206 protein-coding genes, 3 tRNA genes, 3 pseudogenes and 1 riboswitch (2 of these 213 running past the window's edge) are annotated in these 228,470 nt (G+C 71.0%); of the genes and pseudogenes, 83 read left to right on the top strand and 129 right to left on the bottom strand.

Annotated features, from left to right (window positions below):
* The 10 genes from prfA to ACZ60T_RS07545 all read right to left on the bottom strand — a co-directional run.
* On the bottom strand, positions 1–219 hold the 5' portion of the coding sequence (gene prfA / locus ACZ60T_RS07500) for a peptide chain release factor 1 (RefSeq protein WP_252422388.1). The gene continues 849 nt to the left of window position 1, outside the view; only the first 219 of its 1,068 coding nucleotides appear in the window; its start codon is at positions 217–219; its stop codon lies beyond the left edge, outside the window.
* Positions 220–354: 135 nt separating this feature from the next.
* A complete protein-coding gene (rpmE, locus tag ACZ60T_RS07505; RefSeq protein ID WP_252422387.1) occupies positions 355–576 on the bottom strand; it encodes a 50S ribosomal protein L31 in 222 nt (73 codons plus the stop codon).
* A gap of 208 nt (positions 577–784) precedes the next feature.
* Entirely contained in the window at positions 785–1,924 is a 1,140-nt protein-coding gene (locus ACZ60T_RS07510) for an LCP family protein (RefSeq protein WP_469665166.1), read from the bottom strand.
* Between the two features lie 393 nt (positions 1,925–2,317).
* Positions 2,318–4,309 (bottom strand): transcription termination factor Rho, encoded by a 1,992-nt coding sequence (gene rho, locus ACZ60T_RS07515; RefSeq protein ID WP_469665168.1) that lies wholly within the window; start codon positions 4,307–4,309, stop codon positions 2,318–2,320.
* Positions 4,310–4,717: 408 nt separating this feature from the next.
* Entirely contained in the window at positions 4,718–5,635 is a 918-nt protein-coding gene (gene thrB, locus ACZ60T_RS07520; RefSeq protein WP_469665170.1) for a homoserine kinase, read from the bottom strand.
* Positions 5,636–5,877: 242 nt separating this feature from the next.
* Positions 5,878–6,936: a threonine synthase gene (gene thrC, locus ACZ60T_RS07525; protein WP_365622356.1), complete on the bottom strand. Its 1,059-nt coding sequence runs from the start codon at positions 6,934–6,936 to the stop codon at positions 5,878–5,880.
* Between the two features lie 6 nt (positions 6,937–6,942).
* Positions 6,943–8,232 carry a homoserine dehydrogenase gene (locus ACZ60T_RS07530; RefSeq protein WP_469665548.1) on the bottom strand — a complete coding sequence of 430 codons (1,290 nt, stop codon included), beginning with the start codon at positions 8,230–8,232 and terminating at the stop codon, positions 6,943–6,945.
* Between the two features lie 195 nt (positions 8,233–8,427).
* Positions 8,428–9,819, bottom strand: a complete 1,392-nt coding sequence (gene lysA, locus ACZ60T_RS07535; protein WP_365622353.1) for a diaminopimelate decarboxylase — start codon at positions 9,817–9,819, stop codon at positions 8,428–8,430.
* 24 nt (positions 9,820–9,843) lie between these two features.
* A complete protein-coding gene (gene nrtL / locus ACZ60T_RS07540; RefSeq protein WP_469665172.1) occupies positions 9,844–10,845 on the bottom strand; it encodes an ArgS-related anticodon-binding protein NrtL in 1,002 nt (333 codons plus the stop codon).
* 117 nt (positions 10,846–10,962) lie between these two features.
* The gene (locus ACZ60T_RS07545; protein WP_469665549.1) at positions 10,963–11,502 is read right to left on the bottom strand and encodes a response regulator; all 540 of its coding nucleotides are present in this window, start codon (positions 11,500–11,502) and stop codon (positions 10,963–10,965) included.
* 110 nt (positions 11,503–11,612) lie between these two features.
* On the opposite strand from ACZ60T_RS07545, the gene ACZ60T_RS07550 reads away from it, so the two are divergent.
* Positions 11,613–11,684, top strand: a tRNA-Arg gene (locus tag ACZ60T_RS07550).
* 224 nt (positions 11,685–11,908) lie between these two features.
* Positions 11,909–12,376 carry a hypothetical protein gene (locus ACZ60T_RS07555; RefSeq protein ID WP_469665174.1) on the top strand — a complete coding sequence of 156 codons (468 nt, stop codon included), beginning with the start codon at positions 11,909–11,911 and terminating at the stop codon, positions 12,374–12,376.
* A 56-nt stretch (positions 12,377–12,432) separates the two neighbouring features.
* Here ACZ60T_RS07555 and ACZ60T_RS07560 read toward each other — a convergent pair whose 3' ends face one another.
* The 7 genes and pseudogenes from ACZ60T_RS07560 to ACZ60T_RS07590 all read right to left on the bottom strand — a co-directional run bounded on the left by ACZ60T_RS07560 (position 12,433) and on the right by ACZ60T_RS07590 (position 17,738).
* The gene (locus ACZ60T_RS07560; protein ID WP_469665176.1) at positions 12,433–13,815 is read right to left on the bottom strand and encodes a tyrosine-type recombinase/integrase; all 1,383 of its coding nucleotides are present in this window, start codon (positions 13,813–13,815) and stop codon (positions 12,433–12,435) included.
* Positions 13,812–14,023 (bottom strand): annotated as a pseudogene (locus tag ACZ60T_RS07565) (helix-turn-helix transcriptional regulator). Before ACZ60T_RS07565 ends, ACZ60T_RS07560 begins: the two are co-directional and overlap by 4 nt.
* The gene (locus ACZ60T_RS07570; protein ID WP_469665178.1) at positions 14,013–15,383 is read right to left on the bottom strand and encodes a replication initiator; all 1,371 of its coding nucleotides are present in this window, start codon (positions 15,381–15,383) and stop codon (positions 14,013–14,015) included. Before ACZ60T_RS07570 ends, ACZ60T_RS07565 begins: the two are co-directional and overlap by 11 nt.
* A 360-nt stretch (positions 15,384–15,743) precedes the next feature.
* Positions 15,744–16,034: a hypothetical protein gene (locus ACZ60T_RS07575; protein WP_469665180.1), complete on the bottom strand. Its 291-nt coding sequence runs from the start codon at positions 16,032–16,034 to the stop codon at positions 15,744–15,746.
* Between the two features lie 32 nt (positions 16,035–16,066).
* Complete coding sequence (locus tag ACZ60T_RS07580) at positions 16,067–16,261, bottom strand: hypothetical protein (protein ID WP_469665550.1); 195 nt, start codon at positions 16,259–16,261, stop codon at positions 16,067–16,069.
* Positions 16,262–16,272: 11 nt separating this feature from the next.
* Positions 16,273–17,592 (bottom strand): FtsK/SpoIIIE domain-containing protein, encoded by a 1,320-nt coding sequence (locus ACZ60T_RS07585; RefSeq protein WP_469665182.1) that lies wholly within the window; start codon positions 17,590–17,592, stop codon positions 16,273–16,275.
* Complete coding sequence (locus ACZ60T_RS07590; RefSeq protein WP_469665576.1) at positions 17,592–17,738, bottom strand: hypothetical protein; 147 nt, start codon at positions 17,736–17,738, stop codon at positions 17,592–17,594. The genes ACZ60T_RS07585 and ACZ60T_RS07590 overlap by 1 nt, the downstream gene beginning before the upstream one ends.
* Between ACZ60T_RS07590 and ACZ60T_RS07595 the strand changes: the two are divergent.
* Both ACZ60T_RS07595 and ACZ60T_RS07600 read left to right on the top strand, forming a co-directional pair.
* Positions 17,722–17,925 (top strand): annotated as a pseudogene (locus ACZ60T_RS07595) (SCO3933 family regulatory protein); the annotation flags it as partial. The gene ACZ60T_RS07590 and the pseudogene ACZ60T_RS07595 overlap by 17 nt on opposite strands.
* A 217-nt stretch (positions 17,926–18,142) precedes the next feature.
* Positions 18,143–18,883 (top strand): GntR family transcriptional regulator, encoded by a 741-nt coding sequence (locus ACZ60T_RS07600; protein WP_469665184.1) that lies wholly within the window; start codon positions 18,143–18,145, stop codon positions 18,881–18,883.
* 417 nt (positions 18,884–19,300) lie between these two features.
* Here the strand turns inward: ACZ60T_RS07600 and ACZ60T_RS07605 are convergent, their stop codons facing one another.
* The 5 genes from ACZ60T_RS07605 to ACZ60T_RS07625 all read right to left on the bottom strand — a co-directional run bounded on the left by ACZ60T_RS07605 (position 19,301) and on the right by ACZ60T_RS07625 (position 26,651).
* The gene (locus ACZ60T_RS07605; RefSeq protein ID WP_469665186.1) at positions 19,301–23,437 is read right to left on the bottom strand and encodes a trypsin-like peptidase domain-containing protein; all 4,137 of its coding nucleotides are present in this window, start codon (positions 23,435–23,437) and stop codon (positions 19,301–19,303) included.
* Positions 23,438–23,479: 42 nt separating this feature from the next.
* Positions 23,480–23,803 carry a CU044_2847 family protein gene (locus ACZ60T_RS07610; RefSeq protein WP_469665188.1) on the bottom strand — a complete coding sequence of 108 codons (324 nt, stop codon included), beginning with the start codon at positions 23,801–23,803 and terminating at the stop codon, positions 23,480–23,482.
* A gap of 494 nt (positions 23,804–24,297) precedes the next feature.
* Positions 24,298–24,627, bottom strand: coding sequence for a hypothetical protein (locus tag ACZ60T_RS07615; protein ID WP_469665190.1), 330 nt, complete (start codon positions 24,625–24,627; stop codon positions 24,298–24,300).
* The gene (locus ACZ60T_RS07620; protein ID WP_469665192.1) at positions 24,624–25,088 is read right to left on the bottom strand and encodes a phosphotransferase family protein; all 465 of its coding nucleotides are present in this window, start codon (positions 25,086–25,088) and stop codon (positions 24,624–24,626) included. The genes ACZ60T_RS07615 and ACZ60T_RS07620 overlap by 4 nt, the downstream gene beginning before the upstream one ends.
* A 912-nt stretch (positions 25,089–26,000) precedes the next feature.
* Positions 26,001–26,651, bottom strand: coding sequence for a response regulator (locus tag ACZ60T_RS07625; protein ID WP_469665194.1), 651 nt, complete (start codon positions 26,649–26,651; stop codon positions 26,001–26,003).
* Positions 26,652–26,790: 139 nt separating this feature from the next.
* On the opposite strand from ACZ60T_RS07625, the gene ACZ60T_RS07630 reads away from it, so the two are divergent.
* Together ACZ60T_RS07630 and ACZ60T_RS07635 are read left to right on the top strand one after the other, a co-directional pair.
* Positions 26,791–27,165 carry a PadR family transcriptional regulator gene (locus tag ACZ60T_RS07630; protein WP_365622341.1) on the top strand — a complete coding sequence of 125 codons (375 nt, stop codon included), beginning with the start codon at positions 26,791–26,793 and terminating at the stop codon, positions 27,163–27,165.
* The gene (locus tag ACZ60T_RS07635; protein WP_469665195.1) at positions 27,162–27,758 is read left to right on the top strand and encodes an HAAS signaling domain-containing protein; all 597 of its coding nucleotides are present in this window, start codon (positions 27,162–27,164) and stop codon (positions 27,756–27,758) included. The genes ACZ60T_RS07630 and ACZ60T_RS07635 overlap by 4 nt, the downstream gene beginning before the upstream one ends.
* A gap of 391 nt (positions 27,759–28,149) precedes the next feature.
* Here the strand turns inward: ACZ60T_RS07635 and ACZ60T_RS07640 are convergent, their stop codons facing one another.
* Together ACZ60T_RS07640 and ACZ60T_RS07645 are read right to left on the bottom strand one after the other, a co-directional pair.
* Positions 28,150–29,478 (bottom strand): HNH endonuclease, encoded by a 1,329-nt coding sequence (locus tag ACZ60T_RS07640; RefSeq protein ID WP_469665197.1) that lies wholly within the window; start codon positions 29,476–29,478, stop codon positions 28,150–28,152.
* Between the two features lie 81 nt (positions 29,479–29,559).
* Complete coding sequence (locus ACZ60T_RS07645; protein ID WP_469665198.1) at positions 29,560–30,468, bottom strand: UbiA family prenyltransferase; 909 nt, start codon at positions 30,466–30,468, stop codon at positions 29,560–29,562.
* Between the two features lie 231 nt (positions 30,469–30,699).
* Here ACZ60T_RS07645 and ACZ60T_RS07650 point away from each other — a divergent pair, with 231 nt between their 5' ends.
* Together ACZ60T_RS07650 and ACZ60T_RS07655 are read left to right on the top strand one after the other, a co-directional pair.
* Positions 30,700–31,761 (top strand): type III polyketide synthase, encoded by a 1,062-nt coding sequence (locus ACZ60T_RS07650; RefSeq protein ID WP_469665199.1) that lies wholly within the window; start codon positions 30,700–30,702, stop codon positions 31,759–31,761.
* Positions 31,762–31,780: 19 nt separating this feature from the next.
* Positions 31,781–32,797 (top strand): NAD(P)/FAD-dependent oxidoreductase, encoded by a 1,017-nt coding sequence (locus tag ACZ60T_RS07655; protein ID WP_469665551.1) that lies wholly within the window; start codon positions 31,781–31,783, stop codon positions 32,795–32,797.
* A gap of 19 nt (positions 32,798–32,816) precedes the next feature.
* On the opposite strand, the gene ACZ60T_RS07660 is transcribed toward ACZ60T_RS07655, so the two are convergent.
* The 3 genes from ACZ60T_RS07660 to ku form a co-directional block, all read right to left on the bottom strand.
* Entirely contained in the window at positions 32,817–34,091 is a 1,275-nt protein-coding gene (locus tag ACZ60T_RS07660) for a lanthionine synthetase LanC family protein (protein WP_469665200.1), read from the bottom strand.
* 115 nt (positions 34,092–34,206) lie between these two features.
* Positions 34,207–34,602 carry a hypothetical protein gene (locus ACZ60T_RS07665; RefSeq protein WP_469665201.1) on the bottom strand — a complete coding sequence of 132 codons (396 nt, stop codon included), beginning with the start codon at positions 34,600–34,602 and terminating at the stop codon, positions 34,207–34,209.
* A gap of 70 nt (positions 34,603–34,672) precedes the next feature.
* The gene (ku, locus tag ACZ60T_RS07670; protein WP_469665202.1) at positions 34,673–35,698 is read right to left on the bottom strand and encodes a non-homologous end joining protein Ku; all 1,026 of its coding nucleotides are present in this window, start codon (positions 35,696–35,698) and stop codon (positions 34,673–34,675) included.
* 61 nt (positions 35,699–35,759) lie between these two features.
* Here ku and ligD point away from each other — a divergent pair, with 61 nt between their 5' ends.
* Positions 35,760–36,641 carry a non-homologous end-joining DNA ligase gene (ligD, locus tag ACZ60T_RS07675; protein ID WP_469665203.1) on the top strand — a complete coding sequence of 294 codons (882 nt, stop codon included), beginning with the start codon at positions 35,760–35,762 and terminating at the stop codon, positions 36,639–36,641.
* 46 nt (positions 36,642–36,687) lie between these two features.
* Here the strand turns inward: ligD and ACZ60T_RS07680 are convergent, their stop codons facing one another.
* On the bottom strand, positions 36,688–37,491 hold the full coding sequence (locus tag ACZ60T_RS07680) for a nuclease-related domain-containing protein (protein ID WP_469665552.1): 804 nt from the start codon (positions 37,489–37,491) through the stop codon (positions 36,688–36,690).
* A gap of 106 nt (positions 37,492–37,597) precedes the next feature.
* Here ACZ60T_RS07680 and ACZ60T_RS07685 point away from each other — a divergent pair, with 106 nt between their 5' ends.
* The 5 genes from ACZ60T_RS07685 to ACZ60T_RS07705 all read left to right on the top strand — a co-directional run bounded on the left by ACZ60T_RS07685 (position 37,598) and on the right by ACZ60T_RS07705 (position 43,275).
* The gene (locus tag ACZ60T_RS07685; RefSeq protein ID WP_365622317.1) at positions 37,598–38,104 is read left to right on the top strand and encodes a protein-tyrosine phosphatase family protein; all 507 of its coding nucleotides are present in this window, start codon (positions 37,598–37,600) and stop codon (positions 38,102–38,104) included.
* 99 nt (positions 38,105–38,203) lie between these two features.
* Positions 38,204–38,959, top strand: coding sequence for a hypothetical protein (locus ACZ60T_RS07690; protein ID WP_365622314.1), 756 nt, complete (start codon positions 38,204–38,206; stop codon positions 38,957–38,959).
* Entirely contained in the window at positions 38,956–40,299 is a 1,344-nt protein-coding gene (locus ACZ60T_RS07695) for an ATP-binding protein (protein ID WP_469665204.1), read from the top strand. The genes ACZ60T_RS07690 and ACZ60T_RS07695 overlap by 4 nt, the downstream gene beginning before the upstream one ends.
* A 37-nt stretch (positions 40,300–40,336) precedes the next feature.
* Complete coding sequence (locus tag ACZ60T_RS07700; protein WP_365622311.1) at positions 40,337–41,704, top strand: FtsW/RodA/SpoVE family cell cycle protein; 1,368 nt, start codon at positions 40,337–40,339, stop codon at positions 41,702–41,704.
* Positions 41,701–43,275 carry a peptidoglycan D,D-transpeptidase FtsI family protein gene (locus ACZ60T_RS07705; protein WP_469665205.1) on the top strand — a complete coding sequence of 525 codons (1,575 nt, stop codon included), beginning with the start codon at positions 41,701–41,703 and terminating at the stop codon, positions 43,273–43,275. The genes ACZ60T_RS07700 and ACZ60T_RS07705 overlap by 4 nt, the downstream gene beginning before the upstream one ends.
* Positions 43,276–43,284: 9 nt before the next feature.
* Here the strand turns inward: ACZ60T_RS07705 and ACZ60T_RS07710 are convergent, their stop codons facing one another.
* A complete protein-coding gene (locus tag ACZ60T_RS07710) occupies positions 43,285–44,391 on the bottom strand; it encodes a ferritin-like domain-containing protein (RefSeq protein WP_469665206.1) in 1,107 nt (368 codons plus the stop codon).
* A 133-nt stretch (positions 44,392–44,524) separates the two neighbouring features.
* Here ACZ60T_RS07710 and ACZ60T_RS07715 point away from each other — a divergent pair, with 133 nt between their 5' ends.
* The 5 genes from ACZ60T_RS07715 (at position 44,525) to ACZ60T_RS07735 (ending at position 50,115) form a co-directional block, all read left to right on the top strand.
* A complete protein-coding gene (locus ACZ60T_RS07715; RefSeq protein ID WP_469665207.1) occupies positions 44,525–45,454 on the top strand; it encodes an AurF N-oxygenase family protein in 930 nt (309 codons plus the stop codon).
* 61 nt (positions 45,455–45,515) lie between these two features.
* Positions 45,516–46,280 carry a TetR/AcrR family transcriptional regulator gene (locus ACZ60T_RS07720; RefSeq protein WP_469665208.1) on the top strand — a complete coding sequence of 255 codons (765 nt, stop codon included), beginning with the start codon at positions 45,516–45,518 and terminating at the stop codon, positions 46,278–46,280.
* Positions 46,277–46,588, top strand: a complete 312-nt coding sequence (locus tag ACZ60T_RS07725; RefSeq protein WP_469665209.1) for a hypothetical protein — start codon at positions 46,277–46,279, stop codon at positions 46,586–46,588. Before ACZ60T_RS07720 ends, ACZ60T_RS07725 begins: the two co-directional genes overlap by 4 nt.
* Before the next feature lie 103 nt (positions 46,589–46,691).
* Positions 46,692–47,852, top strand: coding sequence for an NlpC/P60 family protein (locus ACZ60T_RS07730; protein ID WP_469665210.1), 1,161 nt, complete (start codon positions 46,692–46,694; stop codon positions 47,850–47,852).
* A 160-nt stretch (positions 47,853–48,012) separates the two neighbouring features.
* Positions 48,013–50,115 carry a hypothetical protein gene (locus ACZ60T_RS07735; protein ID WP_469665211.1) on the top strand — a complete coding sequence of 701 codons (2,103 nt, stop codon included), beginning with the start codon at positions 48,013–48,015 and terminating at the stop codon, positions 50,113–50,115.
* Between the two features lie 110 nt (positions 50,116–50,225).
* Here the strand turns inward: ACZ60T_RS07735 and ACZ60T_RS07740 are convergent, their stop codons facing one another.
* The 5 genes from ACZ60T_RS07740 to ACZ60T_RS07760 form a co-directional block, all read right to left on the bottom strand.
* Positions 50,226–51,464, bottom strand: a complete 1,239-nt coding sequence (locus ACZ60T_RS07740; protein ID WP_469665212.1) for a styrene monooxygenase/indole monooxygenase family protein — start codon at positions 51,462–51,464, stop codon at positions 50,226–50,228.
* 76 nt (positions 51,465–51,540) lie between these two features.
* Positions 51,541–52,188, bottom strand: coding sequence for a GTP-binding protein (locus ACZ60T_RS07745; RefSeq protein WP_365622284.1), 648 nt, complete (start codon positions 52,186–52,188; stop codon positions 51,541–51,543).
* A complete protein-coding gene (locus ACZ60T_RS07750) occupies positions 52,169–52,573 on the bottom strand; it encodes a DUF742 domain-containing protein (protein WP_365622281.1) in 405 nt (134 codons plus the stop codon). Before ACZ60T_RS07750 ends, ACZ60T_RS07745 begins: the two co-directional genes overlap by 20 nt.
* Positions 52,570–53,076, bottom strand: a complete 507-nt coding sequence (locus ACZ60T_RS07755) for a roadblock/LC7 domain-containing protein (protein WP_365622278.1) — start codon at positions 53,074–53,076, stop codon at positions 52,570–52,572. The genes ACZ60T_RS07750 and ACZ60T_RS07755 overlap by 4 nt, the downstream gene beginning before the upstream one ends.
* Complete coding sequence (locus ACZ60T_RS07760; RefSeq protein ID WP_469665553.1) at positions 53,073–56,009, bottom strand: sensor histidine kinase; 2,937 nt, start codon at positions 56,007–56,009, stop codon at positions 53,073–53,075. The genes ACZ60T_RS07755 and ACZ60T_RS07760 overlap by 4 nt, the downstream gene beginning before the upstream one ends.
* Positions 56,010–56,387: 378 nt before the next feature.
* Here ACZ60T_RS07760 and ACZ60T_RS07765 point away from each other — a divergent pair, with 378 nt between their 5' ends.
* Positions 56,388–57,176 (top strand): protein phosphatase 2C domain-containing protein, encoded by a 789-nt coding sequence (locus tag ACZ60T_RS07765; protein WP_469665213.1) that lies wholly within the window; start codon positions 56,388–56,390, stop codon positions 57,174–57,176.
* A 22-nt stretch (positions 57,177–57,198) separates the two neighbouring features.
* Here the strand turns inward: ACZ60T_RS07765 and ACZ60T_RS07770 are convergent, their stop codons facing one another.
* On the bottom strand, positions 57,199–57,645 hold the full coding sequence (locus ACZ60T_RS07770; protein WP_365623054.1) for a MarR family winged helix-turn-helix transcriptional regulator: 447 nt from the start codon (positions 57,643–57,645) through the stop codon (positions 57,199–57,201).
* Positions 57,646–58,030: 385 nt separating this feature from the next.
* On the opposite strand from ACZ60T_RS07770, the gene ACZ60T_RS07775 reads away from it, so the two are divergent.
* The 5 genes from ACZ60T_RS07775 to ACZ60T_RS07795 all read left to right on the top strand — a co-directional run bounded on the left by ACZ60T_RS07775 (position 58,031) and on the right by ACZ60T_RS07795 (position 65,648).
* On the top strand, positions 58,031–58,849 hold the full coding sequence (locus ACZ60T_RS07775; protein WP_365622270.1) for a lysozyme: 819 nt from the start codon (positions 58,031–58,033) through the stop codon (positions 58,847–58,849).
* A 97-nt stretch (positions 58,850–58,946) separates the two neighbouring features.
* Positions 58,947–59,633: a spermidine synthase family protein gene (locus ACZ60T_RS07780; protein ID WP_365622267.1), complete on the top strand. Its 687-nt coding sequence runs from the start codon at positions 58,947–58,949 to the stop codon at positions 59,631–59,633.
* A 112-nt stretch (positions 59,634–59,745) separates the two neighbouring features.
* Complete coding sequence (locus ACZ60T_RS07785; protein ID WP_252422343.1) at positions 59,746–60,483, top strand: response regulator transcription factor; 738 nt, start codon at positions 59,746–59,748, stop codon at positions 60,481–60,483.
* Positions 60,480–61,586 carry a sensor histidine kinase gene (locus ACZ60T_RS07790; RefSeq protein WP_365622264.1) on the top strand — a complete coding sequence of 369 codons (1,107 nt, stop codon included), beginning with the start codon at positions 60,480–60,482 and terminating at the stop codon, positions 61,584–61,586. Before ACZ60T_RS07785 ends, ACZ60T_RS07790 begins: the two co-directional genes overlap by 4 nt.
* A 285-nt stretch (positions 61,587–61,871) precedes the next feature.
* Entirely contained in the window at positions 61,872–65,648 is a 3,777-nt protein-coding gene (locus ACZ60T_RS07795; protein ID WP_469665214.1) for a multifunctional oxoglutarate decarboxylase/oxoglutarate dehydrogenase thiamine pyrophosphate-binding subunit/dihydrolipoyllysine-residue succinyltransferase subunit, read from the top strand.
* Positions 65,649–65,735: 87 nt separating this feature from the next.
* Here ACZ60T_RS07795 and fxsT read toward each other — a convergent pair whose 3' ends face one another.
* The 8 genes from fxsT to ACZ60T_RS07835 all read right to left on the bottom strand — a co-directional run bounded on the left by fxsT (position 65,736) and on the right by ACZ60T_RS07835 (position 77,289).
* Positions 65,736–68,696, bottom strand: a complete 2,961-nt coding sequence (gene fxsT / locus ACZ60T_RS07800; protein WP_469665215.1) for an FxSxx-COOH system tetratricopeptide repeat protein — start codon at positions 68,694–68,696, stop codon at positions 65,736–65,738.
* An 86-nt stretch (positions 68,697–68,782) separates the two neighbouring features.
* Positions 68,783–70,003 carry an FxsB family cyclophane-forming radical SAM/SPASM peptide maturase gene (locus ACZ60T_RS07805; RefSeq protein ID WP_469665216.1) on the bottom strand — a complete coding sequence of 407 codons (1,221 nt, stop codon included), beginning with the start codon at positions 70,001–70,003 and terminating at the stop codon, positions 68,783–68,785.
* Entirely contained in the window at positions 70,000–70,149 is a 150-nt protein-coding gene (locus tag ACZ60T_RS07810; protein ID WP_365622252.1) for a hypothetical protein, read from the bottom strand. The genes ACZ60T_RS07805 and ACZ60T_RS07810 overlap by 4 nt, the downstream gene beginning before the upstream one ends.
* Positions 70,146–73,427: an SAV_2336 N-terminal domain-related protein gene (locus tag ACZ60T_RS07815; RefSeq protein WP_469665217.1), complete on the bottom strand. Its 3,282-nt coding sequence runs from the start codon at positions 73,425–73,427 to the stop codon at positions 70,146–70,148. Before ACZ60T_RS07815 ends, ACZ60T_RS07810 begins: the two co-directional genes overlap by 4 nt.
* 5 nt (positions 73,428–73,432) lie before the next feature.
* A complete protein-coding gene (locus ACZ60T_RS07820; RefSeq protein ID WP_469665218.1) occupies positions 73,433–74,428 on the bottom strand; it encodes an AAA family ATPase in 996 nt (331 codons plus the stop codon).
* A gap of 148 nt (positions 74,429–74,576) precedes the next feature.
* Complete coding sequence (locus ACZ60T_RS07825) at positions 74,577–76,535, bottom strand: VMAP-C domain-containing protein (RefSeq protein WP_469665219.1); 1,959 nt, start codon at positions 76,533–76,535, stop codon at positions 74,577–74,579.
* Complete coding sequence (locus ACZ60T_RS07830) at positions 76,528–76,887, bottom strand: CU044_2847 family protein (RefSeq protein WP_365622240.1); 360 nt, start codon at positions 76,885–76,887, stop codon at positions 76,528–76,530. The genes ACZ60T_RS07825 and ACZ60T_RS07830 overlap by 8 nt, the downstream gene beginning before the upstream one ends.
* A gap of 222 nt (positions 76,888–77,109) precedes the next feature.
* Positions 77,110–77,289 (bottom strand): DUF6104 family protein, encoded by a 180-nt coding sequence (locus ACZ60T_RS07835; RefSeq protein ID WP_236239996.1) that lies wholly within the window; start codon positions 77,287–77,289, stop codon positions 77,110–77,112.
* 287 nt (positions 77,290–77,576) lie between these two features.
* On the opposite strand from ACZ60T_RS07835, the gene ACZ60T_RS07840 reads away from it, so the two are divergent.
* Both ACZ60T_RS07840 and ACZ60T_RS07845 read left to right on the top strand, forming a co-directional pair.
* Positions 77,577–78,515, top strand: a complete 939-nt coding sequence (locus tag ACZ60T_RS07840) for a DUF4097 family beta strand repeat-containing protein (RefSeq protein WP_469665220.1) — start codon at positions 77,577–77,579, stop codon at positions 78,513–78,515.
* Between the two features lies 1 nt (position 78,516).
* On the top strand, positions 78,517–79,635 hold the full coding sequence (locus ACZ60T_RS07845; protein ID WP_469665221.1) for a helix-turn-helix transcriptional regulator: 1,119 nt from the start codon (positions 78,517–78,519) through the stop codon (positions 79,633–79,635).
* A gap of 46 nt (positions 79,636–79,681) precedes the next feature.
* On the opposite strand, the gene ACZ60T_RS07850 is transcribed toward ACZ60T_RS07845, so the two are convergent.
* The 3 genes from ACZ60T_RS07850 to ACZ60T_RS07860 form a co-directional block, all read right to left on the bottom strand.
* Entirely contained in the window at positions 79,682–80,275 is a 594-nt protein-coding gene (locus ACZ60T_RS07850; protein WP_469665222.1) for a YwqG family protein, read from the bottom strand.
* A 163-nt stretch (positions 80,276–80,438) separates the two neighbouring features.
* Positions 80,439–81,404 (bottom strand): zinc-binding dehydrogenase, encoded by a 966-nt coding sequence (locus ACZ60T_RS07855; RefSeq protein WP_365622227.1) that lies wholly within the window; start codon positions 81,402–81,404, stop codon positions 80,439–80,441.
* Between the two features lie 128 nt (positions 81,405–81,532).
* Entirely contained in the window at positions 81,533–82,756 is a 1,224-nt protein-coding gene (locus tag ACZ60T_RS07860) for an NAD(P)-dependent malic enzyme (RefSeq protein WP_365622224.1), read from the bottom strand.
* A 534-nt stretch (positions 82,757–83,290) separates the two neighbouring features.
* On the opposite strand from ACZ60T_RS07860, the gene ACZ60T_RS07865 reads away from it, so the two are divergent.
* The 3 genes from ACZ60T_RS07865 to ACZ60T_RS07875 are packed head-to-tail and all read left to right on the top strand — an operon-like array spanning position 83,291 to position 86,013.
* Positions 83,291–84,241 (top strand): ABC transporter substrate-binding protein, encoded by a 951-nt coding sequence (locus ACZ60T_RS07865; protein ID WP_365622221.1) that lies wholly within the window; start codon positions 83,291–83,293, stop codon positions 84,239–84,241.
* 33 nt (positions 84,242–84,274) lie between these two features.
* On the top strand, positions 84,275–85,207 hold the full coding sequence (locus ACZ60T_RS07870) for an amino acid ABC transporter permease (protein ID WP_469665223.1): 933 nt from the start codon (positions 84,275–84,277) through the stop codon (positions 85,205–85,207).
* A gap of 53 nt (positions 85,208–85,260) precedes the next feature.
* Entirely contained in the window at positions 85,261–86,013 is a 753-nt protein-coding gene (locus ACZ60T_RS07875; protein ID WP_252422633.1) for an amino acid ABC transporter ATP-binding protein, read from the top strand.
* Between the two features lie 83 nt (positions 86,014–86,096).
* Here the strand turns inward: ACZ60T_RS07875 and ACZ60T_RS07880 are convergent, their stop codons facing one another.
* Positions 86,097–86,864, bottom strand: a complete 768-nt coding sequence (locus ACZ60T_RS07880) for a class I SAM-dependent methyltransferase (RefSeq protein WP_469665224.1) — start codon at positions 86,862–86,864, stop codon at positions 86,097–86,099.
* 101 nt (positions 86,865–86,965) lie between these two features.
* Between ACZ60T_RS07880 and ACZ60T_RS07885 the strand changes: the two genes are divergently transcribed.
* Positions 86,966–87,595 (top strand): CGNR zinc finger domain-containing protein, encoded by a 630-nt coding sequence (locus ACZ60T_RS07885; RefSeq protein WP_252422323.1) that lies wholly within the window; start codon positions 86,966–86,968, stop codon positions 87,593–87,595.
* On the opposite strand, the gene sodX is transcribed toward ACZ60T_RS07885, so the two are convergent.
* Entirely contained in the window at positions 87,499–87,933 is a 435-nt protein-coding gene (sodX, locus tag ACZ60T_RS07890) for a nickel-type superoxide dismutase maturation protease (RefSeq protein WP_252422322.1), read from the bottom strand. The two genes, ACZ60T_RS07885 and sodX, sit on opposite strands and share 97 nt — an antisense overlap.
* A gap of 146 nt (positions 87,934–88,079) precedes the next feature.
* Here sodX and sodN point away from each other — a divergent pair, with 146 nt between their 5' ends.
* The gene (gene sodN / locus ACZ60T_RS07895; protein ID WP_365622206.1) at positions 88,080–88,475 is read left to right on the top strand and encodes a superoxide dismutase, Ni; all 396 of its coding nucleotides are present in this window, start codon (positions 88,080–88,082) and stop codon (positions 88,473–88,475) included.
* A 122-nt stretch (positions 88,476–88,597) separates the two neighbouring features.
* Here the strand turns inward: sodN and ACZ60T_RS07900 are convergent, their stop codons facing one another.
* The 3 genes from ACZ60T_RS07900 to ACZ60T_RS07910 all read right to left on the bottom strand — a co-directional run bounded on the left by ACZ60T_RS07900 (position 88,598) and on the right by ACZ60T_RS07910 (position 91,503).
* Positions 88,598–88,813, bottom strand: coding sequence for a hypothetical protein (locus ACZ60T_RS07900; protein WP_365622203.1), 216 nt, complete (start codon positions 88,811–88,813; stop codon positions 88,598–88,600).
* 61 nt (positions 88,814–88,874) lie between these two features.
* Positions 88,875–89,984, bottom strand: a complete 1,110-nt coding sequence (locus ACZ60T_RS07905) for a family 2 encapsulin nanocompartment cargo protein polyprenyl transferase (protein WP_469665225.1) — start codon at positions 89,982–89,984, stop codon at positions 88,875–88,877.
* Between the two features lie 112 nt (positions 89,985–90,096).
* Positions 90,097–91,503 (bottom strand): family 2B encapsulin nanocompartment shell protein, encoded by a 1,407-nt coding sequence (locus tag ACZ60T_RS07910; RefSeq protein WP_469665226.1) that lies wholly within the window; start codon positions 91,501–91,503, stop codon positions 90,097–90,099.
* Between the two features lie 248 nt (positions 91,504–91,751).
* Here ACZ60T_RS07910 and ACZ60T_RS07915 point away from each other — a divergent pair, with 248 nt between their 5' ends.
* Together ACZ60T_RS07915 and ACZ60T_RS07920 are read left to right on the top strand one after the other, a co-directional pair.
* Complete coding sequence (locus ACZ60T_RS07915) at positions 91,752–91,985, top strand: hypothetical protein (protein ID WP_365622194.1); 234 nt, start codon at positions 91,752–91,754, stop codon at positions 91,983–91,985.
* A 48-nt stretch (positions 91,986–92,033) separates the two neighbouring features.
* Positions 92,034–92,207, top strand: a pseudogene (locus ACZ60T_RS07920) (1-aminocyclopropane-1-carboxylate deaminase); the annotation flags it as partial.
* 261 nt (positions 92,208–92,468) lie between these two features.
* Here ACZ60T_RS07920 and ACZ60T_RS07925 read toward each other — a convergent pair.
* Positions 92,469–92,810 carry a hypothetical protein gene (locus ACZ60T_RS07925; RefSeq protein ID WP_469665227.1) on the bottom strand — a complete coding sequence of 114 codons (342 nt, stop codon included), beginning with the start codon at positions 92,808–92,810 and terminating at the stop codon, positions 92,469–92,471.
* Positions 92,811–92,898: 88 nt separating this feature from the next.
* Between ACZ60T_RS07925 and ACZ60T_RS07930 the strand changes: the two genes are divergently transcribed.
* A complete protein-coding gene (locus ACZ60T_RS07930; protein WP_469665228.1) occupies positions 92,899–93,534 on the top strand; it encodes a helix-turn-helix transcriptional regulator in 636 nt (211 codons plus the stop codon).
* Positions 93,535–94,073: 539 nt separating this feature from the next.
* Here ACZ60T_RS07930 and ACZ60T_RS07935 read toward each other — a convergent pair.
* Positions 94,074–95,705 carry a recombinase family protein gene (locus tag ACZ60T_RS07935; protein WP_469665229.1) on the bottom strand — a complete coding sequence of 544 codons (1,632 nt, stop codon included), beginning with the start codon at positions 95,703–95,705 and terminating at the stop codon, positions 94,074–94,076.
* 75 nt (positions 95,706–95,780) lie between these two features.
* Between ACZ60T_RS07935 and ACZ60T_RS07940 the strand changes: the two genes are divergently transcribed.
* Complete coding sequence (locus tag ACZ60T_RS07940) at positions 95,781–96,563, top strand: 1-aminocyclopropane-1-carboxylate deaminase/D-cysteine desulfhydrase (protein WP_469665230.1); 783 nt, start codon at positions 95,781–95,783, stop codon at positions 96,561–96,563.
* 27 nt (positions 96,564–96,590) lie between these two features.
* Here ACZ60T_RS07940 and ACZ60T_RS07945 read toward each other — a convergent pair whose 3' ends face one another.
* Positions 96,591–98,186: a Na+/H+ antiporter gene (locus ACZ60T_RS07945; protein ID WP_469665231.1), complete on the bottom strand. Its 1,596-nt coding sequence runs from the start codon at positions 98,184–98,186 to the stop codon at positions 96,591–96,593.
* Between the two features lie 105 nt (positions 98,187–98,291).
* Between ACZ60T_RS07945 and ACZ60T_RS07950 the strand changes: the two genes are divergently transcribed.
* The 3 genes from ACZ60T_RS07950 to ACZ60T_RS07960 all read left to right on the top strand — a co-directional run bounded on the left by ACZ60T_RS07950 (position 98,292) and on the right by ACZ60T_RS07960 (position 100,267).
* The gene (locus ACZ60T_RS07950) at positions 98,292–98,552 is read left to right on the top strand and encodes a UBP-type zinc finger domain-containing protein (RefSeq protein WP_365622185.1); all 261 of its coding nucleotides are present in this window, start codon (positions 98,292–98,294) and stop codon (positions 98,550–98,552) included.
* Between the two features lie 249 nt (positions 98,553–98,801).
* Positions 98,802–99,215, top strand: coding sequence for an ATP-binding protein (locus tag ACZ60T_RS07955; RefSeq protein WP_252422314.1), 414 nt, complete (start codon positions 98,802–98,804; stop codon positions 99,213–99,215).
* Entirely contained in the window at positions 99,212–100,267 is a 1,056-nt protein-coding gene (locus ACZ60T_RS07960) for an RNA polymerase sigma factor SigF (RefSeq protein WP_365622182.1), read from the top strand. Before ACZ60T_RS07955 ends, ACZ60T_RS07960 begins: the two co-directional genes overlap by 4 nt.
* Positions 100,268–100,304: 37 nt before the next feature.
* Here ACZ60T_RS07960 and ACZ60T_RS07965 read toward each other — a convergent pair whose 3' ends face one another.
* A complete protein-coding gene (locus ACZ60T_RS07965; RefSeq protein WP_469665232.1) occupies positions 100,305–100,751 on the bottom strand; it encodes a hypothetical protein in 447 nt (148 codons plus the stop codon).
* Positions 100,752–100,909: 158 nt separating this feature from the next.
* On the opposite strand from ACZ60T_RS07965, the gene ACZ60T_RS07970 reads away from it, so the two are divergent.
* Together ACZ60T_RS07970 and ACZ60T_RS07975 are read left to right on the top strand one after the other, a co-directional pair.
* Positions 100,910–101,878, top strand: coding sequence for a diacylglycerol/lipid kinase family protein (locus ACZ60T_RS07970; protein WP_365622176.1), 969 nt, complete (start codon positions 100,910–100,912; stop codon positions 101,876–101,878).
* A gap of 319 nt (positions 101,879–102,197) precedes the next feature.
* Positions 102,198–102,455, top strand: a complete 258-nt coding sequence (locus tag ACZ60T_RS07975; protein ID WP_003992873.1) for a WhiB family transcriptional regulator — start codon at positions 102,198–102,200, stop codon at positions 102,453–102,455.
* A 179-nt stretch (positions 102,456–102,634) separates the two neighbouring features.
* On the opposite strand, the gene ACZ60T_RS07980 is transcribed toward ACZ60T_RS07975, so the two are convergent.
* Positions 102,635–104,110 carry a sensor histidine kinase gene (locus ACZ60T_RS07980; protein ID WP_365622173.1) on the bottom strand — a complete coding sequence of 492 codons (1,476 nt, stop codon included), beginning with the start codon at positions 104,108–104,110 and terminating at the stop codon, positions 102,635–102,637.
* A gap of 561 nt (positions 104,111–104,671) precedes the next feature.
* Between ACZ60T_RS07980 and nagB the strand changes: the two genes are divergently transcribed.
* Positions 104,672–105,457, top strand: a complete 786-nt coding sequence (nagB, locus tag ACZ60T_RS07985) for a glucosamine-6-phosphate deaminase (protein WP_469665233.1) — start codon at positions 104,672–104,674, stop codon at positions 105,455–105,457.
* A gap of 78 nt (positions 105,458–105,535) precedes the next feature.
* Here the strand turns inward: nagB and ACZ60T_RS07990 are convergent, their stop codons facing one another.
* The 4 genes from ACZ60T_RS07990 to ACZ60T_RS08005 all read right to left on the bottom strand — a co-directional run bounded on the left by ACZ60T_RS07990 (position 105,536) and on the right by ACZ60T_RS08005 (position 110,280).
* Entirely contained in the window at positions 105,536–107,029 is a 1,494-nt protein-coding gene (locus tag ACZ60T_RS07990; RefSeq protein WP_469665234.1) for a glycoside hydrolase family 3 protein, read from the bottom strand.
* A gap of 9 nt (positions 107,030–107,038) precedes the next feature.
* Positions 107,039–107,887 (bottom strand): carbohydrate ABC transporter permease, encoded by an 849-nt coding sequence (locus ACZ60T_RS07995; protein ID WP_365622164.1) that lies wholly within the window; start codon positions 107,885–107,887, stop codon positions 107,039–107,041.
* Positions 107,884–108,870 (bottom strand): carbohydrate ABC transporter permease, encoded by a 987-nt coding sequence (locus tag ACZ60T_RS08000; protein ID WP_365622161.1) that lies wholly within the window; start codon positions 108,868–108,870, stop codon positions 107,884–107,886. The genes ACZ60T_RS07995 and ACZ60T_RS08000 overlap by 4 nt, the downstream gene beginning before the upstream one ends.
* Positions 108,871–109,005: 135 nt before the next feature.
* Entirely contained in the window at positions 109,006–110,280 is a 1,275-nt protein-coding gene (locus tag ACZ60T_RS08005) for an extracellular solute-binding protein (RefSeq protein ID WP_469665235.1), read from the bottom strand.
* Between the two features lie 505 nt (positions 110,281–110,785).
* On the opposite strand from ACZ60T_RS08005, the gene ACZ60T_RS08010 reads away from it, so the two are divergent.
* From ACZ60T_RS08010 to ACZ60T_RS08035, 6 genes are all read left to right on the top strand, one after another.
* A complete protein-coding gene (locus ACZ60T_RS08010) occupies positions 110,786–111,550 on the top strand; it encodes a GntR family transcriptional regulator (protein WP_365622155.1) in 765 nt (254 codons plus the stop codon).
* A gap of 218 nt (positions 111,551–111,768) precedes the next feature.
* Positions 111,769–112,035, top strand: a complete 267-nt coding sequence (locus tag ACZ60T_RS08015) for a DUF3311 domain-containing protein (RefSeq protein WP_469665236.1) — start codon at positions 111,769–111,771, stop codon at positions 112,033–112,035.
* On the top strand, positions 112,032–113,630 hold the full coding sequence (gene mctP, locus ACZ60T_RS08020; protein ID WP_469665237.1) for a monocarboxylate uptake permease MctP: 1,599 nt from the start codon (positions 112,032–112,034) through the stop codon (positions 113,628–113,630). The genes ACZ60T_RS08015 and mctP overlap by 4 nt, the downstream gene beginning before the upstream one ends.
* A gap of 113 nt (positions 113,631–113,743) precedes the next feature.
* A complete protein-coding gene (locus tag ACZ60T_RS08025) occupies positions 113,744–114,250 on the top strand; it encodes a GNAT family N-acetyltransferase (RefSeq protein ID WP_469665238.1) in 507 nt (168 codons plus the stop codon).
* An 81-nt stretch (positions 114,251–114,331) separates the two neighbouring features.
* Positions 114,332–114,479: riboswitch (cobalamin riboswitch) on the top strand.
* Positions 114,480–114,606: 127 nt separating this feature from the next.
* Positions 114,607–116,979 carry a ribonucleoside-diphosphate reductase subunit alpha gene (locus ACZ60T_RS08030; protein ID WP_365622139.1) on the top strand — a complete coding sequence of 791 codons (2,373 nt, stop codon included), beginning with the start codon at positions 114,607–114,609 and terminating at the stop codon, positions 116,977–116,979.
* Positions 116,970–117,995 carry a ribonucleotide-diphosphate reductase subunit beta gene (locus ACZ60T_RS08035; protein ID WP_469665239.1) on the top strand — a complete coding sequence of 342 codons (1,026 nt, stop codon included), beginning with the start codon at positions 116,970–116,972 and terminating at the stop codon, positions 117,993–117,995. Before ACZ60T_RS08030 ends, ACZ60T_RS08035 begins: the two co-directional genes overlap by 10 nt.
* A gap of 109 nt (positions 117,996–118,104) precedes the next feature.
* Here ACZ60T_RS08035 and ACZ60T_RS08040 read toward each other — a convergent pair whose 3' ends face one another.
* From ACZ60T_RS08040 to ACZ60T_RS08075, 8 genes are all read right to left on the bottom strand, one after another.
* The gene (locus ACZ60T_RS08040; protein ID WP_469665240.1) at positions 118,105–119,490 is read right to left on the bottom strand and encodes a bifunctional albaflavenone monooxygenase/terpene synthase; all 1,386 of its coding nucleotides are present in this window, start codon (positions 119,488–119,490) and stop codon (positions 118,105–118,107) included.
* Positions 119,487–120,572: an epi-isozizaene synthase gene (cyc1, locus tag ACZ60T_RS08045; protein ID WP_469665241.1), complete on the bottom strand. Its 1,086-nt coding sequence runs from the start codon at positions 120,570–120,572 to the stop codon at positions 119,487–119,489. The genes ACZ60T_RS08040 and cyc1 overlap by 4 nt, the downstream gene beginning before the upstream one ends.
* A gap of 275 nt (positions 120,573–120,847) precedes the next feature.
* A complete protein-coding gene (gene def / locus ACZ60T_RS08050; RefSeq protein WP_365622130.1) occupies positions 120,848–121,498 on the bottom strand; it encodes a peptide deformylase in 651 nt (216 codons plus the stop codon).
* A gap of 115 nt (positions 121,499–121,613) precedes the next feature.
* A complete protein-coding gene (locus ACZ60T_RS08055) occupies positions 121,614–122,594 on the bottom strand; it encodes a tetratricopeptide repeat protein (RefSeq protein WP_252422294.1) in 981 nt (326 codons plus the stop codon).
* A 230-nt stretch (positions 122,595–122,824) separates the two neighbouring features.
* Positions 122,825–123,127, bottom strand: coding sequence for a mycothiol system anti-sigma-R factor (rsrA, locus tag ACZ60T_RS08060; protein WP_365622127.1), 303 nt, complete (start codon positions 123,125–123,127; stop codon positions 122,825–122,827).
* Positions 123,124–123,807 (bottom strand): RNA polymerase sigma factor SigR, encoded by a 684-nt coding sequence (sigR, locus tag ACZ60T_RS08065; protein WP_252422290.1) that lies wholly within the window; start codon positions 123,805–123,807, stop codon positions 123,124–123,126. The genes rsrA and sigR overlap by 4 nt, the downstream gene beginning before the upstream one ends.
* Positions 123,808–124,047: 240 nt before the next feature.
* The gene (locus ACZ60T_RS08070) at positions 124,048–124,683 is read right to left on the bottom strand and encodes an alpha/beta hydrolase family protein (RefSeq protein WP_469665554.1); all 636 of its coding nucleotides are present in this window, start codon (positions 124,681–124,683) and stop codon (positions 124,048–124,050) included.
* A 43-nt stretch (positions 124,684–124,726) separates the two neighbouring features.
* Positions 124,727–125,551, bottom strand: coding sequence for an SOS response-associated peptidase (locus tag ACZ60T_RS08075; RefSeq protein ID WP_469665242.1), 825 nt, complete (start codon positions 125,549–125,551; stop codon positions 124,727–124,729).
* 53 nt (positions 125,552–125,604) lie between these two features.
* Here ACZ60T_RS08075 and ACZ60T_RS08080 point away from each other — a divergent pair, with 53 nt between their 5' ends.
* The 4 genes from ACZ60T_RS08080 (at position 125,605) to ACZ60T_RS08095 (ending at position 129,388) form a co-directional block, all read left to right on the top strand.
* Positions 125,605–126,327 carry a M50 family metallopeptidase gene (locus tag ACZ60T_RS08080; protein ID WP_469665243.1) on the top strand — a complete coding sequence of 241 codons (723 nt, stop codon included), beginning with the start codon at positions 125,605–125,607 and terminating at the stop codon, positions 126,325–126,327.
* Positions 126,328–126,543: 216 nt separating this feature from the next.
* Positions 126,544–127,875 (top strand): 3-phosphoshikimate 1-carboxyvinyltransferase, encoded by a 1,332-nt coding sequence (aroA, locus tag ACZ60T_RS08085; RefSeq protein WP_365622114.1) that lies wholly within the window; start codon positions 126,544–126,546, stop codon positions 127,873–127,875.
* Positions 127,876–127,891: 16 nt separating this feature from the next.
* On the top strand, positions 127,892–128,902 hold the full coding sequence (rsgA, locus tag ACZ60T_RS08090) for a ribosome small subunit-dependent GTPase A (protein WP_469665244.1): 1,011 nt from the start codon (positions 127,892–127,894) through the stop codon (positions 128,900–128,902).
* Between the two features lie 162 nt (positions 128,903–129,064).
* Positions 129,065–129,388: a DMT family transporter gene (locus tag ACZ60T_RS08095; protein ID WP_365622108.1), complete on the top strand. Its 324-nt coding sequence runs from the start codon at positions 129,065–129,067 to the stop codon at positions 129,386–129,388.
* A 13-nt stretch (positions 129,389–129,401) separates the two neighbouring features.
* Here ACZ60T_RS08095 and ACZ60T_RS08100 read toward each other — a convergent pair whose 3' ends face one another.
* Positions 129,402–130,013 carry a TetR family transcriptional regulator gene (locus ACZ60T_RS08100; RefSeq protein WP_365622105.1) on the bottom strand — a complete coding sequence of 204 codons (612 nt, stop codon included), beginning with the start codon at positions 130,011–130,013 and terminating at the stop codon, positions 129,402–129,404.
* A gap of 196 nt (positions 130,014–130,209) precedes the next feature.
* On the opposite strand from ACZ60T_RS08100, the gene hisN reads away from it, so the two are divergent.
* Positions 130,210–131,025: a histidinol-phosphatase gene (hisN, locus tag ACZ60T_RS08105; RefSeq protein ID WP_365622102.1), complete on the top strand. Its 816-nt coding sequence runs from the start codon at positions 130,210–130,212 to the stop codon at positions 131,023–131,025.
* Positions 131,026–131,258: 233 nt separating this feature from the next.
* Entirely contained in the window at positions 131,259–131,660 is a 402-nt protein-coding gene (locus ACZ60T_RS08110; protein WP_252422282.1) for a CBS domain-containing protein, read from the top strand.
* A 102-nt stretch (positions 131,661–131,762) separates the two neighbouring features.
* Here the strand turns inward: ACZ60T_RS08110 and ACZ60T_RS08115 are convergent, their stop codons facing one another.
* Complete coding sequence (locus tag ACZ60T_RS08115; RefSeq protein WP_469665245.1) at positions 131,763–133,217, bottom strand: catalase; 1,455 nt, start codon at positions 133,215–133,217, stop codon at positions 131,763–131,765.
* Between the two features lie 143 nt (positions 133,218–133,360).
* On the opposite strand from ACZ60T_RS08115, the gene ACZ60T_RS08120 reads away from it, so the two are divergent.
* Positions 133,361–133,777 (top strand): Fur family transcriptional regulator, encoded by a 417-nt coding sequence (locus tag ACZ60T_RS08120; protein WP_365622094.1) that lies wholly within the window; start codon positions 133,361–133,363, stop codon positions 133,775–133,777.
* 264 nt (positions 133,778–134,041) lie between these two features.
* Here ACZ60T_RS08120 and ACZ60T_RS08125 read toward each other — a convergent pair.
* From ACZ60T_RS08125 to ACZ60T_RS08140, 4 genes are all read right to left on the bottom strand, one after another.
* A tRNA-Met gene (locus tag ACZ60T_RS08125) sits at positions 134,042–134,115 on the bottom strand.
* An 89-nt stretch (positions 134,116–134,204) separates the two neighbouring features.
* A complete protein-coding gene (locus tag ACZ60T_RS08130; RefSeq protein WP_469665246.1) occupies positions 134,205–136,010 on the bottom strand; it encodes a tetratricopeptide repeat protein in 1,806 nt (601 codons plus the stop codon).
* A gap of 231 nt (positions 136,011–136,241) precedes the next feature.
* A tRNA-Met gene (locus ACZ60T_RS08135) sits at positions 136,242–136,315 on the bottom strand.
* A gap of 44 nt (positions 136,316–136,359) precedes the next feature.
* Positions 136,360–139,347 carry a UPF0182 family membrane protein gene (locus ACZ60T_RS08140; protein ID WP_469665555.1) on the bottom strand — a complete coding sequence of 996 codons (2,988 nt, stop codon included), beginning with the start codon at positions 139,345–139,347 and terminating at the stop codon, positions 136,360–136,362.
* A 165-nt stretch (positions 139,348–139,512) separates the two neighbouring features.
* Between ACZ60T_RS08140 and ACZ60T_RS08145 the strand changes: the two genes are divergently transcribed.
* Positions 139,513–140,058: a PPA1309 family protein gene (locus ACZ60T_RS08145; RefSeq protein WP_469665247.1), complete on the top strand. Its 546-nt coding sequence runs from the start codon at positions 139,513–139,515 to the stop codon at positions 140,056–140,058.
* Positions 140,059–140,160: 102 nt separating this feature from the next.
* Here the strand turns inward: ACZ60T_RS08145 and ACZ60T_RS08150 are convergent, their stop codons facing one another.
* From ACZ60T_RS08150 to ACZ60T_RS08165, 4 genes are all read right to left on the bottom strand, one after another.
* Positions 140,161–141,258, bottom strand: a complete 1,098-nt coding sequence (locus tag ACZ60T_RS08150) for a YlbL family protein (protein WP_469665248.1) — start codon at positions 141,256–141,258, stop codon at positions 140,161–140,163.
* Between the two features lie 80 nt (positions 141,259–141,338).
* Positions 141,339–141,503, bottom strand: a complete 165-nt coding sequence (locus ACZ60T_RS08155) for a hypothetical protein (RefSeq protein WP_365622082.1) — start codon at positions 141,501–141,503, stop codon at positions 141,339–141,341.
* 183 nt (positions 141,504–141,686) lie between these two features.
* Entirely contained in the window at positions 141,687–142,148 is a 462-nt protein-coding gene (locus ACZ60T_RS08160; RefSeq protein ID WP_365622079.1) for a molybdenum cofactor biosynthesis protein MoaE, read from the bottom strand.
* A 91-nt stretch (positions 142,149–142,239) separates the two neighbouring features.
* Entirely contained in the window at positions 142,240–143,400 is a 1,161-nt protein-coding gene (locus tag ACZ60T_RS08165) for an SDR family oxidoreductase (protein ID WP_365622076.1), read from the bottom strand.
* Between the two features lie 190 nt (positions 143,401–143,590).
* Between ACZ60T_RS08165 and ACZ60T_RS08170 the strand changes: the two genes are divergently transcribed.
* Both ACZ60T_RS08170 and ACZ60T_RS08175 read left to right on the top strand, forming a co-directional pair.
* Complete coding sequence (locus ACZ60T_RS08170) at positions 143,591–145,051, top strand: zinc-dependent metalloprotease (RefSeq protein WP_469665249.1); 1,461 nt, start codon at positions 143,591–143,593, stop codon at positions 145,049–145,051.
* The gene (locus ACZ60T_RS08175) at positions 145,048–145,563 is read left to right on the top strand and encodes an NUDIX hydrolase (RefSeq protein WP_469665250.1); all 516 of its coding nucleotides are present in this window, start codon (positions 145,048–145,050) and stop codon (positions 145,561–145,563) included. Before ACZ60T_RS08170 ends, ACZ60T_RS08175 begins: the two co-directional genes overlap by 4 nt.
* Positions 145,564–145,631: 68 nt before the next feature.
* On the opposite strand, the gene ACZ60T_RS08180 is transcribed toward ACZ60T_RS08175, so the two are convergent.
* From ACZ60T_RS08180 to ACZ60T_RS08195, 4 genes are all read right to left on the bottom strand, one after another.
* On the bottom strand, positions 145,632–146,387 hold the full coding sequence (locus ACZ60T_RS08180; RefSeq protein WP_365622067.1) for an AIM24 family protein: 756 nt from the start codon (positions 146,385–146,387) through the stop codon (positions 145,632–145,634).
* Positions 146,388–146,403: 16 nt separating this feature from the next.
* Entirely contained in the window at positions 146,404–147,084 is a 681-nt protein-coding gene (locus ACZ60T_RS08185; protein WP_252422264.1) for an AIM24 family protein, read from the bottom strand.
* 11 nt (positions 147,085–147,095) lie between these two features.
* Positions 147,096–148,811, bottom strand: coding sequence for a TerD family protein (locus tag ACZ60T_RS08190; protein ID WP_469665251.1), 1,716 nt, complete (start codon positions 148,809–148,811; stop codon positions 147,096–147,098).
* Between the two features lie 141 nt (positions 148,812–148,952).
* Complete coding sequence (locus ACZ60T_RS08195; RefSeq protein WP_365622058.1) at positions 148,953–149,549, bottom strand: M48 metallopeptidase family protein; 597 nt, start codon at positions 149,547–149,549, stop codon at positions 148,953–148,955.
* Between the two features lie 212 nt (positions 149,550–149,761).
* On the opposite strand from ACZ60T_RS08195, the gene ACZ60T_RS08200 reads away from it, so the two are divergent.
* On the top strand, positions 149,762–151,000 hold the full coding sequence (locus tag ACZ60T_RS08200) for a TOMM precursor leader peptide-binding protein (RefSeq protein WP_469665252.1): 1,239 nt from the start codon (positions 149,762–149,764) through the stop codon (positions 150,998–151,000).
* Positions 150,993–152,486: an ABC1 kinase family protein gene (locus ACZ60T_RS08205; RefSeq protein ID WP_469665253.1), complete on the top strand. Its 1,494-nt coding sequence runs from the start codon at positions 150,993–150,995 to the stop codon at positions 152,484–152,486. Before ACZ60T_RS08200 ends, ACZ60T_RS08205 begins: the two co-directional genes overlap by 8 nt.
* A gap of 126 nt (positions 152,487–152,612) precedes the next feature.
* On the opposite strand, the gene ACZ60T_RS08210 is transcribed toward ACZ60T_RS08205, so the two are convergent.
* From ACZ60T_RS08210 to ACZ60T_RS08225, 4 genes are all read right to left on the bottom strand, one after another.
* Complete coding sequence (locus ACZ60T_RS08210) at positions 152,613–152,936, bottom strand: hypothetical protein (RefSeq protein WP_365622049.1); 324 nt, start codon at positions 152,934–152,936, stop codon at positions 152,613–152,615.
* Complete coding sequence (locus tag ACZ60T_RS08215) at positions 152,933–153,301, bottom strand: WhiB family transcriptional regulator (protein ID WP_365622046.1); 369 nt, start codon at positions 153,299–153,301, stop codon at positions 152,933–152,935. Before ACZ60T_RS08215 ends, ACZ60T_RS08210 begins: the two co-directional genes overlap by 4 nt.
* Positions 153,302–153,477: 176 nt before the next feature.
* A complete protein-coding gene (locus ACZ60T_RS08220) occupies positions 153,478–153,795 on the bottom strand; it encodes a hypothetical protein (protein WP_252422257.1) in 318 nt (105 codons plus the stop codon).
* A 165-nt stretch (positions 153,796–153,960) separates the two neighbouring features.
* Positions 153,961–156,159: an ATP-dependent DNA helicase UvrD2 gene (locus ACZ60T_RS08225; RefSeq protein ID WP_469665254.1), complete on the bottom strand. Its 2,199-nt coding sequence runs from the start codon at positions 156,157–156,159 to the stop codon at positions 153,961–153,963.
* A 200-nt stretch (positions 156,160–156,359) separates the two neighbouring features.
* Here ACZ60T_RS08225 and ACZ60T_RS08230 point away from each other — a divergent pair, with 200 nt between their 5' ends.
* Positions 156,360–156,617, top strand: coding sequence for a mycoredoxin (locus ACZ60T_RS08230; RefSeq protein ID WP_252422254.1), 258 nt, complete (start codon positions 156,360–156,362; stop codon positions 156,615–156,617).
* Between the two features lie 103 nt (positions 156,618–156,720).
* Here the strand turns inward: ACZ60T_RS08230 and nudC are convergent, their stop codons facing one another.
* From nudC to ACZ60T_RS08255, 5 genes are all read right to left on the bottom strand, one after another.
* Complete coding sequence (gene nudC / locus ACZ60T_RS08235) at positions 156,721–157,674, bottom strand: NAD(+) diphosphatase (protein ID WP_365621999.1); 954 nt, start codon at positions 157,672–157,674, stop codon at positions 156,721–156,723.
* A 120-nt stretch (positions 157,675–157,794) separates the two neighbouring features.
* Entirely contained in the window at positions 157,795–159,198 is a 1,404-nt protein-coding gene (locus ACZ60T_RS08240) for a dipeptidase (RefSeq protein ID WP_469665255.1), read from the bottom strand.
* Between the two features lie 10 nt (positions 159,199–159,208).
* Entirely contained in the window at positions 159,209–162,769 is a 3,561-nt protein-coding gene (locus ACZ60T_RS08245) for a UvrD-helicase domain-containing protein (RefSeq protein WP_469665556.1), read from the bottom strand.
* Between the two features lie 120 nt (positions 162,770–162,889).
* Positions 162,890–166,195, bottom strand: a complete 3,306-nt coding sequence (locus ACZ60T_RS08250; protein ID WP_469665256.1) for an ATP-dependent helicase — start codon at positions 166,193–166,195, stop codon at positions 162,890–162,892.
* A 338-nt stretch (positions 166,196–166,533) separates the two neighbouring features.
* Positions 166,534–166,899, bottom strand: coding sequence for an MGMT family protein (locus ACZ60T_RS08255; RefSeq protein WP_469665257.1), 366 nt, complete (start codon positions 166,897–166,899; stop codon positions 166,534–166,536).
* 185 nt (positions 166,900–167,084) lie between these two features.
* Here ACZ60T_RS08255 and ACZ60T_RS08260 point away from each other — a divergent pair, with 185 nt between their 5' ends.
* Both ACZ60T_RS08260 and ACZ60T_RS08265 read left to right on the top strand, forming a co-directional pair.
* Positions 167,085–169,925, top strand: coding sequence for a lysylphosphatidylglycerol synthase domain-containing protein (locus ACZ60T_RS08260; RefSeq protein ID WP_469665258.1), 2,841 nt, complete (start codon positions 167,085–167,087; stop codon positions 169,923–169,925).
* 118 nt (positions 169,926–170,043) lie between these two features.
* Positions 170,044–171,624, top strand: a complete 1,581-nt coding sequence (locus tag ACZ60T_RS08265) for an alpha/beta hydrolase (protein WP_469665259.1) — start codon at positions 170,044–170,046, stop codon at positions 171,622–171,624.
* 99 nt (positions 171,625–171,723) lie between these two features.
* Here ACZ60T_RS08265 and moeZ read toward each other — a convergent pair whose 3' ends face one another.
* The 7 genes from moeZ to ACZ60T_RS08300 all read right to left on the bottom strand — a co-directional run bounded on the left by moeZ (position 171,724) and on the right by ACZ60T_RS08300 (position 180,433).
* Complete coding sequence (moeZ, locus tag ACZ60T_RS08270; RefSeq protein ID WP_365621978.1) at positions 171,724–172,902, bottom strand: adenylyltransferase/sulfurtransferase MoeZ; 1,179 nt, start codon at positions 172,900–172,902, stop codon at positions 171,724–171,726.
* Between the two features lie 63 nt (positions 172,903–172,965).
* Complete coding sequence (locus tag ACZ60T_RS08275; RefSeq protein ID WP_469665260.1) at positions 172,966–173,715, bottom strand: spherulation-specific family 4 protein; 750 nt, start codon at positions 173,713–173,715, stop codon at positions 172,966–172,968.
* Positions 173,703–174,662 carry an NAD-dependent epimerase/dehydratase family protein gene (locus tag ACZ60T_RS08280; RefSeq protein ID WP_365621972.1) on the bottom strand — a complete coding sequence of 320 codons (960 nt, stop codon included), beginning with the start codon at positions 174,660–174,662 and terminating at the stop codon, positions 173,703–173,705. Before ACZ60T_RS08280 ends, ACZ60T_RS08275 begins: the two co-directional genes overlap by 13 nt.
* A 192-nt stretch (positions 174,663–174,854) precedes the next feature.
* On the bottom strand, positions 174,855–176,024 hold the full coding sequence (locus tag ACZ60T_RS08285; RefSeq protein ID WP_469665261.1) for a hypothetical protein: 1,170 nt from the start codon (positions 176,022–176,024) through the stop codon (positions 174,855–174,857).
* A complete protein-coding gene (locus ACZ60T_RS08290) occupies positions 176,021–177,859 on the bottom strand; it encodes a DUF3492 domain-containing protein (RefSeq protein ID WP_469665262.1) in 1,839 nt (612 codons plus the stop codon). The genes ACZ60T_RS08285 and ACZ60T_RS08290 overlap by 4 nt, the downstream gene beginning before the upstream one ends.
* Positions 177,860–178,121: 262 nt before the next feature.
* Entirely contained in the window at positions 178,122–179,423 is a 1,302-nt protein-coding gene (locus ACZ60T_RS08295) for a DUF3152 domain-containing protein (protein ID WP_469665263.1), read from the bottom strand.
* An 8-nt stretch (positions 179,424–179,431) separates the two neighbouring features.
* Complete coding sequence (locus ACZ60T_RS08300; RefSeq protein WP_469665264.1) at positions 179,432–180,433, bottom strand: alpha/beta fold hydrolase; 1,002 nt, start codon at positions 180,431–180,433, stop codon at positions 179,432–179,434.
* A gap of 182 nt (positions 180,434–180,615) precedes the next feature.
* Between ACZ60T_RS08300 and ACZ60T_RS08305 the strand changes: the two genes are divergently transcribed.
* From ACZ60T_RS08305 to ACZ60T_RS08320, 4 genes are all read left to right on the top strand, one after another.
* A complete protein-coding gene (locus ACZ60T_RS08305; protein WP_469665265.1) occupies positions 180,616–180,837 on the top strand; it encodes a hypothetical protein in 222 nt (73 codons plus the stop codon).
* Positions 180,838–180,993: 156 nt separating this feature from the next.
* The gene (locus ACZ60T_RS08310) at positions 180,994–181,638 is read left to right on the top strand and encodes a TetR/AcrR family transcriptional regulator (RefSeq protein ID WP_252422237.1); all 645 of its coding nucleotides are present in this window, start codon (positions 180,994–180,996) and stop codon (positions 181,636–181,638) included.
* A gap of 164 nt (positions 181,639–181,802) precedes the next feature.
* Positions 181,803–182,030 (top strand): DUF3107 domain-containing protein, encoded by a 228-nt coding sequence (locus tag ACZ60T_RS08315; RefSeq protein WP_252422236.1) that lies wholly within the window; start codon positions 181,803–181,805, stop codon positions 182,028–182,030.
* Between the two features lie 178 nt (positions 182,031–182,208).
* A complete protein-coding gene (locus ACZ60T_RS08320) occupies positions 182,209–182,478 on the top strand; it encodes a hypothetical protein (RefSeq protein ID WP_469665557.1) in 270 nt (89 codons plus the stop codon).
* 53 nt (positions 182,479–182,531) lie between these two features.
* Here the strand turns inward: ACZ60T_RS08320 and ACZ60T_RS08325 are convergent, their stop codons facing one another.
* On the bottom strand, positions 182,532–183,269 hold the full coding sequence (locus ACZ60T_RS08325) for a ferritin-like fold-containing protein (RefSeq protein ID WP_365621952.1): 738 nt from the start codon (positions 183,267–183,269) through the stop codon (positions 182,532–182,534).
* Positions 183,270–183,731: 462 nt separating this feature from the next.
* On the opposite strand from ACZ60T_RS08325, the gene ACZ60T_RS08330 reads away from it, so the two are divergent.
* Both ACZ60T_RS08330 and ACZ60T_RS08335 read left to right on the top strand, forming a co-directional pair.
* The gene (locus ACZ60T_RS08330) at positions 183,732–185,975 is read left to right on the top strand and encodes a DEAD/DEAH box helicase (protein ID WP_469665266.1); all 2,244 of its coding nucleotides are present in this window, start codon (positions 183,732–183,734) and stop codon (positions 185,973–185,975) included.
* Between the two features lie 118 nt (positions 185,976–186,093).
* Complete coding sequence (locus ACZ60T_RS08335) at positions 186,094–186,978, top strand: alpha/beta fold hydrolase (RefSeq protein WP_469665267.1); 885 nt, start codon at positions 186,094–186,096, stop codon at positions 186,976–186,978.
* A gap of 18 nt (positions 186,979–186,996) precedes the next feature.
* Here ACZ60T_RS08335 and ACZ60T_RS08340 read toward each other — a convergent pair whose 3' ends face one another.
* Positions 186,997–187,890, bottom strand: a complete 894-nt coding sequence (locus ACZ60T_RS08340; protein ID WP_365621943.1) for an NYN domain-containing protein — start codon at positions 187,888–187,890, stop codon at positions 186,997–186,999.
* 224 nt (positions 187,891–188,114) lie between these two features.
* Between ACZ60T_RS08340 and ACZ60T_RS08345 the strand changes: the two genes are divergently transcribed.
* On the top strand, positions 188,115–188,291 hold the full coding sequence (locus ACZ60T_RS08345) for a hypothetical protein (protein WP_469665577.1): 177 nt from the start codon (positions 188,115–188,117) through the stop codon (positions 188,289–188,291).
* A 96-nt stretch (positions 188,292–188,387) separates the two neighbouring features.
* Here the strand turns inward: ACZ60T_RS08345 and ACZ60T_RS08350 are convergent, their stop codons facing one another.
* From ACZ60T_RS08350 to ACZ60T_RS08365, 4 genes are all read right to left on the bottom strand, one after another.
* Entirely contained in the window at positions 188,388–188,993 is a 606-nt protein-coding gene (locus ACZ60T_RS08350) for a MarC family protein (RefSeq protein WP_365621937.1), read from the bottom strand.
* A 171-nt stretch (positions 188,994–189,164) separates the two neighbouring features.
* The gene (locus ACZ60T_RS08355; RefSeq protein WP_469665268.1) at positions 189,165–190,031 is read right to left on the bottom strand and encodes a PHP domain-containing protein; all 867 of its coding nucleotides are present in this window, start codon (positions 190,029–190,031) and stop codon (positions 189,165–189,167) included.
* A gap of 163 nt (positions 190,032–190,194) precedes the next feature.
* Positions 190,195–190,836, bottom strand: coding sequence for a DUF6758 family protein (locus ACZ60T_RS08360; RefSeq protein ID WP_365621931.1), 642 nt, complete (start codon positions 190,834–190,836; stop codon positions 190,195–190,197).
* 184 nt (positions 190,837–191,020) lie between these two features.
* Positions 191,021–191,605: a suppressor of fused domain protein gene (locus ACZ60T_RS08365; protein ID WP_469665269.1), complete on the bottom strand. Its 585-nt coding sequence runs from the start codon at positions 191,603–191,605 to the stop codon at positions 191,021–191,023.
* Positions 191,606–192,053: 448 nt separating this feature from the next.
* Here ACZ60T_RS08365 and ACZ60T_RS08370 point away from each other — a divergent pair, with 448 nt between their 5' ends.
* Positions 192,054–193,178, top strand: coding sequence for a magnesium and cobalt transport protein CorA (locus ACZ60T_RS08370; protein WP_365621925.1), 1,125 nt, complete (start codon positions 192,054–192,056; stop codon positions 193,176–193,178).
* 33 nt (positions 193,179–193,211) lie between these two features.
* Positions 193,212–193,754, top strand: coding sequence for a hypothetical protein (locus tag ACZ60T_RS08375; protein WP_469665270.1), 543 nt, complete (start codon positions 193,212–193,214; stop codon positions 193,752–193,754).
* 34 nt (positions 193,755–193,788) lie between these two features.
* Here ACZ60T_RS08375 and ACZ60T_RS08380 read toward each other — a convergent pair whose 3' ends face one another.
* The gene (locus tag ACZ60T_RS08380; RefSeq protein WP_469665271.1) at positions 193,789–194,547 is read right to left on the bottom strand and encodes a hypothetical protein; all 759 of its coding nucleotides are present in this window, start codon (positions 194,545–194,547) and stop codon (positions 193,789–193,791) included.
* Between the two features lie 171 nt (positions 194,548–194,718).
* Here ACZ60T_RS08380 and ACZ60T_RS08385 point away from each other — a divergent pair, with 171 nt between their 5' ends.
* Genes ACZ60T_RS08385 through ACZ60T_RS08395 form a run of 3 tightly spaced genes read left to right on the top strand, consistent with a single transcriptional unit; the run spans position 194,719 to position 197,734 of the window.
* Entirely contained in the window at positions 194,719–195,999 is a 1,281-nt protein-coding gene (locus tag ACZ60T_RS08385) for a magnesium transporter MgtE N-terminal domain-containing protein (protein WP_365621916.1), read from the top strand.
* Positions 195,989–196,558 carry a DUF1003 domain-containing protein gene (locus ACZ60T_RS08390; RefSeq protein WP_365621913.1) on the top strand — a complete coding sequence of 190 codons (570 nt, stop codon included), beginning with the start codon at positions 195,989–195,991 and terminating at the stop codon, positions 196,556–196,558. The genes ACZ60T_RS08385 and ACZ60T_RS08390 overlap by 11 nt, the downstream gene beginning before the upstream one ends.
* 42 nt (positions 196,559–196,600) lie before the next feature.
* Positions 196,601–197,734 (top strand): Mrp/NBP35 family ATP-binding protein, encoded by a 1,134-nt coding sequence (locus ACZ60T_RS08395; protein WP_365621910.1) that lies wholly within the window; start codon positions 196,601–196,603, stop codon positions 197,732–197,734.
* A gap of 253 nt (positions 197,735–197,987) precedes the next feature.
* Here ACZ60T_RS08395 and ACZ60T_RS08400 read toward each other — a convergent pair whose 3' ends face one another.
* From ACZ60T_RS08400 to sigE, 5 genes are all read right to left on the bottom strand, one after another.
* Positions 197,988–198,647, bottom strand: a complete 660-nt coding sequence (locus ACZ60T_RS08400; RefSeq protein WP_469665272.1) for a hypothetical protein — start codon at positions 198,645–198,647, stop codon at positions 197,988–197,990.
* A gap of 230 nt (positions 198,648–198,877) precedes the next feature.
* Positions 198,878–199,387, bottom strand: a complete 510-nt coding sequence (locus ACZ60T_RS08405) for a sec-independent translocase (RefSeq protein WP_469665273.1) — start codon at positions 199,385–199,387, stop codon at positions 198,878–198,880.
* Between the two features lie 202 nt (positions 199,388–199,589).
* Entirely contained in the window at positions 199,590–201,380 is a 1,791-nt protein-coding gene (locus ACZ60T_RS08410) for a S1C family serine protease (protein WP_469665274.1), read from the bottom strand.
* 148 nt (positions 201,381–201,528) lie between these two features.
* Positions 201,529–202,512, bottom strand: coding sequence for an anti-sigma factor family protein (locus tag ACZ60T_RS08415; protein WP_469665275.1), 984 nt, complete (start codon positions 202,510–202,512; stop codon positions 201,529–201,531).
* Complete coding sequence (gene sigE, locus ACZ60T_RS08420; RefSeq protein WP_365621895.1) at positions 202,509–203,210, bottom strand: RNA polymerase sigma factor SigE; 702 nt, start codon at positions 203,208–203,210, stop codon at positions 202,509–202,511. The genes ACZ60T_RS08415 and sigE overlap by 4 nt, the downstream gene beginning before the upstream one ends.
* A 224-nt stretch (positions 203,211–203,434) precedes the next feature.
* On the opposite strand from sigE, the gene ACZ60T_RS08425 reads away from it, so the two are divergent.
* Positions 203,435–204,133 (top strand): O-methyltransferase, encoded by a 699-nt coding sequence (locus ACZ60T_RS08425; protein WP_469665558.1) that lies wholly within the window; start codon positions 203,435–203,437, stop codon positions 204,131–204,133.
* A 126-nt stretch (positions 204,134–204,259) separates the two neighbouring features.
* Here the strand turns inward: ACZ60T_RS08425 and ACZ60T_RS08430 are convergent, their stop codons facing one another.
* Complete coding sequence (locus tag ACZ60T_RS08430) at positions 204,260–204,427, bottom strand: DUF3117 domain-containing protein (protein WP_003966491.1); 168 nt, start codon at positions 204,425–204,427, stop codon at positions 204,260–204,262.
* A gap of 373 nt (positions 204,428–204,800) precedes the next feature.
* On the opposite strand from ACZ60T_RS08430, the gene chcB reads away from it, so the two are divergent.
* Positions 204,801–205,607, top strand: a complete 807-nt coding sequence (gene chcB, locus ACZ60T_RS08435; protein ID WP_469665276.1) for a 2-cyclohexenylcarbonyl CoA isomerase — start codon at positions 204,801–204,803, stop codon at positions 205,605–205,607.
* Between the two features lie 50 nt (positions 205,608–205,657).
* Here chcB and ACZ60T_RS08440 read toward each other — a convergent pair whose 3' ends face one another.
* Positions 205,658–206,251 (bottom strand): DNA-3-methyladenine glycosylase I, encoded by a 594-nt coding sequence (locus tag ACZ60T_RS08440; RefSeq protein WP_469665277.1) that lies wholly within the window; start codon positions 206,249–206,251, stop codon positions 205,658–205,660.
* Positions 206,248–206,592 carry a DivIVA domain-containing protein gene (locus ACZ60T_RS08445; RefSeq protein WP_365621885.1) on the bottom strand — a complete coding sequence of 115 codons (345 nt, stop codon included), beginning with the start codon at positions 206,590–206,592 and terminating at the stop codon, positions 206,248–206,250. Before ACZ60T_RS08445 ends, ACZ60T_RS08440 begins: the two co-directional genes overlap by 4 nt.
* Before the next feature lie 151 nt (positions 206,593–206,743).
* Between ACZ60T_RS08445 and folP the strand changes: the two genes are divergently transcribed.
* Positions 206,744–207,604: a dihydropteroate synthase gene (gene folP / locus ACZ60T_RS08450; RefSeq protein WP_365621882.1), complete on the top strand. Its 861-nt coding sequence runs from the start codon at positions 206,744–206,746 to the stop codon at positions 207,602–207,604.
* Between the two features lie 24 nt (positions 207,605–207,628).
* Here folP and ACZ60T_RS08455 read toward each other — a convergent pair whose 3' ends face one another.
* Positions 207,629–208,387: an LOG family protein gene (locus ACZ60T_RS08455; RefSeq protein ID WP_365621879.1), complete on the bottom strand. Its 759-nt coding sequence runs from the start codon at positions 208,385–208,387 to the stop codon at positions 207,629–207,631.
* A gap of 189 nt (positions 208,388–208,576) precedes the next feature.
* The gene (dapE, locus tag ACZ60T_RS08460; RefSeq protein WP_469665278.1) at positions 208,577–209,656 is read right to left on the bottom strand and encodes a succinyl-diaminopimelate desuccinylase; all 1,080 of its coding nucleotides are present in this window, start codon (positions 209,654–209,656) and stop codon (positions 208,577–208,579) included.
* A gap of 87 nt (positions 209,657–209,743) precedes the next feature.
* On the opposite strand from dapE, the gene ACZ60T_RS08465 reads away from it, so the two are divergent.
* Entirely contained in the window at positions 209,744–210,703 is a 960-nt protein-coding gene (locus ACZ60T_RS08465; protein ID WP_469665279.1) for a VldE C-terminal domain-containing protein, read from the top strand.
* A 332-nt stretch (positions 210,704–211,035) separates the two neighbouring features.
* Positions 211,036–211,455: an ATP-binding protein gene (locus ACZ60T_RS08470; RefSeq protein WP_469665280.1), complete on the top strand. Its 420-nt coding sequence runs from the start codon at positions 211,036–211,038 to the stop codon at positions 211,453–211,455.
* A 99-nt stretch (positions 211,456–211,554) separates the two neighbouring features.
* Here ACZ60T_RS08470 and ACZ60T_RS08475 read toward each other — a convergent pair whose 3' ends face one another.
* Together ACZ60T_RS08475 and fdxA are read right to left on the bottom strand one after the other, a co-directional pair.
* Positions 211,555–212,685, bottom strand: a complete 1,131-nt coding sequence (locus ACZ60T_RS08475) for a bifunctional succinyldiaminopimelate transaminase/glutamate-prephenate aminotransferase (RefSeq protein WP_469665281.1) — start codon at positions 212,683–212,685, stop codon at positions 211,555–211,557.
* A gap of 161 nt (positions 212,686–212,846) precedes the next feature.
* Positions 212,847–213,167, bottom strand: coding sequence for a ferredoxin (gene fdxA / locus ACZ60T_RS08480; protein WP_252426326.1), 321 nt, complete (start codon positions 213,165–213,167; stop codon positions 212,847–212,849).
* Between the two features lie 140 nt (positions 213,168–213,307).
* Between fdxA and ACZ60T_RS08485 the strand changes: the two genes are divergently transcribed.
* On the top strand, positions 213,308–214,339 hold the full coding sequence (locus tag ACZ60T_RS08485) for a GNAT family N-acetyltransferase (protein WP_469665282.1): 1,032 nt from the start codon (positions 213,308–213,310) through the stop codon (positions 214,337–214,339).
* Positions 214,340–214,352: 13 nt separating this feature from the next.
* On the top strand, positions 214,353–215,204 hold the full coding sequence (locus tag ACZ60T_RS08490) for a transglutaminase-like domain-containing protein (RefSeq protein ID WP_365621863.1): 852 nt from the start codon (positions 214,353–214,355) through the stop codon (positions 215,202–215,204).
* A gap of 24 nt (positions 215,205–215,228) precedes the next feature.
* Here the strand turns inward: ACZ60T_RS08490 and ACZ60T_RS08495 are convergent, their stop codons facing one another.
* From ACZ60T_RS08495 to ACZ60T_RS08530, 8 genes are all read right to left on the bottom strand, one after another.
* The gene (locus ACZ60T_RS08495) at positions 215,229–215,843 is read right to left on the bottom strand and encodes a response regulator (RefSeq protein ID WP_469665283.1); all 615 of its coding nucleotides are present in this window, start codon (positions 215,841–215,843) and stop codon (positions 215,229–215,231) included.
* Positions 215,840–217,033, bottom strand: coding sequence for a sensor histidine kinase (locus ACZ60T_RS08500; protein ID WP_469665559.1), 1,194 nt, complete (start codon positions 217,031–217,033; stop codon positions 215,840–215,842). Before ACZ60T_RS08500 ends, ACZ60T_RS08495 begins: the two co-directional genes overlap by 4 nt.
* Before the next feature lie 5 nt (positions 217,034–217,038).
* Entirely contained in the window at positions 217,039–217,779 is a 741-nt protein-coding gene (locus tag ACZ60T_RS08505) for an ABC transporter permease (RefSeq protein ID WP_365621857.1), read from the bottom strand.
* Positions 217,776–218,690 carry an ABC transporter ATP-binding protein gene (locus ACZ60T_RS08510; RefSeq protein WP_469665560.1) on the bottom strand — a complete coding sequence of 305 codons (915 nt, stop codon included), beginning with the start codon at positions 218,688–218,690 and terminating at the stop codon, positions 217,776–217,778. The genes ACZ60T_RS08505 and ACZ60T_RS08510 overlap by 4 nt, the downstream gene beginning before the upstream one ends.
* A gap of 116 nt (positions 218,691–218,806) precedes the next feature.
* Positions 218,807–220,990 (bottom strand): hypothetical protein, encoded by a 2,184-nt coding sequence (locus tag ACZ60T_RS08515; protein WP_469665284.1) that lies wholly within the window; start codon positions 220,988–220,990, stop codon positions 218,807–218,809.
* Between the two features lie 224 nt (positions 220,991–221,214).
* Positions 221,215–221,634: a DUF6113 family protein gene (locus ACZ60T_RS08520; RefSeq protein ID WP_469665285.1), complete on the bottom strand. Its 420-nt coding sequence runs from the start codon at positions 221,632–221,634 to the stop codon at positions 221,215–221,217.
* A complete protein-coding gene (gene mshB / locus ACZ60T_RS08525; protein WP_469665286.1) occupies positions 221,631–222,515 on the bottom strand; it encodes an N-acetyl-1-D-myo-inositol-2-amino-2-deoxy-alpha-D-glucopyranoside deacetylase in 885 nt (294 codons plus the stop codon). The genes ACZ60T_RS08520 and mshB overlap by 4 nt, the downstream gene beginning before the upstream one ends.
* 153 nt (positions 222,516–222,668) lie before the next feature.
* Entirely contained in the window at positions 222,669–222,863 is a 195-nt protein-coding gene (locus tag ACZ60T_RS08530) for a hypothetical protein (protein ID WP_252426358.1), read from the bottom strand.
* Positions 222,864–223,068: 205 nt separating this feature from the next.
* Between ACZ60T_RS08530 and ACZ60T_RS08535 the strand changes: the two genes are divergently transcribed.
* On the top strand, positions 223,069–225,276 hold the full coding sequence (locus tag ACZ60T_RS08535) for a prolyl oligopeptidase family serine peptidase (RefSeq protein ID WP_469665287.1): 2,208 nt from the start codon (positions 223,069–223,071) through the stop codon (positions 225,274–225,276).
* A 124-nt stretch (positions 225,277–225,400) separates the two neighbouring features.
* Here ACZ60T_RS08535 and ACZ60T_RS08540 read toward each other — a convergent pair whose 3' ends face one another.
* The 4 genes in view from ACZ60T_RS08540 to ACZ60T_RS08555 are tightly spaced (at most 5 nt apart) and all read right to left on the bottom strand, a layout consistent with a single transcriptional unit that may run on beyond the window.
* Positions 225,401–226,438 (bottom strand): ABC transporter ATP-binding protein, encoded by a 1,038-nt coding sequence (locus ACZ60T_RS08540; protein WP_365621843.1) that lies wholly within the window; start codon positions 226,436–226,438, stop codon positions 225,401–225,403.
* A complete protein-coding gene (locus tag ACZ60T_RS08545) occupies positions 226,425–227,405 on the bottom strand; it encodes an ABC transporter ATP-binding protein (RefSeq protein ID WP_365621840.1) in 981 nt (326 codons plus the stop codon). The genes ACZ60T_RS08540 and ACZ60T_RS08545 overlap by 14 nt, the downstream gene beginning before the upstream one ends.
* Before the next feature lie 5 nt (positions 227,406–227,410).
* Positions 227,411–228,397 (bottom strand): ABC transporter permease, encoded by a 987-nt coding sequence (locus tag ACZ60T_RS08550; RefSeq protein WP_469665288.1) that lies wholly within the window; start codon positions 228,395–228,397, stop codon positions 227,411–227,413.
* Positions 228,390–228,470: the end of an ABC transporter permease gene (locus ACZ60T_RS08555; protein ID WP_469665289.1), read on the bottom strand. It continues 843 nt past the right edge of the window; only the last 81 of its 924 coding nucleotides appear in the window; its start codon lies beyond the right edge, outside the window — the gene reads right to left on this strand; the stop codon is at positions 228,390–228,392. Before ACZ60T_RS08555 ends, ACZ60T_RS08550 begins: the two co-directional genes overlap by 8 nt.

Below are 228,470 nucleotides of genomic sequence, written 5' to 3' on the forward strand. Positions count from 1 at the left end.
GGCGGCGAAGTCCGGGTCGTCCGCGGCCAGTTCACGCGCGGTCTCGATGTCGTCGCCGGACTGCTTCCAGGAGCGGTACGTGGCGATGATCGGGGTCAGCTCCGCGTAGCGCTTGTTCAGCTTGCGCGCGTTGGCCTGATCGGCGTGGACCGATGGATCGGCGAGCTTCTTCTCCAGATCGGCGTGTTCACCGACCAGTTCCTCGACCGCCTCGAACATCTCCGGCTCCCATGGGGTGTCCCCCGCCCGGCCGGGGCGTGAGGGACGTAGGTACGACTGACAGGGGCTGCACCGCAAAGCGCCGGTCCCGACGCCCCCGGTACGGGAGCACCGGAGACCGGCGCGATGGGCTCGCTACTTCTTGGCAGCGGCAGCCTTGCCGAAGCGGGCCTCGAAGCGGGCCACTCGGCCACCGGTGTCGAGGATCTTCTGCTTGCCCGTGTAGAACGGGTGGCACTCGGAGCAGACCTCGGCACGGATGGTGCCGGAGTCGATGGTGCTACGAGTGGTGAACGACGCGCCGCAGGTGCAGCTGACCTGCGTCTCGACGTACGCGGGGTGAATGTCGCGCTTCAAGGTGTCTCCTAGGTTTCGGGAGGGCGCCGGGTCGCAGACGCGGGATGCGGGTGCGTGAACCGGAGCCGACGTACCAGTCTGCCAGGACTGGCCGCATCACCCAAAACCGGGGGATCAAGCGATCTATTCCGCCCGGTCCCGGAAGGCCCCGGATCGGCTCCGGACAGGCCCTGATCGACCTCGGGAAGGCCGCTCAGGGGCTCGGGGATCAACCGGTGACCACGCCGTCGGCCTGACCCGTGGCAGCGTCCTCGGTCGCGCTCGCCGGGATCGGCCGGTCGTTCTTCAGGGCGTCCCACACGAGCTGCGCCTTGTCCTTCTCCAGCAGGACCCGGTTGGGGTTCGCCGGGTCGTAGCGGACCGGCGTCGTCACCATGTTCATACGGGACGAGTCGATCCCCTTGAGCCCGCCCGCGAAGGAGACGAGCTTCTTCACGGACGCGAGGTCGGAGTCGGTGGTGACGGCCTTGGTCCCGGTGTCGGCGAGGTCGTACAGCTTGCTCGGGCTGGTCAGCACGCCGATCTGCCCGACCTGGTCGACCAGGGCCTTCATGAAGGCCTGCTGGAGCTGGATACGGCCGAGGTCGGAGCCGTCGCCGACGCCGTGCCGGGTGCGGACCAGGCCGAGGGCCTGCTCGCCGTCGAGCGTGTGGGCCCCGGCCTTCAGATCGAGATGGCTGTCGGGGTCGTGGATGTCCCTGGTGGTGGTCACCCGGACACCGCCGAGGTCGTCGATCAGCTTCTGGAAGCCCGCGAAGTCGACCTCCACGAAGTGATCCATACGGATACCGGTGATCGACTCGACGGTCTTCACGGCGCAGGCCGCGCCCCCCGTCGAATACGCGGAGTTGAACATCACACCGGAGGCCGCGGGCTGCGCGGCGCCCTTGCTGTCGGTGCACTCGGGGCGGTCGACGAGGGTGTCGCGCGGGATGGAGACGACACTGGCCCGCTTGTGGCCCTTGTAGACGTGGACGATCATCGCGGTGTCCGAGCGGGCCGTCCCGTCGTCGGCGCCGCCGCCCAGCTTCTCGTTGCCGCCCGAGCGGCTGTCCGAGCCCAGGACCAGGATGTTCTGGGAGCCGTTGTCGACCTTCGCGGGCCGGTGGCCGCCGAGCATCTGGTTGAGGTCGACGCTGTGGATGTTGCCGTTGAGCTTGAAGTACACGACGCCGAGTCCGGTACCGCCGAGCAGCAGGACGCCCGCGGCCGTCCAGGCGGTGACGAGGAGAGCCCTACGACGTCTGCCGCCGCGGTGCCGGTGCCGATGGCCCTTCGCACGGTGGCGCGGGCCGCTGGTCGTGGCCTTGTCGGCTATGCCGGGGTTCGGCTCGCGCTCGGCAGGCATGTGCTCCTCGGTCCTTGTGGCCCCCGCTGTTCCATCGTCGCCCCGTACGGTCAGACGGAGTAACCGGAGCAAGGGTTGCACGGCGTGCTATGACTCTCCGTAACACTATGTACGCCGTAAGCGATCTCCCTGATCTGTGAGAACCCTGCTGACCTGCGGTTTCGCCGAGACCACGCTCGGACCGGACATCAACACCGAGACCGCTGCTTATGACATTGATCTCGGACATAGAGACTCGGACATGGACCTCGGACCTGCCCGGACAGGAACATGCCCGGACACGGCGAAGGGCCGCCCCTTCCGGCCAGGTGCTGGGCACCGGCCGGCGGGAGCGGCCCCGCGGTCGATCGTGATCGGGTGACGATCGTGATCGGGTGATCGGGTCGGACGCGCTCAGTCGCCGTTGCCGGGCGAAGGCGTCGTCTTCTGGATCTGCATCAGGAACTCGACGTTCGACTTGGTCTGCTTCATCTTGTCGAGGAGCAGCTCGATCGCCTGCTGCTGGTCGAGCGCGTGCAGCACCCGGCGCAGCTTCCAGACGACGTTCAACTCCTCGGCGCCGAGCAGGATTTCCTCCTTACGCGTACCGGACGCGTCCACGTCCACCGCGGGGAAGATGCGCTTGTCGGCGAGCTTCCGGTCGAGCTTGAGCTCCATGTTGCCGGTGCCCTTGAACTCCTCGAAGATGACCTCGTCCATGCGCGAGCCGGTGTCGACCAGCGCGGTGGCGAGGATCGTGAGGGAGCCGCCGTCCTCGATGTTGCGCGCGGCACCGAAGAAGCGCTTCGGCGGGTAGAGCGCGGTCGAGTCGACACCACCGGACAGGATGCGGCCGGAGGCGGGCGCGGCGAGGTTGTACGCACGGCCCAGACGCGTGATCGAGTCGAGCAGCACGACGACGTCGTGGCCCAGCTCCACCAGGCGCTTGGCGCGCTCGATGGCCAGTTCGGCGACCGTGGTGTGGTCCTCGGCCGGGCGGTCGAAGGTCGAGGAGATGACCTCGCCCTTGACCGACCGCTGCATGTCGGTGACCTCTTCCGGACGCTCGTCGACCAGGACGACCATCAGGTGGCACTCGGGGTTGTTGTGCGTGATCGCGTTGGCGATCGCCTGCATGATCATGGTCTTGCCGGTCTTCGGCGGGGCCACGATCAGACCACGCTGACCCTTGCCGATCGGCGACACCAGGTCGATGATGCGGGTGGTCAGCACGCCCGGGTCGGTCTCCAGGCGCAGCCGGTCCTGCGGGTACAGCGGCGTCAGCTTGTTGAACTCCGGGCGGCCACGGCCGTGTTCGGGCGCCATGCCGTTGACGGAGTCGAGGCGGACCAGCGCGTTGAACTTCTCGCGGCGCTCGCCGTCACGGGGCTGACGGACCGCACCCGTGATGTGGTCGCCCTTGCGCAGGCCGTTCTTGCGGACCTGGGCGAGGGAGACGTACACGTCGTTCGGGCCGGGCAGGTAGCCCGAGGTACGGATGAACGCGTAGTTGTCGAGGATGTCCAGGATGCCCGCGACGGGGATCAGGACGTCGTCCTCGGCGACCTGCGGCTCGGCGATCTCGTCGCGTCCGCGACGGCCCCGGCGGTCGCGGTAACGCCCGCGACGACCGCGACGACCACCGTCGTCGTCGAAGCCGTCGTCCTGACGGTCCTGACGGTCCTGACGGTCCTGCCGACCGCCGCCGCCCTGCTGCTGACGCTGCTGGCCCTGCTGCTGGTCGTCACCCTTGCCACGACGGTCGCGGTCGCGGTCCCGATCACGGTCGCGGTCGCGGCCACGGTCGCGGCGGTCACGGCGGCGGCCCTCGCCGCCCTCACCGGCTTCGCCACGGCTCTCGCCCTGCGCCTGCGTCTGCGACTGGGCGGGCGTCTCCGCCTTCGGCTCGCTCTTCGCCTCGGCGGCGGCCGTCTCGGGGCTGCCCGCCTCGGCGGTGGCACGGCGCCGACGACGCTCGGCCGGAGCGTCGTCCCCGGCGCCCTGGCCGGGGATCTCGATCTGCTTCGGAGCCTCGGCCGACTTCTCGGCCTTGGCCTCCGCGTCACCGGTACGCGTCCGGGCGGTGGCCCGGCGCTTCGGCTTGGTCTCGGTGGCGTCCCCGGTGGAAGCGGCGGTCTTGGCCGCGGCGCCCGAAGCCGCCTGGGAGCCGCCCCCGGCCTGTGCCTCCTTGATGACCTCGATCAGTTGGCTCTTGCGCATGCGCGCCGTACCCCTGATACCGAGGCCGGATGCGACCTGCTGAAGCTCGGCCAGCACCATGCCCTCGAGGCCGGTACCGCGGCGCCGCCGGGAGCCGGCACCGGTGGCAGGCGCGGAGGCGTCCGTGGCGGGCGCGGCAGCGGTCTCCTCGACACGTGCGCCCATCAGATCGGTGGTGTCGCTCACGAAGGGTCCTTCCCTGGAGCGGACGTCGGCCTGTCTGGCTCGGCGACCGGTTGTGCTGTCCGGCTTCGGTCCTCGTCTGTATGGACCGTGCCGGGGCGGTGGTCCGCCATAAGCGGCGGAAGAAACATCTGGTGACTGGCGCTTCCCGGAGCCGTGACACCCGGGTCTGTGTCACGCGGCTCGGTCACACCGATTCCGGAGCATGCTCGGCAATTCGCCCAGTGCCATATACGACGTACCGCTCACGTACGGAATACGGAACACAGTGCGACTTGGGAGGCTCCCGGAAGAAGGGTTGTCCCGGACGGGGACACGAAGCACCACGCCATGGCTGGGTCGGGTGCTGACTTGAGATTAACACTACCGGATCCAACAAACATTCCCCCTCTCGAAACCGGCAACCGTGTGTCAGGGCGCGAGCGGCAGTACGCACGCTCCCTGACTGTCCAGGTCAAGCCGGTTGGCGGCCCATCCCTCACCTGCCAGGTGGGCCACCTTGTCGGCGCTGTCGCCGTCGGCCAGCGCCAGGACCGTGGGTCCGGCGCCGGAGATCACTGCGGGGATGCCGTCCGCCCGCAGCCGTTCCACCAGCGCGGCGCTCTCCGGCATGGCCGGAGCCCGGTATTCCTGGTGGAGTCGGTCCTCGGTGGCGGGCAGCAGCAGCTCGGGGCGCCGGGTCAGGGCCTCGACGAGCAGTGCGGCGCGGCCCGCGTTGACGGCAGCGTCGACGTGCGGCACGGCGCGCGGGAGCAGTCCGCGCGCGGTCTCGGTCAGCACGGGCTTCCCGGGCACGAAAACCACCGGAACGATGGAACGGGTGGGGTCCAGGCGGATCGCGCGCGCGGCGCCGCGGTCCATCCAGGAAATCGTGAACCCGCCGAGCAGACAGGCCGCGACGTTGTCGGGGTGGCCCTCGATCTCGGTGGCGAGTTCGAGCAGCGCGGCGTCGTCGAGCCGGTTGTCGCCGCCTATCGTCACGGCGCGGGCGGCGACTATGCCGGCACAGATGGCGGCGGAGGAGGAGCCGAGGCCGCGGCCGTGCGGAATGCGGTTGGCGCAGACGATCTCCAGGCCGCGCGGCTGGCCGCCGAGGGCGGCGAAGGCGGCGCGCAGGGATCGTACGAGGAGATGGCTCTCGTCGCGCGGCAGCGTCTGGCTGCCCTCACCCGCGATGTCGATGTGCAGCCCGGAGTCGGCCACCCGGACGACCACGTCGTCATAGAGCCCCAGCGCGAGGCCGAGGGCGTCGAAGCCCGGCCCGAGATTGGCGCTGGTGGCGGGGACGCGCACCCGGACGGCGGCGGCGCGGAACGCTGGACCGGCCATCGCTCGTTGACTCTCCTTGAGCTGCGTGATGGTCGAATGACACTCGATGCGGTACGGAAGACCCGAAGGCCGCAGGGACGGCGCGGCACCGCGGCATATGCGGCGGGCGGGTTGAGTACAGCCTATCGAAGGAAGGTTCTGTGGCGACATAGGGCGCACAGGAGGCGCACGATGCGTGTCGTAAGCCCCCTGTGCATCCGCTGTCGGGCGGCGTGCGGGGTCGTCCCCCGCAAGCGCCCCGATTACGCCAGTCCGAGCCGTTCGGCCGCGGTTGCCGCGTCGACCGGGACCGTGACCGGCTGCGGGGCGCCCGCGACGGCCCAGTCGGGGTCCTTGAGTCCGTTGCCGGTGACCGTACAGACGATCCGCTGGCCCGGGTCGACCTTGCCCTGCTCGGCCGCCTTCAGCAGACCGGCGACGGACGCGGCGGACGCGGGCTCGACGAAGACGCCCTCCTGCGCGGCCAACAGCCGGTAGGCGCGCAGGATCTCACGGTCCGTCACCTCGTCGATGAGGCCGTTCGACTCGTCGCGGGCCGCCAGCGCGAACTTCCAGGAGGCGGGGTTGCCGATCCGGATCGCGGTGGCGATGGTCGAGGGGTCCTTGACGACCTCGCCGCGCACGATGGGGGCCGAGCCGGAGGCCTGGAAGCCCCACATGCGCGGAGTGTGCTGCGCGATGCCGTCGGCGGCGTACTCCTTGTAGCCCTTCCAGTAGGCGGTGATGTTGCCCGCGTTGCCGACCGGGAGGACATGGATGTCGGGCGCGTCGCCGAGCATGTCGACGATCTCGAAGGCCGCCGTCTTCTGGCCCTCGATGCGCACCGGGTTGACCGAATTGACCAGCGCCACCGGGTAGTTGTCGGACAGCGCGCGGGCGAGGTCGAGACAGTCGTCGAAGTTGCCGTCGACCTGGAGGATCTTGGCGCCGTGCACGAGGGCCTGGCCCATCTTGCCGAGCGCGATCTTGCCCTGCGGCACGAGGACCGCCGAGACCATGCCCGCGCGTACGGCGTAGGCGGCGGCCGACGCGGAGGTGTTGCCGGTGGAGGCGCAGATGACCGCCTTGGCGCCCTCCTCCTTGGCCTTGGAGATGGCCATGGTCATGCCGCGGTCCTTGAAGGACCCGGTGGGGTTGGCCCCCTCCACCTTGAGGTGGACCTCGCAGCCCGTGCGCTCGGAGAGCACCTGCGCGGGTACGAGCGGCGTACCGCCCTCACGGAGCGTCACGACGGGCGTGCTGTCGGACACCGGAAGCCGGTCCCGGTACTCCTCGATGATTCCGCGCCACTGGTGAGTCATTGCTGGTTACTCTCCTTCAACCCGCATGGTGCTGGCGACACCCCGCACGGTGTCGAGCTTGCGCAGCGCCTCGACGGTCCCGCGAAGCGCGGCGTCGGAGGCGCGATGGGTGACGACGACGAGGGAGGCCTCGCCTTCCTTGCCCTTCTGGCGCACCGTGTCGATCGAGACATTGTGCTCGGCGAAGACGGTGGCGACCTGGGCGAGGACACCCGGCTTGTCGGCGACGTCGAGGCTGATGTGGTAGCGCGTGACGACGTCGCCCATGGGCGAGACGGGCAGGGCCGCGTACGCGGACTCGCCGGGTCCGGTGGTGTTGCCGAGGCGGTTACGGCAGACGGCCACGAGATCGCCGAGGACGGCGGACGCGGTCGGCGAACCGCCCGCGCCGGGCCCGTAGAACATGAGCTGGCCCGCGGCGTCCGACTCCACGAAGACCGCGTTGTACGCGCCCCGTACGGAGGCGAGCGGGTGGGTCAGCGGGATCATGGCGGGGTGCACGCGGGCGGTGACCGAGCCCCCGTCGGCGGCGCGCTCGCAGATGGCGAGCAGCTTGATCGTGCAGCCCATCTGTTTGGCGGAGGCGAAGTCGGCGGCGGTGACCTCGGTCATCCCCTCGCGGTAGACGTCGTCGAGACGTACGCGCGTGTGGAAGGCGATACCGGCGAGGATGGCGGCCTTGGCGGCGGCGTCGAACCCCTCGACGTCGGCGGTGGGGTCGGCCTCCGCGTACCCGAGCGCGGTGGCCTCGTCCAGGGCCTCCTGGTATCCGGCGCCCGTGGTGTCCATCTTGTCGAGGATGAAGTTGGTCGTGCCGTTGACGATCCCGAGGACGCGGTTGACCTTGTCACCGGCGAGGGACTCGCGCAGCGGCCGGATCAGCGGGATGGCACCGGCGACGGCGGCCTCGTAGTACAGGTCCTTGCCGTGCTCCTCGGCGGCGGCGTGCAGGGCGGCGCCGTCCTGGGCCAGGAGGGCCTTGTTGGCGGAGACCACCGACGCGCCGTGTGCGAAGGCGGTGGTGATGAGGGTCCGCGCGGGCTCGATCCCGCCGATGACCTCGATGACGACGTCGATGTCGCCGCGTTTGACGAGGGCGGTGGCGTCGGTGGTGACGAGGGCGGGGTCGATGCCCTCACGCACCTTGGAGGGCCGCCGGACCGCGACGCCCGCGAGCTCCACGGGGGCGCCGATGCGGGCCGTGAGGTCGTCGGCGTGCGTCGTCATGATGCGCGCCACCTCTGAGCCGACAACCCCACAGCCCAGCAGCGCCACCTTCAGCGGACGCGTACGCATCATCCGACCTCGTTTCCTCATGCGGTCCGGTTCCTTGACCAGTGTTTTGACCAGTCTCACTCACCGGACGACACTTTCCGCCCCTGGTCCGGATCGTGAGACATTTCTTTCGTTTTCCGACACGGGGCGGGGGATCTTTCGAAGCCAGGCGGTTGCGGGCTCCGGCCGTAGCCCGCGTCCCAGGGGTTTCGGCCGTCACCCGACATCGAGACGCAGCAGGTCCTCCTCGGTCTCCCGGCGGACGATCACCCGGGCCTCGCCCTCGCTCACGGCGACGACGGGCGGGCGGAGCGCGTGGTTGTAGTTGCTGGCCATGGACCGGCAGTACGCACCCGTGGCGGGCACGGCGAGCAGGTCGCCGGGGGCCAGGTCAGCGGGCAGGAAGGCGTCCCGCACCACGATGTCCCCGCTCTCGCAGTGCTTGCCGACGACCCGGACCAGCATGGGCTCCGCGTCGGACGCGCGGGAGGCGAGCGCGACGCTGTACTCGGCGTCGTACAGCGCGGTGCGGATGTTGTCGGACATGCCGCCGTCGACGGAGACGTACGTACGCAGCCGCTCGAGCGGCTTGATGGTGCCGACCTCGTACAGCGTGAACGCGGTGGGGCCGACGATGGCGCGCCCGGGTTCGACGGAGATACGGGGGGTGCTCAGGCGGGCGGCCTCGCACTCGCGGGTGACGATCTCGGTCAGCGCCTTCGCGATCTCCTGGGGCTCGCGCGGATCGTCGTCGCTGGTGTACGCGATGCCGAGGCCGCCGCCGAGGTCGATCTCGGGAAGCTCGACGCCGTGCTCGTCGCGCAGGTCCCTGAGCAGCCCCACGACGCGGTGGGCGGCCACCTCGAAGCCCGACATGTCGAAGATCTGCGAGCCGATGTGGCTGTGGATACCGATGAGTTCGAGCCCGTCGAGCCGAAGGGTGCGGCGTACTGCCTCGGCGGCCTGTCCGTCGGCGAGCGGGATCCCGAACTTCTGGTCCTCGTGCGCGGTGGCGATGAACTCGTGGGTGTGAGCCTCGACGCCGACGGTGATACGGATCAGCACGCGCTGCCGCTTGCCGAGCGAGGAGGCGATGTGCGCGACCCGCGCGATCTCCTGGAAGGAGTCGAGGACGATCCGCCCGACGCCGCTCTCGACGGCCTTGGTGATCTCCTCGGTGGACTTGTTGTTGCCGTGGAAGGCGATGCGGTCGGCGGGCATGCCCGCGAGGAGGGCGGTGGTGAGTTCGCCGCCGGAGCAGACGTCGAGGTTGAGCCCTTCCTCGTACAACCAGCGCACGACGGCGCGGGAGAGGAACGCCTTGCCCGCGTAGAACACGTCGGCGGCGGGCCCGAACGCGGTGCGCCAGGCCCGCGCCCGCGCCCGGAAGTCGGCCTCGTCGATGAAGTAGGCGGGGGTGCCGAACCGCTCGGCGAGCGTCTTGACGTCGACACCGCCGACGGTCATGACACCGTCGGCGTCACGGCGTACGGTCCGGGCCCACACCTTGGGGTCGAGGGCGTTGAGGTCGGCGGGCGGGGCGGAGTAGTGGCCCTCGGGGAGGACGTCGGCGTGGCGGGGCCCGGCGGGATGTGCGGAACGGCTCATGTCGATCTGGGGCTTTCTCGCAGGTCAGAGGTAGTCAGGGGCGCTGATGCCGAGCAGGGACAGGCCACCGGCGAGCACCGTCCCGGCGGCTTCGGCGAGCGCGAGCCGGGCCCGGTGGGCGGCCGAGGGTTTCTCGTCGCCGAGCGGGAGCACGGTGTGCTGGAAGGCGAGCAGGGCATCGGCGACGGCGACGAGATGCCGGGCGAGCCGATCGGGCGCGCGGTGGGCTGCCGCCTGGGTCAGGGCGTTGGGGTACTCGGCGAGGGTGCGCAGTACAGGACCGGCTTCGGGTACGTCGGCCACGTCACCGGGCTCGCTGTCGAAGCCGAGCCGCCCGGCGTTGCGGACGAGCGCACGGGCGCGGGAGTGGGCGTAGCGCACCCGGAAGAGAGGGTTGCTCTCGCGCTGCACCAGATGCTCGCCACCGATCCGGGGCCGGTCGTGCGCGGCGGGATACAGCAGGGCCCAGCGAGCGGCGTCGGGACCGAGGGGGGTGGGGTCCTCGACCGCGGGAACGGGCCGCACCTCGCACGGCTCACCGGGACGCGCGTACCGGACGTCGGCGCGGCTGCCCTGCGTGGCGAGGATACGGACGAGGGCGTCGGCGAGGACGAGGGCGCGGGGGTCGGGGGGGATACGGAGGGTGAGGCGTGCGTCGCCGCTTGTCGATGTGTTCGAAGTGTTCGAAGTGTTCAGTGGGCGACGGTGGAGAATCTCCCGAACGAGGGCGGCGCCGGCGGTGGCGGGTTCCAGATGGATGTTGAGGAACCCGGGCCCGGTGATCTCGACGTCGGCGATACCGGGGGCGCCGCTGATACGGGACCGCAGGATCTCGGCGACCCGAAGCGGCGGCTGCCCGGCGGGCCGGGCGAGCTGGAGGGCGATGTTGGTGGCGTAGTCACCACGCCCACCGGGCCGGGGCGGAGCGACAACGGCCCGCGAGGGCACGGCCACCCGCAGCTCCCCCGCGTCCACAGCACAACGCACCGCACACAGCACGGTACGGGAGAGCTCGACGGGGGTCACGGGACAAGGGTAGGGGAGGAGGGGGGTGGGCCTGCGAGTCGGTTTGGGCGAAGCGAAGGGACGACCAGAAGGCGCCCGGAGACTGAGCCGAAGGACGCCCGCCCCCCTCGTTCCCCCTCAACCCCCCACATGCCCCGCATGCCCAGGAAGCCCGGGGAGCCCGGGACGCTTGACGTGCGTGAGGTGCTCGGAGTGCTGGGGGTGCTGCTGAGGATGCTCGACATCTCTACGACGATGAGTCCCCATCAACTCCCGTACGACCTGGACGAGTTCGGCCGGGTCAAAGGGCTTGGCGAGGAAGGCGTCCACACCGACACTGAGGCCGCTGGCGACTTCGTGCTGTGTACAGGCGCTGACGATGACGAGGGGCAGCTCGCGCGTACGGGGATCGGACCGGAGCCGCGCGGCGGCCCGCAGCCCGTCGAGCCGGGGCATGACCACGTCGAGGGTGACGACATCGGGCCGCACCTGATGGACGACGTCCAGACACTCGGCACCGTCAGCCGCGGTCACGACCTCCAGCCCCTCCAGCTCGAGGTTGACCCTGATCAGCTGCCGGATGACCTTGTTGTCGTCCACAACAAGAACCCGGCCGGACGCGCCTGACACAACTCGAGAGTAGGTCGAGCAACGGCACCGCGTCCGGGTTTTCCCCACTTCCACCCCGTCCGTGGCCCCTCCCCACGCAACCGCCCGACAACCCGTTCCTGACGACCCGGAAAGAGCTGGTAGGGTTCTACCCGTCGCCGCAAGAGAGCAGCAGACACGCCCCCGTAGCTCAGGGGATAGAGCAACGGCCTCCGGAGCCGTGTGCGCAGGTTCGAATCCTGCCGGGGGCACTTCGCATGAAGTGCCTAAAGACCCCGCCATCAGCGAGTTTGCTGAGTGCGGGGTCTTGTTATATGTGCAGGCGGATGCGGCCCGATGCAGCCCCATGACAGTGATCACGTAATGACGACGTAATGATCTTGATGGGTCTTTTGGCAGGTCAGAACCCTTTCGAGAGGCCAACGGGACCGCGGCCATCTGGGCACACAGACGATCTCGTGATGTTCTGCTCTCCGTGGCCAGCGTTCTCTCCGCTCTGATCGCAGTCCTGGGGACTCTGCTCGGCGTTGCCATGACACATCTGTTTCAACGCCGATCGGCTGCCCGCGACCAGCTCTTCGCGGCTCAGCAGCAACTCCGGTCTGAGCGCATGTCCGTGTACAGCGATTTCGCGGGAGCCGTGACCGAGTTCAGGCGAGGTCAACAGGACCGCTGGCACCGCAAGAACGAGGACCCGAACAGCTCAGCCCGCTTCGAAGCCCGGGTCGAGGCGTATCGCCTTCGAGGGGTTGCGCTCCATGCGCTGTTCCGAGTCCAACTCATAGCGAGCAGCCAAGCAGTGATCGATGCCGCACGACACGCCTACACACTGACGGATGGGGTGCACAAAGCAGCCGAAGTGACGGAACTGAGTTCACTCGGCGCGCAGGCACGAGATGCTCTAGAAGGCTTCGTGAAACTCGCAGCGTCTGACGTGCGATAGCAACGCGGGAGCCCTGGATCTCTCCAGGGCTCCCAAGATCAGCAGGTCGCTTCGTTCTACTCGTCCAACTCCTCCCCCAGTCCCTTCAGGATCCGGTCGTTCATCTCCTGCTCCTGGCCGTCGACGCACTTCGCGTAGATCTTCAGAAGTACGTCCACGGAATGGCCTGCTCGGGCCGCCACCTCTGGAGCCGGAACCCCGGAGTTGAGCCATTGAGAGACGCTCGCGTGCCGGAGGTCGTAGGGGCGAGCCGCCAAAACAGAGGGAACCTGTTCGGGCGGCAACGCCAGCCTCCGGGCCTCCTTCCACGCACGCGAGTACGACGACGCGGCGACGACGTTGCCCCTCTCACTGGCGAACAGCCGGCCGCCCTCCACCGTGCCGAACTCCTTGATGTGGTCCTGGAGCAGCCGCACGAGCGGAGGCGGGATCGGCACGATGCGCACTTCCCCCTCTGCCCGTTGCTTCAGGCCACGACGGTCGTGGGCTTCTCCGGAGTCGGTCCACGCTTTCCCGGCGGTGGGCCGCGTCTCGGTCAGTTCGATCCGACCCCACCCCTTCTCCGGGAGAGTGCAGTCAGAGAGGCGTGGGCCCAGCGCCTCACTGGGCCGCATCGCCGCGTAGTACAGACACCCGAAGAACGCCCTCAGCCGTCGCCCACTCGCTCGTTCATAGCCGCCGACGTACGTGACCGCCGTCAGCAGCTCCCGCGCCTGTCGAGGGTTGACCACCACGCGGCGGTCGACTTCCTGTACGGCTCGCTTCCCTCGCTTGCGCCGTACCCGGCTCAGCGGGTTGGAGGGCAGCATCTCCAATTCCACTGCGTATTCGAGGACGTTGAAGACCACCGCACGGCGCCGGCGGTAGGTCTGCGTGGCCGCAGGCTTGCCGTCGAGCTTGCGCGTGAGCGCGTCGATCACGTCGTGTGCACGGCTGATCTCCTGGAGTTCCGCCACTGGCAGCGAGGCTTTCTCCATCCACTTCGCCGCCATCGCGATCTCCTCAGGCCGCTCGCGCTCCCGCTGAGGTGGAGGCAGGACGTACGAACGCAGCGCCCGCCGGAGATCAGCCGAGGCAGGTCGCCCGCGGAGTGACTTGACCAGCGCGGGCAGGACAGTGGCCAAGGCGTCGGTCATGCTGTCGCGCTGTTTCGCCGAGGCCTCCGCCCACCGGGCATCGATGTACTTGAGCGCAAGCCCCAGGAGGGACAGGGCCGCTTTGCCCCCGCGCAACGAGTCGGGCAGGCCGGTCACGGTGTCGAACGGCTCGCCCTTGTCGGCCGCCCGGAGCAGCTTGGCGCGGAAGCGATCGGCCAATGCCTTCGTCTTGTGCGAGTCGTGGAAGGGTTCGCCGTCGACCGACCAGCGGACGAGGTACGTCGGTTTCTTCGCGGAGCGGTTGATGCTCAGCTTCCAGATGACGACCTTGTAGGACTTCACGAAGCGGCCCCCTCCGCGCGCTCTTCCAACCAGGCGTTGAGCACGTCCCGACGCACCCGAAGCTCACCGTTCGGGAGGCGGATGCAGGTCGGGGCGAGGCGCAGTTCCCGCCAGCGGTAGAAGGTGCGCCGGGAGATACCGCCCAGTTCGTCGACACCTGCCGCACGGTGAGCAGCTCGGCTGCCTTCATACGGGTGTCACGCGCCATGGAGAGCACCGCCCTCCCGCACCGAGGCGGCCAGGAGGGCAGCTTCCGGGGAGTAGCCGCGCCCCGCGTACTGCCACTGGCCGACCGTGATCGTCGGGCGGTCGGCCAGGCCGAGGAAGGTCCGTTGTTGCTCCGCGCGGTGGTCGGCACGGGCCTGCCGGAGAGCGGTCAGCGTGGTCGAGTAGCTGCGTGACTTGGTGGAGAAGTGGCCGCCATAGCCGAGCATGTGGGCCCAGCGCCGCAGTCCGAGCGGCGCGAACTCCGGCAGTCCCCCGAGCCACCAGCACGTCCCGATCATGCGCAGTACGTGTGCGCGCACGGGCAGCATGACCATCTCCCGTGCGTGATGGATCCGACCGTCCACCGCGCCCGCCGTCTCCGCTCCCTTGGTGGCGTACTTGGCGATGTAGCCCGCCACAGCCCCCGCGGAGGCGGGCCGCTCCCCCGGTTGCCGTTCGTACGAGGTGACCGGCCGCGCATCAACCTGAGTGCCGAACCGCAGCACCCGCGGACCGACGATGTTCGCACCAGGGGCGGTCAGCCGGACCCGATCGACCACCGAAGGCACGGTCTCCACCAGGAGCGGCACGGTGGCCCAGCCGGGCGGTGCCGAGTCGGGTCCGTCCGGTCCGTCGAGGCGGATCACCGCATGGAAGTGGACTAGGCCTCGCCGCTGGTACTCGGCGACTTTCGTGTACGACAGTCGGGCGACTTCCCCGAATTCCGAGCGCGACAGACCGGCCCGCCGCGCGACTTCCCGCCGCAACTCCAAGCCGAACCGATGCCAGAGCCGACCCGCGTACGCCTGCCAAAGCACGGCTCCGGCGTAGTCGTAGCAGCGCGGGCAGAGCGGTTCGCCGAGGCGGAGGTCATCGGCCGCGTGCCGCTCATGGCATCCGGTAGGCGTCCCGTGCGGGCAGCACTCCCCCGCCCGGCGGGGACGGCAGGCCCGTACTCGACCCTCGCGTTCCCGTCGGGTGTGTACGGGGCCGAAGCCGGGAGCGGTGAGGGTGGCGAACACCCGAGGGTGCTTGCTCACCTCCTCCGTTACGTTCTTGCCGCCGACGAGTCCGGCCCGGACGAGTTGGTACGTGTCCGCCCGGTACAGGCCTGAGCAGGCCGGGCACACCGTTGCCCGCCGGTTGCCGCACGCGGTCAGCAGTCGACCGCCGTAGACGTCCGACCCGTACGACAGCAGGGCTTCGCCCGTGGCTGCATCGAGGACGGTTGCCCCGCCGACCAGGTGGATCGGGTTGGTGCAGCCGCCGAGACGGATGATGTTGCGGCGCCAAGCAGCGAACTCGGGAGCCGACGCCTTGGCGACCAGGGCGGCAGCTTGCTTCGGCAGGGTCGCGGTCATCGGCGACCACCGCCCCCGCCGAAGGCCTCCCACATCACGGCCGAGATCCCCTCGGGTCGGGTCTTGGCGCTGAATCGGAGGGTCGGGTCTGTCAGCCAGAGTGCGGCAGCATGCGCCGGGCACAGGTGCTGCTCGATGCCATCGAGCCCGACGAGGACGACGCGTTCGGGTCCCGCGCAGTCGAGACCTCTGGGGCGTTCCCCCTCAGCTCACAGTCGGGCAGAGGGGATTTGCGCGAATGAGGCGCAGTGGACAAAGTGTGGGTGCTCCTTTCACTGCTCACGTGGCGGTTGGAGTGGGTTCCTGACGGGGTCGGGTTTGGCGACTTCGCGCCCCGTCGGGAGCCCGTCATACGGGCGATCACTGCCGCTCCTCGGGCGGGATCGCAACGACGCCGTACGCGATCGGCCCGAAGTAGCGGCGTGCGTCGAAATAGCCCTCACCGATGTCCTCCACGGGCACACCGAGCGGGGCGGCGGCGTACTCCGCACCCTCCCTGCGAGCCGCGGGGTCGGATGTGTCGACGAAAACGCCGAAGAACGGGTGACGCGGGACGAGGACGGTGGGATTGGCGGTCAGGAAGTCCGCCAGTTCACGAAGCCCGGCGAGGAACGGGTCGCGGTCGCCGGAGCGGATGACGTACTCGGGCACAGGTTGCCCCTTTCATGGGTCATCGGGTGGGTTCAGAAACGGAGTTGGCCGAGGAAGCCGCTCACGCCGTCGAGGAACGCCAGGACGACGGGTGCGGCCACGGTCCGCGAGAGCAGGAAGCCGAAGGTCCCGCAGAGCAGCAGGTCGGCCGTGCGCAGGTAGCGGATGCGGAGCAGGAACCAGATCAGGAGACCGAGCAGCAGTACGGCGGACATGGACACCAGCACGGTGGGCCCTCTCACAGGGTTTCGGCGTGCAGCTCGGACAGGACGGGGGTCAGGTGGGCGTACTCGGCCGCGATGGCTTCCGCTTCCGCCTCGGTGATCAGATGGGAGCGGGCGCGTTCCCATCCGTCACCGGAGGCAAGGACTGCCGTACCGGCTTGTTCCGGGGTGATGGCCTGGGCCGCCTTGAGCGCGTCGGGGTTGAGGTCGCCAAGTGCCATTTCCGCCGTGCCGGGATCGGCCACGCGGTGGCAGACACGTCCGCCGAGCTGGGCTCGTAGCGCGGTGACGCCGGGGCCCAGGTCGGAGCCGACGCGTTGGCCGGCGACGACGAGGAACACTCCGAGTGCGGCGCCGAGCTGGGCCAGGCGGATCAGCGCGGTACCGGCGGCTTGCGCTTCGTCCTTCTCGTCACGGCTCGCGACGAGGAACAGTTCTGCGATCTCGTCGACGATCACGACGATGGGGACCGGGCGTGCCTTCTCCGGAAGGCCCCAGATGTTGCGTACGCGGGCCGTTCGGCAGACGGTCATGCGGTCGAGCGTCAGCTCCACGAGTGCGGCCAGTAGCTTGATCGCCTGCCTTCGGTTGGTGGCGAGCGCGGACAACCGCGGCTCGTAGAGGGAGAGTTCCATGCCGCCCTTGCAGTCGATCCCGACCAGGGCGACGGGTTGCGGGGCCAGGCCCGCGACGAGGGCGTTGATCAGTGTCGATTTGCCGGAGCGGGTGGCCCCGACGATCAGCCAGTGCGGCACTCGGCGCAGGTCGAGCACCCATGCGGCACCGGTTTCCAGGGCGCCGACGGTCACGCGGAGCAGGTGGCCAGGTCCTCGGCTACGCGGCACCCGAGGAGCGGCCAACGGGTCGGTCACCGAGGCGGCGATCCGTACGACCCCCGGTTTCCAGGAGTTCACCCGTACCGCGTGCACGCCCCAGTCCTCCGCCATAGCGGGCGCCGCTTTCACGAAGTCGTCCGGCACCTGGCCCGGTAACAGCCGCACCAGAAGCCAGAAGCCGCCTGCGGTCGGGCGTATGAGACCGCGTCGGGGCACGCGTGGCTGCGGGGGCGGCGCCCCGTTGCCGACGAGCCCGGACACGACGGTCAGGGCGGGCCGACGACTTACGGCAAGTCGGCACCCGGCCATCAATGGCCGCCAGGTGTGCATCACCCGGACGGCCACGGCCGGGAAGCCGACTAACAGCCACCAGGCCGCGGGATAGCGGCGGCGCAGGGCCGGGCCTGCGAGAAGCAGACCCGACACCAGCACTGCGGCCACCACCAGAGCCCAACTCGGCCAAACCACACCAGCCGAAGCGGCGGAGGCCAGGGTCATCACTGCCCGGCCCCCTTCCCCGCCGGGGCCGGAGCGCTCAGGGGCCGGATCTCCGCCGCACGGAAGGCGATCCCGTGCCGCCCCTCGTTCTCCCACGGCGTGGCGACCAGGTCCCGCACGGCCACCGGCATACCGAGCTGCATCATCTGTGCCGTACCCCCGGCTCCGCGGGTCGCCAACCGAGAGACCGGTCAGCTCCGCGTCGACCGCGAGACCGGCAAGACCATGTACCAGGTCGGTCTCTGCCTGATGGCCGGCGCATCGGCGGACGTCGTGAACGTGAGAGTGGCCGGTGAGCCGACCGGCGTCCCCGTGAACTTCGCGGTGTCGATCGGAAGGCTTGCCACTGTTCGGATCTCCTCATCTCTGGCACCCGAAGGCCAACCCTTCGGGTTGCTTTACAACTCGTACTACGGGTCGCGGTTCCAGATTGGCGACCCGTAGTACGGGTTGTCAAGCGACTCGAGGTGAGGGAAGCTACTTCCGATCGCGGTAGGTAGCTATCTACCGCGAAAGAACGAAGCAGTGACCACGGCCGTGGAGGGCCCGCATGCCGCCGAAGAACACGCAGCCGAAGTACCGGCAGATCGCCGACTACCTGCGCGAAGGCATCCTGAACGGAACCTTCCCGGCCGGCCAGCCACTCCCCTCCGAGGAGACGTTGGCGAAGCAGTTCGGCGTGACGCGCCCGACAGTCCGTCAGGGCCTCACGGAGCTACGGGCATCCGGGCTCGTCGAGGTGATCATGGGCAGGGGCACGTTCGCCCGCTCCCCGCACAGCCGCCCGAGCCTCACCCGCCCGCGCGGCGTCCGCCGGACAGCCAACGGCCAATACGCGGAGGCGGACGGCATCCGCTGGACGGACGCCGAGCCTTCCGTAGCCACCCGGACAGACGCCCCGCTAGCCCTGGCGGATCTCCTGCGCATCCCACCGGGCGAGCCGATGTTCACGTACGACGCCCTACAGACGGCTGACCAGGGCCGCCTACGCCAACTGCACCGGACCTACGTGCCGTTCTCGGCCCTGCTCGACACCAAGTACGAGGAGGAGCCGCCACCGCCGGCACCGGAGCTTTATCGCGCGCTGGCTGAGTTGGGCCACGAACTCCACTTCACGGAGTACGTCCGCACCCGCATGCCCCTACCGGACCAGGCCCAGGCCCTCCGACTCGCGGACGGGGTACCCATGCTGCACGTCCTCCGCGTGATGCTCACGGAGGCAGATAAGCCCTTGGCCCTGGAGGAATTCCACCTACCGGGCGACGGGTTGGAGCTGTCGTTCAGGCTTTAGCCGAACCTAAGTTGGCTCAGACTTTCTCTACGTCATCAAGGCGGCTCGCTCCGCTCACCGCGCGCGGCCCGGCCGACGTCCGCCACGCACAGCAATCAGCCGCCTGATGCCAGAAAAGAGGTACGTCGTGGCTGGGGCGGTCAGCTCCACGGCTTTACGGAGCCACTTTGGCGCGAGCCTCGAAGATCACGGCCCCAACATCGTGCTTTACCGGGCAGATCCACTACCTGCCCGACGCGCCGCAAGCTTACGGGGCCGTGATCACTCGCGCCAAAGCAGCGCCACCCCAAAGCCGTTACACCGACCGCGTTATGGACTCAGCACCTTCGGCGGCAACCGCCCATCCCTCCAGGGCAGCGGGACGGCACTGACGCCAGCAACCCAGGCAGGCATTAGCGCACCAGGGACACATTCCCCTTAACGGGAAATGCCAATAGAAGTCCGATCGCTATTTTTCGAAATATCTTCGAACAAGATTCCTATCATCCCCGCACTCAGACTCGCGGTAACATACGGGCCCGCCTGAGCCACCCACTCAATTGGGTAATATACGGGGATATTCACTAGAAGGCGAAGGCTAACTGGATCCCAGATGCGCAGCGTGCGATCATCACCGGCACTTACCAGTACTGCACGCTCTCCGAGAGTTGACACCCAAAGCTGCCCCACTCTGCCAGAGTGCCCTTCGAGTACGGCAATCGACTTCTCCGCGTCCAGGTCCCAGAATCGAATGTCACCACTCTCATGACCAGTCACTAGAAGCATTCGATCTTTTACCTTCGCCACACACTGTGACGTAATTACCGATCTCCCGATTTCCAGCCGAGCCACTTCTTCGCCCGAGGTCGGGCTCCAGGCCTGGACGCGCCGCCCGTTAAGATTCAAACCAGCAATTGCGAGCCGCCCACGAACCGGCACTGGGCAGATATTCCACGCCACTCCGAGACCCAATTTAAGCGATTGCACGGGATACTCTTGCGTCACGTCCCAGAAATGTAGAGAATTACCGAACGAGGCCACCAACAATGGTGTCGAATCGACCTTGATGGCGCACAGAGAAGGAACGCCGGCGTACGGCACGGGGCGATACTTGAGCGCCCTGACCCTGCGACCGACCTGTGGATCCCAAATCTCGAGCCGCTTTCCAGCAACCGCGAGAAGAGTCCGCCCGTCGATTACAAGTCTGCACATTGCCGTCGCATCCTCTGCGGGCATCCTGCGCACTACTTCCCACGACGCGGGATCCCGAATATCGATGAAATCATCACCGACTCGCCTGGTCGCAGTAAGTAGCCCAGATTTAGCGCGGAGGACGCAGGCATCATCGAACAACTGAGTTGGCCGCTCCACCAGTTCGGTCTGCCCGCCGGCAGCAGGATCCCAGATACGGATCGAACGATCATCGCCAGTGCTGGCAAATCGGAGGTTTTTTGCGGCACTGACTGCGGATACCGAGTAAATCGCGCCAGCATGCCCAAGCCACATAGCGAGCTGACTCTTGGTTTCCGGAGACCAGAGCCGGAGCGTCCCATCCTCGCCTCCGCTCACCAAGACTGGTTCGCCTTCACTGGTTGCAGCGCACACAGCGAAGACAGCTCCGTCATGTCCCGTGAGCAGCCCGACTTCCGTACCATCGCATGGATCCCACAGCAGAATTGTAGAGTCATACCCGCCACCGGCAAGCAATGTGCGGTCGCCGACCTCGATTGCGCACAATGTCCGGATCCAAACATCACCCCATGGGTCATCATCGCTCACGATCCAGCGATTTATTCCCTCCTTTGGATCCCACAACCGCACAGTCCCGTCCTCACTACTGGAGGCCAGGAAAGGAACCCCTTCCACAAGAATCTCACACAGAGCGGTAACCCACTCATCGTGGCCATCGAGTACGGCGACCTCTTGGCCAGAATTGGGGTCCAGCAGTTGAATTACCGCATCTGATGCCCTTGCCGCAGCCAGCAGCGTCTGCCCGCTCCGATTGATCGAGCAGAGCGCCGAGTACCCTCCTGGATCCCCGGTAAGGCTGTGAACGGATTCGCCGGTAAGGGGGTCCCAAAAGCGGATGGTTCCGTCTCGGCCAGTGGAAACCAGTGCCTCTACTGTTCCGAGGCGGATGGGAATGATGGACCGAATCTCGTCCGTGTGCCCCTCCATGACATGCACGACCTCGCCGAGTGCCGGGTCCCAGATCCGTACAGTGCGGTCGCCACCCGCGCTAGCTAGAAGTTCCCGTCCTTCGAGATTGAAGGAGCAAAGGACATAAGCCCAACGTGTATGGCCATCTAGTACGGCCTCCTCACTTCCGGGCACCACGTTGGACCATCTAGCCCGATATGGGGCAGACGCGGGAAGGTCGCGGTAGACCTGGCCGAGGCATTGCTGAGCCTCAGTCACGCTGAAGAGAGCGAGCCGTCGGCCAGGATCGGCATTGAATGCCTGAGGAGTACGCCGAATTAGCTTGGCTTTAGTGCGAGCGATATCAGAAGCTGTGCGATCAGCTACCGGAAGGAGGCGGCGCAAATCCGCATGGAGGAGATACTCATCTTGGACCAGAAGTTCGCCCACTACCCCCGCAGTCTCTGCATGCGCGGGCAGTGAACGTTTTAGGTACGAGTCCGCATTCGTCCATCCATTTCGCTCCCCTTCGGCGATCATGGCGCGCGTGAGCGCCTGTTCGTCCTCACGGCGGGGATGCAAATCTGCTCGCGCACTGATCAAAGTGTCATTGAGAGCCTGGTGGAAGAGCCGATATACAGTTCCCCATCCCTGCCCTGCGCCCGACTCTACAAGGAAATTCGCTGCAGAGGAGCGGGCAAAGGCAGCGAGGCTTCTGTCTGGAATGATTGGCCCACCGAGGGCCACGATCGCCATACGCCAAAGCCGGATGGAGAATCCCGGGGACTCTGCGAAGGCGAGAGCCGTAAGCACAGCTTGTGCTGGGCAGCCATCCACCGGCTGAATGCGGTCGAGATAGTCACGCAGGGCTCCGTCCACCGTTGGGACAAAGGCGATTTCCTCGGGCCGGACAGGTCTTTGGTCGTGCAGCCCATGCGCCCGTGCCACTAGCCCAGCGACCAGAAAGTTACGGTCGGCCATTTCGGCGATACGTCTGGCAATTAGTTCGGCAACAGCGTCTTCGGTGTAAGGATTGTTTCGCCGTTCGTCACCACGCAATTGGAGGGTGGCAAGGGTATAAGCCTCAAGATCTTCCTGATCAAAATATTGGGGCTGGTCAAGGTCGACGAGCGACAGGGCCCTGCCAAAGGAAGCAAGCAGGTCACCGGAATCATCTCGACGCCGACTCCCCACGACAACGCGGACATTGAGGTCCGCGCAGGTCTCCACCAACGGAGCCACGATCCGCCGGATGACCAGTCGCGCCTGCTGCGGGGTTGCGGCCTCATCAAGCGCGTCGATGACCACATTGAACGGGAGGCAAGGGTCATTTCCATCGGCAGGAAGGCGTGAAGAAATAGCCTCGCGTAGCAGTTCCGGAAGGTACTCAATGCTGTCCGGCAAGGCAGCCGAGGCCGCTGCAGCAATTTCGACCGCGACATCGAGAGCCGTCTTACCTTTGGCGTGCACCGCACAGGAAATAGAGCCAATCGGTGCACGCACAGCCGTGTCATCACGAGGAAGCTCGTCGGAAATTTCCCGGTCCGCCGTGGTGACGATCCGACCCAGAACAGCGGACTTGCCCACGCCAGGGGACCCCGTGATAAGGAGGGCTCTCCGCTCCGGCGGGTTGTTAAGCCAGTCAACGATGGCGGTAAGGGCAGTTGTCCGCCCACGGAAGCGGAAGCCTTTCTCGGTTTCGATGCTGACCCCGCGGGCGCGCGGGCGCCAATGGCGTCCCGCCTCCGGGTCGCTTTGGAGTGACCATCCCCAAGAGGCGAGAGCGGACTCCCCAGCTGCCTCCACCGACCAGGCTGCCAGGTCGTGGATGCCCTCGTCAGGGAAGATGCGATCGATCTTCCAAAGTGACAAGGCGCGTCCATCGCCTTCGCCGCCCGCCTGACCGACCACGCCCACGATCGCGTCATACTCGGGTGACCAGAGAGCAGAACCACTAAAACCGGACTTGACGACGTACCTCGAGTGGGTATCGAGCCGCACCCAGCCATAACCGAGGGCTTCACCGATCACGCCAGCAGCCGAGTTGCCAAGTTGCTCGCCGCCGGGGAAACCAAATGCCCACCATTCCCGGCCGACCAGATCGGCTGGCGTTGGGAAGCGTAGGCGGGGAATTCGCGTAGCAGGCACAGGCTCAACCAGCCGGAGAATCGCCACATCTTGGGTGCCTTGGAGTTGCGGCGGCGGAAGCACAACCTCCCGAACGCGTATCCGTACTGTGTCGCCCTCCTCCGCCTTAGGAAAAGCCACCCAAAGCGGGGTACCGGATTGAGCAACGCTAGCCACTACGTGGGCGCACGTTATGACGCGGTGGGTATCCAGTACAAAAGCCGACCCGAGGGATCTCTCGTCGCTCTCGGCGCGATGGACCGCAGCAACCCATGTGTCATTCGTGGGCCTGCTAGGCTGATTGTCCATAATCGATCTTCCGGCTGATGTGCCGCGCTGGCTCCTTTCTCGCTACTGCGCGGCGGAGTCCGGCGAGACCACCGCATCGCGCCATGTGAGAGTGACCTCGAAGTTCGCCTCGGTTGCGGTCTTTGCAACCAGCCAGTTGGCGTTTCCGCTGACCTTGATGCCGAATTTGAGCTGAATTTCACCGGGCTTCATCGCAGCCAGCTCGTCGAGCACACTACGTGCCGCCTGTACAGCAGGCTGAACAGCCTCCCGGACGCGAGCGACGGTCTGCTCTGCGCCGACAGGATGGAAGTCGTCGCCCGGCTCGATTTCGAAACCGACTGTGGTCTGCTCATCCAGCATGTAGGAGACGACGTGCGACGACATATGTTCCCCCTCGAACGTACGGTGCCCTCATGCTACCGCTGAGGTCAGCACCCACCAGGCATCCGCAGTGTTCTAATGCTTGGCGCCAATGGCCCATGCCGCTTGCCCGAGCCGTCTCTGTGTGAGGCGCAGCCCGCACCACAACTGCACAACATCGAGCGGGGAACCACGGGGAAACCAGCCCACTAGACGAGACCACGCATCAGCCATTCGCCCAGGTCAGCGCCCGAACGAGCCCGAAGTAATCGCGGCCTCCCAAGCTGATAGATCTTGCAACAAGCCTGGCAATCACTGCTTTTGAAGGTCTGCCGCTTCGTCCGGGCTGCGGCGCTGGGGCGCCGGTCCCGGCCGAGCGGCAGACCGACAAACGGGGCAGCAATGCGCGCAGCAAAGAGCCCCGCACATCGACCGCCGGGGGGTACGGCGACGTGCGGGGCCGAGCCGGACAGTCGCGGGAGCGTGCTCAGACCGCGACCGTTCGGGGACTCTCGGGCTCAGGCAGCCGACGAGTTCGGGTAGGCAGGCACCGAATCGCACATCAACCCATCGGTGTGTGCTGGTGTTTCTGCGGCAAGGCCCGAATCGATCAGCGTGGCCAGCAGCAGAGCCGCTTCAGGCCGGATGACGCCCAGGCGCACTAGGCCGCCACCGAAGACGTTCACGTCGGCCGTGAGTCCGGAGAAGTCCGCTTCCAAACCCAGAGCCGTCAGCTGTGCGGCCAAGGTGCTGGCACTTCGCCGAGCTTCTGCCCAGCCGCGGACGTAGGGGACGCCGGGCGCCAGGTTCTCGGCCCGCTTGGCGACAACTCCCCGTCGGTCGGTCATGACGTCAGTCCTTTCCCGCGCTGTGTTCGGCAGTTCGACTGCCCTCCCGCATGTGCTGCAAGAGCGACCATCATCAGCTCACGCAGGTCCGCAAGCGTTTCATACCCTGGCCAGTTCATCAGGTCGAAGCCGTAGCGGTGCACGAACTCGGCGTACTGCGCCTTCGTGTGCCAGCCGTAACGGTCGTAGTAGATCGCCGTGAGGATCAGGTCCCACTCACGTGGGGCGAGAGCGAAGCCGTCCAGATCGATGAACACCGCGTGCCCGCCCCGATGCCGGAGGACGTTCCCGATGTTGGCGTCACCGTGAATCATGCCGAAGGGAAGTACGAAGTCCAGCCGGTCGTAATCCTTGGCGAGGCTCGCCGCTCGTTCCTCCAGGAACGTTCGGTCCCCCTCTGAGATGCTGTCCAGCCCTTCGAGGGAGGTCGCCAGCTTGGCCAGTGGGTCGAAGTACGGCACCCAGCGATTCAGGCTCTTCGAGCCAGTGCAAGCGGCGCAGGAGATCGGCCAACTCCCCTATCGTCGCGTACTCCTCGGTCTCCTGGACGCTCTCCCAGAAGGTGACCACCAGGCCGCCCACGACGAGCGGTTGGGTGACCAACGCAGACACTCGCGTGGCCGGGAAGTCGTGCGTCTCAAGCCATCTCGCCACGCCCACGGCCCGTTCCATCTCCGCGAGAACGGACGGATCACGCGCGATACGGACGATGACCGGTAACGAGGTCAAGCGGTAGACCGCGTTGGACCCGAGACGCAGCAACTCGGCGCCGTTGGCGTCGAATCCGGCTGTCGCGCATGCCTCCCGCAGGACAGGCGCCAGGCCCTCCGCCGTGAACTCCGTGCTGCTGCCGTCCGGTCCCCCGCTGCTGCCCGAGATCGTGCTTCGACCATACGGCCCGGACCGACCGCCCGACAGGCCGCCTGCGTAATAGGGACGTAATGACCTTGGCCAGCATCCGTTCACGCGGAGTCTCCGTCCCAGGTCAGAGAGTTGACTGGGTATCGCTCTCACCTGGGCTCCGGAGCCGTGTGCGCAGGTTCGAATCCTGCCGGGGGCACCCGAAAATGGGAACAGATATGCCGGTTTTGCCGGGCTTGTCCACCTCGAGTGCCATGATCGGGCGCCAGCACTTCGGTGCGGGCGCCCGATTTTTTGTTCCATGGATCCAGCTCACGGTTGACGGACACCAGTCCGTCAACCAGGCAGCCCGGGATCACCACCCGCAGGGTCATTCTTCGCGGGGGCGGCTGTAGCGGACCTCCAGCCCGAAGGCGTCCTGCCTTCATGGCCCCGCGCGGCCGCCATCACCTGAACAGCACACTCGTACTGAACCCCTAACCCCACACTCGGTTTCGAAGAGCCCTCTCAGCTCAGCCCGCAGCTGTGCCGAGCCACTTGGCCACAGCCTCTGAGCGGCTGGTGCTGTGGAGCTTGGTGAAGATGCGGTGGATGTGGTCCTTGACCATCCTCTCGCTGATGAAGCAGGTGGTGGCGACGTCGTGTGCAGTAGCGCTGCCGAGGCCGTCAGGGGCCAGTAGACCATCCTGCGTTCGGCCGCCCTGGTTAAGGTGCGCCGCCAACGCCTCGACCGCCGTGGGCGTGAAGGTTGCGAGCCCTTCCTTGATGTTGCGTACGCCGGCCACCAGCTCGTTCGCTGTGAACTCGCCGTGAACCAGGTAACCACCAGCACCTCGGCGCAGGGCCTCCTGGACGATCTCCTGCTCGCGGCTGTCCGTGAGAATCATGACCGGAGCGATCAGCACCAGGTGCGGGAGCGCCGAGATGGCGTCCTCACCGGGCATGTGGACGCCCAGAAGAACGACGTCCGGGTGGTGGTGAGCCACCGCCTCATGGGTCTGGCGGCCATCCGCCGCCTCCGCGACAACCGTGATGTCCGCGCGACCAGAGAGGATAGCCGTCAGGCCAGCACGGACTACCGGATTATGGTCCGCCACGACGACCTGCAAAGGGACCCGTGGTGATGCCTCAGCGAAGGCCAAGTGGCTCTCGCCACTGAGCACATGGTCCTCGGCACTTGCTCGACGGCTTGCCTCCGCCCGGACACGTGCGAGCGCACCGGCTACGACCTCCTCCACGATGGATTGAGGGGATCCGCACGCCCCCTACCATCCATTTGCCTCACCAGGTATCTTGCATCGCATGGAACCAGGTGATTCGACCAAGCAGGCACGGGCAGCCGCCCAGCTGCGCAAGGGTGTCCTGGAGTACTGCGTACTCGCCCTGATGCGGGACCGCCCCCGCTACGGCGTGGAACTCCTCCACGCTCTGGAGGACTCCGGTGCCCTGGCCACCAGCCAGGGCACGGTCTACCCGCTGCTCTCCCGGCTCCGCCGCGACGACCTGGTCACCACCACCTGGCAGGAGTCCACTTCCGGGCCACCCCGTCGCTACTACGCGCTCACCGACAGCGGCCGGGCCGCACTCGACGAGTTCACCCGCGTCTGGCCCGGCTTCCGCAACGCCGTCGACGCTTTCCTGACCACCCCTCACCCCTCCACCGGAGACCTCGCATGAAGACCTCTGCCGACCCCGTACGCGACTACCTCGCCGCCGTCGAGCGCGAAGCCTCCGCACTCCCCACCGACCGCCGCCAGGAACTCCTCGCCGACCTCACCGAACACATCGAGGTGACGCGCGCCGAACGCCCCGACGCCGCGATCGGCGAGGTCCTGGCGGAGCTGGGGGACCCCCGCACGATCGCGACGACGGCACTGGCCGAGGCGGGGAACGGGGCCGCTGAGGCCTCAGCCCGGAGCGGTGTCGGCGCACCAGCCCGGCGCGGCAAGGTGCACCCCTTGGTCCCGCTCCTGATGCTCACCCTCTCGCTGCCCTTCATGATGATCTTCCCCGACCTCCCCGGGCCGCTGTTCGGCGTCCTGTTCCGCATCACCGGCGCCGTACTTCTCTGCACCTCAGTGCACTGGACCGCCGTCCAGAAGACCACCGGCGTACTGCTTACCGCCGTCCTGCCGACCGTCATCATCGTCTCCTGGAACCTGTCCAGCGGCGGCTCGACGGGCGGCACCCCGGCCCTCCTAGCCAACCTGGTCGCGACCGCCCTGCTGGCCGGCGTGGCGGCATGGCTCTGGCGGGTCCGTCGCGCCTGAGCGCAGCGGCGGAGCCCAGGCAGAAGAGCACGGAGCCGGCGACGAGGTGCGCCACCAAGAACCATCGCTGAGCGCTCCCCCAGAGCGGCATGGACGCGCCGCTACGAGCCGTACAGCCCGGACTACCGCACCCGTGCCAGACGCGTGCCAGATCAAGAGGGGAACTACAGGGAATAGCGGGGTGCGGACTCGGTGAGCGGACAGACTTATCTGCCGCTCTCCCGGACGTGCGTGTCGCCGACTTCGAGGAGCTGTCTGAGCACTGACTGGACGAGGAGCGAGCTACTCGCTTGGAGTGGACGGTCCCTCTGGATGTCGACGCGGGGCCCTGTACCGACCTCGCTCAGGGCCGCCTGGCAGGAAGAACCGAGTGCCGAGGTAGAAGAACCCGTCAGCCGACGGCAGGCTTACGAGCATTGACGGTGCACAGATTGCGGTGATAGCCGAGGTGCGCCTCGTCTATCGGATGCCTGGGGTCGCGGCGGAGCGGGCGGGGGTCTCTGCTGCCTCTCGTCCCGCTGACCAGGCCGTCGGAGTCGACGTAGATCTCCAAGCCGTCGAAGAGAACATGGCAGTTGGCACACAGGCACAGGAGGTTCTGCAGTTCGTCGGGGCCGTGGTGGGGGCTGCCCAGGCCTCTTATGTGAGCCGCCTGGCTGTACGGGCGGTTCAGGTAGCGGAGCGTCGTGCCACAGATCTGACACTGATCGCCCTCGAGTTCCTTGACCTTCCTGGCCAGGGCTTCGTCGCGGACGATCACGGAGCGGGTCGCGTCACGGCGCGGTGCGGGGTCGGTCGCCCGCTCGTACCCATCCACGTCGGCACCGCTGCTCCCATCCTCCGACGGGCTCAACAGGCCGCCGGCTGTGGTGTATCCGTCCAGGCCTATTCGCTCGAAGAGGGCCTGGCGATCGACATCCTCGAGATACGTCTCGCAGATCGCGGCGATGGCGTCGAGGCGTGTCACCGGGTCTCGAAGGAGACCAGCGGCCTGTTCCGTGAAGCCGGCCTGCGGGTGGTGCGCGTCGAGGACGCTCACCTTCGGCATCCCCTTGGCCAGCTCGGTCGGTATGCCCTGGACCTCCCACAGTCCGCTGCCCCGGAGATGCCAGAACGGATACTCCGGTGTGGCCTTCGCGTTGGGAAGTCCGAACTCGACCAGGAGCGGACCGACTTCGTCTCGAAACTGTGGCCACGGGGTCATGCGGGGCCGCTCGTCGGCTGCGCGCGATATCGCCCACAGGAGGCTCAACGGCTGGTGACGGCTGGGTGCGGGGTTCCCGGGGCCGCGGGAGACCTTGAGTTTCCGGAGGCGCTCCAGCAGGGCCGCACGGTTCTGGGATGTCTCCCCGGTCTCCACCGCGAAGCCGAGCTCGCCCAGGCGTCGCGCCACCGTGGCCGCGCCGCCGCTGAACTCTCCGGCGCTCAGGAAGTCGCCGGTGGCATACCCGTGGGCGACACCGGCAATGGCCTTCGAGTCGTAGCGAAACCCGTCCAGGACCAGCTCGTACGACCTGGCCCGCCCGAAGCCGTACGTCTGAAGGAAGTTGTCCCGCCCCAGGCGGCGGAACTCTTCGGTCGCCGCGATGACGTCTTCGTACTCAATGTCCCCAAGCCCCATACATCGAAGGCTAGTCGGACAGTACGACAATCCACATTGGCCGTTGGCGCCCAAGAAGTCGGCGGTCACCGTCCCTGTGGGGCGGTTCGCGGGCGTCATAGCGTTCACGGTGCGGTGATCGCCAAGGGCGATGGGCTTCAGGGCGCGCTGACTTCCCGCTTCTTCCCGTGTCGAAGCGTCTCAGACCAGAGCCCGGCCCCGTGCGAGGAGCAGGGACACCGCCGTCACCGCCAGGGTGAGGGTGGTGAGGAAGGGGATGCGGCCTCGGGGGCCCTTGTCGGGGAGCAGGGCTGTGGTGAGGGCCAAGGCGCCGGTGATGGTCAGTGTCGCTGTGCTGGAGATGGCCGATCGGTCCGGGGGGCCGAACACCAGTACCGTCGAGGCGGCGAACAGGGGTACGGGGGCGAGGCAGCGGGTTCTGCGGCGGCCCAGGCGTTGCGGCAGACCCCGTACCCCCGCGGCCAAGTCGGCGTCGATGTCCGGCAGTACGTTGGTGAAGTGGGCGCCCACCCCGAGCAGGGCCCCCGCGGTGACCGCCCAGATCGGTGGCCACGGGCGGCCGGGCAGGCCCAGCGTGATGACCGCGGGCAGCAGTCCGAAGGCCACGGCGTACGGCAGCCAGGACAGTACGGTCCGTTTGACGCCGAGGTTGTAGGCCCAGGCGGCGGCCACACAGGTCAGATGCGCGGCTCCGGCCGCCGGTCCGCTCGCCAGCGAGAGGGGGACGCAGAGGCCGAGCGCCCAACCCGCCGCCACCGCTACCGCCCTCGGCCGCGACGCACCCACCACCAGGGGCTTGTCCCGGCGAGCCGCCGCGACGTCCCGTGCGCGGTCGATCCAGTCGTTGCTCCAGCCCACCGACAACTGACCGGTCAGCACCGCGGCGGCCACCAGCGCACAGCCCGTCGGGCCGCGCCCTGACGTCGCCGCCAGCGCGGTCGCCAGCGTCGTGACCGTCACGGCGGGTTCGGGGTGGCTCGCCCGTACCAGACCGGCCGTCGCGGAGGCGGAACGGCGCGGCTTCTCTTCCTCGGGAGGGGGGACGGGGACGTCATGGCGTCCGGCCGCGGGGGCTCCGGTACCAGGCACGCGATGATGCTAGTGCCCCGGCAGGCCGCCTTCGCGACGCCACAACGCCGCGACGCCACAACCCTCCACGCCGCGATGCCGCGATGCCGCGATGCCCTCCACGTCCGCGGGTTCGGTGACGTTACGCGTCACCGACGCCCGGCGCGCCCCAAGTTCGGCAGCATGGCGTCTCGTAGGCGCGTTTGCTCGGATATAGGACATTCCATTCCCGTATGAACCTATGCTGCGGCGATGACGCGAATCGCTGCCGTGTGCGCGGTGCTGCCTCCGTACCGCTACCAGCAGGACGAGATCAGGGACGCGCTCGTGGCCATGGGGGTCGTGGGAGAGCGGGAGGTCGCGGTGCACGAGCGGCTGCATGCCGCGTCCACGGTGCGCACGCGATCGCTGGCCATGCCGCTGGACCGCTACGCCGCCCTGAACGGCCTCGGCGCGGCCAACGACGCGTTCATCGAGGGCGCCATGGAGCTGGGCGAGCGCGCGATCACGTCGGCGCTGGACGAGGCGGGGCTCAGGCCGCCGGACGTGGATCTGATCGTCTCCACCTCGGTGACCGGTCTCGCGGTGCCCTCGATCGAGGCCCGGCTGGCGTGGCGGCTCGGGATGCGCCGCGACGTCAAGCGCGTGCCGATGTTCGGTCTGGGCTGTGTGGCGGGGGCCGCGGGGCTGTCCCGGCTGCATGACTATCTGGAGGGCCGGCCCGAGGGCGTGGCCGTTCTGCTGTCGGTCGAACTGTGCTCGCTGACCTTGCAGCGGACGGACGGCTCCGCCGCGAACCTGGTCGCCGGGTCGCTGTTCGGCGACGGGGCCGCCGCGGTCGTCGCCGTCGGCCGGGACCACCCGGCGGCGTCGGACGAGGCGCCCACCGTCGAGGCGGGCCGCAGCCATCTCTACCCGGACACCGAGGAACTGCTCGGCTGGCACATCAGGGACCAGGGGTTCCGGATCGTGCTGAGCGGTGACCTGCCCGACCTGGTACGCAGTCAACTAGGCGGTCAGGTACGGGAGTTCCTTGACGATCATGACGTGAAGCCGCAGGAGGTGACGGCCTGGGTCTGCCATCCCGGCGGGCCCCGGGTGATCGAGGCCGTACAGGAGTCGCTCGAACTTCCCGCGCGCGCCCTGGAATCGACGTGGCGCTCGCTCGCCGCCGTGGGCAACCTCTCCTCCGCCTCGGTCCTGCACATCCTGAGCGACACCCTGCGGTCGCGGCGCCCCCTGGCCGGGACACCGGGGGTGGTGCTCGCGATGGGGCCGGGCTTCAGCTCCGAACTCGTCCTGCTGCGCTGGTAGGCCGCCCATGTCCCGGCGCGTGATCGACCTCCTGGTCGCGGGCGGCGGCCCGGCGGGGCTGGCCACCGCCATCAACGCCGCGCTGGCCGGTCTGGACGTGGTGATCGTCGAACCGCGGCCGGGGCCGGTCGACAAGGCCTGCGGGGAGGGGCTCATGCCCGCGGCCGCGCGGGCGCTCGCCGACCTCGGCGCCACCGCGGACGGCCGTCCCCTGCGCGGCATTCGCTATCTGGACGCCGACCACCGGGTCGAGGCGGCCTTCCCCACGAACCCCGGGAAGGGCGTACGGCGCACCGAACTCCACCGCGCGCTGTCCCGTCGCGCCGCCGACCTCGGCATCCCGGTGGTCACCGCCCGGGTCGACGGGCTGCGTCAGGACGGCCGGAGCGTCACCGCGGCCGGGATCACCGCGCGTTACCTCGCCGCGGCGGACGGCCTGCACTCACGGATCCGGCGCGAACTCGGCCTCGGGCTGCACCCCGGCGGCCGGGCGGCACGGTACGGGCAGCGCCGTCACTTCGCCGTGCCGCCCTGGACGGACTACGTCGAGGTGCACTGGACGGCGCGGGCGGAGGCGTACGTCACCCCGGTCGGCGCGAACCTCGTCGGCGTCTCCGTCCTCACCGAGGACCGCGCCCCCTTCGAGACACTGCTGGCCCCGTTCCGGGAGCTGGCCGCCCGCCTTCCCGTGGCCGCGGCGACCGACACCCGCGGGGCGGGGCCTCTGCGTCAGCGGGTCCGTACCCCGGTCGCGGGCCGTGTCCTGCTGGTCGGTGACGCCGCCGGGTACACCGACGCCCTGACCGGCGAGGGCCTGGCGATCGCGTTCCACGCCGCGGCCGAGCTCGTACGGTGTGTGCGCCAGGACCGGCCGCAGGACTACGACCGGGCCTGGCGCGGGGTCTCCCGGCGCTACCGCCTGCTGACGGCGTCACTGCTGTGGCTGCGTACGCACCAGCCGCTCGGGCAGCACATCGTTCCCGTCGCCGCCCGCTTCCCGGCGCTCTTCACCGCCGCCGTCCACCGCCTCGCGTGAATCGCGTGAATCGCTTGGATCAGGGGCGTGCGGCCCCCGCCACCGAGGGCTGGTCCGGCATCGTGAACGCGTAGCGCGGGTCGCCACCGCGGCTCAGGCGTACGAAGCGCAGGAGTTCGCGGACGATGCCCGCGTTGCCCATCCCCCAGCCGACGTACGGTTCGAGGTCGGCCGGGTCGGCCCGGTACTCGACGTTGGACCAGCGGGCGCCGTCGGTGTCCCGGATCGCGTGGGCGACGAGGTCCGCCACGAGAACATGGGCGAAGTCGTACGGGTCCTGCTGCTCGGCGATGCGGTCGCAGGCCAGGGCGAGGACGCCCGCGGTGCCGCAGCAGCGGCCGTTGTTGTCCCAGAAGCCGGGGCGCAGCCGCCGGGGCAGGCCGGAGTGGGTGACCGTGTGCCAGCAGCGGTCGGCGAGGGCGGACCAGGCGGGGTCGCCCGTGACGTCCCGCAGCGTCCGGAAGACCTGGGCGTCGCCGGTCGGGCCGTGGCACCAGCCGTAGTTGAGGGGCTCGATCAGATCCGGGAAGTACTGCGGGGTGGAGTGCCGCACCAGGAAGCCCTCCGGCCCCCCTTCGTCCCGCGCCAGGACGTCCGCGGCACCGGCCAGCCCCAGCTCGACCAGGTCCGTACGGCCGGTGGCGCGGCCGACTCGCGCGAGCGCCAGGACGATGCCGAGCGTGCCGTGCGAGATGTGGTGCATACGGGGCTCGCCGACGTCCGTGCGATGGGGCCAGTGGACACCCGCCGGGGTCTGCTCCGCCGTGCGCAGATACGGCTCCATGGCGAGGACGGCCAGGTCGGGGTCGCCGAGCAGGAGCGCCCCGAGGCCGATCCCCGCGTTGCCGCCCAGCAGTTCGAACAGTTCGCCCCAGCGGGTGCCGTCGAAGTGTGACCGTACGAGGTCCGGCGCGCGGTCGGCGGCGGCGCCCGCGGCCTCGTCGCCGAGTTCTTCGCACAGGGTCCGCAGGACGAGCGCCATTCCGGTGCGGCCGAAGTAGAGGGAGTCGTCCTCGGTGCTGTCGACGGCGTCCACGAGACTGCGGCCCGCGCGCAGGGCGGCGTCGGCGTACGTGTCGTCGCCGAAGTGACGCCAGGCCTCCAGGAGTACGGGAACGACACCGGCCGTGCCGCTGTAGAGCATGGGCTCCGGCTCGTCGTCCGAGGGTCTGGTGGGCCAGGCGAGCCCTCCGCCCTCGGTGTCGCGCGCCGCCGCGGTCAGCCACCGCAGCCCGTCCAGCGCGAGTTCCTCGACCTCCTCGATGGCCACGGCCGTGGCTTCAGGCACTGTCATGGGCCCACTCTCACACATCCTCGGGACCGGCGGAGATCGCGATGCGACTCAACAGACGTGCTGACAGCGGGAGTTCAGCCTGTCAGCCATCACGGACGCTCCGGCGGGGGGCTGTTCAAGCCAGGGTGGGCACGAAGCCGCCGTGCGCGATGCCCGACGACAACAGGGCGGACCAGTCGAGTTCCTCGGGCAGTTGCTCCAGGGACAGGACGACCACTCCCCCGGCCCGCTCGGCGGCCGTGCACCAGTCGGCCATGTCACCCGATGCCGCACCAGCGTCGGCACCGCCGAGCACGGGCGCCGTCAACGTCGGTACGAGGACGCCGTGTTCACCCGGTCCGTCCACGACACACAGGGTGAGCCGGGGCACGATGCTCCACCCCTCGCACACGGGCACCGCGCCGTCGGGCCCGGTCAGGGGCGGCAGGACGTCATGGACGGGCGCGTCGGCCAGCAGGAGTACGGGCGTGGCACCGCAGACGAACAGCGTGTTCTCGGGATCCAGCAACATGGGGCCATGCTCGCAGGTCACAGGCCTCAACCCGCCAGCAGGGCACAGAGGTTGGACGACAGTCCGTCGCTCACGCCGTGCGCTTGCGGGCCGCTGTCTTCTTCCCGTTCGACGACGCCGTCTTCTTGGTCTCCGACTTCCCCGCCGCGGACCCCGACTTCGCGGCCGTCTTCTTCGACGCGGTCTTCTTGGCCGTCGGCTTCCGCCCGGCCGGTGCCGTCTTCCGGCCCTCGCCCTCCTTCGGCGCCCGTCGGGTGCTCTTGCGGCTCGGCAGCCGCCTGACCTCGGCCTCCGCGGCCTCCTCCCCTGCGGCTTCCTCGCCCCTCGACTCCTTCGCCGCGCGCACGCTGTTCTCCAGGGCGGCCATCAGGTCGAGGACCCTGCCGCCCTTGGCCGGTTCGGGAGCCTCGGGGGGTGTGACTCCAGCGGCCTTCGCGGCGATCAACTCCTCGACGGCCGCGCGGTATTCGTCGTGCAGGTCGTCGAGGTCGACCTCGCCGAGGGTGTCCATGAGGGTGTGCGCCAGGTCGAGTTCCTTGTCGTTCACCGTGACCTTGGTGTCCGGGGCGACACCCTCGGGGGCACGGACCTCGTCGGGCCACAGCAGCCCGTGCAGGACGATGGCGTCCTCCATCACCCGCAGCATGCCCAGCCGTTCACGGCCGCGCAGCGCGAACTTCGCGATGGCGACCTTGTTGCTGCGCTTGAGGGCCTCGCGCAGCAGGGTGTACGGCTTGGCGGCCGGGGCACCGCTCGCGGCCAGGTAGTAGGCGCTCTCCATATGGAGCGGGTCGATCCGCTCGGCCGGTACGAACGCCACGATCTCGATCGTGCGGGCCGTCGGGATCGGCAGATGGGACAGGTCCTCGTCGGTGATCGGGATGATCGAGCCGTCCGCGTCCTCGTACCCCTTGCCGATCTCCTCGTACGCGACCTCGCGGTCCTCCAGCTCGCAGTACTTGTGGTAGCGGATCCGGCCACCGTCCTCCAGATGGATCTGCCGGAAAGAGATCGAGTGGCTCTCGGTCGCGTTCACCAACTTGATCGGGATGCTGACCAGGCCGAACGAGATGGTGCCGTTCCAGATGGATCGCACGTTCCGCACCTTTCCGACCAGTACTCACTGATACCGACCTGTTTCGTGGGATTCTCATCGTATGACGCCGATCACAGTGGTGGAGGGGCGACGGATCGCGCTCAGCAACCTGGAGAAGGTGGTCCATCCCGCGACCGGCTTCACCAAGGGTGAGCTGCTGCACTACTACGCGACCACCGCGGACGTCCTGCTGCCCCATCTCCACGACCGCCCGCTGTCCTTCCTGCGCTATCCGGACGGCCCGGACCGCCAGGTCTTCTTCGCCAAGAACGTGCCGCCGGGTACGCCCACCTGGGTCAGCACGGCGCATGTGCCGCGCTCGGAGGGCACCGCGCGCATGGTGGTGATCCAGGATCTGGCGAGCCTGATGTGGGCGGCCAACCTCGTCACCGAGTTCCACACCCCGCAGTGGCGCGTCGACGCGCCCGACGAGGCCGACCGGCTGGTCTTCGATCTCGACCCGGGCCCGCCCGCCACGGTCGTCGAGTGCTGCGAGGTCGCGGTGTGGTTGCGCGAGCGGCTGGCCGCCGACGGCATCGAGGCGTACTCGAAGACGTCCGGCTCGAAGGGGCTGCATCTGCTGGCCGCGGTGGAGCGGACGCCCGCGCGGCGGACCACGGAGTACGCCAAGCTCCTGGCCGTGGAGGCGGAGAAGGCGCTGCCCCGGCTCGTCGTCCATCGCATGACACGCACGCTGCGGCCCGGGAAGGTCCTCGTGGACTGGAGCCAGAACGCCGCGGGCAAGACGACGGCGGCGCCCTACACGCTGCGCGCCCGCGCCGAGCCGACCGTGTCGACGCCGGTGACCTGGGAGGAGGTCGCCGACTGTGCCTCACCCGACGCGCTCGTCTTCCGCGCCCCGGACCTCGCGCCCCGCCTGGAGGCGTACGGCGATCTCCTGGCCCCGCTCCTCGACCCCGCCCACGCGGGACCGCTGCCCTGACCACCGCCATCGAGGCCGTCCGGAATCCGTAGAGCGGGGTCCGGAGTCACACCCTCGCCCACGTATGCCGGTCCCGTGCCATCGCGTGCAGCGCCTCCACGTCCGCCGGTTTGAGCACGCCCCCCAGGCGGGCGAGGTCCGCGAGGTCCGTCACGGTGTGGACGCGGACCTCGCGGGGCGCGGTCGTGGTCTCCACGCGCGCGGGGTCCACCAGGGCCAGCACCGGGTGGACCTCGGCCGTCAGCGCGTACGAGGCGCGGTCCGCGTCGGCCCGTACCCGGCGCAGCAGCGGCCGCGGCTCCTGGCGGCCCACCCGCACCAGCGGGTCGGCGAGCACGACCCGCTGCCCGCGCACGGGCAGCGAGCGCACCGCGAACAGCCCGCCGGGGCCGATCACCAGGTGGTGGACGCGGTCCCCGCCGGGCAGCGGCACCGAGTGCAGGGTGTGCCAGCCCGCGCCCTCCAGCCGGTCCAGCGCCTCGCCGACCGCCTGCTCGGCGGCGAGCGCGCGGCGGCGCGGGTCGGGGCGCAGCCGGTGGGCGGGCGCCGGGGCGCGGTCCAGGGCGATCAGCAGGGCCTCGCCGGGCCGGTTCGGCGCCAGGTCGTCGTCCGGGTGCAGGGAGAGCCGCGCCAGCTCGGCAGGGGTGGGGACGGGCGGCGGGCCCACCGCAACCGGGCCGGTCAGGAACGGGTGGAGCGCGGCGAGCACCTCCTGCCGCCGGTCCTCGCGGACCAGGTTGACCCGGCCCGCCTCGCGGTCGTACCAGGCGACGGTGGACCCGTCGGTGCCGCACACGTACAGGCGTTCCTGTCCCTGTCGCCGGGCCGGTACGACGCGCAGTCCGCTCATTCCGCTCATATGGCATACCCCCTCGACCATGGGAACAGGGAGGGTGCTGTACGGGCAAGAACCCGGTTACCTTGGTGAGCGCTTGGGACGTCAGTGGGAGGCCTCGTTGCGAACCCGCGGAACACCACCCGATGTGCCCGCTCCGGACAGTCCGTGGAGCGAGATCGTGCCCGGTCTGTGGATGGGCGGCCATGAGTTCGTGCGGCATGCCGGAGAGCCGGAATTCGCTGTCGTACGACGTGAGTTCGACCTGGTGCTGACGCTGTTGCGGCTGCCGGGGCACGGGCCGGACGACGGCGTCGAGCACCATGTGTGGCCGATACCGGACGGGCCGCTCGACGGCACGCAGCTCGCCGGGGTGATGCGGCTCGCGCAGGCCGCCGACGACGCCCTGGAGGACGGCCGCCGGGTCCTCGTGCGCTGCTTCCACGGCTACAACCGCTCGGGCCTGGTCGTCGCCCACGCGCTGATCCGGGCCGGTCACACCGCCGACGAGGCGATCAGGATGATCCGCTCGCGGCGCGGACCCTGGGCGCTGCACAACGAGTTGTTCGTGGAGTATCTGCGGGCCGGTCTGGACACGGCCCGGCTGCTGGAGGAACTCGCGGAGTGACCGGCCGCCGCCCGGCCCCGCGTCATCGCCCGGCCCCGCGTCACCGTCCGTGTGCCTCACCTGCCAGGAAGCGAACAACTCGGTCACCTCGGTCATAGAGTGAGCAACCTGCCCTCAGGTGACCCCAAGGACGTGGCCGTGTTCCCCAGCCGCCGTGCGCGCGCAAGCCTCACTCTCGCCGCCACCGCCTTGCTGGTGGCGGGCTGCGGCGACTCCGGTGCCCTGCGCGGCGCGGGTCCGACCGCCACCGCCGTCGGCCCGGTGAAGCTGTGGCCCCAACTGCCGCCCGCCGCCACCCCCGCGCTCGACTTCGGCATGGCGGCGCACGAGACCGTCAAGGGCATCACCGCCGAGGACGACGACGTCCACCGTGTGGATCCGCTGGACGTCGTACGGGCCGAGGTCGCCGCTCACCCGGACGTGTACTCGGACCCGCACGCGGTGTACGGGCAGACGCACGATCAGCTCGCGGACTGCGGCAGGCGGGGCGCGCACGGCGCGAAGTGCCCGCTGCTGCGGGCGTACTACCGGGATCTCACCGGCGACGGGAAGGACGACATGGTGCTCGGCATGCGCTTCCCCGGCAACCAACTCGCGGTCCGTGTCTACACGTTCGAGGCGCATCGGCTGGTGCAGGTCATGGGCACCGCGGACAGTGTGATCAGTGTGGAGCTGGCGGGCCGGGACGTGATCATCCGCTCGCCGTCGACGCTTCCGGGCTACGAGTTCCGCACGGTGTGGACCTGGGACGCGCACCAGCACGCGATACTGGCCGGCCGGGAGGAGATCCTGCGGGTGCGCACCGCGCTCCGGGGCCGCCCGGACTCGCCCGCCCCTGCGGAGGGTCCTCGGTGACCCCGCCGTGGCGGACGCTGGGGCGGCTGTCGCACTGGACCGCCACGCTCACCTGGAAGGCGGCGGCCTTCATCACCGTCATGTGCTGCGGCCTGGCCGCGGTGCTCGGCATGCTCGTCCATGTCCAGGTCACCGACCAGACCGTCGGCGCGGCCCGCAGCCGGGCGCTCGCCCGGCTCACCCAGGCGACGCGGGCGTACGAGGCGGGTGCGCGGCTGCCGCGGCGTACGGGGGTGGATCTGCCGGGGCTGCCGGAGCGGCTGCGGGAGCTGGCCGAGGACGGGCAGCGCGGCACGATGGTCGGCACCGGCGACCATCGTGCCGCGATGTGGGCGGCGGGCCCCGCCGACGGCGGACGGGCGCTGGCCGTGCGGGTCGACTACGCGCAGGGGGCCGACATCATCGCCGGGCTCGACCGGGCGATCCTGTGGTCCTCGGCCCTGGCGATCGGCGCGACCCTGTTCGTCGGGGCGTTCGCGGTGACCCGGGTGACCCGGCGGCTCCAGGACACCGCGCAGGTGGCCCGGCGGATCAGCGCGGGCGACCTGGACGCGCGCGTGGCGGACCCGCGCGCGGCGGACCGGGCGCGCCCGCAGGACGAGGTGGCGGCGGTCGCCGGTGCCCTGGACACGATGGCGGCGACACTCCAGGGCAAGCTGCTGACCGAGCAGCGCTTCACGGCGGACGTGGCGCACGAGCTGCGCACCCCGCTGACCGGGCTGCACGCGGCGGCCGAACTGCTGCCGCCCGGACGCCCGACCGAGCTGGTGCGCGACCGCGTGGCCGCACTGCGCACGCTCACCGAGGACCTGCTGGAGATCTCCCGGCTGGACACCAGGCGGGAGCGGCTGGAGCTGGGCAGTGAGCGGCTGGTGCCGCTGGCCGAGCGGGTGGTGCGGGCCTGCGGCGCGAGGACCGAGGTACGGGTCGTGCGCGACACCCGCGTGGAGACCGACCGGCGGCGCCTGGAGCGCGTGCTCGGCAATCTCGTGGCGAACGCGCACCGGCACGGGCGCGGCCCGGTGGTGCTGACGGTCGACGGTCCGCGGGTGACCGTACGGGATCACGGGGACGGCTACCCGGACTACCTGCTGGCGCACGGGCCGCAGCGCTTCCGTACCGAGAGCGGCGGGAAGGGGCACGGGCTGGGCCTGACGATCGCGCTCGGCCAGGCGGAGGTGCTGGGCGCCCGGCTGGAGTTCGCCAACGCCCCGGGCGGTGGCGCGGTGGCCGTGCTGACGCTCCCCGAGCGCGTACGGCCCGCGGCCGACGACGGCTCCGAGATCCCTCGCCCGCGGCCTCGGACGGGCCCCCGCCCGCGACCCGATTGTCGCTCATAACGGGGCATCACGGTCGGGCGCTTGTTACGTTCCGCACATGATCCAGCCCGGAACGCCAGGGACGAGCAGGGCGGCGGACACCCCCGCTCCCGCCCCGCGGCTGCCCCGGCGCCGGGGCATCGAGTTCGCGCTCATCCTGCTCGCCGTGCTGATCTCCGTGTACGGCTACTGCGCGGTCGGCCTCGCCAAGCACGGCACCCTGCCGCCCGGTGCCGTCCACTACGGCGCCGGGCTCGGTCTGCTCGCGCTGCTGGCGCACGGCGCGGTGCGGCTGCGCGCCCCGTACGCGGACCCCCTGCTGCTGCCGATCGCCGTGCTGCTCAACGGCGTGGGCCTGGTGCTGATCTACCGTCTGGACCTGGAGACGCCGGGCGACCGGGAGGCCCCGGCCCAGCTCTACTGGTCCACGGTCGGGGTGGTGCTCTTCGTCGCCGTCGTGGTGCTGCTGCGCGCCCCTCGGCTGCTCCAGCGCTACACCTACGTCTGCGGGGTCGCGGCCCTGCTCCTGCTCGTCCTGCCGATCTTCTTCCCGCCGCTGAACGGGGCCCGGCTCTGGCTGCGGATCGGTGACTTCTCCATCCAGCCGGGCGAGTTCGCGAAGGTGCTCCTCGCCGTCTTCTACGCCGGGTATCTGGCCGCCAACCGCCATGCGCTGGCGTTCTCGGGCCGCCGGATCGGGCCGCTGCAACTGCCCGCCGGGCGCGTCCTCGGCCCGGTCGTCGCCATCTGGCTGCTGAGCGTCGCCGTGCTGGTGCTGGAGCGGGACCTCGGCACCTCGCTGCTGTTCTTCGGCCTGTTCATCGTGTTGCTGTACATCGCCACAGGCCGCACCGGCTGGATCGCGGTCGGGCTGCTGCTCGCGTCCCTCGGCGCGCTCGCCGTCGCCCGGCTGGAACCGCATGTGCACAGCCGGGTCCATGAGTGGCTGCACCCCTTCGCCTCGATCGACGCGGGCCAGGGGGCGGGCCAGATCGCCCAGTCCCTCTTCGCGTTCGCCGCCGGGGGCGCCCTCGGCACCGGGCTCGGCCTCGGGCACTCGATCCTCATCGGCTTCGCCGCCAAGTCGGACTTCATCCTGGCGACGGCGGGCGAGGAGCTGGGCCTGGCGGGGCTGTCCGCGCTCTTCCTGGTGTACGCCCTGCTGGTGGAGCGCGGCTACCGGGCGGGGCTCGCGCTGCGCGACCCGTTCGGGCGGCTGCTGGCCATCGGGCTGGCGTCGATCGTCGCGCTCCAGGTGTTCGTGATCGCGGGCGGGGTGACGGGCCTGATCCCGATGACGGGCCTCGCGATGCCGTTCCTCGCGCAGGGCGGCTCCTCGCTCGTCACCAACTGGATCATCGTGGCGCTGCTGATCCGGATCAGCGACGTCGCGCGCAGCCAGTACGACGGGAGCGCGGCACCGTGAGCCTGCCCAGGGACCTCGGCTCCGCCCGGCGCAAGGGGACCCGCGCCATCCGCCGGGCGGCGGCCCTGTACGCCCTGCTGCTGATCGCCCTGCTGGTGAACGCGACGCGGGTGCAGATCGTCGAGTCCTCGCGCTACGGGGACAACCCCGCCAACCGCCGCCCGATGATCGCCCGGTACGGCCAGCCGCGCGGTGACATCGTGATCGACGGGCGGGCGGTGACCGGTTCGCGGGACACGGGCGGGCTGTTCCGCTACGCGCGCACCTACCGCGACGGCCCGCTGTACGCGCCGGTCACCGGCTTCGCCTCGCAGGTGTACGGGACGACGCTGCTGGAGGACGCGCAGGACAAGGTGCTCGCGGGCACCGCCCCGCTGCTCGCGCCGGTGCCCGCGTGGAGCGACGTGCTGCGCGGGCGCAGTCCCGGCGGTGATGTGGTCACCACGATCGACGGGGCGGCGCAGCGGGCGGCTTACCAGGGGCTCGCGGGGCGCACGGGCGCGGTCGCCGCGATCGAGCCGGCCACGGGGCGGATCCTGGCGCTGGTGTCCGCGCCGTCGTACGACCCCGGGGAGCTGTCCGGCACGTCCGCGTCCGTGACCCGGGCCTGGGCCCGGCTGACCGCGGACGCCGCGCGGCCGATGCTCAACCGGGCGATCCGGGAGACGTATCCGCCCGGTTCGACGTTCAAGGTGGTGACGGCCGCGGCGGCGCTGGACTCGGGGGTGGTGACGGATCCCGACGACGCGACGTCGTCCGCGGACCCCTATCTGCTGCCGGGCACGCGGACCCGGCTGACGAACGAGGCCTCCGGCTGCGAGGACGCGTCCTTGCGCTACGCCTTCACCTGGTCGTGCAACACGGTGTTCGCGAAGCTCGGCGTGGACATCGGGCTGCGGAACATGAGGGTCGCGGCGACGGCCTTCGGCTTCGACGACCCGACGCTGCGCGTCCCGTTCGCGGTGGCGCCGAGCACCTTCGCCCGGACGCCGGACGCGTCCCAGCTCGCGCTGTCCTCCATCGGGCAGTTCGACACGCGGGCGACGCCGTTGCAGATGGCGATGGTCGCGTCGGCGGTGGCGGGCGACGGCACGATCATGGCGCCGTACCTGGTGGAGCGGACGACGACCCGGAGCGGCCGGACGGTCTCGACGGCCGGACCCCGCGCCCTGCACCGGGCGATGAGCGCGGCGACCGCGACGCGACTGCGGGAGCTGATGCGGAACGTGGTGGAGGAGGGCACGGGCCGCAACGCGGCGATCGACGGCGCCACGGTGGGCGGCAAGACGGGCACGGCCCAGCACGGCGTCGGCAACTCCGGGAAGCCGTATGCCTGGTTCATCTCCTGGGCGCAGGCGGACGACGCGCCGCAGCCCGCGGTGGCGGTCGCGGTGGTGGTGGAGGACGCGGCGGGCGAGCGCGGCGAGATCAGCGGAGGCGGGAACGCGGCGCCGATCGCGCGGTCGGTGATGGAGGCGGTCCTGAACTCCCGGCCGCACGGGCTGAATTCACCGCAGCACCCGAGGAACTGCGCCACGTCCGCGTGCTGGGGCGGCGCCTTCGCCCGCTGAACCCCCGCCTCAGCCCGCTCCCCCCGCCTCGATCGCCTCGGTCACCTCCGCGACACGCGCCTTCTCCTCCGCGGCGAAGCGTTCCGCGTCCAACGTCTCGGCCAGCTCCTCGTCCTGGGCCATCAGCAGGTCCAGGTTCGAGTTGCCCAACTCGAAGACGCCCATGTCGACGTACGCCCGCTGCAGGCGCTCGCCCCACAGGCCGATGTCCTTCACGCACGGGACGATGCGGCTGAACAGCAACTGCCGGAAGAGCCGGAGGAAGGGCGAGCGCTCGCACAGCTCCTCCGCCTCCGCGCGCGGGATGCCGAAGTTCTCCAGCACCGCCTCCCCGCGCAGCCGGTCCCGCATCAGATAGCAGCCCTCGATCACGAACTCCTCGCGTTCGCGCAGTTCCGCGTCCGTGAGCTGCCGGTAGTAGTCGCGCAGGGCCATGCGGCCGAACGCCACGTGCCGGGCCTCGTCCTGCATGACGTACGCGAGGATCTGCTTCGGCAGCGGCTTGTCCGTGGTGTCGCGGATCATGCCGAACGCCGCCAGCGCCAGGCCCTCGATGAGCACCTGCATCCCGAGGTAGGGCATGTCCCAGCGGCTGTCGCGGAGGGTGTCGCCGAGGAGCGCGCTCAGATTGTCGTCGATCGGGTAGAGCATCCCGACCTTCTCGTGCAGGAAGCGGGCGTAGATCTCCGCATGCCGCGCCTCGTCCATGGTCTGGGTCGCGGAGTAGAACTTCGCGTCCAGGTCGGGGACGGACTCCACGATCCGGGCCGCGCACACCATCGCGCCCTGCTCGCCGTGCAGGAACTGGCTGAACTGCCAGGAGGCGAAGTGCCGGCGCAGCTCGCCCTTGTCCCGGTCGGTCATCTTCGCCCAGTGCGGGGTGTCGTGGAGGGCCAGCGACTCGTCCGGGGTGCCGAGGGGGTCGTACGGATCGACCTCCAGGTCCCAGTCGATCCGCTTCTGTCCGTCCCACTGCTTGTCCTTGCCCTTCTGGTAGAGGGCGAGCAGTCGGTCGCGTCCGTCGTCGTACTCCCAGCTCAGCCGTGCCGCACCGGTCGCGGGCACCTGCCAGCCGGGACTTCCCGGGTCATCGGCATACAGCTCGTAGCTCGGCATACCGCCACGCTCACACGAGGTAGACGCCCCGTCAACAAGTCACGCAGAGGCTCTTGACGCGCTTGCTGACAGGCAGTCTCATAACGGATGACCGCCGGTGACCGGCGTCCCGTTCGACAAGGTGGGGACAGCGATGACGACCGTGACGGAAGCCGATGTGCTGCGCGACGCGCTCGGTCTGCTCAAGGACCGGGAGCAGGTGGCCGAGCGACTGCTCGACGCTTCCGCCAAGCACTCCTTCGACCCGGACAAGGAGCTGGACTGGGAGGCGCCGTACGAGGACGGCAAGTGGTTCTGGCCGCCGGAGCTGGTGTCGCTCTACGACACCCCGCTGTGGCGGCGGATGAGCGAGGAGCAGCGCATCCTGCTCTCCCGGCACGAGGCCGCGGCGCTCGCCTCGCTCGGCATCTGGTTCGAGCTGATCCTGATGCAACTGCTGGTCCGGCACGTGTACGACAAGGCGGCGACGAGCGCGCACGTGCGGTACGCGCTGACCGAGATCGAGGACGAGTGCCGCCACTCCAAGATGTTCGCGCGGCTGATCGCGCACGGCGGGACGCCCTGGTACCCGGTGAGCCGGACCCATCAGCATCTGGGCCGCCTCTTCAAGACGATCTCGACCACGCCCGGTTCCTTCACCGCCACGCTCCTCGGCGAGGAAGTACTGGACTGGATGCAGCGGTTGACGTTCCCCGACGAGCGCGTGCAGCCGCTGATCCGCGGGGTCACCCGGATCCATGTGATCGAGGAGTCCCGCCATGTCCGGTACGCCCGCGAGGAGTTGCGCCGCCAGATGCTGACCGCGCCGCGCTGGTCGCGGGAGTTCACGCGCATCACCTCCGGCGAGTTCGCCCGGGTCTTCTCGGTCGCCTTCGTGAGCCCCGAGGTCTACCCGCACGTGGGCCTGGACAAGCGGGAGGCCATGGCGCAGGTGAAGGCGAGCGGCCACCGCCGGGAGGTCATGCAGTCGGGCGCGAAGAAGCTGACGGACTTCCTGGACGACATAGGGGTGCTCAGAGGTCCGGGCCGCCGGCTGTGGCAGTCGTCCGGGCTGCTGGCGTGAGCGCGGGGGCGCCCCGGGTGCTGGGTGCCCCTTCCCCCGGCGGCGCGATTACGCTGCGGGCATGACCTCCGAGGCGCCCACCCGCTCGTACCGCAGGCTCAGTGTCGAGGAGCGGCGCCGCCAGCTCCTCGACGCCGCCCTGTCCCTCTTCGCGCACCGCGCCCCGGAGGAGGTCTCGCTGGACGACGTCGCCGAGACGGCCGGGGTCTCCCGCCCGCTGGTGTACCGCTACTTCCCCGGCGGCAAGCAGCAGTTGTACGAGGCCGCGCTGCGCTCCGCCGCCGACGAGCTGCGGCAGTGCTTCGCCGAGCCGGCGCGCGGGCCGCTCGTCGGGCGGCTGAGCCGGGCCCTGGACCGCTATCTCGCCTTCGTCGGGCGGCACGACGCGGGCTTCAGCGCGCTGCTGCGGGGCGGCAGCGTGGTCGAGACGTCCCGCACCACCGCCATCGTGGACGGGGTGCGCCGGGCCGCCGCCGCGCACATCCTCGGCCATCTCGGCGTCGAGGAGCCGGGCCCGCGGCTGCGGATGACCGTGCGGACCTGGATCACCGCCGTCGAGGCCGCCTCCCTGATCTGGCTCGACGAGGACAAGCAGCCGCCGGTGGACGACCTGCGGGACTGGCTCGTGGACCAGTTCACGGCCGGTCTGGTGGCCACCGCCGGGCGCGACCCGCAGACCGCCGCGGTGGTCCGCGACGCGCTGGGCCTGGAGAGCGGCGAGGCGTTCGGCGCGCTGCTGGCGCGCGTCCTGCCGGTGACCGGCGCGGACGACCGGTCGCCGCGCCCCGGCGGCGCCGAGCCGGTGCGGGAGACACTGCTGCCGTGAAGAGCGAAGACACCCCGTTCGTCGGCGGGCCCCTGGACGGGCGGGTGCTGCCGGTCCTGGTCGGCCCGACCGGCCACCCGCCGAAGACCTACCGCGTCCCGGTCCCCGACGCGGCCGGCGGCCCGCCCACCGTCCTCGTCTACCGGCGCGTCGAGGCGGCCCGGAGCAGGCGGCTCGGCCTCCATCTGGGCTGGCGGTACGAGTACGACCCCGAGGGAGACAGCGGCGGCCCGCGCTGGCCGTGGTCCAAGCCGCGCCGGAAGCCAGGCGCCACGCCGGGCGGCGCGCAGGACACCGCCGACGAGTGAGGTCCTTGGGCCGACCCGACCAACTCGGCGAGGCGTCGGGGCTCGGTCCGTTCATCATTCCGGTGCGAGGTGGACGGACCACCGGCCGCACCGGAGGTGATGTATGTCGGATGTGCTGCTCCGCCTGGTCTGCACGGCGGCGGTGACCGCCTCGGCCGTACTCGTCCCCGCCCCCGCCGTCGCCGCCACGGCCCCGAGCAGCGCCTCGGCGAAGCCCGCGGACACCCGCTCGGTCCCCCGGCTGCTGCGCGACCTCCAGACCCTGTACCGGCAGGCGGAGCAGGCCACCGAGGCCTACAACGGCACCGCCGAGAAGCTGCGGCGGCAGCGCGCCGAGGTCGCCCGGCTCGACCGGCGGCTCGTAGGGGCCCGGCGCGCCCTGGCCGGGAGCCGCAGCGCGGTCGGGCGGCTGGCCCGGCAGCAGTACCAGGGCAACACGGAGCTGTCCCCGTACGTCCGCCTGCTGCTGTCCCCCGATCCGGAGCACGCGCTCGACCAGAGCCAGGTCATCGGGCAGCTCGCGCGTGAGCGGGCCGAGAGCGTGGTCCGGCTGACCGGCGCCGAGCGGCTCGCGGACACGCTGGCCCGTACGGCGCGCCGGGCGCTCGCCGAGCAGCTCGCTCTGACCGGGCGGCAGAAGCGGCAGCGGGACGACGTCCAGCGGCGCCTGAAGGACGTCGAGGCGCTGCTCGCCTCGCTCAGCGCCGGGCGGCGCGCCGAACTGGCCGAGCTGGAACGCGACGGCGTCGCCGCGGCGCAGCAGAGGTTCCTGGCGTCCGGCGCCCTCAGCGACACCCGTCCCCCGACCGAGCGCGGCGACCGGGCCGTGCGCTACGCCGTCGACCAGATCGGCAAGCCGTACCAGTGGGGCGGCGCGGGCCCGAAATCGTACGACTGTTCGGGACTGACCTCGCAGGCCTGGGTGCACGCGGGCCGGGCCATCCCGCGCACCAGCCAGGAGCAGTGGGCCCGCCTGCCGCACGTCCCGCTGCGGCGGCTCCGCCCCGGCGACCTCGTCATCTACTTCCCCGAGGCCACCCATGTCGCCCTCTACCTGGGCGACGGCATGGTCGTCCAGGCCCCCCGCCCCGGCACCCGGATCAAGGTCTCGCCGATCGCGGCCAACCCCGTCCTCGGCGCCGTGCGCCCGGACCCCGGCGGCCGGCCCCTGCGCTCCTACGCGCCGCCGCCGCTGCCTCACGGGGCGTCGCGGGGCTCGGACACGGGCTACTCCGCGACGGCGCCCGCGGGCGGCGCCGGATAGGTCCGACGACACAAGCTCCACGCACGTTATCCGTGGCCACCCGCCAGGTAACGACTGACCGGCAACCAGGTAAAGTCCGACCACTGCATCATGAGAGAACATCTGTGCGCACCGGCTTCGATCCGCGGCATTCGAACGCGATCGGAAGCACGGCCCGAGGATGTTTGAGTTGCCTGGAGCCCGCGAAGTGTCAGCATCGCCCCTGCCCGCTCGGTTGCGTACCGCGGCGGCACGTCTCCTGCTACCCACGGTGATCGTCCTGTCGTTCGCCGGTCAGGCGGTAGGCGCCTTCCTCCCCAGCGTCCCGCTGCTGGTGGCCGCCACCGCCGTCGGGCTGGCGGCGGACATCGCCCTGCACCGCTGGCAGCGGCGCATGGTCGCCACCTTCGGGAGACTCCACGCGACCGTGACGGTCCGTCAGGTCGCCCGGGACCTGCTGCTGGTGATCGGTCTGCTCCGCCTCGAGGACAAGAGCCACGAGACGCGGTATCTGGCGTTCGTCTGCGGCCTGTTGGCCTTCTACGGTCTGCACTTCGCGTGCCGGGCGGTCGGGATCCTCGTGCGCCGCAGCCGCACCCTGCCCGTGCTCACCCGGAACATCGACGCCTCCGCGCTGCGGCTGAGCCCCGCGCCCCCCGCGCTGCTGACGCATCGCACCGGGCAGCGGCTCCTGGTCTTCAGCCTGCCCTCGACGGCCGGTCTGCTGGCCACCGCGGTGACCGGCTCGGCCTGGTGGGCCGTCGCGGGCATCGCCCTGTCCGCCGCCCTCGCGGCCGTGTCCGTCGGCATGCTGCTGCTGCGGCTGCTGCCCGGCCGCCGACCGGTCACGGCCGAGCAGGCGCTGGAGTGGTTCGAGGAGTGGCTCGCGGAGTACGAGCCGACGGCCGGCATGTACTTCTCCGGCGGCACCGCCTCCGCCTACCAGGCGAACATGTGGCTGGAGCCGCTGGCGAAGCTGGAGGGCCGCCCGCTGATCGTGCTGCGCGAGCGCTTCATGGTGAAGCACATCACGTCCACCGACATCCCGATCGTGTGCCTGCCCAAGGTCGCCGATCTGATGCGCCTCGAGCACTCCACGCTGAAGATGCTGATCCACCCCTCGAACTCGGGCAAGACCTCGCAGGTGCTGCGGATCCCCACCATCAAGCACGCGTTCGTCAACCACGGCGAGAGCGACAAGCTGTCGAGCTGCAACCCGTACGCGAAGGCGTACGACGAGGTGTGGGTGGCCGGTCCCGCCGCGCGTGAGCGCTACGCCCTGGCGGACGTCGGCATCGAGGACAAGGACATCGTGGAGATCGGGCGCCCGCAGCTCGACGCCATCACGCCGTACGCCGGCGCGCCCACGGGCCCGTACACCACCGTGCTCTACGCCCCCACCTGGGAGGGCTGGGACGGCAACCCGGGCAACACCTCGATCATCGAGGCGGGCGAGAACCTCGTCCGCGCCCTGCTGGCCGATCCGAAGGTCCGGCTGCTGTACAAGCCGCACCCGCTGACCGGCTCGGTCGTGCCCCAGGCGGGCGCCGCGAACCTCCGGATCCAGGAGATGGTCCGCGCCGCGAACGCCGCCCGTGCCGCCGAGCACACCGACGGAGGGCCGTCGCCCGCCGCCGCCGCGGAGCTGGCCCGTACGACCGCCGAACTCGAGCGGCTCACCACGTCCTCGTTCCGGGCCAGCGCGGACGACACGGAGCGGATGCTGCTCCAGACGACCCCGGAGCCCGGCCGCGCCGAGGCCGTGGCCGCCGCGACCGCCGCCTGGGAGAGCGCGTACTGGGCCTCGTTCCCCGCGTGGGAGCACCAGATCGTCACCGAGGCCCGGCCGAACGTCTACGCCTGCTTCAACGCCGCCGACCTGCTGCTCAGTGACGTCTCCAGCGTCATCTCGGACTATCTGGCGAGCGAGAAGCCCTACGCCGTCACCAACACCAGCGGCCTGCTGGAGCCGGACTTCCGCGAGGCCTTCCCCACGGTCCGCGCGGGCGCCGTGCTCACTCCGGACGCCTCCGGGATCCCGGCCCTGCTGGAGTCGGTGCGCGACCCCGGGAAGGACACCTACGTCGAGGCGCGCGCCGAGCTGAAGCGCCATCTGCTGGGCCCCTCCGACCCGCCGTCCGTCGTCCGCTTCAACGAGGCGGCCCGCGCGCTGTGCGCGGAGGCCGACGCGCACCGGGCGGCCATGGCCGTCCGCACGCTCTCGGCGATCCCGACGCAGCCGGACGCCAGGTCGGCGCTGGACAACCGGCAGCTCGAGAGCTGAGCCCGCGGGGCTGCCCTGCGGCAGGAACGCGATCCGCCCCGGACGCGCCGTGCTCGGCTCGTCCGGGGCGGATCTCGTCCGGGGCGGTGGACCGCCCGGTCAGCGGCGGGTCACTGAGCGGCGACCGCCGCCAGATACGCCTCGGTCTTCTCGGGGTCGTAGAAGAAGTTCTCGAAGTCGGACGGGTCGTCGAAGCCGTTGGCGAAGCGGTCGGCGACCGGCTGGTACGCGCCGCCCGAGCCGATCAGCTTCAGCACGTGGTCCGGCGGCACGTCGAGCATCGCGTTCGTCCACTTGGTGACATGCCGGGCCGTGTCCCAGTAGCGGTCGAAGGTCTGCCGCATCCAGGCCTCGTCGAACTCCTTCTCACCGTGTTCGAGGATCGAGGCGAGGTACGAAGCGGCGCACTTGGACGCCGAGTTGGAGCCCTGGCCGGTGATCGGGTCGTTGGTGACGACGACGTCGGCCACGCCCAGGACCAGACCGCCGCCGGGCAGCCGCCCGATCGGCTGGCGGACGGTGGGCGCGTACCGCCCCGAGAGCGTGCCGCCCGCGTCGGTCAGCTCCACCTTGGTGGCGCGCGCGTGCTCCCACGGCGTGTAGCGCTCCATGAGCGCGAGCGTCAGCGCCAGGTGCTCCTCGGGGTCCCTGATCCCCCGGAAGGCGTCGACCGGGCCGCCGGGCACGCCCTCCCAGAACAGGATGTCCGCGCGCCCCGAGAGGGTCAGCGTCGGCATGACGAACAGCTCGCCGACGCCCGGGACGAGATTGCAGCGCACGGCGTCGAAGTCCGGGTGCTCCGGGCGGGGGCCGAGGCCGTGGACGTAGGCGACCGCGAGGGCGCGCTGCGGCTCGCTGTACGGGGAGCGCGCGGCGTCACGGGCGAACATCGACACCAGCTCGCCCTTGCCCGCCGACACCAGCACCAGGTCGTAGGCGCGGGAGAAGTAGTCGAGGTCGGAGACCGCCGCGCCGTGGATGACCACCTGGCCGCCGCGCTGGGCGAACGTCTCCAGCCAGCCGGCCATCTTCACGCGCTGGTCCACGGACTGCGCGTACCCGCCCTCGAACATGCCCACCCAGTCGACGGCGCGCCGGGACTCCGGTCCCGTGACGGACACACCGAGCCCCTCGACCCTCGGGGCCCGCGACTCCCAGAAGTTCAGCCGGAGGTCACGCTCGTGCTGGAGGGCGGTGTGGAACATGCACTGCGTCGACATGACCCGCCCGGTGCGGATCTCGTCCACGGTCCGGTTGGACATCAACGTGACCTCGTACCCGTGCGACTGGAGGCCGAGGGCGAGCTGGAGTCCGGACTGACCGGCTCCGACGACGAGTATCTTCCGCATGGGGGGTGGTGCTCCTAACCGGGCGATGCGGGCCCATGGTTGCGCGCGGACACCGCGACGCCCGTACGCGACCCCCTCACTCGGGGGTGACGTCGAGCGCGTGGCCGACGAGGGCCAGCAGTGTCTCGACCGCCGACATCCGGCGGCGCGCGTCCATGATCATGACAGGTATGTCCTCGGATATCGTGAGCGCGTCGCGCACGTCGTCGGGCTCGAACCGCTCGGTGCCGTCGAAGTGGTTGACCGCGACGACGTACGGCATCCCGCTGCTCTCGAAGTAGTCGAGCGCCGGGAAGCAGTCCTCGAGGCGTCGGGTGTCGGCCAGGACGATCGCGCCGATCGCGCCGCGGACCAGGTCGTCCCACATGAACCAGAACCGCTGCTGGCCCGGCGTGCCGAACAGATAGAGCACCAGGTCGTTGTCGAGCGTGATGCGGCCGAAGTCCATGGCCACGGTCGTGGTGAGCTTGTCCGGCGTCTCGCTGAGGTCGTCGGTGCCCTCGCTGGCCGCGGTCATCATCGCCTCCGTCTGGAGAGGCTTGATCTCCGAGACGGCGGTCACCAGGGTGGTCTTGCCGACACCGAAGCCGCCGGCCACGACGATCTTCGTCGCGATCGGGGGCCGGGTGCGGTCCGTCTCCCAGGCCCGCAGGTCCTCCTGCTGTTCCCGGTCGACGGCAAGCGGGGAGACGTCCCGGGAGACGTCAGAGACGACGGAGTCCACTCAGCACCCTTTCCAGCAGAGCGCGGTCCGGCTGTCCGGGGCCGTGCCCGGTTCCGTACACACGGATCTTTCCTTGGTCCGCGAGGTCGCTCAGGAGGACACGGACCACCCCGAGCGGCATACGCAGCAGTCCGGCGATCTCCGCCACCGTGCGCATACGGCGGCAGAGTTCGACAATGGCCTGCGCCTCGGGCATGACCCGGGCGCCGGACGGGCGGTTCGTCAGTTCGAGGCGTTCCTCCGGGGCCTCAAGGGCCGCCACGAAGGTCTCGACGAGGAGGACATGGCCGAAGCGGGTGCGCCCCCCGGTGAGGGAGTAGGGGCGCACCCGTGCCGGTTTGCGGTCACTGCCGCGCACCGGGAGCTTCTTCGGCGTTCCGCTCATCGCGCGCTCCCCGCTGCCTCTGTCTCTGTCTCCAGGGACCGCCGTAGCTCGCTGCGCAGTTCGGGGGTCAGGACGTGCCCGGCGCGGCCGACGAAGAGCGCCATGTGGTACGCCACCACGCTCATGTCGCAGTCCGCGGAGCCGTGCACGCCCAGCAGTGAGCCGTCGCTGATGGACATGACGAACAGGCTGCCCTCGTCCATCGCGACCATCGTGTGCTTGATCCCGCCGAACTCCATCAGCTTCGCGGCGCCGACGGTGAGGCTGCCGATGCCGGAGACGATGGTGGCGAGGTCGGCCGAGGACCCCTTGGGGCCGCGCGGTCCGCGCTGGCCGGAGCGGGCCTCGGCGTTGCGGCCGGGGTCGGACGACAGCAGGAGCAGGCCGTCGGAGGAGACCACCGCGACCGACAGCAGTCCCGGCACCTCCTCGACGAGGTTGGTCAGCAGCCAGTGCAGGTTGCGTGCCTCACTGCTCAGTCCATAGGTACTGGGCGCGGTCAACTGCTTGCCTCCTCGACGGTGCCCCCCGATGCTTCTGCGTCTGCTGGGGTCCCTGGTACGGCGGTGGACGGTGGGGGCGTGGACCGGGGCGGGACCGCCTCCGTCTCCCCCGTCCTCTCGGCGTTCTCCGCCTCGACGTGGCGGTAGCCCTCCGTGGCGCCCCGGTGGAACCCGCCGAGCCTGCGGCGCAGTGCCTCGGCGTCCACGCCACCGGCACGGGGCCGGGGGGTCTGCGGGGGCGCGGAGATCCTGGGGGTGCGCTTGGGGAGACCCTTGGCGGTGCGCCGGGGGGTCTCGGGCTGCTGGGAGGTCGGGGGCTCCTCGGGGTGAAGCTCCGGTGCGGTGGGCCGCGACGCGCTCTCGTCGGGGGTGCGTTCGTGCGTGTCGGGGCCGATCGCGTACGGGTCGGGGTCGGTGGTGCTCTGGGCGGGGATACGGGCGGCGGGGGCCTCGTCCTCGGTCAGGGGAGCGTGGTCCGCGTCCGCGTGTGCGGCGGAGTGCCGGTCCTCGGGGTCCTTGTCCTCGGTGGTGGGCGCGGGGTCCGCGTCCAGGACCGGGGCGAAGAGCTCCATGGTGGTCTCGGGGGACACCTCGGGCTCCGCGGGAGCCTCCTCGGCGGCCTTCGCCGTCGCGGGCGCGTCCTCGAGCGCCTCGGTGCCGGTCTCCGGCGCCTCGGTGGCGTCCTCGGACTCCGCGGTGGCGGCGTGCTCCCGCAGCGCCTGTTCCGCCGCCGCGATCAACGGGTCCTCGTCGCCGCGCGGTTCCTGGATGGTGATCCGGGTACGGGCCTTGAGGACGTTCGAGTTGACCTCGGCGTCGGCGCCGGGCAGGGACAGCGAACCCCCGGCCGGGGCCGCCGACTTGGGGGCGGCGGCGAGGAGCGACTTCGTCAGGGTGACGACCGCCGCGACACCGCCCTCCTTCTGCTTGCGCAACTGGACGCGGATGCCGTGCCGGTGGGCGAGGCGGGCGACCACGTACAGGCCGAGCCCGAGGCCCTCGCCGCCGTCCTCGTCGTAGGGCGCGCTCGGGTCGAAGTCGGCGAGGCGGGCGTTGAGCCGGCTCATCCGCTTCCCGGACATGCCGATGCCCTCGTCGTGGACGGAGAGCATCAGCTCGCCGTTCTCCCTGAGCCAGCCGGAGATCTCGACGGCGGACTCCGGCGGCGAGAACGACGTGGCGTTCTCCAGGAGTTCGGCCAGCAGATGCGAGAGGTCGTCGGCGGCGAAGCCCACCACCTGCGCGTGCGGCGGCAGCGCGCCGACGCGCACGCGCTCGTACCGCTCGATCTCGCTGACCGCGGCGCGCACGACGTCGACGAGCGGTACGGGCCCCGCGTGCTGCTGCACATGCTCGGCACCGGCCAGGACGAGGAGGTTCTCGCTGTGGCGGCGCATGACCGTGGCGAAGTGGTCGAGCCGGAAGAGCGTGGAGAGTCGCTCGGGGTCCTGCTCCCGCTCCTCCAGGCCCTCGATGAGGGCCAGTTGGCGGTCGACCAGGCCCACGGTGCGCAGGGCGAGGTTGACGAAGGTGGCGTGGATGCTGTGCTGGACCTGGCCCAGGTTGGCGGAGGCGTCGGCCAGTTCGGTGCGCAGCTTCTCGCGCTCGTCGGCCATGGTCTGGCGCTGGCCGACGAGGTGCTTGCGGTCGGACTCCAGGGTGGACAGCCGCTCCTGGAGCGCGACGGCGTGCGCGTGCAGGGCGTTGACGGAGCGGACGACCTGGGCGAACTCGTCGTTGCGGCCGGTGAACTTCACCGGTTCCTCGGTGGCCGGGGAGGCGGCCACGCGGGCCGAGCCGAGGCGCAGGACGGCGAGCGGGCGGGTGAGGCTGCGGGCCATCGCCGTGGCGATGCCGAGGGCGACGAGCAGAAGGACACCGAGGGCGGCGACCCGGATCTCCAGCGCGGTGACGTCGTCGTCGCGCAACTGCGCGAGCTGCTTGCTGCGGGCCTCGTAGAGCGAGGTCTCGGCGCCGCGCATCTGGTCGACGCGGGCGGACAGCGCCGCCCCCACCTTCTCGGTGCTGTAGGCGAGTTCGGCGTCGGAGAGCGTGGGCTGGTCCGTGAGGTCCGCGAGGTACTTCTCGGCGGAGGTGACCTCGGGGCCGGTGACCGTGGAGTCGTAGGAGTTCCGGGCTGCCGCGGGCGCGGTCTCGCGGAAGGCGGCGATCGCCGCGTCGGAGCGGACGGCGGCCTGCTGGGCGGCGGCGGTGAGGTCGTCGCGGCGCTTGGCGTCGGCCCCCGAGGCGCTCTCGGTGGTGGTCGGCAGGCCGGTGACCGGGTCGTAGGTGGTCTGGGTGACGCGCGGGACGCTCAGCGCGGCGAGGAGCAGTCCGCGGGCGGCGGCCGACTGCTGGACTGCGTTGTCGAGTTCGGCGAGGGCGTGGGCGCCCGCGCCCGCCCGGGGCGGCATCTGCTCGGCCAACTCCACGGCGACGGCGTGGAGTTCGGCGATGGCGGAGGAGTACTCGCGATGGGCCTCCAGAGCGGTGCTCTTCCCGGCGAGCGCCGCTCTGCGCGCGGTGGCCACGTCCCCGAGTCCCTTGCGCAGCCCGGCGGGCAGGTCCGTACGGGCGCGCAGGTCCTCGATCTGCCGGTCGACGCGGGCGCTCTGCTGCTCGGCGGGCGCCTTGGACTTGGGGCGCCCGGCGGCCACGTACGAGGTGACCCCGTCGCGTTCGTCGGCCAGCGCGTGGGCGAGCACCAGCGCGTCACGGGTCTGCTCGGCGAGCGTCACCAGGTTCTGGGTGTCGTTGAGCTGGGCGGAGGCGGCGATGACGGTCGGCGCCCCGGCCCCGGCGACCGCGGCGGCGACCACGGCCACCGCGACGATCAGACGGTTGCGGACATGGGCGGTACGGCCGCTGCCCGTGGACTTCGACGGGGCGCCCTGCGCGGGAGCCGTCTTCCTGTCTGCGCGCCGAGGCCGCATCTTCTGCACCGGTGCTCGCCATCCTGACTCGTGTACCCATGGGCCGGGGTGAGGGGGCGTCAACTGGGCCGCCTCCCCGGTACGACGGTTTCCGACCCTCCCAGTGCCGGTGGGCGGCGATCCCGCTTCCCCTGTCCCGCCACCCGAAGGAGTGAACCCTGGCGGGGAGTTGGCGGGCAAGTCCCTCTGGCCCATGCCAGGGCCTTGCGCGGCGGGCCGGTTGGACGTCGGCGGCACACTTTGGCAGTATTCGCCGCCACGTTTCCCTGGAATTGATCATTCCGTCCCAAATCAGGCACCTGACCTGCCCGGTCGCGCCGTGGCGGCGATCGATGCAGGCCGTTATGGGCCGGTGAAGAGGTCGTGCAGACTGGCCGGATGCGTACGGAACTCATCTCCGAGCCCGGCGACCCGGCGCGCCCCGACGAGGACTTCGCCGCACTCGCGCTTCCGGCCTCAGGACAAGGCGGAGCGCTGGTGGTCCTGGACGGGGTGACGCCCCCCGAGGACGGTGACGGCTGCATGCACTCCGTCCCCTGGTTCTGTGCGCGCCTCGGTGGCGCGCTGACCGAACTGTCCGGTTCCCGCAGGGATCTGACGCTTCGAGAGATCCTCTCCCACGCCATCCTCCGTACCGCCGAGTCCCACGCGTTCACCTGTGACCTTTCTCACCCGCGTACCCCTCAGGCAACAGTGGCCCTCGCCCGCTGGTCCGCGACCGAGGTGGAGTATCTGGTCCTCGCCGACTCGGCCCTGCTCTGCGAGGCACCGGACGGCACGGTCACGGCCTTCGTGGACGACCGGCTGGCCCGGCTGCCGCGCGCGAGCCTGGCGACGGACGCGCTCGTCGACGCCACGGTGCGCAACAAGGAGGGCGGCTTCTTCACGGCCGCCGCGGACCCGGCCGTGGCGGACCGCGCGGTGGCGGGCGAGGTGCCGCGCGCCGCGGTGCGCTCGCTCGTGGCCCTGACGGACGGCGCGGCCCGCTGGACGGAGATGTTCCGCGCGGGCGACTGGGAGGAACTGGTCCGCGTCGTCCGCGCGGAGGGCGCGGCGGCGCTGGTGGCGCGCGTCCGCGCGCTGGAGACGGCCGACCGTGCGGCGCGGACGTATCTGCGGCGGGGCAAGACGCACGACGACGCGACGGTCGTGTACGTGGAGCCCTGAGCGGCGGGCCGGAGCGCCTGTCCTACTTCTCCATGACGAGGTTCAACTGGCGGATCAGGCGCGCCAGTTCGGCCACCTCGTGCCGGTCCCAGTCGGAGAGCTGGCGCACGTACCGCGCGCGGCGCGCCTCGCGCACGCTGCCCACGCGGTCGCTGCCCTCCGCGGTGAGGTGGACCAGCCAGGCCCGGCCGTCCGCCGGGTCGGGCTCGCGGGCCACGAGGCCCAGCTCCTCCAGGGCGCGCAACTGGCGGGACATGGTCGCCTTGCCGACGCCGACATAGGCCGCGAGGTCGGTCGCGCGCTGCCCGCCGCACTCGTCGAGGCGGACCAGGAGTCCGTACGCGGCCGACTCCAGATCGGGGTGGACCTCGCGGGCCATCTCGCCCTGGCTGGCCCGCGCCCGGCGCAGGAACACCGTCAACTCGCGTTCCAGGGAGAGGAATTCCTGGTCGGCGGCGCCGTGACCGATGCCGCGAGCGCAGCCGTGACCGGCGCCGTCGCCGCTGCCGTCGCCCGGCTCGCCGGAGGGCACCGGACGCTCCTCGCCGTTTCCGTCCTCGCGCACGTCAGCACCCCTGCCCTGGTTTCCCGATCCTGAAAGTTTCCGCCGGGCATCGCCGTTGCCGCAGCTAGGCCAGTATTTCGCAGGATTAGACCAACGGCAGACCCCGGCCCCTCTTCTCAAGCCCGCGCTCCACGTGTCAGCTTCCTTGGCAGATAGTGGCATGCCCACGCCATCAAGGAAGCGCGGAGGACCCCGACTCTCCCCGCGTCCGGCGCGGGTGTGCCGACGCACCGAGCATTCCCCCCACCGAGCTCCACCGAGCTCCCACCGAGCGACTCGGAGGCACGTCATGCCCGTGCACAGACCCGGATCGGTCCGGCGCCCGCGCTTGTTCGCGGCCGGCACCCTGCTCGCAGCGTTCTCCCTCCTGTTCTCCCTGCCGGCCCACGCCGCCGACACGCCCGCGCGCGGCTCCGCCACCATGGGGATGGGCGTCCTGGCGCACGACGGCCAGGACGGCAGGCCCAGCGGCGCCGACGCCACCCAGACCGAAGGCGTCGACGTCTCCGGCTACCAGGGCAACGTGGCCTGGTCGACCCTGTGGGGCAGCGGGGTCAAGTGGGCCTACACCAAGGCCAGCGAGGGGACGTACTACACGAACCCCTACTTCACCCAGCAGTACAACGGCTCCTACGACGTCGGGATGATCCGCGGCTCGTACCACTTCGCGACCCCGGACACCACCAGCGGCGCCACCCAGGCCAACTACTTCGTGGACCACGGGGGCGGCTGGTCCAAGGACGGCAAGACCCTGCCCGGCGTGCTCGACATCGAGTGGAACCCGTACGGCGACGCCTGCTACGGCAAGTCGGCGAGCGCGATGGTCAGTTGGATCACCGACTTCCTGAACACGTACAAGGCGCGCACCAGTCGGGACGCCGTGATCTACACGGCCACGAGCTGGTGGACCCAGTGCACCGGCAACTACAGCGGCTTCGCCTCCAAGAACCCGCTGTGGATCGCCCGTTACGCCTCCGACCCGGGCACGCTCCCGGCCGGGTGGTCGTACTACACGATGTGGCAGTACACGTCGTCCGGCCCGACGGTCGGTGACCACGACAAGTTCAACGGCGCGCTGGACCGGGTCCAGGCGCTGGCGAACGGCTGACCCACGACAGAAGGCGAAGGCCCGGGGCTCCCGCGCGGAACCCGGGCCTTTCCCCTGCGGTGGTCCCGTCGCGCCCCGCTTGACCACAATGGGACCCATGCCTCATCCGGACCACACCTACGACGCCCCCCGGATCCTGGACCGCCGCGAGGGCCCCCACGGCGAAGTCGTGCTGCGCCGCCACGGCGAATTGCTCCAGATCATCGCGAACGGCTGCTTCCTGATGGACACGTCCGACGGCCGCTCGGAGCGGCTGCTCGTCGACCTCGCCCGCGACGCACTCGCCGGACGCCCGCGGCCTCATGTGCTGATCGGGGGCCTCGGGGTCGGGTTCTCGCTCGCACACGCCGCCGCCGACCCGCGCTGGGGCCGGATCACCGTGGTCGAACGCGAGCGCGCCATCGTCGACTGGCACCTCGACGGACCGCTGTCCGCGCTCTCCGCCGAGGCCCTCGCCGACCCCCGTACGGACATCCTGGAAGCCGATCTCGTCCGCCATCTCCATGAGACGTCGGACACGTACGACGCCTTGTGCCTCGACATCGACAACGGGCCCGACTGGACGGTCACTCAGGACAACGACAGCCTGTACTCGGGGACCGGACTGGCGAGTTGTGCAAGGGTGTTGAGGCCTGGTGGCATCCTCGCGGTATGGTCCGCGCAGCCCTCTCCGGAATTCGAAGGAACCCTACGGAATGCCGGGTTCCAGCATGTGCGTACCGAAGAGGTCCCCGTTGCCCGGGGCGTTCCCGACGTCGTGCACCTGGCGGTCAGACCTGGATAGCCGACTCGCGGTCACTCCCCGTACGCTGCTTCCCTGACGCGGATCACTCATGCGTCAGGCGCAGTCATGGGATCACCCCACGGATTCCGGAAAGCACACTCAGGGGCGGGCGATGGAGCAGACACACACCTCGCACAACGGCACGACGGCGACCCCGGGCGCCCAACGGCGGGTCCTCGTGGTCGAGGACGACCCGACGATCGTCGACGCCATCGCCGCCCGCCTGCGCGCGGAGGGATTCCTCGTGCAAACGGCGGGGGACGGCCCGGCGGCGGTGGACACGGCCGAGGCCTGGCAGCCCGACCTGCTGATCCTCGACATCATGCTGCCGGGCTTCGACGGCCTGGAGGTCTGCCGCCGGGTCCAGGCACAGCGCCCGGTACCGGTGCTGATGCTCACCGCGCGCGACGACGAGACGGACATGCTGGTCGGGCTCGGCGTCGGCGCCGACGACTACATGACCAAGCCGTTCTCCATGCGGGAGTTGGCGGCGCGGGTGCATGTACTGCTGCGCCGGATGGAGCGGGCCGCGCTGGCCGCCGCGACGCCGCGCAGCGGCATGCTGCGCCTCGGCGAGCTGGAGATCGACCACGCGCAGCGCCGGGTCCGGGTGCGCAGCGAGGACGTCCATCTGACGCCCACCGAGTTCGATCTGCTGGTGTGCCTGGCCAACACCCCGCGCGCCGTGCTCTCGCGCGAGCAGCTCCTCGCGGAGGTGTGGGACTGGGCGGACGCCTCCGGCACCCGCACCGTGGACAGCCACATCAAGGCCCTGCGGCGGAAGATCGGCGCGGAGCGCATCCGCACCGTGCACGGCGTCGGCTACGCGCTGGAGACACCGACGCCATGAGCGGCGGGCCGGACCGGCGCAAGAGCCCCGAGGACTCCTGGGGCAGTGTCCGCCCCTTCTCGGTCAAGACCAAGCTGGGCGCGCTGGTCGTCATCTCGGTGCTGATCACCACGGGTCTGCTGCTGATCGCGGTGCGCACGGCGACCGAGCTGCGCTTCATCACGGTGTTCTCGATGATCGCGACGCTGCTGATCACGCAGTTCGTGGCGCACTCGCTGACCGCGCCGCTGGACGAGATGAACGCCGTGGCCCGCTCCATCTCGCACGGCGACTACTCGCGCCGGGTCCGTGACCACCGCCGGGACGAGCTGGGCGATCTGGCCCACACGATCAACCTCATGGCCGACGAGCTGGAGGCCCAGGACCGCCAGCGCAAGGAGCTGGTGGCCAACGTCTCGCACGAGCTGCGCACGCCCACCGCGGCCCTGCGCGCGGTGCTGGAGAACATCGTGGACGGGGTCACGCAGGCCGACCCCGAGACCATGCGCACGGCGCTGAAGCAGACGGAGCGCCTCGGGCGCCTGGTGGAGACGCTGCTGGACCTCTCGCGGCTGGACAACGGCGTGGTCCCGCTGACCAAGCGCCGCTTCGAGGTGTGGCCGTATCTCTCGGGCGTGCTCAAGGAGGCCCAGATGGTGTCCTCCGCGCGCGCAGGCCTCGCCTCCGGCTCCGGCAGTCACACGCGCACGGACGTCCATCTGCGCCTCGACGTCTCGCCGCCGGAGCTGACGGCGCGCGCGGACCCCGAGCGGCTGCACCAGGTCGTCGCCAATCTGGTGGACAACGCGGTCAAGCACAGCCCCCCGCACGGCCGGGTCACGGTGAAGGCCCGGAGCGGCCCCGCGAAGGAGTCGCTGGTGCTGGAGGTCGTGGACGAGGGCCCCGGCATCCCGCAGTCGGAGTGGCACCGCGTCTTCGAGCGTTTCAACCGCGGCGCGGTGAGCCGGCCGCACGGGCCGGGCAGCGACGGCGGTACGGGCCTCGGCCTCGCGATCGCCCGCTGGGCGGTGGACCTGCACGGTGGCCGGATCGGCGTGGCCGAATCCGCGCGCGGCTGCCGGATCAGGGTCACCCTTCCGGGAGAGCCTTCCGTCTCAAGTTGACGTAAAGTTCGAAAGGGAAGAACAAGATCCTTGTCCGCCCCGCGGACGGACACCCTGTTGATCAGGCAGCGGCCCGCGCGCTCTTCGCGTCGGGTCGGCGTCGCCGTACCCGTCACACACCGGAACCTCGCTTGTTTCCCGCCATTTACACCCCCGAAACGCGCTTTCCGATGTGACATACACGACGATGACACGGTCCGACCTGACCTTCCCGGTCAGGGAGGCGTAGCCTTAATCCCCGCTGTCCATCACCTTGCGAAGAAGCGGAAGAGGGCGGTTGCCGCCGTGTCGCCACAGTCCCCCAGTAACTCGAGCGTCTCGACCGACGACCAAACCGGGAAGAACCCGGCAGCCGCGTTCGGTCCGAACGAGTGGCTCGTCGACGAGATCTATCAGCAGTACCTCCAGGACCCGAATTCGGTAGACCGTGCCTGGTGGGACTTCTTCGCCGACTACAAGCCGGGGGCGCCCGCCGCCTCCCCGGCCGCGGCGAGCACTGCCACCACGACGGCCCCGGCCGCGTCCACCCCGGCGGCCCCCGCCGCCCCTGCGACCCCCGCAGTGCCGCAGGCCCCGGCCGCCCCGGCGCCGGCTGCCCCGCAGCCCGCCGCGCCTGCGCCCGCCAAGCCCGTCGCCGCGCAGCCCGCGGCACCCGCCAAGCCGAAGAAGGACGAGTCCGTGGCCGAGGCCCCCGCTGGCCCCGAACTGCTGACGCTGCGCGGCCCCGCCGCCGCCGTCGCGAAGAACATGACCGCCTCCCTGGAGCTGCCCACGGCCACGTCCGTGCGCGCGGTCCCGGTGAAGCTGCTCTTCGACAACCGCATCGTCATCAACAACCACCTCAAGCGCGCCCGGGGCGGGAAGATCTCCTTCACGCACCTGATCGGCTACGCGATGGTGCAGGCCATCAAGGCCATGCCGTCGATGAACTGGTCGTTCGCGCAGAAGGACGGCAAGCCGACCCTGGTCAAGCCGGAGCACATCAACTTCGGCCTCGCCATCGACCTGGTGAAGCCGAACGGTGACCGGCAGCTCGTCGTCGCGGCGATCAAGAAGGCCGAGACCCTGAACTTCTTCGAGTTCTGGCAGGCCTACGAGGACATCGTCCGCCGCGCCCGCGACGGCAAGCTGACGATGGACGACTTCACCGGCGTGACGGTCTCCCTCACCAACCCCGGCGGCCTCGGCACCGTCCACTCCGTGCCGCGCCTGATGCCCGGCCAGTCGGTGATCATGGGCGTCGGCTCCATGGACTACCCGGCGGAGTTCCAGGGCACCTCCCAGGACACCCTGAACAAGCTCGGCATCTCGAAGGTCATGACGCTCACGTCGACCTACGACCACCGGGTGATCCAGGGCGCCGCCTCCGGCGAGTTCCTGCGCGTCGTCGCGAACCTCCTCCTCGGTGAGAAGGGCTTCTACGACGAGATCTTCAAGGCCCTGCGCATCCCCTACGAGCCGGTCCGCTGGCTCAAGGACATCGACGCCTCGCACGACGACGACGTCACCAAGGCCGCGCGGGTCTTCGAGCTGATCCACTCCTACCGGGTCCGCGGCCATGTCATGGCCGACACCGACCCGCTGGAGTACCAGCAGCGCAAGCACCCCGACCTGGACATCACCGAGCACGGCCTCACCCTGTGGGACCTGGAGCGCGAGTTCGCCGTCGGCGGCTTCGCCGGCAAGTCGATGATGAAGCTGCGCGACATCCTCGGTGTGCTGCGCGACTCGTACTGCCGCACCACCGGCATCGAGTACATGCACATCCAGGACCCCAAGCAGCGCAAGTGGATCCAGGACCGGGTGGAGCGCCCGCACTCCAAGCCGGAGCGCGAGGAGCAGTTGCGCATCCTGCGCCGTCTGAACGCGGCGGAGGCCTTCGAGACGTTCCTGCAGACCAAGTACGTCGGCCAGAAGCGCTTCTCCCTGGAGGGCGGCGAGTCCGTCATCCCGCTGCTCGACGCGGTGATCGACAGCGCTGCCGAGTCGCGGCTGGACGAGGTCGTCATCGGCATGGCCCACCGCGGCCGGCTCAACGTCCTCGCCAACATCGTCGGCAAGTCGTACGCGCAGATCTTCCGTGAGTTCGAGGGCAACCTCGACCCGAAGTCGATGCACGGCTCCGGCGACGTGAAGTACCACCTGGGCGCCGACGGCACCTTCACGGGCCTGGACGGCGAGCAGATCAAGGTCTCCCTGGTCGCGAACCCCTCGCACCTGGAGGCGGTGGACCCGGTCCTCGAGGGTGTCTCCCGCGCCAAGCAGGACATCATCAACAAGGGCGGCACGGACTTCACGGTCATGCCGGTGGCGATCCACGGCGACGCGGCCTTCGCGGGCCAGGGCGTGGTGGCCGAGACCCTGAACATGTCGCAGCTCCGCGGCTACCGCACGGGCGGCACGGTCCACATCGTCATCAACAACCAGGTCGGCTTCACGGCGGCCCCGGAGTCCTCCCGCTCCTCGATGTACGCCACGGACGTGGCCCGCATGATCGAGGCCCCGATCTTCCACGTGAACGGCGACGACCCGGAGGCGGTCGTGCGCGTCGCGCGCCTGGCCTTCGAGTTCCGCCAGGCGTTCAACAAGGACGTGGTGATCGACCTCATCTGCTACCGCCGCCGCGGTCACAACGAGTCGGACAACCCGGCCTTCACGCAGCCGCTGATGTACGACCTGATCGACAAGAAGCGCTCGGTGCGCAAGCTGTACACCGAGTCTCTGATCGGCCGGGGCGACATCACCCTGGAAGAGGCCGAGCAGGCCCTCCAGGACTACCAGGGCCAGCTCGAGAAGGTCTTCACGGAGGTCCGCGAGGCCACCTCGCAGCCCGCCGAGGCCGCCGCGCCCGGCCCGCTGGACGGCTTCCCGGTGGCGGTCGACACGGCCGTGTCCGCCGAGGTCGTCAAGCGGATCGCCGAGTCCCAGGTCAACATCCCCGACCACATCACCGTCCACCCGCGCCTGCTGCCGCAGCTCCAGCGCCGTGCGGTGATGGTCGAGGACGGCACGATCGACTGGGGCATGGGCGAGACCCTCGCCATCGGCTCGCTGCTGCTCGAGGGCGTCCCGGTCCGGCTGTCCGGCCAGGACTCCCAGCGCGGCACCTTCGGCCAGCGCCACGCGGTGATCATCGACCGCGAGTCCGGCGAGGAGTACACGCCGCTGCAGTACCTGGCCGAGGACCAGGCGCGGCTGAACGTCTACAACTCGCTGCTGTCCGAGTACGCGGCGATGGGCTTCGAGTACGGCTACTCGCTGGCCCGACCGAACGCGCTCGTGATGTGGGAGGCGCAGTTCGGTGACTTCGTCAACGGCGCGCAGACCGTCGTGGACGAGTTCATCTCCTCGGCCGAGCAGAAGTGGGGCCAGACGTCCGGCGTCACGCTTCTGCTCCCGCACGGCTACGAGGGCCAGGGCCCGGACCACTCCTCGGCCCGCCCAGAGCGGTTCCTCCAGCTCTGCGCCCAGAACAACATGACGGTGGCCATGCCCACGCTCCCGTCGAACTACTTCCACCTCCTGCGGTGGCAGTCGCACAACCCGCACCACAAGCCGCTGGTGGTCTTCACGCCGAAGTCGATGCTGCGCCTCAAGGCCGCCGCGTCCAAGGCGGAGGAGTTCACCACGGGCCAGTTCCGTCCGGTCATCGGGGACGCCTCGGTGGACCCGGCCGCCGTCCGCAAGGTCGTCTTCACGGCGGGCAAGGTCTACTACGACCTCGACGCCGAGCGCCGCAAGCGCGGGGTGACGGACACGGCGATCATCCGGCTCGAGCGCCTGTACCCGCTGCCGGGTGCCGAGCTCCAGGCGGAGATCGCCAAGTACCCGAACGCCGAGAAGTACCTGTGGGCCCAGGAAGAGCCGGCGAACCAGGGCGCGTGGCCGTTCATCGCCCTGAACCTCATCGACCACCTGGACCTGGCGGTCGGCGCCGACATCCCGGCGGGCGAGCGGCTGCGCCGTATCTCCCGTCCGCACGGCTCCTCCCCGGCCGTCGGTTCCGCGAAGCGGCACCAGGCGGAGCAGGAGCAGCTCATGCGCGAGGTGTTCGAGGCCTGAGCGGCTGAGCACGGCTGACGACAGGGCCCGGCCCCGGGAGTTCTTCCCGGGGCCGGGCCCTTCGGCATGTCCGGTGCCTGTCGCCGGTCAGATCGGCTGAGGCTCGAAGTCCCAGTGCGGGCGGTGGCGTTCGAGGATGCGGCGGATGTGCGGATGATCGGCGCCGAGGAGCCCGGTGAGCCGGGTGGCCGCGTCCCGGCGCAGCGCCTCGGCCTCCTCGTGCTCCCCCAGCCCGGCCAGGTCGACCGCGAGTCCGGCCCGCAGGCTGATGGTGAGGATATGGGCGTCGCTCAGGGTGCGCGCGGCCCGCTCGGCGCTCTCGCGGCCCAGGGCGGCCGCGGCCTCGGTGTCGCCGTCGGCGGCGAGCGCGGCGACCTGGTTCTTGGCGCAGCCGATGGTCCAGGGATGGTCGGCGCCCACCGCCTCCTCCATCTGGGCGCGGACACCGCGGGACAGTTCGAGCGCCTCCCGGTCCTCGCCCGCCTCGCGCAGCAGGACGGCGACGTTGTCCCGCGCCCCGATCGCGTACGGATGGTGGTCGCCGAGCTGGGCCGCGTACTGTCCCGCGCTGAACTCGGCCAGTTCCCGGGCCTCTTCGATACGGCCGAGGTCGCGCAGCAGCATCGCGTAGTCGCAGGTGACCATCAGGGACTCGGGGTGCTGGGGGCCGCGGCGGCCCAGCAGCCTGCGCCGGGCCGCGCCCATCATGGCCTCCGCGAACTGGAGGTCGCCGACGCGGCGGGCGCACAGGGCGAGGTTGTGCTCGGCGAGCAGGGTCTGGCTGTGGTGGCGGCCCAACGCCTGGCTGTGGGCTCGGGAGTTGTGGCCCTGGATGGCCAGCGCCTCGCGGTAGTCGCCGAGCAGCCGCAGCATCCAGGCCGTGCCCAGCGCGGAGTTGAGGGTGAGCGGGTGCTTCCCGCCGAGGACCTCCACGCGGGCCTCGAAGACCTTCAGATGCAGGGAGAGCGAGTCGGCGTAGTGACCCTGGAGGCCGAGGGCGACCGCGAGGTTGCTGCGGAGCGCGAGGGTGCGCGGCACATGCTCGTCGCCGAGTTCGGCGGCGGCGATCGAGGCGGCCTCCTCGAACAGAGCGCCCGCCTCGTCGTACCGGGCGAGCGCCATGAGCGTGCCGCCGAGGCCGTCCTTGGCGCGGATCAGCTCGATGGGGCGGGTGTTCCCGGCGACCTCCAGCCGCTGGAGGATGTCGCGGCCGACGCTCTCGGCCTCCGCGTACTTCCCCAGTCTGCGGAGCATGTTGGCGAGTTGGTGGACCGCGACGAGGACGTTGCGGTCGGTGGGCGCGGCGGTGGCGCCCCAGTTCTCCACGGCCATGCGGCTCAGCCACCAGCCGTCGTGGTACTCGCCCCGCATCCGCAGGTATTCGATGCAGTTGAGGACGAGTTCACGGACGTCGTCGTCGGGCGACTCCAGGGCCCGGGACGGTTCCAGATGCGGGATGAGGGCCGCGTACCGGGCCCCGTTGGCGGTCGAGGCGGGGTCGCGCGGGTCGGCGGAGACCAGGACCCTGCGGGCGGCGGCCGAGTAGCGCGCGGCGTCGTCGGGTGACTGGATGGAGCGCACGAACCGGTGGAAGAGGCGGTGCATGCGCAGCGTGCCGACGGTCTGCGTGTCCATCCGCGGGTTCTGCTCGTACTCGATGCGCATGGAGGTGATCTCGGACAGCTTGCGCAGGGCGGTGTTCCAACTGCTGGGCTCGGCGACCAACTCGGCCAGCTCGGGCGGCAGATCGCCGTGCCGGGCCGTCTGGAGCAGCCGTACGGGGACGACGTCCGGGGAGAAGCAGACCAGCAGGTTGAGCAACTGCCAGGCTGATTCGGCCCCTTCGCGCAGGCTGTTGACGAGCTTGGCCCAGGCGACCTCGAAGCTCTGCGGGTACTGGCCGGAGGCCATGACCCCGAACCGGTCGGGCCGCCCGTCCCGGATGTCCCGGAGATACGCGTCCACGGGCACCGCGGGGTTCAGGTCCAGCCAGGTGGCCGTCTGGTCGAGCAGCAGCGGCATGTCCTCGACGGCCTCGGCGAGCCGCTCGGCCTGCTCGTCGCTCAGGCGCGCGGTGCGACGCCCGACGAACGCGACGCTCTCCTGGCGCTCGAACACCGGGATGGTGACGGTCTCGGCGTGGGCGCCCCAGTCGGTGCGGTACGTGGTGATCAGGACGTGCCCGCGCCCCTCCGGGAGGAGATCGAGCACCCGGTCGGGGTCCTCGGCCCCGTCCAGGACCATCAGCCAGGGCCGGATCGTGCGGTCCAACTCCCGTCGTACGGCCTTGATGGTGGCCGCGAGGTCCGCGGCGTCCGGCAGCCCCAGCCGTGACGCGAGTTCGGCGAACTGCTCGCGTGCGGTGACCCGTTGGGCGGCGTTGACCCACCACACGATGTCGTACTCACCGGCGAACCGGTGGACGTACTCCAGCGCGAGCTGTGTCTTGCCGAAGCCGCCCGGACCGAGCAGCACCACGGCGGCGCCCTCGGTACGGCCCGCGGAGAAGGCTCCGTACATCTTCTCCAGCAGTTCGGTCCGCCCGATGAAGCGGCGGTTGCGGCGCGGGGCCTGCCACACCTCCGGCGGGTCGTCCGGGAAGCGGGGGCCGCGGCGCAGGTCGACCAGGATGCCGGGGGCCGGGACGCCCGCGCACTCCAGGACCCGGCTGCGCGCCACTTCCGGGCGCAGGCCGCGCAGTTCGACCGGTGCGAGGGCGATGACCTCCTCGGGCATGGGCCGGGCGGTGACGCTCACGGCGGCGAGCCGGTCGCGGTAGGCCGGAAGTCCCTGTCGCAGGACGTCCGCCCACGCCGTGAACCGCTCGCGGCCGAGCCGCTCGTACCAGTCGTCGAGCAGGAGCAGGACCCGCCCCGGCGCGCTCAGCAGGTCGGCGAGCGCCTCCACGGTCGGTGGTCGGCGCAGCGGGTTCCATCTGATGAGCGTCGTGGCCCGGCCCGCGGCCTGGATCTGGTGGTCGATCCACCGGGCCCAGGACTCACTCTGCCCGGCGAAGACCACCGTGACGTGTTCCAGCTCCGCCGTCATCTCGCCGTCCCCTCAATTGAACCCGGTCACGACTGTCCACACGTCCGTCAATTGTGCGTCAAGGCAGTTGTGCCACAGGTGAGTTGTCATGAGCTTCCGCTTCGGCCCGTCGTACGGGCGGTGTGTTCCAGCCGGTGCGCGATGTGCCGTATGAGTCGTTCCAGGTCGGCGCAGTAGACGCTGGGGTGGTGGAAGCCGGTGCCGGATGCGTACCGGTGGACGTAGTTGCCGCCTCCGCACACCTTCCCCACCGGGCAGTCCAGGCACTCCTTCGCGAGCGCGCCCTCGCCCAACTGCCGTGCGGCGATGCCGGGATGGCGCAGCGCGGCGTCGAAGGTGTGCCGGAAGACGTCGAGTCCGGTCTCCGCCGCGCCCGGATAGGCCGACCGCAGCGAGTCGACCTGCTCGATCGCGCCGTCCGTCTCGATCACGACGGCGGCCATCGGCGAGAGCCCCACCGCCTCGGCCGAACTGGGCGCGCCGAGCAGCAGCGCGGCGATCTCCTGGAAGAGCCGCACCCGCGTCGGAGGCCGCCGCTCGTCCCACCAGGCGTCGAAGACGGCGGCCAGCCAGTCGCCGTACGGGGTGGGCCGCGGCCGGTGCCGTCCGGGGCTGCCGGGGCTCGAACCCGGCGGCGGATGGGCCCAGTTGGCGTGCGGGAGCAGGAAGTCCACACCGGGCGGGTCCAGTGCGCGCAGGGAGCGGTAGACGTCCAGGGGATCGGTGTCCGCGTCGATGGTGCACAGGACTCCGGCGTACGTGGCCGGGCGCGCCGCGAGCCGGACGGCGGCGGCCCGCGCGGCGGACCAGGCGGGGCGCCCGGCGTGGTCGACGCGGCGGGCGTTGTGGGCGGCGCGTCCCCCGTCGAGGCTGAGCCCGACCCGGATACCGGCCCGCGCGAGCCGGTCGAGGACGGCGTCGGTGAGACGGGTGCCGTTGGTCTGCACGGTGGCGGTGACCGCGCAGTGCGCGGGGACGGCCTCGCGGACGGCGCGGGCGTAGGCGAGGACGGGCGCGGGACCGGCGAGCAGGGGCTCGCCGCCGTGGAGTTCGATCCGGATGCGGTCGAGGCCGTGGGTGCGTACGTGCTCGGCGACGCGGGCGGCGGTGCGGTGCATCGTACGGCGGTCGGCGCGGTGCGGGCGATCGCGCCAGCCGTGGTCCTGGCCCTGGTAGAGGTAGCAGTAGGCGCAGTCGAGATTGCAGCGGCTGTGCAGCTTGAGCACGAACTGCCGGAAGGGGGTGGGCCGGTGGGCCCCGGCGTCGAGGAGGGCGTGCGGCCAGCGCGGGTGCGGGTGGGCGGTCACGGCGCGTCTTCGTAGTGCGCGACGACGGTGGACTCCCCGTCCCGGGCGCGGACTTCGGCGAGGACCGCGGCCAGCACCGGGTGATCGGTGTGCTCTGGCGGGGTGATCTCCGGGAGGGGTCTGGGGGTGTTGTCGGGAGTGGTCACTCGTCGGGCGCTTCCGGAGCCAGGCGGGAGATGTGGGTGCGGAGGGCGTCGATGGTGTCGGGGTTCCCGGTGAGGTCGAGTGCGGTGCGGAATTCGGTCAACGCGGCTTCGGGCTGGCCCAGTTGCTCCCGGACGCGGCCTCGCGCCTCATGGGCGTCGGAGAGCAGTTCGTCGTCCCCGGCCGCGCGGGCGTGGACGGCGGCCCGGGAGAAGCAGTCGAGCGCCTCGTTCTGGCGCGGTCGCGCGTCCGCGTGCGCGGCCAGCAGGACGAGCGCCGCTCCCCGGCTCATCCACGCCTTGGCCAGGAACGCCTGGTCGTCGGAGCCGCGGATGGCCTCGCCGAACAGCCACTCGGCTTCGTACAGGTCGGACTGGACGAGCTGTGCTCCGTACCGCAGGACGTGGGCGTACGCCAGGGTTCCTCTCCGTCGTGGCAGCTCCGGATCGTCCGGCGGGGAGTCGTCGACCGCGCGCCGCAGCAGGTCGATGGCCTTGGCGATGTCCTGGGGCCGCGCGGGTGTCCCCGCCCGGCGGATCAGGGCCGCGGCGAAGTCGGCCAGCACGGCGGGCCGCCGGGGATCGTCCTCGCTCAGCAGCCATTCGGCGTCCGTCCAGGCCACGATCGCGCTGTCCAGATCGGCCGGGGCCTTGGTCTTCCTGAACCGGGCGCGGTGGATCCGGGCGGCTTGCATCGCGCACTCGAGCCTCAGTTCGGGGTCGCCGCCCGCCGTGATCAGCGCGTGTTCCAGTACATGCGCGAGCCGGTCGGGCTCCGGCCGGTCGGCGATCTCCTCGGCGGAGGCCAGGTCCAGCCAGGCCCGGCAGTGCTCGGCGGCGGACAGTCCGCTGCCGTCGTTGGCCGCCACCAGGAGGTCGTCCGCGGCACGCGAGGCCAGGTCCGCCGCGCGCCCGGGGTCGGGGACCACTGCCTCGATCGGCCCCCGCCCCTGGTAGTGCCGCGCCAGGTCGAGCCAGACGCGTCCCCGTACGAGGTGGGCGGGCTCCGCGACGTGGAGGTCGATCCGCACGCTCGCGGCTTCGGCCGCCCGGAGCAGATGCAGTACGTACCACTCCTCGGGGCCGAGGTCTTCCCCGGTGCCGGGGCCCGCTTCCGCCAGGGCCCGGCGCACCTCCGTCAGTGTGCCCCCGGCGACCGACAGCCGCTCAGGCGTCCCCCCGTCGCTCAGCACCGCCGTGAGGTCCCGGTCCGCCACGCACAGCAGCAGGGCGTACGCGTGGTCCTCGGCGCTCCCCGGCATCGTGCCCGCCCACGCGCGCAGGCTGTCCGGGATGCCCGGGAAGCCGATGCCCCGGGTGCGTACCTTCCGCGCCTGAGCCCAGCAGACCAGACCCCGTACGAGCCTTCCGTCGAGGGTCAGCGGCCTTCGGCCGTCGAGCGACTCCCAGGCTTCCCGAAGGTCCTCCCCCACGCCCCGTACCTGCCAGCGGGCCAACAGCCCCTGGGCCAGGGCTTCGTGGGCGGCCCCCTGGCCCGCTTGCGTCCGGGCGATCCCGGTGGCCCGTCGCAAGTACTCCACCGCGGCGTCGAGTTCGCGGGTGAGGCCCTCCCGCGCGAACCGCGCGAGCGCCGCGCGGCCCTTCTCCAGCAGTTCCCTGTCGTTGAGTTCGGGGCGGACCGGCACCACCGGCATACGGGCGCCGAGGTCCCGCAGCACCTCCGCCGACACCTCGGCGAACGCCCGCAGGCCGACCGGCTCGTCCTCGCCCGGTCCGCCCGTGGGCGGCAGAAGCTGCTCGGGGGGCACCGCGCCGTGCAGGAACGCCCCTGCCAGCGCGGGGAAGTTGCGCACACTGCGGCCGAACTTCCGTCCCACGTACTCGGAGCAGTGCTTGAACAGCAGCTCGGCGTCCTCGACGGTCAGCCGCGTGCGCAGCTCCGTGGCGACCCCGGGCAGGAACTCGTAGCGCACGCCGTCGGGTCGGCCGGTGTCCTCGCGGCGTCGGACGAGGCCGCTGAGCAGCACCTCGGAGAGCACATCGGGTCCGCTGCGGGCGAGCATCGCGTGCTGGACCAGTTGCATCACGGGCAGATGGAGCGGCACCGCGGTCAGATACACGGCCAGGCGGCGCGCCTCCGAGGAGGCGGGGCGCCAGAAGGCGCGCACGCGCTCGGCTCCGCTGAGGTCCGCCGTGGCCCGTACCGGCGCCGCGGACGGCGCGTGGTCGGCCCGCACCCATCCGGCCGCCGCGTCCAGGGACTGTCCCGTGGCCCCGGACACCAGCCGCGCCCAGCCCTCCACCGACGCGCGCCGCGGCGCGAGCACGGGCACGGGCAGCGCCCCGCGCTCCGTACGTCCCCGCTCGGGCCGGAACTCCAGGGCGCCCGCGGGCCCTTCGCGGCGGTGCAACAGCCCGCGCCGGGCGGGCAGATGGGTGCGCAGCCACATGCGTTGCGGCAGCGGTTGTACGACGGCTACGGGTGCCGTCGCGGCCCAGCGGTGCAGCAGCCGCTGCATGGCGCCGCCACGCCACATCGGCCCGGCGCAGTCGCTGAGCACCAGAGTGACACGCCGTCCCGTCGGGTCGCTGAGCTGCTCCGGAGCGTGGAGCGGGCCGGTGGGCTCGGGGGTGGCGGAGCAGCCGGGCAGGCCGCCCGGCGCCTCGTGCAGATACTGGACCTGCACCTCGCGGAAGGCTCCGGCGCGCGCGCAGACCTGTTGCAGTTCGTCGAGGGCCTGCTGCCACACCACCGTGGAGGTGGAGACGTCCATCACGAGCAGCATCCGGGCCTCGCGGCGCCGGTCGGTGCGCAGGACGGGCAGCACGAGCCCGGACTCGGCGGCCCGTTCGGCCGTGGCGGTCTCGTCCAGGACGCGCGGGACGGGCCGTACGGGCGCGCGGTAGCGCTGGAGGGGGCGTAACCCCCGTTGCAGGGCGAGGGGTTCGGGGAGGGCGGGCGCGGCCGGGACGCCTATCGGCGCCAACGGGACGGCGGTACCGGTCTCCCCTGGTTCGGGCGCGAACAGCCGGGCCGCGTCCGGTGGTTGCGGCTCGGCGTGCTCGGCCGGGAGCCGGGGGTGCCGCACGCTCGGAGGCAACGGGCTGGTGTCATCCTGCCGTTGGGAGCCGCCGTCCGGTGTGTGTGCCTCTGCCGGGTCGGGCCGCTCCGCCGTGGCGGGCAGCCAATGGGCCAGCCACAGCGCGTCGGCGAGCTCCTCGACGCCCGGCACGATCCCCGCGTCCCGCAGGCGCGCCACCAGCGCCGTGAGCGCGGGGCTCACGACGTCGGCGAGGGGACCGGGCGCCCGGGAGGTCATGGCGGCTACCGCGGCCCTCGGTCGAGGGGCTGCATCAGCAGCTCCGAGAGTTCCTCGCGCCGCTCGGAAGCGTCCCGCGCGGCATGCTGGGCGAGGAAGATCGCGTTGAGCAGTTGGTCGGTGGGGCGCAGCGCGCCGTCCGCCCCGGCGCGGGTGAACCGTTCGACGATGTCGCGGTTGTCGTCGTACCCCAGTGACCCGAAGTGCGCCTGGACGAGGGCGGCGAGGCGTTCGTCGCGCGGGGCCTTGAGGTCGAGCGGGATGCAGCGGCGCAGCAGCGGGGTGGGGAACTCCCGCTCGCGGTTGCTGGTCAGGACGACGAACGGAAAGGTACGGCAGCGTACTTGGCCGCCGGTCACGGCCACCCGGCGGCCGTCGTCCGTGAGGACCTCGACCACCGGGGTCCGGTCGGCGATCCGCTCCAGCTCGGGAAGGGCGAAGCGGCCTTCCTCCAGGACGTTCAACAGATCGTTGGGCAGGTCGATGTCGCTCTTGTCCAGCTCGTCGATGAGCAGCACGCGGGGCCGGTCCGCGGCGAGCAGCGCGGTGCCGAGCGGGCCGAGCTTGATGTACCGGCCGATGTCCTGCGCCGAGGCGTCGCCGGGCAGTTGGGCGTCCTGAAGACGGCTGATGGCGTCGTAGGTGTAGAGCCCCTCGCGCAGTTCGCTGCGGCTGACGATCGGCCACTCCAGGACCCGGCCGAGGCCGAGTTCATGGGCGATGGAGTGCGCGAGCGTCGACTTGCCGACGCCGGGTTCGCCGGTGACGAGCAGGGGGCGCCGCAAGTACAGGGCGGCGTTGATGAGTTCGAGGGTCTCGGCGTCCTGGACGGGCAGCGGGACGGGCTTGCCGAGCCTGCGGCCGGTGGCCGAGTCGAGGTCCGGCACCTCGTAGGCCACGGGCGGGGCGTCGAAGGCCCGCCACGGCGGTGGCGGCGGCAGCCCCTCGATCCTGCTCGGATCGGGTTGCCCGGTGCCCTGGTAGATGAACCACTCGCTCATGCTGTGCTCCTCGCCGACGGTCGGTGGTGATCCACGTCCTGGCCGACGGGGGCGTTGTGCGCCCGCAACGGGCCCCTGAAACCGTACCCGTGATCAGCCGGTCGCGGAGGGTGTTTCGGCCATGCGCGGCGCGCGCTCGACGCGGCGTTCACAGCGGCGCGTCCAAGGTCTCGGCCTCCTCGGGAGGCAAGGGGCGGCGTGGATCGTCGTACAGAAGCGCCATCGGCTCGGCCCAGGCGCGGTCGGCCCGGTGCTCGCTGATGTCCTGGCGTACCTGCCGTAAGCGGTCGGGGAGTTCGGCGAGCGCTCCCATGGTGCCGAGCAGTTCCTCCACGCGCGCGTAGAGCGTGTCGCACGCTTCCGGGCAGGCGCGCGAGGCGTGTCCGTCGATGTGCCAGAGCGCGACGCCGTGGCCGTTCTCCAGCGCGAGCCGCAGGGAGGTGCGCCCGGGTTCGCGCCCGGCGGGCCGGCACATCACCGGGATACGGTCGAAGGCGGCCTCGCGGTAGCCGCGGGCGCTCGGGACGTCGTGCCGCGCGGGGGTGCGCCAGGCGCGGAAGCGGCGTCGGCCGAGCATGGCCTGCCAGCGCTCCGTCCACAACTTGTCCGGATCCCCACGGCGTTCGAGGGCGCGCAGCACCACGCGGCGGCGTACCGCGAGATGCCCGGTGTCATGGAGTTCCGCGATGTCGTCGAACCGCCAGCGGTGCACCGCGGTGTCGAAGTGGCCTGCGGGCAGGGCGACTTCGAGGGGTACGGGGCTGCCGTCGCGGTCCTTGGCGCGCAGCAGTCTGCCGAGCGGCTCGCGCAGCTCCCGGACGAGATCCTCGGGCGCGCAGCCGTGGACGGAGGCGTCCGCCTCGTACATCTCGGGGTCGCCCTCGCCGTCGTCGTACCAGATCTGCCAGAAGAAGCGGGCCGGGTCCGCTCCGATCACCGGGTCGAGCAGGACGGCGACGGTGGGGCCCTCGCCGGGCCCGGGGTAGGGGATGACGATCTGGTCCGGCAGGTCCTCGGGGGCGGGCCTGAGCGCCGCGGGGAGGCTGACCTCGCGGACGAAGTCGTGCATGGGCTTGCGTGGTTCCTTGCGCAGCCGCCGGTCGATCCATCGGCCGAGCGCGGCGCAGTCCCCGCGCCGGGAGTCTATGTACGTCTCGACGTGCTTCAGGTAGCGCAGGAAGGTGAGCGCGTCGAGCGGCTGGACGCCCTCGTAGAGCAGCCCGTAGCCGTCGCGCCAGGTCAGCAACTCGGGTGTGCCGCCGGGCCACTTGTTGCCGCTGCGGGCCTTGGCCGCCAGGAGTTCGACGGTGGGCGCGTCGGGTGGTGCGGGCAGGTCGGCGAGCAGCCGCAGGGCCTCGCGGCGGTCGGCCGGGGTCCACCGCTCGCCGCCGCCGGTCGACGGGCCGCCCTGGAGGTCGATCCAGTTGTCCCCGGCGGCGGACTGCGGCTCGTCGCCGTGCCAGCGGTCATGGGCGGCCATGACCGTGCGGTAGGTGTCCCCGAAGCGGCGCAGCGCGGAGATCGCCACCGCCTTGCCGCCGTCCTGCTGTCTGCGGCGCGACTTGATCAGCCCGACGACGGCTCCGGTCCCGGGGTCGAGCAGCGGGCCGCCCGAGACGCCGGCCGGGAGTTCGATGTCCGGCTTGATGATCAGCCCGTAGGTGTCCTCATGGCCGTTGATCTCGGCGTCCACGCTCCGGAAGTGCGTCTCGGGCGGGCCGGGGTAGAAGCCGCACGCCTTGAGGGCACCGGAGTGCCGTACGGCGCGGTCGGCGAGCCACACGCATTCGTGCGGATGCTCGTCGGGGTCGCCCGCCAGCCGCACCAGGGCCAGGTCCTCCTCCGGCGGGACGGTGGGGCAGCGCGGGTCGGTGAGCAGCCACTGCGCGAGGTGGGCCTCGGCGTCGACGCCCTCGCCGCGCACCCGGAAGCCGAGGGTGCGGTCGGCCGCCAGATGGGGGCGCAGGACGTGGGCCGCGGTCAGCACCCATCCGGGCGCGACGAAGAAGCCACTGCCCCACAGCGGCCGGTCGTCGCCGTCGGCGGCCAGCAGATGGACGGTGGCGGCGCGGGCGAGGTCGCAGAGTCTGTCGTTGCGCTCAGTCATGCGCCGCCGGGTCCCCGTCGCCGGGTGTGGCGGGCTGGGCGTCGAACTGCCAGGTGAGGGTGACCTGCAGGGAGGCCTTGGCCTCGCCTCGGGCCAGCACGGCGACGGCCAGCCCCTCCTTCGCGGCGAGTTCCACCCCGAAGGTGATGGACGCCTCGCTGGGCTTCGCCGCGCGGGCGGCGTCGAGGACGCTGCCGCCCACGCCCCTGATCAGGTCCTGCAACTGGTCCATCTTGGCGAGGGCCGCGTCCGTGAAGCCGACGTCCTCCTGTTCCCCGTACGCCTCCCCCGCGCCGATCCGGGCGGTGATCACCGTGCCGTCCGGCAGCCGGACGTCCTGGATGTGGCTCATGCCGCTCCCCCGTCGAGTCCTTGCGTCTCTACGGCCGACTGCGGTCGGCCGTCACGTGAACTGCGACGAGGCTAGTGGCCGTAGCGGTTGCGGGCGAGAGGTTCGCGGTCGCTGCGCGAAAGGGCGGGGCACCCCGTCGGGGCGCCCCGCCCTGAGGCACGGCCTGGCCCCACCCTGAGGCACGGCCTGGCCCCGCCCTGAGGCAAGGCCTGGATCAGAGCCCTACTCGTCGTCCTCGTCGTCCAGCCGCGCCAGCCACGTGGCCAGCCGCTCCACCGGCACCTCGAAGTCCGGGTTGAGGTCGACGAACGTACGGAACTGTTCGGCGAGCCATTCGAAGGTGACCTCTTCCTCGCCGCGCCGCTTCTCCAGCTCCTCGATGCCTCGGTCGGTGAAATACAACTCTTGCTCCAGTTGCGAACGAAGTTCCAGACAGGCCCACAGGCCCTGGGCTCACCCCTCAGGGTAGGCCGTGGGCCGTCCCGCCCGCGGTCCGGAGGTGCGTCGCGACGGTCTCGCTCGCCGACCGCGACGGGTCGTCACCGGAACGAGTGTCTTGACTCCGCCACACCGCGATATATCGTGTTCTTACGAGGACGCGATATGGCGCGTCGTGTCCTGTCCGGTCGAGTCATCCGGCTCCGGCCCTGTCCCGCCGCGCGGTCCGGCCCGTTCCAGGAGGTCAGCACATGTCCGAGTGGTCCATCGCAGAGCCGAGGAGGCTCACCTTCGACGCGCCGGTGACGGCGTTGCACGTGCGCATCGTCAACGGCACGGTGAACGTGGTGGGCGGCGACGAGGGTTCCGCCCGCCTCGAGGTGTCGGAGGTGGAGGGCCCGCCCCTGGTGGTGACCCAGAAGGACGGCACGCTGACCGTGGCGTACGACGACCTCCCCTGGAAGGGCTTCCTCAAGTGGCTCGACCCCAGGGGCCGGCGCCGCAGCGCGGTGGTCTCCCTGACGGTCCCGGCGTCCACCCGCGTGGAGGTCGGCGTGGTCGGGGCCAATGCCGTGATCTCCGGGATCGACGGCGGCGCCGACGTGAAGGGCGTCACGGGAGATGCCACGCTGGTCGGCCTGAGCGGCCCGGTCCATGCGGCGACGGTGTCGGGGAGCGTGGAGATCCAGGGCGTCTCCGGCGAGTTGCGGCTCAATTCCGTCAACGGCGATCTGACCGTCGTCGAGGGCGCCTGCCCCCGGGTGAAGGCGGACTCGGTGAGCGGCTCGATCATCCTGGACCTGGCCCCCACGGGCGGCCCCACCGACGTCCGGCTGACGAGCGTCTCGGGTGAGATCGCCATCCGGCTCCCCGACGCGGTGGACGCGGCGATCGACGCGAACACCACGAGCGGCGCCGTGTCGAACGCCTTCGACGAACTGCGCGTGAGCGGCGAGTGGGGCACGAAGAGGGTCACCGGCCGCCTGGGCCGAGGCAACGGCACACTGAAGGCGACCGCGGTCTCCGGCGCCATCGCCCTCCTGCGCCGCCCGCCCTCGGAGGACGAACCGGGGGACGAGCCCTGGGACAAGGAGCCGAGGCTCAAGAACGCGATACCCGAGCCGCGCGACGCGTCCGACGATTCCTCCGACGGCACGACGCCCGGTCCGACCGAGCGGAAGGGGCTCTGACATGCCTCCTGTCTTCGCCCATGGCCGACTGCGGCTCTACCTCCTGAAGCTGCTCGACGAGGCGCCGCGCCATGGATACGAGGTGATACGGCTGCTGGAGGAGCGCTTCCAGGGGCTGTACGCCCCCTCCGCGGGCACGGTCTACCCGCGGCTGGCCAAGCTGGAAGCCGAGGGCCTGGTCACGCACACCACCGAGGGCGGCCGGAAGGTGTACGCGATCACGGACGCGGGCCGCGCCGAACTGGCCGATCGCAGCGGCGAACTGGCCGACCTGGAGCTGGAGATCCGCGAGTCGGTCGCCGAACTGGCCGCCGAGATCCGGGCGGACGTCCGGGGCGCGGCAGGCGATCTGCGCCGCGAGATGCGGGCCGCGGCCACCGAGGCCCGGCAAGGCGCCCAGCAGCATCGCGGCCGACACGGGGAGTTCGGGGACCTGACCGACAACGAGTCCTGGCGCGCCGCCAAGGAGGAGATGCGCCGCGCCAAGCAGGAGTGGAAGGAGCAGGCCCGGCGCGCCAAGGACGAGAGCCGACGCGCCCGCGACGAGGCCCAGCGGGCGCGCCGCCAGGCCGACGAGGCCGAGGAGCGGGCGCGCGCCAAGGCGCAGGAGGAGTTGCAGCGCGTGGCGCGGCGGGTCCAGGAGCAGGTCCAGGACCACTTCACGCGAGGCGACTGGCCGACGGGCGTACGCGAGGGACTGTCCGAACTGGCCAAGGAATTCGGCGAGTTCGGAAAGACCTTCGGGAGCGAGTTCGGGAAGGACTTCGGAAGGGACTTCGGCACCGGGCGCAAGGGGGCGCCGGGCGAGTCGGGCGCGCCGGGTACGTCAGGCACGTCGAGCATGCCAAGTGCGTCGGGTGCGTCGAAGACGAAGGAGGAACCGGAGTACTCGACGACCCCGGAGGAATTCCCCGGCGTCTATGAACCCTCCTGGGCGCATGAGGACTTCTCGGGTGACCCGGCCCGCGCGCTCGACCGGCTGCTGGACCGCTTCCGCGACGACATCCGCGACCTGGCCCGGGACCACGGCGTGAGCGAGGACCAACTACGCGAAGCGCGCCGCCATCTGTCGACCGCGGCGGCACACATCGGTGCGACGCTGCGGGCACCGAAGGGGTGAGACGAGGCGGCCTTGACGTCACACCCCTCGGGGCGGCGGCGCACGGTCACAGGCACTGCCAGAGGAAGCGGCCCTCCTTGGCGTCCGGTGCGGTGAAGGCGTAGCCGACTCCGGAGTCGCCGAAGTTGACGGTGAAGGGCAGGCGGCCGGAGTCGAGCTGGACCAGGAGGCGCCAGCCCTCGCCGGGGGTCTCCTCGCCCTGGAGCCAGCGCGGTTCGATCCCGGGTCCGCCTAGGAACTGCCAGGCGTGTCCGTCCGGATCGGTGCCGCCCGCCCCGGCCGGGCGCGGCAGATGGTCGGCGCCCACCGTCGGCCCCTCGGCCTGGGCCCGTACGGAGACGAACTCCGGGGTCCGGCCGCCGGGCTGAATGAGGAGGGCGTTCTCGCCGCCCTCCGGTTCGAAGGTGCCCTCGGCATCGCCGTCCGCCATGAAGAGATAGCCCAGCGCGCCGCTGTCCAGGGTGAACTGCCCGAGGAACTGCAGGGGTTCGCCGGTCCGGCGGGACAGCGGCCACTGCGGTTCCTCCAGCCACGCGGGCTGGCCGCCGAGCTTGGTCACCGCCTCCCGGACGGGCGCCGCCGCGGGGGCGAACTCCACGGGCAGGGGCTCGGAGACGGGCGACGACGGACGCTCGGACACGAGTTCTCCAAAGGATCGGATGACCGGGACAAACCCCACCCTAGGTTCCTCGTCACCGTCCGAGCCCGACCGCCACGAGTCACCCGTCCTCCATCGCCCCTCCGCCCCACGACACCCGCTCCACGGCCGCGTAGGTCCCCCGTGAACGAACGCGTGGCCGAGGTCAGTTCGTGGTCAGGACGATCTTGCCGAACTGGTCGCCCGTCTCCATGCGTTCGAAGCCCTCGCGGGCGCGGTCGAGCGGCAGTACCTGGTCGATGACGGGCCGTACGCCGGTGGTGGCGCAGAGGGAGAGCAGGTCCTCCAGCTCGTCCTTGGAGCCCATGGTGGAGCCGACGACCTTCAGCTCCAGGAAGAAGATCCGGGTGAGTTCGGCGTGGGAGGGACGGTCGCCGCTGGTGGCGCCCGAGATGACGAGCGTGCCGCCGGGCCGCAGGGACTTCACGGAGTGGGACCAGGTGGCGGCGCCGACGGTCTCGAGGACGGCGTCCACCCGCTGCGGCAGCCGCGCCCCGGACTCCAGGGCCTCCACGGCGCCCAGTTCCAGCGCCCGCTTGCGCTTGGCCTCGTCACGGCTGGTGGCGAAGACCCGCAGTCCGGCGGCCTTGCCGAGGGCGATCGCGGCCGTGGCGACACCGCCGCCCGCGCCCTGGACGAGGACGGAGTCACCGGGGCGCACACCGGCGTTGGTGAAGAGCATCCGGTAGGCGGTCAGCCAGGCGGTGGGGAGGCAGGCGGCCTCCTCGAAGGAGAGTTCCCTGGGCTTGGGCAGGACGTTCCACGTGGGTACGGAGACCTGCTCGGCGAAGGTGCCCTGGTAGCGCTCGGTGAGGATCGAACGGGGCTCGTCCGGCCCGACCCCGTAGCCGCTCTGGCCGATGACGGAGTGCAGGACGACCTCGTTGCCGTCCTCGTCGACACCGGCCGCGTCGCAGCCGAGGATCATCGGGAGCCTGTCCTCGGTCAGACCGACACCCCGGAGGGACCAGAGGTCATGGTGGTTGAGGGAGGCGGCCTTGACCGTCACGGTCGTCCAGCCGGGCCTCCGTTCGGGAGCCGGGCGCTCTCCCAGCTCAAGGCCGGTGAGGGGGTGGTCGCGGTCGATGCGGGCAGCGTAGGCGGCGAACATGACCCTGACGATAGGCTCCGCCGCCGGACGACGGAACCAGGGCCACTTGTGACACACGTCCCCGGGACAGGCCCCTTGACGACGATGGGCGGGGACGTATGCCCCCGCCCATCACCCCACAGCAACGGCTAGCGCCGCGCGACGCCCTCGGCCCGTGCCGCGGCGGCCACCGCGGCCTTCACCGCCGGGGCCACCCGCTCGTCGAAGGGCGAGGGGATCACGTAGTCGGCCGCCAGGTCGTCCCCGACGACCGCCGCCAGCGCCTCGGCCGCCGCGAGCTTCATGCCCTGGGTGATCCGGGACGCCCGCACCTGCAGCGCGCCCGCGAAGATCCCGGGGAAGGCCAGCACGTTGTTGATCTGGTTCGGGAAGTCGGACCGCCCGGTGGCCACCACGGCCGCGTACTTGCTCGCGACGTCCGGGTGCACCTCGGGGTTCGGGTTGGCCATCGCGAAGACGAAGGCACCCTCGGCCATCGAGGCCACGGCGGCCTCCGGGACCGTACCGCCGGAGACGCCGATGAAGACGTCGGCGCCCGCGAGGGCGTGCTCCAGCGAGCCGCTCAGCCCCGCCTTGTTCGTGAACTGCGCGAGCTCCTGCTTGACCGGCGTCAGATCCTCCCGGTCGCGCGAGACGACGCCCTTGCGGTCGGCGACGGCCACATCGCCGATGCCCGCCTCGACCAGCATCCGCGCGATGGCCATCCCGGCCGCGCCCGCGCCCGAGATGACGGCACGCAGATCGCCGAGCCCCCGCCCGGTCAGCCGCGCGGCGTTGCGCAGGGCCGCCAGCGAGACCACGGCCGTGCCGTGCTGGTCGTCGTGGAAGACCGGGATGTCCAGCCGCTCCTGGAGCCGGCGCTCGATCTCGAAGCACCGCGGCGCCGAGATGTCCTCCAGGTTCACGCCCCCGAAGGAGGGCGCGAGCCGGGCCACGGTCTCGACGATCTCGTCCACGTCCGTGCAGTCGAGCGCGAGCGGGACCGCGTCCACGCCGCCGAACTGCTTGAACAGGATCGCCTTGCCCTCCATCACCGGAAGGGAGGCCTCGGGGCCGATGTCACCGAGCCCCAGCACCGCGGTGCCGTCGGTCACGACGGCGACCACGGAGGATTTCCATGTGTAGTCGTTGACCAGCTCCGGCTGCTCCGCGATGGCCGTGCACACCCGGGCGACGCCGGGCGTGTACGCGAGGGCCAGGTCGTCCTTGTCGCGGACCGGCACGGTGGCCTGCACAGCCATCTTGCCGCCGCGGTGCAACGCGAACGCCGGGTCGAAGGAATCGTGGGGCTCGACCCCGCCGTCCTGATCCGTACTGTTGTCGCTGCGAGGATTGACGATCTCCGCTGCCACTGTCTCGTACCCCTTAGATGTTCATGGTTTGAGGGTTTCCACTCCTGGTTGAGGGGTGGGCGGGCACCGCGTATGGCCCACATCGGTGATACGCGCGGGCGCATACGCGACGGGCGCGCCGCACACGCGCCCTGAGCCCCGGATTCGGGGTGTAAGGAACCTTCTTACCGGACGGACGCTGTTCGGGACGAGTCCATAACACTAAGGTCACGCCGGTGAGATGCCTCATGCCCGGAAAGCTGGACAAGACGGCGACACTTCCCCACACGGTCACACATACGGCGCGTGAGTGACCACATCGTGAGATGGGCCGTAAATCTTCCGGTCGGAAAGGGGGAATTCCGAACAAGGTCATGCCTCGCTCGGCCTTCCAAGAGCGGCTCGGGGGTCACCCGTTATCCGATTTTGACATAGCGAGTCACCTGAATGCTGGAGTCCGAATGGCAAGATGCCTCAACCACGCGAGGTCGCGACACCCAATGGTGTGTGTTCTCGTCGACCCATCGGCTATCCCATCCCGCCGGAGGAACCACCATGACCGCACGATCCACCCGCCGCTCGGCCACCACGCGCTCCCGGATAGCCGCGGTCGGTGCCATCGCGGTCGCGAGCACTCTGCTGCTCACCGGCTGCGGCGACCAGACGAAGAACAAGGACGGGGGCTCGCGCGACACATCGGCGCCGCTGGCCGACTCGCTCCCGGACCAGATCCGCCGGGCCGGTGTCATCAAGGTCGGCTCGGACATCGCGTACGCACCGGTCGAGTTCAAGGACAAGTCCGGCAAGACCACCGGCATCGACCCGGATCTGGCCGACGCCATGGGCAAGCAGCTCGGCGTGCGGTTCGAGTTCGAGAACGGCACCTTCGACGCCCTCCTCACGGGCATCCGCTCCAAGCGCTACGACGTCGCCATGTCGGCGATGACCGACAACAAGAGCCGCCAGCAGGGCGTCGACCCGCACACCGGCAAGAAGGTCGGCGAGGGCGTCGACTTCGTCGACTACCTGACCGCGGGTGTCTCCATCTACACGCGCAAGGGCCAGACCGGCGGCATCACGGGCTGGCCGGACCTGTGCGGCAAGAAGGTCGCGGTGGAGCGCGGCACGGTCTCCGAGGACCTGGCCAAGATCGAGGCCAAGAAGTGTCCGGGCGGCAAGAAGCTCACCATCGAGGCCTTCGACGACGACCAGCAGGCCCAGACGCGGCTGCGCTCCGGCGGTGTCGACGCCGTGTCCTCCGACTTCCCGGTCGCCGCGTACGCGGTGAAGACCTCGGGCGGCGGCAAGGACTTCGAGATCGTCGGCGACCAGGTCGAGGCCGCCCCGTACGGCATCGCGGTCGCCAAGGGGAACGACCAGCTCCGTAACGCCCTCCAGGCGGCGATGACCGCGATCATCAAGAGCGGCGAGTACCAGAAGATCCTCGACAAGTGGGGTGCCGGGGCCGGTGCCCTGAAGGAGTCCGTCATCAACGGCGGCAAGTGACCGCGCCGCAGCGGCCACTGAAAGGTATGACCCGTGACTGTTGACATCGACAAGACGGCGGGCCGGGAGACTCCTCCGGACGGACCGCGGGCCGTCAGGGCCGTCCCGGTCCGGCACTACGGACGGTACATCTCCGCGGTCATCGCGATCGCGGTGCTCGTCGCGATCATCTACGCGTTCGGCCAGGGCAAGATCAACTGGCAGGCCGTGCCGGACTACTTCTTCGACGACCGCATCCTGACGGGTGTGAGCAAGACCCTCCTGCTGACGGCCCTGTCCATGGTGATCGGCATCGTCGGCGGCATCGTGCTCGCCGTGATGCGGCTGTCGAAGAACCCGGTGACCTCGTCGATCGCCTGGTTCTACATCTGGTTCTTCCGCGGCACCCCGGTGCTGGTCCAGCTCTTCGTGTGGTTCAACCTCGGCCTGGTCTTCGAGTACATCAACCTCGGTCCGATCTACAAGGACTACTGGTCGTCGTTCATGACGCCGCTGCTGACGGCGCTGCTCGGACTCGGCCTGAACGAGGCCGCGTACATGGCGGAGATCTGCCGGGCCGGTCTGCTCGCGGTCGACGAGGGCCAGACCGAGGCGGCCCACGCGCTGGGCATGAGCCACAGCAAGACGCTGCGCCGGATCGTCATCCCGCAGGCGATGCGCGTCATCGTGCCGCCGACGGGCAACGAAGTCATCAACATGCTGAAGACGACGTCGCTCGTGGCAGCCGTCCAGTTCCAGGAACTCTTCCGCTTCGCCCAGGACATCGGCCAGACCTCCGGCTCCCCGGTGGAGATGTACTTCTGCGCCGCGGCCTGGTACCTGATCATGACCTCCGTCCTCAGCGTCGGCCAGTACTACGTCGAGCGCTACTACGCGCGCGGCTCCAGCCGTCAGCTACCGCCCACCCCGTTGCAGAAGGTGAAGTCCCATCTGACGTCCTTCTCGAGCAGGAAGGTCGCGGCATGACCGAGAAGACCGTCAAGAAGACCACCGCCGGGGCGAGCGACACCGGCGTGCCCATGGTGAAGGCGGAGGGCGTCCACAAGTCCTTCGGCCCGGTCGAGGTCCTCAAGGGGATCGATCTGGAGGTGAAGCCCGGTGAGGTGTTCTGCCTGATCGGCCCCTCCGGCTCCGGCAAGTCGACCTTCCTGCGGTGCATCAACCACCTGGAGAAGATCAACGCCGGACGGCTGTACGTGGACGGCGAGCTGGTCGGCTACCGGCAACAGGGCGACAAGCTCTACGAGTTGCGGGACCGCGAGGTCGCGCAGAAGCGCCGGGACATCGGCATGGTCTTCCAGCGCTTCAACCTGTTCCCGCACATGACGGCCGCCGAGAACGTCATCGAGGCGCCGGTCCAGGTCAAGGGCGTGGCCAAGAGCCAGGCCCGGGAACGGGCCATGCAGTTGCTGGAGCGCGTGGGCCTGGCCGACAAGGCGGGCAACTACCCCTCACAGCTCTCCGGCGGCCAGCAGCAGCGCGTCGCCATCGCGCGGGCGCTCGCGATGGACCCGAAGCTGATGCTGTTCGACGAGCCGACCTCGGCGCTCGACCCGGAGCTGGTCGGTGACGTCCTCGACGTCATGCGCGACCTCGCCGAGTCGGGCATGACGATGGTCGTCGTCACCCATGAGATGGGCTTCGCCCGCGAGGTGGGCGACTCGCTCGTCTTCATGGACGGCGGCGTGGTGGTCGAGTCCGGCCACCCGCGCGACGTCCTGACGAACCCTCAGCACGAACGGACCCAGTCGTTCCTGTCCAAGGTGCTCTAGGGCCTGTCGCAGGTGCTCCAGGGCCTGTCGCAACGGTGAGGGGGCGGTACGGCATCCCCGTACCGCCCCCTCACCTCATGCCCTCACTTGAGCGCGAGCAGGAGCGTGTCCGAGGGCGAGCACCACACCGGGCGGGCCTCGGCGAAGCCCTTCGCGCGCAGCACGCGCGCGTGCCACGCGGCCGAGGGCATCTCCCCGTCGGCGTGGGAGCCGTAGATCTCGAAGCGGCGGGCGGTCGGCGCGGCGAGCGCCGGGTCCTCGGCGGCCCGCTGCCACCACTCGGCCCAGTCGAGCGCGCCGCCGCGCGGGGCCCGGTCCATGCGGGTGTGGCGCAGGAGGCTCTCGGCGGCGTTGATCCGGGGCGTCGTGTCGTCGATCATGTGGTCGGCGTTCATGAACACGCCGCCGTGGCGGACGAGTTCGGCGAGCTGCCCGTAGAGGATCTCGAGGGGTTCGTTCCGCAGCCAGTGGAGGGCCGTGGCGGTGAGGACCGCGTCGTACGCACCGTGCGGCAGACGCGCGGGCCAGTCGGGGTCCTTGAGGTCGGCCTCGACGAACGTGACCCGCTCGTCGCCCGCGAACGTGCCGCGGGCGATGGTGAGCAGCGCGGGGTCGAGGTCGACACCGGTGCTGGTGGCCTTGGGGAAGCGGTCGAGCAGCCGGGCCGTGATGCTGCCGGTGCCGCAGGCGAGGTCGAGGACGCGCGGCTCGGTTCCGACGCAGGCCTCCACCATGTCGAGCATGATCCGGAAGCGTTCCTCGCGGTCCGGCATGTACCACTCCTGCTGGCGGTCCCAGCTCTCCTGCCAGGCCCGCCAGTCGGTGGCCGCCGTGGTGTTGGTGTCCGTCATCGTCGCCCCTCCGTAGTGTCCCGCCACGTAATACCCTGGACGCACGACCGTCTGTTACCCGACCGCATCACGACCTTAGAGTGCCTGCGTAAGGACTACAAGTGGAACTGGCCTATTACTCCGACTACGCCGTGCGCCTCGTGAACAGCGAGGAACCGGACCGGGGCAAGGACGCGCTGACCACGGTGGAGGCCGTCCGCGGCCTCTTCGGGGCCAATCAGGCGGCGGCGCGGCGCGCGACCGACGCCGACGTGACCCGGTTCCGCTCGGTGCGGGCCAGGCTGCGCTCGGTGTTCGAGGCGGCGGACCAGGGCGACGAGACGCTCGCGGTGGATCTGCTGAACTCGCTCCTCCTGGAGTTCCCGGTGAGCCCGCAGATCTCCGGGCACGACCAGCGGGGCGACAACGGCCGCCCCCTGTGGCATCTGCACCTCGCGGACCACCCGTCGAACGCGACGGCGGGGTTCGCGGCGATCGCCGCGATGGGCCTCGCGTTCCATCTCACGGAGTACGGCGTGGACCGCCTGGGCGTGTGCGAGGCGGCCCCCTGCCGCAACGCCTACCTCGACACCTCGACCAACCGCTCCCGGCGGTACTGCTCGGACCGCTGCGCCACGCGCGCGAACGTGGCCGCCTACCGCGCGCGCAAGCGCCTGGAGGCCGACCGGTCGCCGAGCACGGGCCGGACGGCGAACAGCGCCCAGACCGCCCGCGCGAACAGCGAGCGCTGACCCGCCTTGAGCGGCCGGTAGCGCCAGCGCACCTTCCCGAGGACGAGTTCCTCGGGAACGGCGCCGTAGTCCGTGCTGTCCCCGCCCGCGTACGCGTTGTCGCCGAGCACCCACCAGCCGCCCTCGCGCAGCTCCACGGCGCGCTTGACCACCAGCAGGTCCTGCTGGAAGGGGTGGCGCAGCACGATCACGTCCCCCGGCCGGACCCGCGCCCCGTACCGGACGAGGAGCCGGTCCCCGTGCTGCAACGTGGGCACCATGGACGGCCCCGTCACCTCCGCCGCCCCGAACGGCAGCAGAGCCTTCGTACGCTCGGTCTCCTGTGACAGCTCGGGCATCACTGGCACCTCCCCGGTCCGATACTCCACCAGCCCCAGTCTCACCCTGGACTTTTGTCGTAAGCCCATGGGGGCACTCGCGAAAACCCGTCACCTACGGAGTAATGTCCCACCCAGAGACGACGATCACGAGGAAGGACAGCTTCATGCTCTCCCGCCTGTTTGCCCCCAAGGTCAAGGTCAGCGCCCACTGCGACCTGCCCTGTGGCGTGTACGACCCGGCCCAGGCCCGCATCGAGGCGGAGTCGGTGAAGGCCGTTCAGGAGAAGATGGCCGCGAACGACGACCCGCACTTCCAGGCGCGCGCCGTTGTCATCAAGGAGCAGCGCGCCGAACTCGCCAAGCACCACGTCTCGGTGCTGTGGAGCGACTACTTCAAGGCCCCGCACTTCGAGAAGTACCCCGAGCTGCACCAGCTCGTCAACGACGCCCTGAAGGCCCTCTCGGCCGCCAAGGCGTCGACGGACCCGGCCACGGGCCAGAAGGCGCTGGACTACATCGCCCAGATCGACAAGATCTTCTGGGAGACCAAGAAGGCCTGATCTTCGGCCCGATCTCCTGACCGCACCCGGTCCGCGAACCGCCGAGCACGGCGGGTTCGAGGGCCGGGTGCGGTCTTGTGTCAGCCGGGCGGCCATCGACTCCCTCGCAGGGACGCGTACGACTACTCGCCCCGGTGAGGGGGTCGGTCGTCGGCGGGCTCTTCGTCTTGGCGCGCGGGGGAGTTCTCGTGCTCCTGTGCCGTGTTCCGTGGGCAGTCCGGGTTGCGGCACGGGCCGGGGCGCCATACGGGGACGTAGGCGCCCAGGGTCTTGCGGCGGCCTACGGCCCTGGCGACGGGGTGCCCGCACAAGGGGCAGACGTAGTCGTCCCTGCCCATGGCTTCAGCGTATGGGCGAGGGGAGAGCCCCGCACATCGGTGGAATGTGCGGGGCTCCGGGTCAGGTGCTGCGGCGGGTCACGAACTCGGCCAGGGCCAGCAGGCCGTCCGCCGCCTGTGGATCGGGGATCGCCCGGGACAGCTCCTGCATCGCCCGCGCCATCCGGTCGGCCGCCTGCTGCTGCGCCCAGTCACGGCCGCCCGCCCGCTCGACGGCGAGCACTGTTCGCTCCAACTCGCCTTCTGTGTAAGGCCCTTGGTACAGCCTGGCCAGTTCGGTGGCGGCCTCCGTGCCGGATGTGAGCGCGGCGACCACGGGGAGTGACTTCTTGCGCGCCATGAGGTCGGCCCCGGCCGGCTTGCCGGTGCGGCTCGGGTCCCCCCAGATCCCGATCACGTCGTCGATGAGCTGGAACGCGAGCCCGGCCTCGCGGCCGAACGCGTCCAGCGCCTCGACATCCGCGTCGTCCGCGCCCGCGTACAGCCCGCCGAGGGCGCAGGCGCAGCCGAGGAGCGCGCCTGTCTTCGCCTCGGCCATGGCGAGCACCTCGTCGAGGGTGACCTCATGGGGGCCGCGCCGCTCCATGGCCGTGTCCGCGTGCTGTCCGGCGCACAGTTCGAGCACGCAGGACGCGAGGCGGGCGGCGGCTGCCCCGGACGCCGGGTGCGTGTCCTCGGCGAGCAGCCGCAGGGCCAGCGCCTGGAGGGCGTCCCCGGCGAGGATCGCGTCGGCGTCACCGAACACGGTCCAGGCGGTGGGGCGGTGACGGCGCGTGGCGTCCCGGTCCATCACGTCGTCGTGCAGCAGCGTGAAGTTGTGGACCAGCTCCACGGCCGCGGCGGCCCGTACGGCGGCGGAGCGGTGTCCGCCGAGCGCGCCGGCCGCGGTCAGGACCAGCGCGGGCCGTATCGCCTTGCCCGCGTTGCCCGCCGCCGGGGTGCCGTCCGCCTGCTCCCAGCCGAAGTGGTAGAGCGCGATCCTGCGCATCGAGCCGGGCAGCGAGTCGAGCGCCCGGCGTAGTTCCGGGTCGACCACGGCGCGGGCGCGCTCCAGGATCGCCGGGGCCTCATGGCCGTCGAACGGTCCCGCGGGCCCCGGGAGCGGGGCGTACTGTCCCCGCGAAGTGGCGGGGCCCCGCCGCGCGAGGCTCTGCTCCGTCAACTCGCCCATGGAACCGCCTCGAAGCGCCCGCGAAAGGTGCCGTGTTCACCGCCGGGCGGGCGCCCGGCGGGTGGCCTCGGCCCGCCCGGCGGGAACACGGCGTGCCGCTGGTGGGGCCGGGTCACCCCCAGCGGCCGATCTCGACGTTCTCCAGGACGCCCAGCGCGTCCGGCACCATGACGGCCGCCGAGTAGTAGGACGTCACCAGGTACTTGATGATCGCCTGGTCGTTGATGCCCATGAAGCGCACGGACAGGCTGGGCTCGATCTCGTCCGGGATGCCCGACTGCCGCAGCCCGACGACGCCTTGTTCGTCCTCGCCCGTACGCATGCAGATGATGGACGTCGTACGGGCGTTGCTGACCGGGATCTTGTTGCACGGGAAGATCGGCACCCCGCGCCAGGTGGGGATGCGGTTGCCGCCGATGTCGATGCTCTCCGGGACGAGTCCGCGCTTGTTGCACTCGCGGCCGAAGGCGGAGATCGCGCGCGGGTGGGCGAGGAACAGCTTGGAGCCCCGCCTGCGGCTGAGCAGTTCGTCCATGTCGTCGGGGCTGGGCACGCCGTCGTGGGGTTGCAGCCGCTGGTCGTACTCGCAGTTGTGGAGCAGGCCGAAGTCCCCGTTGTTGATCAGCTCGTGCTCCTGGCGTTCCTTCAACGCCTCGACCGTGAGCCGCAGTTGCTGCTCGGTCTGGTTCATCGGCTGGTTGTAGAGGTCGGCCACGCGCGAGTGGATGCGCAGGACCGTCTGCGCGATGCTCAGTTCGTACTCGCGGGGCGCGACCTCGTAGTCCACGAAGGTCTGCGGGATGTCCGGCTCTCCGCTGTGACCGGTGGCGAGGTCGATCTCCTTCTCGCCGTACCGGTTGGAGTTCTGCTCGGGGACCGTGCGCTGCTGGTGGAGGTGCTCGCGCAGTGAGGTGGCGCGTTCCGCGATCTGGTCGACGTCCCGGCGGGGCAGGGCGAGCACCGTGCAGGTGGTGACCGCGCGGGCGGTGTACTCCCAGATGGCGTCCGGGTCGAGCAGGGCCTGTTCGCCGAAGTAGGCGCCGTCGGCGAGGACTCCGAGCACCGCGTCGTCCCCGTAGGGGCCCGTACCGACCTTCTGGACCTTGCCGTGGGCCAGCAGCAGCACCTCGTCGGCCTGGCTGCCGAACTCGGCGATCACGTCGCCGGGCGCGAACCTGCGCTGCTGGCAGCGCTGGGCCAGCTCGCCGAGCACGTCCAGGTCGTCGTACGCGCGCAGGGCCGGCAACTCGCCCAGTTCCGCGGGGATGACCGAGACCTGGTCGCCGGTCTTCACGAACGTCACACGACCGTCGCCCACGGTGTAGGTGAGGCGGCGGTTCACCCGGTACGTGCCGCCCTGCACATTCACCCACGGCAGCATGCGCAGCAGCCACCGTGAGCTGATCTCCTGCATCTGCGGTACGGACTTGGTGGTGGTGGCCAGGTTCCGTGCGGCCGCTGTGCCGAGACTCTGCTGCGGCCGGTCCTGCTCCGCGCGGACCTCTTCGCCTACCGACATGTGGTTTTGCCCTCCCGATCATGCATGGATCTGCGGGGAAGAGCCTTCCAGCACGGAGCGTGTCGATGCTATTACCCGAAAGAGCGGGAATGGATCATCGCGGGCCTGGGCAGACTGGATCACTTCGCCGCGCGGAACGGCGTCGCGGCAGGCGGTGTTCCGGGGGCGGAGACGAGGTGGCTTCGTGCGGGAACTCCTTGATCGGCCCGGCCGTTCCAGCCAGTGACGGACGACGACGGGAGACGGGGATGTCAGGCTTCCTGGACCGGGCGAAGGAACAGGCGCAGCGCGGACTGGCGCAGGGGCGACAGAAGTTCGACGAGGTGCAGGCGCAGCGGGCGGGCAACGACCTGCTGCGGAAGCTGGGAGCGGCGTACTACGCGGAGCGCCGCGGCAGCGGCTCCCCCGAGGCGACCCAGCGGGCGCTCCAGGCGATAGAGAGTCACATCGCGACCCATGGGGACGGCTTCCTGCACTCCTGACGGCCGGAGCCGCCAGGGTCGCCGCCCCACCCGGCGCGCCCCGGACGGGTGTCCGACAATGGTGGGGTGACCAGCCCTGATGTGCCGCCGAAGGCGCCCGATCCTGCTGTGCTGCGTCCGCGCCTGCCGTCGCCGGTGCGGGAGGTCGTGGACGAGCGCTTCGCGCGGCGGGGTGTCCGGCTGCTGCTGAAGCGGGACGATCTGATCCACCCGGACCTGATCGAGTGTACGCCCACTGGTGTAGGTGACAAGAGCGCAGGTCACGGCACATGGAAGAGGCCCCGCCCGGTTGACCGAGCAGGGCCTATCCCCTCTTGACCCGCCCCCGCCGCCCTCTGCGACCTGGGGAAAGGAGGGGGCGACGGGGGCGGGGGTCTCAGTTCGAGCTTGCGAGCGCAACGCCGATCACCAGGCCGCATGAGCCGGATATCGCGATGATCAGCAGCGGACCAGCCAAGCTCAACACCTTGTAGCCGAACCGCCTCATGCGGACTCCGGGTGCTCGTAACCGTCGTCGGCGTCAGCGCACACGCCCAGCCGCATGCCACGGCTCTCAGCGACCCTCAGCGCGTCACGAAGGCAGTTGGCCAGTTGCTGTCCGACGAATCGCAGCTCACGAGCCGTCGCTTTGGCGTCGCCCAGGACCTCACTGGCATGCCCCAGGAGTTCTGAGCCCATAGCCAGTTGGACTTGCTCCATGTCATCCGCTCTGCGCGACAGGAAGCCGTTCGCGCAATCAGAGAACAGGAAGCACGGCTTGCCGTCCTCGGTGGTCCACGGCAGGAGCCTAGGGGCACCGTCACTTTCAGCCTCAGTCATCGTCATGAGTCCGATCCTGTGCCGCCCGTGAGATCGCAACTAGCTGCCTGATGTGGGCCCACTTGTAGGCCCGCTGTAGGCCAGAATGGAGGGTATGAATATCGGGGAACGGATTCGTGAGCGGCGGGAACAACTCGGTTGGTCTCAAGCTCGATTGGCGAGGGAAGCGTGCCGCGTCGCAGGCGTGGGCCCCGAGAAGCTAGGCAGGCAAGAGATTTACCGCTACGAGACAGGCAAGCGCACACCGCGTGACTGGTTGGCCCCGATTGCTCAGGCCCTCGGTCTGTCCGTGCACGTGCTGAGCGGCGACCAGCCCGACGCCGATTCCCTCTCCGGCATCTGGCACAGCCGCTACACCTACGAGAGCACGAGTCGCGGCGAGGTGACGCGGCACCACTACGTGATCATGCGCCAGGTGGGCAACCGGCTGCACGGTGAGAGCCTGCCCGGCTCCAATGACTCTCCGATCTTCGTCGACCTCGTCAAGGACGGACCGGCGCTCACCGGCACGTGGACTGAGCGCACGGCGGCAGAGGGGTACTACAAGGGTGCGGTGTACCACGGAGCCGTACAGCTCTTGGTCGAGATGACCGGCCGGAGCATGGAAGGCATGTGGGTTGGGTTCGACAAGTCGTTCAAGGTCAACAGCGGGCCATGGTCGCTGACCTACGAGACCGCAGATACGTCCCGACGAGCCCTCACGCGCTTCAACCGGCCGCCCCGCAGGTAGCAGCCAGGCAAGCCAGCGAAGGACCGTCCGGCCCCCGGCACCAGGACGCCCCCATGCCTGTGACGGAGCGACGAGACGGCCCGGAGGAGCATCGAGCGGGGGGCCGGAGCCAATCGGAGTAACTTTGCTTTACTTGCTCAAGGGCGCGCCTTCGGCGCGCCGGGCGGCCCTCGGCGCTCCGGCCCGGCGTGCGGCCTTCGGCCGGTCCGGTCCGGGCGCCGACCGCCCGACCGCACGCACCCAAGCCGTAAAGAAGTTACGCCGAAGGTCTCAGGACCAGCTCTCGCCCACCGGCGTCTGACGCTCCGTCTCGGATGGGACGTCGTGGCTGGGGGCGGACGGCCTACGAGGCTTTAGGCAGCCACCATGGGGCGAGCCTCGAAGAACAGGGGGCCGATCGGGCTATTGCGGGCAGGCCAGGAGCCAGCCCGATTCGCGGCAAGCGTAAGGCCCCCTGTTCACTCGCCCCATGGCAGCTCCAGCCCAAAGCCTCTACGGCCGGCCGCGTGCCCAAGGTGCGGGTCAGGGGGCCCAAACGTCTACGCAGCCAAGCCCAACAACTGAGCTTCGTCTTCGAAGACGATCACGCCGTCCATCCGTTCCACGTCCCTACAAAGCGGCTGTTGCTTCTCCCCAACCCAGTGGAAGCAGCAGTCCGTCAAGAGCTTGATGTAGTGGCGCTTGCAGCCCTGCCCGCGCGGCGGGAGAACAGTGAAGGAGTGGAGCACGACCCGAAGTAGCATTCGGGCCTTTTCCTGATCAGCGGCGAGCCATGCAGAGCGGAGCCGATCAGGGTCACACAGGATCGTAAGATCCATGGCCGCATTGATTTCAGACAGCTCACTGTCTGCTGATTCCAACTGACTCTCAATCGCTTCCCTCATTTTGAGGTAGCGATGTTCACCTTCACCTCCCTTGAATCGACCCTTCACGTAGTACGCGTCATCGAGTTTGTCAAGCCTCGATTTGGCGTCGGCTACAGCTGCGATCAACTCGACTCGCCGCGCATCCTTTTCCGGATCATCGTATGACAGCCAGCGGGTAGCCAACTCCTTGAAGAGGGTGTGGTCACCGGTGAATGACCTTACGCGTGCCATGAATGCTGCCGATATGGCGCGGTCTAGATCTTTCACCAGGACCGTCATTCCTTGGCAAGCGGTTTTGCCGAGATTGACCCGCCGATAGCACCGGTACTGTTGCCCGCTCTTGGTCATGTTCCCGCCGCACCGACCGCACTTCGCGAAGCCCGACAAGAGGGAGTTGGCGCCGGGTTTTCCGCGCCTGCCAGAACCAAAGTGCTCCGAAGTGCGGGATCGCAGTCCCGCAAGAATCCGAGCCCGCTCCCCGACGGTTATAACTCCCTCACCGATGCTGATCGGTTTGCCGTCCTCTCCAGTGAACGGCTCGTCGGTCAGGCGCCAGCGCTCCCGGCCCGCGTCATCCGTGTACCGCTCGTGCACGGGCATGAGGCCCGCCCAGGCGGGAGAGTGGGCAAGCTGGGTGATCGTGGACGACCGCCACATCCCATCGCGCCGAGTTTTCAGCCCCTCGGCGTTCAGTTCGTCGGCAATCGCTTGGGCTGATTTGTTCGCCAGCAAGGCATCAGCAATCCGCCGCGCCACAGCGAATTCTTGCGGGTTGCGCTGCGTCTTCTTCTTGCGTGCGCGCAGACCGTAAGGAGGCTGACCACCGGGCCACTCTCCGGTGAGCTTCCTTTCCGCCTTGGAGCTACGGGTACGAGTCGACGTGTTGAACGACTCGGAACGCGCCTGTTCGGCCAGCCAGGCGAACAGACCACGATGTTGCGGAATGCTGCTGTCCAGACCGTCAATGTGTGCGATGAGACGAGCGCCCATTTTCTCGAACTGGTCGAGGACATTGCCGACTTGGCCCATACCCTGACGGCTCAGACGGTCGAGCTTCCACACCAACACGTGTCGCGTCTCGCCAGCCATAACGGCCGCAATGGCCTTGTCGAACTCCTCGCGGACGACTCCCCGCTTGAAGGCTGAGATCTCTTCGACCCAGACCTTACGGACCGTCAACCCTTCGCGCGCAGCACGCTCCCGGAGATCGCGTTCATGCTTCTTCAGCGTCGTCTTGTCGTCTTGCCACGTGCTGCGCCTCAGATACAGATCGCACAGCTTGGCCGGATCTGTTATCGCACCCATATCGAGAACCACCTTCGGTGAAGGCGTATGGGCCTGTCCAGCGGATAAAGCCCTGGTCAGTGCCCACCTACGCCAGTGGGTCTGTTCTCGATCGGCAACAAGTGGCGCAAGCTCGCCCCGAATCTGCGGGCGGCGGGCGGCCGTCCCGTGCTCACCTTCGGCGGCGCGTACTCCAACCATCTGCGGGCCACGGCCGCCGCGGGCCGGCTGCTGGGGCTGGAGACGATCGGCGTGGTCCGCGGCGACGAGCTGGCCGACCGTCCGCTCAACCCCTCCCTCGCCCGGTGCGTGGCCGACGGCATGCGGCTGCACTTCGTCGACAGGTCGGCCTACCGCCGCAAGTCCGAGCCGGAGACCCTGGCCGGGATCCTGCGCGCGGCGGACGCCGGGCAGGCGTACGTGGTGCCGGAGGGCGGCAGCAATGCCCTGGCCGTACGCGGCTGTCACGCGCTCGGTGAGGAGTTGCGCGGCCGGGCGGATGTCGTCGCGGTGGCCTGCGGCACCGGGGGCACCCTGGCGGGTCTGGCCGCAGGCCTGGCCCCGGACCAGCGGGCGCTGGGGATCCCCGTCCTCAAAGGGGACTTCCTGGCCGCCGACACGGCCGCCCTCCAGACCCGGGCCTTCGGTGGCCGCCGGGGCGACTGGTCCCTGGACACCCGCTTCCACTTCGGCGGCTTCGCCCGCGTCCCCGACGAACTCGAGTCCTTCGCGGCCGACTTCGAGGCCCGCCACGACCTTCTGGTGGAACGTCTCTATGTCGCCAAGCTGCTCTATGGACTTGTCGCCCTGACCGAGGAGGGCGCCTTCCCTCGGGGGACGACGCTGGCCGCGGTGATCACCGGGCTGCCCTTCGCCTAGGGCGTGTCGCGAAAGACCGAGTGGCACTCACGTCGTCTCCCGATAGGCCGCCGCCTCCTCCAGATCCAGCCGTCTGAGCAGGGTGCGGAGCATCTCGTCGTCGATGGCGCGCTGATCGCGCAGGTGCACGAAGACCTCGCGTTCCGCGGCGATCACGTCGCGGGAGAGCCTGCGGTAGGTGTCGTCGTGCGACTCACCGGTCACCGGGTTCACCGAACCCAGCCGCTCCCACACGGCGTTGCGCCGGTGTTCGAGGACCGTGCGGAGGCGGTCCACCAACGGCGGCGGCAGGGCGTTGCGTTCGTCGGCGATGAGTTCGTCGAGGCGCTGTTCGGCGGCCAGGGACGCCTGCGCCTGGGCGTTGGCCTCCGCGAGGGTCTCGGCCTGGGCGTCGTGCCCCGGCAGGCGCAGCATCCGGATCAGCAGGGGCAGGGTCAGCCCCTGCACCACGAGCGTGCCGATCACCGTCGTGAAGGTCAGGAAGAGGATCAGATTGCGGTGCGGGAACGCGCCGCCGCCGTGCACCGTGAGGGGGATCGAGAACGCGATCGCGAGCGAGACCACGCCGCGCATCCCGGCCCAGGCGATGACGAACGGCGCCTTCCAGGTGGGGTTCTCCTCGCGCCTGCGGATGTGCGCGAACAGCACGCGCGGCAGGAAGGTCGCCGGGTACACCCACACGAACCGCGCGACGGCGACCACGAGGAAGAGGGCCACCGCGTACCCGGCCGCGCTCAGGCCCTCGTAGCGGCCGACTCCCCGCAGGACGAACGGCAACTGCAGGCCGATGAGCGCGAACACCGCCGACTCCAGGAGGAACGCGGCCATCCTCCACACCGCCTCCTCCTGGAGCCGGGTGGCGAAGTCGACCTGCCAGTTGCGGTGGCCGAGGTAGAGACCGACGACGACCACGGCGAGCACCCCGGAGGCGTGCGCCCACTCCGCGACCCCGTAGGCGACGAACGGGATCAGCAGGGAGAGGGTGTTCTGCAGCAGCGCCTCCGTCAGATGGGTGCGCAGCCAGTGGATCGGCACCATCAGCGCCAGCCCGACCAGGACCCCGCCGACCGCCGCGATCAGGAACTCCCGCAGGCCGCCCGCCCAGGTGGCGCCCTCCCCGATCGCCGCCGCCAGGGCCACCTTGTACGCGGTGATCGCCGTCGCGTCGTTCACCAGCGACTCGCCTTGCAGGATCGTGGTGATCCGCGACGGCAGCCCCACCCGCCGGGCGACCGCCGTGGCCGCGACCGCGTCCGGCGGCGCGACCACCGCGCCCAGTACCAGCGCCGCGGTCAGCGGCAGATGCGGCACGATCAGATACGCCGCCCCGCCCACGGCCACGGTCGCGAAGAGCACGTATCCGACGGACAGCAGCGCCACCGGCCGCATCTGGGCGCGCAGGCCCAGATAGGAGCTGTCGGTGGCCGCCGCGTACAGCAACGGCGGCAGCACCAGAGGCAGGACGACGCCGGGGTCGAGGGTGTACACGGGCACCCCGGGCACGTACGAGACCGCGAGGCCCACCGCGACGAGCAGCAGCGGTGCCGGTACGGGGGTGCGGCGCGCGAGTCCGGCGACGGCGGCACTGCCCGCGATCAGTAACAGCAGCGGCAATACGTCCATCGTCTTCCCGTCCGCTCTCGTTCCGGTCCGGTCCGGTCCCGCTCTCGTTCCGGTCCGCTCTCGAATTCGCTCCGCTTCCCGCGGACCCGTCGTAACCTGGCCATCATGAAACAGTGCACGCACATCGATGCGCTGCCGCGACCCGAGCCCGTCCCCCGGAGCGAGACGTGCCTGGAGTGCCTCGCCGCCGGCACGGACCCGGTGCAACTGCGGCTGTGTCTGGAGTGCGGACACGTGGCCTGCTGCGACTCCTCTCCCCTGCGTCATGCGACGGCGCACTACGAGGATTCCGGCCACCCGGTGATGCGTACCTTCGAACCGGGCGAGAGCTGGCGTTGGTGCTTCGTCGACCATGGACTCGTGTGACCCTGGTGGCGAACGGTTCGGGGCTCCGACGCCGGGGTACGTCAATCCGGCGCGCCCTCTTCCGAATTGGGCCCGCACACCCCTAGCCACTGTGCGTATACATAGGTTTACTATGAGTGATGGCAAGGGGTCGGGGTCCCAGGGACAGGAAATCGAGAGCGCGATAACGTCACCGCTGAACCAGTAGGGCGTTACCCCGGGGGGCGACCCTCGGCCCCCGAAAGAGCATGTATCACCTTGGAGGTGAGGGTGTCCCAGATCGCAGGCGAGCCCGCGACCCAGGACTTCGTGGAAGTCCGGCTGCCGGCAGCGGGTGCCTACCTGTCGGTGCTGCGCACGGCCACAGCCGGTCTCGCGGCCCGTTTGGACTTCACCCTCGACGAGATCGAGGACCTGCGCATCGCGGTCGACGAGGCCTGCGCGATCCTGCTTCAGCAGGCCGTGCCCGGCTCGGTGCTCAGTTGTGTCTTCCGGCTCATCGACGACTCTTTGGAGGTCACGGTCTCGGCCCCGACGACGGACGGTCACGCTCCGTCGCGGGACACGTTCGCGTGGACCGTCCTGTCGGCCCTGGCCGGCAAGGTCTCCTCGGCGGTCGCCGATGACAAGACCGTGTCCATCAGCCTCTACAAACAGCGCGGCGCGGGACCCGGGCCGACGTGACGAACGGGGACGGGCCGGTGCGGGACGAAGAGCGCGGCACACGGGAACTTTCCAGCGGGAACGCAGGCAGCCCGAGCGAGCCGCCGCGTGCGGCAGGCGGCGTGGACGGCATTCCCGAGCAGGCCCGCCCACACCCGGAGGACGACGCTTCGGCGGTCGTTCCCGAGGGTCCTCCCCCGCGAGCGACGTCGAGAGCGCGCAAGGAGCCGGGAGCCGGGGGAAGGGTGACGGGCGGGACGATGAGCGAGCACGAGCGAAACGCCGAGCAGGGCACACCGGCCGGCGCACGGCACGACCCGCAGGACCGCAGCGGTGCGCGGGCCATGTTCGTGGAGCTGCGCGGGCTGAAGGAGGGCAGCCAGGAGTACGCGGAGCTGCGCAACCGGCTGGTCCGTATGCATCTGCCGCTCGTGGAGCATCTCGCGCGCCGCTTCCGCAATCGCGGTGAGCCCCTGGACGACCTCACACAGGTCGCCACCATCGGCCTGATCAAGTCGGTCGACCGCTTCGACCCGGAGCGGGGGGTCGAGTTCTCGACGTATGCGACCCCGACGGTCGTCGGCGAGATCAAGCGTCACTTCCGTGACAAGGGCTGGGCGGTGCGGGTGCCGCGCCGTCTGCAGGAGCTGCGCCTGGCCCTCACGACGGCCACGGCCGAGCTGTCCCAGCAGCACGGCCGCTCCCCGACGGTCCACGAGCTGGCCCAGAAGCTGGCCATCTCGGAGGAGGAGGTCCTGGAGGGCCTGGAGTCGGCCAACGCGTATTCGACGCTGTCCCTGGACGTTCCCGACACCGATGACGAGTCACCGGCGGTCGCGGACACCCTCGGCGCGGAGGACGAGGCGCTGGAGGGCGTCGAGTACCGCGAGTCGCTGAAGCCGCTGTTGGAGGATCTGCCGCCCCGGGAGAAGCGGATCCTGCTGCTGCGTTTCTTCGGCAACATGACGCAGTCGCAGATCGCGCAGGAGGTCGGCATCTCGCAGATGCATGTCTCGCGGCTGCTGGCCCGGACCCTGGCGCAGCTACGGGAGAAGTTGCTGGTCGAGGAGTGACCGAGGGCGACCGGGACACCGGTCGCCCTCGCTGTGTCTACTTCTCGTCCGGTGCTTCCCCGGGGCCGCGGATGCCCAGCGCCCGTGTGGTCTCCGCGTTCACCAGGAGCACCAGCGCCGTGACGGCCACCACCGCGAGCACGATCCCGGCCGGGATCGCGACGCTGTCGGCCTGGAGCAGGTTGTAGGCCACGGGCAGCGCGAGGATCTGTGTGATCACGGCGGGCCCCCGACTCCAGCGGCGGCACAGCAGCAGCCCGCGCGCGGCCAGCAGGGGCAGCAGCGCGAGCACGATCAGGGTGATGCCGCCGGTGACGGCCTGCTGACGGTCGTCCGAGCCGGTGAGGCCGAGGACGAGCATCCAGACACCGCCCACGGTCAGGGCGAGCCCCTCCAGTCCGGCCAGCGCGGCGGCGACGGTCAGCCGTCCGGGACGGGGCTCGGCGGCGGGGGTCGAAGAGGTGGGGTTCTGCTCAGCGCTCACCCCAGAAGGGTAGCCGTCGCCCCCGAGGGCCCCGGCCTCGGCGCCCGTCCCGGCGAACCTCTCGGCGCCCGTCCCGGCGCGGCCCCGGTCCCTCTCGTCTCTTACGGAATTCCCACCTCGGTCCCGGTCGGTACCCCTCAGTAGGTACGCTGCACCCCATGCGTGCACTTCTCGTGGTCAACCCGGCGGCAACCACCACAAGCGCACGAACGCGTGACGTTCTCATCCACGCGCTGGCGAGTGAGATGAAGCTCGACGTGGTGACCACCGAGTACCGCGGGCATGCCCGGGACCTCGGTCGGCAGGCGGCGGAGAGCAATGACGTCGAGCTGGTCGTGGCGCTCGGCGGCGACGGCACGGTCAACGAGGTCGTCAACGGCCTGCTGTACCGCGGCCCCGACCCGGAGCACCTCCCCGGTCTCGCCGTGGTCCCCGGCGGTTCGACGAACGTCTTCGCCCGCGCGCTCGGCCTGCCCAACGACCCGGTGGAGGCCACGGGCGCGCTCCTCGACGCGCTGCGCGAGCGCCGCGAGTACACGGTGGGCCTCGGGATCGCCGCGGGCACCCCGGGGACCGAGGACGAGGCGGCGCCCGCCCGCTGGTTCACCTTCAACGCCGGACTCGGCTTCGACGCGGGTGTGGTCGGCCGGGTCGAACAGCATCGGGAACAGGGCAAGCGTTCCACCCATGCGTTGTATCTGCGCCAAGCGATGCGTCAGTTTCTGGACGATCCCCATCGCAGGCACGGAATGATCACGCTGGAACGCGCCGGCGAAGAGCCGATCACCGATCTCGTCATGTCCATAATCTGCAACACCGCGCCCTGGACGTTTCTCGGCAATCGTCCGGTGTACGCGTCGCCTAAGGCCTCGTTCGATACCGGGCTCGACATACTCGCCCTCCGTCGCATGTCGACGGCTTCGGTTGCCCGGTATGCGACCCAGTTGCTCACTTCGTCCCCCGACCGCGGGCCGCACGGCAAGAACGCGATCTCTCTTCATGATCTGACCGAGTTCACCTTGCATTCGAAGGCGCCACTCCCCCTCCAGATGGACGGTGATCACCTGGGCGTCCGTACGAGCGTGACGTTCACAGGCGTACGCCGTGCACTGCGTGTGATTGTGTGAGCAGAAGAGGCCAAAGTCCTTTCACTCGAACGTTTAGGCCAGGGTCCACCCCTTGGAAGTACGGCTGTGACCTAGTCGACACCAAGGAATCAAAAAAAACTTTCCGGAAGGGGTTGTATCCGCCGCTGAGGTTTGCGAGTCTCTACGTGGCGCTCGGGACGGCTCGCACCATCGACCCCCACAGAGAGCCCGAACCCCTCCTCAATCCAAAGGACCACGTCAGCACATCTGACGCTAGGCCCTTCACTTGTCGAGGGATTCGTGAAAGCGTTCACATTCACAAGCACCCTGCACGTAATACCAAGGAGAGGTAGCAGCCATGGACTGGCGTCACAACGCCGTTTGCCGCGAGGAAGACCCCGAGCTCTTCTTCCCCATCGGCAACACCGGTCCCGCGCTGCTGCAGATCGAGGAAGCCAAGGCCGTCTGCCGCCGCTGCCCGGTGATCGAGCAGTGCCTGCAGTGGGCGCTCGAGTCCGGTCAGGACTCCGGCGTCTGGGGTGGTCTCAGCGAGGACGAGCGCCGCGCCATGAAGCGCCGCGCCGCTCGCAACCGGGCTCGTCAGGCCTCCGCCTGACACACCCACCCCGTACGAGCCTGAGCCTGGCGGCATCCGTGTCTCACGGCACGACGTCGTAGACAGCGAGAGCGTCTCCCGCCCCCCGAGCCGCAGCGCGCAGTAGCCGGCAGCAGCCGGACATCAGCTTTCAGCCCCGGACCATTCGTGGTCCGGGGCTCATTGCTGTGGTCGGCCCGCTACTTCTGCGTCCGCACCGGGATGTCCAGGATGACCCGTGTCCCGCCCTCGGGGCCGGAGACCATGTCGAAGTCGCCGCCCAACTCGCCCTCCACCAGGGTCCGTACGATCTGCAGGCCGAGGTTGCCCGCCCGGTGCGCGTCGAAGCCCTCGGGCAGGCCGATCCCGTCGTCCTTGACGGTGACCAGCAGGCGGCCCTCCTTCGCGGTCCCGCCGCGCACCGCCGACACCTCGACCGTGCCGGTCCGGTCCTGCTGGAAGCCGTGCTCGAGGGCGTTCTGCAGCACCTCGGTCAGCGCCATGGAGAGCGGGGTGGCGACCTCGGCGTCCAGGATGCCGAAGCGTCCGGTGCGTCGGCCGGTGACCTTGCCGGGCGAGATCTCGGTGACCATCGCCAGCACACGGTCGGCGATCTCGTCGAACTCCACGCGCTCGTCCAGGTTCTGAGACAGCGTCTCATGCACGATCGCGATCGAGCCCACGCGTCGTACGGCCTCTTCGAGCGCCTCCCGTCCCTGCGCGGAACCGATCCGCCGGGCCTGTAGCCGCAGCAGGGCGGCGACCGTCTGGAGGTTGTTCTTCACCCGGTGGTGGATCTCCCGGATGGTCGCGTCCTTCGTTATCAACTCGCGCTCGCGCCTGCGCAGTTCCGTGACGTCCCGGCACAGGACCAGCGAACCGATCCGGGTGCCCTTGGGCTTCAGGGGGATCGTCCGGAACTGGATCACCCCGTCATGGGCCTCGATCTCGAACTCCCGCGGCGCCCAGCCGCTGGCCACCTTGGCGAGCGCCTCGTCCACCGGGCCCCGGGACGGGGCGAGTTCGGCGGTGGTCCGGCCGAGGTGGTGTCCGACGAGATCGGCGGCCAGGCCCAGCCGGTGGTAGGCCGACAGGGCGTTGGGCGAGGCGTACTGGACGATGCCGTCCACGTCCAGCCGGATCAGTCCGTCGCCGACGCGCGGCGAGGCGTCCATGTCGACCTGCTGGCCGGGGAGCGGGAAGGCCCCGGCGGCGATCATCTGGGCCAGGTCGGAGGCGCTCTGGAGGTAGGTCAGCTCCAGGCGGCTCGGGGTCCGTACGGTCAGCAGGTTGGTGTTGCGCGCGATGACGCCGAGGATGCGCCCCTCCCGGCGGACGGGAATGGACTCGACCCGGACCGGGACCTCCTCGCGCCACTCGGGGTCGCCCTCGCGCACGATCCGGCCCTCGTCCAGGGCGGCGTCCAGCATGGGGCGACGGCCGCGCGGGACGAGATGGCCGACCATGTCGTTCTGGTACGAGGTGGGGCCGGTGTTGGGGCGCATCTGGGCCACCGAGACATAGCGCGTGCCGTCGCGCGTGGGCACCCACAGCACCAGGTCGGCGAAGGAGAGGTCGGAGAGAAGCTGCCACTCCGACACCAGCAGATGCAGCCACTCCAGGTCGGAGTCGCTCAGGGTGGTGTGCTGGCGGACCAGCTCGTTCATGGAGGGCACAGTTGCGAGCGTACCTGGGGCCTGGGACATCGCTCGAAATCAGCTCGGGGCGTCCCCTGGGACACCCGCGGGCCGCGGCGCCTGGGAGGGACCCTCAACCCTCCCGGCACCGCAGCCCGGAGCAGCAACGGCCGTGGGTGTGCGGTCCCGGTCGGCCGAAGGTCGAGGAGCCGGAGCGGTCAGGGCAGAGAGCGCCGGTTCCTCGGTCCGTCTTCCTGTGCGGGGAAGACGGAGGTTCATGTGTGCCACGCACCTCGCACGCACCTCAACCACGGCAACGCGCAGGCGCTTTACTTACTTTACCTACGTTTTGTGGTGTAGACCACGTGTCATAGACCATGTTCCTGTGTCCCCCGGCACGTGTCCATGCGTCGGCAACGGTTTGTTGTGCTCTCTTTACCAGCCACCCGACCAGCTACCCACCCGGCCCCCCGCCTCAACCCTCCCGCCGAAGACGGCACTTCTGTTAGATTGGTCTAAACCACATAGATCTCAACCGTAGTCTCCACACAGTCCCTCCGGGTCCCAGTTGAGTGCCCTCTTCAGATCGGCAGGCCCCCTGTGGAAGTTGTCATCGTCCCGGACGCCCGGGTGGGCGGCGAACTGATCGCCGAGGCCATGGCGCGGCTGCTCGGCCGCAAGCCCGACGCCCTGCTCGGTGTGGCCACCGGCTCCACCCCGCTGCCCGTGTACGAGGCGCTGACGGCCAAGGTGCGCTCCGGCGCCGTGGACGCCTCGCGGGCGCGGATCGCCCAGCTCGACGAATACGTGGGGCTGCCGGCCGAGCATCCGGAGTCGTACCGCTCCGTCCTGCGGCGAGAGGTCCTGGAGCCGCTCGGGATCGGCATGGACGCGTTCATGGGGCCCGACGGCACCGCCGAGGACATCCCGGGCGCGTGCGCGGCGTACGACAGCGCGCTGGCCGCGGCCGGCGGCGTGGACCTCCAGTTGCTCGGGATCGGGACCGACGGGCACATCGGGTTCAACGAGCCGTGCTCCTCGCTCGCCTCGCGTACGCGCATCAAGACACTGACCGAGCAGACCCGCGTCGACAACGCGCGCTTCTTCGACGGCGACATCGATCAGGTGCCGCACCATGTGCTCACCCAGGGCATAGGGACGATCCTGGAGGCGCGGCATCTCGTGCTTCTCGCGACCGGTGAGGGCAAGGCGGACGCGGTCGCCGCGACCGTCGAGGGCCCGGTCGCCGCGGTCTGCCCGGCCTCCGCGCTCCAGCTCCACCCGCATGCGACGGTCGTCGTCGACGAGGCCGCCGCGTCCAAGCTGAAGCTCGCCGCCTACTTCCGGCACGCGTACGCCAACAAGCCGGACTGGCAGGGCATTTAGCGCTTCAGCGGCAGGGCACGAGGAAGGTGCCGGTCACCACGGGGTGACCGGCACCTTCACCGATGAAGCCGGACGGAGCTACGCGCCTGCGATGACCTCCGCCGCCGCCCGGCCGCAGACGCGGGCCGCGCCGTAGGTGGCGAGGTGCAGGGCGCCACGGGGAGCGGCACCGGGGACGCCCATCTCGACCACGATCGTGTCGGGCCGCCGCGCGAGGAGCGTGTCGAGGGCCCGGGTCATCCACGGGTGACGGTGCTCGTCGCGGACCACGGCCACGATCCGCCGCTCCCCGGCGACCGCCAGGGCCGCCTTCCCCGCCTCGTCGCCCGCGAAGGTGCCCGTCTCCGTGCCGGGCAGCAGCCGCAGCAGTTCCGCGGCCACACCCCACGGGGTCTCGTCACCCACGGCGATGTTCGCGACGGGGGTGAACGCGGCGACGTAGGGCGGCGCGGTGAGCGGGGTGAAGTCCGCCGCCCCGGTGACCGTGAGCGCGCGCCGGGCCGCCAGCAGGCCGATGTCGCTGCCGGTCGTCTCCCGCCCGGCGGCGCCGCTGCGGGCCGCGGACGCCGTCCAGCGGGCCAGTGCCCGTACGCGTTCCGCCGCCTCGAAGAGCCGCTCCTCGGGCAGTTCGCCCGAGCGTACGGCCGTGACCAGCGCGTCCCGCAGGCCGCGTACCGTCGCGTCGTCCGCGAGGCCGCCGCCCACGCAGATCGCGTCGGCACCGGCCGCGATGGCGAGGACGCTGCCGCGTTCGATGCCGTAGGTCCCGGCGATCGCCCGCATCTCCATGCCGTCGGTGACGATCAGGCCGTCGTAGCCGAGGTCGCCGCGCAGCAGCTCGGTCAGGATGCGCGCGGACAGGGTCGCGGGGCGGTTCGGGTCGAGGGCCGGGACCAGGATGTGCGCGCTCATCACCGCGCGGGTGCCCGCGGCGATCGCCGCGCGGAACGGGGCGAGTTCGCGTTCCTGGAGCACCTCGGGCTCCGCGTCGATACGCGGCAGCGCGTGGTGCGAGTCGACGGCCGTGTCGCCGTGTCCGGGGAAGTGCTTGGTGCAGGCGGCGACCCCGGCGGACTGGAGGCCGGTGACGTAGGCGGCGGTGTGCCGGGCCACCAGGTGGGTGTCGGCGCCGAAGGACCGTACGCCGATCACCGGGTTCGCGGGGTTGGAGTTCACGTCGGCGGACGGCGCCCAGTTGAGGTTCACGCCGCAGGCGGCGAGGCGGCGGCCGAGTTCGTGCGCCACCTGGCGGGTCAGCTCCACGTCGTCCACGGCGCCGAGCGCGTGGTTGCCCGGGAAGGAGGATCCCGTGCCGACTTCGAGGCGGGTGACGTCGCCCCCCTCCTCGTCGATGGCGACGAGGACGTCGTCGCGCTCGGCGCGCAACTGGGCGGTCAGGGCGGACAGTTGGTCGGGTGATGTGATGTTGCGGCCGAACAGGCCCACGGACGCGAGGCCTTCGCCGAGCCGGCGCAGCAGCCAGTCGGGGGCCGTGGTGCCGGTGAAGCCGGGCTGAAGGACGGTCAGGGCGTCACGGGTGAGGGTGTCGGTACCGTCGGCGTAGGTCGTCATCGGGTGGCGTTATCCCTTCACGGCGCCCGCGGTGAGACCCGCGGCCATCTTGCGCTGGACGAGGAGGAAGAGCACGACGATCGGCACCGCCATCATCGTGGAGCCGGCCATCATCGGGGCGTACTCGGTGCCGTGCTTGGTGGTGAAGTTGCCGAGCCAGACGGTCGCGGTCTGGTTCTGCTGGCTCATCAGCATCAGGGCGTACAGATACTCGTTCCAGGCCTGGATGAAGCCGTAGACCGAGGTGGCGACCAGGCCGGGGGCGAGCAGCGGGAAGACCACGCGGAGGAAGGCGCCGGTGCGGGAGCAGCCGTCGACCATGGCCGCCTCCTCCAGCTCGCGCGGGATGTTGACGATGAAGCCGCGCAGCGTCCACACCGTGAACGGGAGGATGAAGGTCAGATACGTGATGATGAGGCCGGAGAGCCTGTCGTACTGACCGAGGTCGTTGAGGAGCAGGAAGACCGGGATGATCATGGCGACGAGCGGGACCATCTGGACCGCGAGGATGCCGACGATCACGATCTTCCGGCCGCGGAAGGCGAAGCGGGAGATGGCGAGCGCGGCCAGCAGGCCGACGAGGATGCCGATCACGACCACCGTCAGCGACACGACGAGGCTGCGGCCGACGGGTCCCCAGAAGTCCGAGATGTCCAGCGCCCGGCGGAAGTTGGCGAGCGTGAGGCCGGTCGGCAGCAGGCTCGGGTCCGGGTCGATGGCGTCCTTCGCCGGTTTGAAGGCCGTGTTGAGCATCCAGTAGACGGGGAAGCCCGCGGTGACGAAGACGAACAGTCCGAGGAGGTTCCAGCCGAGCCTGGACTTCCCCCGTCGGCGCCCGGACGCGGCGATCGCGCTCATTCCACCTCTCCGATCTTGAGCATCTGGCGCATGTAGACGGCGACGACACCGAGCAGCAGCACCACGGTGACGAGGGCGATCGCGGAGCCCTGGCCGTAGTCGTTGACCACGAACGCCTTGTCGTACGAATAGGTCGTCAGCAGTTGGAACTCGGCCTCGGGGTGACCGTTGCGCATCACGAACACCTGCGGGAAGACCCCCATGTCCCAGATGACCGAGAGCGTCGTGAGCATCACGATGATCGGCTTGAGGATCGGCAGGGTCACATGGCGGAAGACGCCCCAGGCGCCCGCGCCGTCGAGCCGGGCCGCCTCCTCCAGCTCCTTGGGCACCTGGGTGAGGCCCGCCCCGAGGGTGATGACCACGAACGGGACGGCGCCCCAGACCACCAGGAGCATGATCACCAGCAGGCCCTCCGGTCCGCTCGCGAACCAGTTGTGGCCGATCATGTCGACGCCGGGCAGCTTGCTGAGGAGCGCGTTGAAGACGCCGTAGTCCGAGTCGAAGAGCCACTTGAAGACCGTGGTCGCGACGATGATCGGCATGCCCCAACTGGCCACGAGCACGATGTTGACGAGGGTCTTCACCCAGCCGGAGACCCGCTGGAGCAGCAGCGCGATCAGCATGCCGATGACCATGGTGAAGATCACCGAACCGGCGGCGAAGACGATCGTGCGCAGGACGACCGCCCAGAACCCGCTGTCGCCCAGCACATGGGTGAAGTTGGCGAAGCCGGCCGACTCGGCGGGCTTGAAGCCCCAGAGCTGCGACTGGCCGAACGTCTGGAAGGACAGGGTGACCAGCCGGACCAGCGGATAGCCCATCACCAGCGCGAGGATCAGCAGACAGGGCGCGAGCAGCGCCCAGGGGGCCGCGGTCACCGCCGATCGCCGCTTCTGGCGCGGCTGTTCGGGGACGTCCGGTGGCGGCGCGGGCCGCGGCGGCGGCACCTTGGCAGGGGTGGTGGTGTCTGCGGCACTCATGGTGCGCTCCTCAGCGTCCCTCAGGTCGTACGACGGCAGAGCCCCGCACGACCGCCTCGGGCGGGGCCGCCCGGCGCGGTCGTGCGGGAGGCGGGGCCCCGTCCGGGAGATGCCGGACGGGGCCCCGCGCGCGGGTCACTTGGTGTTGATGACCTTGTCGATCGCGGTGTCCGCGTCCTTCGCGGCGGCCTCGACCGACTTCTTGCCGGTGCCGATCTCCTGGAGCATGGTCTGGAGGATCTGCGCCTTCTCGACCTGGCCCCAGCCCGGTGCCATCGGGACGAACCAGTTGGACTCGGCCGCGGTGGCCGGGACCTCCGTCGCCGGGTCCTTCTTCAGCGTGGCGAGGTCGGTCTTGTTGTTGGGCAGGTTGCCCTTGGCCATCAGGCCCTTCTGGCCCTGGGGGCCGGTGAGGGCGTTGATCCACTCGGCGGCCAGGTCCTGCTTCGTGGACTTCACCGGGACCGCGAGGTCCGAACCGCCCAGGAACACGGGGATGTTCTTGCCGGACGGGCCGGGCATCACGAAGCTCTCGAGGTTGTCCTTGAGCTTGCCCGTCTTGTCGTTCTTCGGATCGGCCGAGGTCGCGCCCTCCCAGGCGGCGCCGAAGATCATGCCAGACTTGCCCTGGCCGTAGACGATGTAGCGGTCGGACTCGTCCTTGGTCTTGTCACCGTGCATGTAGTCGTCGATGACCTTCTTGAACGCGGTGAGGCCCTTGAGGGACTCGGCCGAGGAGAGGTTGGCCTTCCACTGGCCGCCCTCCTCCTTGGCTATGGAGCCGCCCGCGTCGTACACGAAGGACATGGCGGCGTACCAGTCGCGCGTCGGCTGGTACCAGGCGTTGAACTTGTCGCCTTCCTTCTTCTGGATCTTGTCCAGGGCGGCGGTCAGTTCCTTGTACGTCGTCGGGGTCGCCTTGACGCCGGCCGCCGCGGCCACGTCCTTGCGCCAGGTGGCGACGCGGCCACCGGCGTAGTACGGCACCCCGTAGGTCTTGCCCTCGTAGGTCACCGAGGTCTTGAGGCCGTCCAGCCACTGGGCGGAGTTGTCGAACTTCGCCGCGTCGACGGGGGCGAAGGCGCCCTTGACCATGTAGCCGAGCATCTCGCTGTTGCCCATCTCGACCACGTCGGGCGCCTTGTCGGTGGCGAGGACCGCGTCGAGCTTGGTGTTCTTGTCCGGCCAGCCGTAGTACTCGTGCTTGATCTTGAGGCCGGGGTGCTTCTTGATCACCGCGTCGTCGGCGGCCTTCACCAGCGCGGGCCAGTTGTTCTGGGCGTCGACCGTCAGCCAGACGGTGAGTTCCTTGGCGTCCGAGCCCCCGGACTTGCCGTCGCTGTCCCCGCACGCCGCGATGGAGACCATCATGCCCGCGATACCGATCGCGGCTACCAGCTTGCGCTTCACGCCACCCTCCTCAGGGATGCCACAAACCCCCCTGCCTCCCCGCGGTTGAGCGACGGTCGTAGTGTCAGCGCACACCGCCCATGGGGCCGGGACTGGACCAATGGTGTAGACCAGTACGGGGAGCTTGGCCCAGACCAATAGGCGTGTCAAGGGCGTTCAGGGTGCTCCAGGGGTCCGTTATGGGACCTACATATGCAAGGACCTTTAAGCAGGAATCCTGATATGCGAGGACCTTTGCGGATGGGTCCGGCGAAATCGGTGAGCCCGCCGACCGCCGCCCGGCGGGCCCACCGGCCACGGTCCGTCCGGCCCCCTTCGGGCGCTGTGGACTAGACCAGCAAGAGCCGCCGACGGTATACAGAAGGGATCCACGGCCGCGTGGCCGGGAGCGCGGACCATGCGAGCGGATCCTCGGCGGATCGCTCCCCCATGAAGCCGTGCCACGATGGAGCCGTGGCCGACGGCCGGTCGGCCGCTTCGGCGTACGGAGCCGGGAAGGCAGAGCATGACCACCGACGTCAGCGGTGCGGAGAGCGGGGGCGGGCCGACCGTCCGCACCGCGCGCGTACCCAAGTACTACCGCCTGAAGAAGCATCTGCTCGACATGACGGAGACGCTGCCGCCCGGCACCCCGGTACCCCCCGAGCGCACCCTGGCCGCCGAGTTCGACACCTCGCGCACGACCGTGCGCCAGGCCCTCCAGGAACTGGTCGTGGAGGGGCGGCTGGAGCGCATCCAGGGCAAGGGCACGTTCGTCGCCAAGCCGAAGGTCTCACAGGCGCTCCAACTGACCTCCTACACCGAGGACATGCGCGCCCAGGGCCTCGAACCGACCTCGCAACTGCTGGACATCGGCTATGTCACCGCCGACGACACCCTCGCCGGGCTCCTCGACATCTCGGCCGGCGGCCGGGTGCTGCGGATCGAGCGGCTGCGCCTGGCGAGCGGCGAGCCGATGGCCATAGAGACCACGCATCTGTCCGCCAAGCGCTTCCCGGCGCTGCGCCGCTCGCTGGTCAAGTACACCTCCCTGTACACGGCGCTCGCGGAGGTCTACGGCGTCCGTCTCGCGGAGGCCGAGGAGACCATCGAGACCTCGCTGGCCACCCCGCGCGAGGCGGGCCTGCTCGGCACGGACGTGGGCCTGCCGATGCTGATGCTCTCCCGGCACTCGCTGGACCAGGAGGGCAAGCCGGTGGAGTGGGTCCGCTCCGTGTACCGCGGGGACCGCTACAAGTTCGTCGCACGGCTCAAGCGGCCCCAGGACTGACCGGCACAGGCACGGACACACAGGGACAACCGGGGCTGACACACAGGGACAGAGGCTGACACCAGGACCGACACACGGGCTGACAACCACGGGCGGCCGACCGTTGCCGAACCGGTATACGCGGGACCGAACTGCGGACAAGGTCTTCCCCTCCGCCACCCCGTCACCTACATTTCCTGCCCATCACACAGGTGATCAGCAGGAAGTGGAGCCCCCGCATGTCGGATCAGTCGGATGGGAGCAGAGAGCCGATGGTGACGCCCCTGCGCGTCGTCATCGCACTCTGCCTCGTAGCGCCCTTCGTGGCGATGTTGTGGGTGGGCTCCTACGCCAAGACGGACCCCACGTTGATCGGCATCCCCTTCTTCTACTGGTACCAGATGGCGTGGGTGCTGATCTCCACCGTCCTGACGGTGCTCGCCTACCAGCTCTGGCAGCGTGACCAGCGCGCCCGCGCCTCCCGGAAGGGGGGTGCGTCGCAGTGAAGAACGACGTGAACGGCGTCGCTCTCGGCGTCTTCATCTTCTTCTTCCTGGCCGTCACGGTCATGGGCTTCCTCGCGGCGCGCTGGCGCAAGGCGGAGAACGAGCACAGCCTGGACGAATGGGGCCTGGGCGGGCGGTCGTTCGGCACCTGGGTCACGTGGTTCCTGCTCGGCGGCGACCTCTACACGGCCTACACGTTCGTCGCCGTCCCGGCGGCGATCTACGCGGCCGGTGCCGCGGGCTTCTTCGCGGTGCCGTACACCATCCTGGTCTATCCGCTGATCTTCACCTTCCTGCCCCGGCTGTGGTCGGTCTCGCACCGGCACGGCTACGTGACGACCTCGGACTTCGTCCGCGGCCGGTTCGGCTCGAAGGGCCTGTCCCTGGCGGTGGCGATCACCGGCATCCTGGCGACGATGCCGTACATCGCCCTCCAACTGGTCGGCATCCAGGCCGTGCTGGACGTGATGGGCGTGGGCGGCGGCGAGAACGCGAACTGGTTCGTGAAGGACCTCCCGCTGCTGCTCGCCTTCGGTGTGCTCGCCGCGTACACCTACTCCTCGGGTCTGCGGGCCCCCGCCCTGATCGCGTTCGTGAAGGACACGCTGATCTACATCGTGATCGCGGTGGCGATCATCTACATCCCGATCAAGCTGGGCGGCTTCGACGAGATCTTCGCGAAGGCGGGCGAGAAGTTCACGTCGACGGGTGCGGGCGGGGTGGTCCCGGCCGCGGGCGGTCAGTGGACCTATGCCACGCTCGCGCTCGGCTCCGCGCTCGCGCTGTTCATGTACCCGCACTCGATCACGGCGACGCTGTCCTCGCGCAGCCGTGACGTGATCCGCCGCAACACCACGATCCTGCCGCTGTACTCGCTGATGCTGGGTCTGCTGGCGCTGCTCGGGTTCATGGCGATCGCCGCCGGGATCAAGGTGGACAACGGCCAGTTGGCGATTCCGCAGCTCTTCGAGGACATGTTCCCGGACTGGTTCGCGGGCGTGGCCTTCGCGGCGATCGGCATCGGCGCGCTGGTCCCGGCGGCGATCATGTCGATCGCGGCGGCGAACCTGTTCACCCGCAACATCTACAAGGACTTCATCAAGCCGGACGCCACGGCGGCGCAGGAGACGAAGGTCTCCAAGCTCGTGTCCCTGCTGGTGAAGGTGGGCGCCCTGGTCTTCGTCCTGACGATGGACAAGACCGTGGCGATCAACTTCCAGCTCCTGGGCGGTATCTGGATCCTCCAGACCTTCCCGGCGCTGGTCGGCGGCCTGTTCACCCGCTGGTTCCACCGCTGGGCGCTGCTGGCGGGCTGGGCGGTCGGCATGGTGTACGGCACGGTCGCCGCGTACGGCGTCGCCTCCCCGACCCAGAAGCACTTCGGCGGCTCGTCGAAGGAGATCCCGGGGATCGGCGAGATCGGCTACATCGGCCTGACGGCCTTCGTGCTGAACATCCTGGTCACGGTGGTCGTGACGGTCGTCCTGCGGGCGCTGAAGGCCCCGGAGGGGGTCGACGAGACCAAGCCGGAGGACTACACGGCGGACGCCGGGGACCCGGGCGTCCAGGCCGAGTTGACGGAGGCGGCGCACTGAGCACGCGGTGAGCGCACAGCGCGCGTGACCCGATCGCGGGCCGTCGGACGGACATCCGGCGGCCCGTTGTCGCGCCCGTCCCGCACACTGACCCCGTCCCGCACACTGACCCCATGGACATCTTGATCCGGCGGGCGCAGGCCGCCGAGTACGGCCCCCTCGGGGAGATCACCGCCCAGGCCTACCTCCAGGACGGGCTGCTCGACTTCGGGGACAGCGACCCCTACCTCGGCGTGCTGCGGGACGTGGCCGCGCGGGCCGCCACCGCCGAGGTGCTGGTGGCCGTCGACCGCGACCGGGTGCTCGGCGGCGTGACCTTCGTCCCCTCCGGCGGCCCCATGGCCGACATCGCCGGGCCCCGGGAGGCCGAGATACGCATGCTCGCGGTCTCCCGTGACGCGCGCGGCCGGGGCATCGGCGAGGCTCTCGTACGCACCTGTGTCGACCGCGCACGGGCCGTCCCGGGCTGTGCGCGCCTCGTCCTGTCGACCCAGCGCACCATGCATTCCGCCCACCGTGTCTACACCCGCCTCGGCTTCACGCGCACCCCCGACCGCGACTGGAACCCCGTCCCCGAACTCACCGACGTCACCCTTCTCACCTATGCGTTGACACTCTGACATGCCCCGAGGCCATGGGCTATCTGATCCACTACGACCCATACAGCCACAACATGTGGTGGTGGCATGGCGACCCGGCACAAGATGTATGCTCGTGCTCGCTGTCGCCGCAGGGGAATCCGGTGCGAATCCGGAACTGTCCCGCAACGGTGTACTTGTACGCCTCCGTCCCCGGACGGGGTGGTGTACGAGGTCCAGTCCGAGGACCTGCCGACAGCAGCGCCCGACCGTCCGGTCCGGGCGCCCTGACGTCCGGGCCTCGTGGAATGGGCCGGTGGACGCGACGCGCCCGCACGCGCTCGTGAGCCCGCCTCCGCCCTCTGCCAGGCCCCGTGCCGAGCGAGGGAGAGCCCTACGTGACCATCGCGCCAGCCGAACCGGCTTCAGCGACACTCGCGGCGACCGACGGGACCGACGGTCCCGGTGCCGCCCTGCTGCGGACCCTGACCGAGCTGACCGCCGACCTCCCCGACGCGGACCCCGGCCGGGTGGCCGCCGCCGCGCTGCGGGGCCGCTCCGCGCGGGCGGACGAGGCGGAGCTGCGCGAGCTGGCCACGGAGGCCGCGGCCGGGCTCATCTCCGAGGACCCCGCCTACTCCCGGCTCGCCGCACGGCTGTTGACGCTCTCCATCGCCGCCGAGGCCGCCTCGCAGCAGGTCACGTCCTTCACGGAGTCCATCGCCGTCGGGCACCGGGAAGGGCTCATCGCCGACCGCACGGCCACGTTCGTCAGCCTCCACGCCGACCGCCTCGACGCGCTCGTGGACCCCGCCGGCGACGACCGCTTCGGCTACTTCGGCCTGCGCACCCTGCACAGCCGCTATCTGCTGCGGCACCCGATCACCCGCAAGGTCATCGAGACCCCGCAGCACTTCCTGCTGCGCGTCGCCTCCGGTCTCGCCGAGGACGACACCGCCCACGCCGTGGACGAGGTCGCGGCGCTGTACGCACTCATGAGCCGGCTGGAGTACCTGCCCTCCTCCCCCACGCTCTTCAACTCCGGTACCCGGCACCCCCAGATGTCGTCCTGCTACCTCCTCGACTCCCCCAAGGACGAGCTGGACTCCCTCTACGAGCGTTACCACCAGGTCGCCCGCCTCTCCAAGCACGCCGGCGGCATCGGGCTGTCGTACTCCCGTATCCGCTCGCGGGGTTCGCTGATCCGCGGCACCAACGGGCACTCCAACGGCATCGTCCCGTTCCTGAAGACGCTCGACGCCTCGGTCGCCGCCGTGAACCAGGGCGGTCGGCGCAAGGGCGCGGCGGCGGTCTATCTGGAGACCTGGCACCTGGACATCGAGGAGTTCCTGGAGCTGCGCGACAACACCGGCGAGGACGCCCGGCGCACCCACAACCTCAACCTCGCGCACTGGGTGCCGGACGAGTTCATGCGCCGGGTCGCCGCCGACGAGCCGTGGTCGCTGTTCTCGCCCTCCGACGTGCCCGAGCTGGTCGACCTGTGGGGCGCGGAGTTCGACGCCGCCTACCGCGCGGCCGAGGCGAAGGGTCTCGCCCGCAAGACGATGCCCGCCCGTGAGCTGTACGGCCGGATGATGCGTACCCTCGCGCAGACCGGCCAGGGCTGGATGACGTTCAAGGACGCCGCCAACCGCACCGCCAACCAGACGGCCGAGCCGGGCCATGTCGTCCACTCCTCCAATCTCTGCACGGAGATCCTGGAGGTCACGGACGACGGCGAGACGGCGGTCTGCAACCTGGGCTCCGTCAACCTGGGCGCGTTCGTCGACACCGCGGCGGGTGAACTCGACTGGGAGCGGCTGGACTCCGCCGTCCGTACCGCCGTCACCTTCCTCGACCGGGTCGTCGACATCAACTTCTACCCGACCGAGCAGGCGGCCCGCTCCAACGCCCGGTGGCGCCCGGTCGGCCTCGGCGCCATGGGGTTGCAGGACGTCTTCTTCCAACTGCGCCTGCCCTTCGACTCGCCGGAGGCCAAGGCCCTGTCCACGCGGATCGCCGAGCGCGTCATGCTCGCCGCGTACGAGGCCTCGGCCGACCTCGCCGAGCGCAGCGGCCCGGTGCCGGCCTGGGAGAAGACCCGTACCGCGCGGGGTGTGCTGCACCCCGACCACTACGGCGTCACGCCCACCTGGCCCGAGCGCTGGGCGGCGCTGCGCGAGCGCATCGCCACCGTCGGCATGCGCAACTCGCTGCTGCTGGCCATCGCGCCGACCGCGACCATCGCCTCGATCGCGGGTGCGTACGAATGCATCGAGCCGCAGGTCTCCAACCTGTTCAAGCGCGAGACCCTCTCCGGTGAGTTCCTCCAGGTCAACTCGTATCTGGTGCAGGACCTCAAGAACCTCGGCGTCTGGGACGCCCGGACCCGTGAGGCGCTGCGCGACGCGAACGGGTCGGTGCAGGACTTCGCCTGGATCCCCGAGGACGTACGGACGCTGTACCGCACGGCGTGGGAGATCTCGCAGCGCGGTCTGATCGACATGGCCGCCGACCGCACGCCGTATCTGGACCAGGCCCAGTCGCTGAACCTCTTCATGGAGACGCCGACCATCGGCAAGCTCTCCTCGATGTACGCCTACGCCTGGAAGCAGGGTCTGAAGACGACGTACTACCTGCGCTCGCGCCCGGCGACCCGGATCGCCCGCGCGGCCCGCGCCCAGGCCACCCTCCCCGCCCAGCAGATCGCCGACCCCGACGCCGTCGCCTGCTCCCTTGAGAACCCCGAGTCCTGCGAGGCATGCCAGTAATGTCCACCCACTCCTCCAAGAACCTGCTCGACCCCGGCTTCGAGCTGACGCTCCGCCCGATGCGCTACCCCGACTTCTACGAGCGCTACCGGGACGCCATCAAGAACACCTGGACCGTCGAGGAGGTCGACCTCCACTCGGACGTCGCCGACCTGGCGAAGCTCACGCCCGCTGAGCAGCATCTGATCGGCCGGCTGGTCGCGTTCTTCGCGACGGGCGACTCGATCGTGGCGAACAACCTCGTGCTGACGCTGTACAAGCACATCAACTCCCCCGAGGCGCGGCTGTATCTGTCGCGGCAGCTCTTCGAGGAGGCGGTCCATGTCCAGTTCTATCTGACCCTCCTCGACACCTATCTGCCCGACCCGGAGGACCGCGCCGCGGCCTTCGCGGCGGTCGAGAACATCCCCTCGATCCGCGAGAAGGCCGAGTTCTGCTTCAAGTGGATCGACTCGGTGGACAAGATCGACCGGTTGGAGACGAAGGCCGAGCGCCGCCGCTTCCTGCTCAACCTCATCTGCTTCGCCGCGTGCATCGAGGGCCTGTTCTTCTACGGCGCCTTCGCCTACGTCTACTGGTTCCGCAGCCGGGGTCTGCTGCACGGCCTGGCCACCGGCACCAACTGGGTGTTCCGTGACGAGACGATGCACATGAGCTTCGCCTTCGACGTCGTGGACACCGTCCGCAAGGAGGAGCCGGACCTCTTCGACGACGAACTGCGCGACCAGGTCACGGACATGCTCCGCGAGGCCGTCGAGGCCGAGCTGCAGTTCGCGCGCGACCTGTGCGGTGACGGTCTGCCGGGCATGAACACCGAGTCGATGCGGCAGTACCTGGAGTGCGTCGCCGACCAGCGCCTCACGCGTCTCGGCTTCGCCCCGGTGTACGGCTCCGAGAACCCGTTCTCCTTCATGGAGTTGCAGGGTGTCCAGGAGCTGACCAACTTCTTCGAGCGGCGCCCCTCGGCGTACCAGGTCGCGGTGGAGGGCACCGTCGACCTCGACGAGGACTTCTGAGCGACCGGCGCCACCGGTACGACAGCGCACCGACGCGCCGGCGCACGGCCAGGGACCTGCGGGCTTCCTGGCCGTGCGCCGTTGTCAGCGCCCCGGATCACTCAGCGGATCACTCACCGGGCAGGGCCCGCAGCCGCAGCCGCCGCGGGCGCAGCGTGATGCCGATACGGAACCGGTCGTCGGACCCGGGCGCCTGCTCGAAGCGGAAGGCGGACGCCACCACCGCGGTGACGAGCGTGAGTTCGGCCATCGAGAAGTGGTCGCCGGGGCACTTGCGGTTGCCCACGCCGAACGGGCTCATCGCGTACTTGGGGACGCCCTTGGCATGCTCCGGGAGCCAGCGGTCGGGGTCGAACTCCGTGGGCCGGTCGTAGGAGCGGGGATCGTGCTGGATCGCGTACGGGCTGTAGACGACGTCCGCCCCGGCCGGGATCCGGTAGCCGCCGAGTTCGGCGTCGGTCACCGCGCGGCGGGTCAATATCCATACGGCGGGACGCATCCGCATTGACTCCACGATGACATTCACAGTGTGCGTCAGCTTTCGGACATCGTCGAATGCGACCGGCCGGTCACCGACGACGGTCTTCACCTCGGCCCGGATGCGGTCCGTTTGCTCGGGGTGGTCGGTGAGGACCTGGAGGAGGGACATCACCATCGATCCCACCGTTTCACTTCCGGCGGTGACGATGGCGACGACCTGATCGTGAATCTCCTGTTCCCCAATGGGCGCGCCGTTCTCGTCCTTCGCCTCGAGCAAAGCGGCCAGCAAATCGTCCGGCTTATGGCCGGAAGCCCGGCGGGCGGCGATGATCTCGTCCACCAGGAGATGCAGATCGGCCAGGGCGCGGTCGAATTCGCGGTTGGCCGGAATGGGTAGGCGATACAGCGGTCCGAGCGGCAGCACCATGCGCTGGTACATGCTGCTGAAGAGCGTGGCGAGCGCGGCGCAGATCCGGTCGGAGCGTTCGTCCATGTAGCTGCCGCGCATCAGACAGCGGGCGACGACCCGGACGGCCACCCGGAACGACTCGGCGGTGACGTCGATGAGCGGGTCGGCTCGCCACCGCTCCACCAGCGCATACGCCTCCTCCTCCATGATCGGCCCATAGGCGGGGATGGCCTCCTTGCGGAAGGCGGGCTGGATCGCCCTGCGCTGGCGCCGGTGCAGCGGCCCGTTCGTGGTCGCCACCCCCTGCTTGCCGAGCAGCCCTTCCAGGGACTCCCACAGCGCGCCGCCGATCTGGTAGTCGGTGCTGAGCGCGAGGGCCCCGGTCAGTTCCGGGGTCGTGACGGCGTAGACCGTCTTCGGGCCGAGCCGGAGCCGTACGACGTCGCCGTGGTCTCGCAGTCCGCACAGCAGGCCCAGCGGGTCGCGGGCCAGCTTCCAGCCATGGCCGAGCAGCGGGAGGCCGCCACCGGCGAGCGGCGGGACACGCAAGGAAGTACCCCGCGCAGAGGCGGCGGCCGGGGCCCCGGCCGAGGATTCGAGGGTCATTTCTCACCTCCCGCTTCGTTGTCGACATAAGGGGGTGTCGAGCGGTCGTCCCAACTGTCGACCCGATAGCGGCCGGATTCATGATGGAACCAGTACACGGCGCTGAACCAGTTCCGCATGTTGGCGACGATCGTCTTCACCGCGAAGCTCAATTCCCGGCCCGCCGTACTTCCGTCCGCGAGCGTGTCGGCGAACCGTAACAATTCCCGTTCGGCGCCCAGGAATTCGGATATGCATTCCTCCACCCGGCGCCGTACGTCCTTGATGGCTTCTTCGATGGTCAACCCCTGATGATGGATAAGGCTGATCCCGAGATTGTGGACCTCGTCCCCCGCGATCTCCTTGGGGAGCGAGCACAGATCGTTGTACCAGGCGGCGAATTCCTGACTCAGCAACGCCGCCCGCCGGTATGCGGGGTGTTTCCGTACCGCGTCGGGCAGTTCGCACCCCGCGCTCGGCTCCAGCAGATCGGTCCAGATGTGGTGCGCGAAGGTGAGCCGCCGTAGTTCGAGGTAGTCCTCGACGGTCGGGACGACTCCCTGCGCGCGGTTGCGGAACTCCTCGTCGTACGCCTCGATCACGGCGTGGAAGTGCCGCTCGAAGCGCGCGTTCCACCGCGGGCCGAGGAACGCGTACAGCCGCAGCACACTGTCCGCGAACGCCGCGACCAGCGGATCCGGGTGGAGCAGGTGCTCCTTCGGAGCGCCCACCGCCCGGTGGAGTCGGAACCTGAGCCGTCGCCAGGCGGCCGGCCGGTGGTGCACGATGTCACGGTCGTGACGGTCGTCCCAGATGAAGAACCACGCGCTGTAGTCGGCTATCGCCTGGAGTACCTCCTCGGGCGCCCCGATGTAGTAGCCCGCCATGAGGTCGGTGTAGCAGAGCCCGTCGGCGTGCTCCGCGACCTTGTCCGCCGACATGAGCCGCTGACGCAGCAGCCAGGAGCGCGTGTTCTCCTGGAGGCGGGGCCAATACGGGTGCAGTTGCCGGGGAAACCCGGTTTCGATCACCGGCAGGGACAGTGCCGGTGGAACCGCGATCGCGGTCGTGGTCGATGATGTGCTGTGCGGGAAAGCTGGCACGGACAAACCCCTCTCAGCCGCCGATAACGCACGCCCCCTGCCGTGCCGGGCGCGCGCCGTTGCGCATCCCCGTGTCCTTTCCATTCAGCCCTACAACTGACCGACACGGGAATGGATTTGCCCATTCACTACCCCCGCGGTGCCAGGAATGCGCCTCTGCGACTGCTGAGAGATCAGTGAGGCGTACAAGGGTCGGGATGCCTCGCACATACGAGCGAAAGAACGGCGCCCGGCCGGGGAGGAATCCCGGCCGGGCGCCGTCATCGAAGGTTCGCTCAGTCGTTGGCCACCACGGGGTAGCGGGGCTCGTTCTCGGCCATCTGCCGCAGCGCGTCCTTGCGTTCACGCTTGGAGAGGCGGTCGATGTAGAGGTAGCCGTACAGGTGGTCCGTCTCGTGCTGGAGGCAGCGGGCGAAGTAGCCCGTGCCGCGCACCTTGATCGCGTTGCCCTTCTCGTCCTGCCCGGTGACCTCGGCGTAGTCGGGGCGGGCGAGCGGAGCGTACGCGGTCGGTACGGACAGGCAGCCCTCGTTGTTGTCGTCCAGGCGGCGCTTGTCCGCGGGCAGGTCGACCAGACGGGGGTTGCAGACGACGCCCACGTGCCGCCGGCCCTCGTCGTCCTGGCAGTCGTAGACGAAGACCTTCAGGTCGACGCCGATCTGGTTGGCGGCGAGGCCCACGCCCTCGGCGGTGCGCTGGCTGGTGAACATGTCCGCGACGAGCTGCTGAAGGTCGTCACCGAAGTCGGTGACGTCCCGGCACTCCTTGTGCAGCACGGGGTTGCCGACGACCGTGATCGGCCGCGACGTCCCGCGCTCACGCCAGGCCGTCTCGCGCTCCTCGCAGTCCTCCGTGTCGATGACGAAACCCTCGTCGTCCACGGGGAGCACGCCCGTGTGCTGCTGATCGGTGTCCTGCTGCGCCATGACCGACGTACGCCTTCCTGCGACCTCTGCGAATCCTGCGAGTACAGCCTACGGGGCGCGGGGCCGTCTCCTCCCCGCGATCCCGGAGGTGGTACGGGACCGGCGGGTCTTCCGCTCAGCAGACCTCTTCCAGGTCCCGCCAGTCCCGGGAGTCCGGGCTGTCGGCGACCCAGCCGTCGAGCAGCCCGCGCACCAGCGCGGCGGGCGCCGCGATACCGCACTCCCGCTCGGGCACCCACAGCCGCCCGGCCGTGCGGTGCCCCAGCGGTCCCGGATGTCCGGGCTCGCTGTGGTCGTGCGGGTCCAGATGCTCGCCGTCGCCCTCGTCGGAGGGCATCCGGGACTCGGAGCACATCCGGCACAGCAGCCGCACGGACGAGGACCAGTCCTCGGCGGCGAACCCGGCGTCAGCGGCGAGCTGCTCCAGCGCGTCCCGGTCGTCCTCGGTCGCGGCCTCCAGCAGCACGACCCAGGTGGGCACCGGCGAGGGCGCCCACAGCTCGATCTCGTCGAAGACGGGGTACGCGTGCCCCGTGGCCGTCGTGCGCTCGCCGTGCGGCACGCCGTCGTGCAGGACGACCTCGCCCCAGCGGCGCCCGGAGGACGGCAGCGGGATGGAGAGCACCTCGATACGGGCGGGGTCCAGCCTGCGCCCCCAGACGACCTCGGCCTCACCCTCCGGCGACAGCCGCACGGCCGCACTGCCCAGCGCCATCCCGGTCGGCTCCCCGGAGACGGTGGCTCCGCCCGGCACCTTCAGGCCGTACGCCTGCCAGGCGCGGCGGGCGAGCGGCCAGTCCTGCAAGGCGGTGGCGGCGATGCCCACGTTCCACCAGTCGGGCGCCCCCGCCTCCTTCTCCAGGAGGGCCACGGCACGCAGCCCGGCGGCGCGGGCCTGCTCCCAGTCATGGCGGAACTTGTGCAGCAGGGCGAGGTTGAACCAGGACTCCGACAGCCAGGGCTCCAGGTCCGCGGCGCGGGTCAGCAGCGCTCCCGCGTCCTCGTACCGGCCATCACCGATCAGGGTGAACGCGCGGTCGGTCGCCTGCCGCCAGGAGGCGGAGGGCCGGTGCCGTCCCTTCCCGAAGATCCTCACGATTCCCGCCTGCCAGTCCCTCGCGTGTCCCGCCTGCCGGTCCCTTGACGCGTGCGGGGCCGCGGGCCGATGTGCCCCCGAACACCCTCTCCTCGCATCCAACCACGGAGGGCCGGACGGGCGCTCATTACCCATCGGTTACCCCGCGCTCGCGCGGACATGACCGCTCCGCGCGACCGGTCGGAACGGGTCGCGCGCGGAACACCAAGGGGCTTGCCTCACGCGGGAGTTCAGGACTCCTGCGGGGTCACCGTCACATCGTGGTCGGGCACCGTCTCGCCCGAGCGGATCAGCTCGATCCGGCCCATGACCTTGGCCCGCAGATCGCTCGGCACGTCGTCATGGCCGCAGCACCGCTTGACCAGCTTCTTCACGGCCCGCTCCAGGCCGTACTTCTCCAGGCACGGCGAGCACTCGTCGAAGTGGTGCTCGATCTTGCTGCGATCGACATCCGGCATCTCGCTGTCGAGGAACTCGTAGAGATGATCCAGGACCTCACTGCAGTCCGTCTCGTGCGGCTCTCCGCAGCTCATGAGCCCGAGCCTTTCGCTTCGTTCGACTCCCCGGCGCCGGCCGGGACCAGTCCGCGCTCTCGGGCGTAGTCCTCGAGCATGCCGCGCAGTTGACGCCGACCTCGGTGCAGCCGGGACATCACCGTACCGATGGGTGTCCCCATGATGTCCGCGATCTCCTTGTACGCAAAGCCCTCGACGTCGGCGAGATAGACGGCGATGCGGAACTCCTCGGGGATCGCCTGCAGCGCTTCCTTCACGTCCGAGTCGGGCAGGTGGTCGAGCGCCTGCGACTCGGCGGAGCGCAGCCCGGTCGACATGTGCGACTCGGCACGCGCGAGCTGCCAGTCCTCGATCTCCTCGGCCGCGCTGCGCTGGGGTTCGCGCTGCTTCTTGCGGTACGAGTTGATGAACGTGTTCGTGAGGATCCGGTACAGCCAGGCCTTGAGGTTGGTGCCCTCACGGAACTGGTGGAAGGACGCGTACGCCTTCGCGTACGTCTCCTGCACCAGGTCCTCGGCGTCGGCCGGGTTGCGCGTCATGCGCAGCGCGGCCGAGTACATCTGGTCGAGGAATTCGAGCGCGTCCCGCTCGAAGCGCGCGCTGCGCGCGGCGGACGACTCCCTGCCCGTGCCCTGGCCCTCGGGCTGCCCCGGCCGGCCGTGCTCGGCCCCCGCGTCGGTCCCAGCGACCGGACCCACCTCCTCCAGCGACGTGGCAGGACCGAATGCGGTCCCACTGGAATCGGAGGATAGACGAACATCCTTACCCGCCGCCGCTCGAATCGGGGCGGCCTTGGCCGAGTGCAGCACCGTCCAGTCCAGGGCGGGAGGGCAGATGGTCGAACCCATGCGGCGAACTTCCTCTCGTACGGACGGCGCAGCGCGGAAGGTGCTGTCTGACCCCCACAACAGCGGCCCGCCCCGCAACATTCCCGGGCGTCACATCCGTGCCGCGACGAAGGCCACCACGGCGTCGGTGAGGATCGCGAGGGCCTGCTCCTGGGTGATGTCCGCGCGCTTCGGCACGGCGAAGCCGTGATCGCCGTACGGGACTTCGACCAGCTCGAACGGGCCGTCGGGGAACTCCTCCGGCTTCCCGAAGGGGTCCTTGCCGCCCTGGACGACGAGGGTGGGCACGCCGGTGCCGAGCAGTTCGTCGGCCCGGGACTTCTCGGGCCTGCCCGGCGGGTGCAGGGGGAAGGAGAGGGCGAGCACCGCGGCGGCACCGAGTCCGGTGGCCGTGCGGCAGGCGACCCGGGCCCCGGCGCTGCGCCCACCGGCGATCACGGGCAGCCCCGGCTTCTCCAGGGCGGGCCACAGCCCGCGCCACCCCGTGTCCAGCGTCTTCGGCGCCGGGGCCACCTTCTTGCCCGCCACCCGCCAGGGCTGTTCGACCAGCGCCACGCTCACGCCGTGCGCGGGCAGCACCTGCGCCAGCGCCCGCAGGTCCCGCGCCTCGATGCCGCCGCCCGCGCCGTGGCCGAGGGCGAGGACGAGTCGCGCGCGGGCGGCCCGGTGCCAGGTGAGGCGGGCCGTACCGGCCTCGGTCTCGATGTGCTCGATGCTCTCCGCCACCACCGCTGCGTCCGTCACGTCTGTCACGTCTGGGTCTGTCACGTCAGAAGAGTGTGCCCTCCTCGGGGCCGTCCAGCTCCTTCAGCAACTCCGGGCCGTTGTTGCGGACGTTGCTGACCGCGGTGGAGACCGGGTACGCGCGCATCCGTCCGGCGGGCGGAGGCGTGAGCAGCGCGCGCAGCTCGCCGGGGTCCGTACGGGCCGGGTCCAGCCAGGCGTCCCAGCGGTCCGGGGTGAGCATCAGGGGCATCCGGGGGTGGATCTCGGCCAGGGAGCGCGGGCCTTCGGCGGGGGCCGCGGCCAGCGGGGTCGTCTCCGCCTCCGTCGTGATCACCGAGCAGGTCGCCCACCAGGCCTGCGGATGGTCGTCCGGGAGCGTCCGGTCACGCCAGAACTCGTAGAGGCCGGCCATCGCGAAGACCGAGCCGTCGGCGGGCAGGACGAAGTACGGCTGCTTGCGCGGTCGCTTCTTCTTCCCCTCGACCTCCAGGTCGCGCTCCTGCTTCCCGGTGACCCACTCGTAGTAGCCGTCCGCGGGGACGATGCACCGGCGGGCGGCGAAGGGGCGGCGGAAGGACGGCTTCTCGTGGACCGTCTCCGCGCGGGCGTTGATCATCCGGGCGCCGCCCTCGGGCGTCTTGGCCCAGGACGGGACGAGTCCCCACTTCAGTCTGCGCAACTGGCGAACCGGACGCCGGTCCGCGGCGTCCTTCACAGGACGGTCCAGGACCACGTAGACCTCCTTGGTCGGAGCCACGTTGTAGTCGGGCGCCGGGGACTCGGTGCCCTCGGGGGGCACCCCCAGCTCGATCTCGAAGATCCCCGCGAGGTCCTCGGGCCTGCGACTCGCTGCATACCGTCCGCACATACGTGCCACACTGCCAGATCCGCCCCGCAAGATCCCGGGAGTCACCACCACCGATGGACAGCCTCGCCCTGACCTCGCTGCCCGGTCTCTGGGACCGGGTGCTCGCCAGCCAGCCCGCCCCGGAGCGGTGGGTCGTGTTCGCCACCCTGGTCGCCGCGCTCGCCGTGGTCGTGCCGCGCGGTGTGTGGCGGACCGCCCGCAACGCCATCACCATCGCGCACGAGGGCGGTCACGGACTGGTGGCGCTGCTCACCGGCCGTACCCTCACCGGCATCCGGCTGCACTCCGACACCAGCGGCCTGACCGTCAGCCGCGGCAAGCCGTACGGCCTCGGCATGATCCTCACGGCCGCCGCCGGGTACACCGCTCCCCCGCTCCTCGGCCTCGGCGGCGCGGCCCTGCTCGCCGCCGGGCACGTCACCCTGCTGCTGTGGCTGGCCACGGCGCTGCTCGTGGCGATGCTGCTGATGATCCGCAACGCGTACGGGGTGCTGACCGTCGTGGTCACCGGCGGCCTGTTCCTGGTGGTGTCCTGGCTGGCCGGGCCGCAGGTGCAGGGCGCGTTCGGCTACGCGGTGGTGTGGTTCCTGCTGGTCGGCGGCGTACGACCGGCCTTCGAGCTCCAGGCGAAGCGGCGGCGCGAAGGCGTCGGGGACTCGGACGCGGACCAGTTGTCCCAGCTCACGCAGGTACCGGCGGCCCTGTGGCTCTTCCTGTTCCACACGGTGTCGCTGTGCGCGCTGATGGGCGGCGGACGGTGGCTGCTGGAGACTTGACAGGCCAGGTCCGCCCACGGTTCTCGGCGCTGCCCTGGCACTAGGGTCTTTCGTTTGGGCCAGGCCGGATCAGGGAGCGGGCTCTGGTGCCGTGCATCGCAAGGCGGAGGAGGGCGGCAGGGCGGAGTCCTGCCAACCGACGACAACGCGGCGAGGTACGGCACCAGAGCCCGCGAGCCCGGCATGGTCCAAGCGAGAGGCCCTAAAGTGGGGCGCATGACCCTGAACGCCGCACCTACCGCCCTCTGGCCCGCCCCGCACGCGAGCGGAGCCGTCGACGCGACGGTCCACGTGCCGGGGTCCAAGTCGGTCACCAACCGCGCTCTCGTCCTCGCGGCCCTGGCCTCCGAGCCCGGCTGGCTGCGCCGCCCCCTGCGCTCCCGCGACACGCTGCTGATGGCCGCCGCGCTGCGCGCGATGGGCGTGGGCATCGAGGAGACGGTGTCCTCCAGCTCCGCCGGTCCGGACGGCTCCGGCGAGGCCTGGCGCGTGATCCCGGCCGCGCTGCGCGGCCCGGCCACGGTCGACGTCGGCAACGCGGGCACCGTGATGCGCTTCCTGCCCCCGGTGGCCGCGCTCGCCGACGGCCCGATCCGCTTCGACGGCGACGCCCGCTCCCACGAGCGCCCCCTGCACGGCGTGATCGACGCCCTGCGCGTCCTCGGCGCCCGGATCGACGACGACGGCCGCGGCGCGCTGCCGCTGACCGTGCACGGCACCGGCGCGCTGGACGGCGGCCCGGTGTCGGTCGACGCGTCCTCCTCCTCGCAGTTCGTGAGCGCCCTGCTGCTGTCCGCCCCGCGCTTCAACCAGGGCGTCGAGGTCCGCCACACGGGCTCGACCCTGCCCTCCCTGCCGCACATCCGGATGACGGTCGACATGCTGCGCGCGGCCGGCGCCCAGGTGGACACCCCGGAGTCGGGCGGCGAGCCCGACGTCTGGCGGGTCACGCCGGGCGCCCTGCTCGGCCGTGACCTCACGATCGAGCCCGACCTCTCCAACGCCCAGCCGTTCCTCGCCGCCGCCCTGGTGACCGGCGGCACGGTCGTGATCCCCGACTGGCCCGCGCACACCACCCAGCCCGGCGACCGGCTGCGCGAGATCTTCACCGAGATGGGCGGCTCCTGCGTCCTGACCGAGCGCGGCCTGGAGTTCACCGGTTCGGGTGCCCTCCACGGCATCGACGTGGACCTCGGCGAGGTCGGCGAGCTGACGCCCGGCATCGCGGCGGTCGCGGCCCTCGCGGACTCCCCCTCCACCCTGCGCGGCGTGGCCCATCTGCGGCTGCACGAGACGGACCGCCTGGCCGCGCTCACCAAGGAGATCAACGAACTGGGCGGCGACGTCACGGAGACCGCCGACGGCCTCCACATCCGCCCGCGCCCGCTGCACGGCGGCGTCTTCCACACGTACGACGACCACCGCATGGCCACCGCGGGCGCGGTCATCGGCCTCGCGGTCGAGGGCGTGGAGATCGAGAACGTGGCGACCACCGCCAAGACACTGCCGGACTTCCCCGAGCTGTGGACCGGGATGCTCGGGAACTGACGGGCGGACTGGAATCATGCGCCGCTACGGCAAGCACACCGACGAGGACGACATCCGGACCCGCCCCAACCGCAAGGGCAACCGGCCACGGACGAACATCCGGCCCAAGCACGAGGACGCGGCCGAGGGCATGGTCCTCACCGTCGACCGCGGCCGGCTGACCTGCCTCGTCGACGGACGGGCGGTCATGGCGATGAAGGCCCGCGAACTGGGCCGCAAGGCCGCGGTGGTCGGCGACCGCGTCGCCCTCGTGGGCGATCTGTCCGGCGCCAAGGACACCCTCGCCCGGATCGTCCGGATCGAGGAGCGCGCGTCCCTCCTGCGCCGCACCGCCGACGACGACGATCCCTACGAGCGCGTGGTCGTCGCCAACGCCGACCAGCTCGCCATCGTCACGGCCCTCGCCGACCCCGAGCCGCGCCCGCGGCTGATCGACCGCTGTCTGGTCGCGGCCTACGACGGCGGTCTGGAACCGCTGCTGGTCATGACCAAGTCGGACCTCGCCCCGCCCGACAAGCTCCTGGAGCTGTACGGCGACCTGGACATCCCGTACGTCGTCACCAGCCGCGAGGAGCTGGAGAGCGGCGACGCGGCGGACCGGGTGCGCGAGCATCTGGACGGCAAGATAACGGCGTTCGTCGGGCACTCCGGCGTGGGCAAGACGACGCTCGTCAACGCGCTGGTACCGGAGGACCGGCGGCGTACGACGGGCCATGTGAACGCGGTGACCGGCCGCGGCCGGCACACCACCACCTCGGCGCTCGCGCTGCCGCTCGGGCAGGCGGCGGGCTGGGTGGTCGACACCCCGGGCGTACGGTCCTTCGGGCTCGCGCACATCGACCCCTCGCGCGTGATCCACGCCTTCCCGGACCTGGAGTCCGGCACCGAGGGCTGTCCGCGGGCGTGCAGCCACGACGAGCAGGACTGCGCGCTGGACGCGTGGGTCACCGAGGGCCACGCGGACCCCGCGCGGCTGTACTCCCTGCGCCGTCTGCTGGCCACGCGCGAGCGGAAGGACGGGGACTGATCTCCGCGGTGTGACCGGCCTCCGGGGTGCGACCGGCCCGCACGGCGTGACGGAGACCGGCCTTCGGGTGTTTGGACATACGCACGGCGGGTGAATGCTTACTCGCACCGGCCGATCCGACCAGACGGAGCAGTCGACGTGGGGACGCGGGGAGGACGAAACATGGCGTGGCTGCTGGTCATCGTGGCCGGGCTGCTGGAGACCGGGTTCGCCGTCTGTCTCAAGCTCTCCCACGGCTTCACCCGGCTGTGGCCCACGGTCGCGTTCTGCGTCTTCGCGCTGGGCAGCTTCGGGCTGCTGACCCTCTCCCTGAAGAAGATCGACGTGGGCCCGGCGTACGCCGTGTGGACGGGCATCGGCGCCGCCGGGACGGCGATCTACGGCATGGTCTTCCTCGGCGACCTGGTCTCCACGCTGAAGATCATCTCGATCGGGCTGGTGATCGCGGGCGTGATCGGCCTGCAGCTCTCGGGCGCGGCGCGCTGACGGGTCACCCCGGTCACCGGAGCTGCCGCGGCAGCGCCTGGCGCACCAGCTCCGCCACCCCGCCCTCGCCCGGCGGAGCGGCGACGCACGACACCGACAGCCGGACGATCAGCTCGCACGCCCGCGCCAGCTCCGCGACCTCCGCCTTGCTCATCCCGGGCGCGGCGACCGCGGCGACGGCGCGGTCGCGCACCAGGGCCACGAGGTCCGCCGGGGACGGCAGCGGCCCGTCGGCCCGGCGCTGCGCGGGCGCCGCGGAGGTGATGGAGGGCACGGGCGCGAGCGAGGGCGCGGGCAGCCGTTCGCTCCAGCAGCCCGTGAGCATGGCGCGGACCAGGGCGTTGCCCCGGGCCGTCGCGGCCGTCCACTCGGCCGCCGCGGCCAGCCGTTCGCGGGCCTCCCGCGGAGTGGCGAGCGCGCGGTCCACACCGGCGAGATAGCCGTCGGCCTCGCGGCGCACCAGCGCGCGGGCGAGCCCTTCCTTGCTGCCGAACTCGTTGTACAGCGTCTGCCGGGAGACGGCGGCGACGGCGGCCACGTCCACCATGCGTACGGCGGACCACGGGCGGCGCGCGAGTTCCGTACAGGCGGCGTTCAGCAGGGATTCCCGTGCTCCGGGCATCATCGCCTCCCTCGGGAACGGCGGCTGTGTCGCACAGGTTTGACGCGCCTGTGGGCACTGTCAAGGGTTCTCGGCAGCGCCATGGGGCGCGTATCGGCCATCGCGCACCGCGCTCGCGCGACGGCCGCTGATCACTCGCGCGGCGGGAGCCCCCGGGCCGTGTGGCCCTTCCCGTCAGGAGCCGGATACCGTTCGTGTCATGCCCGACTATCTCGATGACCTGCGTCTCGCCCATGTGCTCGCGGACGCGGCCGACGCCGCGACCATGGCCCGGTTCAAGGCTCTCGATCTCAAGGTCGAGACCAAACCGGACATGACCCCGGTGAGCGAGGCCGACAAGGCCGCCGAGGAGCTGATCCGCGGCCAGTTGCAGCGGGCCCGGCCGCGCGACGCGGTCCTCGGGGAGGAGTACGGCATCGAGGGCACGGGGCCGCGCCGCTGGGTGATCGACCCCATCGACGGCACCAAGAACTACGTACGGGGCGTGCCCGTGTGGGCCACGCTGATCTCCCTGATGGAGGCGGGCGAGGGAGGCTACCGGCCCGTCGTCGGCGTCGTCTCCGCCCCCGCGCTGGGCCGCCGCTGGTGGGCCGCCGAGGGGCATGGCGCGTTCACCGGGCGCAGCCTGTCCTCGGCGTCCCGGCTGCGGGTCTCACAGGTCTCGAAGCTGTCGGACGCGTCGTTCGCGTACTCCTCCCTCTCCGGCTGGGAGGAGCAGGGTCGGCTCGACGGCTTCCTCGACCTCACGCGCGCGGTGTGGCGCACGCGCGGCTACGGCGACTTCTGGCCGTACATGATGGTCGCCGAGGGCTCGATCGACCTGTGCGCCGAGCCCGAGCTGTCCCTGTGGGACATGGCGGCGAACGCGATCGTCGTGACCGAGGCGGGCGGCACCTTCACGGGGCTCGACGGGCGCCCGGGTCCGCACAGCGGCAACGCCGCGGCCTCCAACGGCCTCCTGCACGACGTTCTGCTCGACCATCTGAACGGCCGTACCGACAACAGCCGGTACTGACCTCTGAACGGCCGGTTCCGATCCGTCGGCACCCGAGGCCAGGGGTGCTCCTGTGCCTCCCGAGCGCCCCTGAACTCACCACGCGCGCCCCCTTGTTGACCCCCGCTTTGCCTGGGACTCTGAGGTTCCCCCACTTGTGAACTTGTGAAGCACGGGGGAGGCATCTCCGGCGGGCACGTACCGGGTCCGTCCGGGACCGAGCCCGTGCGTCCTCAGGGAGGTGGCTCCGCCCCATGCTGGTCCGCGACGCCATGAGCACGGTGGTCCTCACCATCGGCCCCGCACACACCCTCCGCCAGGCAGCAACGCTGATGTCCGCCCGTCGGGTGGGCGCGGCCGTGGTCCTCGACCCGGACGCCGGCGGCCTCGGCATCCTCACCGAGCGCGACATCCTCAACTCCCTCGGGCTGGGCCAGAGCCCGGACACCGAGCGCGCCCATGCCCACACCACCACGGACGTCGTGTTCGCCGCGCCGTCCTGGACCCTCGAAGAGGCCGCCCGCGCCATGACCGACGGAGGGTTCCGTCATCTGATCGTCCTCGACCGCCATGAACCCGTCGGTGTCGTCTCGGTCCGCGACATCATCCGCTGCTGGACACCGGCCCGGCAGCCCGCGCGGGCCATGACCCGCTGAGGCCATGACCCGCTGAGCGCATGACCTGCCGAGAGCAGACGAACGGGCCGGAACCCCATGGGAGTTCCGGCCCGTCCCCTTCGACAAACGGTCCAGCCTGGATCAGCCGCGCAGTGCCTGGACGGCGGCCTCCAGACGCTTGCCGAAGTCTCCGTCGGCCTGACGGAAGTTGTTGACCGCGCGCTCGACGATGTCGTCACGCGAGACCTGCGAGATGGCGCCCGCCAGGTTGGAGATCAGGCGCTCCCGCTCCTCCTCCGACATCAGCCGGTAGAGGTTGCCCGCCTGGACGAAGTCGTTGTCCTCGGCGTGATTCGGCGCCTCGTGGGTGCCGGTGCCCCCCGTGAAGTCCGAGGTCGACTGCCACAGCGGCCGGTCCGTCTGGTACGGGCCGCCGAAGCTGTTCGGCTCGTAGTTCTTCGCGCCCTTGTGGCGGCCGTCGTACAGATAGCCGTCACGGGAGTTGGTGCGCGCCTCGGTGGCGTGCGGGCGGTTCACCGGCAGATGGTCGGCGTTGACACCGACGCGGTAGCGGTGGGCATCGCCGTACGCGAAGAGGCGGCCCTGGAGCATCTTGTCCGGGGAGGGACCGATGCCCGGTACGAAGTGGGAGGGGCTGAAGATCGACTGCTCGACCTCCGCGAAGATGTTCTCCGGGTTGCGGTTCAGCTCCAGCTTGCCGATCTCGATCGGCGGGTAGTCCTCGTGCGGCCACACCTTCGTGAGGTCGAACGGGTTGAAGCGGTAGGACGCCGCCTCGGCCGCGGGCATGATCTGGACCTGCACGGTCCAGCTCGGGAACTCACCGCGCTCGATGGCCTCGCGCAGATCGCGCTGGTGGGAGTCGGGGTCCGAACCGGCGAGCTGCGCGGCCTCCTTCTCCGTGAGGCACTTGATGCCCTGGTCGGTCTTGAAGTGGTACTTGACCCAGAAGACCTCGCCCGCCTCGTTGTTCCACTGGTAGGTGTGCGAGCTGTAGCCGTTCATGTGACGGTACGAGGCCGGGATGCCGCGGTCGCCGAACAGCCAGGTCACCTGGTGGGTGGACTCGGGCGACAGACCCCAGAAGTCCCAGACGTTGTCCGGCTCCTGCGAGCCCGTGTACGGGTCGCGCTTCTGGGTGTGGATGAAATCGGGGAACTTGATGGCGTCCTTGACGAAGAACACCGGGGTGTTGTTGCCGACGAGGTCGTAGTTGCCCTCTTCGGTGTAGAACTTCAGCGCGAAGCCGCGCGGGTCGCGCACGGCGTCCGGGGCCCCGAGGTTGCCGGCGACGGTCGAGAAGCGCAGGAACGTCTCGGTCTGCTTGCCGACCTGCGAGAGGAACGCGGCGCGCGTGTACGGGGTGACATCGGCGGTGACCGTGAAGGTGCCGTAGGCGCCCGCGCCCCGGGCGTGCACGACACGCTCGGGAATGCGCTCACGGTTGAAATGGGCGAGCTTCTCCAGCAGGAGCTGGTCCTGGACGAGAACCGGGCCGCCGACGCCCGCGGTCTCGCTGTTCTGGTTGTCGGCAACCGGAGCACCGGCCTCCGTCGTGAGCGGTCCCTGCGTCACGTGCGCCTCCTTCGTTGTGCTGACCAACTCTGCCCCTTGGCCAAAGTCGAGTTCGATCCTACAATGGACCTTGTCTAAGTCAAGCCATACTCCAAAGTCACACCCGTTCGGGACCTGGTCCCCTTGCTGTTAGGCTGGTCTGTATGAGTGACCTGTTGGGACGGCTGCGCGGACGCGGATGGCGTATGACCGCGCAGCGGCGCGTAGTGGCCGAGGTCCTCGATGGCGAACACGTCCATCTGACGGCCGACGAGGTGCATGCCCGTGCCGTCGCCAAGCTGCCCGAGATCTCCCGGGCGACGGTCTACAACACGCTGGGCGAGCTGGTCTCGCTGGGCGAGGTGCTCGAAGTGAGCACGGACAAACGGGCCAAGCGGTACGACCCGAACGCGCACCGGCCGCATCATCACCTGGTGTGTGCCCAGTGCGGCGCGATCCGCGACGTCCACCCGACGGGCAACCCACTGGCCGACCTCCCCGACTCGGAGCGCTTCGGCTTCACGGTCTCGGACGTCGAGGTGACGTACCGCGGCCTGTGCCCGAACTGCTCCGCCGCGTAACCACGTTCCTTGAGTCCCGGTACCTGTGAGGTGCCGGGGCTCCGTGTTGCGTACGGTTCCTCCGGGCGTCTACCTCTCCGCGTGATCCCGCAAACCTGACGGAGCGTCAACTCGCTGATCTCGTCCGGAACTTCGCGTCGCGGAGGGCGGAACTTCACCTCGTGGCGGGCCGAACTTCGCCTCACGGCGGGCGGGGCCGGGAAACAGTGGCCGTAAAACGCCTCAGGGCCGGAACCCTTTCGGATTCCGGCCCCAGGCCTTCAGTAGCGGGGACAGGATTTGAACCTGCGACCTCTGGGTTATGAGCCCAGCGAGCTACCGAGCTGCTCCACCCCGCGTCGGTGAACGCAACATTACGTCAAGGACGTGGACCGAGGCAAATCGCTTCCCGTCAGGCTTCCTGCCACGCTTCTCGGCACGCTCTCCGTCACGCCGACAGCTCCTGGCGCAGCGCGTCCCGCAGCCGTGCCGCGCGCTCGGCCACCTCCACCGGCCCGAGCGACACCGCCCGGTCCGCCCAGCGCTGCCCGTCCGCCAGCTCTCCCCGGCGCGCGTAGACAAGGGCGAGCCGCAGAGCGGCCCGGCCGTGCCCGGCGTCCGCCGCGCGCGTCCACCACAGCGCGGCCTCCGGCTCGCTGCCCTCCCGCGCGAGCAGCAGCCCGAGGTTGAACGCGCCGTTGCGCGACCCGGCCTCGGCCGCCTGCCGGTACCACCGCGCCGCCTCCACGACGTCACCCCGCGCGGCGGCCAGCATCCCGACCCGCACCTGGGCCCGCCGATGGCCCTGCGACGCCGCCCGCTCGTACCACTCCTCGCACTCGTTCCGCTCCTGCGAGGGCTCGCCCAGCTCATGCGCGGACCGCGGCGGACGGCGCGCGTCGAGCAGCATGGCCAGGCGGTACGCGGCCTCCGCGCTGCCGCCCCCCGCCGCGCAGCGCAGATGCCGCTCGGCCGTGCGCTCGTCCCCCTCACGCAGACGCGCGATGCCGACCTGGAGCGCCGCCTCGCTGTGCCCGGCCGCCGCCGCCCGCTCGTACCACCTGAGGGCCGCGCCGTTCTCGCCCCGGCCGGCGTACAGGATCCCGAGGTTGAACGCGGCGTCCACGCTGCCCGCCTCGGCGGCCTTGGAGAACCACGGCTCGGCGCCGGTCGCGTCGCCGCCCCGCAGCAGCAGGATCGCGAGCGCGTTCGCGGCCTCGCGGTGCCCGGCGTAGGCCGCCCGCCGGTACCACTGGTCGGCCTGCGCGATCCGGCCCTGCTCGGCGCAGAGCAGCCCGAGATTGTAGGCGCCGTTGACATCACCGGCGTCCGTCGCCGCGCGGTACCACCGCTCGGCGGTCTGTGTCTCGCCGCGTTCGGCGTGCAGCGCGCCCAGCGCGTTCGCGGCATTGCCGTCCCCCTGCCGGGCGGCCCGCAGCCACCAGTCGGCGGCGCTCTCCTTGTCCCCCGCGTCCCGCAGCAGGAAGCCGAGCGCGCAGGCGGCCCGCGGCTCCCCGTCCTTGGCGCTGGTCAGATACCAGCGCCCGGCCTCCTTGATGTCGCCGCGCCGCTCCAGGATCGCCCCGAGATGCAGCGCGGCCCGCCGGTGCCCACGCGCCGCGGCCTGCCGGTACCACTGCTCGGCCTCGGCGAGCACGGACGGCTTGACACCGTTGTCATCACCGGGCCTGCGCTCGCGCTGGGCCTTGCGGTCGAGCGCTCGCGCCAGCCGGTAGGCGGCCTCGCGATGCCCGCGCTCGGCCGCGGCCCGCATCCAGCGCTCGGCGCCGTCCTCGCCGCGGTGCTCCAGCAGATCGGCGAGCGCGTACGCGCCGAGGGTGTGCCCCTGCTCGGCGGACTGGCGCAGCCAGTACTCCGCGGCGGGCTCGTCCCCGCGCTCGCGGTGGTGCCGTCCGAGCGCGTGCGCGGCGGCGGCGGATCCGGCGACGGCGGCGACCCGCCACCAGCCGGCGGCCTCCTCGGCGTATCCGCGCTGATGCAGCAGCACACCCAGGTTGTTGGCGGCGGCGCGGTCACCCGCGGCGGTGGCGGCGCGCAACTGGGGCTCGGCTCCGTCGAGATCGCCACGGCGCAGCAGCATGGCCCCGAGGACGCTCATCGCCTCGACGTCGCCCGCTTCCGCGGCGATGCGTCGGCGCAGTTCCTCGACAGCCTCGCCGGTCTCGTCCCGTTCGGCGGTCTGCACAAATCGCCCTACCTCGTACAGAGTTGCCTTGTCCCCCATAACGTCCATCGTCGCACCACCCGCACCCTGGGTACAGCCGCTACACCGCAGTCAGTGAGGTCACTTCAGCGTTTTGTCGACATGCCCACAGAGAGACAAGTCAAACACAGAGTGGTCAACTCCCCTTGTCGGCAGCCGCACTTCACGCGACGTACCAGGTCACGGCGCATGCCCCGCGTGTCGTCACCGCACACGCCAAGGGCCCGGATCCATGATCAGGATCCGGGCCCTTGGCTTTAGTAGCGGGGACAGGATTTGAACCTGCGACCTCTGGGTTATGAGCCCAGCGAGCTACCGAGCTGCTCCACCCCGCGCCGTTGTGGAACAACCGTACCACGGCGCGGGGCGGGCTGATCAATCAGCCGCTGTCGGTGGACTTGCCGTCAGTGCTCTCACTGCCGGTGGTCTTGCCGTCAGCGTTCTTGCCGTCCGGGCTCTTGCTGTCGGTGCTCTTGCTGTCGGCCTTCTTGCCGCCGCCCGACTTGTCGGCCGCGGCCTGCGCCTCCTCGGCCCGCTTCAGTGCGTCCGCGAGGTCCTTCTGGGCCTTGTCGTACGCCGTGAAGTCGGGCTTCTTGAGGGCCTCCTGGCCCGCTTCGAAGGCCTTCTTCGCATCGCTCAGCGCCTGTTGGAGCTTCGGGTCACCCGAGGCCGGCTTGCTGTTCCCCCCGCCGTCGTCCTTCGGCGGCGAGGTCGAGGCCTCCGCGCCGAAGACCTTGGTGAGCGCCTGGTCGAGCGTGTCCTCGAAGGCGGTGTGGCCGCCGTAGGTCACCAACACCTTGCGCAGCAAGGGGAGCTTGAGCTGACCGCCGCGTACGTACACCGGCTCCACGTACAGCAGTCCGCCCTCGAGCGGGACGGTGAGCAGGTTGCCGTACTCGACCTGCGAGTCGCCGCCCTTCAGCAGCCTGATCGACTCCGCGATGCTCTGCTCGGAGTTGAACTGGCTCTGGACCTGTTTCGGCCCGTCGACCGTTCTGCTCGTCGGCAGTTTCAGGATTCTGATCTTGCCGTAGTCACTGGTCCCCGCCTCGGCGTTGACCGCCATGAACGCGCCCAGGTTGTCACGGCCGTTCGGGGTGAACGTCGTCGTCAGGGAGAACGTCTGCGCCTGCTGGTCGGGCATCTTCATGCTCAGGTAGTACGGCGGCACCGCGTTGTTCGACTCGTTCGTCGGGTCGTCCGGCACCTGCCACACCTCGCTGCCGCTCAGGAACGTCGGAGCGTCCTTGACGTGGTAGCGGGTCAGCAGCTCGCGCTGCACCTTGAACAGGTCCTGCGGGTAGCGCAGATGGGCCATCAGCGCCTGCGAGATCTCGCTCTTGTCCTTGACCGTGCCCGGGAACGCCTTCATCCAGGTCTTCAGGACCGGGTCCTTGGTGTCCCACTGGTAGAGCTTGACCTCGCCGGTGTACGCGTCGACGGTCGCCTTCACCGAGTTACGGATGTAGTTGACCTGGTTCTGCTGAGCCACCACCGCGCGCTGGGTGTTGGCCGCGGTCAGCGAGTCGGCCGTCGTGTCACCGAGGGTCGTACGGGAGGCGTACGGGTATCCGTTCGTCGTCGTGTAGGCGTCGACGATCCACTGTATGCGTCCGCTCACGACCGCCGGATAGGCGTCGCCGTCGATGGTCAGCCACGGCGCGACCGCCTCGACGCGCTCCTTGGGCGTGCGGTTGTACAGGATCCGCGAGCCGTCGCCGATGGCGCCGGAGTAGAGGATCTGCGGCTCGCCGAACGCCACCGCGTACGCGGCCCGGTTGACCGGGTTGGAGAGGCTGACCCCGCTCTTGCCCCGGTAGCTGGTGGTCTTCTCACCGTCGTCGTCGGGGTAGTCGATCTCCTTCTGGGGACCGCCGACGATCGAGTACGTGGTGGTCTTCTCGCCGTAGTAGACCCGCTGCTCGTACGAGGGCAGGTCACCGGAGGTCGGGAGGTTGGACTCGGTGAAGACCGGCTGGCCGTTCCCACCGGCGTCGGTGCCCTTGGCGGCGACCATGCCGAAGCCGTGCGTGTAGCGGAAGTGGTCGTTGATCCAGTTCCGCTTGGAGGCCGGGATGCCCTCGAGGTTCAGCTCACGCAGACCGACGACCGTGTCCTGGTCCTTGCCGTCCTTGGTGTAGCGGTCGACGTCCAGGTTGGTCGGGAACGCGTAGTAGTTCTTCATCTGCTGGAGCTGGGTGAACGTCGGGGAGACGACGTTCGGGTCCAGCAGGCGGATGCTCGCCGTGGCGTCGGCCACATCGCGCAGCTTGCCCTGGTTCTTGTTGTCGCTCTTGCCCGCGTACTCCGAGACCTGGGCGCCGTCGATGCCGTAGGCCTCGCGGGTCGCCTCGATGTTCTTCTCGACGTACGGCGCTTCCTTGGCCTGCTCGTTCGGCTGGACCTGGAACTTCTGGACGATCGCCGGATACAGCCCGCCGATGAGGATCGCGGAGAGGACCATCAGGCCGAAGCCGATGACGGGGAGCTGCCAGGTCCGCCGCCACAGCGTGGCGAAGAACAGCACCGCGCAGATGGCCGCGATGCAGAACAGGATCGTCTTGGCCGGCAGATAGGCGTTGGCGTCGACGTACCGAAGGCCCGTCCAGTCACCGGTCGCCTTGAAGTCGCTGGACTTGACCGCGAGGCCGTACCGGTCGAGCCAGTAGGCCACGGCCTTCAGCGTGACGAAGACGCCCAGCAGCACCGACAGATGCCCGGTCGCCGCGGCCGTGGCGCGCGAGCCCGGGGAGGTGAGCCTGAGGCCGCCGTACAGGTAGTGGGTGAGCGCGGCGGCGATCAGCGCCAGCACCGTGGCGGCGAAGCCGAAGCCGAGCAGGAAGCGGTACCAGGGCAGGTCGAAGGCGTAGAAGGAGACGTCCAGGTGGAACTGGGGATCCTTCTGGTGGAAGGGCACGCCGTTCACCCACAGCAGCCACGTACGCCACTGGCCCGCCGCGGACGCTCCCGAGATCAGGCCCACCAGCGCGGTGATCCCGAGCAGCAGCCACTTCTTGTAGGGTGCGATCCCCATGCGGTAGCGGTCGAGGCTCTGCTGCTCCGCGGACATGGCGCTCAGCGGGGGGCGCATACGGTGCGCGAGCCAGATGTTGAGCCCGACCGCGCCCGCCATCAGCAGTCCGAAGACGAAGAAGAGTCCGGCCTTGGTCCACAGAGTGGTCGTGAAGACGGACGAATACCTCACCGATCGGTACCAGAGCCAGTCCGTCCAGAAGCCGGCGAACATGATGAACGCCATGCCGAGGACGGCGAGGACCCCCAGTGTCATGAGCAGGGTCCGGGCTCGCCGGGACGGGCGGCCCACTCTGATCCGTGGCCCCGTCGGGCCTCCGCCGCGGTCCGGCATCTGGAAAGCCAAGGTGCGCACCTCGAAGTTCGCTGTTGAATACGTCAGGCCCTCGCGAACGCGGACCGTGGACGAGGCTCCACGATCGAGGAGCCTCACCTATGCAACTTACTGGCGCTTTACTCGGTTCCCGCTTCCGGGCAAGAACGAGGCAGGATTGTGACCATGTCCAACACTCCCATGGCAGCGAGCCCCCTCACCCGGGCCGTACTCGAGATCGACGAGTACGTCTCCGGCTTCGGCTGGGACCAGGCCGCTCGCCTCTTCGCCCTCGTAGACACCGCGCGGCTGCGGACCCAGGAACCCGTGCTCGCGGCCCAGCTCGGCCTGGCGGACGCGTCCGAGGCCACCTCCGGCCTCACCCCCATCGAGCAGGAGGAGATCCCCGCCGACCGGCCGCTGGACGAGTTCCTCGGCACCATCGCCTGGCCCGACGCCGTGGCCGGCTGCGCGCTCACGGTGGAGCGGCTGATGCTGCCGCCGTCCGCGGAGACCCAGGTCCCGCAGGGGCTGACCGGGAAGAAGCTGACGCGGTGGGTCGCCGAGCACCCGGACCGCCAGGAGGTGCGCATGACGGTGGCGGTCCTGCGCGACGGCACGCGCGAGTCGGCGGTGCGGCTGCGCGAGAAGGACTCGCCGACGGAGGTGCTGACGGGTCCTGAGCTGGTGCCGGGCCTCGCGGAGGCGCTGTCGGCGACGTTCGCGGACTGAGCGCGCGCGGATACCTGCTCATAGGTGCGTGAGGGGGGCGCCCGGAATCTCCGGGCGCCCCCCTCACACGTACACGCGCCTCTCACGTACACGCGCCGTACGTCAGCTCCCGGTGGTGCACTTCGGCAGGTCGGTGGTCTTCCCGGTGCGGATGTCGTCGAGGGCGTTCAGCGCGTCCTTGATCGTGCCGACCTTGACGAGCGTCAGCCCCTTGGGGACGTCCTTCGCGGCTGCCGAGCAGTTGTCCTTGGGCGTCAGGAAGTACTGCGCGCCCTTGTTGCGCGCACCGAGCGTCTTCATCTCGATGCCACCGATCGGTCCGACCCGGCCGTCGTCGTCGATGGTCCCGGTGCCGGCCACGAACTTGCCGCCGGTGAGGTCGCCCGGGGTGAGCTTGTCGATGATGCCGAGGGCGAACATCAGACCGGCGCTGGGGCCACCGACGTCGGCGAGCTTGATGTCGATGGTGAACGGGAAGGTGTTGTCGGTCCCCGCGGAGATCCCGACGATGGCCCGCTCCTTACCGCTGTCCTGGGACTCCTTCGTGGTGATCGTCACATCCCGGGTCGTGGTGGCCTTCTTGTGCGCCTTCACGGCGGCGGCCTGCTCCTTGGCGGGCACGATCGTGAACACGACGTCCTGGCCGGGCTTGTGCCGGGTCACCAGCTTGGAGACGTCCGCGGGCTCCTTCACGGCGGTCCCGTCGACGGCCTTGATGACATCGCCCGCGTGCAGCTTGCCTTCGGCGGGCGACCCCTTGAGCACAGTGGCGACGATCACCCAGGACGTCACGGGGATCTTGAGCTGCTTCAGCGCGGCGACCTTGGCGCTCTGCTGGGACTGGCTGAACTCCTCGGCGTTCTCCTGGCTCGACTGTTCCTCGGTCTTGCCGTCCGGGTAGAGCGTGTCGTGCCGGACGACCAGGCTGTCGTGCGCGAGCCAACCGTAGATGGCCTCGACCAGGTTCATGTTGTAGTCGGCGCTGGTGACCCGGACCGTGGTCATGTTCAGATGACCGCTCGCCGGATAGGTCTTGTGCCCGGTGATCTGCAGCACCGGCTCGCCACCGTGCTCAGCCAGCGTGTTCACCGTCGGACCCGGAGAGAGCTCCGAGTACGGCACGTTGATGAACACTCCCGCGCACAGGAGCGCGATCAGCATCAGGGTGGAGGCGAGCATCGTCGCGGTGCGGCGTGGCATGGAACGACAGTACGGGACAGTGCTGTGAGCACACCTCCGGGGCCGTACGCGCGCGAGGACGGCCCCGAGGTACGGGGCCCTCAACTACCGGAGTGGGACTTCTCCATGGCCTCGCGGAAGCGTGCGTAGCCGGCGAGTTCGGAACCGTCGCCCGCGCCCGTACGGTTGCGGCTGGCCCAACCACCCCACAGTCCGGCGCCGATCGCAGCAACAAGCGGAATCAGCAACCACGCGAGCGCCGCCATGCCGACCTCCCAAACCATGAGTGTCCGCCGCTGACTGATCAGCAGACTAATCATCCGCACTGACAACGCTCACGGGAGGGGTGCGGTTACGCAAGCTGAGTCCGATGAGTACTCGGTTAACCCTATGAGACGTATGCCGACGCACACGCGTGAGCCGTGCGTCGCGGGCCGGGGAGGGACGGATCAGCAGGCCCCCACCCACTCCTCCGTCCCGTCGGAGAACCTCTGGTGCTTCCAGATGGGCACCTCGTGCTTGAGGTCGTCGATCAGCTTGCGGCAGGCCTCGAAGGCCTCGGCACGGTGGGGGCACGACACGGCGACGACGACGGCGAGATCACCGACCCGCAGCTCCCCGACCCGGTGCACCGCCGCGAGGGCCCGCACCGGGTAGTCGGCGACGACCTTCTCCGCGACGCGCCGCAGCTCGGCCTCGGCGCGGGGATGGCACGAATACCCCAGCGCGTCGACGTCGGCCCCGCCGTCGTGGTTGCGTACGGTCCCGACGAACAGCGCGGTCCCACCGGCGGCGTCGTCCCCGACCGCCCGGAAGACCTCGTCGAGGGAGAGCGGGGTGTCGCGGATCGCGAGCAGCTTGACGGGCTCGTCCGCCGCCTGTTCACCGAGGTGATCACTCTGAGGTGCCATGTCCCCATCGTGCCGTACGCCGTCGGCACCGAGGACGGACACCGGGGAAGAGACCACGGCACACGCGCGTGTGCCGTGTGACATGTGAGGCTTACAGGCGCCGTCGGGCCTTCCGCGCCCGGCGCACCACCGCCGCCGCGCCCAGCAGGGCGACCGTCGCCCCGGCCGCGCCCGCGGCCGTCGCGTCCTTGCGTCCCAGGCGCCGGCCCACCACGGTGTGCCGCCCGGCCACCTCCTCCAGCAGCTCGGCGAGGACCTCCTCGTTCGTCCACTGCGGACGCCACCCGGCCTCGTGCAGCCGACTCCCGCTGACCACCCAGGGATACATCGTGTACGCGAGGTCCCCGGCGGGCGAGGGCGTGAGCCCGATCCGGTGCAGCCGGGCCGCCGCGCCGAGGGCGACCGCGGAGGGCAGTTCCATCCGCCGGATCCCGCTCAGCTCCTCGACCTCCTCCTGCTCCAGCCATCCGTCGCACCCCACGGCCAGCTCCCCGTCGACCTTCTCCAGGGCGGCGTACTCCAGGGCGCTGCACAGATCCTCGACATGGCAGAACTGCCAGGCCGGCCGCGACCCGGCCACCACCAGCAGCCGCGGCGACTCGAAGTACCTGGTCAGCGCCGTGTCCGTGCCTCCGATGAGGACCGCGGGGCGCACGACGGTGACATTGAGCCCCGGATGGGCGCGCGGCGCCCGCCGGCCGAGCCGCTCGATCTCCAGCAGGTCCCCGACGCCGGTCGCCTCCGCCGTCGCCCGCAGCTCGGCGTCCTCGGAGAGCGGCAGTTCGTTGTCCGGCAGCGCCCCGTAGACCATCGCGGACGTGCACAGCACCACCCGGTGCACCCCGGCCGCCGCGGCGGCCGTCAGCACGGTCTGCGTGCCCCGGACGTTGTACGCCGTACGCGCCGCCGCGTCCGTCTCCAGATCGAGGTCGAGGGCCAGGTGCACCACGACGTCGGCGCCCCGCAGCTTCTCCGCGATCGCCGGGTCCCGCACGTCCAGGATGTGCCACTGGGCCGCCGCGCACTCCCCGCGCCGCTCGTCGATGGCGACGACCTGTCTGACCTCGTCGCACGCGGCGAGCCTCTCGGTGAGCAGCGCGCCGATGCCGCTCGCCGCGCCCGTGACCGCGACGACGGGCCCGCGGGCGGAGGACTCGCCGACGCGCTGCGCCGACGCCCGGGGGCTGTCGTCGGCCGACGGACGGGCTGATCGGTTTCGCGCTGCGCGAACCTGCGGATCTGGGGAACTCACCAGGCGTCTCCAGCGGTTGTCTTCAGTACGGACGCGACGTACGCGTGTGTACCAGGTGGCATCCATCCTGCCGCAGGCCAGGAGTAGGCGAAGCACCCAGGCCCGATCCGGCCGGGGTGTCTACGCTGGTGGTGTTGTCGGGCAGCCAGCCGCCGGAAGGAACCGGTGGCCTTACCAGCCGAGGAATCCCGTGAGTGACACCCCATTCGGATTCGGCCTTCCGCCGGAGGAGCCGGAGAACGGCGACGAGGGCAAGAAGAAGGACCAGCAGAGCGGCGGTGGTCAGGGACCGGCCAACCCGTTCGGTTTCGGGCTGTCCGGAGCCGGCGGCGCCGGCGGCGACAACCCGCTCGCCGCGATGTTCGGTTCCCTGAACCCCACCGACCTGGGCGCCGCCTTCCAGCAGCTCGGCCAGATGCTCTCGTACGAGGGCGGCCCGGTGAACTGGGACATGGCCAAGCAGATCGCGCGCCAGACGGTCGCCCAGGGCACCGCGGACGGCACGAAGGACACGAGCGTGAGCCCCGGCGAGCGCTCCGCCGTCGAGGAGGCCGTCCGCCTCGCCGACCTGTGGCTCGACGACGCGACGTCGTTGCCGTCCGGCGCCGGTTCCGCCGTGGCCTGGAGCCGCGCGGAGTGGGTCGAGGCGACCCTGCCGGTGTGGAAGGACCTGGTCGACCCGGTCGCCGAGCGTGTCGGCGCGGCCATGGGCGATGTCCTGCCGGAGGAGATGCAGGCCATGGCGGGCCCGCTGATCGGCATGATGCGCTCCATGGGCGGCGCCATGTTCGGGACGCAGATCGGGCAGGCCGTCGGCGTGCTCGCCGGTGAGGTCGTCGGTTCGACCGACATCGGCCTGCCGCTCGGCCCGGCGGGCAAGGCCGCGCTGCTGCCTTTGAACATCGAGGCGTTCGGCAAGGACCTCGGTGTGCCCAAGGAGGAGGTGCGGCTGTATCTCGCGCTGCGCGAGGCCGCCCACCAGCGCCTGTTCGCGCACGTCCCGTGGCTGCGCTCGCATCTGTTCGGCGCGGTCGAGGGCTACGCGCGCGGCATCAAGGTCGACACGGCCAAGCTGGAGGACGTGGTCGGCCAGTTCGACCCGCAGAACCCCGAGGAGCTTCAGCAGGCGCTCCAGCAGGGCATGTTCCAGCCCCAGGACACGCCCGAGCAGAAGGCGGCCCTGGCCCGGCTGGAGACGGCCCTGGCGCTCGTCGAGGGCTGGGTGGACGCGGTGGTGCACGCGGCGGCCAAGCCGCGCCTGGCCTCCGCGGACGCGCTGCGCGAGACCCTGCGCCGCCGCCGCGCCTCGGGCGGTCCGGCCGAGCAGACGTTCGCGACGCTGATCGGCCTGGAGCTGCGCCCGCGTCGGCTGCGGGACGCCTCGCGCCTGTGGGCCTCGCTCACGGACGCGCGCGGGGTCGACGGCCGCGACGGCCTGTGGGCCCACCCGGACATGCTGCCGACGGCGTCCGACCTGGACGACCCGGACGGCTTCGTGCACCGCGAACAGCTCGACTTCTCCGAGCTGGACAAGATGCTCGGCGAGGCGGCGGGCGGCGGCAGCGCCCCGAAGCCGGACCTCGAGAAGCCCGAGCCCGAGAAGGGCGAGGACTCCGGGGACGCCGACGGCAAGGGCGACGGCCGCGAGTGAGCCTCCATGACGACGCGGTCGTCGTGGTGAAGGGCTACGAGGACCAGCAGGAGCTGTGCCAGGTCTATCTGGATCACTTGGCGGCGCATCCGGACGGCATGTGGAAGTCCTGCGCGGACGGGCACATCACGGCGAGTGCGCTGGTGATCGACCCCGAGCGCGACCGCGTGCTGCTGACCCTGCACAAGAAGTTGCGGATGTGGCTTCAGACGGGCGGCCACTGCGAGCCGGTCGACACGACGCTGGCCATGGCCGCGCTGCGCGAGGCCACCGAGGAGTCGGGCGTCGCGGGCATGTCCCTGCTGTCCGGCGGCCCGGTGCGCCTGGACCGCCATGTCACGCCGTGCGCCTGGCATCTCGACGTCCAGTACGCGGCGCTCGCCCCGGCCGGAGCCGTCGAGGCGATCAGCGACGAGTCGCTGGACCTGCGCTGGTTCGCGTACGACGAGGTCGCGAGCGTGGCGGACACATCGGTCGTACGCCTGCTGGAGGCGACGCGCGCGCGTCTCTGAGCGCCCGCCTCCGAGAGAGGGCGAGAGGTAAGGGGTGGCCGCTATTGCGGTCACCCCTTACTCGTTGCTCAGCTCCAGACGTTGCCCTGGTTCTGTCCTCGCGCCCCCTGCTGGCCCATGCCGTACTGGGCGCGCAGCCCCTGCCCGATCGCCGCGTTCTGCGGGGGCAGCAGCTCGCTCGGCTGGATCAGCGCGTACCCGTTGCCCATGAAGCTGAGTTCCCAGCCCTCACCGGTGTTGCCGCGACGGCGCCACACCCCCGAGGAATGCGTCTGGGCCTGCATCTGGACGCGCAGGCTCGTGGACCAGGCGACGATCGCGTCGGCGTCGCAGTTGACGTAGGTGTCCGGCCTGACCTGCATCACCAGGGGCGCGCCGGACGTCATCAGCGCGACCTTGCCGCGGCCGGTGATGTTGAGCTGGTACTTGCCGGAGCCGGAGATGCCGTAGAGGCTGTCGACGGCGATGACCTCGTAGTGCAGCGCGGAGTCCATCGCGAGGACGTAGTCGCTGTCGACGGTGAGCCCGTCCTGCTCGACGTCCATGATGTGCACGTGCTGGGCGAGGTTCGCGAGGTAGACGGTGCCCTGCCCGTGGCAGCGCATCAGGTCCAGGCCCTCACCCGTGTACGCACGCGCGTGCTGCTGGTTGTTGCTCTGGTACTCGGCGTCGAACTCGACGAGCCCCTGGTAGGCGACCATGGTGCCCTTGCGCGCCAGGATGTCGTCGTGGCCCTCCAGCAGGACGCGCAGCATCTGCGGGTTCTGCAGGCTGTAGCGCTCCTGGGTCTGCTGTTCGTTGTAGGCGAAGAGCGTGCTCTGCATGGTGTGCGGTTCCCCCTCAGCCCCGGATCCGGAGGCGGTCGGTGCTGTCCTCGCTGGGCTGGACGACCACGATGCCCTGTCCGGAGAACGCCATCTGGTACGCCTCACCGCTGCCGCGCCCGATGAGCGACTGCGCCTTGAAGCTGCGCTTCCCCTTCACCTTCAGGTTCGGGGACCAGGCGACGAGGGCGTCCGGGTCGACGTAGGTCTCGTCCTCGCCCCTGCCGCAGTCGACGACGATCGGCTTGCCGCGCGAGGTCAGCGCGACCCAGCCCTGACCGGAGATCGTGGTGTTCCACAGCCCTTGCCCGGTGAACTTCGCGAGGCCCTTGACGCGTTCGACACCCCACTGGAGATGCGCGTCCAGGGCGAGCAGGTTCGTGGCGTTGACGGAGATCGCGTCCCCGTTGAGGTTGATGACGACGACGTTCGCCCCGTAGTCGGCGAGATAGAGCAGGCCGTCACCGGAGCACTTCATGAGGGGCGCGCCCTCTCCGGTGATCCAGTCCCGGGCGATCTGGCGCACGGCGGACGGGTTGGGCTCGTACTGGATGAACCCTTCGTAGGCGACCATGGACCCCACGCGCGCGAGGAGGTCGTTTCCGGTCTGCATGGCCACCTTCAGCATCTGGCTGCCGTGGTTCTCCATGCGGGCGGTGACGGGTGCGGGGGCGAAGCCCGCGAGTGGCTGGTTCATGACGGACTCCCTCAGACCTCGTAGGGCTGGACGACGACGAAGTTGCCGGGCGCGGCGCGGAACTGGAGGTTGACGCTCTCGCCGGTGTCCCCGGGGTAGGCGTTGTGGCGCAGCCTTACCTGACTGGAGACGATCACCTGCGCGGCGGCGGACCAGGCGACGACCGCGTTGCAGTCGGCGAACGTCGTCGGGGTGACGGGCAGCACCACGGGCGCCCCGTGGGTCTTCACGACGACCGTGCCGGTCCCCTGGAACTGAAGGGTGAACAGCGCGCCGCCGGGGATGCCGTGTCCCTCGACGCGCCGGACCTCGTACTGGAGGGACTCGTCGAAGGCGAGGACGTTCTGCGCGGAGACGCAGATGGCGTCTCCCTGCAGCTCGATGGGGTGCAGATAGGTGGCGTCATCGGCGAGGAACACCTGTCCCTGGCCCGTGCAGCGCATCAGCTGCATCTCCTGGCCGGTCGCGTTGCCCGTGATCCGTCCGACGAAGCCCGCGCCCTTGTAGCCGAAGTCGACCTTGCCCTGGTAGAGCACCATGCTGCCCTGCTGGGCCAGCACGGGCTGTCCGCCGATGCCGAGGTCGACGCGGACGAGCTTCTTGTTCTGCTGCGTCCACCGCTGCCCGGTGGGCGTCTCCTTGAAGGCCTGGAGCGCGGCGGCCACACCGGCACCGCCCTCCGGGGCGCCCTGGGGGACGCCGTACGGAGCGGGCGCCTGGCCCGGAGGCTGGCCGTACGGGGCCGGGTGCCCGTAGCCGGGAGGCGGGGTCGGCTGGCCGTAGGCGGCGGACGGCGGGAGCTGCTGCCCGTACCCCGGAGGCGTCGTGGCCGGTGGCTGCGCGCCGTATCCCGGCGGTGGGCCGAGGGGCTGCTGAACCGGCGCGGGGTGTGGCGCGGGGGGCGGTGGCGGCACGGTCCCGCCCGGCGGGATGGTCAGCGGCGCGACGATGGTGGCCGCGGCGTGCACGGACGGCGCGGGCGCCGGAGTGTGCGGTGTGGCGTCCGGCGGCGGGGCGTGCTGCGGTTGCGGCTGCGGCGGTACGGGGGCAGGCGCGTGCTGTTGCGGGGCCGGGGCGGGAACGGGCTGCTGCGGGGCAGGCGCGGCCGGGGCGGCGAACGCGGGAGGCGCGGCGGCCTGGGCGGGCGGCGCGAACCCCGGGGCGGCGTTCTGCGGCTGCTGCGGTGCAGGCGTCTCCTCCTCGAGGACCTCACCGCCGAAGTTCCGCAGCAGCGCGTCGAGTCCGCCGTCGAAGCCCTGGCCGACCGCGGCGAACCGCCAGACGTCCTTCAGATAGAAGTCGCCCAGCATGACGGCGCGTTCGGTGGTGAACTCCGAGCCGTTGAACGGATAGCGGGCCACCTCCTCGCCGCCCGCGACGATCCGCAGGTATCCGGGCCCGATCTGCGACATCTGCCCGCCGCCGTCGAGCGTCGCCGTGAACGACAACTTCTGGATCTGCGGCGGGATCCTGTCGAGCGTGACACGGAAGGACTCCGTGTCACCCGCCTGCGGACCGAGCAGTTGGATGGACTCCTCGGGCGTCTTCGGCTGGTTGAAGAAGACGAAGTACCGGTCGTCCGAGAGCCGTTCGGCCGCGTCCAGGCCGAAGCAACTGATGTCGAAGGTCAGTCCGGGCCCTGAGATCTGCACACCTACGTACAGATCCGTCCCCGCGGTGAGGTCGCTGATCCTGGCCTTGTGGCCGCGCTGGAATTCCCTGGCCATGCGTAACGAACGTCCCCCATCACGAATATGAGTGCGTCGCGCCAGGCTAACGGCAAAACCCCGACGGGGGCGGAGCGGGTACAGAGCCGGTACACAACCGTCTCTCGCGCGTCTCCCGCCGCTGCTCGATGCCGCTCGGCGTTACTCGGCGCGCGACGGGGGCTGATGGGGCAACCGACCGGCCGCGACCACCCCTTCGAGATAGCCGCGGGCGCGCTCCGTACGGGGATACGCCTCCAGCAACTGCCAGAAGCTCGGCCCGTGTCCGGGTACGAGCAGATGCGCGAGTTCGTGCAGGAGGACGTAGTCGACGACGTACTCGGGCATGCCCTGCAACCGGTGCGACAGCCGGATGCTGCCCTCGGACGGCGTGCACGAGCCCCAGCGGGTGTTCTGGTTGGTGACCCAGCGGACGGAGGCCGGCCGCGCCCGCCCGTCGAAGTACTGATCCGACAACCGTCCGGCGCGCTCGGCCAGTTCGGCGTCGCCGAGGGACCGCTTGCTCTCCTGGGCGGCCAGCTTGTCGAGCATGACGGTCACCCAGCGCTGCTCCTCCGCCTCGGACATCCGGGCGGGGATGAGGACGACGGTGCGACCGCCCTCGCGGTAGGCGGAGACCGTGCTGCGGCGGCGCGTGCTCCTGCGCACCTCGACCGGGCTCACCTCGGCGTCGCTCGGCGGTCGGCTCGTCGTGCTGCGCGGTCGCTGTCCGGCGTGGTGCAGTGGGTCGGCGGGCACACCCAGACGTTACCCGCTGGGCACGGGGGAAGTCCCGCCTCCGAACAGTTCCGTGCCGATCGACACCCCGGGTGCTTGATTCGTACGACGAATCCCGGCGCCTGTGGACAACTTTCGGCACGCACCTCACCGGCACCGGCATGCTGGCACACGTCGGAGGAGCGGACATCCTCTGACGAACAGGGACATACGTCTGACTACGGGAGCCGGTCATGCATCCGATGGTGAAGCCCGCGCTGCGGCGCGGCTGGCGGGATCTGAACACCGTGCAGTTCGGCCTGGCACCCGCGCACGCGATGGTGCTGGGTCCCGTGGACACCGCGACGGGCAGCTTCCTCACGCTGCTCGACGGCACCCGTGGTCTGCCGCTGCTGCGCGAGGAGGCCCGAAGCATGGGGCTGCCCGACGGCCATGTCGACACGCTGGTGGAGAACCTCTCCGAAGCGGGCTTGCTGGACGACGCGACGGGCGGTGGCGCTCAGGCCGACGCCCTCCGTTCCAAGGCGGCCGTCCTGGACCGCCTCCGTCCCGACCTCGCGTCGCTGTCCCTGATCACGCGCACGCCGGGCGAGCCCGCCCGGCGCCTGGCCGCCCGCCGCTCCCTGCGGGTCCAGGTGCGGGGCGCGGGCCGGGTGGGGGCCGTCCTCGCCTCGCTGCTGGCCGGCGCGGGGGTCGGCGAGGTGGATGTCCGCGACACGGGCCGCGTCGAGCCCTGGGACGTGGCGCCGGGCGGTCTGCCGGCCGACTCGATCGGCCGGCGCAGGGAGGAGGCGGCCCGCCGCGCGGTGCGAGCGGCGGCCCCGGACCGGCCGCCACGCCGCGAACGCGCCGCGCGGCGCTCTCCCGGCGACGGCCCCGACCCCGGCTACTCCCTGGTGATCCTCGCCCCGCGCGACGGACTCCAGGTCCACGCGCCCGACCCCCTGACCGGCGAGTCGCTGATCGCCTCCGGAACACCCCATCTGTACGCGGGTGTCGTGGAGGGCACGGGGGTCGTGGGCCCGCTCGTCCTGCCGGGCGAGACTGGCTGCGCGGGCTGCCTCGACCAGGCGCGCGCCGACCGGGACCACACATGGCCACGGCTGGTCGCCCAGTGGCGCTCCGGGCGCCCGCGGCCGGTCCAGGCCTGCGATCTCGCCCTGGCGACCGCCGTGGCGGGAGTCGCCGCCGCACACGCGCTCGCCTTCCTCGACGGCGAGACACCCTCCAGCGCGGGGACACGCTGGGAGACGTCCGTGCCGCGACTCGACTGGCACGCGCGACCGGTGTGGGCGCACGCCGCATGCGGGTGCGGCGCGGCGCAGAAAGAGGCTGTGGAGAAAGGTAAGGAAGAACACACCCCGGATATCGAGGGGCCGCACGAGACAATGGCCCGGCAACGGCCGCCGAGGAACCTGGTCCGCAGGACACACACGGCACGGCCGTCAGGGACTTGGAGGGCGCATGTCTGATCTTCCCCGGAAGGCGGTCACCCGAACCGCCAAGCTCGCCGCGCTCCCGCTCGGTATCGCCGGGCGGGCGACCTGGGGACTCGGCAAACGGATCGTCGGCGAGCCCGCGGAGATCGTCGGCCGCGAACTCCAACAGCGCACGGCCGACCAGCTCTTCAAGGTGTTGGGCGAGCTGAAGGGGGGTGCGATGAAGCTCGGGCAGGCCCTGTCCGTCTTCGAATCGGCGCTTCCCGAGGAGGTCGCCGGGCCGTACCGCGCCGCCCTGACGAAGCTTCAGGAGGCGGCCCCGCCGATGCCGACACGCGCGGTGCACGCGGTCCTGGAGGAGCGCCTCGGCGCGGAGTGGCAGACGCTGTTCCTGGAGTTCGAGGACAAGCCGTCGGCAGCCGCCTCGATCGGCCAGGTCCACCGAGGGGTGTGGCACGACGGCCGGGAGGTCGCGGTCAAGGTGCAGTACCCGGGCGCGGGCGAGGCCCTGCTCTCGGACCTGAGCCAACTCAGCCGGTTCGCCCGGCTGCTGGGCCCCCTGGTCCCGGGCCTGAACATCAAGCCACTGATCACGGAGCTGCGTGACCGGGTCTCCGAGGAGCTGGACTACGGGCTGGAGGCACAGGCGCAGCAGGCACACGCGGAGGAGTTCGCGAACGACCCGGACGTGATGGTGCCGGCGGTGGTGCACCAGTGCGAGCAGGTCCTGGTGACCGAGTGGATCGACGGCATACCGCTGTCGGAGGTGATCGCCGACGGATCCCAGGAACAGCGGGACCGCGCCGGCCAGTTGCTGACCCGTTTCCTCTTCTCGGGCCCGGCCCGCACGGGCCTTCTGCACGCCGACCCGCACCCGGGCAACTTCCGTCTGCTGCCCGGCCCGGACGGCGCGTCCCACAAGGAGAGCTGGCGCCTGGGCGTCCTGGACTTCGGCACGGTCGACCGCCTGCCCGGTGGTCTGCCCGCCCCGATCGGCCATTCGCTGCGTATGGCCCTGGAGGGCGACGCCGGGTCGGTGTACGAACTCCTGTGCGAGGAGGGCTTCGTCAAGGACTCCATCGAGCTGGACCCGGATGCGGTCCTCGACTATCTCCTGCCGATCATCGAACCGGCCCAGGCCGACGAGTTCACCTTCACCCGAGGCTGGATGCGCAGCCAGGCGGCCCGGATCGGTGACCCGCGCTCCCCCGCGTACCAACTGGGCAAGCGGTTGAACCTCCCCCCGTCGTACCTCCTGATACACCGCGTGACCCTGAGCACGATCGGCGTCCTGTGCCAACTGGGTGCCACTGTCCGGATGCGCGACGAACTGGAGGAGTGGCTGCCGGGCTTCCTCGCGGCCGAGGAACCGGCAGGGGGACAGGCCGAGAGGCAGACGGAGGGACCGGCGGAGGACCCGGCGGAGGAGCAGGCGGAGGTGCCGAAGCAGGAACCGGTGAAGGACCTGGTGAAGGACCCGGCAGTGGAACGCGTGGAGGAACCGGCGGTGGAGGCCTGAGGGGCCAGGGCCTTACGAGAGGCTCTGGCCACCAGCGGCCACAACGCACCGCGGGGGCCGGTCCGTGCGGACCGGCCCCCGCGAGGGGTTTCTGCTGCCGACGGCGTCGGCTACTTCATGACGGCCTTACTGCATGACAGCCATGGCGAGCGCGCGACGGGCGCGCAGCGACGCGCGCTCGGCCCGACGCTGCATCCGGCGGGCGACCGCCAGGTGCACGGCCTGTCGCTCCCGCTCGGCGTCGTACAAGCGCTCACGCATATGCGCGCGCGCCAAGGCTTCTGGGATGAGTTGCATCTCTCGGGTCCTGTTCTGGCGCGAGGCGTTCGCGCCGGAGGTGGTGAAGTCTGGGGTCGCTGAACCGGTGGGCTCGCTGGGGGACGGCTTCATCGGGGCCTGCTTCTCGGGGTCGTGCGTCAGGGGGCGGTCGATCGTTCCCGCGGCGTTCATGCCGTGACCGGGTTCTTGCGCGGGCGACCACGCGGCCGCTTGCGGGCAACGACGACGCCCTGGACGAAGAGCTCTCCGCCCCAGACGCCCCAGGGCTCACGCCGCTCCTTGGCGCCGGCGAGGCAGGCCTCCATCAGGGGGCAGGTGCGGCAGAGGGACTTGGCGTACTCGACGTCGGCCGGCGACTCGGCGAAGAAGACCTCCGGGTCGTACGAGCGGCAGGGGACGGGCACGCCGAGGTTCTCGATGGCGTCATCGAGCGCGGTGAGCGTGGTGAGCGGGGTCAAGGTGGGGTCCTCCGTGAGGCCGGGCGGGGGGATCGTTTCGGAAGGCGGTACGGACGGGGCGTGCGCTTCGAGTTGCACGGTTCGTCTTCCTCGTCTGGTCGTTCCGGTCAGGTGGGACCGGGTGGCGGCTTGGTACCGGGTTCTTTTCTTGTCCCGAGGCTCCTTCGTTCTGCTGTCCCGGTTCGGGGAAAACAGAAGGGCCGCGGATCCCGGGTGGGGTTCCGCGGCCCTGAAGGCGCCGACCTGATCGAAGATCAGGCTGGATCGCTCCAGGGTTTTGGCCCACGGAAGGCCCACATCAGGTGGTGCTGCGTCGTCTGCTTCCGGAATCCGGCACCGGCTGCCGCAAAGGCATAGGCCTTGGCCTGTGCCGCTACTGCTTCCAGTGCCTTGGTCGGTCGCTCATTGCGCTCAACGGGAAGATCCGCGAGAGACAGGGAGGACGCCGGACGCTCGACACGAATGCCGGACACACCGGTGCCCAGGTTCGAGACGCCGAGCATGCACGGGGAGACGACCGAGCGACCGATCATTTCGATGGTGCTGATGGAGCTGCTGTTGATGCTGATCACTGGAATCGCCTCCTCTCGGCGTCTTGAGGGACCGGGGTGAGCCAGTCCGACGGATAGGTAAGTACAGCACGGAATCAGGGCCTTCGAGAAGGCCTCTGTTCCCGTGGCTAAGAACCTATGGGGATTGCTGGGGCATGCGCAAACTATTTTTTCGACGAGTTCGTATCAGCCATCCGCGTCCTCTCCCGCGCCGACCCCGCCTGCGCAGATGTCCAGAACGTCGGTGCCGTAGCGCCTGAGCTTGCGGACGCCGACTCCTGGGATGCGGGCCAGTTCCCCCGGGTCGCCGGGAACCGTCTCGGCGATCGCGATCAGCGTCCGGTCGGTGAAGACGCAGAACGCCGGCTGTCCGCTGCGGTCCGCCTGCACCGCCCGCCAGTCGCGCAGCCGCTCGTAGAGGCCCTCGTCCATGTCGGAGGGGCAACTGTCGCAGCGCATCAGCTTCATCTCGCCCGGGTCGGACAGCGTGTGCCCGCAGACCCGGCAGCGGGCCGGGGTCCGGTCCGTGCGGCGCGGGCGGACGGCCGGGGCGGCCGTGCTGAAGCCGCGGACGACCCCTCCGGCACCGGCTGCGGCCGTGCGGCCCGGCGCGGCGGAGGAGCCGGGGCGCAGCCCGTCCAGGAAGCGGCTGGCCTTCCGGCCGGGGCGACCGCCGGGCGAGCGGGACAGGGCCCAGGAGACATGGAGGTGTTCCCTCGCGCGGGTGACGCCGACGTACAGGAGGCGGCGTTCCTCCTCGATCTGCTCCTCGGTCTTCGCGTAGGTGATCGGCATCATGCCCTCGGCGACTCCCACCAGGAAGACGACGTCCCATTCCAGACCCTTGGCCGAGTGCAGAGAGGCGAGCGTGACTCCCTGCACGGTCGGGGCGTGCTGGGCGTTCGCCCGCTCGTCCAATTCCGCCACGAGGTCGGCGAGGGTGGCGCCGGGGGTGGCGGCGGCGAAGTCCTGGGCGAGGTTCACCAGCGCGGCCAGGGACTCCCAGCGCTCTCGGACGGCTCCGGAGCCCGCGGGCGGTGTGGTGGTCCAGCCTTCGCCGGAGAGCACGGCGCGCACCTGGGAGGGCAGGTCCACGGCGTCGTCGAGGAGGGAGTCGTTGGCGCCGAAGCGGGCCGCGCCGCGCAGGGCGATGCCTGCCTTGCGGACCTCGGGGCGGTCGAAGAACCGCTCCGCGCCACGCACCTGGTAGGGGACCCCGGCGTCCGCGAGGGCCTGTTCGTAGATCTCGGACTGGGAGTTGGTGCGGAACAGGATCGCGATCTCGGCGGCGGGAACCCCCGAGGCGAGCAGGTCGCGGATGCGGTGGGCGGCGCCTTCGGCTTCGGCGGGCTCGTCGGCGTATTCGGCGTAACCGGGGTCGGGGCCGGGGGCGCGCTGGGAGACCAGTTCCAGCCGGTGTTCGGCGGCGCGGCCTCGCGCCTGGGCGAGGAGGCCGTTGGCCAGGCGGACGACCTGGGGCGAGGAGCGGTAGTCGCGCACCAGCTTGACGACCGTGGCCGAGGGGTGCCGGAGGCGGAAGTCGAGGAGGTGGTCGGGGGTGGCGCCGGTGAAGGAGTAGATCGTCTGGCTGGCGTCGCCGACGACGCACAGACTGTCCCGGTCGCCGAGCCACAGCTCCAGCAGGCGCTGCTGGAGGGGGCTGACGTCCTGGTACTCGTCGACGACGAAGTGCTGGTACTGGGCGCGGATCTCCTCCGCGATGTCGTGCCGGTCCTGGAGGATGCCGACGGTGAGGAGGAGGACGTCCTCGAAGTCGATGACGGCGCGGTCGCGCTTGAGGTCTTCGTAGGTGGCGTAGAGCTGGGCGATCTCGGCGGTGTCGCGGGGGGCGTCGCGGTCCGCCTTGGCGGCTGCGGCGGCGTAGTCGGCGGGGACGGTCTGGGTGACCTTGGACCATTCGATCTCGGCGGTCACGTCCCGCAGCTCATTGCGGTCGAGGCGGATACGGCAGGCCGCGGCGGCGTCCGCGACGAGCTGGACCTTGCGGTCGATGATCCGGGGGATGCCGCCCCCCACGGCTTTCGGCCAGAAGTACTGGAGCTGGCGCAGGGCGGCCGAGTGGAACGTGCGGGCCTGGACGCCCGAGGCGCCGAGTTGACGGAGTCGGCCGCGCATCTCGCCCGCGGCGCGGTTGGTGAACGTGACAGCGAGCACACTGGCGGGCTGGAGGATGCCTGCGCGGACCCCGTAGGCGATGCGGTGGGTGATGGCACGGGTCTTGCCCGTGCCGGCGCCTGCCAGCACGCACACCGGGCCGTGCAGGGCGGTCGCCACCTCGCGCTGCTCGGGGTCGAGCCCTTCGAGCACCGCGTCGGCCGAATCAGGGACCCGCGGGAAGAGGGGGGAGTGCGTTGCTGCTGTCACCCCGCCATGCTGCCAGGTCGGCCAGGACTGGATGCGCCGGTTGTCCACAGGGAGGCCCGTGCGGTCGTACTGATGCGACAAGCGTCACTCGTGACGGGGCCGGTCGGCCCGCGAGGGCGGGCGCGGGAATAGTGGAACATTCACCTACGTTGGTCTGCTCTGCGAGCAGCACCCCCAAGCCGTGAAGGAGCGCAATCGACATGCCGGGCACTGTGACGATGTACAGCACGACGTGGTGTGGCTACTGCCGTCGGCTCAAGAGCCAGCTCGACCGCGAGGGCATCACGTACAACGAGATCAACATCGAGCACGACCCGGACTCCGCCGCGTTCGTGGAGAAGGCGAACGGCGGAAACCAGACGGTTCCCACGGTTCGGGTCATTCCCTCCCAGGGCGGTTCCGAGGTCGTCATGACCAACCCGAGCCTCGCCCAGGTGAAGCAGGCGCTCGGCGCCTGACCCGCCGCTCTCCTCGCGCAAGAAGCCCTCGCTCCCCACAGGAACGAGGGCTTCCGCCGTCACCGGGACTCAGACGCTCCACCAGGTCTCAGACGCTCACATATCAGACGCTTCTCGTCGGCAGCGGCTTGCCGTACCACAGCTCGATCAGCCGGGCGGCGATGGAGATGCCGTACGGCGGCAGCACCTCGCCGGACTCAAAGGCCGCGTGCAGTTCCGCACGGGAGAACCAGCGGGCCTCGTTGATCTCGTCGCCGTCGACGTCGATCTCCGTGGAGGTGGCGCGGGCGAGGAAGCCGAGCATCAGGCTGGAGGGGAAGGGCCAGGGCTGGCTCGCGATGTACTCGACCTCGCCGACGGTGATGCCCACCTCCTCGAAGACCTCGCGGCGCACCGACTCCTCGATGGCCTCGCCGGGCTCGACGAAGCCCGCGAGCGTCGAGAAGCGGCCTTCGGGCCAGTGCATCTGGCGGCCCAGCAGGATGCGGTCCTCGTCGTCGGTGACGGCCATGATCACCGCGGGGTCGGTGCGCGGGTAGTGCTCGGCGCCGCACGCCGGGCAGCGGCGGATGTGACCGGCCGCCGCGATGACGGTGCGTTCACCGCAGCGCGAGCAGAAGCGGTGCATGCGCTGCCAGTTCTCCAGGGCGACCGCGTGCACCATCAGGCCCGCGTCGCGCGGGGACAGCAGCAGTCCGGCCTCGCGCAGGCCCGCCGCGCGCGCGGACTGGTCCATACGGCCCGGCAGGGCGTCCTTCTGGAGCGCGAAGTAGCTGACGCCGTCCTCGTCGGTGCCCAGGAAGTAGCGGTGCGACTCCGTGACGGGTGCCTCGAAGGACGGGGTCATGACGAGTTCGGTGCGGCCGTCGGCCGTCTCGTCGATGAGGGCCTGACCGCCGGAGACCACGAAGCAGCGGGTGGAGGGATGACTCCACGCCGCGGCGAGCCAGGGCTCGTCGAGCCGGCGGTAGGCGGTCCGGTCGATGCCGCTCGGCGCGGTGAGCGAGATGGGCCGGTCGGCGCTGTGGTCGGTCCAGGTGGTCACGGGTGCTTCCAACTCCCCCGGTGCGGCGGATATTTCGTGGCGGCTCAGCGGGACGGGCAGGAGCCGTACAGGGCGGTTTCGGTGTGCCGCGCCGCACGTCCTGCCCGCGGGGCCGTGCGACCCGCGCGTGTGTCAGTCCGCACGGCGCCAGTTCTCTCCCAGGTCGCCCCACAGGTAGGCGGTGGTCTCGACGCCCTTGAGGAGGAGGTCGAGTTCGACCTTCTCGTTCGGGGCGTGCCAGCCGTCGGACGGCACGGAGATGCCGAGGAAGAGGACGGGGGCGCCGAGGACTTCCTGAAGGTCCGCGGCCGGTCCGGAGCCTCCCTCGCGGGTGAAGCGGATCGGCTGCTGGAAGGCGCGGCCCATGGCGCGGACGACCGACTGCAACGCGGGGTGGTCGAGCGGCGTCAGGCAGGGGCGGGTGGCCGCGCCGAACACGATCTCGGACCGGATCCCGGCGGGCAGCCGGTCGGCGGCCCACGCGCGGACGGCCTTCTCGATGTGGTCGGGGTCCTGCCCTGCGACCAGCCGGAAGGACAGTTTGACCACCGCCGAGGACGGGATGATCGTCTTGCTGCCGGGGCCCTGGTAGCCGCCGCCGATGCCGTTGACCTCGGCGGTGGGGCGCGCCCAGATGCGCTCCAGGGTGGTGTGTCCGGCCTCTCCTTGCGTGGCCGTCGACTTGGCGGTGCGCAGCCACCGCTCCTCGTCGAAGGGAAGCTCGGCGAAGAGCGCCCGTTCGCGGTCGGTGAGGTCGATGACGCCGTCGTAGAAGCCGGGTATCGCCACGCGCGCGTGCTCGTCGTGCAGGGCGGCGACCAGGCGGGCGGCGGCGGTGGCCGGGTTGGGCACGGCGCCGCCGAAGGAGCCGGAGTGGATGTCCTGCTCGGGCCCGCGCAGGGTGATCTCGCACTCGGCGAGGCCGCGCATGCCCGTGCACACCGTCGGGGTGTCCTCGGACCACATGCCCGTGTCGGAGACGATCACGGCGTCGGCGGCGAGCCGGTCCGCGTGCTCCTCGACGAGCGCGCGGAAGTGCGGGGAGCCGGACTCCTCCTCGCCCTCGATCAGCAGCTTCAGATGGACGGCGGGGGCGCTGCGGCCGGTGGCCGCGAGATGGGCGCGGACACCGAGGGTGTGGAAGAACACCTGGCCCTTGTCGTCGGCGGCCCCGCGCGCGTGGAGTCGGCCCTCGCGGATCACCGGCTCGAAGGGGTCGTCGGCCCAGCCGTCCTCGCGGGCGGCGGGCTGGACGTCGTGGTGGCCGTAGACGAGGACGGTGGGCGCCTGCGCGTCCTCGGAGGGCCACTCGGCGAAGACCGCCGGGGCGCCGTCGGTCGGCCAGACCTCGACCGTGGGGAAGCCGGTCTCCCTGAGCTTGCCGGCGAGCCAGTCAGCGCTGCGCCGTACGTCCGCCGCGTGCTCGGGCTGAGCGGACACCGACGGGATGCGCAGCCACTCCGCGAGGTCGTCGAGGAAGGCGGCGCGATGGTCGTCGATGTACGTGAGGACGGCACTGTCCGGGGTCTCGCTCATGGCCACGAGCCTATCGGCCCACACCGGCGTCCCGGTCCGCCGGTTCCCCGCCCCGGGCCCCGTCCAGCAGCAGCCGCTCCAGGGCGGCCCGGTCCGGCAGGCCCTCGGGGCGTACGACCTCACCGCTGCGGACGTACAGGAACGCGGCGCTGACGGCTTCCAGCGGCACGCCCTGCTGTTCGGCCCAGGCGAGCCGGTACAGGGCGAGCTGGAGCGGGTCTCCGGACGTGCGGCCGGTCTTCCAGTCGACGATCTCGTACACCGTCCCGTCCGCGCCGTCCGTCCCGTCGCCGTCGTCCACGCGGTAGACGGCGTCCATGCGACCGCGTACGACCCGTCCCGCGAGAGCGAGTTGGAAGGGGACCTCGACCCGGTACGGGGTGCGGTGCGCGTAGGGGGTGCGCTCGAAGGCGTCCTTGAGGGCCTCCAAGTCGTGCTCGTCGGCGATCTCGGCGTCCGTTCCGGGCAGCTCCTCCGGCTCCAGCATGGGCAGCCGCAGCTCCTCGAAGCGCGCCTCGACCCACGCGTGGAAGCGGGTGCCCCGGCGCGCGGCGGGCTGCGGGGGGCGCGGCATGGGGCGCGCGAGTTCCTGCGCGAGCCCGTCGGGGTCGGCGGCCAGGCGCAGCACCTGGGACGCGGTCAGGGACGGCGGCAGGGGTACGTCGGTGACGCTCGCGCGGGCGCGCAGCAGCTCCCCGGCCAGGGCGTCGAGGTCGCGGTCCCAGGAGGCGATCGTCTGGGCCTCCTCCGGGGTGAGGGCGTGGTCCGCCTCGGGGCGCCGGGCGCGGGGGACGGCTGGGGCGGCGCTGTCGTCGCCGGGTACGCGCGCGTGCTCCGCCGGACGGTCGGGCGTCCAGGAGTCCCAGTCGAGGGCGTCCTCCTCGGGCGGCTCGTCGTACTCGTACTCGCCGTGAGGGCCGTCCCCTACGTAGGGTTCGCCCCCCTCCTCGTAGTCGTCGTCCGGTGGGGGCGGCCACTCCGGGTCGTCGTACGCGGCCGGGTCGTGGACGGCCGCGGGGCCGTCGCCGCCCCGCGCGCTCATCCGCTCCAGGTGGGCCAGTACGGTCCCGGCGGCGGCCCGGCGGCGGGCGAGGGCCGTCTCGTCCAGCGGGAGCGGCCAGGCATGGTCGGCGGCGTCCTCGCGCAGCGCCGGGTTCTCCTCGTCCTCGGCCGGTTCCTCGGCCCAGGCCTCGATCTCGCCGTACCCGGCGGCGCAGTGGTCGTACAGGGCCTGGAGGAAGTCCGAGGGCCCCCGGGGGCGCTTCTGGCTGGGGCCCCACCAGTGACCGGAGCCGAGCAGCAGGGAGCGGGGTCGGGTGAACGTGACGTAGCCGAGGCGGAGTTCCTCGGTGAGCTGGTGCTCCTTCATGGCGTCGTGGAAGGCCTTCAGGCCCCGGGAGTCCCAGGCCTCGACGTCGGGCAGGGTGTCGGCGTCGCCGCGCAGGGCGTGCGGCAGCACCTTGCCCTGGGCGGTCCACTTCTCCCGGCCCTGGGTGCTCGGGAAGGTGCCGGTGACCAGTCCCGGGACGGCGACGACGTCCCACTCGAGGCCCTTGGACTTGTGCGCGGTGAGCACCTTGACGGTGTTCTCGCCACCGGGCAGGGCGTTGTCGAGGCCCTTCTCGTACTGGGCGGCGGTGCGCAGGAAGCCGAGGAACGCCAGCAGGGTGGCTCCCGGTTCGTTGGCGGCGAAGGTCGCGGCGATGTCGAGGAAGTTGGAGAGGGTCTCGCGGCGGCGGGCGGCCAGCGCGTGCGGGGACGCGGACAGCTCCACCTCAAGGCCCGTGACCGCGAGCACCCGGTGCAGGACGTCCATCAGCGGGTCGGCGAGGGAGCGGCGCAGCTCGCGCAGTTCGGCGGCGAGGCGGGCGAACCGCACGCGCGCGTCGGGCGAGAAGGGCAGCCCGTCGTCCTCCCGACCGGCCCGTATCGGCAGTTCGAGGAACGTGTCGAGGGCGTCCGCGAGTGACATCACCTCGGACGGGTCGACCCCCTCGACGGCCGCGGCCAGCCGACGGTCCGGGTCCTCGTCGGCGTCCACGCGCGCGTGCGACACGAGCAGCCGGGCACGCCGCCCGAGGAGAGCGAGGTCGCGGGGGCCGATGCGCCAGCGCGGCCCGGTGAGCAGGCGGACCAGGGAGGCGTTGGCACCGGGGTCCTGGAGGACCTCGCAGACGGCGACGAGGTCGGCGACCTCGGGCAGATGCAGCAGCCCCGACAGTCCGACGACCTCCACCGGGATGTCGCGGGCCACCAGGGCGCCCTGGATCTCCGCGAAGTCGCTCGCGGTGCGGCACAGGACCGCGATCTCGCCGGAGGGCGTGCCGGTGCGCACGAGGTGGGCGATGGAGTCGGCGATCCAGTCGATCTCCTCGGCGTGGGTGCGCAGCAACGCGCAGCGGACCTGTCCGTCGTGTTCGGCGCCGGGGGCGGGGCGCAGCGCCTCCACGCCCGCGTGCATCGCGCGCAGCGGCTCGGCGAGGCCGTTGGCGAGGTCGAGGAGGCGGCCACCGCTGCGGCGGTTCTCGCTGAGCGCCAGGCGGGTGGCGGGGCGGCCGTCGGCGTGCGGGAAGTGCTCGGGGAAGTCGTCGAGGTTGGCGACGGAGGCGCCGCGCCAGCCGTAGATCGCCTGGCACGGGTCGCCCACGGCGGTCACGGGGTGGCCCGTGCCCGCGCCGAACAGTCCGGCGAGCAGGACCCGCTGCGCCACCGAGGTGTCCTGGTACTCGTCGAGCAGGACCACGCGGAACTCGTCCCGCAGCAGGCGGCCCACCTCGGGGAGGCCGGCGAGGGACGCGGAGAGGGCGATCTGGTCGCCGAAATCGAGCAGGTCCCGGTCCCGCTTCGCCGCGCGGTAGCGGCCGACCAGCTCGGTCAGTTCACGGCGGGCCGCGGCGGTCTCGGGGACCTTGCGCAGGTCGGCGTTGCTGAGCTTGACGCCCTCCAGGGCGCGCAGCAGTTCGGCGTCGTGGGCGCGCAGGTCCTCGGGGCGTACGAGGTGCTCGGCCAGCTCGGCGTCGAGGGCGAGCAGGTCGCTGACGAGGTCCGGGAAGGAGCGGGTCAGCGCCGGGTAGGGGCCGGGGGCCTCGCGCAGGACGCGCGCGGCGAGCTGGTAGCGGGTGGCGTCGGCGAGCAGGCGGGAGGTCGGTTCGAGGCCGATGCGCAGCCCGTGGTCGGTCAGCAGCCGGCCCGCGAAGGCGTGGTACGTGGAGATGACCGGCTCGCCCGGCGGCTGGTCCGGGTCGATCACGTCCGGGTCGGTGACGCCTGCCCGGACGAGCGCCTTGCGGACACGCTCGGCGAGTTCACCGGCCGCCTTGTTGGTGAACGTCAGGCCGAGGACCTGCTCGGGGGCGACCTGTCCGGTGCCCACCAGCCACACCACGCGGGCCGCCATCACCGTGGTCTTGCCCGACCCGGCTCCGGCCACGATCACCTGCGGGGCGGGCGGCGCGATGACGCAGGCCATCTGTTCCGGGGTGAACGGAATGCCGAGCAGCTCCTTGAGCTGCTCGGGGTCGGTGATACGGGCGGGCGCGTCTGGCACGTCGACGAGGCTAACGGCGGCCACCGACAGCCGGGCCCGCGCGAGCTTGTCGGACCGGCGGAAGCCCTGGTCAGCGCGGGTGGTGGGGTACGTCACACGGTCGCTCGTACGTCACACGGCCACGCGTACGTCACACCGTCGCTCTCACTCCACGACCTGGCGGCCTTCGGGCCGCGCGCTGCACGAGGCCCGGAAGGCGCAGTGCGTGCAGTGCTGACCCGTCGTCGGGGAGAAGCGCTCGTCGAGGACCTTGCCCGCGGCGGTGGCCAGCAGCTCGCCGATCCACTCCCCTTCCAGCGGCTCCTGGGCCTGCACCTTGGGCAACACCTCGCCACCGTTCTTCTTCGCGGCGCCCTGGCGCAACTGCACGAGTTCGGCGCCGCCCAGCTCGGGGCGCACGCCGTCGAAGGCCTCGTCGACGGCGCCCTCGCGCACGGCGAGCTGGTAGACGGCGAGCTGCGGGTGCCGGGAGACCTCGGCGGCGCTGGGCCCCTGCTTACCGGTCTTGAAGTCGACCACGTAGGCGCGGCCGTCCACGTCGGCCTCCACCCGGTCCATGGAGCCGCGGATGCGCACCGCGTAGTCGCCCGCTTCGAGGGTGACGTCGAAGTCGTGTTCGCTCGCCACCGGGGTGCGCCCGGCGCGGTCCATCACATGCCACTTCAGGAAGCGTTCGAGCGCCACGCGCGCGTTGTCCTTCTCCTGCGCGGACTTCCACGGCGCGTCGAACGCCAGCGCGTTCCATACGGAGTCGAGGCGCTCCATGAGGACGGCGAGGTCGGCGGGGGTGTGTCCGGAGGCGACCTCGTCGGCGAGGACGTGCACGACGTTGCCGAAGCCCTGGGCGGCCGTCGTCGGCGTGTCCGCCTTCACCTCTCGGCCCAGGAACCACTGCAACGCGCAGGTGTCGGCGAGCTGTTCCAGGGCGCTTCCGGACAGCGCGACGGGCCGGTCGCGGTCGCGCAGCGGCACCTTGCTCGCGGTGGCGTCCCACATGCCCCACCAGCGGTAGGGGTGCGCGGCCGGTACCAGGGGCCGGCCGTCCTCGTCGGCGAGCGCGGCGAGCCGGGCGAGGCGGCGGGCCGCGGCCTCCCGGAGCGTGTCGGACACGCGCGGGTCGACGGTCGTGGCGCGCAGCTCGGCGACGAGCGCGGCGACGGCCAGCGGACGGCGTGGGCGGCCGGTGACGTCCTTGGGCTCGACGCCGAGTTCGGCCAGGAAGCGGGAGGGCTGGTCGCCGTCGTCGGCGGGGGCCTTCACGGCGGTGACGACGAGGCGCTCACGCGCGCGTGTGCAGGCCACGTAGAACAGCCGTCGCTCCTCGGCCAGCAGGGCGCCGGGAGGCAGGGGTTCGGCGAGGCCGTCGCGGCCGATGCGGTCGGCCTCCAGCAGGGAGCCGCGGCGGCGCAGGTCGGGCCACAGACCCTCCTGGACGCCCGCGACGACGACCAGACGCCATTGCAGGCCCTTGGAGCGGTGCGCGGTCATCAGGCGCACCGCGTCGGGGCGCACCGCCCGGCGGCCGAGCGTGTCCGCGGCGATGTCCTGGGCCTCGATCTCCTCCAGGAAGTTGCGGGCGCCCCGGCCGCCGGTGCGCTCCTCCGCGCGCGCGGCCGTCGCGAACAGGGCGCACACGGCGTCGAGATCACGGTCGGCGTTGCGTCCCGCCGCGCCGCCGCGCCGGGAGGCCGCCTCCAGGCGCTTGGGCCACGGAGTGCCGTCCCACAGGTCCCACAGGGCCTCCTCGGCCGTGCCCCCGCCCGCGAGCCGTTCGCGGGCCTTGCGGAGCAGCTCGCCGAGGCGCTGGGCGCCGCGTGTGTACGCCGGGTCGTGCACCACCAGGCGCTCGGGCTCGGCGAGCGCCCGCGCGAGCAGCTCGCCGGAGGGCGGCGGTGCGGGGTTGCCCGCGGCCCGCTCCTCCTCGCGCAGGGCGCGGCCGAGGCGGCGTACGTCGGCGGCGTCCAGCCCCGCGAGCGGGGAGGCCAGGAGGTCGAGCGCGGTCTCGGTGTCGAGCCAGGGGTCCGCTTCCGCGGCGTGCTCGGGGTCCGGACCGGCCGCCGCTCCCCGCGCCACCGCCCGCAGCGCCGTCAGCAGGGGGGTCACCGCCGGTTCGTGGCGCAGCGGCAGGTCGTCGCCGTCGATGTCCAGCGGGACCCCGGCGGCCGTCAGGGCGCGGCGGGCCACCGGGATCATGCGGGCACCCGCGCGGACGAGCACGGCCATCTCGCCCCAGGGAACGCCGTCCTCCAGATGGGCGCGGCGCAGGATGTCGGCGATGTTGTCCAGTTCCGTCCCGGGCGTCGGGTACGTGTAGACCTCGACGCGGCCCCCGTCCCGCACCGCCGCGAGCTCCCGGTGTTCCCGCGCCTTCCGCGCCGGGAGGCGGGTCAGCGGCATGCGCCGGGTCAGCAGCCGGGTGGCGGCCAGAAGGGCGGCGCCGGAGCGGCGGGACGTCCCGAGGACCTCCACGGGCGCCGGTGTGCCGTCCACGCGCGGGAAGGCGTGCGGGAAGTCCAGGATGCCGCCCACGTCGGCGCCCCGGAAGGCGTAGATCGACTGGTCGGGGTCGCCGAAGGCCACCAGGGTCCGGCCGCCGCCCGCCAGGGCGCGCAGGAGTCGTACCTGCGCCGGGTCGGTGTCCTGGTACTCGTCGACGTAGACCACGTCGTACCGGGCGGCCAGCCGCTCGGCGACCTGGGGGCGGTGGGCCAGCAGGACCGCGCGGTGGACGAGTTCCGCGTAGTCGATCGCTCCCTGGAGGTCCAGGACGTCCAGGTATTCGGCGAGGAAGGCGGACGCGGCCTGCCAGTCGGGGCGGCCGATGCGTGCGGCGAAGCGGCGCAGGGCCTCGGGGCCGAGGCCCAGTTCACGGCTGCGGGCCAGCACGGCGCGGACCTCGTCGGCGAAGCCGCGCGTGGTCAGGCAGGCGCGCAGCTCGTCCGGCCAGTGCACATGCGCGAGGCCCAGGCGCTCCAGCTCGGGCTGCCCGGCCAGCAGCTCGCGCACGGCGACGTCCTGTTCGGGGCCGGACAGCAGCCGCAGGGGCTCGACGAAGAGGTCGCTGTCCTGGTGGGCGCGGACCAGGGCGTAGCAGAACGAGTGGAACGTGGTGGCCCGCGGGGCGTGGGCCATGCCGGTGCGCAGCGCCATCCGGTCGCGCAGGTCGACGGCGGCCCGGCGGCTGAACGTCAGCACCAGGATGCGCTCGGGGTCGTCCCCGCGGGCGATCCGGGCGGCCACGGACTCGACGAGCGTGGTCGTCTTGCCCGTGCCGGGGCCCGCGAGCACGAGCAGCGGGCCCGCCTCGTGATGAACCACCGCGCGCTGTCCTGCGTCCAGACGAGGGGGGTCCACTCGGCCCGGCGGGGTACGCACCAACCGGTAAGCGCCACGGCTCCCCCGCCGCAGCTCGCTGTGCGGCGGGCGCCTGGTGGAGGAAGAGGAGCTCACGTGGTTCGCCGGTCCTGGTGGTCGTGCCGTTGGTCACTGCCGGCGCAGAGCGCCGTCGTCGAAGGGTGGTCGTCGGGCGACGGACGCGGGGGCCGTCGCGCGGGGCGGGCGGTGACCTCGGGATGAGGGCTGTGCGCGCCGTCGACGCTACGCCCGGACGCGGCGCGGAAGCAGGGCTTCTCCCCGTTCCACCGTTCCCGTCGGGCCGCTCACGTCCCCTGCCGCACGAACATACGGCATGCCGCGGGCGGGCCCCGCTTCTCCCGTACAGGGCCCGGCGCAGAGCCCGGCAGCACAGGGCCCATCAGCGCAGGGCCCGGATCCGGCGCCGTGAGCCGTCACGGGTGACCGTCCGCGCGGTCATCGCCGTCCCAGCGCGCCCGCCGCATATCGAGGCGCGGCATATGCCCCTCGGCGGCCCGACCGGCCCCGCGCAGCGGGGTGCCCTCCTCGCGGTAGTGGCCCAGCGCGTCCAGTTCATGGCCCGGGAGCAGCACGCCGTCCGCGCGGACGACACGCCACCACGGGACCGCCCCTCCGTAGCGGGACATCACGCCGCCCACCTGGCGCGGGCCGCCCTCCTCCAGCCACTCGGCCACGTCCCCGTACGTCATGACACGCCCCGGCGGGATGCGCTCGGCCACGTCAAGCACCCGCTCCGCGTACTCCGGCAGGACGTCCACCGCACGGCTCTGCTCGCTCATTCGCCCCATACTGCCCGACCCCACCGACAATGGAACGGACAGCGGCCGAACACAGCCCTCGCCTCGGCGCAGCGCTTCGGGCAGACTGTGCGCCCCCGCATTTGCACCCTGATGCCCCCGTGTGTCGGGTCGACATGCCACCATCGTGCGGGCGGTGATTGGTGATTCGAGATCAAGAAGAGGCGATGAAGCAGCAGGGCGTGCACCCCGATGGCGCGGAGGGCACCTCTGGGGCTTCGTCGCGTCCGAACACCGCCGCGAACACGGCCGGGAACACCACTGAGGGCAAGGACCGCCGGGCGGCGCGCGCCGAACGGCGTACCGCGCCCGACGAGGACTGCGACCGGCCCCGCGACGACGACCGGCCCCGCGACAGCGGCCGGGCCCACGACGACGGGCCCCGCAACGACGAGGTGGAGGGCGACGAGCCGCTGCTCCCCGCGCGCGTGCACCGGCCCTCCGATCTGATGCGCCTCCTGGTGGGCGTCCTCGCGATCGTCGTCGTGCTCGCCGTCGCGGCGTTCGCACACGGCACCACCTCCGGGCTCGAACAGGACATCAACAAGGGCACGGGGCAGGCACCCGATCTGCTGATCAAGCTCGCGGGGCTCGCGTCGAGCATCGCGATCCTCCTGGTCCCGGTCGCCTTCGCGATCGAACGGATGATCAAGCGGGACGGGCTGCGCATCGCCGACGGCGTCCTCGCGGCGGTCCTCGCGCACGGCGTGACCCTCGCCACGGACCTGTGGGTCGCGAGGGCCGCCCCGCGCTCCATCCAGGAGGCGCTCACCCAGCCCTCCCCCTCCGACATCCACGCCCTGACCGACCCGGTGCACGGATACCTCGCGCCCGTCATCGCCTATATGACGGCCGTGGGCATGTCCCGCAGACCCCGCTGGCGAGCCGTGCTGTGGGTGGTGCTGCTGCTCGACGCCTTCTCGATGCTGGTCACCGGCTACACCACACCGTTCTCGATCATCCTGACGGTGCTGATCGGCTGGAGCGTCGCGGCGGGCACGCTGTACGCGGTCGGCTCGCCGAACGTACGGCCCACCGGCCGGACCCTGATGGCGGGCCTGCGCACCGTGGGCTTCCGCCCGGTGAGCGCGGCCCGCAAGGAAGCCCACGACACGCTGGACAACGGCGACCGCGGGCGCCGCTACTTCGTCACCCTGGAGGACGGCCCACCCCTCGATGTCACGGTCGTCGACCGGGAGCAGCAGGCCCAGGGCTTCTTCTACCGGCTGTGGCAACGGCTGACGCTGCGCGGCATCACCACCCCCCGCCGCAGCCTCCAGTCGCTGCGCCAGGCGCTGGAGCAGGAGGCGCTCCTCGCCTACGCGGCCATCGCGGCGGGCGCCAACGCGCCCAAGCTGATCGCGACCTCCGAGCTGGGCCCGGACGCCGTGATGCTCGTCTACGAGCACACGGGCGGCCGGACGCTCGACCAGCTCGCCGACGACGAGATCACCGACGCGCTGCTGCACGACACCTGGCAGCAGGTGCGGGCGTTGCAGTCACGGCGTATCGCGCACCGCCGGCTCGCCGGTGACGCTCTCGTGGTGGACTCCTGCGGCGCCGTCGTCCTGACGGATCTGCGGGGTGGTGAGATCGCCGCCGGTGACCTGGTGCTGCGGATGGACATCGCGCAGTTGCTGACCACCCTCGGGCTGCGGGTCGGTGCCGAGCGGGCGGTGGCGTCCGCGGTCGGCGTCTTCGGCCCGGACGCGATCGCCGGATGCCTGCCCCTGCTCCAGCCGATCGCGCTGACACGCGCCACGCGCGCGACGCTCAGGAGGCTCGCGCGCGAGCGGGCGCACCGCGAGCGGGAAGCGGTCCTGGAGGCGTCCCGGCAGGCCAAGCAGGCCAAGCTGGAGGAGGCCCCCGAGAGCAGCGGCGGGGTCACCCTCGACAAGACGGACAAGAGGCCGGACAAGCCCGACAAGAAGGCCCTGCGCGCCGAGCAGCGGGCCGAGAAGCGGGCGATCGACGAGGCCCTCGAAGGCGCGCGCGAGGAGGATCTGCTCACCCAGATCCGCCATCAGGTGCTCCGGATCCGGCCGCAGGCACCGGTCCAGCCCGCCCGCCTGGAGCGGGTGCGGCCCCGCACGCTGATCAGCTTCATCGCCGGTGCCATCGGCGCGTACTTCCTGTTGACGCAGCTCACGCATATCGAGTTCGGCACGCTCTTCTCCCATGCCCAGTGGGGCTGGGTGGCGGCGGCCGTGTTCTTCGCCGCGCTCAGCTATGTCGCGGCGGCGATGCAACTCGTGGGGTTCGTCCCCGAGCGGGTGCCGTTCCCGCGGACCGTGGCCGCGCAGGTCGCCGGGTCGTTCGTGAAGATCGTGGCGCCCGCGGCGGTCGGCGGTGTCGCCCTGAACACACGCTTCCTCCAGCGCGCGGGCGTGCGCCCGGGGCTCGCGGTGGCGAGTGTCGGCGCGTCGCAGTTGGCCGGGCTCGGCTTCCACATCCTGATGCTGCTGTCGTTCGGCTATCTCACGGGCACCGAGAAGACGCCGTCCCTGTCGCCGTCCCGTACGGTCATCGCCGGGCTGCTCACGGTCGCGGTGCTGGTCCTGGTGGTCACGTCCGTGCCGTTCATGCGCAAGTTCGTCGTCACGCGCGTGCGGTCGCTGTTCGCCGGTGTCGTGCCGCGCATGCTCGACGTCCTGCAACGGCCGCAGAAGCTGATCACCGGCATCGGCGGCATCCTGCTGCTGACCGCGTGCTTCGTGATGTGTCTGGACGCCTCGATCCGGGCGTTCGGGTACGAGGAGCACGTCACGCTGAGCCTGGCCAGCGTCGCGGTCGTCTTCCTCGCGGGCAACGCGCTGGGTTCGGCGGCACCGACCCCGGGTGGCGTGGGCGCGGTCGAGGCCACCCTGACCGTCGGCCTCATCGCCGTCGGACTGCCGAAGGAGGTCGCGGCGCCCGCGGTGCTCCTGTACCGGCTGCTGACGCTGTGGCTGCCGGTGCTTCCGGGATGGCTGTTCTTCAACCATCTGACGCGCAGGGGCGCGCTGTAGGAGATGCCGGCCGAGTAGCGGTCTCACGCGAACGGGCGTGTGCGCGCCGGGGAATCGGAACTCACCCGCACGGCTCGCGCCCCGAGCGCCCCACGTGGTGCGGCTCCACGATGAGACCATGCCGAAGCCTCCGCGGACCCGCGCCGCCGCCCTGACCGTCGCCGCCCTGCTGCCCGCTCTGATCGCCGGCTGCGCCCGTGGCCCCGTACCGGAGGGGCAGGTGGGTCCCGTACAGCCGGGCCCTGTCCAAGGGGGCCTGTCGGGGCAGAAGTTGGCCTGGGAGAACTGCCCGCCGCCGTCCGAGGCGGAGGGCGGCGGTACCGCGCCCGCACCGCTGCCGGACGGCACCCGATGGCAGTGCGCGACCATGAAGGCGCCCCTGAACTGGAACGACCCCAGCGGCGGCACCATCGACATCGCGCTGATCCGGGCCAAGGCCGGCGGTGCCCCGAGTCAGCGGATCGGCTCGCTCGTCTTCAACTTCGGTGGCCCCGGCGGCTCCGGCGTCTCCTCGCTGCCCGCCTTCGCACCGGACTACGCGACCCTGCGCAGCCGGTACGACCTGGTGAGCTTCGACCCGCGCGGGGTCGGGCGCAGCGCGGGCGTGAAGTGCAAGACCGACCAACAGCTCGACAGGTTCTTCCAGCAGGACGCGACGCCGACGACAGCGGCCGAGCAACGCGCGTTCCTGAACAGCGTCAAGCAGTTCAACAGCGGCTGCGAGCAGCACTCCGGAAGGCTGCTGCCGTATCTGCGGACGACCGACACGGCGCGCGACATGGACCTGATGCGGCAACTGCTCGGTGACCGCAAGCTGTACTACTTCGGTATCTCGTACGGCACCGAACTGGGCGGCGTCTACGCGCACTTGTTCCCCCAGCACATCGGGCGGGCCGTGTTCGACGCGGTCGTCGACCCGACGCAGACACCGGATCAGCTCTCGCTCGGCCAGGCCAGGGGCTTCCAGTTGGCGTTCGACAACTACGCGCGGGCCTGCGTCACGCAGAGCACGGGATGTCCGGTCGGCAGGACCGTACAGGACGTCCAGAACCGGATCGCCGCCCTGCTGAAGGAACTCGACCGCAAGCCTCTTCCCGCCGCGCCCTCCCGCCAGTTGACGCGGACCGCCGCGACCAACGGCATCGTGCAGGCGCTGTACTCCAAGAACTTCTGGCCGTACCTCACCGAGGGGCTGGAGCTGGCGTACGTGGGCGACGGCAGGTTGCTGATGCTGCTGTCGGACACGCTGAACGGGCGCAACGAGGACGGCCGTTACAGCAACCTCACCGCCGCGAACGTCGCCATCAACTGCGCGGACGAGAAGCCGCGGTACACCACTGCCGAGGTGCGGGCGAAGCTGCCACAGTTCCGGGCCGTCTCCCCGCTGTTCGGCGACCTCCTGGCCTGGTCCCTGCTGAGCTGTGCCAACTGGCCGGTGCAGGGCGCCGCTTACCACCCGGACGTGAGCGCGCCCGGCGCCCCGCCGATCCTCGTCGTCGGCAACACCGGCGACCCCGCGACCCCGTACGAAGGCGCGCGCAGGATGGCGATGGCGCTGGGCAAGGGCGTCGGCGTCCAACTGACGTACAAGGGCCAGGGGCACGGCGCGTACAACAGCAAGAACGCGTGCGTCCAGAACACGGTGAACCGCTACCTGCTGGACGGCAAGGTCCCCCCGAACGGCACGGTCTGCTCCTGACGCCGACCCCGCCCGTCGCGAACACCAGCGACGACAGAAGCCCACAGCCGCTGAGCTGGTCAGCGGCTGTGGGCTTCTTCGGGTTCGCCGGGGGGTCGGTCAGTAGACCGGCTTGTGCGGTTCGATCTGGTTGACCCAGCCGATCACGCCGCCGCCCACGTGGACCGCGTCCGCGAAGCCCGCGGACTTCAGGACCGCGAGGACTTCCGCACTGCGGACACCCGTCTTGCAATGCAAGACGATCTTCTTGTCCTGCGGGAGGCTGCCCAGGGCCGTGCCCATGAGGAACTCGTTCTTCGGGATCAGCCGGGCGCCCGGGATGGAGACGATCTCGTACTCGTTCGGCTCGCGGACGTCGATGATCTCGATGTTCTCGCCGTCGTCCATCCACTCCTTGAGCTGCTTGGGAGTGATCGTGGAGTCGGCGGCGGCGGCCTGCGCCTCCTCGGAGACGACGCCGCAGAAGGCCTCGTAGTCGATGAGTTCGGTGACGGTCGGGTTCTCGCCGCACACCGCGCAGTTCGGGTCCTTGCGGACCTTGACCTGGCGGTACTGCATCTCCAGGGCGTCGTAGATCATCAGTCGGCCGACCAGCGGCTCGCCCGTGCCGGTGAGGACCTTGATCGCCTCGGTGACCTGGATGGACCCGATGGACGCGCACAGCACGCCCAGCACGCCGCCCTCGGCACAGGAGGGGACCATGCCCGGCGGCGGGGGCTCGGGGTACAGGCAGCGGTAGCAGGGGCCGTGCTCGGACCAGAAGACGGAGGCCTGGCCGTCGAAGCGGTAGATCGAGCCCCAGACATACGGCTTGTCGAGCAGCACGCACGCGTCGTTGACCAGGTAGCGGGTCGCGAAGTTGTCCGTGCCGTCGACGATCAGGTCGTACTGGCTGAAGATGTCCATCACGTTGTCGGCCTCGAGCCGCTCCTCGTGAAGGATCACGTCCACATACGGGTTGATGCCCTTGACGCTGTCCCGCGCGGACTCGGCCTTGGAGCGGCCGATGTCGGACTGGCTGTGGATGATCTGCCGTTGCAGGTTCGACTCGTCGACCTCGTCGAACTCCACGATGCCGAGGGTGCCCACACCGGCCGCGGCCAGGTACATGAGCGCGGGCGAGCCCAGACCGCCGGCGCCCACACACAGCACCTTGGCGTTCTTCAGCCGCTTCTGCCCGTCCATCCCGACATCCGGGATGATCAGGTGGCGGGAGTACCTGCGGACCTCGTCTACGGTGAGCTCGGCGGCGGGCTCGACCAGGGGTGGCAGCGACACGGGGACTCCGTTGGTCGATCGATCACGACAGTGGTTCTCCCGTCAACACTGCCACGCCCTTCTTCATTCCGAGACACCCCTTCCGATCCGCGAGACGATCTCGTCCCAGTAGCCGGGCATGGCCGCCCAGGGATCGGCGTGGCCGCCGCGCGCCGTACGGTCCGTGAACCAGATCGTCGCGGCGCCCTGCCAGCGGGCGATGCGCAACGCCTCGTCGAGATGGCCGCGGGGCACGCCGTGCACGAGGTGGCAGAACCGCTCGGGCGGATGGTCGGCGGTCCACTCCGCCACCTGTGACCAGCGGTAGTCGCTCCAGGGGCCGCGGAAGGTGACCAGTTGGTCGGCGATCTCCGCGTATCCGGGATACGGGTGCGTGCCGTGGCCGAGGACCACATGCCCCGGGTCGAGCAGGGAGCGCAGCCTGGTGATCGCGCGGCGGACCTCGGGGAGCGCGGCGCGCTCCGCAGGGCAGCGGTCCAGCAGGAAGCCGTCGACCCGGTACCAGTCGAGATACCGGTGCGCCTCGGAGAACAGCTCGGCGAGACCGCGCGCGCCGTGGGCGAGGTCGAGATGCCCGAGCACACGCGCGCCCGCGGTGTGCAGCCGTCCCGCCGCGTCCTCGCAGTGCGGATCGGGCCGGGTGCCGGGGCCTTCGTTCACATTGAGGACGACCCAGTGGAGCGGGAGGCCCGGCCGGGTGAGCGCGTCCCACTCCTCGGGCGCGACGAGCGGATGCGCATAGCCGGGGATGCCGAGCCCGGGGCCGAGGCCGGTGCGGGTGGCGCCCGTCGTCGTACTGGTCAGATGCGGCATGCCGCCTCCATCCAGATGTCGGCGAGGGACTCCTCCAGGCTGATCCTCGGCCGCCAGCCGAGCCGGTCACGCGCCGTGCGTACGTCGGCCTGCTGCCAGCTTCCGCAGCCGTCCGGGTAGGGGTACGCGACCGGGGGCGGCTGCTCCTGTTCGCCGCGGGGGTGGGCGAGGACGGGCCGCACCGGACCGGGAGGCCCGTCGACCTCGTTCAGGGCGCCTCCGTACCCGGCGACGCGCGTGAGGACGACGGCTGCGTCACGCAGACGTACGGCGCGCCCCGAGCCGATGTTGATCACTCCTTGGGCGGCGGAGAGGGAGGCCGCGTGGACGGCACGCGCGACATCGCGCACATCGACGAAGTCACGCTGGACGCCGAGGCCGCCGAGCTTGAGTTCGCCGTCACCGGCCTGCATGGCGCGGCGCATGGCCTCGGCGAGGCGGCCGAGCGGGGATCCGGCGGGCGTGCCGGGTCCGGCGGGCGAGAAGACACGGAGCACGACCGCGTCCAGCCCGGAGCCGAGGACGAGTTCGGTGGCGGCGAGCTTGCTGACGCCGTACGGGCCTCCGGGGCGCGGGACCGCGTCCTCGGCCGTGGAGGAGCCGGGCTGGCTCGGGCCGTACTCCGCGCTGCAGCCGAGCTGCACCAGCCGGGCCCCGCACCCGCTGCGGCGCAGGGCCTCGCAGACGGTGGCGACGGCGACGGTGTTGTGCCGGGTGAGTTCGCGGGCACCCCCGCGGATGGCCCCGGCGCAGTTGACGACGACCCCGGGGTGCACGGCGTCCAGGAAGCGGGTGAGTGCGCCGGGGCTGCCGGACGCGAGGTCGAACCGTACGTCGGCGTCGTCGCCGCGGCCGAGCGCGGTGAGCTGCACGGCGGGATCGGCGAGCAGGCGGTCGGCGACGAAGCGGCCGAGATAGCCGTTGGCTCCGATCAGCAGGACCCTCATCGGGCGGCTCCCGGGGCGGACTCTCCGGTTCGGGAGGTGATCATCTGGCGTTCTCCTTCAAGGGTGGTGCCGAGGGACGAGAGGGGCCCGCGGTGTCGGTCCCGCGGGAGGCGCGTGCCCGGGGCGCGGACCGGGTCCCGGGCGACGGCTGCGGCTCAGGGCGTCGCCGGTGGGGCGGCCCGAGCCGCGGGCTCAGGGTGATCCGGGCGGCTGGGCGTGGGCCGAGGCCCGGGTGAGGGTTCGGGTCGCGTGGATCAGCAGGATCAGGGCGACCGGCGCGCAGACGACGAGGGGGACGGCGTCCACGCCCCAGGTGTCGGCGAGGACGTGGACCGGGGTGGCCAGGAACGAGCAGCCGGGGAGGCGCCCGGCGAAGACCGAACTCAGGGCCGTGCCCTCGGCGGCGGCCGCGGTGGCGAGAGCGACCGCCGGAGCCTGTCCGAAGCCGTGCGCGGTGAGCAGCCGGGCGATCAGCAGGAGCGCGCCGAGGGCACCCGCGGCGGCGTACGCGCCCACGCCCCCGTACGCGCCCACGCCTTCGTACGCGCCGAGCACGAGCCCGCACAGCACGAGCAGCGCGCCCAGGGCGCACAGGAAGAGCGCGACCACGCCCAGCAGCAGCGGGGTGATCGAGGAGGCGAACTCCTCCAGGCCGCGGCTGGCCGCGAGTCGGCGGCGCGCGCGTACGGCGAGGAGGCGGGCGCACCAGGTGGCCGGGGCGAAGGCCAGGGCGAGGGCCAGGACGGGTACGGGAGCCGGGGGCCAGGGGCCGTCGGGGCCGCCCTCCAGTGCGGCGCGCAGCAGTCCGTCGCCGAGGAGGGCGTACGCGAGCAGCCAGCAGGTGGCCGCGCGACCGGTGTTCGGCGCGGTGACGGACGGCGCGCGCAACGGGCCGCGGCGCAGGGCCGCGCGCAGGCCGAGGGCGACGGCGAGGACGCCGAGCGCCACGACGGCGACGCGGACGCGGCCTTCGGTGAGCCGCTGGCCGACGAGGGTGGCCGCGCACAGCGCGCCGGGCAGCAGCGCGAGGAGGGCCCAGGGTCCCCGCTCCTGGGCGGCGTCCAACGGGTCGGACGACGGCGGGAGTTGATCACCTGAGCGTGGCACGCGCGCGTACATCTCCTCGGCGAGCGAGAACACGTCGCGGTGGCGGAAGCGCGCGGCGGCCCGGTCGGTCAGGCCGTGCGCCTCCAGTCCGGCCGCGATCTCCAGTGGGTCGACGGCCCGTTCGCACAGGTCGTGGTGGCGTCGCATCAGCGCCTTGACGGGGTCGACGCCGACGCGGCGCGCCGGGGGCGGCGTGCGGGCCGTGTCGAGGCCGTCCGCGGGCGCGAGGCGGTCCAGTTCTCCGAGGTCGCTCATCGCGCGCCCTCCGCCGCCGGGACGGGCGCGTGGTGTGCCGCCGTGTCGGGCTCGGGGGTGCGGTGCGGGGGCATTCGGCGCTCGCGCGTGTGGCGCTCGGACGTGTCGTGCTCGGGCGTCTCGGGTCCGGTCACGTCGTGTCCGGGCACGTCATGTTCGGGCACGTCGGGTCCGGGCAGGTCGTGTTCGGGTGGCAACGCCCAGCGCGGTCTTCTGAGCGGGCGGTGTCGCCCGGTCCAGCGGCCGGGCAGGTGCGCCTCCGTCGGTGCGCCGAAGGGACGCGGTTCGCCCGCCCCGTCGACGAGCACGCGCCGCACCGGCACGTGGGAGACGATCTCCAGATACAGCTCGTGGAACGCCGCGGTGTTCCGCTCGACGGTGAAGAGTTCGAGGGCTCGCGCGCGGGCGGCTGCGCCGAGGCGCGCACGGCGCGCGGGGTCGCGCAGCAACGCCACGCACGCCTCCGCGAGCGCCCGCGGGTTGCGCGGCGGGACCACGAGCCCCGTACCCCCTATGGCCTCGACCACCGCGCCGACATCTGTGGACACGGTGGCCCGCCCGCAGAGCATGGCCTCCACCAGGCTGATCGGGAAGCCCTCGATGACGCTCGACAGGACGACGACCGCCCCGGACCCGTAGACCTCCGCCAGGTCGGGCGCCTGAGGACCACCGATGTCCTCGAAGGACACCGGGTTGTCACCGACGGCGTACGCGCCTTCGGCCTCGTCAGGGAAGAGATGGGCGGCCAGGGCCTTGCAGTGCCCGAGGTAGGCGGCGCCCTCGGGATCGGGGACGGCCCCCACGATCCGCAGCCGTGCCGTCGGCTCCGCCGCGCGGATCCGCGCGAAGGCGTGGAGCAGGGAGACCAGGTCCTTGGCGGGTTCGACGCGCCCGACCCAGACCAGCGTGGCCGGGTCCGCGCCGTCGGGCGACTCGCCCACCGCCGTGAAGCGGGACGCCTCCATGCCGGGGTAGACCGTGCGCAGCTTGGCGCGGTCGGCGCCGCAGCGTTCCTGCCACCGGCGCGCGTGGGCGTTGCCGGGTGTGATGCACGCGGCGCGCCGGTACACCTCGGCGGCCAGCCTGCGATGGAAGGCGGCGAGCACCGCGCGTACCGCGGAGGGCGTTTCGTCCGGCGCCCCCAGGTAGTGGGCGCGCAACCGGACGCCGTACTCGGTGACGAGCAGCGGGACCCCGGAGAAGTGCCGCGCGAGCAGCCCGGTGAGGGCCGCGGCGCCGCCCGTCGTGGCATGGCAGAGGTCGACCGCGCCGATCCCGTCGTCCGCGTACCAGTCGAGCGAGAGGGGGCGCAGGGCGCGTTCGACCTGCGCGGCCACCTCGAGCAGATCGGGCACGCGCGCCGTGCGCGCCGCGCGCAGGGCACCCGGCGCGTGACAGGCGCTCTCCAGCGCGCGTACGGCGGTCTCGGACCGCAGCGCGCCGCTCAGTCCGCCGTCGTCGCGGGCGAGTTCGGCGAGGGCGTAGAGAGCGCTGCCGAAACGGTCCGCCTCGGGGTCGACGGCTCCGGACGCGCCCGGCTCCGCAGCCGAGCACAGCGCGCCGACCAGGTCCCCGTACGCCTCGGCGAACCGCCGTCGCGCGCGGCGCCCATGGACCACGCCGTCGTCCTCCGCGGTCCACAGCGGTGCCGTCCGTACCCGGCTGACCTGCGGCGGGAGCGGAACCCAGCCCTCCACCTCCTGCCGCTCGCCGCTGCTGAGCGCATAGACGTCGAACTCGTGCTGCGCGAGCCCGCGTACCAGGCGCTCGCACCAGAGCCTGGCCTCACCGCCCACATACGGATAGCCACCCTCCGTCAGCAGTCCGATGCGCACGAACGCACCCCCGATCTCCCGTCCGAGGAGCCGCCGTTGCCCCGGCGGCTCGCAGCGGGACGAACGTATGCGGACACGACGGTGGCGCGACGGACGGTTGTCCATCGCGCCACCAAAAGGGGTGAACGGTCGTAACTTTCCCGTACGGACCGCGTTCTAGCGCGCTACGAGATCAGGCAGCCACCGGCGGACGCATCGGACGGCCCCTTGACGCGCCGACAACACGCCGGGAACGCGCCATCGACCCACCGTCAGCCCGCCGTCAACTCTTCGGATACGGCCAGGGGTTGGGCAGACAGTGGATCCCGTCGTGGTCGAGGAACTTGGTCTGCTGCTGCATGACCGGGGCCAACTGGCCGTCCTTCTGGCAGGTGACGTGGTTGTTGCCGAGACGGTGACCGACCTCGTGGTTGATCAGCATCTGGCGGTACGGGTAGATCTTGTCGCCGTAGGTCGTCGAACCCCGCGCCCAGCGATAGGCGTTGATCATCACGCGCTCGGTGGACGCCGAGTCGCAGGAGACGTTGTCCTGCGTCGTGTCCAGACCCGACTTGGCGCACCAGGCGGCGGTGGTGCCGGGACTGGCCAGGGTGACCACGAAGTCGGGCTTGCCGGAGGAGACGCGCTCGAAGACATGTGTCTCGTCGTGGGCCCAACTGCGGTTGTCGTTGAGGGTGCGCTGCACGGCCTGCGCGAAGAGTTCGCCGTCCAGGCCGAGGCCCTTCTCCACGTCCACGCGGTAGGTGTACTTCCCCTTGCCGGACACCTTGTCGGTGCCGGGGACCGTGCCGAACGTGCCGGGTCCCTTCAGGGTGGCGCTGAGCGGATACGTGCGGTGCATCGCCTGCTCGTACGTCAGCGGGGTCGCGCTCGGCGCGGCGGAGGGCGTCGCACCGTCGTCGTCGGAGGAGGAGCCGTAGGAGTCGCCGCCCTGTTCGGTGGCGGACTGCGACGACCCGGCCGTGCCGCTGTGCTCGTCCGCGACCTGGCCCGCCACGACGACCGCGAGCGCCGTGGTGACGGCCGCCGCCGCGATCCCGGTGAACGTGCGCCCCTTGCCGCCCTCCTTGGGCCGCCCGCCGCCCGCCTCGGCCGGTGGCGGGCCGTCGGACGCGTTCCCGCCGCCCCTGCCGCCGGTGCGAAGGGTGCGGGGGCGCCGGGGCGCGAAGACGTCGTCGTCCTCGTCGAAGGCGTCGAGATACTCCTGGCGCGGGCCGCCCTGCGTCCGCTGGCCCGGGATGCCGGGTCCACGGCGTCCGGGCGGCGCGCTCTGCCGTACCCCCGCGGGCGCGGCGCCCTGCCCGAACTCGCCCCAGCCGCCGCCCGGTTCACGCTGCTCGGGATGGCCGCCCCGGCTCTCGCGGACCGGTGCGCCCTGTGCCCCGCGGGCATGTGTCCCGGTGTTGTCGTACTGGGGGAACCGCGGGATGCCCCGCGCGTGCGTCGCCTCGGTCGCGGACGCGCGCGTGTCCCCGGCCGACGGATCCGTCCCCGGTATACCGGGGGCCGCGACCGCGTTCGCGCGTGTGCCGTTGTCCCGCCCCTTGCGGCTGTGTCGTCCCACGCCGCGCCTCAACTCCCCGCGCCGGCACGGTCGGACCCACCCGCGAACGTGGCCCCCGGCCCCGCGGCGGCGAGGAGTTCACGGAACGCCACCGCCACCTGCTCGGGGTACTCCATCATCGCGACATGCCCCGCGTCCGGCAGGGTCAGCAGCCGGGAGTCGCGGAAGGAGCGCGCCGCGCGCCGGGCCATCCGGTACGACACCAGTTGGTCCCGGCCGCCGTACACGAGCAGCGTCGGCGCGAGCACCCGCTCCGCCTGACGCCACAGCCCGTGCTGCCCGCCGAGTGTGTACGCGTTCACGATCCCGCGCACGGAACGCGCCATCGCGTCCCAGAAGTACGGCAGTCGCAGCCGCCGCTCCATCTCCTCGACCGCGTTGCGGAAGCCCTCCGGAGAGACCCGCCCGGGGTCGCCGTAGCACAGCGCCATGACCCCGCGCACGCGTTCCTCGGGCGTCCATTCCTTGGTGCACCGGGTGAACAGGGAGGCCACGCCGGGCAGCGCGAGCAGCCCCGTCGGGATCGCGCCGCGCTGGATGAAGACCTCCGGGAGCGCGGGCGAGACGAGGGAGAGCGTACGGACGAGATCGGGCCGTACGGCCGCCACGCGCGTGGCGACGGCGCCACCCAGCGAATTGCCGAACAGATGTACGGGGCCGCGCTCGGCCGCGTCGAGATAGCGGATGACCGCACGCGCGTGCCCGGTGACCGAGTAGTCGCCGTCGTCCGGGGGCGGTGAGTCACCGAAGCCCGGCAGATCGACCGCCTCGCCGTCGACGAGCCCGTCGAGCAGGGGCATCAGCGCCGACCAGTTCTGGGAGGAGCCCCCGAGTCCGTGCACATAGAGCGCGGGCTGCAGACCCTCGTTCCCCGACGACCCCGTCCGCACCGCGAGCGTGGCCCCCGGCAGTCTCACCGACCGGAGCCGCTCGCCGCCCTCGGCCTCGACGGGCGACACCTTCGGGAGCGCGTTGACGGCCGGGACAGGCGGTAGCTCGGTCGAAGACATGCGGCAATGTTACGAGACGATCACGCGCCCATTCCTGTGTGAGCCATCACATACGACAAGCACACGAGGCACGCACCGCACATAGCGTCCCGATCGGGTGTCTCCTAGGCTCGAAGCAGGGTACCCGCCTGTGGCCCCTGCCTCTTTCAGGAGCGCTCCAGAACCTGGGAAGGGAGCCCACCATGACCGTAGACCCCACGGATCCCGAGACGTTCGAGGAGGACGAGACCGAGACCGTCGAGCTCGACGTGGAGGCCTCGGAGCACGACGCGGCGGAAGAGTTCACGGAAGAGTCCCAGGAGCGGGAGGAACCCGTGACCGAGGAGGAGCGGCTGCGCGCCAACGAGGCTGACCTCGTGGAGCAGAAGCGCGTCATCCGCCTCGACGAGGACGACTACCGGTGAAGCCCCCGCGCGCCCCGCGCCTTCCGAAAATCCCCGCGTGGCTTTCGCCGCTGGTCGGTCCGTGAAATTCTGCGCTCGCACCGCGCACACCACGGTTACCGAAAAGTACGATGGCCGGGCGGCGCACACCGCATATGGACGAATTTGGGAGGCGGCGTGACAGCCATCGAGCAGACAGAGGCGGCACGCCCGCGAGGCACGCGCCTGCCGCGCCGTGCCCGACGGAACCAGTTGCTGGGCGCCGCACAGGAAGTCTTCGTGGCGCAGGGCTACCACGCGGCCGCGATGGACGACATCGCCGAGCGCGCGGGCGTCAGCAAGCCGGTGCTCTACCAGCACTTCCCGGGCAAGCTCGACCTGTATCTGGCGCTGCTGGACCAGCACTGCGAGGCCCTGCTGCAGGCCGTACGGACCGCGCTCGCGTCGACGACGGACAACAAGCAGCGCGTACGGGCCACGATGGACGCGTACTTCGTGTACGTGGAGGACGACGGCGGCGCCTTCCGACTGGTGTTCGAGTCCGACCTGACGAACGAGCCCGCCGTGCGCGAGCGCGTCGACAAGGTCACGCACGAGTGCGCCGAGGCGATCTGCGACGTCATCGCCGAGGACACCGGCCTCTCGCGGGCCGAGTCGATGCTGCTGGCCTCCGGGCTCGGCGGCCTCGCCCAGGTCGTGGCGCGCTCCTGGCTGCACAGCGACCGCAGTGTCCCGCGTGACCAAGCGGTGCAGTTGCTGACCTCGCTGGCCTGGCGGGGCATCGCGGGCTTCCCGCTGCACGGCAGCGAGCAGCAGAGCTGACGCACCCCCGCTGACCCCGCGCGGGGGCGCGCGGCCGGGATTGTTCCCGTCCGCTGTTCGCTCCTGGCGTGCGGGGACCGAGCGTACGTATCCCCTCACCGGGCTAATGTGTGCTGGTACGGCGCGGACGGCCGCGCACATCACTGACCGTCGGAGGGAAAGCCGTGGAGGTCAAGATCGGCGTGCAGCACGCGCCCCGCGAGATCGTGCTGGAGAGCGGTCAGAGCGCCGAAGAGGTCGAGCAGGTCGTGGCCGAGGCGCTGGCCGGCAAGGCCCAGCTCCTGAGCCTCGTGGACGAGCACGGCCGCAAGCTTCTGGTGCCGGCCGACCGTCTCGCCTACGTGGAGATCGGCGAGCCGGCTCCGCGCAAGGTGGGCTTCGGAACGCTGTAGTCACGGATCCGGCAGGTCCGGATCACACGCGAGGGGCCCGGTGGCATCTGCCACCGGGCCCCTCGCGTTGTCACCGGCCCCTCGCGTCGTCCCCTAGGGGATTGTGGTCCGCGTGCCACGGGTAGGACCGGGCTACGACCGCTTCGCCCTGGCAGCAGCCGTGCGGGAGGGAATCGTCATGCTCGTGGAAACGCTCGGCTCCGCCGTCCTCGGACTCGTCCTGGCCTGGGCGGCGGCCGGCCGCCTGCCCCATCGGCTTCCGGCCCGCGCGATGGTGCTGTCGACCGGCGCCGCGGGGGCGCTGTTCGGCGCGTTGGTCACCCGCAGCGCGCTGGGCTCGACCGGACATCTGGTGACCCTCGTCGGGGCGCTGGCGGTCTGCGCGGCCTCGCTGTCCCTGCTGCTGCGCCCCGCGGAAAGGCTCCGCCGCCGTTCGGCGACGGCCTGAGGCCGAGCGCCGGGCCCGGCGACACCGCAGGGCCGGACAGTCGAGGTGACTGATCAGGCGGCCAGGCCCAGCGCCGCCATCCGCTTCGTGTGCGCCTCGGTGATCCGGGAGAACATCCGGCCGACCTCGGCGAGGTCGAAGCCGTCGGCGACACCGCCGACGAGCATGGTCGACAGGGCGTCCCGCTCGGCGACCACACGCTGCGACTGCGACAGGGCCTCGCCCATCAGCCGTCGCGCCCACAGCGCGAGCCGTCCGCCCACGCGCGGGTCGGCGTCGATCGCGGCGCGCACCTTCTCGACGGCGAAGCTGGCGTGCCCCGTGTCGTCGAGGACGGCGAGCATGAGCCCGCGCGTATCGCTGTCGAGCCGGGCGGCGACCTCGCGGTAGAAGTCGCTGGCGATCGAGTCGCCCACGTACGCCTTGACGAGCCCCTCCAGCCAGTCCGCGGGCGCGGTCTGCCGGTGGAAGCTGTCGTACGCCACGACGAACGGCTCCATCGCCTCCGTCGGCCCTGAGCCGATCTCGGTGAGCCGGTCCCTGATCCGCTCGAAGTGGTGGAACTCGGCGGACGCCATCTTCGCCAGCGCCGCCTTGTCCGTGAGCGTCGGTGCGAGCTTCGCGTCCTCCGCGAGCCGCTCGAACGCCGCCAGTTCCCCGTAGGCGAGGGCGCCGAGCAGGTCCACGACGGCAGCGCGGTACTGGGGATCGACGGAGGCCTTCGCCCAGTCCTGGGCGGCGACTCCGGTGGCTTCGGCGGGTGCGTCGGGGGCGTGGTCAGGCGTCGTCATGAAGCGCACAATAGCCCGCGCACCGTGTCATCGAGCCTCGCGGTCGATCAGTGTGACGACGACTACGTGACGGAATCGCCCGACGCGCGTGCGCGATTCCGGGGTATGGTGGTAATGCGCCTGCCGAGGTCTCGACGGGCCGCACGTATGAGGATGCCCGGTCGGTGGCCCGATCGGCTCCGACCCGACAGCCCTCCTCGTCAGTACGGCCCTGGGGCCTACGACAACCGGAGGGACCCTCAGCGGTACGAGCGCTGGAGCGTCGGCGTGGTCCCGTGCCACAGGCCGCCCCTGGCAGGCCGACGTGATTCCGGCACGGTCACGACCCCCGCGCTCGCCTCGCACCGCGTTCACAGAAGAGGCAGCACCCTGACTACCACCTTCCGAGAACTCGGGATCCTTCCCGAGACGGCCGAGGCTCTGGAAGCCGTCGGCATCACGCATCCCTTTCCCATCCAGGAGATGACGCTCCCCGTAGCCCTCTCCGGCACCGACGTCATCGGCCAGGCCAAGACCGGCACCGGCAAGACGCTGGGCTTCGGTCTTCCGCTCCTCGAGCGCGTCACGGTCCCCGCCGACGTCGAGGCGGGCCGCGCGAAGCCGGAGGCGCTCACCGACGCCCCGCAGGCGCTCGTCGTCGTCCCCACGCGCGAGCTGTGCACGCAGGTCACCAACGACCTCCTGACCGCGGGCAAGGTGCGCAACGTCCGCGTCACCGCGATCTACGGCGGCCGTGCGTACGAACCCCAGGTGGAGGCCCTCAAGAACGGCGTCGATGTCGTCATCGGCACCCCGGGCCGTCTGCTGGACCTCGCCGGCCAGGGCAAGCTCGACCTGAAGCACGTGAAGTGCCTGGTGCTCGACGAGGCCGACGAGATGCTCGACCTGGGCTTCCTGCCCGACGTCGAGAAGATCATCAACATGCTTCCGGCCGGCCGCCAGACCATGCTGTTCTCGGCGACCATGCCGGGCGCGGTCATCGGCCTGGCCCGCCGCTACATGTCGCGGCCCACGCACATCCGCGCCACCGCGCCGGACGACGAGGGCGCGACCGTCGCGAACATCGCGCAGTTCGTCTACCGCGCGCACTCCATGGACAAGCCGGAGATGGTCGCGCGCATACTGCAGGCCGACGGCCGCGGTCTCGCGATGATCTTCTGCCGTACGAAGCGGACGGCGGCCGACATCGCCGAGCAGCTCCAGCGGCGCGGCTTCGCGTCGGGCGCGGTCCACGGCGACCTGGGCCAGGGCGCCCGCGAGCAGGCACTGCGCGCCTTCCGCAACGGCAAGGTGGACGTGCTCGTCTGCACGGACGTGGCCGCGCGCGGCATCGACGTCGAGGGCGTCACGCACGTCATCAACTACCAGTCCCCCGAGGACGAGAAGACGTATCTGCACCGCATCGGCCGTACGGGCCGCGCGGGCGCGTCGGGTACGGCGATCACGCTCGTCGACTGGGACGACATCCCGCGCTGGCAGCTCATCAACAAGGCGCTGGAGCTGGACTTCAACGACCCGCCGGAGACGTACTCCTCGTCGCCGCATCTCTTCACCGACCTCAGCATCCCCGAGGGCACCAAGGGCGTGCTGCCGCGCTCGGAGCGCACGCGCGCCGGGCTCGCGGCGGAGAAGCTGGAGGACCTGGGCGAGACGGGCGGCCGCAAGCCGCGCGGACGCCATTCCTCCGCCCCGTCCGCTGAGCCGGAGCGTCCGGCGCGCACGCCGCGCCGTCGGCGTCGTACGCGCGGTGGCGCGGCGGTGGAGGCTCCGGACGCCGCCGCCACGGCCGCCGTGGAGACGGCCGAGGCCGTGGAGCCGCGTACGCCGCGTCGGCGCCGCCGTACGCGCGGCGGAATGTCGGCGGAGCCGGTCGCGGTCGCCACGGTGACGGAGACCGAACAGCCCGAGGCCGCCGAGGTCGCCGTCGACACGGCGGAGGCCGCTGAGCCGGTGGAGAAGCCGCGCCGTCGTCGGACGCGCAAGGCCGTGGAGGCGGAGGCTCCCGCCGCCGTCGAGACCCCCGAGGTCCCGGCGGAGGTCGCGGAGGTCGCGGAGACCAAGCCCCGCCGCCGCACCCGCAAGACCGCCGAAGCCGCCGTCGACACCGCGGAAGGCACCCCGGCCGAGACGGAAGCCCCGGCCAAGCCGCGCCGCACCCGCAAGACCGCCGAAGCCACCGCGACGACGGACGAGGCCCCCGCCAAGCCGCGCCGCACCCGCAAGACCGCGGCCACCACCGAGACCCCCGAGGTCCCGGCGGAGGCCACGGAGGTCACGGAGGCCAAGCCCCGCCGCCGCACCCGCAAGGCAGCAGAGACCGCCGTCGACACCGCGGAAGGCACCCCGGCCGAGACGGAAGCCCCGGCCAAGCCGCGACGGACCCGCAAGACCGCCGAAGCCACCGCGACGACGGACGAAGCCCTCGCCAAGCCGCGCCGCACCCGCAAGACCGCGGCCGCCACCGAGACCCCCGAGGTCCCGGCGGAGGCCACGGAGGCCGCGGAGACCAAGCCCCGCCGCCGCACCCGCAAGACCGCCGAGGCCAAGGTCGAGGCCGTGATCCCCGCGCAGGCGGGCGAGGAGCCCGAGGCCAAGCCGAAGCGCCGTACGCGCAAGGCCGTGGCCGCCGAGCCGGAGGTCGCCGCGTCGGCGGACGAGGCCCCGGCGAAGCCGCGCCGTCGTACGCGCAAGGCCGTGGAGGGCTGACGCGTCAGCAACCCGAAGGCCCGCTCCCACACCGCGTGGGGGCGGGCCTTCGGCGTCGCGCTGCGAGGTCGCTCAACCCCGCCCTTTCGCCGCCCCGACCGCCCGGTAACCTCGCCCTATGAGCCGTCCCCCCACCTTCGACCCGCCGCCCGGCCTCCGGGCCCACCGGCTCGCCACGGCGCGCGGGGAGTTCGCCGTACTGGACGCCGACGCGGCGACGCCGTACGTCAAGGGGACCGCCCTCCTGCTGCCGGGATTCACCGCGAGCAAGGAGGACTTCATCCTCCTGCAACCGCTGCTCGCGACGTTCGGGTACCGGACCGTCGCGCTCGACGGCCGGGGACAGTACGAGTCCCCCGGCCCCCGGGACGACGAAGCACCGTACGCCCAGAGCGAGTTGGCGCGGGACGTCATCGCGCAGGCCCATGCCGTCGAAGGCCCCGTACATCTTCTGGGGCACTCACTGGGCGGTCAGATCGCCCGCGCCGCCGTCCTCCTCGACGCGTCCCCGTTCGTCTCCCTCACCCTCATGTCCTCCGGTCCGGCCGCGATCTCCGCCGCCCAGCAGGAGCGCGTCAAGCTGCTGCGCGACGCCCTCACCGTGATGGACATGGCCCAGGTCTGGGACGTCATGCAGGCCATGGAGCCGGCCGAGGAGGCCGCCACCGGGGGCCTCGACGAGGGGCTCTCCGACGGGGCGGGCCTGCGTCGGCGCTGGATCGGCACCAGCCCCGCCCAGCTCGTGGCCACGGGGCGGCAGTTGTGCGAGGAACCCGACCGGGTCGCCGAGCTGGCCGCCACCGGCCTTCCGGTGCACGTCCTGTCCGGGGTCCGCGACGACACCTGGCCCGTCCCGCTCCTGGACGACATGGCTGCCCGGCTGGACGCCCACCGCACCGTCGTGCCGCACGCGGAGCACTCCCCCAACACCGAACAGCCCGCCGTGACGGCCCGCGCCCTCGCGGCCTTCTGGGACGGCCTGCCTACGACCGCCCCGTCCTAGTACCGCCCTGGTACTGCCCTAGTACTGCGCCTGAAGGTGGTCCCAGAACCCGTCCCGCAGCGTGCGCCGCAGATCCGCCTGGCCGCGCAGCGAGTACTGCAGCAGCCCCTCCGCCTCCACCAGCAGGTCCTGGTCGACGGAGCCAGGCAGATACGGGTGTCCGGGCAGCAGCTCCGCCAGTGACTCCCGGCCCCGCGCGGCCAGCCACTTCGCCGCGATCTGCGCGCCCACGAAGCGGACGTCCTCGCGCGTGGGACGGGCCGAGGACGACGCCTCGTACGCCACGGTGCGCCGCGCCACGTACGGCTTGAAGAAGTCGAGTTCGAGCGTGCGCTGGCTGTCGACCTCCCACAGCAGCGGCTCCGCCTGATTGCGGCCCTCGGGCGCCTCGATGCCCCACAGATGCACCCGGGCGCCGTACCCCTGCGCCGCCTCGACCGCCGAGACCAGGTCCTCGTCGCCGCCGATGAGCGCCGCGTCGCTGATGGCGCGATGCCGGGCCAGTGACTCCAGGTCGGAGCGGATGAGGGAGTCGACACCCTTCTGCTGGTTGTTGGCGTTGAGATTGCCGAGCCGCACCTTCACGTCCGGCAGTTCGGCGATGGACTGCTGCTCCGCCGTGTGGATACGGCGCCGGGCGCCGTCGTACCAGTACACGCGCAGCAGTCGGCTGTCGGCGAAGACCGTGCGCGCCATGTCGATGAGCGCGTCGATCATCCCCTCGGCGTCGAGGTCGAAGGCCCGGCGGTCCTCCGTGCCGGCGACGAGCCGGCCCGCGGCCGCGTACAGATAGCCGGCGTCGACGAAGATCGCATGCGTCGACGGCGTCTTCGCCACCTCGGCGAGCATGCGCTGGAGCAGCTCGTTCGTACGGTCGATGCGGGCGCCGAGCGCCGCCAGGTCGTCGTTCATATGCCTCCATTGTCCCGGCGGTCACGCTGCGAACACAACCGGCCCCAAACAGTGTCCTGTGCGACACGACCCGCACCATATCGGCTTGATCTCGACCAATGCTTAGGGATTCGAAAATTTTCCTTAGCGTAGGGAATCTTTGCAACGTGCAACTCGTTCTCCCTGCAGGACCGGGGCAGAGCCGCCTCGCGCGCCGCACACATCCAGTAGTTCTCCTCAGGAGGATGACCAGACGAAGGGAGAAGCCCTTGCGCTTCGAAATCATGCGACTCGATGACGTCGACGGCACGGCCGTGGACAGCACCGTCGTAGACGCCGCCTCCGTCAAGCAGATCGTTCAGCAGGCCGCGGCCATGGGTCAGCGGCTGTGGATCCGCCCGGCCGACACGCCCGCCTCGTAACCGCTCGGCCCTGGGCAGGGCAGAAGACGTCGGAGCCCCGTACGGCAGATGCCGTACGGGGCTCCGTGTGTATCGGGAGTGTCCGGGACGCCTGTGTCAGCTTCCCTGGACGACCTGGGTGATGCCGTTGATGATCTGCTGCACGGCGATCGCGGAGAGCATCATGCCCGCGAGCCGGGTCACGAGGACCACGCCGCCGTCCTTGATCACGCGGATGATCAGCAGCGAGTAGCGCATCACCAGCCACAGCACGACATGGATCGCGAGGATCGCCGTCCACACGGACACCTGGGTGCCCACGCTGTCGGCCTTCTGCACGGCGAGGATCACGGACACGATCGCGCCCGGCCCGGCCAGCAGCGGCATACCGAGGGGCACGAGGGCGACGTTGACGTCCTTGGTCTGCTGCGGCTCGTCGGTCTTGCCGGTCAGCAGGTCGAGCGCGATCAGCAGAAGCAGCAGCCCGCCCGCGATCATCAGCGCGGGCACGGAGACATGCAGGTAGTCGAGGATCTGATGGCCGAGCACACCGAACACGGCGATGACACCGAAGGCCACGCAGACGGCCTGGAAGGCCATGCGCTTCTGCACCTTGGCGGGACGCCCGGAGGTCAGCGCGAGGAAGATCGGGATGATCCCAGGGGGATCCATGATCACGAAGAGGGTGAGGAAGAGGGAACCGAAGACGGCGACGTCGAACATGGGGGCCTTGCGAGAGGTGCGGACAAGCGTGCGGCGGCGGGCAGGCCGCAGCGACGGGGGACAGTGATCGCGGCCGATGGCGCGCGACGGCGGGGCACGTCGGCCTGGGCCGGGTGCCTCGAGAACAGGGGCTCTCGGAGAGCTACGGAGCCACGGAGAGCTACGAAAGGGTCAGGTGATCCGGCGTCCACCGGCGCCCGGCACCGGGAACGCCCCGGTGGCCCGGCGGATGATCTCTCCGTACACCTCGGGGTCGGTGGTGAACTCCCCGAGGACACAGGTCTTGTGGCTGCCGTGGTAGTCGGACGAGCCCGTGGCGAGCAGTCCCAGCTCGCCCGCCAGGCCGCGCAGCCGTGCCCGGGTGGCCGGGTCGTGGTCCATGTGGTCGACCTCGATGCCGTCGAGTCCCGCCGCGGCGAGGTCCGCGAGGGCGGACTCCGGCAGGGTCTTCCCGCGCTTCGAGGCCGCCGGGTGCGCGAGGACGGCGACCCCGCCCGCGGCCTTGACCAGCCGGATCGCCTCGAAGGGATCGCTGTCGTGCTTCTCGACGTAGGCGCGACCGCCGTCGGCCAGCCACTCGGGCGTGAACGCGTCCGAGACGGATCCGACGACCCCGAGGCCGACCAGCGCGGAGGCGATGTGCGGCCGTCCGACCGAGCCGTCGCCCGCGATGCGCGCCACCTGCTCCCAGGTGATCGGCACGCCCAGCGCCCGCAGCTTGGCGATCATGGCGTGGGCCCGCGGCACCCGGTCGTCCCGCACCAGCTCGCGCTCGGCGAGCAGGTCGGGCTCCTCGGGGTCGAAGAGATAGGCCAGCAGATGCACGCCGGCGCCACCGAGCCGGCAGGAGAGTTCGGCGCCGGTGACGAGGGTCAGCCCCTCGGGCAGCGCGGCGATCGCCGCGGCATGGCCGCGGGTGGTGTCGTGGTCGGTGAGCGCGACGACGTCGAGTCCGGCGGCAGCGGCGCGGCGCACCAGCTCGGCCGGGGTGTCCGTACCGTCGGAGGCGGTGGAGTGGGCGTGCAGGTCGATGCGCACGACACGGCCTCCCAGCGGGGACGGGACAAATAGGGGACGCTCCAGGATAACGGGGATTTCGACCCCCTCGTCCGACTCTCTCGTCACACCTGATCTGCGGATACGTCACACCTGAACTGCGGATACGTCCCCTGCACCCGCCGGGGTACGACACCCCACGCGGTCACGGCTCCAGCAGGCGCGGGGACAGCGCCCCGTACGGCAGCAGGTCCACCTCGGCCCCCGCGTCGCGCAGATCCGTCAGCACCAGTTCGTCGTACATGAGCATCCCCGTCTGCTCCGGCCAGACGACCGCCCACAGCCACAGGCCGCGCGCCTCGCCCGCGAAGACCGCGCGGTCGTCGGGGGTGTCCGAGACATGCCACAGGGGGGTGGGGCGGCCGGCGGCCAGCACCTTCGCCTGGGGTGGCTTCTCGACGTCGAGATACGGGCCGGGGTCCGGGCCGTCGATGCCCGCGTACCGCGCGCCGAGGCCGACGCCCAGCTCCTCGCCGACGAGGACCAGCTCGCCCACGCCGCCCAGCGGCCCGGGACCGGAGCACGCCACGGCGGTGGCCCGGCCTCCGCTGCGGTCGTCGCCCGCGTAGGCCACGCCCGTGAACAGCCAGCCGACCGGCAGTGGCCAGGGCATCCAGACCGGCACCTCGGCGCGGTGCACCACGACACCGAGGGCCTCGACACTGGGCGGGATCACGGGCTGGAGCGGATGCACGGCACCGTGCACATCACACTGCCAGGAGTCGGCGAAGAGTCCGGGAGCCCTGACCCGGCCACCGCATCTCGGGCAACTGGGTTCACCCCTCATAGGGCCCCACGGTCCTCCCCGTCCAGCGCCGCGTCAAGGACGATCACCCGTCCGCAGCGCGCCCCGCGGCCGGGGCGGACCGGCCGCGGTCACCGGGCTGCGCGAGGCGCCGACCGGGGCGAATGCCCGCACGGCCGCCAACTGACGCCCGCCGACCACCTCTTGGCGAGCGAGGTGAGATCGCTCACTCCAGCGGGACGGACGTGCGGGACGGGTCCCGCAGATCCGTCCCGTGCGTCAGCCAGCGCTCCTGGAGGGCCTGCGCGCCGTGCACCCGCTTCCAGGCGGCCTCGTTCGGGGTCATGGGCAGCAACGGCAGGAACCGTACGGGGTCCAGGGGCGCGTCGAGTTCGAGGTCCTCGACCAGGCCGCCCGGCTCGGCGACCAGGACCGAGGTGAAGGGGGCGCCGGGCCACAGCGGGCCGCCGACGTCGAGCGAGGCGCCGGGGGCCACGACCACGCCTTCGACCTGCGGGGACGCGGCGAGTACCGCGAGCGGCCGGAGCACCTTGTCGGTGTCGGCCAGGCCCCCGCGCACGGAGAGGACCAGCTCGGCGCGCGGGCCCTTGACCGGGTCGGCGACCACGGTCGTGGGGTCCGTCATGGGCTGGGCGGACATGCCGAGCGTGGCGTACCGGACGATGTCCCCCTCCTGGAAGCGCAGCACCTCGATGCGGTCCGTGCCCAGGAAGGTGACCACGGCGCGCGCGTCCGGCTCACCCAGTGCGGTACGCAGACGGGCCTCGACCACGGGAAGAACATCAGCCATGCGGCGAGCATAGAACTCGTCAGTAGCGGGCAAAGCGGCGCCTTGACACTTCAGTCGGCTGATAGTCTTGCCCGGTCGTTCGGGGCAGCACGCAGAAGCGTCGCGATCCGGCCCCGACGCCGATGAGACTTCCCCACTGGGGACCGGCCCGAGGAGGTGGGACTGCAATGGACCGAAGTCGACCGTGCAGTACCACCCGTTCTTCCGGCCGCTGACGTAGCCGGCCTGGCTGCCACCTCTCGCATGTGCACGGAAGAGCGAATCGTTCCGTTCTGCCTGATCTGACTCAAGTGCGAAACCCGCCACCCCCGTAGCGAACCCCGCCCCTGACGGTGCGGTGCTCCCCGCTTTGTGGACGTGCCAAACATCCGCGTTCCGGACGTCCTCATTCCGGGTAGTTCCACCCGCCCCCGGCGCCTCTCGCTGCCTCGTTGCGAAGGAGCCCGTCATGTCGATGATTCGTGACCTGCGCGCCGCCGTGGTCCGTCCGTCGTCCCGCCCGGTCGTGCCGCGCACGAACGACACCGCGTACACCACCACCCGCAGCCCCGAGACCCCCTCCGCCGTCGTCGACTGCGCCGTCTACCGGAACGGCGTCCGCGTGGAGACGCGCGAGCCGCTGTCCCCGCAGGAGGCGATGCGCCAGGTGCGGCGCGACGGGGACTTCGTATGGATCGGACTGCACGAGCCGACCGAGGCCGAATTCTCCGGTATCGCCGGCGAGTTCGGGCTGCACCCGCTGGCGGTCGAGGACGCGGTGCAGGCGCACCAGCGGCCGAAGCTGGAGCGGTACGACGACTCGCTGTTCACGGTCTTCAAGACCATCCACTACGTCGACCACGACGAACTGACCGCCAACAGCGAGCTGGTCGAGACCGGCGAGGTCATGTGCTTCACCGGGCGGAACTTCTTCATCACCGTCCGGCACGGCGGCCAGGGCTCGCTGCGGGCGCTGCGGCGCCGTCTCCAGGACGAACCGGAGCTGCTGGCCAAGGGCCCCTCGGCGGTGCTGCACGCGATCGCCGACCATGTGGTCGACGGCTACATCGCGGTGGCGGACGCGGTGCAGGACGACATCGACGAGGTGGAGACGGAGGTGTTCTCGCCGGGCCGCAAGGGGACGCCGCGCGGCACTGACGCCGGTCGTATCTACCAACTCAAGCGTGAGGTACTGGAGTTCAAGCGGGCGGTGGCGCCGCTGCTGCGGCCGATGCAGCTTCTGAGCGAGCGGCCCATGCGGCTGATCGACCCGGACATCCAGAAGTACTTCCGCGATGTCGCCGACCACGTCGCCCGGGTCCATGAGCAGGTGGTGGGCTTCGACGAGCTGCTGAACTCGATCCTCCAGGCCAATCTGGCGCAGGCGTCCGTCGCGCAGAACGAGGACATGCGCAAGATCACGGCGTGGGCGGCGATCATCGCCGTACCGACCATGGTCTGTGGGGTCTACGGCATGAACTTCAAGCACATGCCGGAGCTGGAGTGGACATACAGCTACCCGGCGGTGCTGGGCATCACGGCGGCCATCTGTCTGGGCATCCACCGCACCCTGAAGCGGAACGGCTGGCTGTGAGAACGCCCGAGCGGCGCCACTAGGCTGGGCCGTATGACAAGCGAGCTGCTCGACCGGGCCCTCGTCGAGGAGGCCACGAAGAAGTCCGGGCTCATCTGGGTCCAGGGCGCGCCGTCGGCCTCCGCCGCGGACGGCCGGGGCGCGCCCGCTCGCGCGCTGTGGCATGTGTGGCACGAGGGCGCGGCGTGCGTGGTGGGCGACGGCCCCGGCGAGCAGCCGCTGCCCGGCCTGGTCGACGGCGGCGCGGCGGTCGTCACGGTCCGCAGCAAGGACAAGGGCGGACGGATCGTCACCTGGCCCGCGACGGTGGTGGAGCTGCGGCCGGACTCGCCCGAGTGGGAGGACACGGTCGCCCAGCTCAAGGGCAAGCGGCTCAACGCCACCGACGGCGAGGAGATGCCGGGGCGGTGGCGGCGGGAGTGCCGGGTGGTGCGCCTCGTCCCCCGGGGCACGACGCTGCCGCTGCCCTCCGACGCCCAGGCCGCGGCCCCGGTCCCGACCCCGGCCACGACCCGTCACCCGATCCCGGCGGCCCTGCCCCGCCTGCTGCGGCGGGGGCGCAAGCGGCAGCGGTAGCCGTGGCGACGCGGGCCCGGCGTACGGGAGCCGCTCAGGAACTCGGCAACTGCTGCCCGTAGTCCACCGTCTCGTCCTTCGACGGCTCCTTCAGCGCGACGTCCTTGCCCCAGTCCGCCAACCGCAGGGTCCCCGCGTTCCCGGCCCGGACCAGGCGCAGCGGGAAGGGGGTTCCCTCCAGGCTGACGTCCAGCGTGCCGCCCGCGCCCTTGTCGCCGGTGATCCGGATGGTGCGGACGCCGTCCTGCTGGTGCCTGCCGTCCGTCGCCAGCGTGCCGTGCAGCGTGAGAAGCCCGTCCAGCAGCGCATTCTTGTCGGTGAAGCCGCTGAAGCGCTGGTAGGTCGGATCCCCTTCCGGGACCTTCACGTACTTGCCTTCGAGCTTGTCGGCCGCGGCCTCCGAGCCCTTGCCGTCCGCCTCGCCCCCGTGGCTCCAGTACGCGGCGTCGGCCTTCAGATAGAGCTGCTCGCCCACCTTCAGCAGGTGGAACGTCCCGTTCTTCGAGCTGACCGACCCGGTGCCGCCGTTGTCCGAGAGGCGCATGTCGAGCGTGTACGTGCCGTCCTTGCCGACCACGGTCCCGGCGAGCCGCACCGTCGCCACCGACTTCGCCGCCGCGCGCGTCCTGCTCTGGATCTTGTCCGGCGACAGCTTCCCCACCCCGTTCGTCCCGGCGTCGGGGTCCTCCTCGCTGCTGCATCCCGTCAGCCCCGCCCCCGTCACGAGCAGTGCGCACAGGGCACCGGCCAACGCGGCCCGACGGCGGGTACGGCCCTGGGAAATCGCAGTCACAGGTGGGGTTGCCTCTCATGCGGGGGTCCTCGGCGTACGGCAGCGTACCGGTGCCCGCGGGGCCCGCCGGAGCCAGTCCGTCCGCACCACTCACCAGGGCGTACCGCATCGGGACGGGCTAGCCTGAAGCCCATCGGAGCGGACGAAACGGCAGGAACAGGAGGCGCGGGCATGGCGGCAAGCGCCCCTCGCATCTTCGTCTCGCATCTGTCCGGCGTCGCCGTCTTCGACCCCACCGGCGACCAGGTGGGGCGCGTGCGCGACCTCGTCGTCATGCTGCGCGTCGGGCGGCGCTCCCCGCGGCTGCTCGGCCTGGTGGTCGAACTGACCACCCGCCGCCGGGTGTTCCTGCCCATGACCCGGGTGACCGGTGTCGAGTCCGGCCAGGTCATCACGACCGGGGTGCTGAACGTCCGCCGCTTCGAGCAGCGGCCCACCGAGCGGCTGGTGTTCGGGGATCTGCTCGACCGGCGCGTCCGGCTGGTCGAGACCGACGAGGAGGTCACCGTTCTCGACCTCTCCGTGCAGCAGTTGCCGGCCCGCCGGGACTGGGAGGTGGACCGGGTCTTCGTACGCCGGGGCAAGGGCGGAACGTTCCGGCGCAGCAAGGGCGAGACGATCCTGGTGGAGTGGTCCGCCGTCACCGGGTTCTCCCTGGAGGAGCAGGGGCAGGGCGCCGAGAGCCTGCTGGCCACCTTCGAACAGCTCCGGCCCGCCGACCTCGCCAACGTCCTGCACCACCTCTCCGCCAAGCGCCGCGCCGAGGTCGCCGCCGCCCTGGACGACGACCGGCTCGCCGATGTCCTCGAAGAGCTGCCGGAGGACGACCAGATCGAGATCCTCGGCAAGCTCCAGGAGGAGCGCGCCGCCGACGTCCTGGAGGCGATGGACCCGGACGACGCCGCCGATCTGCTCGCCGAGCTGCCGGAGGAGGAGAAGGAGCGGCTGCTGAGCCTGATGAAGCCCGCCGACGCGGCCGACATGCGCCGCCTGATGTCGTACGAGGAGAAGACCGCGGGCGGGCTGATGACCACCGAGCCGATCGTGCTGCGGCCCGACGACACCGTCGCCGACGCGCTCGCCCGGATCCGTAACCCCGACCTGTCCCCCGCGCTCGCCGCCCAGGTGTACGTCTGCCGCCCGCCGGACGAGACGCCGACCGGCAAGTACCTCGGGACCGTGCACTTCCAGCGGCTGCTGCGCGACCCCCCGTACACGCTCGTCAGCTCGCTCCTGGACGACGATCTGCAGCCCCTGGCCCCGGACGCGGCGCTGCCCGTGGTGGCCGGGTTCTTCGCCACGTACGACATGGTCGCGGCGCCCGTCGTCGACGAGTCGGGCTCGCTGCTCGGCGCGGTGACCGTGGACGACGTCCTGGACCACATGCTCCCCGACGACTGGCGCGAGACGGAGTTCCATCTGGAGGACGAGGGGGGCGCCGATGGCGTCTGAGCGCGGCAGGTCCCCTTCGGGCGCGACCGCCGCCACCCGCCCCCGGCTCGACCAGCCGCTGCCGCGCCGCGCCCGGCTGCTGCCCGAGTGGGACCCCGAGGCCTTCGGGCGCATGTCGGAGCAGATCGCGCGCTTCCTCGGGACCGGACGGTTCATCGTCTGGATGACGGTGGTCATCACCGTCTGGCTGGTGTGGAACGTCGCCGCCCCGCGTCATCTGCGCTTCGACCCGTACCCATTCATCTTCCTGACGCTGATGCTGTCCCTCCAGGCCTCCTACGCGGCCCCGCTGATCCTGCTCGCGCAGAACCGCCAGGCCGACCGCGACCGGGTCAACCTCGAACAGGACCGTCGGCAGAACGAGCGGTCGATCGCGGACACCGAGTATCTGACCCGAGAGATCGCCGCGCTGCGCGCGGGCCTCGGCGAGGTCACCACCCGGGACTGGATCCGCTCCGAACTCCAGGACCTGGTCAGAGACCTGGAGGAGCGGCACCGCCCCGAAGGGCCCGTATTCCCGGCGGATCAGGCGCGCGGACGTGACATAGACGACCGCTGACGTCCTTTCCGACGCGACCACCGGGCGCCGTACCATCTCCCTATGGCTACGGAAGACGCGGTGCGCGAAGCGCTGGCGACGGTGAACGACCCCGAGATCCAGCGACCCATCACCGAACTCGGGATGGTCAAATCGGTGGAGATCGGTGCGGACGGAACGGTCGCGGTCACCGTGTACCTGACGGTCTCCGGCTGCCCCATGCGCGAGACGATCACCCAGCGCGTCACGGAGGCGGTCTCCCGCGTCGAGGGCGTCACCCGGGTCGACGTCGCGCTCGACGTGATGAGCGACGAGCAGCGCCGCGAGCTGGCGACCGCGCTGCGCGGCGGCCAGGCCGAGCGCGAGGTCCCCTTCGCCAAGCCGGGCTCGCTCACGCGCGTGTACGCGGTCGCGTCCGGCAAGGGCGGCGTCGGCAAGTCCTCGGTGACGGTCAACCTGGCGGCGGCCATGGCGGCAGACGGGCTGAAGGTCGGTGTCGTGGACGCCGACATCTACGGCCACAGCGTGCCGCGCATGCTGGGCGCGGACGGCCGTCCCACCCAGGTCGAGAACATGATCATGCCGCCGCAGGCGAACGGCGTGAAGGTCATCTCGATCGGCATGTTCACGCCGGGCAACGCACCGGTCGTCTGGCGCGGCCCGATGCTGCACCGCGCGCTCCAGCAGTTCCTGGCGGACGTCTTCTGGGGCGACCTCGACGTGCTGCTGCTCGACCTGCCGCCGGGCACGGGCGACATCGCGATCTCGGTGGCCCAGTTGGTCCCGAACGCGGAGATCCTGGTGGTCACCACCCCGCAGCAGGCCGCCGCCGAGGTGGCGGAGCGGGCCGGTTCCATCGCCGTCCAGACCCACCAGAAGATCGTGGGCGTGGTCGAGAACATGTCCGGTCTGCCCTGTCCGCACTGCGGCGAGATGGTGGACGTCTTCGGCACGGGCGGCGGCCAGGCGGTCGCGGACGGCCTGACCCGGACGACGGGCACGGCGGTCCCGGTCCTCGGCTCCATCCCGATCGACGTCCGGCTGCGCGAGGGCGGCGACGAGGGCAAGCCGGTGGTCCTGACCGACCCCGACTCCCCGGCGGGCTCGGCCCTGCGCTCGATCGCGGGCAAGCTGGGCGGACGCCAGCGGGGCCTGTCGGGCATGTCGCTGGGCCTCACGCCGAGGAACAAGTTCTAGGGCCTGTTGCGAAAGTCCCGCCTGCCTGGCGACGCCCGGCACGGCACCTCGCCGCGTTGTCGGGATCACCCGCGTACATCCAGTACGCGGGCGACCCTCCGCCTTGCGATGCACCGCACCGGACGCCGCCAGGCCCGCCCTCCGGGCGAACGACGCGACTTTCGCAACAGGCCCTAGTACCGGGTTCCGGTACCGGGTCAGGGGGCGCCGTCGTGGACGGTGCCCCCTGCTGCTGCTCGTGCGCGTCGCGGGGCTACGCGGCGTAGGCGCCGATGTCCCTGATCTCGGCGAAGGCGAGCCCGTACGCGCTCATCCCCCTGCCGTACGCGCCCACGTGCGCCCCCGCCTCGGTGGACCCGGCGAGCACCCAGCCGAACTCCGACTCGCGATAGTGGAAGGGCGTCGGGACGCCGTCCACGGGCAGGGACAGGGTGGACCAGTCGGGTCCTGAGAGATCGTCCGCGAGGACCCAGGCCGTCTCGGTCTGCTGGTCCACCCAGTCGTCCCGCAGGGTGTGGTCGAGACCGCCCGGCCAGGTGATCGACAGCAGCCCCGCGCCCGCGAGCCAGGCCGCGGAGGAGACCGAGGTGGCCTCCAGGTGCCCCGTACCGTCCGGGCTGCGCCGCACGGGGTGGGCCGCGACGGTCACCACGACCGCGAACCGCTCCTTGTCCTCGGACGTCTCGCCGCGCACCGAGGGCGCGTCGCCGTGCCCGACCGAACCGTGCGCCACGGTCCCGTCGGCCGCCGTGCCCACCTGCATCAGCCAGCGCGGCCCCGTGAACGCCTCGTCGAGGCCGTACCAGGGGAAGGACGCCTGGAGATAGCCGTCGACCGTGCGCCGGGCGTAGGGGGACGTCTGTCCGCCCTCACCGGCCGGGGGCTGCGCGCCCACCCGACTCGTCGTCTCCATGCCCGGACGCCTCCTCGCTCTCGTCGGACCCGAGCGGCCCGCCCCCCACGGGCGTCCTCGCTCCCAATCGGTCCGCGCAACAACTGGGCAGCATAGCCACAGCGCTTCGAAGATCAGGAAAACACCCTGTACGTACGGCCACCTGGACGTGCGCAGGCCCTACGCCGGTTGGCGCAGGGCCTGCTTCATGGCACGGGGGCCGCCGTCCGGGGACGGCGAGCGCGGACGGCTCAGGTGGCGTCGACGTCGAAGATCGGGCGCTCCTCGGGGCCGGGCTTCTTCGTCAGATCCGCCTTCTTCGACAGGTCCGTCTCCTTCGACAGGTCCGCCTTCTTCGTCATGTCGACGGTGCCGCCGGTGGAACCGGAGGAACCGGAAGACGAAGACGACGAGGAGTCCGAGGTCGAGGAGTCGGACGCGCGGCCGTTGACCGCGTCCGTGAGCTCGGACATCTCCTTCTTCATGTCGAAGCTGCTGCGGATCTCCTCGAGCCCCAGTTCGTCACCGCCGAGCTGCTTGCGGATGAACGTCTTGGGATTGAGGTCGTCGAACTCGAAGTCCTTGAATTCGGGGCCGAGTTCGGTACGGATGTCCTGCTTGGCGCTCTCCGAGAAATCCCGGATCTTGCGAATGGTGCGGGTGATGTCCTGGATCACCTTCGGGAGCTTGTCCGGGCCGAACACGAGCACGGCGATGACAACGATCGTGGCCAGCTCGAGCGGTCCTATGTCATTGAACACCTGAAGCTCCTTGCGATGTCCTCGGTCCTCGGCCCTCGGTGGTCGATGCGGGTCTTCCGTGGTCCGGGCCGCATCCACGGTACCCGGCGTTCCCGTGAGACCGATACCGTCCCGGCATTCCCGGCCGTGCGGACCCGACCGGTTTTCCGGGTTGTTTGCCCAGGGGACAGGATTTCCTCCCCTCCCCTCCGCCTAGGACGTGTCAGCTTCCGTCGGCGGAGCCGAGGGCGAGCGTGATCTTCCGCTGCCCGCCGTCGCGGACGACGGTGAGCCGCAGCCGGTCACCGGGGCGGTGGGCGCGGGTCTTGACGATGAGTTCCTCACCGGAATGGACCCGCACGCCGTCGACCTCGGTGATGACGTCGCCCGACCTGATCCCGGCCTTCTCGCCGGGGCCGCCCTGGTTGACCGCGGGGCCGCCGTCCGCACCCTTGGCGCCGACGCGGGCACCGTCCCCGGTGTAGCTCATGTCGAGCGTGACGCCGATCACGGGGTGGGTGGCCTTGCCGGTGTTGATCAGCTCCTCGGCGACGCGCTTGGCCTGGTTGACGGGGATGGCGAAGCCGAGCCCTATCGACCCGGCCTGCCCGGTCGGGCCGGAACCGCTGTCGGCCGACCGGATGGCGGAGTTGATGCCGACCACGCGGCCCTTGGCGTCGAGCAGGGGGCCGCCGGAGTTGCCCGGGTTGATCGGGGCGTCGGTCTGGAGGGCGTCGACGTAGGACACATCGCCGCCGTCGCCCTTCTTGCCGCCGGCCGTGATCGGCCGCTCCTTCGCGCTGATGATCCCGGAGGTGACGGTGCCGGCCAGGTCGAAGGGCGCGCCGATGGCGACCACGGGGTCACCGACCTGGACGTTGTCGGAGTTGCCGAGCGGCATGGGCTTCAGGCCGTGGACGCCGCTGACCTTCACGACGGCGAGGTCGTAGCCGGTGTCCCGGCCGACGACGGTGGCCTTGGCGGTCTCGCCGCTGTTGAAGGTCACGGAGATCTCGCCCCCGGACCCGGCGGGCTCGACGACGTGGTTGTTGGTGAGCAGATGCCCGCGCTCGTCGAGGACGAAGCCGGTGCCGGTGCCCTCGGCTCCGGCGCCCTTGACGTGCAGGGTCACGACGCCGGGCAGCGCGCGGGCGGCGATCCCGGCGACGCTGTCGGGGTCGCGGTCCGGGGCCTCCTGCCCGGCCTGCGGCAACTGGACGTCCCCGACCCCGCCGTCGCGCTCCAGCGCGGCACCGACGACCCCGCCGACGCCACCGGCCGCCAGCGCGATCAGCACGGCCCCGAGCACCAGCACCTTCCTGGCCCGCTTGCGCCGCTGCTCCTTCGTCGCGATGGACGCGCCGCTCTGCTGGAGGGGGGCTTGGGGCGCCCAGGGGTCGTAGTTCTGCCAGGGGGAGCCGGGCGGTACGTCCGAGGCCGTGCCGGGGGGTACGGGGACGGGGGCGTCGGGTGCCATCGGGGCCGCCGCGAGTACGCCCGGCGCGGATGCGGGCGGGACCGGCGCGCCCTGGGGCGGATACGGCGGGACGGGCGTGCCCTGCGCGGGGGTTGCCACCGGGTGCTGGATCGCCGTGCCCTGCGCGGGCGTTGCCACGGGGTGCTGGACGGGCGGGGCGGGGGCCCAGGGGCCCGGTTCGCCGTAGGGCGGGGTGTCGTAGGGGTCGGGGTCGTGCAGGGGCTTGGGGCGGTCGACAGGGGCGGCCTGGGCCTCCCTTCCCTGGACCTCCCGGTCCGGCAGGGCGACGACCTCTTCGACGGCGGGCTCCCGCACGGCACCGGCACCGTCATCGGCACCCGCACCGTCATCGGCACCCGCACCGACACCCGTACCTGCGGGCACCGCGTCCGACGGTTCCGGCGCGGTGGCGCCCGCCGGGCGCTCCAGCTCGAAGTCACCGTCGGCGTTGGCCGCCGCGCGAGGACGCGCTCCGTCCCGTACCTCGGGTGCCTCTGCGTCGGCCTGCCCCGGCGGGATCGGCTTCCCCTCGTTCATGCTCTCCCCACACCCGGCGCGCAGCACGGCGGCACCGGTGGTCGCCGTTGAATTGCTGGCTCCGCGCCCGGATCGCCAGTGCCCTGGCACACGAGCGCGGCCCACCCCGGATTCAACCAGGTTCCGGGGCCCCCGCGCAGACGCCGCGTCAGCGGGAGGCGCGCGCGGAGGGCGTGGGGGACGGCGCGACGGGCAGGGGGGCCGACGGAGGAACCGTGATCTCCGGGACGGCCGACCAGGACGTCAGCATGACCGGCGGGGTCGGGGCGAGCGGATGTATGAGCGGGGACATCTCGATGGCGCCCGCCGCGACGGGGGAGTTCAGGGCGCGGATCCGCGTGGCGTCCTCGATGCCCGGAGCGGGCACCGCGGGCAGCAGCGGGGCCGCCGCCCCGGTCGGGACCACGGGGGCCGACCCGGACGTACGCTGCCCGAACGGCACTCCGGAGGAGCGCCGACGCTGCCCCTCCGACGCCGGGGCGACGCCGCCCGCGCCCGGCGCGCGGGTCGGGATCACATTGCTGCCGTTGCCCGCGCCACCGCGCGCTTCGACGGCCGATCCGCTGGTGACCCCCGTGGACACCCCGCCGAGCGCGATCGCGGCCAGCGACACCGCGCCCGCGGCGGCGAAGGCGAACCGCAGCCCGCGCGAGGCCGACCGCTCGGCGTCCGGGCGGCCGACGGGATGGATACGGAAGCCGCTGTCCGCCGGGAGGCCGCGGTTCCCCGAGGGGGCCAGGGCCGCCGCATGCGGCCCCGAAGGCGCGTACCCGAAGGGCTCGCGCCTCACTCCGAAGAGGCCGGGGCCCGCGGGGAGTCCGGTGGGATCCTGGCGTCCGGTGCCGAAGCCTCCCCCGCCGAGCGGCGTGCCACCGCCGTCGACATCACCCCCTGCCGAGGACAGGCCCTGAAGGCGGGCCAGGAAGCTCTCGGAGGGCGGCGGGGGCGCGGCCTGGGCGAAGACGTTCTTCAGCCGACGCTGGGCGTCGGCCTCGGCCTTGCACTTCGCGCACGTGGCCAGATGGGCCAGCACGCGCTCGCGCGTCTCATGACCGAGCTCTCCGTCCACCAGGGCGGAGAGGCGGTCTCCCAGATGCTGCTCTGCCGGTGTGGGGCGAAAGGATGCGTTCACGCGGTCGCGCCTCCTCCTCCCAGCGCGGGCACCCGGTCCATGAAGGAGCGCCGCTCGGCGGCGCGGGCCTCCGGTGAACGGTGCGCCAGCGCCTTGCGGAGCTGGGAGCGGCCACGGTGGATACGGGAGCGCACCGTGCCGAGCTTGACGCCCAGCGTCGCGGCGATCTCCTCGTAGGAGAGCCCCTCGATGTCGCAGAGGACGACGGCGGCGCGGAACTCGGGCGCCAGCGTGTCGAGGGCCTGCTGGATGTCCGCGTCGAAGTGCGCGTCGTGGAGGACCTGCTGGGGGTTGGGCTCACGGCTGGCGAGCCGCTCGGCCGCGTCGTCGCCCAGCGCGTCGAACCGGATGCGCTGCTTGCGGCGGACCATGTCCAGGAAGAGGTTCGTGGTGATGCGGTGGAGCCAGCCCTCGAACGTGCCGGGCGTGTAGGTCGAGAGGGAGCGGAAGACGCGGACGAAGACCTCCTGGGTCAGATCCTCCGCGTCGTGCTGGTTTCCCGTCAGGCGGTAGGCCAGTCGGTAGACCCGGCCGCTGTGCATGCTGACGATCTCCTCCCAGGTGGGCGGAGTCCACGCCTGCGAGTCCGCGTCGGTGGCGAAGGTCGCGGTCTGCGCGGTGTCGGAAGCGTGGTGCTGGTCAGCGATGTCGGTCACGGATTTCGGCTCACCCAGTGACCTGAGAAGGCGCCGCAGCACCCCTCCCCGGTCCGCAGGCGCAGCCGCACCTCCCCTGTCGGCTCTGGTGGTGTCCAGTGGAGCCCCTACCATAGCCACCTCGCCCGTTAGCTCCGGATAAGCGGTTTTACGAGAATTTGATACGCGCTGATGCGGCTGCGTCAGCACTTGCTCGGCGACCACGACCACCCGTGTCCCCCGTCCTTACCCCGTTGTTCTTCCCACCCTCATGAACGCCCGGTCCCATCTGCGGGTTCCCGCCATCAACGGATACAGTCACGCCCAGGCAATCGCGGGGACAGGAGAGGGTCATTACCGGCAACCGGCAGACGAGCTGGGCGTTCGCCGACGCCTATGTCGCCGAGGACGACGCGCTGCACTGGGCCCGTGACCGGGCCCATGACGCGGGGCTGCGCTCGGTGACGCCCAGCGCGGGCGCCGCGCTGCGCCTGCTCGCCGCCACCGTGGACGCCAAGGCCGTGGCGGAGATCGGGACCGGGTGCGGTGTCTCCGGGATCCATCTGCTGTACGGGATGCGCCCCGACGGCGTGCTGACCACGGTGGACCCGGAGCCGGAGCACCAGCAGTTCGCCCGCCAGGCCTTCCGCGCCGCGGGGTTCGCGAGCAACCGCGCCCGGTTCATCCCGGGCCGCGCGCTGGATGTGCTGCCCCGCCTCGCCGACGCCGGCTACGACCTCGTCTTCTGCGACGGCGACCGGCTCGAGGTCCTCGACTACCTCGCCGAATCGTTGCGTCTGCTGCGCCCCGGGGGCCTCGTCGTCTTCGAGGGCGCGCTCGCGGGTGGCCGCACGGTGGATTCCGGTCCGCAGCCCGCCGAGGTGCTGCGTCAGCGGGAGCTGCTGCGCGCCGTCCGCGAGAGCCAGGAGCTGGTGCCCTCGCTGCTGCCGGTGGGCGACGGGCTGCTGTGCGCGGTCAAGCGCTGACCGTGCCCGCCGGGTGGTCGCGGACGTGCCCCGGACGTGCCGCGGAGGGCGTCGCCCCCCTGGAACGCGGTGACCCCGGCACCGCGTACGATGCCGGGGTCACCACACATTGGGGTCGCTTCCGCGTCAGCCGACGACCTTCTTGAGGGCGTCGCCGAGCGCGTCGGCCTCATCGGGAGTCAGCTCGACGACGAGCCGACCGCCGCCTTCGAGCGGAACGCGCATGACGATGCCCCGCCCCTCCTTGGTCACCTCGAGCGGGCCATCGCCCGTCCGCGGCTTCATGGCCGCCATGCTCGTTCCCCTTCCTGAAACCAGCTCATCTCTGCCGACATCCCCCGTGAAGGGCAAGCGGTCGCTCACAAGACACGCGACACCGGCATCGAACACATTGCTTCCAAGCCATTATCCCGCATCTCAGGACCCGATGACCAACATCAGTCCGCATCGCTTGAGCAACACGCGCGAGCAAAACCACCCAATTCGGCGACGGGGCTGTGATACTGCGCCCTCGCACGGACATCTGCCGATCGACCACGCACCGGAATTCTTTGACGCAGGTCACATGTCCGCTCCGTTCCGCGGCCCGTCTTCTCGGCCATGCTGTCCTTCGGACGCAGCGCGTACCGATCGGTACGACGGAGCCACGACACCGGAGGGGACCACCATGGCCGACACCGTGCTCTACGAGGTCAGCGACGGGCTCGCGACGATCACGCTGAACCGCCCCGAGGCGATGAACGCGATGAACACCGAGGCCAAGGTCGCCTTGCGGGACGTGGCGCGCGAGGCGGCGGACGACGACGCCGTGCGGGCGATCCTGCTGACCGCCGCCGGGGACCGGGCGTTCTGCGTGGGGCAGGACCTGAAGGAGCACATCGGGCTGCTCAAGGCGCAGGAGTCGGGCGCGGGCGGCGGCGGGGTGATGAGCACCGTCAAGGAGCACTACAACCCCATCGTGCGGGCCCTGACCGGGGCGGCGAAGCCGGTGGTCGCCGCCGTGAACGGGGTCGCGGCCGGGGCGGGCTTCGGCTTCGCGCTCGCCGCGGACTACCGGATCGTCGCGGACACGGCGGCCTTCAACACGTCGTTCACCGGGGTCGCGCTCACCGCGGACTCGGGGATCTCCTGGACGCTGCCGCGCCTCGTCGGCCCGTCGCGCGCCGCGGACCTGCTGCTCTTCCCGCGCAGCATCAGCGCGCAGCAGGCGTACGAGTGGGGGATCGCGAACCGTCTGGTGCCCCCGTCCGAGCTGCGCGCCGAGGCGGAGAAGGTCGCCCGCGCGCTGGCCGAGGGGCCGACCCTGGCGTACGCGGCCGTGAAGGAGTCCCTGGCCTACGGGCTCTCCCACTCCCTGGACGAGGCGCTGGAGAAGGAGGGCGAGCTCCAGACCCGCGCGGGTGCCTCCGAGGACCACATGATCGCGGTGCGCGCGTTCGTCGCCAAGGAGAAGCCGACGTACCTGGGGCGGTAAGCACGGGCGCGGGTCCACCGGGGGCCGCTCGGCCCCCGGTTCCGGGCCGCTCAGGCCGCCAGGGCGCCCTCCCGGGCCGCGCAGTCCACCAGGTGGTCGTCGACCAGCCCGCAGGCCTGCATCAGCGCGTACGCCGTCGTCGGGCCGACGAAACGGATGCCGCGCTTCTTGAGGGCCTTGGCCAGGGCCGTCGACTCCTCGGTGATCGCCGGGACGTCGCCCAGGGTCTTCGGGACCGGGCGGGCGTCCCGGTCAGGGGCGTACGACCAGATCAGCTCGTCCAGCTCGCCCGGCGCCCAGTCGGCGAGCACGCGCGCGTTGGCGAGCGTCGCCTCGATCTTGGCGCGGTTGCGGATGATGCCCGGGTCGGCGAGCAGGCGCGTACGGTCGGCGTCCGTGAACGCGGCGACCTTGGCGATGTGGAAGTCGGCGAAGGCCTCGCGGAAGCCCTCGCGGCGGCGCAGGATCGTGATCCACGACAGCCCCGACTGGAACGCCTCCAGGGACAGCCGTTCGTACAGCGCGTCGTCGCCGTGGACCGGGCGGCCCCACTCCGCGTCGTGGTACGCCACGTAGTCCTCGGCCGACAGGGCCCAGGGGCAGCGCAGTACGCCGTCCTCGCCCGCCAGGGCCGTCCCGCTCATCGGTGGTCCTCCGCGGTCCGCTCGTCCGCGACAGCCGCGGTACGGGCCCCGGCGAGGGCGGCCTCCAGATCGGCGATGCGGGCGTCCCGCTCGGAGATCTCGGCGCCGAGACGGCCGAGCGCGTCGTCCACGTCCGCCATGCGGTAGCCGCGCACGGCGAGCGGGAACCGCAGGGCCTCCACGTCCGCGCGGTCGACCGGGCGGTCCGGCGGCAGCGGGTCGTCGAGCCGCTCGGGCACCGCCTCGGGCAGGGCGGCGCTCTCGCCGCCGCCCACCACGGCCAGGGTGACCGCGGCCACCACGACGGCGAGCGCGACGACCAGGAACAAGAACATGAGCATCACTGAGGTCCCCACGCTCGGTGCCGACGCGTGTGCGCCGACGCGGCAGTGCCGTTGTCGAATGTAGTCCGGGTCCGATCGTGCCATGCGACGCTGACGATTAGGGTCACAGGCGGCCGAGGAACGGACAGAACGGAAGAGGTCACTGGGGATGCTCAGGCTGGGCAGGCGGGAATTCGGCGCGCACGAGCCGGTGGTCATGGCGATCGTGAACCGGACCCCGGACTCGTTCTACGACCGGGGCGCCACGTTCCGCGACGAGCCCGCCCTCACGCGTGTGGAGCAGGCGGTGGCCGAGGGCGCCGCGATCATCGACATCGGCGGGGTAAAGGCCGGGCCCGGGGAAGAGGTCACGGCCGAGGAGGAGGCGCGGCGCACGGTCGGCTTCGTCGCCGAGGTGCGGCGCCGCTTCCCCGACGTCGTGATCAGCGTGGACACCTGGCGGCACGACGTCGGTGAGGCGGTCTGCGAGGCGGGCGCCGATCTGCTCAACGACGCCTGGGGCGGGGTCGATCCACGGCTCGCGGAGGTCGCGGCGCGCCACCGGGTGGGGCTGGTGTGCACCCACGCGGGCGGAGCGCAGCCGCGTACCCGGCCGCACCGGGTGCGCTACGACGACGTCATGGCCGACGTCCTGGACGTGACCGTGGGCCTGGCCGAGCGGGCGGTGGCGCTGGGCGTGCCGCGCGAGTCGGTGCTGATCGACCCCGGCCATGACTTCGGCAAGAACACCCGGCACAGCCTGGAGGCGACGCGACGGCTGGGCGAGATGGTCGCCACGGGGTGGCCGGTGCTGGTGTCGCTGTCCAACAAGGACTTCGTGGGCGAGACGCTGGACAAGCCGGTCAAGGAGCGGCTGGTGGGGACGCTGGCCACGACGGCGGTGTCGGCCTGGCTGGGCGCGCAGGTGTACCGGGTGCACGAGGTGGCCGAGACCCGGCAGGTCCTGGACATGGTGGCGTCGATCGCCGGGCATCGCGCACCGGCGGTGGCCCGCCGGGGCCTGGCCTGACACCCCGGCTCCCCCGCCCCGGTCTCAGCGCGCGGCCTCCTTCGACACCAGCGCCACCGCCTCCTCCACGTCGTCCGTCACATGGAACAGGAGCAGGTCCTTCTCCATGGCCTTGCCCTGGGACACCACGCTGTTCTTGAGCCAGTCCACCAGGCCGCCCCAGTACGCGGTGCCGTAGAGGACGATCGGGAAGCGGGTCACCTTCTCGGTCTGGACCAGAGTCAGGGCTTCGAAGAGTTCGTCCAGGGTGCCGAGGCCGCCGGGCATGACCACGAAGCCCTGCGCGTACTTCACGAACATCATCTTGCGGACGAAGAAGTAGCGGAAGTTCAGTCCGATGTCGACATACGGGTTCAGGCCGACCTCGTAGGGCAGCTCGATGCCGAGGCCGACCGAGACCCCCTTCGCCTCGCACGCGCCCTTGTTGGCCGCCTCCATCACCCCGGGGCCGCCGCCCGTGATCACCGCCCAGCCCGCCTGCGCCAGGCCGCGTCCGAGCCGTACGCCCGCCTCGTACTCCGGTGAGTCCACCGGCGTGCGCGAGGAGCCGAACACGCTGATGGCGGGCGGGAGTTCGGCCAGCGTGCCGAAGCCCTCGATGAACTCCGACTGGATCCGCAGGACACGCCAGGGGTCGGTGTGGACCCAGTCCGAGGGGCCGCCCGCGTCCAGCAGCCGCTGGTCCGTGGTGCTCCTCGTCACCTGGTCCCGCCTGCGCAGCACGGGACCGAGTCGCTGCTCGTCCGGTGGCACCTTCTTGCCCTCGGGGTTGCCGGTCGGCATGTGCGCTCCCTCCGCGTCGGGGTCTTGCCTGTTCAGGGCCGTCCCCCGCGCGGGCGGAGCCGGGAGTGGAGGGCGAAGCCGCGCTTCTGGGGGAAGGCCGTTCCACCCCAGCGTAGATCCGGGTGGGTTACGTGTGGGGGACCTGCGCCCGTCCGCCATGAACCGCCATGGTGACGTCGAGGCGGCGGATCAGGACGTCAGCCAGGCCGTCAGGCGCTCCTCGCCCGCGAGGATCTTCGCCGTGTCCACGCGTTCGTCCCGCTTGTGCGCCAAGTGGGGGTTGCCCGGACCGTAGTTGACGGCCGGGACGCCGAGCGCGCTGAAGCGGGAGACGTCGGTCCAGCCGTACTTGGGCTGCGGGGTGCCGCCGACCGCCGCCACGAAGGCCGCCGCGGCCGGGTGTGCGAGACCGGGCAGCGCGCCGCCGCTGTGGTCGGTCACCACGAACTCCTCGACCCCGCAGTCCGCGAACACCTCGTGGACATGGGCGATCGCCTCCTGCTCGCTCCGGTCCGGCGCGTAGCGGAAGTTGACCGTGACCACACACTCGTCGGGGATCACGTTCCCGGCGACGCCGCCCGAGATGCCGACCGCGTTCAGCCCCTCCCGGTACTCCAGGCCGTCGATCACCGGGTACCGGGGCTCGTAGGCGGCCAGGCGGGCCAGGATCGGGGCCGCCGCGTGGATCGCGTTCGCGCCCATCCAGCTCCGCGCCGAGTGGGACCGCTCGCCCTTGGTCTTCAACTGCATGCGCAGGGTGCCCTGGCAGCCGCCCTCGACCTGGCCGTCGGAGGGTTCCAGCAGCACCGCGAAGTCGCCCTCCAGCCAGTCGGGATGGGCCTCGGCCACATGCTTCAGACCGTTGAGGTGTGCGGCGACCTCCTCGTTGTCGTAGAAGACGAACGTGAGGTCGCGGTTGGGCTCGGGGACCGTCGCCGCGATACGGAGCTGGACCGCGACGCCCGCCTTCATGTCACAGGTGCCGCAGCCCCACAGCACACCGTCCGCCGCCAGCCGCGAGGGGACGTTGTCCGCGATCGGGACCGTGTCGATATGGCCGGCCAGGACGACGCGCTCCGCCCGCCCGAGGTGCGTACGGGCCACGACGTTGTTGCCGTACCGGTCCACCGTCAGATGCGGCAGCGCGCGCAGCGCGGTCTCGATCGCGTCCGCGAGCGGCTTCTCGTTCCCGCTCTCGGAGGGGAAGTCGACGAGCCGGGCGGTGAGCCGCGCGGCGTCCAGCGTGAGGTCAAGGGGGGTGTCGGCCATGCCGTCGACCCTAACGCGGCCGGAGCGCCCGAGGCGTTTTCCACAGCCTCGGAAGGCCACTTGAGGCCTCTCCAGTACCTTGTACGGGTGCCTGAGCCGTCCCCTTCTCCCCGTCGCCGCGGCCGTCTTCTGCGGAGTACCGCGGCCGTCATGGTCCTGTTCGCTGTCGTCGGCTATCTCGCCGTCCAGTACCTCACTGGTTCGAACGCGCCGAGATGCACGGTCATTTCGGGACGAGGTGACAGAACGTCGTACGACTTCACGCCGGAGCAGGCGGTCAACGCGGCGACGATCTCCGCGGTCGGCACCACCCGCGGCATGCCCGAGCGCGCGGTGACGATCGCGCTGGCGACCGCGCTCCAGGAGTCGGGCCTGCGCAACATCGAGCACGGCGACCGGGATTCACTCGGCCTGTTCCAGCAGCGCCCCTCGCAGGGATGGGGCACCGAGCGGCAGATCATGGACCCGACGTACGCGGCGGGGAAGTTCTACGAGCATCTGGCGAAGGTGCCCGGCTACAAGGAGTTGCCGCTGACGGTCGCCGCCCAGCGGGTGCAGCGCAGCGGCTTCCCCGAGGCGTACGCGAAGCACGAGCCGGACGCCACGCTGCTCGCCGCCGCGCTCACCGGCCACGCGGCGGCCACGCTGACCTGCCAGGGCCGCCCGGCCCCCACCGCGACGGGCGGCTCGGACGCCGTACGGGCCGCGCTCGTACGGGACTTCGGGCGCGAGGTGCTGACGTCGGCCGGAGCGGAGGTGGGCTCCGAACGGCCTTCGCCGTCCCCCACGGCCACGGCGAAGCGGACCACCGACACCGTGACGATCCCGGTGCCCCGGAAGACCACCGCCTCGGGCACCGCCGACCAGCGGGGCTGGGAGCTGGCGCACTGGGCGGTGGCCAACTCCTCGTCGCTGCGCATCTCGCGGGTCTCCTACGCGGGCCGGGTGTGGTCGCGCGGCGGGTACGCGGACCAGTGGCGTGAGACGACCCACGTCTCGGACGCGAAGGCGTCGGCCGGCCGGGTCCGTATCGTCATCGGGGACTAGCTGGGCCTTCTCGGCCAGCAGTACGAGTCCTCCCCCCTCGGGGTTGTACGCGGCGCGCCTCGGTGACGAGGCGCGCCGCGGCGTATGTCGGCCCTTCCAGGACTCCAACTTCCCTGGCGGCAAAGGGATTGGGGGATCTCAGCGGCCGCTTCGCGCGAGGATCGTTTGCCCGATTTCCTCCCCACCCGATAATGCGACGCATTGCCAACTCTTTGCGGCGGGTCACCGCAACCTTCGCGGGCCTCGAGCGGTAGTCACTGCGTCCGAGCCCGCGGCGGCCATCAGCGGGCGCGGTCGGACACTTCACCGTTCTCTCCCGTCTAAGGAGCATCATGTCCCTCCCCCTGACCCGTCGGATCGCCCGTGCCGCGCTGCTGATCGCGGCGGGAGCGGCGCCCGTGGTCGGTGCGGCCGGCTCCGCCTGCGCGGCGACGACCGACCTTCCGGGCACCCAGAACCTCGGCGGGCTGACCAGCCTCCAGGGCGCGCAGGTCGGCAGCGTCGACGGCGCCGCGCGGAAGGTCACCGGGATCGCGGGCAACGTCGGCCACACCGCGGTCAAGAAGGCGACGCCGGTCGCGCAGAAGACGGCCGGTCGACTCGTCGGGACGGCCACGCCGGTCGCGCAGAAGGCGACCGGGGCCGCGGCGGGGCAGAACGGCGGTCTGCTCGGCGACACCGCGAAGAAGGCGACGGGCGGCGGCCTGCCGACGCAGGGACTGCCGCTGCCGGGGCTGCCGCTGGGCGGCTGAGCCCGGGGCGCGAGGCCGACGGCGGAGGGGCCGGGGAACGTTCCCCGGCCCCTCCGCCGTACGCGTGAACAGCCTTACGCGCGTGTACGTGACACCGCCTTACGCACGGGACAGTCGCTCCACCGCCGCCGCCACGCGCTCGTCCGTCGCCGTCAGCGCCACACGGACGAACCTCTCGCCCGCCGAGCCGTAGAAGTCGCCGGGGGCGACCAGGATGCCCAGGTCGGCGAGGTGCGCCACGGTGTCCCAGCAGGACTCCTCACGCGTCGCCCACAGATACAGGCTCGCCTCGCTGTGCTCGATCCGGAAGCCGTGCCGCACGAGCGCGTCGCGCAGGGCCGTACGACGGGCCGCGTACCGCGCGCGCTGCTGCGTGACGTGCGTGTCGTCGGCGAGCGCCGCCACCACCGCCGCCTGCGTCGGCGCCGACGTCATCATGCCGCCGTGCTTGCGGATCTCCAGCAGCGGGCCGAGGACGGCCGGGTCGCCCACGAGGAACGCCGCCCGGTAGCCGGCCAGGTTCGAACGCTTGGACAGGGAGTGGACGGCGACGATGCCCTCGTACGAGCCGCCGCACACGTCGGGGTGCAGGACCGAGACGGGCTCGGCCTCCCAGCCCAGCTCGAAGTAGCACTCGTCGGAGAAGACCAGGACGCCGTGCTCGCGCGCCCAGGCCACGATCCGGGTCAGCTCCTCCTTGCCCAGCACCTTGCCCGTGGGGTTCGACGGGGAGTTGAGCCACAGGAGCTTCAGGCCCGTCGGGTCCAGGTCGGTCGGATCGTCGTAGACGACGTGCTCCGCGCGGGCCAGGCGGGCGCCGACCTCGTACGTCGGGTAGGCCAGGCGCGGATAGGCGACCTTGTCGCCGGGGCCGAGGGCCAGGTGCGTCGGGAGCCAGGCGACGAGTTCCTTGGAGCCGACGATCGGCAGGACGTGGTGGTGGGTGAGGTCACGGGCGCCGAGGCGGCGCTCCGCCCAGCCCGTGATCGCGTCGCGCAGTTCGGGCGTGCCCCAGACGGTCGGATAGCCCGGGGAGTCCGCGGCGGCGATCAGCGCCTTCTGGACCGGCTCGGGGACCGGGTCGACCGGGGTACCGACGGACAGGTCGACGATCCCGCCCGGATGCGCGGCGGCCGTCTTCTTGTACGGCTCCAGCTTGTCCCACGGGAACGCGGGCAGGCGGTCGCGCAGCGACGGCCGGGACGAGTGGGGATCTGAGACTGCGGACACAGCGATCGGCTCACTTTCTGCTACGACGACACCCGTTACGGGCGCTGTAAACGCCTCGGTCCCGTGCGGCGCGGGCGGGCGCCGTACGGGACCGGGACGATGAGGTTTCCCCCCGGCTCCCGGTGGAAGCCGGGAACCAGGGAGAGGACGTACAGTGCCGCTTACTTGTTCATCGGGGGCAGCGCCGCGATGAAGGGGTGGTCACGCTCGATCAGCCCCAGCTTGCTGGCGCCACCGGGCGAGCCGAGCTCGTCGAAGAACTCGACGTTCGCCTTGTAGTAGTCCTTCCACTCCTCGGGAGTGTCATCCTCGTAGAAGATCGCCTCGACCGGGCAGACCGGCTCACAGGCTCCACAGTCGACGCATTCGTCCGGGTGGATGTACAAGGACCGCTGGCCCTCGTAGATGCAGTCGACCGGGCACTCCTCGATGCACGCCTTGTCCTTGACGTCGACACAAGGCTCTGCGATGACGTAGGTCACGCTGTCGTTCCTCCTCGGTAGGGCGCTGGCGGGCCTCCTCAGGCTCCGCCGCCTGGCGCGCGGGAGCGCGGCGTCGTCGATGCCCGCCCCTAGTATCTCCGTTCTTGGGCATGATCCGAACAGGAGGGGTGAACTGACCTGTGGAAATATCTGCGGGCGGACGGCTCGAAGTCCGTATCACCGCCGCTGACGTGGGCAAACGCGTCTCCGTACGGCGCGTGACCGAACAGGCCTCCGCGGGTGAGAAGTACACCGACACGGTCGGCGTGCTCACCTCATGGGGCGACGGTGTGTTGATGATCACTCGCCGGGACGGGGAGAGCGTGCGGATCGCGGAGTCCTCGATGGTCGCGGGGAAGGTCGTCCCGGCCGCTCCGGCGCGCCGCCGGGGGCCCTCGGCCTCGTACGAGGAGCTGGCGCGGATCTCCGCCAGGGCCTGGCAGCCGGTGCGGCGGGAGCGGCTCGGCGACTGGGAGCTGCGCGCCGCCGCAGGATTCACCCGCCGCGCCAACTCGGTGCTGCCGCTGGGCGATCCCGGCCTGCCGCTGGACGAGGCGCTCGCGGCCGTACGGCGCTGGTACGCGGCCCTCGGCCTGCCCGCCTATATGCAGCTCGCGACCGGCGCGGAGGGCACGCAGGAGCCGCTGTGCGCGGAGCTGGCGGCGCGCGGCTGGACGCGCAAGGTGACCGCCGAGCTGTGGACCGGCGCCCTGGCCCCCGTGGCGGACCGCGAGGCCGGTGGCGTGCGGCTCACGCGCACGGTGGACGAGGGCTGGCTCGCGCGCTACCAGCGCAAGGGGCTGAGCGAGGTCGCGCTGAAGGTGCTGGGCAGCGGGCCCTCGGTGTGGTTCGCGGCCGTTCCGGGGGCGGCGGGCGCTCCCCCGGCGGCGATCGGGCGCTGTGTGGTGGACGGGCGGTGGGCCGGTTTCGCGGCCGTCGAGGTCGATCCCGCGCAGCGCCGCAGGGGGCTCGCCACGACCGTGATGGCGGCCCTGTCCCAGCGGGCCCTCGACGAGGGCGCCTCGGCGGCCTGGCTCCAGGTGGAGTCCGGCAGCGCGGCGGCGCGGGCCCTGTATACGGGGCTGGGCTTCGGGGCACACCATGCGTATCACCACTACCGGGAGCCCGAGGGTTCCCACGGCCCGAACACCGGTCCCCGACCGGTGGTGTGAGAGGTTCCCAGGCATGCGCGTCCTCCGTCCCCCCGAGCCCGAGCGAGCCACCGACATACGGCGGCGGTTCGCCGAGGAAGCACGCTCCGAGCGGCCCGATCTCGTGACGCTGTGCCTGCTGGTGGGCGCGGCGGCGGACGGGGAGCTGGACGAGGCCGGGATGGACGCCGCGCAGATCGAGCTGGACCGGCTGGCCGGGCAGCTTCCGTACGCGCCGGGCGGGCCCCGCGCCTGGGCCGCGGCGCTGGCCGACGTCCTCGGTGGGCGCTGTGGGTTCCACGGTGTGGCCGCGGACTACGGGCGCCTGGAGTCATCGCTGCTGCACGAGGTGCTGCGGCGGCGGCGCGGGCTGCCGATCCTGCTGTCGGTGGTGTGGCTGGAGGTGGCCCGGCGGGCGGGTGGGCCGGTCTACGGGGTCGCGCTTCCCGGGCACTTCGTCGTCGGGTTCGGGCCGTTGGACGAGCAGGTGCTGGCCGACCCGTTCGACGGCGGCCGGGTGCTGACCGGCGGCGACGCCGAGCTGCTGGTCGCCGGGGCCACGGGGGCGCCGCTGGACCCGTCGGTGCTCAGCCCCGCCGATCCGCTCGATGTCGTCCTGCGGATCCTCAACAACATCCGCGCGTGGGCCGCCGCCCGGCCCGAGCGGTCGGATGTCGCCCTGTGGGCGGTCGAGTTGTCGCTGCTGCTGCCGTCGCATCCGGCGCGGCTGCGGTACGAGCGCGCCCAACTCCTCGTGCAGTGCGGGGACTTCCTGGGCGGGGCGGCCGAACTCGACGCGTACGCCGAGCTGGTGTCCGCCGTGGACGTACCGGCCGCGGAGCGGGTGCGGGGGCAGGCGCAGGCGGCTCGGGCGCGGCTCAACTGAGCTTCGGTCCGGCCGACTCGGCCGTCACAGCCAGCCCTTCTCCCGTGCCATCCGTACCGCCTCCGCGCGGTTGCGGACCGCGAGCTTCTGGATCGCCATGGAGAGGTAGTTGCGGACCGTGCCCTGGGACAGGTGGAGGGCGGCGGCCAGTTCGGCGTTGGTGGAGCCGTCCGCCGCCGCACGCAGGACCTCGCGTTCGCGGTCGGTCAGCGGGTTGGCACCGTCGGCCAGGGCCGCCGCCGCCAGCGTGGGGTCGATGACGCGCTCTCCGGCGAGCACCTTCCGTATCGCGTCGGCGAGTTGGGCCGCGGGCGCGTCCTTCACCAGGAAGGCGGCGGCGCCCGCCTCCATCGCGGAGCGCAGATAGCCGGGGCGGCCGAACGTGGTGAGGATGACTACCTTGAGGTCCGGCAGCTCCCGCCGCAGCGCCGCCGCGGCCTCCAGGCCCGTGGCACCCGGCATCTCGATGTCGAGCAGGGCCACGTCGAGGTCGTGCGCGCGGGCCGCCGCCACGACCTCGTCCCCGCGCGCCACCTGGACGACGACCTCTATGTCTGCCTCCAGCCCGAGCAGTGCGGCCAGTGCCTCGCGGACCATCGACTGGTCTTCGGCCAGGAGGACCTTGATCGTGCTGCTCATGCCGGGGATCCTATGTCGGTGCCGGAGGCGACCGGCACGCGGGCGGCCAGCCGGAAGCCGCGCTTGGCCCGGCCCGCCTCCAGCATGCCGCCGGCCTTCTCCAGGCGTTCGGTCAGTCCGGTCAGTCCGTTGCCGGGGCCCGTGCCGGGGCCGTCCGAGCCGTTGTCCTCGACGGACAGTTCGAGGAAGGCGCCGTCCAGGGTCTGGCGGCGGAACACATCCACCGTGCAGCGGCTCGCGCCGCTGTGCCGCACCACGTTGGTGACGGCCTCGCGCAGCGCCCAGGCGAGCGCGGACTCGCTCTCCTCGGGGACGCCGTCGAGATCGGGTTCGGCGGGCAGTTCGGCGCTCACTCCGGCGGCGGTCAACGCGACCCGGGCGCCGGCCAGTTCGTCGGACAGCCGGGGCCGCCGATAGCCGGTGACGGCCTCGCGGACGTCGACGAGGGCCTGGCGGCTGACCTGTTCGATGTCGGCGACCTGCTGGGCCGCACGCTCGGGATGGTCGGGGAGCATCCGGCCGGCCAGCTCGCTCTTCAGGGTGATCAGGGAGAGCGAGTGGCCGAGCAGATCGTGCAGGTCGCGGGCGAGGCGCAGCCGCTCCTCGTTGGCGGCGAGCTGGGCGACGGTGGCGCGGGCCTGGCGCAACTCGATGGTGATGTGCACGAGTTGGCGTACGCCGGTCATGGCGAAGCCGATGAGCAGCACCAGCAGGAGCAGGGTCCACATGCCGCCCGCGCCGTCGTACTCGACCACGCACAGCATGGCCACGGCGGTCAGCGGGATCGCCCCGTACGCGATCTTCAGCGGGAACGCCGCCCCGCAGACGACCGACACGTACACGAAGAGGCCGACCCAATGCCCGCCGAGGGTGAGGCTCAGGACGACGGCGAGAACGCCGAGCACGGCGGCGAGCCAGCCGACGACGGGCCCGGGGAACGGCCGGCTCATGTTGCGGAAGACCAGTGTCAGATAGATCCCGGTGAAGGCCGTGAGCCCCAGGCAGCCGGCCACGGTGGCGGCCGTGGTGTGGGGCCCGGAGACCAGGTCCTCCACCGGCGCGCTGAGGAAGATCAGCCAGGGGACGATCCACAGCAGCTTGCGCAGCACCTCGGCCCGGCTGCGGGACGGGCACACCATCCGCAGCAGCCGTTCGGCACGGGCTTCACCGGATCGCGGGTCTTCCGTCATGGCGCTCACGCCTTCAGTGTGTCCTTCCGGTAGAGCCACGCGGCGCCACCCGTGAACAGGACGAAGAAGACGACAAGGATGGCGATGTCCCGGCCGTGCGGGGCCTGGCTCTCCTCGATGGCCTGCCCCAGAGCGGCGTACGCGTGCGTGGGCACCCACTTGGTGGCGCTCTGCAGCCAGTCGGGGAAGGTCGTCGTCGGCATCCACAGGCCGCCGAGGATCGACAGCCCGAAGTAGACGATCATCGTGATCGGGCGGACCGCGTCACCGCTGGCCAGGTAGCCGAGGGCGACGCCGAGCGCGGCGAAGACCAGGCTGCCGGCCCAGATCGCGCCGGTCAGCGCGAGCCACTGCCAGGCGTCCAGGCGGACGTGCTTGACGGCCGCGGCGACGGCGAAGACGACCACGATCGAGGGCAGGCTCACCACGGCGGAACTGGCCGTCTTGGCGAGGACGTATCCGCGCCCCGGCAGCATGGTCAGCCTGAGCTGCCGTACCCAGCCGCTCTCCCGCTCCTTGGAGATGCGCTCGCTGTTGCCCATCAGGACGGCGGTCAGGGCACCGAAGGAGGCCATGGAGACCATCATGTAGGTCGGGAGGGTGAGACCGCTGCCCTCGACCTTCGTCGTGCTGTCGGCCTTGCCCGCGATGAGCAGGAAGAGGGCCGAGGGGTAGATCACCGAGAAGAACAGGAACTTGCGGTTGCGCAGGGCGCGGACGAGTTCGAGCTTGATCAGGCTGTTCATGACTGCTTGGCCTCCTCGGCCTCCGTGATGGCGACGAACGCCTGCTCCAGACCGAGCCCGGCGACTTCGAGGTTGTGGGGGTAGACGCCGAGCCGGTAGAGCGCGTGCACGGTCGCGTCGGCGTCGGCGGACTGGACCCGGACGGTATGGCCGCTGATGGCGATCGATGTCACGAAGGGCAGGCCGCGCAGGGCCACCTCGTCGAACGCGCCCGCCAGGTCGAAGGAGACGCGGCGGGCGCCCGCCCTCGCCTTGATCTCGGCGGCGGTGCCGTCGGCGAGCAGCCGGCCGCGGTGCAGGACCAGGACCCGGTCCGCGATGGCGTCGGCCTCTTCGAGGTAGTGGGTGGCGAACAGGACGGTACGGCCCTGGTCGGCCTGCGCGCGCATGGTGGCCCAGAACGCCTGGCGGGCGGAGACGTCCATGCCGGTGGTCGGCTCGTCCAGGACGATCAGGTCGCTGTCGCCCGCGGTGGCCAGCGCGAAGCGCACGCGCTGGGCCTGGCCGCCGGAGAGCTTGTTGACCTTGCGGTCGGCGATCTGGGAGACGCCCGCGCGGGCCATCACGTCGTCGGCCTTGAACGGCCTCGGGTGCAGAGCACAGGCGAGCCGCACCAGTTCGGCGACGCTGACGTCCTCCATCAGTCCGCCGCTCTGCAGCATGGCGCCGACCCGCCCGGCCACGATCGCCTGGCGCGGGCTGGTCCCGAGCACCTTCACCGAGCCGCTGTCCGCCTGCTTGAGCCCGAGGAGCAGGTCGAGGGTGGTCGACTTGCCCGCGCCGTTGGGCCCGAGCAGCGCCACGGTCTCCCCCGGATGCAGCTCCAGCGACAGCCCGTCGACGGCGCGTACGTCACCGTAGGCCTTGGTCACCTGCTCGAACCCGACCACCTTGGTGGCCCCCGTTGTCATCGTCATGCCGCAATGATCGCGGGGCGGGGGCGCGCGGTGGCAGTGTCGGCTGTCGGCACTCCGACATGACAGATGTCACCCCGCGCCGCGAGGGACGCGGGGCAACTCCCGTACCGCTAGCTGGGGTTGGTGTTGATCTTGGCGACGCGCTCCGTCGCCGTCTTCCCGAGCAGCGCGGGGCGCAGCGCCTGGATCACGTCCGTCACCGCCACCGGCGTCTTCTGCCCGGTGCCGCGGGTGATGAGGACGGTGTCGAAGGCGTGGCCGTACAGCTCCTTGAGGGCCTGCTTGTTGTACGACTCGGTCAACTTGCCGTCGACGGCCTTCACTTCGAGGAACTTCCACAGGGAGTTCTCGGGGCTGAGCAGCACCACGTGGCCCGGGTCGGTCATGACCGTCACCCTGCCGGACATCGCCGGCTCGGCGAACTCCTTCATCATCCGGTCGACCTCGGCGTTCGTGACCGTCGGCTGACGGGTGGTCGTGGCCACCTGCACGGGAGCGCTGGTGTCGGTCTCGACCTGCTTGCGGTACGCCTGCTCGACCGTCTTGGTCGAGGCGGCGAGGTCGATGCCCTTGCCCGCCTTGCCGTACACGGCGACGGCCCGGCCGGACTCGAACTTGATCGTGCCCTCGGTCATCGCCCCGGAGCCGCCTCCGACCCGCCCGAGGGCGGCCTGGAGCTTCTCCACGTCGACGGGGATCACCGGCTGGACGACGCGCTTGCGCTCGAACAGGGAGCGGATCACCGAGACCGGGTTGTAGTCGCTCTGCGCGGCCTTGGCGACGGTGGCCTTGCTGTCGACCTGGAGGCCCGACTGCTCGGGCTTGAGGGCGACCGTCTTGCCGTCGATCGACAACTGGAGCGGCTTGTTCGTACGGCTGGCCAGCGCGGCGTCGAGCTTCGTGGCCGCCTCGTCACGGGTGCCGCCGCCGATGTCGACGCCGAGCACGGTGGTGCCCTTGGGGACGTCGGAGTGGTTCATCAGCAGCCCGGCGCCGTAGGCGACACCGGCGATGACGACCACGCCGCCGCCCAGGAGCACCAGCTTGCTGCGCCCCTTCTTCTTGGCCGGCTTCGCGCTGGGGGCGGGCTTCGTCTCCTTCGGGGGCGCGCTCGGCAGCGGTCCGTCGGACGGGGCTCCCGCCGCGAACGACCCGAGCCCGTTCTGGTTGCCCGGCGGGGTGCCGGGGACGCCGCTCGTGACGGTCTGCCCGGAGACGTTGCCGCGGGGGCCGGGGACCTTCCGCGGGCCCGGCTCGGCGGGCTTCTGCGGGGTGAGGACCGCGGTGTCGTCGCTGAACCCGCCGACGGGACGTTGCTGCCGGCCCGCGGCGGCACCGGGGGCGCCGGGAGTGTTCGGGCCGGGGCGGCCCGCCGCGGCGCCCGGGGGCGGGACGAGCGGTCCGTCGCCGGTGACCGGGCCGCCGGTCGGACCCGCCGGGCCACGGAAGCCCAGGTCGGGGACCGGCGGCGGGTTCTCCCGGAGGGGCCAGTCGTCGTCGGGGTCTATGACCGGGAGTTGTGCGGTGCTGGCCGCCACGGCCTCGGACAGGTCGAAGGAGCCGGTGCCCCCGCCGTGGCCCGGCGCGACGGGACCCGCGCCCGCGGCACCCGGGAGGCCGCCCTTCGTACCACCGGGGCGTACGCCGCCGCCGGGGGACGCGGCGGGGCGCGCTCCACCCGTACCGTTCGCACCCGGACCACCCGGACGCCCGGCGCCCGCACCGGGGCCGGACTGCGCGGGCGCGGAACCCTGCGTGCCCTGCGCACCCTGTGCGCCGTTCGCACCCTTCGGGCCGTTGGCTACGTTCGCACCGTTCGCGACGTTCGCGCCATTCGCACCCTTCGGGCCCGAACCCCCGGACGGAGCGGCGCTGTTGGCCGGGCCACCGTCCTGACGGCCCTTGGCCGCCGAGGACTTGCGGGGCGCGAACCAGTCGCTCGTCGGCTTCTCCTCGGCCGCCGGGGAGGGCTCCGCGGGGCTCTCGGGGACGCTCGGCACGCTCATGGAGGCGGTCGTCTGGGGATCGGCGTCGGTCTCGTCCACGGCGCCCTCCTCCTCGACGGGCTTGCGCACGACCACCGGCGGAATGGGCCGCGACCCGGGGATGTTGATCCGGATCCGGGTGGTCAGCGTGGTCTCGGTCTTGCGTTCCTCCGACTGCGTGGCCGAACGGCTCGCATCGACACCGTCCCCGGGCGCCATGGGGGTCCCGTACGGCGGCGTCCCCGACGGGTAGGCGGTCGCGCCGTTCCCATTGGCTCCAGCGGACGAACTGTCAGTTTCACGACTCAAGGCAGGTTCTCCCGGTTGGCTCCGCCGCCCGCATCGACCTCAACAGGTGGGGGTCCCCCTGCTCGAGCATGGCCGAGAGCTCGGGGGAGACTCGGCGGTGCGCACCACCATACTGGCCGCTCGCGATGCGCAGAGCGCGCCCATGGGGAATCCCGCGCGCGACCACCGCGTCCGTACCACGCGCGGACGAGACGTCCGCGAAGTCCTGACGGCGAAGTCGTACGTCACTTGCCAAGTCGGGTGGCGGGGCCGCCCGATGACCGTCCACCGGCAAGGGTGGCGCAGATCACAGCCACGACCATGCCGCCGAGCAGGAACAGATACGACCCCGCGCCCGCGCTGAACAGGAAGTCGCCTTCGGGTCGGCTGGAGGTCAGCAGGACGACGGCGATCATCCACCCGGCGGCGGGCGCGAGCGCCCCCGCGCGGGCGGCCGTGGCCCGCGCCCCGCCGACGAAGAGCCCCGCCGCGCCCGCGAGCGCGAGCAGCAGCCCGCCGGGGAACCAGCCGGACTGCACCAGGGCGCCCGCCACGCCGACCAGCGCGCCGAGCACGGCCAGGCCGAGGTAGGCGGCCATCCGCCCGAAGGGGGGCATCCCGAGGGGCTGTGCCAGCCCGCTGGGCCGCTGTCCGGTCGGCGTCATGACGCCACCCCCTCGAAGAGATCCGTCTCCCGGCCGTCGGCCGAGGCGCCGCGCACCAACTCGTAGTACTCGGTGGTGAACAGCGGTTGCGCCAGGTCGTTGGAGAGCGCGAAATACGGCTCGGCGACCTCGATCTGCGTGGCATGCGCCCGCATCGCCGAAGCCTTCGCGGCGGCGAACTCCGAGCCGTCGATCTCCGTAGTGATCACGGACTCGTCCACGACACCGGGGACATCATCGACGGCCGCCGCCTTCTTGAAGGGCGTCGCGTCGATTTCCTCGCGCAACCGCGCGAACCCGGCCTCCGCGGCCGGCCGCGGCATCCGGTTCCAGTAGATCTTGCCGATCTCCCAGGCCGTGCCGAGGTCCGGACGGAAGCCGGGATCGGCGGCCAGCCCGGCGGCGCGCATCGCGACGCGGTGGGCCTGGATGTGGTCGGGGTGGCCGTAGCCACCGTCGGGGTCGTAGGTGACGAGGACCTGGGGGCGTACCTCCCGGACGACCGCCACCAGATGACCGGCGGCCTCGTCGAGGTCGGCGGCCCAGAAGGCGCCGGGGCGGCGGTTCTGCTCGGTGCCCATCATCCCGGAGTCGCGGTACCGCCCGGCGCCGCCGAGCAGGCGGTGGTCGCGCACGCCGAGCCGGGCCATGGCGGCGGCCAGCTCGTCGGCGCGGTACGGGCCCAGCGCGTCGTCGCGGTCGGGCGCGAGATGCGCGAGTCCGGGCGGGATGACCTCGCCCTCCTCGCCGAGCGTGCAGGTCACCAGCGTCACCCGCGCGCCCTCGGCCGCGTACTTGGCCATGGTCGCGCCGTTGTTGATCGACTCGTCGTCCGGGTGCGCGTGCACCAGGAGCAGACGCCGGTCGGGCAGATCCGTCATGGGACCACCCTACGGGCCCCCGAGGGCGTCGGATTTCGACGCGCGTCCCTCGGGGGTGATGACGCACCCCCACCGTGAACCGTCACGACGCCGACGCGTACGGTGACCGCCCGCACCGGGGTGTGCGTAGAGCCTGCCGTCACGGCAGGTCGCTCAGAACTTGATGCTTCCGATCATCCCCGCGAGGTTCGTCGTGAGCTGAGTGATCGTCGGCGCGATCGTCGACGAGGAGAGATAGAAGCCGAGCAACATGCACACGACCGCATGCCCGGCCTTCAGCCCTGACTTCTTGACCAGAAGGAAGACGACGATCGCCAGCAGCACCACCGCCGAAATCGAGAGTGCCACGGCGGCTCACCTCCAATGATCCACGGGGACGCGGGGGTTCGGACTATGGGGGTAACAACTCCATGAGGACATACCCGGATTGGTAAATCCACACAGATGCAAGCGGGTTCTTACCCACCGTGCGCCAGTGATCATAACTATCCGTACGTGCGCATCGATCGGCGCACAGCCGCACAAGGGGGCGCATGGCCAATATGGTCAGGGCATGACGAGCGAACCCGATTCCTTCCCTCGACGGCACGCGCGGACCCAGCGATTCACGCTCGGCGCGCCGCGTTCGTTCACCGTCTCGCCCGATGGTTCTCGTGTCGTGTTCCTGCGCTCCACGTCCGGCACGGACCGCGCTCACCACCTCTGGGTCCTCGACACCGCGGACGGTGCGGAGCGCCCCGCGGCCGACCCCGGCGCTCTGCTGAAGGGCACCACCGAGCAGGTGCCGCCCGAGGAGCTGGCCCGTCGCGAGCGCAGCCGTGAGGGGGGCGCCGGCATCGTCGGCTACGCCACCGACGCGGCCGTGGAGTTGGCCTCTTTTGCCTTGTCAGGGCGGTTGTTCAGCGCCGAACTGCGCGCGGGCACGGCGCGCGAACTGCCCGCCGCGGGCCCGGTGATCGACCCGCGTCCGGCCCCCGACGGACGGCACATCGCGTACGTCGCGCGGGGCGCCCTGCGCGTGATCGGCGCCGACGGCGAGGGCGACCGGGCCCTCGCCGAACCGGAGTCGGAGTCCGTCTCCTACGGCCTCGCGGAGTTCGTCGCGGCCGAGGAGATGGAGCGTTCGCGAGGCTTCTGGTGGTCGCCGGAGTCCGATCGGATGCTGGTCGCGCGCGTGGACGACACGCCGGTACAGCGGTGGTGGATCTCCGATCCCGCGCACCCGGAACGGGCGCCGCGACAGGTCGCGTACCCGGCGGCCGGAACCGACAACGCGGACGTACGGCTGTTCGTCCTGGGCCTCGACGGGTCGCGCACGGAGGTCGTCTGGGACCGGGTCGGCTACCCCTATCTGACGCGAGTGCACTGGTCAGCGGCGGGTGCGCCGCTGATTCTGGTCCAGTCACGCGACCAGCGCGGCCAGCTCTTCCTGGCCGTGGACCCGGACACGGGCGCCACTCGGATGGTGCACGCCGACGAAGATCCAGTTTGGCTTGAACTTTTCCCTGGTATTCCCTGCTGGACCCCCTCAGGACAGCTCGTGCGGATCGCCGACGAGGGTGGCGCACGGGTGCTCGCGGTGGGCGAACGGCCTTTGACGGGGCCGCAGTTGCACGTACGCGCGGTGCTCGATGTGTCGGACGACGATGTACTGGTCTCGGCGGTGGGGGTACCTCCCTGCTCGAGCGAAGCCGAGAGCTTGGGGGACGGCGAGGCGGCCTCTTCCCCGGAGATCGGCGAGGTCCATGTCTACCGCGTCAATGAACTCGGCGTGGAGCGCGTCTCCCAGGAACCCGGCGTGCACACGGCGGTGCGAGCCGGGGGCGTGATCGTACTCGTCTCCTCGCTCCCTGGCCAACCGGGCACCCGGGCGCGGGTGTTGAGCGACGGCAAGCGCAACGAGACGGGCGGGGCCCAGGGCGGCCCGACCGGCGGCCCCGCGAAGCCCCTGACCGTGGCGTCATATGCCGAACACCCTGGTTTGTCCCCGCGCATGACGCTCACTCAGGGGGGCGCACGCCGAATCCCATGCGCCGTGCTTATGCCTACGGACTACGCCGGTGACACCTCCCTGCCCGTCCTGATGGACCCCTATGGCGGCCCGCACGGTCAGCGCGTGCTGGCCGCGCACAACCCGCATCTGACCTCGCAGTGGTTCGCCGACCAGGGCTTCGCGGTGATCGTCGCGGACGGCCGGGGCACCCCGGGCCGCTCCCCCGCCTGGGAGAAGGAGATCAGGGACGAGGTGGCGGCGGTCGCGCTCCAGGACCAGGTCGACGCGCTGCACGCCCTCGCCGGGGACTTCCCGCTCGACCTGGACCGGGTCGCGATCCGCGGCTGGTCCTTCGGCGGCTATCTCGCGGCGCTCGCGGTGCTGCGCCGCCCGGACGTCTTCCACGCGGGCGTGGTCGGCGCGCCGGTGACCGACCTGCGGCTCTATGACACCTTCTACCAGGAGCGCTACCTCGGGCACCCCGCGGAGCAGCCGGAGGTCTACCGCCGCAACTCGGTGATCGACGACGCGGGCCTGGTCGACGCCGCGGACCCGGCCCGGCCGATGATGGTCATCCATGGCCTGGCGGACGACAACGTGGTGATGGCCCACTCGCTGCGGCTGTCCTCGGCGCTGCTGGCCGCGGGCCGCCCGCACGAGGTGCTGCCGCTGTCCGGGGTGACGCACATGACCCCGCAGGAGACGGTCGCCGAGAACCTGCTCCTGCTCCAGCTCGACTTCCTCAAGCGCGCCCTGAAGCTCGGCTGACCGCGCACAGCGGGCCGGGGCGGCATGGCTGCCCCCCGGCCCGCACACGGCACCCGCACGGCCGTACGCCGTTCACTGTCCTGCGCCCGTATATCGGCGGTGTGTCGATCAAGTTGCTTGCGTGTTAACGGAGTTCGCGTCCGGCGAGGTCGTTCTCCGCGAAGTGGCACGCCGAGTCGTGCGCGGCGGGACCCCCGGCCGTACGGAGCGTCTCGGGGACCGCGAGCGGCGGCACCTCCCGTACGCAGCGCTCCCGCGCCTTCCAGCAGCGGGTACGGAACCGGCAGCCGGAGGGGATGTGGGTCGGGGAGGGCACGTCCCCGCTGAGGATGATCCGCTGCCGGTGCTCCCGCGCCTCGGGGTCGGGCACGGGCACGGCGGACAGCAGCGCCTGGGTGTAGGGGTGGGTCGGGTGGTCGTAGATCTCCGCGTGGCCGCCGCGCTCCACGATGCGGCCCAGGTACATCACCGCGACCCGGTCGGAGATGTGCCGGACGATCGAGAGGTCGTGGGCGATGAAGACGTACGACAGGCCGAACTCCTCCTGAAGTCCCGCCAGCAGGTTGATCACTTGGGCCTGGACCGACACGTCGAGCGCGGACACCGGCTCGTCGGCGACGATGATCTCCGGGCGCAGCGCCAGCCCCCGCGCGATGCCGATGCGTTGGCGCTGGCCGCCGGAGAACTGATGCGGATAGCGGTTGATGTACTCGGGGTTGAGCCCGACCACGTCGAGCAGGTCCCGTACCCGTCGGCGCCGGTCGCCTCGGGGCGCGGCCTCGGGGTGGATCTCGTAGGGCTCGCCGATGATGTCGCCGACCGTCATCCGGGGGTTGAGGGAGGTGTACGGGTCCTGGAACACCATCTGGATGTTGCGCCGTACCGCCTTCAGGGCGCGCGGGGACAGGTGCGTGATGTCCTCGCCCCGGTAGCGGATCGAACCGGCCGTCGGCTTCTCCAGGCTGACGAGCAGCCGGGCGACCGTGGACTTGCCGCAGCCGGACTCGCCGACGATGCCGAGGGTCTCGCCCCGGCCGAGAGTGAAGTCCACGCCGTCGACGGCCCGTACGGCGCCGATCTGCTTCTTGACGAGGATCCCCCGGGTCAGCGGGTAGTGCTTGACCAGCCCGCTGACCTCCAGGATCGGTTCAGTCCCGGCCACGCAGGCACTCCTTCCAGAAGTGGCAGGCGCTCGCCCGGTCCTTGGCGACCTCGTGGAGCGGGGGGACGTCGGTGCGGCACACGTCGCGCGCGAGCGGGCAGCGGGGGTGGAAGGCGCAGCCCGGGGGGATGGCCATGAGGTTGGGGGGCAGGCCCTTGATGGCGTAGAGCCGGCCGCCCTTCTGGTCGAGCCGGGGGACGGAGTCGAGCAGGCCGCGGGTGTAGGGGTGGGCGGGCGCCCGGTAGATGTCGTGCACGGGGGCGGTCTCGACGACGCGGCCCGCGTACATGACGGCGATGCGGTCGGCGACGTCGGCGACGACGCCGAGGTCGTGGGTGATGAGGACGAGGCCCATGCGGTACTCGCGCCGCAGTTCCGCGAGCAGATCCATGACCTGGGCCTGGACGGTGACGTCGAGGGCGGTGGTGGGTTCGTCGGCGATGATCAGCGCGGGTTCCAGTGCCAACGCCATGGCGATCATGATGCGTTGGCGCATACCGCCGGAGAACTGGTGCGGGTAGTCGCGGACGCGGTGGGCGGCGCCCGGGATCCGTACCCGGTCCATCAGGGCGACCGCGTGGGCGCGGGCGTCCTTGCGGGACGCGCCCCGGTGCACGATGAACATCTCGCCGAGCTGGTCGCCCACGGTGAGGACGGGGTTGAGGGCGGACAGGGCGTCCTGGAAGATCATCGCCATCTCGGCGCCGCGGATCCGGCGCCGCTCCTCCTCCTTGAGCCGCAGCAAGTCCCGTCCCTGGAAGAGGACTTGGCCGCCGGTGATCCTGCCGGGCGGGCTGTCGAGGATGCCCATGACGGCCTGGGCGGTGACGGACTTGCCGCTGCCGGACTCGCCGAGCACGGCGAGGGTCTCGCCCGCGTCCACGCCGTAACCGACGCCGTTCACGGCCTGGGCGATTCCGTCGCGGGTCCTGAACTCCACGTGCAGATCGCGTACTTCGAGCAGCACGGGGCTCACCTCAGCTTCGGGTCGAGGGCGTCGCGCACGGCGTCGCCGAGCATGATGAACGCGAGCACGGTGATCGCGAGGGCGCCGGAGGGCCACAGCAGCGCGTGCGGGGCGTTGCGGATGTACGGGGAGGCGGCGGAGATGTCGATGCCCCAGGAGACGCTCGGCGGCTTCAGTCCCACGCCGAGGTAGGACAAGGTCGCCTCCAGCGCGATGTAGGTGCCGAGCGCGATGGTGGCGACGACGATGACCGGCGCGACGGCGTTGGGCGCGATGTGCCGCAGCAGGATGCGCGCGTCGGAGGCGCCGAGGGCGCGGGCGGCGAGGACGTAGTCGTTCTGTTTGGCGGTGATGACCGCGCCGCGGGCGATACGGGAGATCTGCGGCCAGCCGAGCAGCACGATGAACCCGACGACCGGCCAGACGGTGGTGCTGGTGACCACGGACAGGAGGACGAGGCCGCCGAGGAGGACCGGGATCGCGAAGAAGATGTCGGTGATCCGGGACAGGACGGCGTCCCAGCCCCGGCCGAAGTATCCGGCGAGGCCGCCGAGGACCGAGCCGAGGAGCGCGACGCCGAGGGTGGCGCAGACGCCGACGGTGACCGAGGTGCGGGCCCCGTAGACGGTGCGGGTGTAGACGTCGCAGCCCTGGCCGTCGTAGCCGAACGGGTGCCCGGCGCGCGAGCCGTCCAGGGCCTTGGAGAGGTCGCAGCTCAGCGGGTTGCCGGGGGCGATCAGCGAGGGCCGGATCGCGAGGAGTACGAGGAAGAGGATGACGAGCGCGGAGGCGAGGAAGACGGGGTTGCGGCGCAGATCGTGCCAGGCGTCGGACCACAGGCTGCGCGGCTTGCCCTCCGGGCCGGTGCCGCCCGGCCCTCCCCCGGGCGTCTTCTCCAGGGTGGTCGCCTCGCTGGCGGCGAGGTCCATGGTGCCGCCGGTGCCGGTCGCGGCCATGGCGCCCTCGGGCTCGTACGGCGGCTGCTCAGGCATAGCGGATCCTCGGGTCGAGTACGGCGTACAGCAGGTCGACGAGCAGGTTGGCGATCAGGAAGACGAGGACGAG

This window comes from Streptomyces sp. NPDC104371, assembly GCF_055583785.1.

Coding starts and splice junctions, on each gene's coding strand:
- ACZ60T_RS08265 (WP_469665259.1), top strand. CDS start 170,044: ATGCCGAAGCCTCCGCGGACCCGCGCCGCCGCCCTGACCGTCGCCGCC.
- ACZ60T_RS08150 (WP_469665248.1), bottom strand. CDS start 141,258: ATGCCACGCCGCACCGCGACGATGCTCGCCTCCACCCTGATGCTGATC.
- ACZ60T_RS08510 (WP_469665560.1), bottom strand. CDS start 218,690: ATGACAACGGGGGCCACCAAGGTGGTCGGGTTCGAGCAGGTGACCAAG.
- ACZ60T_RS08015 (WP_469665236.1), top strand. CDS start 111,769: ATGTCGGATCAGTCGGATGGGAGCAGAGAGCCGATGGTGACGCCCCTG.
- ACZ60T_RS08075 (WP_469665242.1), bottom strand. CDS start 125,551: ATGTGCGGACGGTATGCAGCGAGTCGCAGGCCCGAGGACCTCGCGGGG.
- dapE (WP_469665278.1), bottom strand. CDS start 209,656: ATGGCCGACACCCCCCTTGACCTCACGCTGGACGCCGCGCGGCTCACC.
- ACZ60T_RS08535 (WP_469665287.1), top strand. CDS start 223,069: ATGACGAGCGAACCCGATTCCTTCCCTCGACGGCACGCGCGGACCCAG.
- ACZ60T_RS07925 (WP_469665227.1), bottom strand. CDS start 92,810: ATGACGATGACTGAGGCTGAAAGTGACGGTGCCCCTAGGCTCCTGCCG.
- ACZ60T_RS08210 (WP_365622049.1), bottom strand. CDS start 152,936: ATGAACGCCGCGGGAACGATCGACCGCCCCCTGACGCACGACCCCGAG.
- ACZ60T_RS08335 (WP_469665267.1), top strand. CDS start 186,094: ATGAGCCGTCCCCCCACCTTCGACCCGCCGCCCGGCCTCCGGGCCCAC.
- ACZ60T_RS07935 (WP_469665229.1), bottom strand. CDS start 95,705: ATGGGTGCGATAACAGATCCGGCCAAGCTGTGCGATCTGTATCTGAGG.
- ACZ60T_RS08350 (WP_365621937.1), bottom strand. CDS start 188,993: ATGTTCGACGTCGCCGTCTTCGGTTCCCTCTTCCTCACCCTCTTCGTG.
- ACZ60T_RS07585 (WP_469665182.1), bottom strand. CDS start 17,592: ATGACCCTGGCCTCCGCCGCTTCGGCTGGTGTGGTTTGGCCGAGTTGG.
- ACZ60T_RS07880 (WP_469665224.1), bottom strand. CDS start 86,864: ATGACGGACACCAACACCACGGCGGCCACCGACTGGCGGGCCTGGCAG.
- ACZ60T_RS08130 (WP_469665246.1), bottom strand. CDS start 136,010: ATGGACGTTATGGGGGACAAGGCAACTCTGTACGAGGTAGGGCGATTT.
- chcB (WP_469665276.1), top strand. CDS start 204,801: ATGGCCGACACCGTGCTCTACGAGGTCAGCGACGGGCTCGCGACGATC.
- ACZ60T_RS08120 (WP_365622094.1), top strand. CDS start 133,361: ATGAGTGACCTGTTGGGACGGCTGCGCGGACGCGGATGGCGTATGACC.
- ACZ60T_RS07840 (WP_469665220.1), top strand. CDS start 77,577: ATGTCCGAGTGGTCCATCGCAGAGCCGAGGAGGCTCACCTTCGACGCG.
- ACZ60T_RS08305 (WP_469665265.1), top strand. CDS start 180,616: ATGACCGTAGACCCCACGGATCCCGAGACGTTCGAGGAGGACGAGACC.
- ACZ60T_RS07665 (WP_469665201.1), bottom strand. CDS start 34,602: ATGTTGCTGGATCCCGAGAACACGCTGTTCGTCTGCGGTGCCACGCCC.
- ACZ60T_RS08100 (WP_365622105.1), bottom strand. CDS start 130,013: ATGATGCCCGGAGCACGGGAATCCCTGCTGAACGCCGCCTGTACGGAA.
- ACZ60T_RS07750 (WP_365622281.1), bottom strand. CDS start 52,573: ATGAGCGGAACGCCGAAGAAGCTCCCGGTGCGCGGCAGTGACCGCAAA.
- ACZ60T_RS07590 (WP_469665576.1), bottom strand. CDS start 17,738: ATGATGCAGCTCGGTATGCCGGTGGCCGTGCGGGACCTGGTCGCCACG.
- ACZ60T_RS08345 (WP_469665577.1), top strand. CDS start 188,115: ATGACCAGACGAAGGGAGAAGCCCTTGCGCTTCGAAATCATGCGACTC.
- ACZ60T_RS07630 (WP_365622341.1), top strand. CDS start 26,791: ATGGAACCAGGTGATTCGACCAAGCAGGCACGGGCAGCCGCCCAGCTG.
- ACZ60T_RS08180 (WP_365622067.1), bottom strand. CDS start 146,387: ATGCAGAGCACGCTCTTCGCCTACAACGAACAGCAGACCCAGGAGCGC.
- sodX (WP_252422322.1), bottom strand. CDS start 87,933: ATGCCCGAGCTGTCACAGGAGACCGAGCGTACGAAGGCTCTGCTGCCG.
- ligD (WP_469665203.1), top strand. CDS start 35,760: ATGACGCCGATCACAGTGGTGGAGGGGCGACGGATCGCGCTCAGCAAC.
- rsrA (WP_365622127.1), bottom strand. CDS start 123,127: ATGAGCTGCGGAGAGCCGCACGAGACGGACTGCAGTGAGGTCCTGGAT.
- ACZ60T_RS08140 (WP_469665555.1), bottom strand. CDS start 139,347: ATGCCGGACCGCGGCGGAGGCCCGACGGGGCCACGGATCAGAGTGGGC.
- ACZ60T_RS08300 (WP_469665264.1), bottom strand. CDS start 180,433: ATGTCTTCGACCGAGCTACCGCCTGTCCCGGCCGTCAACGCGCTCCCG.
- ACZ60T_RS07775 (WP_365622270.1), top strand. CDS start 58,031: ATGCCCGTGCACAGACCCGGATCGGTCCGGCGCCCGCGCTTGTTCGCG.
- ACZ60T_RS07975 (WP_003992873.1), top strand. CDS start 102,198: ATGGACTGGCGTCACAACGCCGTTTGCCGCGAGGAAGACCCCGAGCTC.
- ACZ60T_RS07735 (WP_469665211.1), top strand. CDS start 48,013: ATGTTTGAGTTGCCTGGAGCCCGCGAAGTGTCAGCATCGCCCCTGCCC.
- thrC (WP_365622356.1), bottom strand. CDS start 6,936: ATGACTCACCAGTGGCGCGGAATCATCGAGGAGTACCGGGACCGGCTT.
- ACZ60T_RS08360 (WP_365621931.1), bottom strand. CDS start 190,836: ATGAGGGGTGAACCCAGTTGCCCGAGATGCGGTGGCCGGGTCAGGGCT.
- ACZ60T_RS08490 (WP_365621863.1), top strand. CDS start 214,353: ATGCGCGTCCTCCGTCCCCCCGAGCCCGAGCGAGCCACCGACATACGG.
- ACZ60T_RS08280 (WP_365621972.1), bottom strand. CDS start 174,662: ATGAGGGTCCTGCTGATCGGAGCCAACGGCTATCTCGGCCGCTTCGTC.
- ACZ60T_RS08160 (WP_365622079.1), bottom strand. CDS start 142,148: ATGGCACCTCAGAGTGATCACCTCGGTGAACAGGCGGCGGACGAGCCC.
- ACZ60T_RS08200 (WP_469665252.1), top strand. CDS start 149,762: ATGCATCCGATGGTGAAGCCCGCGCTGCGGCGCGGCTGGCGGGATCTG.
- ACZ60T_RS07760 (WP_469665553.1), bottom strand. CDS start 56,009: ATGCGGCCTCGGCGCGCAGACAGGAAGACGGCTCCCGCGCAGGGCGCC.
- ACZ60T_RS07905 (WP_469665225.1), bottom strand. CDS start 89,984: ATGGGCGAGTTGACGGAGCAGAGCCTCGCGCGGCGGGGCCCCGCCACT.
- ACZ60T_RS08445 (WP_365621885.1), bottom strand. CDS start 206,592: ATGCTCATGTTCTTGTTCCTGGTCGTCGCGCTCGCCGTCGTGGTGGCC.
- ACZ60T_RS07600 (WP_469665184.1), top strand. CDS start 18,143: ATGCCGCCGAAGAACACGCAGCCGAAGTACCGGCAGATCGCCGACTAC.
- thrB (WP_469665170.1), bottom strand. CDS start 5,635: ATGGCCGGTCCAGCGTTCCGCGCCGCCGCCGTCCGGGTGCGCGTCCCC.
- ACZ60T_RS08430 (WP_003966491.1), bottom strand. CDS start 204,427: ATGGCGGCCATGAAGCCGCGGACGGGCGATGGCCCGCTCGAGGTGACC.
- ACZ60T_RS08455 (WP_365621879.1), bottom strand. CDS start 208,387: ATGCCGACCGGCAACCCCGAGGGCAAGAAGGTGCCACCGGACGAGCAG.
- rsgA (WP_469665244.1), top strand. CDS start 127,892: ATGCGCCGCTACGGCAAGCACACCGACGAGGACGACATCCGGACCCGC.
- ACZ60T_RS07715 (WP_469665207.1), top strand. CDS start 44,525: ATGACGACCGTGACGGAAGCCGATGTGCTGCGCGACGCGCTCGGTCTG.
- ACZ60T_RS08000 (WP_365622161.1), bottom strand. CDS start 108,870: ATGAGTGCCGCAGACACCACCACCCCTGCCAAGGTGCCGCCGCCGCGG.
- ACZ60T_RS08080 (WP_469665243.1), top strand. CDS start 125,605: ATGGACAGCCTCGCCCTGACCTCGCTGCCCGGTCTCTGGGACCGGGTG.
- ACZ60T_RS07730 (WP_469665210.1), top strand. CDS start 46,692: ATGTCGGATGTGCTGCTCCGCCTGGTCTGCACGGCGGCGGTGACCGCC.
- ACZ60T_RS07530 (WP_469665548.1), bottom strand. CDS start 8,232: ATGCGTACGCGTCCGCTGAAGGTGGCGCTGCTGGGCTGTGGGGTTGTC.
- ACZ60T_RS08260 (WP_469665258.1), top strand. CDS start 167,085: ATGAAGCAGCAGGGCGTGCACCCCGATGGCGCGGAGGGCACCTCTGGG.
- ACZ60T_RS07640 (WP_469665197.1), bottom strand. CDS start 29,478: ATGACGCCCGCGAACCGCCCCACAGGGACGGTGACCGCCGACTTCTTG.
- ACZ60T_RS08040 (WP_469665240.1), bottom strand. CDS start 119,490: ATGACCCTCGAATCCTCGGCCGGGGCCCCGGCCGCCGCCTCTGCGCGG.
- ACZ60T_RS08230 (WP_252422254.1), top strand. CDS start 156,360: ATGCCGGGCACTGTGACGATGTACAGCACGACGTGGTGTGGCTACTGC.
- ACZ60T_RS07820 (WP_469665218.1), bottom strand. CDS start 74,428: ATGAGCGAGTGGTTCATCTACCAGGGCACCGGGCAACCCGATCCGAGC.
- ACZ60T_RS08025 (WP_469665238.1), top strand. CDS start 113,744: ATGGACATCTTGATCCGGCGGGCGCAGGCCGCCGAGTACGGCCCCCTC.
- ACZ60T_RS07650 (WP_469665199.1), top strand. CDS start 30,700: ATGACGCGAATCGCTGCCGTGTGCGCGGTGCTGCCTCCGTACCGCTAC.
- ACZ60T_RS07990 (WP_469665234.1), bottom strand. CDS start 107,029: ATGACGACCTACGCCGACGGTACCGACACCCTCACCCGTGACGCCCTG.
- ACZ60T_RS07855 (WP_365622227.1), bottom strand. CDS start 81,404: ATGTTCGCCGCCTACGCTGCCCGCATCGACCGCGACCACCCCCTCACC.
- ACZ60T_RS08400 (WP_469665272.1), bottom strand. CDS start 198,647: ATGGAGACGACGAGTCGGGTGGGCGCGCAGCCCCCGGCCGGTGAGGGC.
- ACZ60T_RS07825 (WP_469665219.1), bottom strand. CDS start 76,535: ATGACTGAGCGCAACGACAGACTCTGCGACCTCGCCCGCGCCGCCACC.
- ACZ60T_RS07680 (WP_469665552.1), bottom strand. CDS start 37,491: ATGAGCGGACTGCGCGTCGTACCGGCCCGGCGACAGGGACAGGAACGC.
- ACZ60T_RS07915 (WP_365622194.1), top strand. CDS start 91,752: ATGTCAGGCTTCCTGGACCGGGCGAAGGAACAGGCGCAGCGCGGACTG.
- ACZ60T_RS08340 (WP_365621943.1), bottom strand. CDS start 187,890: ATGAACGACGACCTGGCGGCGCTCGGCGCCCGCATCGACCGTACGAAC.
- ACZ60T_RS07740 (WP_469665212.1), bottom strand. CDS start 51,464: ATGCGGAAGATACTCGTCGTCGGAGCCGGTCAGTCCGGACTCCAGCTC.
- ACZ60T_RS07570 (WP_469665178.1), bottom strand. CDS start 15,383: ATGACCGCGACCCTGCCGAAGCAAGCTGCCGCCCTGGTCGCCAAGGCG.
- ACZ60T_RS07790 (WP_365622264.1), top strand. CDS start 60,480: ATGAGCGGCGGGCCGGACCGGCGCAAGAGCCCCGAGGACTCCTGGGGC.
- sodN (WP_365622206.1), top strand. CDS start 88,080: ATGCTCTCCCGCCTGTTTGCCCCCAAGGTCAAGGTCAGCGCCCACTGC.
- fxsT (WP_469665215.1), bottom strand. CDS start 68,696: ATGACGGCGGAGCTGGAACACGTCACGGTGGTCTTCGCCGGGCAGAGT.
- ACZ60T_RS08365 (WP_469665269.1), bottom strand. CDS start 191,605: ATGGCTGATGTTCTTCCCGTGGTCGAGGCCCGTCTGCGTACCGCACTG.
- ACZ60T_RS08010 (WP_365622155.1), top strand. CDS start 110,786: ATGACCACCGACGTCAGCGGTGCGGAGAGCGGGGGCGGGCCGACCGTC.
- ACZ60T_RS08390 (WP_365621913.1), top strand. CDS start 195,989: ATGGCGTCTGAGCGCGGCAGGTCCCCTTCGGGCGCGACCGCCGCCACC.
- ACZ60T_RS07830 (WP_365622240.1), bottom strand. CDS start 76,887: ATGAGCCACATCCAGGACGTCCGGCTGCCGGACGGCACGGTGATCACC.
- ACZ60T_RS08320 (WP_469665557.1), top strand. CDS start 182,209: ATGCTCGTGGAAACGCTCGGCTCCGCCGTCCTCGGACTCGTCCTGGCC.
- ACZ60T_RS08410 (WP_469665274.1), bottom strand. CDS start 201,380: ATGAACGAGGGGAAGCCGATCCCGCCGGGGCAGGCCGACGCAGAGGCA.
- ACZ60T_RS08500 (WP_469665559.1), bottom strand. CDS start 217,033: ATGACGGAAGACCCGCGATCCGGTGAAGCCCGTGCCGAACGGCTGCTG.
- folP (WP_365621882.1), top strand. CDS start 206,744: ATGCTCAGGCTGGGCAGGCGGGAATTCGGCGCGCACGAGCCGGTGGTC.
- ACZ60T_RS07780 (WP_365622267.1), top strand. CDS start 58,947: ATGCCTCATCCGGACCACACCTACGACGCCCCCCGGATCCTGGACCGC.
- ACZ60T_RS07815 (WP_469665217.1), bottom strand. CDS start 73,427: ATGACCTCCCGGGCGCCCGGTCCCCTCGCCGACGTCGTGAGCCCCGCG.
- ACZ60T_RS07510 (WP_469665166.1), bottom strand. CDS start 1,924: ATGCCTGCCGAGCGCGAGCCGAACCCCGGCATAGCCGACAAGGCCACG.
- ACZ60T_RS07615 (WP_469665190.1), bottom strand. CDS start 24,627: ATGACCGACCGACGGGGAGTTGTCGCCAAGCGGGCCGAGAACCTGGCG.
- ACZ60T_RS08495 (WP_469665283.1), bottom strand. CDS start 215,843: ATGAGCAGCACGATCAAGGTCCTCCTGGCCGAAGACCAGTCGATGGTC.
- ACZ60T_RS07845 (WP_469665221.1), top strand. CDS start 78,517: ATGCCTCCTGTCTTCGCCCATGGCCGACTGCGGCTCTACCTCCTGAAG.
- ACZ60T_RS08035 (WP_469665239.1), top strand. CDS start 116,970: ATGCCAGTAATGTCCACCCACTCCTCCAAGAACCTGCTCGACCCCGGC.
- ACZ60T_RS08240 (WP_469665255.1), bottom strand. CDS start 159,198: ATGAGCGAGACCCCGGACAGTGCCGTCCTCACGTACATCGACGACCAT.
- ACZ60T_RS08255 (WP_469665257.1), bottom strand. CDS start 166,899: ATGAGCGAGCAGAGCCGTGCGGTGGACGTCCTGCCGGAGTACGCGGAG.
- ACZ60T_RS08095 (WP_365622108.1), top strand. CDS start 129,065: ATGGCGTGGCTGCTGGTCATCGTGGCCGGGCTGCTGGAGACCGGGTTC.
- ACZ60T_RS07660 (WP_469665200.1), bottom strand. CDS start 34,091: ATGACAGTGCCTGAAGCCACGGCCGTGGCCATCGAGGAGGTCGAGGAA.
- ACZ60T_RS07720 (WP_469665208.1), top strand. CDS start 45,516: ATGACCTCCGAGGCGCCCACCCGCTCGTACCGCAGGCTCAGTGTCGAG.
- ACZ60T_RS07970 (WP_365622176.1), top strand. CDS start 100,910: ATGCGTGCACTTCTCGTGGTCAACCCGGCGGCAACCACCACAAGCGCA.
- ACZ60T_RS07945 (WP_469665231.1), bottom strand. CDS start 98,186: ATGGACGTATTGCCGCTGCTGTTACTGATCGCGGGCAGTGCCGCCGTC.
- ACZ60T_RS07635 (WP_469665195.1), top strand. CDS start 27,162: ATGAAGACCTCTGCCGACCCCGTACGCGACTACCTCGCCGCCGTCGAG.
- mshB (WP_469665286.1), bottom strand. CDS start 222,515: ATGACGGATCTGCCCGACCGGCGTCTGCTCCTGGTGCACGCGCACCCG.
- ACZ60T_RS07610 (WP_469665188.1), bottom strand. CDS start 23,803: ATGTCGTCGCACGTCGTCTCCTACATGCTGGATGAGCAGACCACAGTC.
- ACZ60T_RS07765 (WP_469665213.1), top strand. CDS start 56,388: ATGCGTACGGAACTCATCTCCGAGCCCGGCGACCCGGCGCGCCCCGAC.
- hisN (WP_365622102.1), top strand. CDS start 130,210: ATGCCCGACTATCTCGATGACCTGCGTCTCGCCCATGTGCTCGCGGAC.
- ACZ60T_RS08395 (WP_365621910.1), top strand. CDS start 196,601: ATGGCTACGGAAGACGCGGTGCGCGAAGCGCTGGCGACGGTGAACGAC.
- ACZ60T_RS07710 (WP_469665206.1), bottom strand. CDS start 44,391: ATGCCGAGCTACGAGCTGTATGCCGATGACCCGGGAAGTCCCGGCTGG.
- ACZ60T_RS07865 (WP_365622221.1), top strand. CDS start 83,291: ATGACCGCACGATCCACCCGCCGCTCGGCCACCACGCGCTCCCGGATA.
- ACZ60T_RS07785 (WP_252422343.1), top strand. CDS start 59,746: ATGGAGCAGACACACACCTCGCACAACGGCACGACGGCGACCCCGGGC.
- ACZ60T_RS08155 (WP_365622082.1), bottom strand. CDS start 141,503: ATGGCGGCGCTCGCGTGGTTGCTGATTCCGCTTGTTGCTGCGATCGGC.
- ACZ60T_RS08325 (WP_365621952.1), bottom strand. CDS start 183,269: ATGACGACGCCTGACCACGCCCCCGACGCACCCGCCGAAGCCACCGGA.
- ACZ60T_RS08370 (WP_365621925.1), top strand. CDS start 192,054: ATGTCGATGATTCGTGACCTGCGCGCCGCCGTGGTCCGTCCGTCGTCC.
- ACZ60T_RS07700 (WP_365622311.1), top strand. CDS start 40,337: ATGATCCAGCCCGGAACGCCAGGGACGAGCAGGGCGGCGGACACCCCC.
- ACZ60T_RS08190 (WP_469665251.1), bottom strand. CDS start 148,811: ATGGCCAGGGAATTCCAGCGCGGCCACAAGGCCAGGATCAGCGACCTC.
- ACZ60T_RS08145 (WP_469665247.1), top strand. CDS start 139,513: ATGTCCAACACTCCCATGGCAGCGAGCCCCCTCACCCGGGCCGTACTC.
- ACZ60T_RS08185 (WP_252422264.1), bottom strand. CDS start 147,084: ATGAACCAGCCACTCGCGGGCTTCGCCCCCGCACCCGTCACCGCCCGC.
- aroA (WP_365622114.1), top strand. CDS start 126,544: ATGACCCTGAACGCCGCACCTACCGCCCTCTGGCCCGCCCCGCACGCG.
- ACZ60T_RS08520 (WP_469665285.1), bottom strand. CDS start 221,634: ATGACGCCGACCGGACAGCGGCCCAGCGGGCTGGCACAGCCCCTCGGG.
- ACZ60T_RS08440 (WP_469665277.1), bottom strand. CDS start 206,251: ATGAGCGGGACGGCCCTGGCGGGCGAGGACGGCGTACTGCGCTGCCCC.
- ACZ60T_RS08205 (WP_469665253.1), top strand. CDS start 150,993: ATGTCTGATCTTCCCCGGAAGGCGGTCACCCGAACCGCCAAGCTCGCC.
- lysA (WP_365622353.1), bottom strand. CDS start 9,819: ATGAGCCGTTCCGCACATCCCGCCGGGCCCCGCCACGCCGACGTCCTC.
- ACZ60T_RS08470 (WP_469665280.1), top strand. CDS start 211,036: ATGTCCCTCCCCCTGACCCGTCGGATCGCCCGTGCCGCGCTGCTGATC.
- ACZ60T_RS07910 (WP_469665226.1), bottom strand. CDS start 91,503: ATGTCGGTAGGCGAAGAGGTCCGCGCGGAGCAGGACCGGCCGCAGCAG.
- ACZ60T_RS07875 (WP_252422633.1), top strand. CDS start 85,261: ATGGTGAAGGCGGAGGGCGTCCACAAGTCCTTCGGCCCGGTCGAGGTC.
- ACZ60T_RS08330 (WP_469665266.1), top strand. CDS start 183,732: ATGACGCTCCCCGTAGCCCTCTCCGGCACCGACGTCATCGGCCAGGCC.
- ACZ60T_RS07900 (WP_365622203.1), bottom strand. CDS start 88,813: ATGGGCAGGGACGACTACGTCTGCCCCTTGTGCGGGCACCCCGTCGCC.
- ACZ60T_RS07950 (WP_365622185.1), top strand. CDS start 98,292: ATGAAACAGTGCACGCACATCGATGCGCTGCCGCGACCCGAGCCCGTC.
- ACZ60T_RS08110 (WP_252422282.1), top strand. CDS start 131,259: ATGCTGGTCCGCGACGCCATGAGCACGGTGGTCCTCACCATCGGCCCC.
- ACZ60T_RS08285 (WP_469665261.1), bottom strand. CDS start 176,024: ATGAGCGACCTCGGAGAACTGGACCGCCTCGCGCCCGCGGACGGCCTC.
- ACZ60T_RS07930 (WP_469665228.1), top strand. CDS start 92,899: ATGAATATCGGGGAACGGATTCGTGAGCGGCGGGAACAACTCGGTTGG.
- ACZ60T_RS08275 (WP_469665260.1), bottom strand. CDS start 173,715: ATGCCGCATCTGACCAGTACGACGACGGGCGCCACCCGCACCGGCCTC.
- ACZ60T_RS08550 (WP_469665288.1), bottom strand. CDS start 228,397: ATGCCTGAGCAGCCGCCGTACGAGCCCGAGGGCGCCATGGCCGCGACC.
- ACZ60T_RS07605 (WP_469665186.1), bottom strand. CDS start 23,437: ATGGACAATCAGCCTAGCAGGCCCACGAATGACACATGGGTTGCTGCG.
- ACZ60T_RS08505 (WP_365621857.1), bottom strand. CDS start 217,779: ATGAACAGCCTGATCAAGCTCGAACTCGTCCGCGCCCTGCGCAACCGC.
- ACZ60T_RS07995 (WP_365622164.1), bottom strand. CDS start 107,887: ATGAGCGCGATCGCCGCGTCCGGGCGCCGACGGGGGAAGTCCAGGCTC.
- ACZ60T_RS08385 (WP_365621916.1), top strand. CDS start 194,719: ATGGCGGCAAGCGCCCCTCGCATCTTCGTCTCGCATCTGTCCGGCGTC.
- ACZ60T_RS08375 (WP_469665270.1), top strand. CDS start 193,212: ATGACAAGCGAGCTGCTCGACCGGGCCCTCGTCGAGGAGGCCACGAAG.
- def (WP_365622130.1), bottom strand. CDS start 121,498: ATGGCGCAGCAGGACACCGATCAGCAGCACACGGGCGTGCTCCCCGTG.